The organism is Pseudomonas sp. B611 (assembly GCF_055407965.1).
This window is the reverse complement of sequence record NZ_JBUZST010000003.1, coordinates 1-222,380: the sequence shown is the minus strand read 5'-3', so window position 1 is coordinate 222,380 and position 222,380 is coordinate 1. Positions and strand designations below refer to the sequence as shown.

226 protein-coding genes, 2 tRNA genes and 6 pseudogenes (1 of these 234 running past the window's edge) are annotated in these 222,380 nt (G+C 60.8%); 114 read left to right on the top strand and 120 right to left on the bottom strand.

Annotated elements, in window-relative coordinates; all coding sequences use genetic code 11:
• Positions 1–226, top strand: the 3' end of a protein-coding gene (locus ACZRMO_RS09290) for an MFS transporter (protein WP_463972662.1). The gene continues 1,085 nt to the left of window position 1, outside the view; 226 of the gene's 1,311 nt are visible here — the last part of the coding sequence; its start codon lies off the left edge, out of view; it ends in the stop codon at positions 224–226.
• A gap of 127 nt (positions 227–353) precedes the next feature.
• Here ACZRMO_RS09290 and ACZRMO_RS09285 read toward each other — a convergent pair whose 3' ends face one another.
• Positions 354–1,058 carry an SDR family oxidoreductase gene (locus ACZRMO_RS09285; RefSeq protein ID WP_463972661.1) on the bottom strand — a complete coding sequence of 235 codons (705 nt, stop codon included), beginning with the start codon at positions 1,056–1,058 and terminating at the stop codon, positions 354–356.
• A 100-nt stretch (positions 1,059–1,158) separates the two neighbouring features.
• On the opposite strand from ACZRMO_RS09285, the gene ACZRMO_RS09280 reads away from it, so the two are divergent.
• The 3 genes from ACZRMO_RS09280 (at position 1,159) to rarD (ending at position 4,275) form a co-directional block, all read left to right on the top strand.
• Positions 1,159–2,061, top strand: a complete 903-nt coding sequence (locus tag ACZRMO_RS09280; RefSeq protein ID WP_463972660.1) for a LysR family transcriptional regulator — start codon at positions 1,159–1,161, stop codon at positions 2,059–2,061.
• An 81-nt stretch (positions 2,062–2,142) separates the two neighbouring features.
• Positions 2,143–3,153 (top strand): aldo/keto reductase, encoded by a 1,011-nt coding sequence (locus ACZRMO_RS09275; protein WP_463972659.1) that lies wholly within the window; start codon positions 2,143–2,145, stop codon positions 3,151–3,153.
• A gap of 240 nt (positions 3,154–3,393) precedes the next feature.
• The gene (gene rarD, locus ACZRMO_RS09270; RefSeq protein ID WP_463972658.1) at positions 3,394–4,275 is read left to right on the top strand and encodes an EamA family transporter RarD; all 882 of its coding nucleotides are present in this window, start codon (positions 3,394–3,396) and stop codon (positions 4,273–4,275) included.
• A 29-nt stretch (positions 4,276–4,304) separates the two neighbouring features.
• On the opposite strand, the gene ACZRMO_RS09265 is transcribed toward rarD, so the two are convergent.
• The 3 genes from ACZRMO_RS09265 to ACZRMO_RS09255 form a co-directional block, all read right to left on the bottom strand.
• A complete protein-coding gene (locus tag ACZRMO_RS09265) occupies positions 4,305–5,510 on the bottom strand; it encodes a dermonecrotic toxin domain-containing protein (protein ID WP_463972657.1) in 1,206 nt (401 codons plus the stop codon).
• 145 nt (positions 5,511–5,655) lie between these two features.
• Positions 5,656–6,732 (bottom strand): 4-hydroxyphenylpyruvate dioxygenase, encoded by a 1,077-nt coding sequence (hppD, locus tag ACZRMO_RS09260; protein ID WP_463972656.1) that lies wholly within the window; start codon positions 6,730–6,732, stop codon positions 5,656–5,658.
• Positions 6,733–6,977: 245 nt separating this feature from the next.
• Positions 6,978–7,901 (bottom strand): DMT family transporter, encoded by a 924-nt coding sequence (locus ACZRMO_RS09255; RefSeq protein WP_463972655.1) that lies wholly within the window; start codon positions 7,899–7,901, stop codon positions 6,978–6,980.
• A gap of 77 nt (positions 7,902–7,978) precedes the next feature.
• Between ACZRMO_RS09255 and ACZRMO_RS09250 the strand changes: the two genes are divergently transcribed.
• The 3 genes from ACZRMO_RS09250 (at position 7,979) to ACZRMO_RS09240 (ending at position 11,071) form a co-directional block, all read left to right on the top strand.
• Positions 7,979–8,860, top strand: coding sequence for a LysR family transcriptional regulator (locus ACZRMO_RS09250; RefSeq protein ID WP_463972654.1), 882 nt, complete (start codon positions 7,979–7,981; stop codon positions 8,858–8,860).
• Between the two features lie 107 nt (positions 8,861–8,967).
• Positions 8,968–10,509 carry an EAL domain-containing protein gene (locus ACZRMO_RS09245; protein ID WP_463972653.1) on the top strand — a complete coding sequence of 514 codons (1,542 nt, stop codon included), beginning with the start codon at positions 8,968–8,970 and terminating at the stop codon, positions 10,507–10,509.
• Positions 10,510–10,705: 196 nt separating this feature from the next.
• On the top strand, positions 10,706–11,071 hold the full coding sequence (locus ACZRMO_RS09240) for a histone-like nucleoid-structuring protein, MvaT/MvaU family (protein WP_124524701.1): 366 nt from the start codon (positions 10,706–10,708) through the stop codon (positions 11,069–11,071).
• Between the two features lie 107 nt (positions 11,072–11,178).
• Here ACZRMO_RS09240 and ACZRMO_RS09235 read toward each other — a convergent pair whose 3' ends face one another.
• Positions 11,179–11,715 (bottom strand): DUF4946 domain-containing protein, encoded by a 537-nt coding sequence (locus ACZRMO_RS09235; RefSeq protein ID WP_463972846.1) that lies wholly within the window; start codon positions 11,713–11,715, stop codon positions 11,179–11,181.
• 178 nt (positions 11,716–11,893) lie between these two features.
• Here ACZRMO_RS09235 and gloA point away from each other — a divergent pair, with 178 nt between their 5' ends.
• A complete protein-coding gene (gene gloA, locus ACZRMO_RS09230) occupies positions 11,894–12,415 on the top strand; it encodes a lactoylglutathione lyase (protein WP_448185226.1) in 522 nt (173 codons plus the stop codon).
• Positions 12,416–12,526: 111 nt separating this feature from the next.
• Here the strand turns inward: gloA and ahpF are convergent, their stop codons facing one another.
• The 3 genes from ahpF to ACZRMO_RS09215 form a co-directional block, all read right to left on the bottom strand.
• On the bottom strand, positions 12,527–14,083 hold the full coding sequence (gene ahpF / locus ACZRMO_RS09225; RefSeq protein WP_124524699.1) for an alkyl hydroperoxide reductase subunit F: 1,557 nt from the start codon (positions 14,081–14,083) through the stop codon (positions 12,527–12,529).
• A 121-nt stretch (positions 14,084–14,204) separates the two neighbouring features.
• Positions 14,205–14,768, bottom strand: coding sequence for an alkyl hydroperoxide reductase subunit C (gene ahpC, locus ACZRMO_RS09220; RefSeq protein ID WP_010210361.1), 564 nt, complete (start codon positions 14,766–14,768; stop codon positions 14,205–14,207).
• A 145-nt stretch (positions 14,769–14,913) separates the two neighbouring features.
• The gene (locus tag ACZRMO_RS09215) at positions 14,914–15,846 is read right to left on the bottom strand and encodes a site-specific integrase (RefSeq protein ID WP_463972652.1); all 933 of its coding nucleotides are present in this window, start codon (positions 15,844–15,846) and stop codon (positions 14,914–14,916) included.
• Between the two features lie 170 nt (positions 15,847–16,016).
• On the opposite strand from ACZRMO_RS09215, the gene ACZRMO_RS09210 reads away from it, so the two are divergent.
• Positions 16,017–17,024 (top strand): DNA-binding protein, encoded by a 1,008-nt coding sequence (locus ACZRMO_RS09210; RefSeq protein ID WP_463972651.1) that lies wholly within the window; start codon positions 16,017–16,019, stop codon positions 17,022–17,024.
• On the opposite strand, the gene gorA is transcribed toward ACZRMO_RS09210, so the two are convergent.
• Both gorA and galU read right to left on the bottom strand, forming a co-directional pair.
• Positions 17,025–18,383, bottom strand: coding sequence for a glutathione-disulfide reductase (gorA, locus tag ACZRMO_RS09205; protein ID WP_463972650.1), 1,359 nt, complete (start codon positions 18,381–18,383; stop codon positions 17,025–17,027).
• A 106-nt stretch (positions 18,384–18,489) separates the two neighbouring features.
• Positions 18,490–19,329, bottom strand: coding sequence for a UTP--glucose-1-phosphate uridylyltransferase GalU (gene galU / locus ACZRMO_RS09200; protein ID WP_003212579.1), 840 nt, complete (start codon positions 19,327–19,329; stop codon positions 18,490–18,492).
• A gap of 310 nt (positions 19,330–19,639) precedes the next feature.
• Between galU and ACZRMO_RS09195 the strand changes: the two genes are divergently transcribed.
• Positions 19,640–19,825, top strand: a complete 186-nt coding sequence (locus ACZRMO_RS09195) for a hypothetical protein (RefSeq protein ID WP_017734216.1) — start codon at positions 19,640–19,642, stop codon at positions 19,823–19,825.
• Positions 19,826–19,967: 142 nt separating this feature from the next.
• Positions 19,968–20,249, top strand: coding sequence for a hypothetical protein (locus ACZRMO_RS09190; RefSeq protein ID WP_026136449.1), 282 nt, complete (start codon positions 19,968–19,970; stop codon positions 20,247–20,249).
• Between the two features lie 9 nt (positions 20,250–20,258).
• Here the strand turns inward: ACZRMO_RS09190 and ACZRMO_RS09185 are convergent, their stop codons facing one another.
• Together ACZRMO_RS09185 and ACZRMO_RS09180 are read right to left on the bottom strand one after the other, a co-directional pair.
• Positions 20,259–20,489, bottom strand: coding sequence for a hypothetical protein (locus tag ACZRMO_RS09185; protein WP_124524695.1), 231 nt, complete (start codon positions 20,487–20,489; stop codon positions 20,259–20,261).
• Between the two features lie 21 nt (positions 20,490–20,510).
• A complete protein-coding gene (locus ACZRMO_RS09180; protein ID WP_124524694.1) occupies positions 20,511–20,861 on the bottom strand; it encodes a hypothetical protein in 351 nt (116 codons plus the stop codon).
• Positions 20,862–21,072: 211 nt separating this feature from the next.
• Between ACZRMO_RS09180 and ACZRMO_RS09175 the strand changes: the two genes are divergently transcribed.
• The 11 genes from ACZRMO_RS09175 (at position 21,073) to ACZRMO_RS09125 (ending at position 30,794) form a co-directional block, all read left to right on the top strand.
• Positions 21,073–21,375 (top strand): DUF1883 domain-containing protein, encoded by a 303-nt coding sequence (locus tag ACZRMO_RS09175; protein WP_003173824.1) that lies wholly within the window; start codon positions 21,073–21,075, stop codon positions 21,373–21,375.
• Positions 21,376–21,401: 26 nt separating this feature from the next.
• A complete protein-coding gene (locus ACZRMO_RS09170) occupies positions 21,402–21,566 on the top strand; it encodes a hypothetical protein (RefSeq protein WP_017734220.1) in 165 nt (54 codons plus the stop codon).
• Positions 21,567–21,570: 4 nt separating this feature from the next.
• A complete protein-coding gene (gene alkB, locus ACZRMO_RS09165) occupies positions 21,571–22,236 on the top strand; it encodes a DNA oxidative demethylase AlkB (protein ID WP_463972649.1) in 666 nt (221 codons plus the stop codon).
• Positions 22,237–22,311: 75 nt separating this feature from the next.
• Positions 22,312–23,358 (top strand): bifunctional DNA-binding transcriptional regulator/O6-methylguanine-DNA methyltransferase Ada, encoded by a 1,047-nt coding sequence (gene ada / locus ACZRMO_RS09160; RefSeq protein WP_463972648.1) that lies wholly within the window; start codon positions 22,312–22,314, stop codon positions 23,356–23,358.
• Between the two features lie 105 nt (positions 23,359–23,463).
• Positions 23,464–24,528, top strand: a complete 1,065-nt coding sequence (locus ACZRMO_RS09155; RefSeq protein ID WP_463972647.1) for an NAD(P)H-dependent flavin oxidoreductase — start codon at positions 23,464–23,466, stop codon at positions 24,526–24,528.
• 111 nt (positions 24,529–24,639) lie between these two features.
• A complete protein-coding gene (gene modA / locus ACZRMO_RS09150) occupies positions 24,640–25,392 on the top strand; it encodes a molybdate ABC transporter substrate-binding protein (RefSeq protein ID WP_463972646.1) in 753 nt (250 codons plus the stop codon).
• Complete coding sequence (gene modB, locus ACZRMO_RS09145; RefSeq protein WP_017734225.1) at positions 25,393–26,073, top strand: molybdate ABC transporter permease subunit; 681 nt, start codon at positions 25,393–25,395, stop codon at positions 26,071–26,073.
• Positions 26,074–26,078: 5 nt separating this feature from the next.
• Complete coding sequence (gene modC / locus ACZRMO_RS09140) at positions 26,079–27,158, top strand: molybdenum ABC transporter ATP-binding protein (RefSeq protein ID WP_463972645.1); 1,080 nt, start codon at positions 26,079–26,081, stop codon at positions 27,156–27,158.
• A 78-nt stretch (positions 27,159–27,236) separates the two neighbouring features.
• Entirely contained in the window at positions 27,237–28,274 is a 1,038-nt protein-coding gene (locus ACZRMO_RS09135; protein WP_463972644.1) for a DNA topoisomerase IB, read from the top strand.
• A 124-nt stretch (positions 28,275–28,398) separates the two neighbouring features.
• A complete protein-coding gene (locus tag ACZRMO_RS09130) occupies positions 28,399–30,021 on the top strand; it encodes an ABC-F family ATP-binding cassette domain-containing protein (RefSeq protein WP_463972643.1) in 1,623 nt (540 codons plus the stop codon).
• A gap of 68 nt (positions 30,022–30,089) precedes the next feature.
• Positions 30,090–30,794 carry a YoaK family protein gene (locus ACZRMO_RS09125; protein ID WP_257780727.1) on the top strand — a complete coding sequence of 235 codons (705 nt, stop codon included), beginning with the start codon at positions 30,090–30,092 and terminating at the stop codon, positions 30,792–30,794.
• 145 nt (positions 30,795–30,939) lie between these two features.
• Here the strand turns inward: ACZRMO_RS09125 and ACZRMO_RS09120 are convergent, their stop codons facing one another.
• Complete coding sequence (locus tag ACZRMO_RS09120; RefSeq protein ID WP_463972642.1) at positions 30,940–31,293, bottom strand: hypothetical protein; 354 nt, start codon at positions 31,291–31,293, stop codon at positions 30,940–30,942.
• A gap of 146 nt (positions 31,294–31,439) precedes the next feature.
• On the opposite strand from ACZRMO_RS09120, the gene ACZRMO_RS09115 reads away from it, so the two are divergent.
• On the top strand, positions 31,440–31,655 hold the full coding sequence (locus ACZRMO_RS09115) for a hypothetical protein (protein ID WP_017734230.1): 216 nt from the start codon (positions 31,440–31,442) through the stop codon (positions 31,653–31,655).
• Between the two features lie 124 nt (positions 31,656–31,779).
• Here the strand turns inward: ACZRMO_RS09115 and ACZRMO_RS09110 are convergent, their stop codons facing one another.
• The 3 genes from ACZRMO_RS09110 to ACZRMO_RS09100 form a co-directional block, all read right to left on the bottom strand.
• The gene (locus ACZRMO_RS09110; RefSeq protein WP_017734231.1) at positions 31,780–32,094 is read right to left on the bottom strand and encodes an AzlD domain-containing protein; all 315 of its coding nucleotides are present in this window, start codon (positions 32,092–32,094) and stop codon (positions 31,780–31,782) included.
• Positions 32,091–32,786, bottom strand: coding sequence for an AzlC family ABC transporter permease (locus ACZRMO_RS09105; RefSeq protein ID WP_124524684.1), 696 nt, complete (start codon positions 32,784–32,786; stop codon positions 32,091–32,093). Before ACZRMO_RS09105 ends, ACZRMO_RS09110 begins: the two co-directional genes overlap by 4 nt.
• Before the next feature lie 71 nt (positions 32,787–32,857).
• Positions 32,858–33,073, bottom strand: coding sequence for a hypothetical protein (locus ACZRMO_RS09100; protein ID WP_005788169.1), 216 nt, complete (start codon positions 33,071–33,073; stop codon positions 32,858–32,860).
• 175 nt (positions 33,074–33,248) lie between these two features.
• Between ACZRMO_RS09100 and ACZRMO_RS09095 the strand changes: the two genes are divergently transcribed.
• From ACZRMO_RS09095 to ACZRMO_RS09055, 9 genes are all read left to right on the top strand, one after another.
• Positions 33,249–33,605: a metalloregulator ArsR/SmtB family transcription factor gene (locus ACZRMO_RS09095; protein ID WP_463972641.1), complete on the top strand. Its 357-nt coding sequence runs from the start codon at positions 33,249–33,251 to the stop codon at positions 33,603–33,605.
• A gap of 19 nt (positions 33,606–33,624) precedes the next feature.
• The gene (locus ACZRMO_RS09090; RefSeq protein ID WP_463972640.1) at positions 33,625–34,908 is read left to right on the top strand and encodes an arsenic transporter; all 1,284 of its coding nucleotides are present in this window, start codon (positions 33,625–33,627) and stop codon (positions 34,906–34,908) included.
• Positions 34,909–34,910: 2 nt separating this feature from the next.
• On the top strand, positions 34,911–35,381 hold the full coding sequence (locus ACZRMO_RS09085; protein ID WP_463972639.1) for an arsenate reductase ArsC: 471 nt from the start codon (positions 34,911–34,913) through the stop codon (positions 35,379–35,381).
• 11 nt (positions 35,382–35,392) lie between these two features.
• Positions 35,393–36,079 carry an arsenical resistance protein ArsH gene (arsH, locus tag ACZRMO_RS09080; RefSeq protein ID WP_463972638.1) on the top strand — a complete coding sequence of 229 codons (687 nt, stop codon included), beginning with the start codon at positions 35,393–35,395 and terminating at the stop codon, positions 36,077–36,079.
• A gap of 48 nt (positions 36,080–36,127) precedes the next feature.
• The gene (locus ACZRMO_RS09075) at positions 36,128–36,739 is read left to right on the top strand and encodes a LysE family transporter (RefSeq protein ID WP_463972637.1); all 612 of its coding nucleotides are present in this window, start codon (positions 36,128–36,130) and stop codon (positions 36,737–36,739) included.
• A gap of 318 nt (positions 36,740–37,057) precedes the next feature.
• A complete protein-coding gene (locus ACZRMO_RS09070) occupies positions 37,058–37,351 on the top strand; it encodes a hypothetical protein (RefSeq protein ID WP_463972636.1) in 294 nt (97 codons plus the stop codon).
• Positions 37,352–37,574: 223 nt separating this feature from the next.
• Positions 37,575–40,289, top strand: coding sequence for a magnesium-translocating P-type ATPase (gene mgtA, locus ACZRMO_RS09065; RefSeq protein WP_463972635.1), 2,715 nt, complete (start codon positions 37,575–37,577; stop codon positions 40,287–40,289).
• 63 nt (positions 40,290–40,352) lie between these two features.
• Positions 40,353–40,700, top strand: coding sequence for a DUF2493 domain-containing protein (locus ACZRMO_RS09060; RefSeq protein ID WP_463972634.1), 348 nt, complete (start codon positions 40,353–40,355; stop codon positions 40,698–40,700).
• Positions 40,701–40,718: 18 nt separating this feature from the next.
• The gene (locus ACZRMO_RS09055) at positions 40,719–41,528 is read left to right on the top strand and encodes a hypothetical protein (RefSeq protein WP_463972633.1); all 810 of its coding nucleotides are present in this window, start codon (positions 40,719–40,721) and stop codon (positions 41,526–41,528) included.
• Here the strand turns inward: ACZRMO_RS09055 and ACZRMO_RS09050 are convergent.
• On the bottom strand, positions 41,525–42,214 hold the full coding sequence (locus ACZRMO_RS09050) for a DUF533 domain-containing protein (protein WP_463972632.1): 690 nt from the start codon (positions 42,212–42,214) through the stop codon (positions 41,525–41,527). The genes ACZRMO_RS09055 and ACZRMO_RS09050 overlap by 4 nt on opposite strands.
• 125 nt (positions 42,215–42,339) lie before the next feature.
• Here ACZRMO_RS09050 and ACZRMO_RS09045 point away from each other — a divergent pair, with 125 nt between their 5' ends.
• Positions 42,340–42,867 carry a DinB family protein gene (locus ACZRMO_RS09045; RefSeq protein ID WP_463972631.1) on the top strand — a complete coding sequence of 176 codons (528 nt, stop codon included), beginning with the start codon at positions 42,340–42,342 and terminating at the stop codon, positions 42,865–42,867.
• A gap of 2 nt (positions 42,868–42,869) precedes the next feature.
• Here ACZRMO_RS09045 and ACZRMO_RS09040 read toward each other — a convergent pair whose 3' ends face one another.
• Positions 42,870–43,328, bottom strand: coding sequence for a GFA family protein (locus tag ACZRMO_RS09040; protein ID WP_463972630.1), 459 nt, complete (start codon positions 43,326–43,328; stop codon positions 42,870–42,872).
• Positions 43,329–43,462: 134 nt separating this feature from the next.
• Here ACZRMO_RS09040 and ACZRMO_RS09035 point away from each other — a divergent pair, with 134 nt between their 5' ends.
• Positions 43,463–43,744, top strand: coding sequence for a hypothetical protein (locus ACZRMO_RS09035; protein WP_124524671.1), 282 nt, complete (start codon positions 43,463–43,465; stop codon positions 43,742–43,744).
• A gap of 154 nt (positions 43,745–43,898) precedes the next feature.
• Here the strand turns inward: ACZRMO_RS09035 and ACZRMO_RS09030 are convergent, their stop codons facing one another.
• The 8 genes from ACZRMO_RS09030 to deoR all read right to left on the bottom strand — a co-directional run bounded on the left by ACZRMO_RS09030 (position 43,899) and on the right by deoR (position 52,631).
• The gene (locus ACZRMO_RS09030; RefSeq protein WP_463972629.1) at positions 43,899–44,573 is read right to left on the bottom strand and encodes an HAD-IA family hydrolase; all 675 of its coding nucleotides are present in this window, start codon (positions 44,571–44,573) and stop codon (positions 43,899–43,901) included.
• Positions 44,574–44,585: 12 nt separating this feature from the next.
• A complete protein-coding gene (locus ACZRMO_RS09025; protein ID WP_463972628.1) occupies positions 44,586–45,614 on the bottom strand; it encodes an ABC transporter permease in 1,029 nt (342 codons plus the stop codon).
• Positions 45,615–45,618: 4 nt separating this feature from the next.
• The gene (locus ACZRMO_RS09020) at positions 45,619–47,106 is read right to left on the bottom strand and encodes a sugar ABC transporter ATP-binding protein (RefSeq protein WP_463972627.1); all 1,488 of its coding nucleotides are present in this window, start codon (positions 47,104–47,106) and stop codon (positions 45,619–45,621) included.
• Positions 47,099–48,073 (bottom strand): sugar-binding transcriptional regulator, encoded by a 975-nt coding sequence (locus ACZRMO_RS09015; protein WP_463972626.1) that lies wholly within the window; start codon positions 48,071–48,073, stop codon positions 47,099–47,101. Before ACZRMO_RS09015 ends, ACZRMO_RS09020 begins: the two co-directional genes overlap by 8 nt.
• Positions 48,070–49,590, bottom strand: a complete 1,521-nt coding sequence (locus ACZRMO_RS09010) for an FGGY-family carbohydrate kinase (RefSeq protein ID WP_463972625.1) — start codon at positions 49,588–49,590, stop codon at positions 48,070–48,072. Before ACZRMO_RS09010 ends, ACZRMO_RS09015 begins: the two co-directional genes overlap by 4 nt.
• Positions 49,591–49,681: 91 nt before the next feature.
• Positions 49,682–50,698 carry a galactitol-1-phosphate 5-dehydrogenase gene (locus ACZRMO_RS09005; RefSeq protein WP_463972624.1) on the bottom strand — a complete coding sequence of 339 codons (1,017 nt, stop codon included), beginning with the start codon at positions 50,696–50,698 and terminating at the stop codon, positions 49,682–49,684.
• Positions 50,699–50,743: 45 nt separating this feature from the next.
• Positions 50,744–51,718 carry a substrate-binding domain-containing protein gene (locus tag ACZRMO_RS09000; RefSeq protein WP_463972623.1) on the bottom strand — a complete coding sequence of 325 codons (975 nt, stop codon included), beginning with the start codon at positions 51,716–51,718 and terminating at the stop codon, positions 50,744–50,746.
• Positions 51,719–51,872: 154 nt separating this feature from the next.
• Positions 51,873–52,631 carry a DNA-binding transcriptional repressor DeoR gene (gene deoR, locus ACZRMO_RS08995; protein WP_463972622.1) on the bottom strand — a complete coding sequence of 253 codons (759 nt, stop codon included), beginning with the start codon at positions 52,629–52,631 and terminating at the stop codon, positions 51,873–51,875.
• Positions 52,632–52,773: 142 nt separating this feature from the next.
• Here deoR and deoC point away from each other — a divergent pair, with 142 nt between their 5' ends.
• A complete protein-coding gene (gene deoC / locus ACZRMO_RS08990) occupies positions 52,774–53,454 on the top strand; it encodes a deoxyribose-phosphate aldolase (RefSeq protein ID WP_463972621.1) in 681 nt (226 codons plus the stop codon).
• Between the two features lie 232 nt (positions 53,455–53,686).
• Positions 53,687–53,773 (top strand) — tRNA-Leu (locus tag ACZRMO_RS08985).
• A gap of 385 nt (positions 53,774–54,158) precedes the next feature.
• On the opposite strand, the gene ACZRMO_RS08980 is transcribed toward ACZRMO_RS08985, so the two are convergent.
• The 3 genes and pseudogenes from ACZRMO_RS08980 to ACZRMO_RS08970 all read right to left on the bottom strand — a co-directional run.
• A complete protein-coding gene (locus ACZRMO_RS08980) occupies positions 54,159–55,760 on the bottom strand; it encodes an ABC transporter substrate-binding protein (RefSeq protein ID WP_463972620.1) in 1,602 nt (533 codons plus the stop codon).
• 248 nt (positions 55,761–56,008) lie between these two features.
• The gene (locus ACZRMO_RS08975; RefSeq protein WP_463972619.1) at positions 56,009–56,221 is read right to left on the bottom strand and encodes a hypothetical protein; all 213 of its coding nucleotides are present in this window, start codon (positions 56,219–56,221) and stop codon (positions 56,009–56,011) included.
• 161 nt (positions 56,222–56,382) lie between these two features.
• Positions 56,383–56,934, bottom strand: a pseudogene (locus ACZRMO_RS08970) (substrate binding domain-containing protein); the annotation flags it as partial.
• Positions 56,935–56,972: 38 nt separating this feature from the next.
• Here ACZRMO_RS08970 and ACZRMO_RS08965 point away from each other — a divergent pair.
• Complete coding sequence (locus ACZRMO_RS08965) at positions 56,973–57,593, top strand: fimbrial protein (RefSeq protein WP_463972618.1); 621 nt, start codon at positions 56,973–56,975, stop codon at positions 57,591–57,593.
• A gap of 168 nt (positions 57,594–57,761) precedes the next feature.
• Here ACZRMO_RS08965 and ACZRMO_RS08960 read toward each other — a convergent pair whose 3' ends face one another.
• Entirely contained in the window at positions 57,762–58,364 is a 603-nt protein-coding gene (locus ACZRMO_RS08960; protein WP_463972617.1) for a hypothetical protein, read from the bottom strand.
• A gap of 73 nt (positions 58,365–58,437) precedes the next feature.
• Positions 58,438–58,860, bottom strand: coding sequence for a homoprotocatechuate degradation operon regulator HpaR (gene hpaR, locus ACZRMO_RS08955; protein ID WP_124524660.1), 423 nt, complete (start codon positions 58,858–58,860; stop codon positions 58,438–58,440).
• A gap of 206 nt (positions 58,861–59,066) precedes the next feature.
• On the opposite strand from hpaR (ACZRMO_RS08955), the gene ACZRMO_RS08950 reads away from it, so the two are divergent.
• Positions 59,067–60,323 (top strand): OprD family porin, encoded by a 1,257-nt coding sequence (locus tag ACZRMO_RS08950; protein WP_463972616.1) that lies wholly within the window; start codon positions 59,067–59,069, stop codon positions 60,321–60,323.
• A 146-nt stretch (positions 60,324–60,469) separates the two neighbouring features.
• Here the strand turns inward: ACZRMO_RS08950 and hpaA are convergent, their stop codons facing one another.
• Positions 60,470–61,372: a 4-hydroxyphenylacetate catabolism regulatory protein HpaA gene (hpaA, locus tag ACZRMO_RS08945; RefSeq protein WP_463972615.1), complete on the bottom strand. Its 903-nt coding sequence runs from the start codon at positions 61,370–61,372 to the stop codon at positions 60,470–60,472.
• A 176-nt stretch (positions 61,373–61,548) separates the two neighbouring features.
• On the opposite strand from hpaA, the gene ACZRMO_RS08940 reads away from it, so the two are divergent.
• From ACZRMO_RS08940 to hpaI, 8 genes are all read left to right on the top strand, one after another.
• Complete coding sequence (locus tag ACZRMO_RS08940; RefSeq protein WP_463972614.1) at positions 61,549–62,223, top strand: fumarylacetoacetate hydrolase family protein; 675 nt, start codon at positions 61,549–61,551, stop codon at positions 62,221–62,223.
• Positions 62,220–63,020 carry a fumarylacetoacetate hydrolase family protein gene (locus tag ACZRMO_RS08935; protein ID WP_463972613.1) on the top strand — a complete coding sequence of 267 codons (801 nt, stop codon included), beginning with the start codon at positions 62,220–62,222 and terminating at the stop codon, positions 63,018–63,020. The genes ACZRMO_RS08940 and ACZRMO_RS08935 overlap by 4 nt, the downstream gene beginning before the upstream one ends.
• A gap of 5 nt (positions 63,021–63,025) precedes the next feature.
• Positions 63,026–64,486: a 5-carboxymethyl-2-hydroxymuconate semialdehyde dehydrogenase gene (gene hpaE / locus ACZRMO_RS08930; RefSeq protein WP_463972612.1), complete on the top strand. Its 1,461-nt coding sequence runs from the start codon at positions 63,026–63,028 to the stop codon at positions 64,484–64,486.
• A gap of 84 nt (positions 64,487–64,570) precedes the next feature.
• Positions 64,571–65,494, top strand: coding sequence for a 3,4-dihydroxyphenylacetate 2,3-dioxygenase (hpaD, locus tag ACZRMO_RS08925; protein WP_124524654.1), 924 nt, complete (start codon positions 64,571–64,573; stop codon positions 65,492–65,494).
• Between the two features lie 16 nt (positions 65,495–65,510).
• Complete coding sequence (locus tag ACZRMO_RS08920; RefSeq protein WP_463972611.1) at positions 65,511–65,921, top strand: 5-carboxymethyl-2-hydroxymuconate isomerase; 411 nt, start codon at positions 65,511–65,513, stop codon at positions 65,919–65,921.
• Positions 65,922–65,978: 57 nt separating this feature from the next.
• Positions 65,979–67,283, top strand: a complete 1,305-nt coding sequence (locus ACZRMO_RS08915) for an MFS transporter (protein ID WP_463972610.1) — start codon at positions 65,979–65,981, stop codon at positions 67,281–67,283.
• A 12-nt stretch (positions 67,284–67,295) separates the two neighbouring features.
• Complete coding sequence (hpaH, locus tag ACZRMO_RS08910) at positions 67,296–68,099, top strand: 2-oxo-hept-4-ene-1,7-dioate hydratase (RefSeq protein ID WP_463972609.1); 804 nt, start codon at positions 67,296–67,298, stop codon at positions 68,097–68,099.
• Positions 68,100–68,112: 13 nt separating this feature from the next.
• The gene (gene hpaI, locus ACZRMO_RS08905; protein ID WP_463972608.1) at positions 68,113–68,916 is read left to right on the top strand and encodes a 4-hydroxy-2-oxoheptanedioate aldolase; all 804 of its coding nucleotides are present in this window, start codon (positions 68,113–68,115) and stop codon (positions 68,914–68,916) included.
• A gap of 56 nt (positions 68,917–68,972) precedes the next feature.
• Here hpaI and hpaR (ACZRMO_RS08900) read toward each other — a convergent pair whose 3' ends face one another.
• Complete coding sequence (gene hpaR / locus ACZRMO_RS08900) at positions 68,973–69,395, bottom strand: homoprotocatechuate degradation operon regulator HpaR (RefSeq protein WP_463972607.1); 423 nt, start codon at positions 69,393–69,395, stop codon at positions 68,973–68,975.
• A gap of 225 nt (positions 69,396–69,620) precedes the next feature.
• On the opposite strand from hpaR (ACZRMO_RS08900), the gene ACZRMO_RS08895 reads away from it, so the two are divergent.
• Together ACZRMO_RS08895 and ACZRMO_RS08890 are read left to right on the top strand one after the other, a co-directional pair.
• The gene (locus tag ACZRMO_RS08895) at positions 69,621–70,919 is read left to right on the top strand and encodes an NAD(P)/FAD-dependent oxidoreductase (RefSeq protein ID WP_463972606.1); all 1,299 of its coding nucleotides are present in this window, start codon (positions 69,621–69,623) and stop codon (positions 70,917–70,919) included.
• A 34-nt stretch (positions 70,920–70,953) separates the two neighbouring features.
• On the top strand, positions 70,954–71,319 hold the full coding sequence (locus ACZRMO_RS08890; RefSeq protein WP_463972605.1) for a cupin domain-containing protein: 366 nt from the start codon (positions 70,954–70,956) through the stop codon (positions 71,317–71,319).
• A gap of 53 nt (positions 71,320–71,372) precedes the next feature.
• Here the strand turns inward: ACZRMO_RS08890 and ACZRMO_RS08885 are convergent, their stop codons facing one another.
• The 5 genes from ACZRMO_RS08885 to ACZRMO_RS08865 all read right to left on the bottom strand — a co-directional run bounded on the left by ACZRMO_RS08885 (position 71,373) and on the right by ACZRMO_RS08865 (position 76,459).
• Positions 71,373–71,969 (bottom strand): TetR/AcrR family transcriptional regulator, encoded by a 597-nt coding sequence (locus ACZRMO_RS08885; protein WP_463972604.1) that lies wholly within the window; start codon positions 71,967–71,969, stop codon positions 71,373–71,375.
• A 27-nt stretch (positions 71,970–71,996) separates the two neighbouring features.
• The gene (locus ACZRMO_RS08880) at positions 71,997–73,217 is read right to left on the bottom strand and encodes a multidrug effflux MFS transporter (RefSeq protein WP_463972603.1); all 1,221 of its coding nucleotides are present in this window, start codon (positions 73,215–73,217) and stop codon (positions 71,997–71,999) included.
• A gap of 96 nt (positions 73,218–73,313) precedes the next feature.
• Positions 73,314–74,279 carry a transcriptional regulator FeaR gene (feaR, locus tag ACZRMO_RS08875; protein ID WP_463972602.1) on the bottom strand — a complete coding sequence of 322 codons (966 nt, stop codon included), beginning with the start codon at positions 74,277–74,279 and terminating at the stop codon, positions 73,314–73,316.
• 115 nt (positions 74,280–74,394) lie between these two features.
• The gene (locus ACZRMO_RS08870; protein WP_463972601.1) at positions 74,395–74,979 is read right to left on the bottom strand and encodes a DUF3156 family protein; all 585 of its coding nucleotides are present in this window, start codon (positions 74,977–74,979) and stop codon (positions 74,395–74,397) included.
• The gene (locus tag ACZRMO_RS08865) at positions 74,960–76,459 is read right to left on the bottom strand and encodes an APC family permease (RefSeq protein ID WP_463972600.1); all 1,500 of its coding nucleotides are present in this window, start codon (positions 76,457–76,459) and stop codon (positions 74,960–74,962) included. The genes ACZRMO_RS08870 and ACZRMO_RS08865 overlap by 20 nt, the downstream gene beginning before the upstream one ends.
• 273 nt (positions 76,460–76,732) lie before the next feature.
• On the opposite strand from ACZRMO_RS08865, the gene ACZRMO_RS08860 reads away from it, so the two are divergent.
• Positions 76,733–78,061, top strand: a complete 1,329-nt coding sequence (locus ACZRMO_RS08860) for an alginate export family protein (protein WP_463972599.1) — start codon at positions 76,733–76,735, stop codon at positions 78,059–78,061.
• A gap of 121 nt (positions 78,062–78,182) precedes the next feature.
• Here the strand turns inward: ACZRMO_RS08860 and ACZRMO_RS08855 are convergent, their stop codons facing one another.
• Both ACZRMO_RS08855 and ACZRMO_RS08850 read right to left on the bottom strand, forming a co-directional pair.
• Complete coding sequence (locus ACZRMO_RS08855; RefSeq protein WP_463972598.1) at positions 78,183–79,133, bottom strand: p-hydroxyphenylacetate 3-hydroxylase reductase component; 951 nt, start codon at positions 79,131–79,133, stop codon at positions 78,183–78,185.
• A gap of 68 nt (positions 79,134–79,201) precedes the next feature.
• Positions 79,202–80,371 (bottom strand): p-hydroxyphenylacetate 3-hydroxylase oxygenase component, encoded by a 1,170-nt coding sequence (locus ACZRMO_RS08850; RefSeq protein ID WP_463972597.1) that lies wholly within the window; start codon positions 80,369–80,371, stop codon positions 79,202–79,204.
• A 306-nt stretch (positions 80,372–80,677) separates the two neighbouring features.
• Here ACZRMO_RS08850 and ACZRMO_RS08845 point away from each other — a divergent pair, with 306 nt between their 5' ends.
• The gene (locus tag ACZRMO_RS08845; RefSeq protein WP_463972596.1) at positions 80,678–82,165 is read left to right on the top strand and encodes an aldehyde dehydrogenase family protein; all 1,488 of its coding nucleotides are present in this window, start codon (positions 80,678–80,680) and stop codon (positions 82,163–82,165) included.
• A 116-nt stretch (positions 82,166–82,281) separates the two neighbouring features.
• Positions 82,282–82,518, top strand: a complete 237-nt coding sequence (locus tag ACZRMO_RS08840) for a hypothetical protein (RefSeq protein ID WP_463972595.1) — start codon at positions 82,282–82,284, stop codon at positions 82,516–82,518.
• Between the two features lie 19 nt (positions 82,519–82,537).
• Here the strand turns inward: ACZRMO_RS08840 and ACZRMO_RS08835 are convergent, their stop codons facing one another.
• From ACZRMO_RS08835 to ACZRMO_RS08795, 9 genes are all read right to left on the bottom strand, one after another.
• Positions 82,538–83,956: an aldehyde dehydrogenase family protein gene (locus tag ACZRMO_RS08835; RefSeq protein ID WP_463972594.1), complete on the bottom strand. Its 1,419-nt coding sequence runs from the start codon at positions 83,954–83,956 to the stop codon at positions 82,538–82,540.
• Between the two features lie 14 nt (positions 83,957–83,970).
• On the bottom strand, positions 83,971–85,278 hold the full coding sequence (gene aptA / locus ACZRMO_RS08830) for an omega-aminotransferase AptA (protein ID WP_463972593.1): 1,308 nt from the start codon (positions 85,276–85,278) through the stop codon (positions 83,971–83,973).
• Positions 85,275–86,792: a serine hydrolase domain-containing protein gene (locus tag ACZRMO_RS08825; protein ID WP_463972592.1), complete on the bottom strand. Its 1,518-nt coding sequence runs from the start codon at positions 86,790–86,792 to the stop codon at positions 85,275–85,277. The genes aptA and ACZRMO_RS08825 overlap by 4 nt, the downstream gene beginning before the upstream one ends.
• A 67-nt stretch (positions 86,793–86,859) precedes the next feature.
• Complete coding sequence (locus ACZRMO_RS08820) at positions 86,860–88,140, bottom strand: OprD family porin (RefSeq protein ID WP_463972591.1); 1,281 nt, start codon at positions 88,138–88,140, stop codon at positions 86,860–86,862.
• Between the two features lie 128 nt (positions 88,141–88,268).
• Positions 88,269–89,900, bottom strand: coding sequence for an ABC transporter ATP-binding protein (locus ACZRMO_RS08815; RefSeq protein ID WP_463972590.1), 1,632 nt, complete (start codon positions 89,898–89,900; stop codon positions 88,269–88,271).
• A 2-nt stretch (positions 89,901–89,902) separates the two neighbouring features.
• Entirely contained in the window at positions 89,903–90,772 is an 870-nt protein-coding gene (locus ACZRMO_RS08810) for an ABC transporter permease (protein ID WP_463972589.1), read from the bottom strand.
• Complete coding sequence (locus ACZRMO_RS08805) at positions 90,769–91,710, bottom strand: ABC transporter permease (RefSeq protein ID WP_124524630.1); 942 nt, start codon at positions 91,708–91,710, stop codon at positions 90,769–90,771. The genes ACZRMO_RS08810 and ACZRMO_RS08805 overlap by 4 nt, the downstream gene beginning before the upstream one ends.
• Positions 91,711–91,721: 11 nt before the next feature.
• Positions 91,722–93,290: an ABC transporter substrate-binding protein gene (locus tag ACZRMO_RS08800; protein ID WP_463972588.1), complete on the bottom strand. Its 1,569-nt coding sequence runs from the start codon at positions 93,288–93,290 to the stop codon at positions 91,722–91,724.
• Positions 93,291–93,416: 126 nt separating this feature from the next.
• Positions 93,417–94,283 (bottom strand): alpha/beta hydrolase, encoded by an 867-nt coding sequence (locus tag ACZRMO_RS08795; protein WP_463972587.1) that lies wholly within the window; start codon positions 94,281–94,283, stop codon positions 93,417–93,419.
• A gap of 184 nt (positions 94,284–94,467) precedes the next feature.
• Between ACZRMO_RS08795 and ACZRMO_RS08790 the strand changes: the two genes are divergently transcribed.
• The 4 genes from ACZRMO_RS08790 to ACZRMO_RS08775 all read left to right on the top strand — a co-directional run bounded on the left by ACZRMO_RS08790 (position 94,468) and on the right by ACZRMO_RS08775 (position 96,413).
• Entirely contained in the window at positions 94,468–94,740 is a 273-nt protein-coding gene (locus tag ACZRMO_RS08790) for a CopG family ribbon-helix-helix protein (RefSeq protein ID WP_124524627.1), read from the top strand.
• Positions 94,740–95,015: a type II toxin-antitoxin system RelE/ParE family toxin gene (locus ACZRMO_RS08785; RefSeq protein ID WP_463972586.1), complete on the top strand. Its 276-nt coding sequence runs from the start codon at positions 94,740–94,742 to the stop codon at positions 95,013–95,015. The genes ACZRMO_RS08790 and ACZRMO_RS08785 overlap by 1 nt, the downstream gene beginning before the upstream one ends.
• 33 nt (positions 95,016–95,048) lie before the next feature.
• Positions 95,049–95,927 (top strand): LysR family transcriptional regulator, encoded by an 879-nt coding sequence (locus ACZRMO_RS08780; RefSeq protein WP_017734261.1) that lies wholly within the window; start codon positions 95,049–95,051, stop codon positions 95,925–95,927.
• Positions 95,928–96,134: 207 nt separating this feature from the next.
• On the top strand, positions 96,135–96,413 hold the full coding sequence (locus ACZRMO_RS08775) for a hypothetical protein (RefSeq protein WP_463972585.1): 279 nt from the start codon (positions 96,135–96,137) through the stop codon (positions 96,411–96,413).
• On the opposite strand, the gene ACZRMO_RS08770 is transcribed toward ACZRMO_RS08775, so the two are convergent.
• The 5 genes from ACZRMO_RS08770 to ACZRMO_RS08750 form a co-directional block, all read right to left on the bottom strand.
• Positions 96,414–96,794: a hypothetical protein gene (locus ACZRMO_RS08770; protein WP_463972584.1), complete on the bottom strand. Its 381-nt coding sequence runs from the start codon at positions 96,792–96,794 to the stop codon at positions 96,414–96,416.
• Positions 96,795–96,805: 11 nt separating this feature from the next.
• The gene (locus ACZRMO_RS08765; protein WP_463972583.1) at positions 96,806–97,204 is read right to left on the bottom strand and encodes a hypothetical protein; all 399 of its coding nucleotides are present in this window, start codon (positions 97,202–97,204) and stop codon (positions 96,806–96,808) included.
• A 63-nt stretch (positions 97,205–97,267) separates the two neighbouring features.
• Positions 97,268–98,653, bottom strand: coding sequence for an efflux transporter outer membrane subunit (locus ACZRMO_RS08760; protein ID WP_463972582.1), 1,386 nt, complete (start codon positions 98,651–98,653; stop codon positions 97,268–97,270).
• Positions 98,650–101,781 (bottom strand): efflux RND transporter permease subunit, encoded by a 3,132-nt coding sequence (locus ACZRMO_RS08755; RefSeq protein WP_463972581.1) that lies wholly within the window; start codon positions 101,779–101,781, stop codon positions 98,650–98,652. Before ACZRMO_RS08755 ends, ACZRMO_RS08760 begins: the two co-directional genes overlap by 4 nt.
• 2 nt (positions 101,782–101,783) lie before the next feature.
• Positions 101,784–102,953 (bottom strand): efflux RND transporter periplasmic adaptor subunit, encoded by a 1,170-nt coding sequence (locus ACZRMO_RS08750; protein WP_463972580.1) that lies wholly within the window; start codon positions 102,951–102,953, stop codon positions 101,784–101,786.
• Positions 102,954–103,103: 150 nt separating this feature from the next.
• On the opposite strand from ACZRMO_RS08750, the gene baeS reads away from it, so the two are divergent.
• Positions 103,104–104,489, top strand: a complete 1,386-nt coding sequence (gene baeS, locus ACZRMO_RS08745) for a sensor histidine kinase efflux regulator BaeS (RefSeq protein ID WP_463972845.1) — start codon at positions 103,104–103,106, stop codon at positions 104,487–104,489.
• Positions 104,490–104,492: 3 nt separating this feature from the next.
• Positions 104,493–105,155, top strand: a complete 663-nt coding sequence (locus ACZRMO_RS08740) for a response regulator (RefSeq protein WP_257779938.1) — start codon at positions 104,493–104,495, stop codon at positions 105,153–105,155.
• Between the two features lie 137 nt (positions 105,156–105,292).
• Here ACZRMO_RS08740 and treS read toward each other — a convergent pair whose 3' ends face one another.
• From treS to ACZRMO_RS08715, 5 genes are all read right to left on the bottom strand, one after another.
• Entirely contained in the window at positions 105,293–107,359 is a 2,067-nt protein-coding gene (gene treS, locus ACZRMO_RS08735) for a maltose alpha-D-glucosyltransferase (protein WP_463972579.1), read from the bottom strand.
• Positions 107,360–107,580: 221 nt separating this feature from the next.
• The gene (locus tag ACZRMO_RS08730; RefSeq protein WP_207043078.1) at positions 107,581–108,564 is read right to left on the bottom strand and encodes a GlxA family transcriptional regulator; all 984 of its coding nucleotides are present in this window, start codon (positions 108,562–108,564) and stop codon (positions 107,581–107,583) included.
• A gap of 72 nt (positions 108,565–108,636) precedes the next feature.
• Complete coding sequence (lepB, locus tag ACZRMO_RS08725; RefSeq protein WP_463972578.1) at positions 108,637–109,305, bottom strand: signal peptidase I; 669 nt, start codon at positions 109,303–109,305, stop codon at positions 108,637–108,639.
• A 360-nt stretch (positions 109,306–109,665) separates the two neighbouring features.
• Positions 109,666–110,274: a LysE family translocator gene (locus ACZRMO_RS08720; protein WP_463972577.1), complete on the bottom strand. Its 609-nt coding sequence runs from the start codon at positions 110,272–110,274 to the stop codon at positions 109,666–109,668.
• A gap of 266 nt (positions 110,275–110,540) precedes the next feature.
• On the bottom strand, positions 110,541–110,708 hold the full coding sequence (locus tag ACZRMO_RS08715; RefSeq protein WP_463972576.1) for a hypothetical protein: 168 nt from the start codon (positions 110,706–110,708) through the stop codon (positions 110,541–110,543).
• Between the two features lie 163 nt (positions 110,709–110,871).
• Here ACZRMO_RS08715 and ACZRMO_RS08710 point away from each other — a divergent pair, with 163 nt between their 5' ends.
• Positions 110,872–111,396, top strand: coding sequence for a phospholipase D family nuclease (locus ACZRMO_RS08710; RefSeq protein ID WP_463972575.1), 525 nt, complete (start codon positions 110,872–110,874; stop codon positions 111,394–111,396).
• 22 nt (positions 111,397–111,418) lie between these two features.
• Positions 111,419–111,628: pseudogene (locus ACZRMO_RS08705) on the top strand (DUF6124 family protein); the annotation flags it as partial.
• Here ACZRMO_RS08705 and ACZRMO_RS08700 read toward each other — a convergent pair.
• From ACZRMO_RS08700 to ACZRMO_RS08520, 37 genes are all read right to left on the bottom strand, one after another.
• Positions 111,621–111,920: a 7(1) septoil knot domain-containing protein gene (locus tag ACZRMO_RS08700; protein ID WP_463972574.1), complete on the bottom strand. Its 300-nt coding sequence runs from the start codon at positions 111,918–111,920 to the stop codon at positions 111,621–111,623. The pseudogene ACZRMO_RS08705 and the gene ACZRMO_RS08700 overlap by 8 nt on opposite strands.
• Before the next feature lie 720 nt (positions 111,921–112,640).
• Positions 112,641–114,020, bottom strand: coding sequence for an SGNH/GDSL hydrolase family protein (locus ACZRMO_RS08695; RefSeq protein ID WP_200599628.1), 1,380 nt, complete (start codon positions 114,018–114,020; stop codon positions 112,641–112,643).
• Between the two features lie 335 nt (positions 114,021–114,355).
• Positions 114,356–114,871 carry a lysis system spanin subunit gene (locus tag ACZRMO_RS08690; protein ID WP_200599630.1) on the bottom strand — a complete coding sequence of 172 codons (516 nt, stop codon included), beginning with the start codon at positions 114,869–114,871 and terminating at the stop codon, positions 114,356–114,358.
• On the bottom strand, positions 114,868–115,401 hold the full coding sequence (locus ACZRMO_RS08685) for a glycoside hydrolase family 19 protein (protein ID WP_200599632.1): 534 nt from the start codon (positions 115,399–115,401) through the stop codon (positions 114,868–114,870). Before ACZRMO_RS08685 ends, ACZRMO_RS08690 begins: the two co-directional genes overlap by 4 nt.
• Positions 115,402–115,458: 57 nt before the next feature.
• On the bottom strand, positions 115,459–115,863 hold the full coding sequence (locus ACZRMO_RS08680; protein ID WP_463972573.1) for a tail fiber assembly protein: 405 nt from the start codon (positions 115,861–115,863) through the stop codon (positions 115,459–115,461).
• On the bottom strand, positions 115,863–117,227 hold the full coding sequence (locus tag ACZRMO_RS08675) for a hypothetical protein (protein ID WP_200599634.1): 1,365 nt from the start codon (positions 117,225–117,227) through the stop codon (positions 115,863–115,865). Before ACZRMO_RS08675 ends, ACZRMO_RS08680 begins: the two co-directional genes overlap by 1 nt.
• Positions 117,227–117,835, bottom strand: a complete 609-nt coding sequence (locus ACZRMO_RS08670; RefSeq protein ID WP_463972572.1) for a YmfQ family protein — start codon at positions 117,833–117,835, stop codon at positions 117,227–117,229. Before ACZRMO_RS08670 ends, ACZRMO_RS08675 begins: the two co-directional genes overlap by 1 nt.
• Positions 117,823–118,863 carry a baseplate J/gp47 family protein gene (locus ACZRMO_RS08665; RefSeq protein WP_200599638.1) on the bottom strand — a complete coding sequence of 347 codons (1,041 nt, stop codon included), beginning with the start codon at positions 118,861–118,863 and terminating at the stop codon, positions 117,823–117,825. Before ACZRMO_RS08665 ends, ACZRMO_RS08670 begins: the two co-directional genes overlap by 13 nt.
• Positions 118,853–119,251 (bottom strand): phage GP46 family protein, encoded by a 399-nt coding sequence (locus ACZRMO_RS08660; protein WP_198809751.1) that lies wholly within the window; start codon positions 119,249–119,251, stop codon positions 118,853–118,855. Before ACZRMO_RS08660 ends, ACZRMO_RS08665 begins: the two co-directional genes overlap by 11 nt.
• Entirely contained in the window at positions 119,248–119,760 is a 513-nt protein-coding gene (locus tag ACZRMO_RS08655; protein WP_200599640.1) for a phage baseplate assembly protein V, read from the bottom strand. The genes ACZRMO_RS08660 and ACZRMO_RS08655 overlap by 4 nt, the downstream gene beginning before the upstream one ends.
• Positions 119,757–120,872, bottom strand: a complete 1,116-nt coding sequence (locus ACZRMO_RS08650) for a phage baseplate assembly protein (RefSeq protein ID WP_200599642.1) — start codon at positions 120,870–120,872, stop codon at positions 119,757–119,759. Before ACZRMO_RS08650 ends, ACZRMO_RS08655 begins: the two co-directional genes overlap by 4 nt.
• A gap of 4 nt (positions 120,873–120,876) precedes the next feature.
• Positions 120,877–122,187, bottom strand: coding sequence for a DNA circularization N-terminal domain-containing protein (locus ACZRMO_RS08645; RefSeq protein WP_200599650.1), 1,311 nt, complete (start codon positions 122,185–122,187; stop codon positions 120,877–120,879).
• Complete coding sequence (locus ACZRMO_RS08640) at positions 122,184–124,307, bottom strand: phage tail tape measure protein (RefSeq protein ID WP_200599652.1); 2,124 nt, start codon at positions 124,305–124,307, stop codon at positions 122,184–122,186. The genes ACZRMO_RS08645 and ACZRMO_RS08640 overlap by 4 nt, the downstream gene beginning before the upstream one ends.
• A gap of 130 nt (positions 124,308–124,437) precedes the next feature.
• A complete protein-coding gene (locus ACZRMO_RS08635) occupies positions 124,438–124,734 on the bottom strand; it encodes a phage tail assembly protein (protein ID WP_200599654.1) in 297 nt (98 codons plus the stop codon).
• Complete coding sequence (locus ACZRMO_RS08630; RefSeq protein ID WP_106118185.1) at positions 124,731–125,078, bottom strand: phage tail tube protein; 348 nt, start codon at positions 125,076–125,078, stop codon at positions 124,731–124,733. Before ACZRMO_RS08630 ends, ACZRMO_RS08635 begins: the two co-directional genes overlap by 4 nt.
• Positions 125,079–125,137: 59 nt before the next feature.
• Positions 125,138–126,634, bottom strand: a complete 1,497-nt coding sequence (locus ACZRMO_RS08625; RefSeq protein WP_200599656.1) for a phage tail sheath subtilisin-like domain-containing protein — start codon at positions 126,632–126,634, stop codon at positions 125,138–125,140.
• Positions 126,634–126,816, bottom strand: a complete 183-nt coding sequence (locus ACZRMO_RS08620) for a DUF2635 domain-containing protein (protein ID WP_106118187.1) — start codon at positions 126,814–126,816, stop codon at positions 126,634–126,636. Before ACZRMO_RS08620 ends, ACZRMO_RS08625 begins: the two co-directional genes overlap by 1 nt.
• Entirely contained in the window at positions 126,813–127,403 is a 591-nt protein-coding gene (locus ACZRMO_RS08615; RefSeq protein WP_200599658.1) for a phage tail terminator protein, read from the bottom strand. Before ACZRMO_RS08615 ends, ACZRMO_RS08620 begins: the two co-directional genes overlap by 4 nt.
• 61 nt (positions 127,404–127,464) lie before the next feature.
• A complete protein-coding gene (locus ACZRMO_RS08610; protein ID WP_200599660.1) occupies positions 127,465–128,052 on the bottom strand; it encodes a hypothetical protein in 588 nt (195 codons plus the stop codon).
• A gap of 68 nt (positions 128,053–128,120) precedes the next feature.
• The gene (locus tag ACZRMO_RS08605) at positions 128,121–128,642 is read right to left on the bottom strand and encodes a hypothetical protein (protein ID WP_200599662.1); all 522 of its coding nucleotides are present in this window, start codon (positions 128,640–128,642) and stop codon (positions 128,121–128,123) included.
• Positions 128,635–128,997 carry a phage head closure protein gene (locus ACZRMO_RS08600; RefSeq protein ID WP_200599664.1) on the bottom strand — a complete coding sequence of 121 codons (363 nt, stop codon included), beginning with the start codon at positions 128,995–128,997 and terminating at the stop codon, positions 128,635–128,637. Before ACZRMO_RS08600 ends, ACZRMO_RS08605 begins: the two co-directional genes overlap by 8 nt.
• A 2-nt stretch (positions 128,998–128,999) precedes the next feature.
• On the bottom strand, positions 129,000–129,551 hold the full coding sequence (locus tag ACZRMO_RS08595) for a hypothetical protein (protein WP_200599666.1): 552 nt from the start codon (positions 129,549–129,551) through the stop codon (positions 129,000–129,002).
• 3 nt (positions 129,552–129,554) lie between these two features.
• The gene (locus tag ACZRMO_RS08590) at positions 129,555–129,866 is read right to left on the bottom strand and encodes a hypothetical protein (protein WP_200599740.1); all 312 of its coding nucleotides are present in this window, start codon (positions 129,864–129,866) and stop codon (positions 129,555–129,557) included.
• Between the two features lie 50 nt (positions 129,867–129,916).
• Positions 129,917–131,227, bottom strand: a complete 1,311-nt coding sequence (locus ACZRMO_RS08585; RefSeq protein ID WP_200599668.1) for a phage major capsid protein — start codon at positions 131,225–131,227, stop codon at positions 129,917–129,919.
• A 62-nt stretch (positions 131,228–131,289) separates the two neighbouring features.
• On the bottom strand, positions 131,290–132,234 hold the full coding sequence (locus ACZRMO_RS08580; RefSeq protein ID WP_200599670.1) for a S49 family peptidase: 945 nt from the start codon (positions 132,232–132,234) through the stop codon (positions 131,290–131,292).
• Positions 132,231–133,502, bottom strand: a complete 1,272-nt coding sequence (locus tag ACZRMO_RS08575) for a phage portal protein (protein ID WP_200599672.1) — start codon at positions 133,500–133,502, stop codon at positions 132,231–132,233. The genes ACZRMO_RS08580 and ACZRMO_RS08575 overlap by 4 nt, the downstream gene beginning before the upstream one ends.
• Before the next feature lie 2 nt (positions 133,503–133,504).
• On the bottom strand, positions 133,505–133,678 hold the full coding sequence (locus tag ACZRMO_RS08570; protein ID WP_167417088.1) for a hypothetical protein: 174 nt from the start codon (positions 133,676–133,678) through the stop codon (positions 133,505–133,507).
• Positions 133,675–135,513 (bottom strand): terminase large subunit, encoded by a 1,839-nt coding sequence (locus ACZRMO_RS08565; protein WP_463972571.1) that lies wholly within the window; start codon positions 135,511–135,513, stop codon positions 133,675–133,677. Before ACZRMO_RS08565 ends, ACZRMO_RS08570 begins: the two co-directional genes overlap by 4 nt.
• Positions 135,461–135,994, bottom strand: a complete 534-nt coding sequence (locus ACZRMO_RS08560) for a phage terminase small subunit P27 family (RefSeq protein ID WP_200599676.1) — start codon at positions 135,992–135,994, stop codon at positions 135,461–135,463. The genes ACZRMO_RS08565 and ACZRMO_RS08560 overlap by 53 nt, the downstream gene beginning before the upstream one ends.
• A 150-nt stretch (positions 135,995–136,144) precedes the next feature.
• Positions 136,145–136,513: an HNH endonuclease gene (locus ACZRMO_RS08555; RefSeq protein ID WP_463972570.1), complete on the bottom strand. Its 369-nt coding sequence runs from the start codon at positions 136,511–136,513 to the stop codon at positions 136,145–136,147.
• A complete protein-coding gene (locus ACZRMO_RS08550) occupies positions 136,513–136,803 on the bottom strand; it encodes a phage holin family protein (RefSeq protein WP_124527671.1) in 291 nt (96 codons plus the stop codon). The genes ACZRMO_RS08555 and ACZRMO_RS08550 overlap by 1 nt, the downstream gene beginning before the upstream one ends.
• Positions 136,796–137,161, bottom strand: coding sequence for a putative holin (locus ACZRMO_RS08545; RefSeq protein WP_124527670.1), 366 nt, complete (start codon positions 137,159–137,161; stop codon positions 136,796–136,798). Before ACZRMO_RS08545 ends, ACZRMO_RS08550 begins: the two co-directional genes overlap by 8 nt.
• A 189-nt stretch (positions 137,162–137,350) precedes the next feature.
• Complete coding sequence (locus ACZRMO_RS08540) at positions 137,351–137,833, bottom strand: hypothetical protein (RefSeq protein ID WP_463972569.1); 483 nt, start codon at positions 137,831–137,833, stop codon at positions 137,351–137,353.
• Between the two features lie 337 nt (positions 137,834–138,170).
• Positions 138,171–140,861: a bifunctional DNA primase/polymerase gene (locus ACZRMO_RS08535; RefSeq protein WP_463972568.1), complete on the bottom strand. Its 2,691-nt coding sequence runs from the start codon at positions 140,859–140,861 to the stop codon at positions 138,171–138,173.
• Positions 140,858–141,061 carry a TraR/DksA C4-type zinc finger protein gene (locus ACZRMO_RS08530; protein ID WP_463972567.1) on the bottom strand — a complete coding sequence of 68 codons (204 nt, stop codon included), beginning with the start codon at positions 141,059–141,061 and terminating at the stop codon, positions 140,858–140,860. The genes ACZRMO_RS08535 and ACZRMO_RS08530 overlap by 4 nt, the downstream gene beginning before the upstream one ends.
• A complete protein-coding gene (locus ACZRMO_RS08525; RefSeq protein WP_463972566.1) occupies positions 141,054–141,542 on the bottom strand; it encodes a phage regulatory CII family protein in 489 nt (162 codons plus the stop codon). Before ACZRMO_RS08525 ends, ACZRMO_RS08530 begins: the two co-directional genes overlap by 8 nt.
• A 140-nt stretch (positions 141,543–141,682) precedes the next feature.
• Entirely contained in the window at positions 141,683–141,931 is a 249-nt protein-coding gene (locus ACZRMO_RS08520; protein ID WP_463972565.1) for a YdaS family helix-turn-helix protein, read from the bottom strand.
• Positions 141,932–142,037: 106 nt separating this feature from the next.
• On the opposite strand from ACZRMO_RS08520, the gene ACZRMO_RS08515 reads away from it, so the two are divergent.
• From ACZRMO_RS08515 to ACZRMO_RS08450, 14 genes are all read left to right on the top strand, one after another.
• Complete coding sequence (locus ACZRMO_RS08515; protein ID WP_463972564.1) at positions 142,038–142,790, top strand: S24 family peptidase; 753 nt, start codon at positions 142,038–142,040, stop codon at positions 142,788–142,790.
• A 138-nt stretch (positions 142,791–142,928) separates the two neighbouring features.
• Positions 142,929–143,129 carry a hypothetical protein gene (locus tag ACZRMO_RS08510; protein ID WP_463972563.1) on the top strand — a complete coding sequence of 67 codons (201 nt, stop codon included), beginning with the start codon at positions 142,929–142,931 and terminating at the stop codon, positions 143,127–143,129.
• Positions 143,126–143,707, top strand: a complete 582-nt coding sequence (locus tag ACZRMO_RS08505; RefSeq protein WP_463972562.1) for a deoxynucleotide monophosphate kinase family protein — start codon at positions 143,126–143,128, stop codon at positions 143,705–143,707. The genes ACZRMO_RS08510 and ACZRMO_RS08505 overlap by 4 nt, the downstream gene beginning before the upstream one ends.
• A gap of 11 nt (positions 143,708–143,718) precedes the next feature.
• On the top strand, positions 143,719–143,994 hold the full coding sequence (locus ACZRMO_RS08500; RefSeq protein WP_463972561.1) for a hypothetical protein: 276 nt from the start codon (positions 143,719–143,721) through the stop codon (positions 143,992–143,994).
• Positions 143,991–144,365 carry a hypothetical protein gene (locus ACZRMO_RS08495; RefSeq protein WP_463972560.1) on the top strand — a complete coding sequence of 125 codons (375 nt, stop codon included), beginning with the start codon at positions 143,991–143,993 and terminating at the stop codon, positions 144,363–144,365. Before ACZRMO_RS08500 ends, ACZRMO_RS08495 begins: the two co-directional genes overlap by 4 nt.
• Positions 144,362–144,604, top strand: a complete 243-nt coding sequence (locus ACZRMO_RS08490; RefSeq protein ID WP_463972559.1) for a pyocin activator PrtN family protein — start codon at positions 144,362–144,364, stop codon at positions 144,602–144,604. The genes ACZRMO_RS08495 and ACZRMO_RS08490 overlap by 4 nt, the downstream gene beginning before the upstream one ends.
• 60 nt (positions 144,605–144,664) lie before the next feature.
• Positions 144,665–145,015 carry a hypothetical protein gene (locus ACZRMO_RS08485; protein ID WP_463972558.1) on the top strand — a complete coding sequence of 117 codons (351 nt, stop codon included), beginning with the start codon at positions 144,665–144,667 and terminating at the stop codon, positions 145,013–145,015.
• Positions 145,016–145,060: 45 nt separating this feature from the next.
• Entirely contained in the window at positions 145,061–145,870 is an 810-nt protein-coding gene (locus ACZRMO_RS08480) for a DUF2303 family protein (RefSeq protein ID WP_463972557.1), read from the top strand.
• 74 nt (positions 145,871–145,944) lie between these two features.
• Positions 145,945–146,295 (top strand): hypothetical protein, encoded by a 351-nt coding sequence (locus ACZRMO_RS08475; RefSeq protein ID WP_463972556.1) that lies wholly within the window; start codon positions 145,945–145,947, stop codon positions 146,293–146,295.
• Complete coding sequence (locus ACZRMO_RS08470; protein WP_463972555.1) at positions 146,292–146,648, top strand: hypothetical protein; 357 nt, start codon at positions 146,292–146,294, stop codon at positions 146,646–146,648. Before ACZRMO_RS08475 ends, ACZRMO_RS08470 begins: the two co-directional genes overlap by 4 nt.
• The gene (locus tag ACZRMO_RS08465) at positions 146,645–148,726 is read left to right on the top strand and encodes a DNA cytosine methyltransferase (RefSeq protein WP_463972554.1); all 2,082 of its coding nucleotides are present in this window, start codon (positions 146,645–146,647) and stop codon (positions 148,724–148,726) included. Before ACZRMO_RS08470 ends, ACZRMO_RS08465 begins: the two co-directional genes overlap by 4 nt.
• Entirely contained in the window at positions 148,723–149,142 is a 420-nt protein-coding gene (locus ACZRMO_RS08460) for a hypothetical protein (protein WP_463972553.1), read from the top strand. The genes ACZRMO_RS08465 and ACZRMO_RS08460 overlap by 4 nt, the downstream gene beginning before the upstream one ends.
• Positions 149,143–149,144: 2 nt before the next feature.
• A complete protein-coding gene (locus tag ACZRMO_RS08455) occupies positions 149,145–149,381 on the top strand; it encodes a DUF4224 domain-containing protein (RefSeq protein WP_124527654.1) in 237 nt (78 codons plus the stop codon).
• Positions 149,382–149,384: 3 nt separating this feature from the next.
• The gene (locus ACZRMO_RS08450; RefSeq protein WP_463972552.1) at positions 149,385–150,449 is read left to right on the top strand and encodes a tyrosine-type recombinase/integrase; all 1,065 of its coding nucleotides are present in this window, start codon (positions 149,385–149,387) and stop codon (positions 150,447–150,449) included.
• A 71-nt stretch (positions 150,450–150,520) separates the two neighbouring features.
• Here ACZRMO_RS08450 and ACZRMO_RS08445 read toward each other — a convergent pair whose 3' ends face one another.
• The 3 genes from ACZRMO_RS08445 to pvdQ all read right to left on the bottom strand — a co-directional run bounded on the left by ACZRMO_RS08445 (position 150,521) and on the right by pvdQ (position 153,879).
• Complete coding sequence (locus ACZRMO_RS08445; protein WP_463972551.1) at positions 150,521–151,030, bottom strand: hypothetical protein; 510 nt, start codon at positions 151,028–151,030, stop codon at positions 150,521–150,523.
• Between the two features lie 274 nt (positions 151,031–151,304).
• Positions 151,305–151,378: transfer RNA gene (locus tag ACZRMO_RS08440), tRNA-Cys, on the bottom strand.
• A 212-nt stretch (positions 151,379–151,590) separates the two neighbouring features.
• The gene (gene pvdQ / locus ACZRMO_RS08435) at positions 151,591–153,879 is read right to left on the bottom strand and encodes a bifunctional acylase PvdQ (protein ID WP_463972550.1); all 2,289 of its coding nucleotides are present in this window, start codon (positions 153,877–153,879) and stop codon (positions 151,591–151,593) included.
• Between the two features lie 225 nt (positions 153,880–154,104).
• Here pvdQ and ACZRMO_RS08430 point away from each other — a divergent pair, with 225 nt between their 5' ends.
• Positions 154,105–154,485: a fe2+ zn2+ uptake regulation protein gene (locus tag ACZRMO_RS08430; protein WP_463972549.1), complete on the top strand. Its 381-nt coding sequence runs from the start codon at positions 154,105–154,107 to the stop codon at positions 154,483–154,485.
• Between the two features lies 1 nt (position 154,486).
• On the opposite strand, the gene ACZRMO_RS08425 is transcribed toward ACZRMO_RS08430, so the two are convergent.
• Positions 154,487–154,681 carry a hypothetical protein gene (locus ACZRMO_RS08425; RefSeq protein ID WP_124527649.1) on the bottom strand — a complete coding sequence of 65 codons (195 nt, stop codon included), beginning with the start codon at positions 154,679–154,681 and terminating at the stop codon, positions 154,487–154,489.
• A gap of 266 nt (positions 154,682–154,947) precedes the next feature.
• On the opposite strand from ACZRMO_RS08425, the gene ACZRMO_RS08420 reads away from it, so the two are divergent.
• Entirely contained in the window at positions 154,948–158,469 is a 3,522-nt protein-coding gene (locus tag ACZRMO_RS08420; RefSeq protein WP_463972548.1) for a membrane-targeted effector domain-containing toxin, read from the top strand.
• Positions 158,470–158,477: 8 nt separating this feature from the next.
• Here ACZRMO_RS08420 and ACZRMO_RS08415 read toward each other — a convergent pair whose 3' ends face one another.
• Positions 158,478–159,389, bottom strand: coding sequence for a LysR family transcriptional regulator (locus tag ACZRMO_RS08415; protein ID WP_463972547.1), 912 nt, complete (start codon positions 159,387–159,389; stop codon positions 158,478–158,480).
• Between the two features lie 118 nt (positions 159,390–159,507).
• Between ACZRMO_RS08415 and ACZRMO_RS08410 the strand changes: the two genes are divergently transcribed.
• From ACZRMO_RS08410 to ACZRMO_RS08315, 20 genes and pseudogenes are all read left to right on the top strand, one after another.
• Positions 159,508–160,503, top strand: a complete 996-nt coding sequence (locus ACZRMO_RS08410) for an aldo/keto reductase (protein ID WP_463972546.1) — start codon at positions 159,508–159,510, stop codon at positions 160,501–160,503.
• Between the two features lie 2 nt (positions 160,504–160,505).
• A pseudogene (locus tag ACZRMO_RS08405) lies at positions 160,506–161,771 on the top strand (HAMP domain-containing protein); the annotation flags it as partial.
• Between the two features lie 15 nt (positions 161,772–161,786).
• Positions 161,787–162,632 carry a methyl-accepting chemotaxis protein gene (locus ACZRMO_RS08400; protein ID WP_463972844.1) on the top strand — a complete coding sequence of 282 codons (846 nt, stop codon included), beginning with the start codon at positions 161,787–161,789 and terminating at the stop codon, positions 162,630–162,632.
• An 89-nt stretch (positions 162,633–162,721) separates the two neighbouring features.
• Complete coding sequence (locus ACZRMO_RS08395; RefSeq protein WP_463972545.1) at positions 162,722–163,180, top strand: SRPBCC family protein; 459 nt, start codon at positions 162,722–162,724, stop codon at positions 163,178–163,180.
• Between the two features lie 97 nt (positions 163,181–163,277).
• Positions 163,278–163,724, top strand: a complete 447-nt coding sequence (locus ACZRMO_RS08390) for a DUF411 domain-containing protein (protein ID WP_463972544.1) — start codon at positions 163,278–163,280, stop codon at positions 163,722–163,724.
• Entirely contained in the window at positions 163,721–164,164 is a 444-nt protein-coding gene (locus ACZRMO_RS08385; RefSeq protein WP_463972543.1) for a YqaA family protein, read from the top strand. Before ACZRMO_RS08390 ends, ACZRMO_RS08385 begins: the two co-directional genes overlap by 4 nt.
• A 44-nt stretch (positions 164,165–164,208) precedes the next feature.
• Positions 164,209–165,210, top strand: a complete 1,002-nt coding sequence (locus ACZRMO_RS08380; RefSeq protein ID WP_463972542.1) for an alpha/beta fold hydrolase — start codon at positions 164,209–164,211, stop codon at positions 165,208–165,210.
• A 26-nt stretch (positions 165,211–165,236) separates the two neighbouring features.
• Entirely contained in the window at positions 165,237–166,190 is a 954-nt protein-coding gene (locus tag ACZRMO_RS08375) for a D-2-hydroxyacid dehydrogenase family protein (protein WP_463972541.1), read from the top strand.
• 473 nt (positions 166,191–166,663) lie between these two features.
• The gene (gene glgA / locus ACZRMO_RS08370; RefSeq protein WP_463972540.1) at positions 166,664–168,217 is read left to right on the top strand and encodes a glycogen synthase GlgA; all 1,554 of its coding nucleotides are present in this window, start codon (positions 166,664–166,666) and stop codon (positions 168,215–168,217) included.
• Between the two features lie 19 nt (positions 168,218–168,236).
• Complete coding sequence (treZ, locus tag ACZRMO_RS08365) at positions 168,237–169,982, top strand: malto-oligosyltrehalose trehalohydrolase (protein ID WP_463972539.1); 1,746 nt, start codon at positions 168,237–168,239, stop codon at positions 169,980–169,982.
• Positions 169,979–172,063: a 4-alpha-glucanotransferase gene (gene malQ / locus ACZRMO_RS08360; protein ID WP_463972538.1), complete on the top strand. Its 2,085-nt coding sequence runs from the start codon at positions 169,979–169,981 to the stop codon at positions 172,061–172,063. The genes treZ and malQ overlap by 4 nt, the downstream gene beginning before the upstream one ends.
• Positions 172,060–174,792: a malto-oligosyltrehalose synthase gene (locus ACZRMO_RS08355; RefSeq protein ID WP_463972537.1), complete on the top strand. Its 2,733-nt coding sequence runs from the start codon at positions 172,060–172,062 to the stop codon at positions 174,790–174,792. Before malQ ends, ACZRMO_RS08355 begins: the two co-directional genes overlap by 4 nt.
• A gap of 24 nt (positions 174,793–174,816) precedes the next feature.
• A complete protein-coding gene (locus tag ACZRMO_RS08350; RefSeq protein ID WP_463972536.1) occupies positions 174,817–175,053 on the top strand; it encodes a DUF2934 domain-containing protein in 237 nt (78 codons plus the stop codon).
• A 178-nt stretch (positions 175,054–175,231) separates the two neighbouring features.
• Complete coding sequence (gene glgX / locus ACZRMO_RS08345) at positions 175,232–177,391, top strand: glycogen debranching protein GlgX (protein ID WP_463972535.1); 2,160 nt, start codon at positions 175,232–175,234, stop codon at positions 177,389–177,391.
• A gap of 1 nt (position 177,392) precedes the next feature.
• Positions 177,393–178,391, top strand: coding sequence for an acyl-CoA dehydrogenase family protein (locus ACZRMO_RS08340; protein WP_463972534.1), 999 nt, complete (start codon positions 177,393–177,395; stop codon positions 178,389–178,391).
• The gene (locus ACZRMO_RS08335) at positions 178,388–179,146 is read left to right on the top strand and encodes a PIG-L deacetylase family protein (protein WP_463972533.1); all 759 of its coding nucleotides are present in this window, start codon (positions 178,388–178,390) and stop codon (positions 179,144–179,146) included. Before ACZRMO_RS08340 ends, ACZRMO_RS08335 begins: the two co-directional genes overlap by 4 nt.
• Positions 179,143–179,742 (top strand): SAM-dependent methyltransferase, encoded by a 600-nt coding sequence (locus ACZRMO_RS08330; RefSeq protein WP_463972532.1) that lies wholly within the window; start codon positions 179,143–179,145, stop codon positions 179,740–179,742. The genes ACZRMO_RS08335 and ACZRMO_RS08330 overlap by 4 nt, the downstream gene beginning before the upstream one ends.
• A complete protein-coding gene (locus tag ACZRMO_RS08325; RefSeq protein WP_463972531.1) occupies positions 179,739–180,398 on the top strand; it encodes a glycosyltransferase family 2 protein in 660 nt (219 codons plus the stop codon). Before ACZRMO_RS08330 ends, ACZRMO_RS08325 begins: the two co-directional genes overlap by 4 nt.
• A gap of 177 nt (positions 180,399–180,575) precedes the next feature.
• Positions 180,576–181,337, top strand: a complete 762-nt coding sequence (locus ACZRMO_RS08320; protein ID WP_463972530.1) for a PIG-L deacetylase family protein — start codon at positions 180,576–180,578, stop codon at positions 181,335–181,337.
• A gap of 244 nt (positions 181,338–181,581) precedes the next feature.
• Entirely contained in the window at positions 181,582–184,143 is a 2,562-nt protein-coding gene (locus ACZRMO_RS08315; protein WP_463972529.1) for an autotransporter family protein, read from the top strand.
• Between the two features lie 135 nt (positions 184,144–184,278).
• Here the strand turns inward: ACZRMO_RS08315 and ACZRMO_RS08310 are convergent, their stop codons facing one another.
• The 7 genes from ACZRMO_RS08310 to ACZRMO_RS08280 all read right to left on the bottom strand — a co-directional run bounded on the left by ACZRMO_RS08310 (position 184,279) and on the right by ACZRMO_RS08280 (position 193,591).
• Positions 184,279–186,462 carry a TonB-dependent receptor gene (locus ACZRMO_RS08310; protein ID WP_463972528.1) on the bottom strand — a complete coding sequence of 728 codons (2,184 nt, stop codon included), beginning with the start codon at positions 186,460–186,462 and terminating at the stop codon, positions 184,279–184,281.
• Between the two features lie 66 nt (positions 186,463–186,528).
• Positions 186,529–187,461 carry a siderophore ABC transporter substrate-binding protein gene (locus ACZRMO_RS08305; RefSeq protein ID WP_463972527.1) on the bottom strand — a complete coding sequence of 311 codons (933 nt, stop codon included), beginning with the start codon at positions 187,459–187,461 and terminating at the stop codon, positions 186,529–186,531.
• Between the two features lie 8 nt (positions 187,462–187,469).
• Complete coding sequence (locus ACZRMO_RS08300) at positions 187,470–188,234, bottom strand: iron ABC transporter ATP-binding protein (protein WP_463972526.1); 765 nt, start codon at positions 188,232–188,234, stop codon at positions 187,470–187,472.
• Positions 188,231–189,163, bottom strand: a complete 933-nt coding sequence (locus tag ACZRMO_RS08295) for an iron chelate uptake ABC transporter family permease subunit (protein WP_463972525.1) — start codon at positions 189,161–189,163, stop codon at positions 188,231–188,233. Before ACZRMO_RS08295 ends, ACZRMO_RS08300 begins: the two co-directional genes overlap by 4 nt.
• Positions 189,160–190,092 carry an ABC transporter permease gene (locus ACZRMO_RS08290; RefSeq protein WP_463972843.1) on the bottom strand — a complete coding sequence of 311 codons (933 nt, stop codon included), beginning with the start codon at positions 190,090–190,092 and terminating at the stop codon, positions 189,160–189,162. The genes ACZRMO_RS08295 and ACZRMO_RS08290 overlap by 4 nt, the downstream gene beginning before the upstream one ends.
• Entirely contained in the window at positions 190,092–191,819 is a 1,728-nt protein-coding gene (locus ACZRMO_RS08285; RefSeq protein WP_463972524.1) for an ABC transporter ATP-binding protein, read from the bottom strand. Before ACZRMO_RS08285 ends, ACZRMO_RS08290 begins: the two co-directional genes overlap by 1 nt.
• On the bottom strand, positions 191,813–193,591 hold the full coding sequence (locus tag ACZRMO_RS08280) for an ABC transporter ATP-binding protein (protein WP_463972523.1): 1,779 nt from the start codon (positions 193,589–193,591) through the stop codon (positions 191,813–191,815). Before ACZRMO_RS08280 ends, ACZRMO_RS08285 begins: the two co-directional genes overlap by 7 nt.
• A 116-nt stretch (positions 193,592–193,707) precedes the next feature.
• Here ACZRMO_RS08280 and ACZRMO_RS08275 point away from each other — a divergent pair, with 116 nt between their 5' ends.
• On the top strand, positions 193,708–194,319 hold the full coding sequence (locus ACZRMO_RS08275; RefSeq protein ID WP_463972522.1) for a TetR/AcrR family transcriptional regulator: 612 nt from the start codon (positions 193,708–193,710) through the stop codon (positions 194,317–194,319).
• Between the two features lie 48 nt (positions 194,320–194,367).
• Here the strand turns inward: ACZRMO_RS08275 and ACZRMO_RS08270 are convergent, their stop codons facing one another.
• The gene (locus tag ACZRMO_RS08270) at positions 194,368–195,144 is read right to left on the bottom strand and encodes a nucleotidyltransferase domain-containing protein (protein ID WP_463972521.1); all 777 of its coding nucleotides are present in this window, start codon (positions 195,142–195,144) and stop codon (positions 194,368–194,370) included.
• A gap of 112 nt (positions 195,145–195,256) precedes the next feature.
• Between ACZRMO_RS08270 and ACZRMO_RS08265 the strand changes: the two genes are divergently transcribed.
• A complete protein-coding gene (locus ACZRMO_RS08265) occupies positions 195,257–195,730 on the top strand; it encodes a GNAT family N-acetyltransferase (RefSeq protein WP_463972520.1) in 474 nt (157 codons plus the stop codon).
• Positions 195,731–195,838: 108 nt separating this feature from the next.
• Here the strand turns inward: ACZRMO_RS08265 and ACZRMO_RS08260 are convergent, their stop codons facing one another.
• The 4 genes from ACZRMO_RS08260 to fos all read right to left on the bottom strand — a co-directional run bounded on the left by ACZRMO_RS08260 (position 195,839) and on the right by fos (position 197,838).
• Positions 195,839–196,261 carry a hypothetical protein gene (locus tag ACZRMO_RS08260; RefSeq protein ID WP_463972519.1) on the bottom strand — a complete coding sequence of 141 codons (423 nt, stop codon included), beginning with the start codon at positions 196,259–196,261 and terminating at the stop codon, positions 195,839–195,841.
• An 84-nt stretch (positions 196,262–196,345) separates the two neighbouring features.
• On the bottom strand, positions 196,346–196,801 hold the full coding sequence (locus ACZRMO_RS08255; protein WP_463972518.1) for a VOC family protein: 456 nt from the start codon (positions 196,799–196,801) through the stop codon (positions 196,346–196,348).
• A gap of 34 nt (positions 196,802–196,835) precedes the next feature.
• Positions 196,836–197,267, bottom strand: coding sequence for a bleomycin resistance protein (locus tag ACZRMO_RS08250; protein WP_463972517.1), 432 nt, complete (start codon positions 197,265–197,267; stop codon positions 196,836–196,838).
• Positions 197,268–197,427: 160 nt separating this feature from the next.
• Positions 197,428–197,838, bottom strand: coding sequence for a fosfomycin resistance glutathione transferase (gene fos, locus ACZRMO_RS08245; protein ID WP_463972842.1), 411 nt, complete (start codon positions 197,836–197,838; stop codon positions 197,428–197,430).
• Between the two features lie 144 nt (positions 197,839–197,982).
• On the opposite strand from fos, the gene ACZRMO_RS08240 reads away from it, so the two are divergent.
• The 3 genes from ACZRMO_RS08240 to ACZRMO_RS08230 all read left to right on the top strand — a co-directional run bounded on the left by ACZRMO_RS08240 (position 197,983) and on the right by ACZRMO_RS08230 (position 199,385).
• Positions 197,983–198,387 (top strand): DUF6896 domain-containing protein, encoded by a 405-nt coding sequence (locus tag ACZRMO_RS08240; RefSeq protein WP_463972516.1) that lies wholly within the window; start codon positions 197,983–197,985, stop codon positions 198,385–198,387.
• Positions 198,388–198,471: 84 nt separating this feature from the next.
• On the top strand, positions 198,472–199,074 hold the full coding sequence (locus ACZRMO_RS08235; RefSeq protein ID WP_463972515.1) for a hypothetical protein: 603 nt from the start codon (positions 198,472–198,474) through the stop codon (positions 199,072–199,074).
• Between the two features lie 11 nt (positions 199,075–199,085).
• Positions 199,086–199,385, top strand: coding sequence for a hypothetical protein (locus ACZRMO_RS08230; protein ID WP_463972514.1), 300 nt, complete (start codon positions 199,086–199,088; stop codon positions 199,383–199,385).
• Positions 199,386–199,459: 74 nt separating this feature from the next.
• On the opposite strand, the gene ACZRMO_RS08225 is transcribed toward ACZRMO_RS08230, so the two are convergent.
• Positions 199,460–199,978, bottom strand: coding sequence for an N-acetyltransferase family protein (locus ACZRMO_RS08225; protein ID WP_463972513.1), 519 nt, complete (start codon positions 199,976–199,978; stop codon positions 199,460–199,462).
• A gap of 405 nt (positions 199,979–200,383) precedes the next feature.
• Complete coding sequence (locus ACZRMO_RS08220; protein ID WP_463972512.1) at positions 200,384–201,049, bottom strand: TIGR02466 family protein; 666 nt, start codon at positions 201,047–201,049, stop codon at positions 200,384–200,386.
• Between the two features lie 278 nt (positions 201,050–201,327).
• Between ACZRMO_RS08220 and ACZRMO_RS08215 the strand changes: the two genes are divergently transcribed.
• The 4 genes from ACZRMO_RS08215 to ACZRMO_RS08200 all read left to right on the top strand — a co-directional run bounded on the left by ACZRMO_RS08215 (position 201,328) and on the right by ACZRMO_RS08200 (position 206,066).
• Positions 201,328–201,948 (top strand): LysE family translocator, encoded by a 621-nt coding sequence (locus ACZRMO_RS08215; RefSeq protein WP_463972511.1) that lies wholly within the window; start codon positions 201,328–201,330, stop codon positions 201,946–201,948.
• A 97-nt stretch (positions 201,949–202,045) separates the two neighbouring features.
• Positions 202,046–202,561 (top strand): sigma-70 family RNA polymerase sigma factor, encoded by a 516-nt coding sequence (locus ACZRMO_RS08210; RefSeq protein ID WP_124527600.1) that lies wholly within the window; start codon positions 202,046–202,048, stop codon positions 202,559–202,561.
• Positions 202,558–203,529 carry a FecR domain-containing protein gene (locus tag ACZRMO_RS08205; protein ID WP_463972510.1) on the top strand — a complete coding sequence of 324 codons (972 nt, stop codon included), beginning with the start codon at positions 202,558–202,560 and terminating at the stop codon, positions 203,527–203,529. The genes ACZRMO_RS08210 and ACZRMO_RS08205 overlap by 4 nt, the downstream gene beginning before the upstream one ends.
• A 95-nt stretch (positions 203,530–203,624) precedes the next feature.
• Complete coding sequence (locus ACZRMO_RS08200; protein ID WP_463972509.1) at positions 203,625–206,066, top strand: TonB-dependent siderophore receptor; 2,442 nt, start codon at positions 203,625–203,627, stop codon at positions 206,064–206,066.
• A 134-nt stretch (positions 206,067–206,200) separates the two neighbouring features.
• On the opposite strand, the gene ACZRMO_RS08195 is transcribed toward ACZRMO_RS08200, so the two are convergent.
• Positions 206,201–207,196 (bottom strand): hypothetical protein, encoded by a 996-nt coding sequence (locus ACZRMO_RS08195; protein WP_463972508.1) that lies wholly within the window; start codon positions 207,194–207,196, stop codon positions 206,201–206,203.
• Positions 207,197–207,548: 352 nt separating this feature from the next.
• Between ACZRMO_RS08195 and ACZRMO_RS08190 the strand changes: the two genes are divergently transcribed.
• The 4 genes from ACZRMO_RS08190 (at position 207,549) to ACZRMO_RS08175 (ending at position 212,095) form a co-directional block, all read left to right on the top strand.
• Entirely contained in the window at positions 207,549–208,268 is a 720-nt protein-coding gene (locus ACZRMO_RS08190) for an SDR family NAD(P)-dependent oxidoreductase (RefSeq protein WP_463972507.1), read from the top strand.
• Positions 208,269–208,571: 303 nt separating this feature from the next.
• Positions 208,572–209,435 carry a 4-hydroxy-tetrahydrodipicolinate synthase gene (dapA, locus tag ACZRMO_RS08185; protein ID WP_463972506.1) on the top strand — a complete coding sequence of 288 codons (864 nt, stop codon included), beginning with the start codon at positions 208,572–208,574 and terminating at the stop codon, positions 209,433–209,435.
• A gap of 120 nt (positions 209,436–209,555) precedes the next feature.
• Positions 209,556–210,932 carry a pyridoxal-phosphate dependent enzyme gene (locus ACZRMO_RS08180; RefSeq protein ID WP_463972505.1) on the top strand — a complete coding sequence of 459 codons (1,377 nt, stop codon included), beginning with the start codon at positions 209,556–209,558 and terminating at the stop codon, positions 210,930–210,932.
• Entirely contained in the window at positions 210,929–212,095 is a 1,167-nt protein-coding gene (locus tag ACZRMO_RS08175; protein WP_463972504.1) for a cystathionine gamma-synthase, read from the top strand. Before ACZRMO_RS08180 ends, ACZRMO_RS08175 begins: the two co-directional genes overlap by 4 nt.
• A gap of 137 nt (positions 212,096–212,232) precedes the next feature.
• On the opposite strand, the gene ACZRMO_RS08170 is transcribed toward ACZRMO_RS08175, so the two are convergent.
• Positions 212,233–214,431 (bottom strand): OsmC domain/YcaO domain-containing protein, encoded by a 2,199-nt coding sequence (locus tag ACZRMO_RS08170; RefSeq protein ID WP_463972503.1) that lies wholly within the window; start codon positions 214,429–214,431, stop codon positions 212,233–212,235.
• Positions 214,432–214,593: 162 nt separating this feature from the next.
• Between ACZRMO_RS08170 and ACZRMO_RS08165 the strand changes: the two are divergent.
• Both ACZRMO_RS08165 and ACZRMO_RS08160 read left to right on the top strand, forming a co-directional pair.
• Positions 214,594–214,866 (top strand): annotated as a pseudogene (locus ACZRMO_RS08165) (PAS domain-containing protein); the annotation flags it as partial.
• A gap of 348 nt (positions 214,867–215,214) precedes the next feature.
• Positions 215,215–216,159 (top strand): annotated as a pseudogene (locus ACZRMO_RS08160) (methyl-accepting chemotaxis protein); the annotation flags it as partial.
• A 71-nt stretch (positions 216,160–216,230) separates the two neighbouring features.
• Here the strand turns inward: ACZRMO_RS08160 and ACZRMO_RS08155 are convergent.
• A complete protein-coding gene (locus tag ACZRMO_RS08155; RefSeq protein WP_463972502.1) occupies positions 216,231–216,812 on the bottom strand; it encodes a hypothetical protein in 582 nt (193 codons plus the stop codon).
• 158 nt (positions 216,813–216,970) lie between these two features.
• Between ACZRMO_RS08155 and ACZRMO_RS08150 the strand changes: the two genes are divergently transcribed.
• On the top strand, positions 216,971–217,558 hold the full coding sequence (locus tag ACZRMO_RS08150) for a DUF6630 family protein (RefSeq protein WP_463972501.1): 588 nt from the start codon (positions 216,971–216,973) through the stop codon (positions 217,556–217,558).
• On the top strand, positions 217,551–218,987 hold the full coding sequence (locus tag ACZRMO_RS08145; protein WP_463972500.1) for a COG3904 family protein: 1,437 nt from the start codon (positions 217,551–217,553) through the stop codon (positions 218,985–218,987). The genes ACZRMO_RS08150 and ACZRMO_RS08145 overlap by 8 nt, the downstream gene beginning before the upstream one ends.
• A gap of 108 nt (positions 218,988–219,095) precedes the next feature.
• Here the strand turns inward: ACZRMO_RS08145 and ACZRMO_RS08140 are convergent, their stop codons facing one another.
• Together ACZRMO_RS08140 and ACZRMO_RS08135 are read right to left on the bottom strand one after the other, a co-directional pair.
• Positions 219,096–219,542 (bottom strand): NUDIX hydrolase, encoded by a 447-nt coding sequence (locus tag ACZRMO_RS08140; protein WP_463972499.1) that lies wholly within the window; start codon positions 219,540–219,542, stop codon positions 219,096–219,098.
• Positions 219,535–219,978 (bottom strand): HIT family protein, encoded by a 444-nt coding sequence (locus ACZRMO_RS08135; protein WP_463972498.1) that lies wholly within the window; start codon positions 219,976–219,978, stop codon positions 219,535–219,537. The genes ACZRMO_RS08140 and ACZRMO_RS08135 overlap by 8 nt, the downstream gene beginning before the upstream one ends.
• Positions 219,979–220,184: 206 nt before the next feature.
• Here ACZRMO_RS08135 and ACZRMO_RS08130 point away from each other — a divergent pair.
• Positions 220,185–221,234 (top strand): annotated as a pseudogene (locus ACZRMO_RS08130) (cache domain-containing protein); the annotation flags it as partial.
• Positions 221,235–221,369: 135 nt separating this feature from the next.
• Positions 221,370–222,137 (top strand): methyl-accepting chemotaxis protein, encoded by a 768-nt coding sequence (locus tag ACZRMO_RS08125; protein ID WP_463972841.1) that lies wholly within the window; start codon positions 221,370–221,372, stop codon positions 222,135–222,137.
• Positions 222,138–222,380: the final 243 nt, after the last annotated feature.

Here is a 222,380-nt window from a genome sequence, read left to right as displayed (position 1 = left end):
GATGTTCTGGCCAGTGCCAACCGCGATGCTGAGTGCCGGCGCGGCGGCCGGTGGCTTGGCGTTGATCAACTCGATGGGGCAGATGGCCGGGTTCCTCAGCCCGTATATCGTCGGGTTTGTGAAGGATGCCACCGGGTCTACGGATATTGCGTTGTACTTGCTGGCAGCGGTGATTGTGGCCGGCAGTGTGCTGGCGCTCCGAATGACCCGCACCCTCAAGGCCTGACACGGTCAATGTGGGAGCTGGCTTGCCTGCGATAGCGGTGGATCATTCAAGGATGTATTGACTGAATGACCGCTATCGCAGGCAAGCCAGCTCCCACACAAGCCGGTTTCCACAGGTTTATTTGGGTTTACAGCAGGCCGCCGCCATCGATATCGATAACCGCACCGGTCATAAAGCCATTCTCCATGGCCAGCACATAACCCGCCGCCACTTCCTCTGCCCGCCCTACCCGCCCAACCGGCAACGCGCCGCCCGCCTTGGCGAACATCGCCAGGCGCTGTTCCTCAGCCAACCCTGCATACGCCGGCGTGTCGATCACCCCCGGGCTGATCACATTGACCCGGCGCGGCGCCAACTCCTTGGCCAATTGCTTGCCCAGTGCTTCGGTGGCAGCGTTGATGCCGACCTTGATGAACTGCCCCGGCACGAGCTTGCGGCCCAGTTGCCCGGAGGTCAGGCTGATGCTGCCGTGTGCGTCGAGGTAAGGCAGCGCCAGTTGGATCGCCCGCAGCGCGCCCCAGAGCTTCACATTGAAGTTGTCCTGGGCTTCGTCCAGGTCGGTCTCGGCCAGGGTTTTCGCGCGCACGCTCGGCCCCGAGGTGTAGACCAAATGATCAAAGCGCCCGACGCTGTCGAACAGGCGTTGCAGCGAGGCGGCGTCGGTGACGTCCACCGGCTCGCTGCGCAGGCCGTTTTCGCCACCCGACGCCAGGCGCCGCCCGGCCAATACCACCTGTGCGCCACGGGCAGCAGCGGCCTTGGCCACGGCGGCGCCAATGCCGCTGCTGCCGCCGATGACGATGACGGTTTTGCCGTTGAGGGAAGAAGTCATGGAGAAATGTCCTGGTTGAAAAGTGAGCGTTCATCTTCCCAGCTTGGCAATCAGCGAAAAATCCCGGTAAAACGACAAGATCTTTAAAGGATTTTTACAAGTGAGCTCAATTCTCGACCTTGAAGTCTTCGTGCGTACCGCTGATACCGGCAGCTTGTCTGCAGCCGCCCGTGGGCTTGGTCTCACCCCGGCGGCGGCCAGCATTGCCTTGAAGCGCCTGGAAACCCGCTTGGGCATGCGCCTGTTGGCCCGCTCCACCCGCAGCATGCGCCTGACCGAAGAAGGCCGGCGCTACCTCGACAGCGTGCGCGTGGCGTTGGCGGCCTTGGCGGAAGGTGAGCTGGCGCTCAAGCAGCAAAGCCAGGGCCTGAGCGGCCTGTTGCAACTGGCGGCGCCGTCGGATTTCGGACGCAATGTGCTGCTGGGCTGGCTGGATGAGTTCAAGGCCGAGCACCCGAATATCCGTCTGCAATTGCTGCTCAATGACAGCAACGCCGACCTGTTCCGTGAAACCGTGGACATCGCCCTGCGGTTTGGTGTGCCTCAGGATTCCAGCCTGGTGGCGCTGCCCATCGCCACCGAGCACTGCCGCGTCGCCTGCGCCAGCCCCGCTTACCTGGCACGCCACGGTACGCCGCTTGAGCCCAAGGACCTGGCCCGGCACAGCGCGCTGTGTTACATGCGCCAGGGCCAGGTGAGCAAGACCTGGCGCTTTCAGCGGGGCACGCAGTTGCAGGAGGTCGAGGTGAGCGGGGATTTTCTCAGCGACGACGGTGAGATCGTGCGCCGCTGGGCCCTGGCCGGCCACGGCATTGCCTACAAGGCCCGGCTCGATGTGGTCGGTGATATCAGTGCTGGCCGGCTGGTGCCGTTGTTCGAGGACTGGCAGGGGGAACCGGCGCCCTTCAACCTGATGTGCCCCCATCGGCTACAGGTGTCGGAACGGGTGAAAGTGCTCCAGCGGTTTTTACAGGCGCGTTGCCAGGCCTTGCTGAGTGCATGAAGAAACGCGTGCAGGGCTTGTTCCAGAGCGCTCGAGTCTGGTATTGCATGGCTCACGTTTCACGACCAGGAGGAGTTATCCATGATTTATCGCACGTTGGGCCAGTCCGGGTTGAAAGTCAGCGCCTTGACCCTGGGCACCATGATGTTTGGCGAACAGACCAGCACCGAGGACTCGCTACGCATCATCGACAAGGCCTGGGACCAGGGCATCAATTTTATCGACACGGCGGACGTCTACACCGCTGGCCGCTCCGAAGAGCTGGTGGGCGAAGCCATTGCCCGCCATCGGCAGGATTGGGTGGTGGCGTCCAAGGTCGGCTTTGGCCCTGCGGACGGCCTGCCCAACCGCAGCGGCCTGAACCGCAAGCGTATCTTCAACGCGCTGGAAGCCAGCCTCACCCGCCTCGACACCGACTACCTGGACATCTACTACCTGCACCGCGAAGACCACGACACGCCGCTGGAGGTCACGGTGTCGGCGATTGGCGACCTGATCCGCCAGGGCAAGATCCGCTATTGGGGGCTGTCCAACTACCGTGGCTGGCGCATCGCCGAAGTGATTCGCGTGGCTGAGCGCCTGGGCGTGGACAAGCCGGTGATCAGCCAACCGTTGTACAACATCGTCAACCGCCAGGCCGAGGTCGAGCAGATCACTGCAGCGGCAGCCTACGGTTTGGGTGTGGTGCCTTACAGCCCGTTGGCCAGGGGTGTGCTCAGCGGCAAATATGCGCCGGATGTCACGCCAGAACCCGGCAGCCGGGCTGCGCGCCAGGATAAACGCATCCTCGAAACCGAATGGCGCGTGGAGTCACTGCGCATTGCCCAGCAAATCCAGCAATACACCCAGGGGCGCGGCGTGGGGATTGTCGAGTTTGCGATTGCCTGGGTGCTGAACAATGCGGCAGTGAGTTCGGCAATCGTCGGGCCGCGCACCGAGGCGCAGTGGGACGCCTACACCGGCGCGCTGGATGTGCAGATCACGGCTGAGGATGAAGTTTTTATCGATACGCTGGTCACGCCGGGGCATTCGTCTACGCCTGGGTTCAACGATGTCAGCCATTTCGTCTCGGGCCGCATTGCCCGCCCCTAACCTGATCCACTGTGGTGAGAGAAGTTGTTGTGGCGAGGGAGCTTGCTCCCGCTGGAGTGCGCAGCGCTCCCAAAATTTTGGGGCCGCTACGCAGCCCAGCGGGAGCAAGCTCCCTCGCCACAACAACAGGGCGGTGCGAGAAATTTTCCTGAAAAACGCCCCAAAACAGCGCAACCCTCTCACGCCAAAAGCTCCATAATCCCCTCCTCTCTTGTATCAATCGGTTTTCGCGAGGACTGCGTGTCTAAAGGTGTGGTGTTATCGGTTTTGGCCTCGGTGTTATTTGCCGTGATGTATTACTTCACGTCACTGCTCACGCCCTTGAGCGGCCTGGAAATTTTCGGCTGGCGCATGCTGCTGACCGTGCCGTGCATGACGGTGTTCATGGTTGTCAGCGGCGAATGGCGGCGGGTGTGGGAACTGCTGCGGGTGCTGGCGGCCAAGCCGAAGCTGATCGCCGGCGTGCTGGTTTCATCAGCGTTGTTGGGGGTGCAGTTGTGGTTGTTCATGTGGGCACCGCTCAATGGTCGCAGCCTGGATGTATCGGTGGGTTACTTCCTGTTGCCACTGACCATGGTGTTGACCGGTCGTTTGGTATGGGGTGAGCAACTGTCGCGCCTGCAACAACTGGCGGTGTTTTTTGCGGGCCTTGGGGTGTTGAACGAGTTGTACCAGGCCGGTGGTTTTTCGTGGGCAACGCTGGTGGTAATCATCGGCTACCCGGTTTATTTCGTGGTGCGCAAATTTCTCAAGACTGACCACCTGGGCGGGCTCTGGCTGGATATGGCGCTGATGCTGCCGGTGGCGTGGTGGTTTGTGCAAAGCGGCGAGCAGGGTTTTGCCGTGTTGGACACCCATCCGAAGCTTTACGCATTGATTCCCACACTGGGGGTTATCAGTGCATCCGCGTTGGTGAGCTACATCATTGCCAGCCGCTTGTTGGCGTTCAGCCTGTTCGGATTGCTCAGCTACGTTGAGCCGGTGTTGTTGCTGGGCGTGGCATTGTTGCTGGGGGAAGGCATCAAAGCCGGGGAATGGTTGACCTATATCCCGATCTGGTTGGCGGTGATGGTGTTGGTGTATGAGGGGTTCAAGCATCTGGTGCGTCAGCGCAGGACTTGATGGGGGGCGTCCGTACCCCTTTTGCAGGCTTACGTAGCCACTTTGGTATCGGTGTCTGGAGCTGGTGGGCCATATTTCTCCAGGATGTCTGCAAAGGCTTCAAGTCTGTCCCTGACTGCACCGTACCGGGGTATCAGGCTTTGGACTTCACCGCCGACCTTTTCAAGCCACTTGTCCATCGTGTCCTTGTTTACGCCAAAAAGCTTGCCCAGTCGGTTGTCATGGTTCAATTGCAGTAACGTGCCTTTGACCGGATTCTTGACAATTTCTTCAATGGAGTGGGCAACGTCTGAAGGCACGCCGAACGCCATCAACGCGGTTGCCAGCCCTTCCCCGGGGTTGCGTAGCTGCCTGGTGAACTCATGAAACATCCCAGCCAGATTGTTTGCCCCAACATTGTCCATCGATTGAGCCTGGATCCGGCGGACCCAACGTTTTAGCGTCATCGGCTCGAGTGGAGCATCACTGTTGTTCAGTCCGTTCTGTACAAAATAGAACGTGTTTTTGCCGCTTGCGCCATGCAGGTTTCCGTACGAATCGTACTTGTAGATCACCTCCGTACCATCCCGCAGATACCCTTTATAGGTTGGCCGACCCCTTTTATCGAACGCCTTGAAGGATGTATTGCTCAAACCCCGGACGGGCACAGGCGGCTCGGTGACGTCTTTACTCAAGCGGGTGAAAATGTCGCCTTTTTCATAACCGTAGCTTCCGACCACCGCGTTGACATCGTTATCAACAAACTGAGTCAGCGTCGTCTTGACATCTTCTCTGTTCTGCGACGGGAAATGGGCGGCAAATTTTTCCTGTTGCTCGGGATCACCGGCTTGCTCCTTGACCCAGGAAGTCATCTCTTCACGCGTGTTGAATTCGTGTAAGGATGGCCCTGGTTCCTCGGGTACATACAATACGAAATTCGTACCTTCGGCGCTGGGTGGTACGCGCTTGATCACCACGATGTCATTGGCCTGCAAACCGTCCACCGCAAAAGTGGTGACCTGCATGCCAGGCGTGCCTTGGGCGCTGCGGGTTAATGACCCTTCCGCCAGTTCTTTCCCTTTGGCACTCAATGTGCCATCCCGAAATTCCGATTGAATAGTTTCAATGAAAGTTTTGCGCGCGTTGTTGGCAGCCTGCCAACCCCCGGTAAACGCGATATTGCGCTTTGAGCGGATGGGCTCACTGTGCACTTGCGGTCCAAACGAAGACGCCGATGCGGAGGCGATTGTGTTCATGGCGAAGATCTCTTGTCAGCGGGGCAGGTTAATTCCTGCTGCCCTGTGGCCTCTGTGCACCGCAACCGCGCGAACGTTCCATGCCAGAAAGCAAAAAGCCCGGTAGAGGGCTTCCTCTACCGGGCTTTTTCATCGTTGAAAACGGTCAGTCGGCCGTCAACACACCACGACGCACCTGGTCACGCTCGATGGACTCGAACAGCGCCTTGAAGTTGCCCTCGCCAAACCCATCATCGCCCTTGCGTTGGATGAATTCGAAGAACACCGGGCCCATCAGGGTTTCCGAGAAGATCTGCAACAGCAGGCGCTTGTCACCTTCGATGGACGAGCCGTCCAGCAAGATGCCGCGTGCCTGCAACTGGTCCACCGGCTCGCCGTGGTCTGGCAGGCGGCCTTCGAGCATTTCGTAGTAAGTGTCTGGCGGCGCGGTCATGAAGCGCATGCCGATCTTCTTCAGCGCGTCCCAGGTCTTGACCAGGTCTTCGGTGAGGAACGCCACGTGTTGGATGCCCTCCCCGTTGAACTGCATCAGGAACTCTTCGATCTGGCCCGCGCCCTTGGACGATTCTTCGTTGAGCGGGATGCGGATCATGCCGTCCGGGGCACTCATGGCCTTGGAGGTCAGGCCGGTGTATTCGCCCTTGATGTCGAAATAGCGCGCTTCACGGAAGTTGAACAGTTTTTCGTAGAAGTTGGCCCAGTAGGCCATGCGGCCGCGATACACGTTGTGGGTCAGGTGGTCGATGACCTTGAGGCCCGCGCCTTGCGGGTTGCGGTCCACGCCTTCGATGAAGACGAAGTCGATGTCATAGATCGAGCTGCCTTCGCCGAAACGGTCGATCAGGTACAGCGGCGCGCCGCCGATGCCCTTGATGGCTGGCAGGTTCAGTTCCATCGGCCCGGTTTCGATATGGATCGGCTGGGCGCCCAGCTCAAGCGCGCGGTTGTAGGCCTGTTGCGAGTCCTTGACGCGGAACGCCATGCCGCACACCGACGGGCCATGCTCGGCCGCAAAGTAGGAGGCGATGCTGTTGGGTTCGTTGTTGAGGATCAGGTTGATCTCGCCCTGGCGGAACAGGTGGACGTTCTTGGAGCGGTGGGTCGCGACCTTGATGAAGCCCATGATCTCGAAGATCGGCTCCAGGGTGCCCGGCGTCGGTGAGGCGAACTCGATGAATTCAAAGCCCATCAGGCCCATTGGGTTTTCGTATAGATCTGCCATGGTGGCACCTCATCATTCTTGTAATAAACACAGGGTTAATTGCGAGCAAGGATGAGGTCGGAAGGTGGCGCACAGGAAAGGCCTCGCACAGTGCGGGCGAGGAAGTCACCAAAGATGAGGGGGGAGCCCAGTAGCTTCATGGTTGCATCAGTCTCTGACGGCCGAGGCTTGCGTGAGCGCAAGTCCATATTCTTGTATGCGTAAATCGATTCTACACAGCGTAACCGCGTTTGTCCGTACTCTTATCAAATCCCCATAGCCCTGGCCTGCGCAAGGGGTTTATTGCATAGGTAGATACCCAGCAGGATCACCACACCGCCGCCCAGCATCGGCCAGGTCAACGGCTCGTCCAGCAACAACGCGCCACAGACCACGGCGGTCAGCGGGTTGAGTGCGATGAACACGCCGGCGCGGGTGGCACCGATGCGACGCAGCCCATCGTAATATCCGATATACGCCAGGGCCGAGCCAAGCACCCCGAGGTACAGCAGGCTGAACACCTGGGGCGAATGAATTGCACTGAGCCCCTCCACGGTCAAGCGACCCGTGGCCAGCGTGGTAATGACCAACATCGCCGTGCCCAGCAGAATCGACCAAGTCACCGTCTGCAACGGCCCCAGGCTGTGGTTCAGCCCCCGTGAACACAGCGAGTACACGCCCCACCCCAGCACACAGCCGAAAATCAACAGGTCGCCCCGCCAAGCCTGCGCGCTGCCTTGCAGTAGTTGCGGGTTGCGACTGACGATCACGGTCGCCGCACCGCCCAGGCACAGGGCAATTCCGAGCCATTTGAGCCGGCTGAAACGCTCCTTGAACAACAGCCACGACGCCAGCCCGATCACGGCTGGGTTCAACGCGACAATCAGCGACGCCCGCGACGCATTGATGGACTGCAGGGCATAGAAAAAACACAGGTTGTAGACATAGATCCCGCAGAAGCCCAACAACGCCAACCGCAGCAGTTGCGCCGGGCGCGGGCACACCAGGGGGATTCGCGCAAAAGCCATGAACAACAACAACGCCAGGCTGGCCGCGACAAAGCGCAGGCTGGCCGCCAGCAGCGGATCGACACTCGCCGCCAGGTAACGACCGGCGACAAAAGTGCCGCCCCAGATCATCGTCACGGCCGCGAGTTTCCAATAGGTGCAATGGTCTGCGGAAAAATTCATCAATCAATGCTCGGCTAGTAGAAGGACTGACGTATTCTTCGACTAATACCCGATCATCGTAAAATGAGTGATTGCTCATGACCCTGACCCAACTTGAAATTTTCTCCCTGGTGGCCGAACTGCAAGGTTTTACCAGTGCGGCTCACCGCCTGGGCATCGGCCAATCGGCGGTGTCCCACGCCATCAAGGCGCTGGAACAGGAATGGGGGGTGGAACTGTTCCGCCGTCACCAGTCCCAAGTAGAGCTCAGTGACATCGGCCAGCAACTGCTGCTGCGCGCCCGGGCCATACTCGGCCTGGCCAACACCCTTCAACAAGAGGCTGCCGATGCCCGCGGGATGAAACGCGGCACGCTGCGCATCGGCTCGTTCGGGCCCACGTCGTCCAATCGGTTGCTGCCGCCGGTCCTCGCGCGTTTTCGCCTGGCTTATCCAGGGATCGAGGTGCATATCGATGAGGGCCCGGATCGCCAGGTGATGCAGTGGCTGGACGAGCGGCGCATCGACGTTGGGTTTGTGGTGCTGGAACAGGAGCGTTTCGATACGTTCGCGCTGTTCGAGGATCAATTGGTGGCGCTGCTGCCTGCCGATCATCCGCTGGCATCTCGCCCGGCCATTGCCCTGGAGGCGTTGTGCGACGACCCTTTTATCCTGACCGAAGCCGGCTCGGCAGAACTGGTAACGCGGGTGTTCAACAGCGCACGGCTGGTGCCGAAAGTGCGTTTCCGCTGTGCTCAGTTGTTAAGTACCCTTGAAGCGGTGAGCCGGGGTGACGGTGTGAGCCTGGTGGCTGAGGGGTCGTTGCCTCACGTGGCGGACCCACGCTACGTCTCCCGCCCGCTGGCCCCGGCAATCGTTCGCCCCATCGGGCTAGCGGTATTGGACCGGCGCCAGTCATCCCCTGCGACCCTGGCGTTTATCCAAGTGGCGCAGCGTGTTTATTCTGACGGCGCCTACTGACCGAACGGCCAGGTAGGGCAAGCTAATTCTGGCCCGGCCAACTATCATCGAATCAAGCTGATGTGCCCTCCGGCGTTTTTTTCATACTGCAACAGGCCGTGCCCCCAATGCCCCTGACTCTCAACGGCCCGCGAAACCGTGCCAATCGCTACCTGATCACATCCCTCAGTGCCGTGTTGCCGATCGCCCTTGGCGTGGTGATCTTGTATTGGCAAGCCGAACGCAGCCTTCAACAAAGCACCGCGCAAACCGCCCATGAAGCCGTGCGCCAATTCGACTTGATGCTCGACAACACGGCGCTCGCCGCCGAGGCCCTGCTGCCGCTGGCGGGCCAGCCGTGTGACAGTGCTGCACAACTGGCGCTGCGCGAGCAGGTCACGCGCCGGCCGTTTGTGCGCGCAACCACCTTGTCCTGGCAGAAGAACATCTATTGCAGCTCACTGTTTGGTGACACTTACGCGTCGAAGGTCAACCCGGACGACTACGTGGATGGCCGCCTGTGGCTGATGAATGGCAACCCGGTCACACCCGATACCGCATTGCTGGTTTATCGGCTGGTGGAGGGTGATAAAGCGGCGTTTGCCTCGATTGACGGCTACCACCTGACCAACGCCCTGCGCCTGATCAGCCGCTACGCGCAGTTGGTCTTGCAAGTCGGCCCGCACTGGTTGGGGGCTGATGGCAAGGTGCACGACACCGCCGTGCCGCAGTTTGCCGTGGCCCATCAGCACTTGGCGTCGACGCGCTATGACTACAGCGTGGAAGCCGGTATGCCGGCAGGCGAAGTTTGGCGCTATATGGAGGCTCGATACCCGGGGTTCTTCAGCCTGCTGGTGTTCTTCGGCATACTGGCCGGCCTCCTCGCGCATTGGCTGCAGAAGCGTTCTTCGGCGCCGACACATGAACTGCAACGGGCATTGGCCGCGAACGAGTTCATTCCCTATTTCCAACCGGTCGTGCGTGGCGACACCCGCGAATGGGCTGGCTGTGAAGTCTTGATGCGCTGGCAGCATCCGAAGGAAGGCCTCGTACGCCCGGACTTGTTTATTCCCTTGGCCGAGCATTCCGGCCTGATCGTCCCCATGACCCGCTCGTTGCTGCGCCAGACCGCTGCGCAACTGGCGCCCCATGCCGGGCGCTTTTGCCCGGGGTTCCACATCGGCGTGAACATCACCGCACGCCATTGCCAGGACTTGGACCTGGTGCAAGATTGCCGTGAGTTTCTCGCCGCCTTCGCGCCTGGCCAGGTCACGTTGGTGTTGGAGTTGACCGAACGCGAATTGATCACGCCGACCGATATCACCCGCCAGTTATTCGATGCCCTGCACCAATTAGGGGTGCTGATCGCCATTGATGACTTCGGCACCGGCCATTCAAGCCTGGGTTACTTGCGCAACTTCAATGTCGATTACTTGAAAATCGACCAAAGCTTTGTCGCCATGATCGGTGTAGATGCACTCTCGCGGCATATTCTCGACAGCATCATAGAATTGTCCGGCAAGCTCGACCTGGGCATAGTCGCCGAAGGCGTGGAAACAGCGGAGCAATGCGAGTACCTGGCGGCACAAGGCGTGGATTTCCTACAGGGCTATCTGTTCGGTCGGCCGTTACCCTGCGATGAATTCATCGAGTCCCTGGCACGCCATTGAATAGCCACAGACTAACATCATGAAATAATCTTATTTAGACAAAGACGTTATTTACTCCCGAGGGATTAACTACTACAATTTTTTCTGCCAGTGCAAAACACGCAGAAAGGTCTCTTTTTTGAGCCACCTTAAAGCTTTTGGCTTATAGCTTTGCCTGCAGTTGATATCAGCCAACTACATAATTGGAGTACAGATTTTGTCCAGACTCGCCGAATTTCGCGCAGCAGAAAAAGCCCTTCAAGAGCAGCTGGCCCAGCTGGAAACCCTGAAGAATGACGCTGGCCTGAAGAAAGAAATCGAATTTGAAGAAAAGCTTCAAGCGCTGATGAAAAGCTACGGCAAAAGCCTGCGTGACATCATCTCCATCCTCGACCCTAACCCAGGCAAGGCTGGTGCAGCTGTCGCCGCCGCCCCCAAACAGCGCCGCGCCCGTGTGGTCAAGGTTTACCACAACCCGCACACCGGTGAGTTGATCGAGACCAAGGGTGGCAACCACCGCGGCCTCAAAGCCTGGAAAGAACAGTACGGCGCCGCCACTGTAGATTCCTGGCTACGCGGCTGATCAGACCGCACTAACAAAGAGCCCCGCACATGCGGGGCTTTTTTGCAGGTTCGATAACGAACTTAACTAACATTTCACTTTGTTCAAAATCGACCAATGCAACGCCTTCAAAGTTTCAGGCTGTCGCGCACGGAAGTGACTTCATCCTTGCTGGTCTCGTAGGCTTGCGCCTGTCCTGCATAAGAAAAAACATACGCCTTTTCGATATCAACTGCGCCCACCAATGTTTGCGAAAGCACATGCCGTCCGTTTTCGGTAATCACGCAAGTAGTTTCCAGTGCGTCAAGGCGGCTCAATGTCGTTGAGTGCATTTTGCTACACACACTTTGATAGCCGCCTTGAGCGAACTCCTTCTGGATGGATTTGCGCATTTCCAGCAGCACGCCTTGAAGATTAACTTTGTGCCCGGTTTCAATGGGTGTAGCGGTCAACTCCATGACCATCAAAGTCGTGCCATTTTCATCGTTCTTGATCGCGCGTTGGCGTGATACCACCGCGGGCTTTGCCGGTAACTCGCCGTCAGGCACCACTTCCTCAACCTGCCAGCCACTGGGCCAATGAATTTCCGGGTCGGCCGCCAGTACCCACGGACTTGCCAGCAGCACACACACAGCGCTCAACAACGGTTTACGAAATTCGATCATTGCAAAAAACACCCAAGGTTCCAGCACCAAAGTTTGAGCCCCGCCCCCATGGGCCGCAAGCGCGGCGTGACCTTTTTCATTTGGCGCACTGGCCAGGCCTTGCGTATCATGGCCCGGCTGCACGGATGCTTGCCGCAAGCCAAGGGACCGCTTTGCCCCATTTTTTTCTGGAGGGCCCATGAGCCTGCACGAACTGAACACTTTCCCGGGCGTCACCGCCCAGCCGGACACCGCCACGTCGAACTTCGTGTTCAACCACACCATGTTGCGGGTCAAGGACATCACTAAATCGCTGGATTTCTACACCCGCGTCCTGGGTTTTTCCCTGGTTGAAAAGCGAGATTTCCCGGAAGCGGAATTCAGCCTGTACTTCCTGGCGCTGGTGGACAAGTCCCAGATCCCGGCCGATGCGGCCGAGCGCACGCAGTGGATGAAGTCGATCCCCGGCATCCTGGAGTTGACCCACAACCACGGTACCGAAAACGACGCTGACTTTGCCTATCACAACGGCAATACCGACCCGCGTGGTTTTGGCCATATCTGCATTTCCGTGCCGGACATCGTTGCCGCCTGCGAGCGTTTCGAAGCCCTGGGCTGTGATTTCCAGAAGCGCCTGAGCGATGGCCGCATGAAGAGCCTGGCCTTCATCAAGGACCCGGATGCGTACTGGGTCGAGATTATCCAGCCAGCGCCCATGTAACTATGTGGCGTGACGCGGAGCGTCACTGGATGCGTTCCCACGCAGAGTGTGGGAACGAGAAATAAAAAACCCCATGATCACTCATGGGGTTTTTCATTTCAGTCAGGCCACTTACGACGTGCGGATCAAGTGATCAAACGCACTCAGGGAAGCCTTGGCGCCCTCGCCCACCGCAATCACGATCTGTTTGTACGGCACCGTGGTGACGTCACCGGCGGCAAACACGCCTGGCAGTGAAGTCTCGCCACGGGCATCGACAATGATCTCACCGCGAGGCGACAGCTCGACAGTGCCTTTGAGCCAGTCAGTGTTTGGCAACAGACCGATCTGCACGAAGATGCCTTCCAGATCGACAGTCTTGAACTCGCCGCTATCACGGTCCTTGTACGCCAGGCCAGTGACTTTCTGACCATCACCTTTGACTTCGCTAGTCAGCGCGCTGGTGATCACGTCGACGTTCGGCAGGCTGAACAGCTTGCGCTGCAATACCGCGTCGGCGCGCAGCTTGCTGTCAAACTCCAGCAAGGTCACGTGGCTGACGATGCCGGCCAGGTCGATGGCCGCTTCAACGCCGGAGTTACCGCCGCCGATCACCGCCACGCGCTTGCCTTTGAACAACGGACCGTCGCAGTGCGGGCAGAAGCATACGCCCTTGGCCTTGTATTCCTGCTCGCCCGGCACGCCCATTTCACGCCAGCGTGCACCGGTGGCCAGGATCACGGTCTTGGACTTGAGGGTCGCACCGCTTTCGAAGCGAATTTCGTGCAATTCACCAGGGTTCTTCGCCGGCACCAGAGCACTGGCGCGCTGCAGGTTCATGATGTCCACGTCGTACTGACGCACATGGGCCTCAAGGGCGCTGGCCAGTTTCGGCCCTTCGGTTTCCTGCACCGAGATGAAGTTCTCGATGGACATGGTGTCCAGCACCTGCCCGCCAAAACGCTCGGCGGCGACGCCAGTGCGGATACCTTTACGTGCTGCATAGATAGCGGCTGCCGAACCGGCCGGGCCGCCACCGACGACGAGCACATCAAACGCGTCTTTGGCGCTGATTTTCTCGGCGGCTTTTTCGATGCCGCTGGTGTCGAGCTTGGCGAGGATTTCTTCCAGGCCCATGCGGCCTTGGCCGAAGTTCACACCGTTGAGGTAGACGCTGGGTACCGCCATGACCTGGCGCTCATCCACTTCCGCCTGGAACAGCGCGCCGTCGATGGCGACGTGGCGGATATTCGGGTTGAGCACGGCCATCAGGTTCAGGGCCTGGACCACGTCCGGGCAGTTCTGGCAAGACAGCGAGAAGTACGTCTCGAAGCTGAACTCGCCTTTAAGGGCGCGGATCTGTTCAATCACTTCGACACTGGCCTTCGACGGGTGGCCACCGACTTGCAGCAGGGCCAACACCAGCGAAGTGAATTCATGGCCCATCGGGATGCCGGCAAAACGCAGGCTGATCTCGGCACCCGGGCGGTTGATGGAGAACGATGGCTTGCGCGCATCATTGCCATCGGTTTTCAGGGTAATCAGCGTGGTGAGGCTGACAACGTCCTGCAAAAGGGCAAGCATTTCCTGGGATTTCGCACCGTCGTCTAGGGAGGCGACGATCTCGATCGGCTGGGTGACCCGTTCCAGGTATGACTTCAACTGAGCTTTAAGATTGGCGTCCAACATACGGGCGATTCCTTTTAATTCGGTAAAAAAAACGCCCGAGCGAATATCGCCCGGGCGTTTTTGAGGGCGGATGCAGCTTACTTAAGGTGCGGTGTATTCCGCCCTGAGGTGCTTCACAGACTTAGATCTTGCCAACCAGGTCCAGGGACGGAGCCAGGGTAGCCTCACCTTCTTTCCACTTGGCTGGGCACACTTCGCCTGGGTGGGCAGCAACGTACTGAGCGGCTTTGATTTTGCGCAGCAGCTCGGAGGCGTCACGGCCAACACCGCCGTCGTTCAGTTCAACGATCTTGATCTGACCTTCTGGGTTGATCACGAAAGTACCGCGATCTGCCAGGCCGGCTTCTTCGATCAGTACGTCGAAGTTGCGGGAGATGGTCAGGGTTGGGTCGCCGATCATGGTGTACTGGATCTTGCCGATGGCTGGCGAAGTGTTGTGCCAGGCAGCGTGAGCAAAGTGGGTATCGGTGGAAACGCTGTAGATCTCGACGCCCAGTTTCTGGAATTCGGCGTAGTTGTCGGCCAGGTCTTCCAGCTCGGTTGGGCAAACGAAGGTGAAGTCGGCTGGGTAGAAGAACACCACGGACCACTTGCCTTTCAGGTCAGCGTCAGACACATCTACGAAGTTGCCGTTTTTGTAGGCGGTAGCTTTGAACGGTTTTACTTGGCTGTTGATGATAGGCATCGTTGATTCTCCGTCAGGTTTTGTAGAAGGGCTTAACAAGTTGATGGGGTGAATCCTACCCACTCTCTACGCAGATGGCTCATTGCCAAAGCTGATGCTCGCGATTGGCTTTCTCTATCAGGTGACTGTATTAATAGAAGAAATCTTAAAGCAGCGGCTGCGTCGCCAAGGTCATGCCGAGAAAGGGCGTCGCTTCAACATAGCGCATGGCCGATTTCATGTCGCTCCAGCCGACGTAACTCATCAGCGACTTGAGATCCCAACCGCTGCGATGGGCCCAGGTTGCAAAACCCCGGCGCAGCGAGTGGCTGGTGTAGAGGTCGGCGGCGATACCTGCGCGCTCCAGCGCCTGGCGCAACAGCGGGATCACGCTGTTGGGGTGCAACCCCTCCTCCCCCAGGTTGCCCCAGCGATCAATCCCGCGGAACACCGGGCCGCGCACCAGCGCCGAGGCACTGAGCCATTCGCTATAGGCCTGCACTGGACACAGGCGCAGCAGCGCGGGGGTTTGGTAGGTCTTGCCGAGATTGTCGCGGTCACTTTTGCTGCGCGGCAAATACAGGCTGATGCCGGCGCCGGGTGTGGCTTGCACATGCTCGATCTCGAGGCGGCACAACTCATCGCTGCGAAAGCCGCGCCAGAACCCCAGCAAGATCAACGCAGTGTCGCGCTTTGCACGCAGCAAGCGCGGCTGGTCGTGGGCTTGGGTGGCCTCTTGCGCCTCCGTTGCCAGCGACGCCACCACCTGCTCCAGATGCTGGAGTTGCAATGGCTCGGCCTGTTTCTCCTGTGCCGGGTGCACGGCCCGTATCCCTTTGAGCACCTTGCGCACCACCGGCGCTTTCGTCGGGTCGGGAAAGCCTTGGCTGGTGTGCCACTGCGCCAACGCCGAGAGCCGCAGCTTCAAGGTGTTGACGGCCAGCACGCCCGCATGGGCCACCAGGTAACGCGCCACGCTGTCGCTGGTGGCGGGCAGGAAGCCACCCCAACTCACTTCGAAGTGTTCGATGGCCGCGCGGTAGCTGCGCCGCGTGTTGTCGCGGGTGGCGGCATTGAGATAACGGTCCAGATCGCTCATGGGAGGCCTATTCGTACTGCTTGCGGGTGTTCACGCGGTTAAAACGTCTATCACACGGGATAATACGCCAATATCCCATCTGTCAGATTATGAATTTAAACGAGTTTTTATTCGTGATAGAGTATGTATCTACATACTACGTACCACAGTACTAAATCGACGGAGACCCCATGGCGCGCGGCGGCATAAACAAAGCAGTAGTTCAAACGGCACGCCTGGCGATCCTCGCTCGCGGCGAGAACCCGAGCATTGATGCTGTACGCATCGAAATGGGCAATACCGGCTCGAAAACCACGATTCACCGTTACTTGAAGGAGCTGGACGACAGCGAATCGCGCCTCACCATCACCCAGGCACCGCTCGACGACGAGCTGGGTGAACTGGTCGCACGCCTGGCGCAACGCCTGAAAGAGAAAGCCCAAGAACCCATTGACTTGGCCCTGGCGCAATTTGAGCAACATAAAAGCGCCCTGCTCGCCCAGGTCGAAACCCTGGAAGCTGCCCACAGCCAGCTCAAGCAGCAATTTGATATCCAGGCCGCCGCCCTGGCCGAAGAAAGCGCTGCCTTGCAAACCACCAGCACCAGCCTGCAGACCGAGCAAACCCGTAACGCAGGCCTTAGTCAGGCGTGCAGCGATTACGAGCTGCGTATCAATGACAAGGACGAACAGATCCGTTCGCTGGAAGAGAAACACCTGCACGCCCGCGACGCTCTGGAGCATTACCGCACGGCCATCAAGGAGCAGCGCGAGCAGGAACAGCGCCGCCATGAGGGCCAACTGCAACAGGTGCAGGCAGAGCTACGCCAGGCTCAGCAGAGCGCCATGGTGCGCCAGGATGAAATCACCCAGCTGCACCGCGACAACGAGCGGCTGCTGATTGAGCACCGAGTCACAGCCAAGGAGCTGGCGACCGCGCAGGAGCAGGCCCGCAAGGACCAAGCCCAGCAGGTCAAGCTGAACGAACAAGTGAACCAGATAGATGGCGAACGCAGCCTGCTTCAGGAGCGCTTACGCGTAGCCGTGCTGGAGTGCCAGTCACGCCAGGAGGCGCTGGCCGAACACCAGCAAGTGAACAAGACGCTGGAACTGGACCTGATCAAGGCCCAGGCCAGCATCGAGGCATTGCGCCTGGCGGCCGTCGTTGCAACGGCACCAGAGGCAACGCCAGACGCTTGATCAGCCCGCCACAGGCGTGCGCATGGTGACGAATTCTTCCGCCGCCGTAGGATGCACGCCGATGGTTTCATCGAAATGCCGCTTGGTCGCGCCCGCCTTGAGCGCGATCGCCAAGCCCTGGACGATTTCGCCAGCATCCGGACCAACCATGTGGCAGCCCAGCACCTTGTCGGTGTCGGCATCCACCACCAGCTTCATCAGGGTCTTTTCCTGGCAGTCGGTCAGGGTCAGCTTCATCGGCCGGAAGCGGCTTTCGAAGATCTGCACGGTGTGCCCTTTCTCCTTCGCCTCTTCTTCCGTCAGCCCTACGGTGCCGATGTTCGGCAGGCTGAACACCGCCGTCGGAATCATCGCGTAATCCACCGGGCGATATTGCTCAGGCTTGAACAAGCGGCGCGCCACTGCCATGCCTTCAGCCAGGGCAACCGGCGTCAGCTGTACGCGACCGATCACATCACCAATGGCGAGGATCGAAGACTCGGCTGTCTGGTACAGGTCATCCACTTCGACAAAACCACGCTTGTCGAGTTTGACCCCAGTGTTTTCCAGGCCCAGGTTGTCCAACATCGGGCGCCGGCCAGTGGCGTAGAACACACAATCCGCTTCCAGCACCCGGCCATCTTTCAAGGTTGCCTTCAGGCTGCCATCGGTCTGCTTGTCGATGCGTTCGATATCGGCGTTGAACTGCAAGTCCAGACCGCGCTTGGTCAGTTCTTCCTTGAGATGGTTGCGCACTGCACCATCGAAGCCGCGCAGGAACAGGTCGCCGCGATACAGCAGCGACGTTTGCGCCCCCAGGCCATGGAAAATCCCTGCGAACTCAACGGCAATGTAGCCACCGCCCACCACCAGCACGCGCTTGGGCAGCTCCTTGAGGAAAAACGCCTCATTGGAACCGATTGCATGTTCGCGCCCCGGAATGTCCGGGATCTGCGGCCAGCCGCCCGTCGCGATGAGGATATGTTTGGCGCTGAAGCGCTCGCCATTGATTTCCACCTGATGCGCATCCACCAACCGCGCATGCCCTTCGTGCAGGGTGACGCCGCTGTTGACCAGCAGGTTGCGATAAATACCGTTGAGACGATTGATCTCACGGTCCTTGTTGGCGATCAGGGTCGCCCAGTCAAAGTTCGCCTCCCCCAGCGACCAGCCAAAACCACTGGCTTGCTCGAAGTCTTCGGCAAAGTGCGCGCCGTACACCAGAAGCTTTTTCGGCACACAGCCCACGTTTACGCAGGTGCCACCCAGGTAGCGGCTTTCGGCCACGGCTACCTTGGCGCCAAACCCTGCAGCAAATCGCGCTGCGCGAACACCGCCGGAACCGGCGCCAATTACATACAAGTCAAAATCGTAGGCCATTTCACTCTCCTCGGCAGGACATCAGCATACCGACTTACATGAGGCTGAAAAACGAAAAAGCCACCCGAAGGTGGCTTTCGCTTAAAACAGGTTTGGCAACCGTGAATCAGTATGCCTTGCCAGTCTTGTAGAAGTGCTCGTAGCAGAAGTTGGTTGCTTCGATGTAGCCTTCAGCGCCACCGCAGTCGAAACGACGACCTTTGAACTTGTAGGCAATCACGCAACCGTCTTTGGCTTGCTTGAGCAAGGCGTCGGTGATCTGGATTTCGCCGCCCTTGCCTGGCTCGGTTTCTTCGATCAGCTTGAAGATATCCGGGGTCAGGATGTAACGGCCAATGATCGCCAGGTTCGACGGGGCATCTTCCGGCGCTGGTTTTTCAACCATGTCGCGCACGCGGATCAGGCCATCACCAATATCGTCGCCGGCGATAACGCCGTACTTGTTGGTTTCTTGAGGATCAACCTCTTGAACCGCGACGATGGTGCAACGGTATTTCTGGTACAGCTTGACCATCTGGGTCAGCACGCCGTCGCCTTCCAGGTTGACGCACAGGTCGTCCGCCAGTACCACGGCGAACGGTTCGTCACCGATCAGCGGGCGGCCGGTCAGGATAGCGTGGCCAAGGCCTTTCATCTGGGTTTGACGGGTGTAGGAGAACGAGCACTCGTCCAGCAGCTTGCGGATGCCAACCAGGTATTTTTCCTTGTCGGTGCCCTTGATCTGGTTTTCCAGCTCGTAGCTGATATCGAAGTGGTCTTCCAGGGCGCGTTTGCCGCGACCGGTCACGATGGAGATTTCGTTCAGGCCGGCATCCAGAGCCTCTTCGACGCCGTACTGAATCAGTGGCTTGTTCACCACCGGCAGCATCTCTTTAGGCATGGCTTTGGTCGCTGGCAGGAAGCGAGTGCCGTAACCGGCTGCTGGGAACAAGCATTTCTTGATCATATAAGTCCTTACAAAGGGCTGTGCGTACGGAATTCGGCGCAGTCTAATCAGGCCGCAGCCACCTTACAATGGGTCCTGCTGGCGTTGCGATGTCAACATAGAGAAAAAATGTCGGTGTAAGTTCCGCTTATCTTAAAGAGAGCGTCACCACGAACAGGGCAAAAAATGCCTGCCCCTCAGTGTTTTAAAGGGCTGCAACCTTTTTAGCACGCTTTTCGCGGTTGTACATTGGATTGGAATAACTTGCGCGGGGCCGCGACATTTGGCGCTATCATTACACCCTTGAACCCGACCACGAGATGCTCAATAGATGTCAGAACCAAAAGGCGTAAACGGCTACCTGATCACCAAGCGTGCGGACGGTTGGCACCTGATCAACTTCCATGGCGACAGCGTCGCCGGGGCTTTTGCGACCGAAAGCCAAGCGGCGGCGGTTGCTGAAGTGTTTGTGGATGAAGCCGGCCACGCGTCGAGCAAGCGCCCCAAAGGCAAGTAAGCCTCGGCGCCTTGCGCAAAAGCCCCGGTCAACGGGGCTTTTTTGTGCTTGCCTGTACCTTGGTGGCAGTTCGCTATAGTCTTGCGCAGACGCTCAACAAGCGTATCGGCGCACCCTCCAACACCTCTACGACGACCTACCCATGAACAAAATTCTGGCACTGACTGCGGTACTGGCGCTTGCCGGGTGCACCACCACCTCTGACGTCTATCTGAAAAACGGTGAGCAAGGCCTGACCGTCGACTGCTCTGGCGAGGCCAACTCGTGGGCCAGTTGCTACGAAAAGGCTGACGCGTCTTGCGCCGGCACCGGTTATCGCATTGTCGGCACCGAGGGCACGCCCGCCCTGAGTGAGGGCGACAAGACCCTGGGCAAGGACGTCGGCAATTACAAAAGCCGCAGCGTAGTGGTGGTCTGCAAGTAACCCTTCGGGCTACAGGTGGACCTCAGCGAACTTGATACCCAGCCCGCGCAGGGTCTCGGTCAGCGCATCAAGGCTGGCGAAGGATTCGACCTCATCCTGATCGTCCACCAGGAAAAAGCTGCGCCCGCCGCTTTTCTTGAAAAACACGATCCATTCGCCGAGGTCGGCAGGATTCTGGATCACATGGGTGGCCGAGATCTGGCCCTCGGCATGGCGCGCTTTGACGTGTTCACGTTTCATATCTGATATTCCGCAACGGCATCAGCCGGAAATGCAATCTTCCCCAGCCTTTTTCACATCACCCGGGCGGATCGGCACATTGGACATGCTCTCATAGAGCTTGATGCTGCTGCCGCTGGAGCGATCTTCAATCTCGAAAATGGCCGAAGGGTCCGCGGAAAATTTCTGCGGCACAATCACCTGCACACCGTCTTTATGTGGCTCGATCTGCGGCGGGCGGCGCGTAGACGACAGCTTACGCACCACACAGGCAGCATATTCCTGCGGCTTCTTGCCAGAAATGACGGCCAGCGTGGGGGGGGTCTGCTTGATATCGGCAACCGAGGCACACCCACCTAGCGCCACGGCCAGAACCAACACACTCCACTTCATACAAAACCTCCGATAAAGACCCTACGACAGCGAGGATGGTAAATTTCTCCCGCCAACGTAGGATTTATCCCTGATAACTCGGTAAATAACTGTTTTAAATTGTCGATGTCATCGACAACGGCACGATAATAAAAGCGCTGGGGCTGATAAACTCCATCTTAACCTACGTATCGTTCTGATTTTTCAGAAAAAGCCCTTCTGGAGACACCCCATGAAATTCATCCACCAGCGCGAGCACCTCAACGAGGGGGACATTGTCGTCATCGAGTGCTCGCAGACTTGCAATATCCGTCTGATGAGCGATGCGAATTTTCGCAGCTTTAAAAATGGCGGCCGCCACACCTACCACGGGGGCGCATTCGACAAGTTTCCCGCCAAGATCACCGCGCCAAGCACCGGCTTTTGGAACATTACCCTGGACGTGGTCACCCGCCGCGCGATCAGCGTGACGCGCAAACCCGCACTGTCCCACAAGATTCGTATCGTTCGTCGCACCAGCACCAAGCTGAGCTGATTCGGACTCGCCACAGGAAAGAAACAGTGACTACCACCAAATACGTGATCAAGTACAAACTCAACGGCGAGCGCCGCTTCGAGTTCGCCCAACTGCACAGCAACAGCGTGGAAGAAGCCAAGCAAGCCCTGGCGAAAATCCATGATGCCAGTGATGAAATCACCGACATCACTGTGAGCAAGGCCCTGTAAACCCATGCCCGCCCCCACCGCCGACCTGTTCACCGATGACGCCCTGCAACAACCCGCAGGGCGTGAACAAATCGGCGACGAGTCCTACGCGCTAAGGGGTTATGCCCTGCCCTGGATCGAGCGCCTGCTGCCAGCGCTGCGCCAGGTGCTGGCGCAATCACCGTTTCGGCAGATGGTCACCCCAGGCGGTTTTACGATGTCGGCGGCCTTGAGCAGCTGCGGTGAGTTGGGTTGGACCACCGACGCCCACGGCTACCGCTACTCCCCACTGGACCCGCGCAGCCAACTGCCTTGGCCGGCCATGCCTGACGTGTTGCGCCAATTGGCGGTGCAGGCAGCGACAGATGCCGGTTTCATCGGGTTCGCCCCCGACGCCTGCCTGATCAACCGCTACGTGCCCGGCGCAAAAATGTCCCTGCATCAGGACAAGAACGAACGCCGCTACAACGCACCGGTGGTGTCGGTGTCCCTCGGCTTGCCGGCGATTTTTCTGTTTGGTGGCCACGAACGTGGTGACCGCGCGCAAAAAATTTCCCTGTTCCATGGCGACGTCGTGGTCTGGGGCGGCGTCGATCGCCTGCGCTTTCACGGTGTGATGCCAATCCCGGAAGGCCTCCACCCGGTCATGGGCCCGCAACGCATCAACCTGACGTTTCGCACCGCCGGCTGATTTGAGCGCAAGCTTCGGAGTGCCAGCCCGCTGCCGCAAGGTTAATCTGCGCAAGACCCGTCAAGAGTGCCGCCCATGAAAACCGAAGAAGATCCGCGCTGGGCCGCCATTGTCGCCCGTGACCCCAAGGCCGACGGACTATTCGTCTATGGCGTAAAGACCACCGGCGTGTATTGCCGCCCCAGCAGCGCCTCACGGTTGCCACGCCCGGAAAATATCCAGTTCTTCGACACGCCGGCACAAGCCGAAGCCGCAGGTTACCGCGCCAGCAAACGCGCGAGCGGGGACCAGACCCAATTGGCCGCCCATCATGCGCAACTGGTCGCCGAGGCGTGCCGCCACATCGAACAGGCCGACACCCCGCCCAGCCTCAACGCGCTCGCCCAGCGCGCAGGGCTCAGCCCTTTCCACTTTCACCGGGTGTTCAAAGCCGTCACCGGGCTGACCCCCAAGGGCTACGCCAGCGCCCAACGCACACGCAAAGTGCGTGAAGGGCTCAAGGGCCAGCATTCGGTCACCGACGCGCTGTATGACGCCGGCTTCAACTCCAACAGCCGTTTTTATGAGTCAGCCGATCAGTTGCTCGGCATGAAACCCAGTGACTACAAGGCCGGCGGCACCAACAGTGAGATCCTGTTTGCGGTTGGCCAGTGTTCGTTGGGGGCGATTCTGGTAGCGCAAAGCCGTCGTGGCGTGTGCGCCATTCTGCTGGGGGATGACCCGGACACGTTGGTCCGCGACCTACAGGAGCAGTTTCCCAAGGCTGACCTGGTGGGCGCCGACCGCCGCTTCGAACAAACGATCGCGCAAGTCGTGGGTTTTATCGAGGCGCCCGCTCTCGGCCTGGATTTGCCACTGGACCTGCGTGGCACCGCCTTTCAGCAACGGGTGTGGCAAGCCCTGCGCGATATCCCGCTGGGCAGCACCGCCAGCTATGCGCAGATCGCCGAGCGTATCGGCGCCCCCAAATCATTCCGCGCAGTGGCCCAGGCGTGTGGGGCCAACAGCCTGGCAGTGGCGATCCCGTGCCATCGCGTGGTGCGCAGCAATGGCGAGCTGTCGGGCTACCGTTGGGGGGTGGAGCGCAAGCGGCGCTTGCTGGCTCGCGAAAGTGACAGCTGACCCGCACGAAAGTGCGCCCGCGTCCAGTGAATAAAACAGAGTGGCCGGCGGCCAAGGGCCCTGCTAAAACAGCGAAAAATCTTACTAACGCTGGAGACGCATCCCATGAGCACCTGGCCAGACACCCGCCTGATTGACTTGCTGGGCATCGAGATACCCATCATTCAGGCCCCCATGGCGGTCGGCACGACCACGGCCATGGTCATCGCCGCCAATAACGCAGGCGCCCTGGGTTCGCTGCCGGCGGCGGCGCTCAGCCTCGCACAACTGCGTGAAGCGCTCAGCACGATTCGCCAGGCCAGCGCGCGGCCCATCAACGTCAATTTCTTCTGCCACCAGCCGCCTGAGCCCGATGCAGCACGTGAGCGGCACTGGAAAGAATTGCTCAAACCCTACTACCTCGAACTAGGCGCGGATTTTGACGCGCCGACGCCCGTTTCCAACCGCGAACCGTTTAACGACGCCGCCTGCCATGTGGTCGAAGAATTCCGTCCCGAGGTGGTCAGTTTTCACTTTGGCCTGCCGGAAAAAGCTCTGCTGGATCGGGTAAAAGCCACCGGGGCCAAGGTGCTGTCCTCGGCCACCACCGTGGAAGAAGCCATCTGGCTGGAACAACACGGCTGTGACGCAATCATCGCCATGGGCAGTGAGGCCGGGGGGCATCGTGGCCTGTTCCTTACCGACGACCTCAACACCCAGATCGGTTTGTTCGCCCTGCTGCCGCAAATCGTCGACGCCGTCAGCGTACCGGTGATCGCCGCCGGTGGCATCGGCGATGCGCGGGGGATTGTCGCGGCCTTCGCCCTAGGCGCCTCGGCGGTGCAGATCGGCACCGCCTACCTGTTCACCCCCGAAGCGAATGTCACGCCGTCCCATCACCACGCCTTGCGCCATGCCCAGGCCAGTGAAACCGCGTTGACCAACCTGTTCACCGGTCGCCCGGCACGGGGCATTGTCAATCGGGTCATGCGTGAGTTGGGCGCGATCAACCCGGCAGCACCGGCATTTCCTACTTCCGGCGGCGCGCTGATGCCGCTCAAGGCCAAGGACGAAGCGGGTTTCAGCAACCTGTGGTCGGGCCAAGCCTTGCGCCTGGGCAAAGACATTTCCACCTATGACCTCACGCGCGAATTGGCCGAACAAGCGCTGGCCAAACTCACGAAAAACTGACACCTGGGGCAACTTGGCACTGTACCGGCAATGGCTAACCGCTATATATTCCCGTAAATAGCGGTAACGCCTTCGACCTATAACAAGCCGTACACCCTCAGGAGCTGCTCTATGAAGATTCGTGTTTCACGCCTGGCGGCGTTGGTTGCCGCCCTTGCCTTCGGTTCGGCCCACGCCGATGAAGTGCAAGTCGCCGTCGCGGCCAACTTCACTGCACCTATCCAGGCGATTGCCGCCGACTTCGAAAAAGACACCGGTCACAAACTGGTCGCCGCCTACGGCGCCACCGGCCAGTTCTATACGCAGATCAAGAACGGCGCACCGTTCGAAGTATTCCTTGCCGCCGATGACACCACCCCGCAAAAACTCGAAAGCGAAGGCGACACCGTCAAAGGCTCGCGCTTCACCTACGCGGTGGGCACCCTGGCGCTATGGTCGGCGAAAGAAGGTTATGTCGACGCCAAGGGCGACGTGTTGAAGAAGAATGAGTTTAAACACCTGTCCATCGCCAATCCGAAAGCCGCGCCTTACGGCCTGGCCGCCACCCAAGTGTTGGCGCGGGAAGGCTTGAGCGACAAGGTCAAGGACAAGCTGGTTGAAGGCCAGAACATCACCCAGGCCTATCAATTCGTGTCCACCGGCAACGCTGAGTTGGGCTTCGTGGCCTTGTCGCAGATCTATAAAGACGGCAAAGTCACCAGCGGTTCGGCGTGGATCGTCCCGTCGTCCATGCATGACCCGATCAAACAGGACGCGGTGATCCTCAACAAGGGCAAGGACAGCGCGGCTGCCAAGGCCTTGGTTGAATACCTGAAAGGGCCAAAAGCCGCGGCCGTTATCAAGTCCTACGGTTACGAGCTCTAAATGCCGCTATCGAGTGCCGATTTTTCCGCTATCTGGTTAACCATCAAGCTGGCGTCACTGACCACCGTGATCCTGCTGGTCATCGGCACTCCGATTGCCCTGTGGCTGTCGCGCACCCGTTCGTGGTGGCGCGGCCCCATCGGCGCCGTCGTCGCCTTGCCGTTGGTGTTGCCACCGACGGTGATCGGTTTCTACCTGCTGTTGACCATGGGCCCCAATGGCTACTTCGGCCAGTTCACCCAATGGCTGGGCCTGGGCACCCTCACCTTCAGCTTCGCCGGGCTGGTGATCGGCTCGGTGATCTATTCCATGCCGTTTGTGGTGCAGCCGTTGCAAAACGCCTTCTCCGCCATCGGCACGCGCCCCCTGGAAGTGGCGGCAACGTTGCGCGCCAATCCCTGGGACACGTTTTTCACGGTGATCCTGCCCCTCGCCCGCCCGGGGTTTATCACCGCGTCGATTCTCGGGTTCGCCCACACCGTCGGCGAATTTGGCGTGGTGTTGATGATCGGCGGCAATATCCCGGACAAGACCCGCGTGGTCTCGGTGCAGATCTACGACCACGTCGAAGCCATGGAATATGCCCAGGCCCATTGGCTGGCAGGCTCCATGGTGGTGTTCGCCTTCCTCGTGTTGCTGGCGCTCTACTCCAGCCGTAAGACCAAAATGGGTTGGAGCTGATCACGATGATTGATGTATGCCTGCAACTGAACTATTCGGGATTTAACCTCGATGTGGACCTGCAATTACCAGGTCGCGGGGTGACGGCTTTGTACGGCCACTCCGGCTCCGGCAAAACTACCTGTTTGCGCTGCATCGCCGGGCTGGAGCGCGCTGAGCAAGGCTTTGTGCAGATCAACGATGAAGTCTGGCAAGACAGCGCCAAGGGCCTGTTCGTGCCGCCGCACAAGCGTGCGTTGGGTTATGTGTTTCAAGAGGCGAGCCTGTTTCCTCATCTGTCGGTGCGCGCCAACCTGGAGTTCGGCCTCAAGCGCATTGCCCGCCAGCAGCGCCGCGTGGACATGGCCCAGGCCACCGAACTGCTGGGGATCGGCCACCTGCTCGACCGCCACCCGCAACACTTGTCCGGCGGTGAGCGCCAACGTATCGGTATCGCCCGCGCACTGCTCACCAGTCCGCAGTTGTTGTTGATGGATGAACCGCTGGCGGCCCTCGACAGCAAGCGCAAGGGCGAGATCCTGCCGTACCTCGAACGCCTGCACGATGAACTGGACATCCCCGTGCTGTACGTCAGCCATGCCCAGGACGAAGTGGCGCGCCTGGCCGATCACATCGTTCTGCTCAATGACGGCAAGGCCCTGGCCAGCGGCCCCATCGGCGAAACCCTGGCGCGGCTCGACCTGCCGATGGCCTCCGGTGACGACGCCGGCGTGGTGATCAATGGCACGGTCAGCGCCTACGACGACCACTATCAACTGCTGACCTTGCAACTGCCCGCCAGTGCCTTGCACATGCGCGTGGCCCATGCGCCGCTGGCGCTGGGCAAAGCGCTGCGCATCAAGGTGCAGGCCCGCGACGTGAGCCTCAGCCTCCAGGCTGGGGAACACAGCAGCATCCTCAATCGCTTGCCGGTGACGGTTACCCAGGAGCTGGGGGCCGACAACAATGCCCACGTCCTCGTGCGCCTGGATGCGGCCGGGACGCCGCTGCTCGCGCGTATCACACGGTTCTCCCGCGATCAGTTGCAACTGCATCCCGGCCAGACGCTGTGGGCGCAGATCAAGGCGGTGGCAGTCCTCGCCTAAGCAAGCTTTTTGGCACGACGGCGCAGGGCTGCGGTCAATCAGGCATACCGGCCTGATTGTTGCCAAGGAACCTTCGCCATGCCCGACGCCACGCTGCCCCGCGACCTGCACTACGTTGACGACACCCAGCCCGGCATTCGCCGCAAGACGCTGCGCGGCCAGTTCCAGTACTTCGACGCCAAGGGTGTACGCATCAAGGACGCGGCTGAAATCCAGCGCCTCAACGCCCTCGCCGTGCCGCCTGCGTACACCGACGTGTGGATCTGCGCCGACCCGCGCGGCCATCTGCAAGCCACCGGCCGCGATGCCCGTGGGCGCAAGCAGTACCGCTATCACCCGCGCTGGCGTGAGGTTCGCGACAGCGACAAGTACTCGCGCCTCCAGGCGTTCGGTCAGGCCCTGCCCAGACTGCGCAAGAGACTCGAAGCACAGGTCGCCGAGCCTGGTTTTACCCGGGAAAAGGTCCTGGCCACGGTGGTGATGCTGCTCGATGCCACCCTGATCCGCGTCGGCAACAGCCAGTACGCACGTGAGAACAAGTCCTACGGGCTGACCACCCTGCGCAACCGGCATGTCGATATCAAGGGCAGCGAGATTCAGTTCCAGTTTCGCGGCAAGAGTGGCGTGGAGCATCAGGTCAGCGTACGGGACCGGCGGCTGGCGACGGTGGTCAAGCGTTGCCTGGAGCTGCCGGGGCAAGACCTGTTCCAATACCTCGACGCGGAGGGCGAACGGCACACCGTCAGTTCCCATGACGTCAACGCCTACCTGCACAGCCTCACCGGCGCCGACTTCACCGCCAAAGACTATCGCACCTGGGCCGGTACAGCCTTGGCGCTGGCGGTTCTGCGCGAACTGCAATGGCAGCCCGAATCCGACGCCAAACGGCATGTGGTGGCAACGGTCAAGGACGTCGCCAAGCAACTGGGCAATACCCCGGCGGTGTGCCGCAAGTGTTATATCCACCCGGCCGTGTTGGAGCATTTCAGCCTGGGGCAACTGTCCAAATTGCCCAAGCCACGGGTGCGCAAGGGGCTCAGGGCGGAAGAAGTGGCGCTGGCGATGTTTCTGGAAAAGTTGGCAGCGGGCTTGCCGAAAGCCGCCAAGCAGGGTTAGCCTTTGCGTCCCTTCTGAGTATCAGGACGACCGCCGACGTGAACAACTAAGCCTTCCAAAATGTATCTGCAACAAGCCGCCCGGCGCGCTTGTTGGCCTGTTCGACATTTTTTTGGAGGTGCTGATGACTGACGTCAACCGGCTGCCCGCACTCGTTTCCCTGCAACACCTGGGCTTTCAGTTCGCCAATGGCGAAACGTTACTGCAAGACCTGACCCTGACCATCGATCACACGCCGACCGGCATCGTCGGGCGCAACGGCCGAGGCAAAAGCATCCTCGCCAAATTGATCGCCGAGCGCCTGCAGCCCTCCTCCGGCACCCTGAGGCGTTCCGTCAGCGTGGCTTACGTGCCGCAAAGCCTGGACGTTGCCCCCGGCGAAACCATCGCCCATCTCACCGGTACAGCCCCGGCCTTGGCGGCCCTTGAGCGAATGACCAGCGGCACGGCGCAACTGCAAGATCTAGAACTGATCGACGACCGCTGGGACCTCGGCGAACGCCTGCGCCACGCGCTGAATAACGCGGGACTGCCACACCTAGGTCCTGACAGCCTGGCCGACCAACTCAGCGGCGGCCAATTGGCGCGGGTGGCGGTGATCGGCGCGCTGCTGGCCGCGCCACAGTTGTTGGTACTCGATGAACCGACCAACCACCTCGACCGCAGCGGCCGCGAGTGGCTTTTGCACCGACTAGCAGATTGGCGCGGCGGCCTGGTGGTGGTCAGCCACGACCGGCAACTGCTCAACACCCTGGAGCGCATCGTCGAACTCTCACCCCTTGGCGCCAAGGTCTATGGCGGCAATTACGATGCCTTCCGCCAGCAGCGTGACGCCGAACAGCATGCGGCAGTCGCGGCCCTGGAACACGCACGCCTGACCCGCAACCGCGAACGACAGCGCCTGCAAACAGACCATGACAATTTGCAGCGTCATGCCGCGCGTTCGCGCAAGCAGGCAGGCACCGCCAACGTGGACCGTTTCACCAAGGCTCGCTGGAAAGGTGCCGCCAGCGAAATCCTCAGCAACGTGGGCAGTGCACACCGAGCCCACAAGCACGAACTCGACGCCCAGGTACGCCAGGCCTACGAGCGCGTGCTGGATGAAACGCCGACGATGCTCGCGTTGCCCGCCTCGACCGTGCCCAACGGCCGACAGGTGCTGCACCTGGTGGATGTTGACCTGCCTTGGCTCGCACGCACAGGCCTCGACCTTCATCTATCTGGCCCCGTTCGCGTTGCCGTACGCGGACCGAACGGCTGCGGCAAATCCACGTTGCTCAAGGTGCTAGCGGGGCATTGGCAGGCCGTTGGCGGGGTTTGCAGCGTGCATGTGCCCTGCGCCTATATCGATCAACAGCTCGCGCTGCTCGATGACCAGCGCTCCATCGTCGAACAGCTCAACCAGCTCAACACGCCGATGACAGAAGCCGAACTGCGTACGCGTCTGGCCCTTTTGCAACTGGACGCGTTGCGCGTGACTCAACCGGCAGGACAGCTCAGCGGCGGCGAACGCCTGAAGGCTGCGATGGCAATTGCCTTGTGGCGCAAAACGCCTGCGCAGTTGCTGTTGTTGGACGAGCCCACCAACCACTTGGACTTGGAATCGGTGCTCGCTTTTGAGCAGGCTCTGCAAGGGTTTACCGGGGCGATAGTCGCGGTATCCCATGATGAGGCGTTCATGCGGGCAATCCGGCCGACGCATTACCTGAGCTGGGAAAACGCAGGTTGGCGCCTGGAGTGTGTCTGAGGTCATTGCACGGGCTGGCAAAGCGTCCTACGGTAGTGGCCGAATAATCTCACACGGAGCCCAGCCCTATGCTGCCGTCGTCCCCCAAGCCTTACGCCAATGCCCTACATGCTCACCGCCAACGCTGGCGCGGCCGGGTCGGGTTGATGTTGGTCGCCAGCCTGTCGGTGCTGGCGGGCATGACCGATGCCATTGGCTTTATGGCCAGTGGCGATTTTGTCTCGTTCATGAGTGGCAACACCACGCGGCTGGCGGTGGCGATCAGTGCGGGTGATCTTGGCCTGACGGGGCGATTGCTGCTGTTGGTAGCCACCTTTGTCGTCGGCAATGCGTTGGGTGTGATGGTCAGCCGCCTCAGTCGCCGGCATGCCCTGCCTTTGCTGCTGTGCATCGCCGCACTGCTCTGCGCTGGCGCGTTATTGCCCATGGACGATGCCTTGCCCGCCTTGCTGGCGGCGATCATTGCGATGGGCATGCTCAATGCGGCGGTGGAAGAGGTCAACGGGTTGCCGGTTGGCCTCACGTACGTGACGGGCGCGCTCTCGCGTTTTGGGCGCGGCCTGGGGCGGTGGATGCTGGGGGAGCGGCGCAATGGCTGGCGTGTGCAACTGATTCCGTGGGGCGGAATGTTTGTCGGGGCGGTGCTCGGTGCACTGCTGGAGCAGCAGATGGGCCTGAAGGCGTTGCTGGTCAGCGGTGGGTTGGCGGCGTTGCTGGGGGTGGTGTCACTGAAGATTCCACGGCGCTGGCACTTGGGTTATATGCCGCGCTAGAGGAAAAAGGATGCTCGCCCGGCGTGTCGGCCTCGACGTCCGTGTACTGGTAAAGAGCCATCACACCGAACGAGCGGGACGAATGATAAGCGAATGGCCGGCGGCTGTCCCGCCGGGCATTTCCTAAAACCACTAAGGCAACGGATTACAGGCAAGTCGCGAGTGCCGCCAGACGGCGCTTGGCTGGCATGTTGTCGTCAACGGCGTAGTACTTGACTGTGGCACCGGCACCCGCGCTTTGCACGTCGACAAAGTAATCACCACCGGTGGTGTACACGGTGAATCCGCCTGGCCCGTTCGGTTCCTTGAAGCCGCCAGCATCCACGCCAAACACGCTTTCGTCCTGCCAGCCGAACTGGATGCATTCGGCAACCACCAAGGTGGCTTTATCCGAAGCCAGGGTCTTGTAGGGCGTGCCCGCGCGCGCGTCTTTCATCTTCGAACCTGCGCAACCGGCCAGTGCCGCCAGTACCAATGCGCCCATTACCACCTTGTGCATGCCATTGCTCCGTCGCAAAAAAACGCGACTCTACCACTTGCCGGCGAACGAGGGGTCAAAGGTAGCGCCTGCTGACACATGGCATTATGATGCCAACGTTGATCTCACTGAGGAGGTCAACGGGATATTCTCTACAAGGAAGCGTCATGAAAGATTTCGTCATCAGCGTCAACAACACCGTTCTTTACATCGCTCTGGCCTTCGTTTGGCTGATGGGTTTGGTAACGATGTTCGGTGCAAGTTTCCTGACGGGCCTGGCGGTCCTGATCGGCGGCACGTTGACGTGGTGCATCATTTCCGGCTTCTGGTTCGTCCAGTCGGCCACGTATGAAGAACTGCGCAAGCTCAACGCCAAGAGCTGATGCAACACGCCAGCATGAATTTAGTTTCACTGTGAAGGGAGAATGGGCCACCTATAGTGGCCACGCTCATTTTTAGAAGTCTCCCTTCGGCCCGCCCTCCCGCGGGCTTTTTTTCGCCTGCACGTCAGAGCAGCCAGCGAAACAGATAGAACAACGCCATGCTCAACAGCACCGTGAGCAGCACATTGCGCGTCCAGTACATCAACGCCACCGCGCTGATCCCGGCGAGCAGATAGGGGTTGGTCGGGCTCAGGTTGAGGTGCTGGTGATCGGCCAGGAAGATGATCGGCCCGCAAATCGCCGTGAGCATCCCCGGCACCGCAAACCCGAGAAACTCCCGCGCACCACGGTTCAGGCGCACCGGCAAACGCGGCTCGATAAACAGGTAACGGTTGAGAAACACCACCAGGCCCATCGTCACAATCATGAGGTAGATCATCGCTGCCCTACTCCCAGTCGTTTGCAGGCATACCCGGCGCTCATCCCCAACACACCCGACACCACCACCGCCGATTCCCACTGCAGGAAGCTCAGCCACACCGAGAACAGCAACGACACGGCCACACAGACCACGGTCGGCACATCGCGGACCACCGGAGTGATCAGCGCAATAAAGGTCGCCGCAATCGAAAACTCCAGGCCCAACTGGTCCAGGCCGGGAATGCTCTTGCCCAACACGATGCCGGCGAGGGTGAACAAATTCCAGGCGATATAGAACGTCAAGCCGACGCCCAGGGCATACCAGCGATTAAACGTCTGGCGGTCATAGTGGCTGACCAGGGCGAAGAATTCGTCGGTGAGCAGAAACCCCAGGCTCATCCGCCAGCGTGTGTTGAGCGCCGACAGTGTCGGGCGCATGTGCATGCCGTAGAGCAAATGCTGGGACGTCAACAGCAAGGTGGTCAGCACGATGGAGATCAGGCTCGCGCCGCTCTTGACCATGCCGATCGCCACCAACTGCGCGGCGCCGGCGAACACAATGGCGGACAAACCCTGGGCTTGCAGCGGGGTGAATTGCGCATCAATGGCCATCGAGCCGGCCAACAGCCCCCACGGCGCACAGGCCAGGGAAAGCGGAATGACGGCGATGGCGCCGCGTGCGAAGGCGTAATGAGGTAAGGCGGTAGGCATGGAAACGGCTCATCGACGGACAGTCGCCAAGCATGCCAGCGCAATAAGGCGCTTGTCTTGAACGATCTTGCTCAGGCGAGCCTGACGGACACCTGCTCCACCGAGTCGCGCGCTTCGCGCAGTTCGTAGGCGTCCTGGTTCAACCGGTGAATGGTGTTGAGCAAGCGCTGGCGCAGCACTTCATCGCCGAGTTTTTCCACGGCGCGCATCAGGTCGAACGCAGCGGTTTCGTTATTTTCCGCGACGGAATCGAGGGTCTTGCGCAGGTTGCGAGTGGCACGGGTCACGCGGGTTCTTCCTTCGTTTGCAATGGCAGGCACTTTAGGACATTCGTGTTTCATTTTAATTTCAAACACTTGCGGCAGATTCCCAGGGGCTTGATCCAGATCAAGCGAAAACCGGCTTGACCGAAACATATGGAAATCCGTATATTCGACTTTCCATATATACAGGACCTTGGCCATGTCCGAGCTCATCTCCCCTCCCGAACTGTTCAAATGCCTGGCCGATCCCACCCGGGCACGCCTGACGTTGTTGGTTGCGCGCGAAGGCGAACTTTGCGTGTGCGAACTGATCCATGCCTTGGAGGACAGCCAGCCGAAAATCTCCCGTCACCTGGCGCAGCTGCGCAGTTGCGGGCTGATGCTGGATCGTCGCCAGGGTCAGTGGATCTACTACCGCATCAACCCAGCACTGCCCGCGTGGGTTACGCAAGTGCTGGACATCACCTTGCAAGCCAACCTGCCGTGGTTGCATGCCGACACCCAACGTCTGGATGCAATGGGCAACAGACCACAACGGGCCAGCGCCTGCTGCTGAGCCTTCGGAGCTTTTATTGATGCTTGTCGCCATTGGCATTTTTCTGTTCACCATCATTCTGGTCATCTGGCAGCCCAAGGGCCTCGGCGTCGGCTGGAGCGCGACGATGGGCGCCATCCTTGCCCTGGCCTGTGGCGTGATCAGCCTCGCGGACATTTCGGTGGTGTGGCACATCATCTGGAATGCCACCGGTACCTTTGTCGCGCTGATCATCATCAGCCTGTTGCTGGATGAAGCCGGCTTCTTCGCCTGGACCGCACTGCATGTCGCACGCTGGGGCCGTGGGCGCGGGCGACGCTTGTTTGCCTATATGGTGCTGCTGGGCGCGCTGGTCTCGGCCCTGTTTGCCAACGACGGCGCCGCGCTGATCCTCACGCCCATCGTGATGTCGATGCTCCTGGCGCTGCGCTTTTCCCCGACGGCGACCCTGGCCTTTGTCATGGGCGCCGGCTTTATCGCCGACACCGCGAGCCTGCCGCTGGTGGTGTCGAACCTGGTGAACATCGTTTCGGCGGACTACTTCAAGATTGGCTTCAACGAATACGCGGCCGTGATGGTGCCGGTGAACCTCGTCAGCGTCGCCGCCACGCTGGCCGTGTTGCTGTGGTTTTTTCGCCGCGATATTCCGCAGGTTTACAACCCCGCTGACCTGGCTGATCCGGCCAGTGCGATCCATGACCGCGCCACCTTCCGCGCCGGCTGGTGGGTGCTCGGCATCCTCTTGGTCGGTTGTTTCGCTCTGGAGCCATTGGGCATTCCCATCAGTGCGATCTCCGCTGTGTGCGCCCTGCTCCTGCTGGTAATCGCCGCCAAGGGCCACAAGATCTCCACGCGCAGGGTGCTGAAGGAAGCGCCGTGGCAGATCGTGATTTTCTCCCTGGGCATGTACCTGGTGGTGTACGGCTTGCGCAACGCCGGCCTCACCAACTACCTCGCGACCTGGCTGGATACCTTCGCCACCTACGGCGTGTGGGGTGCGGCCATGGGCACCGGCGTGCTGACGGCCTTGCTGTCCTCGGCGATGAACAACCTGCCGACGGTACTGATCGGCGCGTTGTCCATCGAGTCCAGCCATGCCGTGGGTGTGGTCAAGGACGCGATGATCTACGCCAACGTAATCGGCAGCGACCTCGGCCCGAAAATCACCCCGATTGGCAGCCTCGCCACGTTGTTGTGGCTGCATATCCTTGCGCGCAAGGGCATCACTATCACCTGGGGCTACTACTTCAAGGTCGGGATTGTGCTGACCTTGCCGGTGCTGTTGATCACCCTTGCCGCCCTCGCTCTGCGCCTGAGTATTTGAATATGAAAGTCCTGTTCATGTGTACCGCCAACAGTTGCCGCAGCATTTTGTCTGAGGCGGTGTTCAACCACTTGGCGCCAGCGGGTTTCGTGGCCGTCAGTTCCGGCAGCTTCCCCAAGGGCCAGGTCTTGCCGCGCAGCCTGACGACGCTGGCGGCCGCCGGTATCAACACCGAAGGCTTGTACAGCAAAGGCAATGACGCGTTTGAAGGCAGCCCGCCGGACCTGGTGATCACCGTGTGCGACAAGGCTGCCGGTGAAGCCTGCCCGGTGTATTTCGGGCCAGCCCTGAAGGCACATTGGGGGCTGGAAGACCCTTCAGAGGTTGACGGCGAGGAAGCGATGCTCGACGCGGCCTTTCACGCCACGCTGGAAACCATCGAGAGCCGCTGCCGGGCGTTTTTCGCACTACCGTTTGCGCGTCTCGGCGCTGCTGAGTTGAAGGCTGAACTTGAGCGCATAGCGCTGTTATAACCGGAGAAACCATGACCACCCTGCCCAATCTAGACCCGTCGCTGATCACTCCGCGTCCCACCGATAGCGCCCAGCCACCGCGCATCTTGCTGCTCTACGGCTCGACCCGTGAACGTTCGTTCAGCCGTTTGCTGGTGCAAGAAGCCGCGCGCCTGCTGCAACACTTCGGCGCGCAAACGCGGATCTTCAACCCCAGCGGCTTGCCCTTGCCCGATGACGCCCCGAGTGACCATCCAAAAGTGCAGGAGCTGTTGGAATTGATGCAATGGTCCGAAGGACAGGTGTGGTGTTCGCCTGAACGCCACGGCTCCATGTCAGCGGTATTCAAGGCCCAACTCGATTGGGTGCCACTGGCCATGGGTGCCGTTCGCCCGACCCAGGGTAAAACCCTGGCGGTGATGCAAGTGTCTGGCGGCTCCCAATCCTTCAATACGGTCAACCAACTGCGCGTGCTGGGCCGTTGGATGCGCATGTTCACCATCCCCAACCAATCCTCCGTGCCCAAAGCGTTCATGGAATTCGATGACCAAGACCGCATGAAACCCTCGCCGCTCTACGACCGCGTGGTGGATGTGATGGAAGAGCTGGTCAAGTTCACGCTGTTGCTGCGTGATCGCCCGGACTTGACCGACCGCTACTCAGAACGCAAGGAAAGCGCTGACGAGTTGTCCCGGCGCGTCAACCAACGGTCGATCTGAGCCCCCCGAGCAGCGTATGCTCGTGCCCTTTCTCGAAAGGACGCGGGCATGCTGACGATCTTCTTTTACGCGCTGGTATTTGGTTTTGTGTTTTGCCTGTCCCCCGGCGCCGTGCTGGCGGAGACCCTGCGCCGTGGCCTGCTCCAAGGTTTCACCCCGGCATTGCTGGTGCAAATCGGTTCATTGGTGGGCGACGCGGTCTGGGCGGTGATTGGCCTCACCGGCATTGCGCTGCTGATCCAGCACGACGCCGTGCGCGTGCCGCTGACCATCGCCTGCGCCCTGTACCTGGCCTGGCTCGGCGTGCGCAGCCTGCTGGATGCGTGGAATCTGCCGCAAGCTGACAGCGCACCGGCCAGTTCAGCGAAGAATGCCTTGGCGGTGGGCGCGACGATTTCCTTGGCCAACCCGAAAAACATCGTCTACTGGGGCGCCTTGGGCAGTGCGCTGTCGGGCATCGTCGGTACCACGCCGAGCCATGGGCAGACGCTGATGTTTTTTGCCGGGTTCATGCTGGCATCGGTGCTGTCGTGCTTTCTGATTGCCGGGCTGGTGAACCTGTTGCGCCAGAACGCCTCGCCCACTTGGCAGCGCATCAGTTATGGCGCCTGTGGCGTGGTATTGATCTATCTGGCTGTTCTCGCGGCACAAGGTATTTGAAGTTATATATCGAGCAACTTCCAAGTGTCTATTGTCTGAATGAACTCTGAACAACGAATAATTTAATTAATCATCCGTTGACATTTTGTAACTGCCTGAGTAGATTGCCCGTGCCCGCAACTGGGGCCTTTTTTAAACCTCACAAAAGAAGCCAATGGACACAGTATCTAGTCGCTGTCCGAGCACCGCGTTTGCGGGCATCGGGCGCCCAACCCAGAATATGACAGGACTCGCCTCCCCGGTCCGGTAAGCTGCGCTAGAGCTCGATGCTCCACCGTAACTGCCTCACCGGTCGCCCGTCCGGTCCCGAGGTGTGTTATGACCTTCCAAGCCTTTGTTTTACATGATGTTCGCACGCTAGCCGCGGCCCTGCGCGCCAAACTGTGCCGCGAGCCGGTGGAGTTTTCCCCGACCCGCTCGGCCTTTGCCACACCCTCCCCTCAAGTGCGCCCGGCTCACCCGCTGGCGCATTGGCGTGTCTGCCCAGACAGCGGCCAACTGCTGCAGCACTGGGATCACGCCGACCCGCAGGACCCACAGAGACCGAAAGTTTCCAGCCTGGCACAAGCCGGTCTGCTGCTCGGTTTCTACCTGAGCGCGCGCGCCGCTTAATCCTGCTGGAAACAGCAACTAACTGATCAATACCCTGGAGTTCTTTATGAACTATTCCAGTTGTAATTCGCTGCGCGCTAGTTAACTAACGCCGCTGCAAAAGTTTTCCAGACACTTTATTTAAACCGATCGCGAAGTCCGCGGCTCGGCATGCTTTCGCTCGCCTGTCAGCAGGTAAGTACCGGGTATGTTTTGTCGAGAATTGGCGACAGGAGTACACACCATGAGCGCCGTAAAAAACACGCCACTGCACAAGAAAACCGCCCCCGACGCCGACACCAAACTGTCGATGCGCGCCGCCCGCGAAGCCCACAACGGCCTGTCGGCCACCCTGGCCAACGTACGTGCCACCCAGGATGGCCTCACCGAACTGGACGCTGCTGCACGCCTGCACCGGGAAGGCTACAACGAAGTCGCCCATGACAAACCGCCACACGCCATCGTGCAGTTCCTGCAAGCGCTGAACAACCCGTTCATCTACGTGCTGCTGACCTTGGCCGGCATCAGCTTTGTCACCGACTATTGGCTGCCGCTGCAAGCCGGTGAAGAAGTCGACCTGACCAAAGTCATCATCATCATGACCATGGTCCTGCTCAGCAGCCTGCTGCGCTTCTGGCAGGAACACCGCTCGGCGAAATCCGCCGAAGCCTTGAAAGCCATGGTGCGCACCACCGCCACCGTGCTGCGCCGTGAACAAGTCGGTGCCCAGCCGACCTTGCGCGAAGTGCCGATGCGCGATCTGGTGGCCGGCGACATCGTGCAACTGTCGGCCGGCGACATGATCCCGGCCGACATCCGCCTGATCGAGTCCCGCGACCTGTTCATCAGCCAGGCGGTGCTCACCGGCGAAGCCTTGCCGGTGGAAAAGTACGACACCCTCGGCGACGTCACGCAAAAATCCGCCGCGCCCCCGGCCGCCGACCAGGGCAACCTGCTGGACTTGCCGAACATTTGCTTCATGGGCACCAACGTCGTCAGCGGCCGGGCCAAGGCCGTGGTGGTGGCCACCGGGCCACGCACCTACTTTGGCTCGCTGGCCAAGGCGATTGTCGGCTCGCGGGTGCAGACCGCGTTCGACCGTGGGGTCAACAGCGTCAGTTGGCTGCTGATCCGCTTCATGCTGGTGATGGTGCCGATCGTGTTCCTGCTCAACGGTTTCTCCAAGGGTGACTGGGGTGATGCGTTCCTCTTCGCCCTGGCGGTTGCCGTCGGCCTCACCCCGGAAATGCTGCCGATGATCGTCAGCGCCAACCTGGCCAAGGGCGCCACGGCGATGGCCAAGCGCAAAGTGGTGGTCAAGCGCCTCAATGCGATCCAGAACTTCGGTTCGATGGACGTGCTGTGCACCGACAAGACCGGCACCCTGACCCAGGACAAGATCATCCTCGAACATCACGTCAACGCCTTTGGCCAGCGCGATGATGCAGTACTGTCCCTGGCGTGGCTCAACAGCCATCACCAAAGCGGCATGAAAAACCTGATGGACCAGGCTGTGGTGCAGTTCTCGGAGCAAAATCCGAAGTTCCAGGTGCCATTTGCCTACAGCAAGGTTGATGAATTGCCCTTCGACTTTGTCCGCCGTCGCCTGTCCATCGTGGTCAAGGATGCCGCCGATGATCAGTTACTGGTGTGCAAAGGCGCCGTGGAGGAGATGCTGAGCATTTCCACCCACGTCATGGAAGGCGGCGACGCCGTACCGCTGGATGAGCGCCGCCGCAACGAGTTGCTGGCACTGGCCAACGACTACAACGAAGACGGTTTCCGCGTACTGGTGGTGGCCACGCGCAACATTCCCAAGGCCTTGGCCCGCCAGCAATACACCACCGCCGATGAACGCAACCTGGTGATTCAGGGCTTCCTGACCTTCCTCGATCCGCCGAAGGAAACCGCCGGCCCGGCGATTGCCGCGCTGCAACAAATCGGTGTAGCGGTAAAAGTGCTGACCGGCGACAACGCCGTGGTCACCAGCAAGATCTGCCGCCAGGTCGGCCTGGAGCCAGGCCAGCCGCTGCTCGGCGCCGAAATCGAAGCGATGGACGACGCCACCCTGCTGCGCCGCGTGGAAGAACGCACGGTGTTTGCCAAGCTGACCCCGTTGCAGAAATCCCGCGTGCTCAAGGCCCTGCAAGCCAACGGTCACACCGTGGGCTTCCTCGGCGACGGCATCAACGATGCACCGGCGCTGCGCGACGCTGACGTGGGTATCTCGGTGGACAGCGGCACCGATATCGCCAAGGAATCGGCGGACATCATCCTCTTGGAGAAGAGCCTGATGGTGCTGGAAGAAGGCGTGCTCAAGGGCCGCGAAACCTTCGGCAATATCATGAAGTACCTGAACATGACCGCCAGTTCCAACTTCGGCAACGTGTTCTCGGTGCTGGTGGCCAGTGCGTTTATCCCGTTCATGCCGATGCTGGCGATTCATCTGCTGCTGCAAAATCTCATGTACGACATCTCCCAGCTGGCCCTGCCGTGGGACAAGATGGACAAGGAATACCTGGCCAAGCCACGCAAGTGGGACGCTAAAAATATCGGCCGCTTCATGATCTGGATCGGGCCGACCTCGTCGATCTTCGACATCACCACCTTTGCACTGATGTGGTACGTGTTTAGCGCCAACAGCGTGGAGATGCAGACCCTGTTCCAGTCCGGCTGGTTTATCGAGGGGCTGCTCTCGCAAACCCTGGTGGTGCACATGTTGCGCACCCGCAAGATCCCGTTCTTCCAAAGCACCGCCGCATGGCCGGTATTGATGATGACCTGCGTGGTGATCGCGCTGGGGATCTACGTGCCGTTCTCGCCATTGGGCACCCTGGTCGGCCTGCAACCGCTGCCGCTGGCGTACTTCCCATGGCTGGTGGGCACCCTGCTCAGCTACTGCTGCGTCGCGCAACTGATGAAAACGATCTACATCCGCCGCTTCAAGCAGTGGTACTGATCCCCCCGCCGTTCAAACGGTGGCGGTCGCCCGGCCGTCACCGTGCATCACAAGGATTCGAATATGCGCGTCTTGATCTGTGCAGGTCGTCATTACGCCGACACCAAGAAGTCCCGCCAAGTGCTGGACGCTTACCACCGCCTGCGCCCGGTGCAGGTATTGATCCACGGCGGCAACCAGTTCCTGGGCAGCGACGTCGAGGAGTGGGCACGGGAACTGGGCATCGACGTGGTGCGCTACCCGCCCAACTGGCAACGCCACGGCAAACAGGCGGAACGCCAGCGCAACCATTTCATGCTGACCGACAGCCGGCCCGACGTGATCATGGCCCTGCCGGGTGGTGACGACACGTCAGAGCTGGTCTGCCAGGCCAAAGCCAGCGGCATTTCGGTGCTGACCGTAGAAAGCTGAATTCACGCGAGGTGCATCATGCACAACAAACACACGCCGCAACGCCCGGATGGGTTTGCCAAATACCGTGCGCGTCACTATCGCGGCGCACGTCACACCTTGTTGCTGTTGCCGCCGGCCAAACGCCGTGCATTGCGGCGCAACCTGGCATTTATCGGCTTGACCCTGGCCGTGCTGTTACTGATCGCGCTGCTGTCCAAGGCCCATGCCGCCGGCGGGGCCTACGTGGTCGACGATGGCGCAATCAATGCGCCGGGCACCTGCAACGTCGACGCCTGGTTCAGCGCCAACCGCCACGCTGGCAGCAGCCACAGCGAAACGCTGTCGCCGGCGTGCACCTTCAGTGCCTTGCCCTCCGTACAATGGGGCGCGGCACTCTCGCGGGCCGGAGGCGAAAGCCAGATCAGCCCGCAACTCAAGGCGCAGGTGTTGTCGCGGGAAGACTTGGGGTTGGAGATGGCCGTGGCCGCCGGGGCGCACGTTGCGCTAGATCGTCGGCACGCCTTTGATGGGGCGGACCTGAATCTGCCGTTGACCTGGCAGCCCTTGCAGTCGCTGCGCCTGAACCTGAATGCCGGCTGGACCCATGCCTATGATGACGGTGAACAAAACCACCGCCTGACCTGGGGCAGCGGTGTCGAGTATCAACTGGCGCCCGCCCTCACGCTGATCGGCGAGCGCTACGGCCAGCGCGGCGGCGACCAGGCCTGGCAAGCCGGACCGCGCCTGCACCTGGGTGAGTTTGTCGATGTGGACCTGATCGTCGGGCGCAGCCTGAGCGGTGACCGCGATCAATGGCTGACCACCGGCGCCACGTTGCGCTTCTAGGCTTTGGCCTGTTGCTCCAGGTGCAGCTGCAACTGCGGATCGAGTTGCAGCTGCGCCGCCAGGTCGTCCAGGTAATTGCGTTCGGCGTCCTGCTGGTCGTCCACCAGTAGCACACTGGCCAGGTACACCTCGGCAGCCACCGCCGGGTCGCCGGCAAACTCGGCGAAATCCGTGGCATCCAGGGGCTTGGCGACTTCGGCGTCGAGCCACTGTTGCAACTGCGGGTCGTCGGTGTGCTGGCGCAGCTCGTTGGAAATCATCTGCTGCTCTTTTTCATCAATACGCCCATCGGCCTTGGCGGCCGCGATCAAGGCGCGCAATACCGCATGGCTATGGGCTTCGGCCTCGGGCCCATCAAGCTGGTCCGCCGTCTGGAAGGCGGCTTGCGGTTGGCTGGCCTGCTGGCTTTGCCAGGCCTGGTACGCCTGGAAGGCCATCATGCCCAACGACGCCAGTGCCGCGTAATTCATCCCGCCAGCACGTCCTTGCGCAGGACGTGCAGCCCCGCCGCCCAACAGGCCGCCGAGCCCGCCCAGCAACCCGCCTAAACCGCCACCCGCGGAGGCATTGCCGGTGCTGGTGCCTTTCAATAAACCGCCGAGCAACCCGCCCAGGCCATTGCCCGAGCCACCGCCGCCGGATTGTCCGGAGCGCAGGAGTTGTTCCAGTAGATCGCTGGTGTTCATGCTGTGACCCTCCGAGGGCGCACTGTTGGCGTCTAACAACCATAGCCCGTGCCTGCCGGAACACCATGACCGCCGGGCGGGCGCGGCTTATGATGGCGCCACCACGCTTTCAAGAGAGCAACCCCGTGAACCGGATTGAACACATCACGCTGATGGCAAACTACAACCAGTGGATGAACCAAAAGGTGTATGACGCCGCCCACCACCTCACGGACGCGCAACTTCTGGAAGATCGACGCGCCTTTTTCGGCTCGATCCTCGGCACGCTGAACCACCTGGCCCTCGGCGATACGGTATGGCTCAAGCGCTTTGCCCAACACCCGGCGGGTTATTTGGCGCTGGCACCGCTGGAGGCTGTCGCCATGCCGGCCGACCTGAGGCAACTGGCCTTCGCCGACCTGCGCGCACTCGCCGCCTATCGCATCTGGCTGGACCGATTGATCATCGACTGGGTCAACACCCTGCAAGCGCCCGAGCTAGACCAGCGCTTGCAGTACCACAACATGCGCGGCGTCGCGGCCAACAAGGACTTTTCCAGCCTGTTGCTGCACTTCTTCAATCATCAGACCCACCATCGCGGCCAAGTGACCACACTGCTGAGCCAGGCCGGTGTGGATGTGGGCGACACCGACCTGCTGGCCTTGATTGACTGAACTCAGTGCGCGGTGAACTCGGCGTAGGCCTGCAACAATCGCGGGAACGCCTCCGGCGGCGGCAATTGCGCAAAGCTTTCGACGGCTGGGGTGGTGGCCCAAGCCAGTTTTTCCCGAGTCCAGGTTTCCATGAAAGGCACGTACTCGCTGGCGTTATCCAGCAAGGTGGCGCGCACATTGACGAACTCATCGATGCCATGGGGGCGCGTAAACAGCCAGCTCATGCAATGGGGGCAAAAGTAGTGACGGTCCACCCCCTGCAACCCGCCGATCACCGGGCAACCAGCGGTCACTGTGAAGCCGCTAGCGGGTATCAAGGCGCTGAGGGAGAACGCGCTGGAGGACATTTTCTGGCAGCCGGTGCAGTGACACGCCATGGTGATCACCGGGGCCGCGCTGACACTGAAACGCACGCGATTGCAGCGGCAACTGCCCTCGTGTGGCAGGGTTTCGACGCTCATCATTGCTTCCTTTTTATGATTGGGTGCGCGTCAGGGTACCAAACTAAAGCGAACGCGGCTGTGCAGGCGGGGTCACAACATTGAGGCACCGGGAAAAGCCTTCCCGCCCTCCCCTATAAGAAGGAGATGCTCCTATGGTCATTCACTTCAAGGTCGCCGGCCATCTTGCCTGCGGCCACCACGGCACCAACCTGCCCTCCAGCACCGAGCTGAACCGGGTCAAGTGTCGCACCTGCCGCAACACCGATGCCTACAAGGAAGCCCGCCGCGTGCAGCGCAATGCAACCCGGCGTGCCAACCGCAGAGCCAAGGCGCATACCGCCGGCGACTGGCGCAACGCGTGGACGCAGCGCCTCACTGATTTGCCGGGATTGCAGCGTTTGCCACGCGGGTTCAGCGGGCAGCCGTTTGTCTGAGGCTACACCGTTCCCAAAATATGCACACCACTAGGTGGGAGCGGGCTTGTGTGGGAGCGGGCTTGCTCGCGAAAGCGGTGTATCAGCATCAAATGCACCAACTGACACACCGCATTCGCGGGCAAGCCCGCTCCCACAGGAGGTTGTGTTGGTTTCAGTAAGCGGGCAAGCCCCATGAAACGGGTTCGAAGCCTTCCAGGCTGACGAGACGATGGTCAGCATGCTGAAACTTCTCATCCGGCATCGTTGGGTCAGGAACAGCCACCGCATACATCCCCGCCGCCTTCGCCGCCGTAATACCAAACGGTGAGTCTTCGAACACCAGGCAATCCGCCGGGTTCACGCCCAGGCGCTGGGCCGCCACCAGAAAAATGTCCGGTGCCGGCTTGGCCGCGCCGACGTGTGGGTCGTCCGCCGTGACAATCGCATCAAACAAACCGAACCATTGCCGATGACGGCTGATCTTCAAATCGAAGTAATGCCGCGACGAGCTGGTACCCACCGCAATCGGCACACCTTTGGCCGACAGGTGTCGCACCAGCGCTTCGGCCCCTGCCATGGCGCCGGCGCGGGGAAAACGTTCGTTCATCAGCGGTGTACGCAGTTCCAGGAACGCCTCGGGGCTGATCGGCAGCTCCAGCGAACGCACGATGTAGCTCGCCAGGTCATAGGCCCCAAGGCCAATGGTGTGCTGTTTGAACTGCCAGTCAAAAGCCCGGCCACCGTAGCGGTCGGAGATGATTTGGGTGACCTCGGTATAGACGCCCTCGGTGTCGAGCAACAAGCCATCCATATCGAAGATCACGGCCTTGATTTGTGGTGCATTCATCCGTCGTTATCCTCAAGTGCGTCCGGCGTAATGGTCGATCAAGCGGTTGAGCAGGATGGCCAACACAATGATCACGCCGGTAATCGCCATTTGATAAAACGAACCCAGCCCGAGCAAATTGAAGATATTGCGCAGCACTTGCAGCAGCATCACCGCCACTGCCGTGCCCACTACGCTGCCGCGCCCGCCGAACAGGCTGGTGCCACCCAATACCACGGCGGCGATAGCGTCCAGCTCCAAGCCTTGGGCGGCCGTGGGTTGACCCACGTGCAGCCGCGAGGTCATCAACAACCCGGCAAATGCCGCCAATGCGCCGCAGATGGCAAACACGCCAATGGTCACCGCTCGCACCGGCACACCGGACAAGCGTGCGGCTTCCAGATTGCCGCCAGTGGCCAGCACATACTCGCCAAACACGGTGTAGCGCAGCACCAGCCAGGCGATCACGGTGATGAGGATAAAGATCAGCCCCAGCACCGGAAACACGATGCCGGCACTCGGCAGGATGTCGATCATCGACGAGCCAAACCCGGTGAAGCTGGCCGGCAAGCCGCCAATCGGCGCGCCATCGGAGGCTAGAAAGGTGGCCCCGCGCAGGGACACCAACCCGGCCAGGGTGATGATAAAGCTGGGCACCTTGCCAAATACGGTCAGGCTGCCCATCAAGGTGCCAATGGCCAAGCCCACCAGCAAGGTGGCCGGTACTGCCAGCCAGCCGCTGACCTGATTCTGCAACAGCACCGCCACCAGAATGCCACCGAAGGCGCACAGGCTGCCGACCGACAGGTCGATATTGGCGGTGAGGATCACAAAGGTCATGCCGATGGCGACAATCCCCACAATGGCCCCTTGCTGGAACAGGTTGGCGATGTTGCCGAAGGTCAGGAAGTCATCCGACAAAAACGTTGCCACCACCACGGCAAACAGGAAGATGAACACGAAGTTGTAGCGCATCACCCATTCCAGCACGGCGCTGCGGCGGCTGGCGGCAAGGGTCACGGGCTTGTCGAATACGGGTGTGGGGTTACTGGCGATAGTCATGGCTCTACACTCTTTTACCAATAAGGATGGCCTGGTCGATCTCGTCGCGACTGGCATTCAATGGGTCGAAACAGACTGCGTTGCGCCCCTCGTGCATGACCCAGATCCGGTCACAATTGACGTACAACTCATCCAGCTCACTGCTGGCCACCAGCACGCCCGCGCCTTCCTGTGCCAGGCTGCGGGCCAAGGCATAGAGGTCGGCCTTGGCGCCCACATCCAGGCCACGGCTCGGCTCGTCCAGCAGCAGCAAGCGCGCGCCGTCGATCACCCACTTGGCCATCACCACTTTCTGCTGATTGCCACCGGAAAGCTGGCGCACCGGCTGCTCCAGGTTGTCGAGCTTGGTTTGCAGGCGTTGCAGCACCGGGCCGGCGCGGTCCTTGGCCTGGCGGTGGGAAAACCAGCGCAGATGCCGTGCATGCACCAGGCAGGCATTGCGGTAGATCGGCGCGTCCAGCAGCAGGCCTTCGGTCTTGCGGTTTTCCGGGACCAGCCCGACGCCTTGGCGGATCGCCTGGCGTGAGGTCAGCGGCCGATAGGGTTCGCCGAACAGCTCCACATCGCTGTCATTGCGCCCTACCCCGAACAACGCCTTGAGCAAGGTGCTGCGGCCGGCGCCGTTCAGGCCGGCCAAGCCGACGATCTCGCCCTGGCGCACTTGCAACGCGCGTACATCCAATCCTTGCGCGCCTTGCAGCCGACGGATATCCAGGGCCAACGCTTCACGCGGCGCCTGTCGCGGGCTGCGCTCCAGCAGGTCACGGTGCTCGCCGACCACCGCCGCAATCAGCGCCTGGTCGTCGATCTGCGCCAGCTCATGGGTTTGCAAAGTGCGCCCGGCGCGCAATACCGTCACGCGGTCACCGATTTCGCGAATCTCATTGAGCCGGTGGCTCACATACAACACCGCCACACCGGCAGCGGTGATTTCGCGGATCACCTGGAACACCTGCTTGAGTTCGGTTTCGTTGAGGGCGGCAGACGGTTCATCCATCACCAGGACCTTGGCCTCGCAGGTCAATGCCCGTGCGATGGCCGCCAGTTGCTGGTTGGCAATCGACAGGCTGCCCACCCGATCGGTGCTGGCAAAGTTTGCCCCAACCCGCAGCAACGCAGCCTTGGCCAACGCGCTGCGCTTGCGCCGGTCGATCATGCCGAAACGCCGTGGCGCATAGCCGAGCATCAGGTTTTCTTCGACGGTCATCTGCGGGATCAGGTCCAGTTCCTGGTAGATCATCGCGATCCCAGCCTGACGCGCCTGTTGCGGGTTCTTCAACTCCACCAGGCTGCCGGCGATGGACAGGCTGCCGCCATCCGGGCGATGGGCGCCGGCGACGATTTTCAACAGCGTGCTTTTGCCCGCGCCGTTGGCGCCCAGCAGGCAGTGCACTTCACCGGGGCGTACGTCGAGGGACGCATCGGTCAACGCAATTACATTCGGCGGAAAGCGCTTGCTGACATGGCGAATTTCCAGGGCCAACTCATTCATGATCCTGCTCCAGCAAATAACGGGCGGTTGCGGCGTCGGTGGCCAGCACATTGACGTAGCCCGCACTCACGCAGGCGTGGACGATGCGGTGCTTGTGGGCGCCGACACACACGGCAATCGACCAGTCTTTTTCCCGCAGGGCCGACAGGCGCAGGCCGAGGGTGCGAGCGTCCAGCTCCGGCAGCACCGGCTCGCCGTCCATGCCGATAAAGCGGCCCATGATGTCGCCAACGGCCCCCAGGCGCTCCAGCTCGGCGAGCAAAGGCCGGTCGATGTAGCCGGACTCCATCAGCACCGAATGATCAGACAACTCCCCAAGACTGAAGCACGCCACCGGCGCCTGCTCGCCAAGGCGCATGACCGCGGCGATCACCGGGTCTTGTTCCAGCGCTTCGCGGGTATGGGCATGCCCCAGAATCGCCGGCACCGGCAACAAGGTGGCCTGGCCGCGTGCAGCCTGGGCAAAACGCTCGGCGACGTTGTGGTTGGGCTCGCCTGACGAGCGCGTATTGATCGCGCCATTGAGCAACACCACATTGACCCCCTCGTTCCAGCGCGGCACCAGCCATTGGGCCATCTTGGTCAGGGTGCGGCCCCAGGACACGCCGATCAGCGCGGGCTGGGGTTGCAGGTTGCACAGGTATCGCGCGGCGGCTTGGGTGACCACGTTGAGGGCGTCGTCGTCCTCGACGTCCAGTACCAGGGCTTCACGCAGGCCGAAGCGGCGCTGCAACGCCACCTCAAGCGCTGGCACGCGCGCAGAGTGGGCAACGATATCGATGCGCACCACGCCGCAATCGCGCGCCTCGCGCAACAAGCGGCTGACCTGCCAGCGGGTCAAGCCGGTTTCTTTGGAAATCTCGCTCTGGGTCTTTTCCAGGTCGAAGTACAGTTTGGCGACCTGCACCATCAAGTCGTCGCGCTGGGAGTCCCCGGAGAGCTTGGGTGACAGCGATTCGGCGCTCATGCTGCCGGCCTTACGCCGAGCACACGGTTGGCGGGCGGCTTGCAACTGATGGGCGCCACGCTGTCGGTGGCGGCGCGATAACGGCCGAGCAGCTCGATGTACTGCTCGTGGGCATAGGGGTCAGGTTCGATCAGGCGGCCGACGGTGGTAAACGCGGTGGCGGCTTGCTGCAAGTCAGCGAACTCGCCGAGGGCGCACGCAGCCGCGGCGGCGGTGCCGATCAAGGTGAGGTTGTCGTGGGGCACCATCTCGAAGGGGACGCCAGTAGCGTCGACGGTGGCCTGCAACCACAGCGGGTTCTTCTGGAACCCACCGGCGGCGACCACGCGGGTGATCTCGATGCCTTCACTGCGCCAGGTGTGAAAAATATTCGCCGAGCCCAGCGCGATGGCTTCCACCGAGGCGCGGTAAAGGTCGTGCCGGTCATGATTGAGGGACAAGCCCATGATCGCGCCGCGCATATCCGGTGAGCGATACGGCGTGCGGTTGCCCATCCAGTAATCGAGCACCAACAGGCCGGTGGAACCCGGTTGCAACGCGCCCGCCTGGCGGATCAGTTGCTGATGGCCGGCGTCATCCAGGCCGAACATCTTTTGTGCCAGCCAATTGAGGATCGAACCGGCCGAGACCTGCCCGCCTTCCATCAGCCATTGGCCGTCAAGCAACGCGTCAGGGTACGGCCCCCAGATACCGGGGACATCAATGCGCTTGGGGGTGTGCATCAATTGCACCACCGACGTGCCACCGATAAACAGCAATTCGCCCGCGCCGGTGGTACCGGCACTGAGCATGGCCATATGGGCGTCAATGCCGCCTTGCGCCACCAGCGTGTCACGGCTCAGCCCCAGGTGATTGGCCGCATCAAAGGTCAAAGGGCCGATGCGCCCACCGACCTTGATCACTTCCGGCGGCAGCTTTTGCGTCAGTTCCGGGATGCCCAATTCGGCATACAGCTCCACGGGAAAGCGTTGTTGCTGCGTGTCGTAGTTCCATTTGCAGCTGGCGTTGAGTTGGGAAGCCACCCAGCGCCCGGTGAGCTGGAAGTTGATCCAGTCCACCGCTTCGCAAATCCGCGCGGCACGCCGATACACCTCAGGCTCGTGCTCGGCCAGCCACATGGCCTTGGGCACCAGCCACTCCACCGCGTCGCCGCCCTGGTTCATCATGGGGTGGCTGATGTGAGCGGTGCGCGCCGACTCGACGGCGGCACGGCAGTCCATCCATAACAGTGCCGGGGCCAGGGGTTGGCCATCCGCTTGTGCAGCGACCACCGTTGACGCGGTGGTGGCGACGCAAACCGCCGCCACTTGGGGGTGCCCGGCCTGGCTCATCAGCTGCCGGCACGCCTTGCCCAATGCCGACCACCAGTCGGCGGGCGCCTGCTCGGCCCAGCCCAACTGCGGGTATTGCGTGGTGTAAGGCGCCTCGGCCACCTGCACCAGTTTGTGGCTGTGCAGGTCGTATAACCCGGCCCGCACGCCACCTGTTCCGAAATCCAGTCCCAACAACAAGGTCATCGGTCGTCCTCCTGCGTCTTGTGCTGCCGACGCTTTTTGTTTTAAACCCTGCAACGGCGGGCGTTGCAGGGCGGGGCCAAGCAAGCGTGCATCAAGGGCGGAAAATCACCTTGGCCGCCACTTCGCTACGGTCGGCGTAACGCTGGAACATCGACGGCAACTCGGTCAGCGGCAGGTCGTGGGTGATCATGAATTTCCACTGCAAGTCACCCGAGGCCAGCTTGTCGATGGAGGCGGTCCACTCATCCCCCGGGAACGGTGCGGAGAACGAGTTCCACGCGCCGTGCAGGGAGATTTCCTGGCGTAGAAAGTGCGAGAAGGTCGCGGTGCTCAACGGCACTTCACCGGCAGGAATACCAATAAACACCACGTGGCCGCCGGCCTTGGTCAATTGCACCGCCTGGTTGATCGAGCTGGGATGGCCCGCCGCTTCGATCACCAACTGGCAACGTGGCAAGTCAGCATCCGCAGCGCCACTGAGCAAGGTGTGGGTCGCACCGGCTTCACGGGCCATGGCGAGTTTTTCTTCGGCAATATCGATAGCGACGATGTCCTTGGCGCCCATGATGCGCAGCCACTGGATCACAAACAGGCCAATCGGTCCGCAACCGACCACTGCGCCGCTCTGCCCGGCCTTGAAGTCCGACTTCCAGATGGCATGCAGGGCAATCGCCGCCGGGTCCACCAGGGACGCGGCAATCGGGTCCATGCCCACCGGCACCTTGATCAGGTTGCTCAGCGGCACGTTGACGTATTCAGCGTAGGCGCCATCGCGGCGGCTGCCAAAGTAGTCGTAGCGCTCGCAGCGGGACGGGAAGCCACGGGCGTACTGGTCGCTGGTCACATCGGGAATCATCGGTGGCACGGTCACCAGTTCACCGAGGGTGTAACCCTCGACGCCGCTGCCGATCTCTTCGATAAAGCCTGCGAACTCATGGCCGCAGATCAACGGCATCACGTGAGCGCCCTTGCTCAACATGCGCGGGATGTCCGAGCCGCACACGCCGCAGGCAGCGACACGCACCAGGGCATGACCAGGTTTAACGCTAGGTTTTGGAACGTCTTCGACCCGGATATCACCCGGTTTGTACATGACGGCAGCTTTCACAGTGAAATCCCCTGTTGGATAGGCAATGTAGGTGTTCAGCGCAACTCAGAGTGCGCCGGGACGGTATTCGCCGAAGGTGGCATCGTGCTTGATCTCAGCCGCGTCGGCCTTGGTCACGACTTTGGTGCCGGCATCGACAAACGCCGGGATGGTCTTGCCGCTGATCAAACCACGAGCCGCTTCAATCGCAACCTCGCCGAGGTAGCGTGGATCGTTGAGGGCAGTGGCGACGTATTGATCGCCGTTCTGGATGGCGTTGATGGCTTCCGACAGGCCATCCACACCGGCGACCAGTACGTTTTTCTTGCCGCTTTCGTTGAGCACCTGGAGGGCGCCCATGGCCATGTCGTCGTTATGGGCGATCACGGCCTTGAGGTCGGGGTGGGCTTGCAGCAAATCCTGCATCGCGGTCACTGCGTTGGCACGCATGTATTCGCTGTAGGGGCCGTCGATGATTTTGAAGTCGGTACCGGCCAGCGCCGTGTGGAAGCCTTTGCGGCGCTCCTTCATCACAGTGCCGCCGGCATCGCCCTGGATCTCGATGATCTTGCCGTTGACCACGCCTTTTTGTTTGAGGGCCGCCACCAGCGCCTTGCCGGACAGCTCGCCCATCTCGGCGTTGTTGCGCCCAATGGTTGCGGCGACGGGCGCGTTGATGGCGCGGTCAACGGCGATAACCGGAACCTTGGCACGCTTGGCGGCATCGAGGGAGGCGCCCACGGCATCAGGGTTGACGGCATTGATGATGAGCACGTCGACCTTGCGGGTCAGCAAGTCCTGGATATCGTTGTTCTGCTTGCTGATGTCACCGTTGGCATCGAGGAAGATCAGCTCGTCGCCGTCCCTGGCTGCAGCGGCTTTGGCGCCATCGCGTAGTTGCACATAAAAAGGTGATTGAAGGGTGACTTGGCTGAAACCGATCTTCAGGTCCTTGGCCTGGGCATTCAACGCCAGTACCGAGGCCGCGACAGCCAAAGCAAGGGACAGCACATGAACAGGTTTACGGGCTATCTGTAGCATGGTGATTCCTATTTTTATTGTTGTCTGGATTCGGGCGCGACCTTCAGGGAGGCCGTGCTCACAAATGTGAACCGCGATCACATTTGAAAAACTATGCCTTGTGCCCGAAGGTGTCAAGGCTATTTTGTTAGAATCCAAACATACGATATAAAAATCACACCATCAGTATTGCTCCGCCCTCCTGGATGATTTGCTGGTGGGCCTGGGACAAAGCCGGGTCGCTGACGACCCGCTGGAAATCCGCCAGTTCGGCAAAATGCGCCGCACGCACCTGATCGAATTTACTTTGGTCGGCCACCAGCACACAGGTCTGCGCCCGCGCCATCACCCGCTGCTTCACGTCGACTTCATTGAGGTTGTAGCAGGTCACGCCATGGGCCGCGCTGACCCCGGCGGCGGAGATAAACGCCCAGGCGACGCGGATGCCGTCGACGATCCCGGCCTCGGCGCGGCTTTCGAAGACGAGGTTGCGCCGATCGAGCATGCCGCCGCACACAATCACCGTGCACAGCGGCTTTTGCTGGAGTTTGAGCAGCACGTTCAGGGAGTTGCACAGCGCGGTGAACTCCAGGTCGTCGGGCAATGCATCGACGATAAACGGCGTGGTCGTCCCGCAATCGATGAAGATCGTATCGCCCGGGCGCACCAGGCTGGCGGCACGCTGGCCGATCTGACGCTTCTCGGCGATGTTGCGCAAGTCCTGCTCGGCCACTTGGTAATCCGGCTCGGGCGCACCGCTGCGGGTGACGTGCCCACCCAGCAGGCGTAGGCCCTGGGCGTTGTCCACGAGATCGCGGCGCAGGGTCATTTCCGACACCCCAAGCAATGCCGCCATATCCCGCAGGTGTACCGCGGCCTCGCCTTGCAGGGCCCGGTGCATGGCTTTGAATCGTTCGGTTTTCTTTGAATCCACTGCGTTTTCACCCTGATTGAATGCGGCCAAGTGACAAAACGGCTCACAAAATCCATTTACAATGTTATTTATTTCACATTTAATGCATTCAACTTAACACAAACCGGCTTTTGCCAGCACCCTCTCCCACAGGACTTCTGCCATGCCCCAAGACGCCTCCTCCCTCGCCGCCTACATCGATCACACCTTATTAGCCGCCGACGCTTCCCAGGCGAGCATTCGCCTGCTGTGCGACGAGGCCCGTCAATATGGCTTCAAGTCCGTGTGCGTCAATAGCGCCAATGTGCCGCTGGCGGCCGAGTGCCTGGCGGGCGCGCCGTCGCTGGTGTGCGCCGTTGTGGGCTTCCCGCTGGGGGCCGGCCTCAGTGCCGCCAAGGCCCATGAAGCCCACCTGGCAATCCAGGCCGGTGCGCGGGAAATCGACATGGTGCTGAACATCGGCTGGTTGAAGGACGGCCTGCTGGACCTGGTGCGCGATGACATTGCCCAAGTGCTCAAGGCCTGCGGCGAAGTACCGCTCAAAGTCATCCTGGAAACCGGCCTGCTCAACGATGAACAGAAGACCCAGGCTTGTGTGATCTGCCGTGAGTTGAATGTCGCCTTCGTCAAGACCTCCACCGGCTTCGGCCACGGTGGCGCGACATTGGCCGATGTGCGCCTGATGCGCGAAGTGGTTGGCCCGGTGATCGGCGTGAAAGCCTCCGGCGGCGTACGCGACGTGGCGACCGCTCACGCGATGATCGAAGCTGGCGCGACGCGACTGGGCAGCAGCTCCGGGATCGCGATTGTCAGCGGCGCCACTGCGGTGGCAGGCGCGTACTAAGACCTGGCTTGGAGTGAGCAGGCTCGCTCCAGCACGCGTTACTTCACCTTGCTGCTCAATGTGAATCTTGTTCCCGCGCCGTAGGAATCCTCTGTTTCGCCCCGGAAAGTCCGCGTAGATCACTGATCTATCGAGGTTTTTCCTATGCGCCTTGGTGCAATAAAGCTGCTCCTCGGCCTTGCACCGAAGCGCCTGGGCCTATATATTCCCAACCCTGCTGCACCGCGCTACCGCCCGAATGGCGAAACTGGTAGACGCATGGGACTTAAAATCCCCCGCTCGTAAGGGCGTCCCGGTTCGATTCCGGGTTCGGGCACCATCTCTTGTTCCATGGACAGCCAGTAAAGTCCATGTAACCCTTTAAAACCCGCCACTTGGCGGGTTTTTTCGTTTGGGGCATTCTGTCGGCTTCCGGCTGATTCCATCGTTTTAAGGGTGCGATTTGGGGTATAAGTCCGTTCGATAAAAGGTAGTACCCTTACGTCGCGCACCACGACTCCCCTTTCAGATACGGCTTGCCGTTCAGCCAAGCCCCGCGACCGTGACTACAAGCTCTTCGACGGCGACGGTCTTTATCTTCTTATCCAGACTAATTCAACCGCGCTGAATAGAAGCCTCATGCGAAGGGCGACGCACACGCACACCGCAGTGGCGCACTGGTTTCTAACCACCAAGTCTTTTCGCAGGGGCACCACGCAGCAGCTTCAAGCCTGTGCAGCGATACTGGCTTTGCTTTGGAACATGGCGGTGTCAGCCTTGAAAATCAAATCGTCGAGGCCTTCACCATCTTCCGGATACCACGCCACTCCTAGGCTGGCGCTAACCTTGATCTGGCTGTTTTCCCATGGAATGGGCAAGGCGACGGCTTCGCAGATTTCACCGGTGATGCGCTGGATATCGCTTCTGTGATGCGCGCCGCCGAGCAGCACGATAAATTCATCACCGCCCATGCGCGCAGCTATTTCGAACTCGCAAATATTGGATTTGATCGCCGAGGCTGCGTGAATCAGCATGGCATCGCCCGCCTGATGGCCATAACGATCATTGATCTGCTTGAAGTGGTTCAAGTCGATATAGCACAGGGCCAGATGCTCTCCACGATTCTTTGCGTCAAGCAGCCTCTGACTAGCGAAGGGAATAAAACTATTGCGATTGGGTAAGCCCGTCAGGCTGTCATAGAAAGCCAGCTTGTGTACTTCCTCTTCAGCAAGTTTGCGCAACTTGATCTCTTTGCGTAGATGGCGCTGGGCATTCAACAGAACCAGAGCGAATATCAGGACAAGCACAGAGCCGATGCTGATCAGCACAATGGTCTTGCGCAGCCGCTCGACGAGTTGCGGCGGGTTGGGATCGTAAATGAAGTTTTCCAGACCGGCGATAGTGTCGACCATGCCCAGTTCGAGGAACGTTTCAGCCATACGTTGCCAGCGCCCTGGGTTCATATGACCGATCTCGATCAGGTCAGATACCACCAGCGGACGCATGGCCTGAGCTTCGAATTGCAAGTGCGCGCGACTTTTATCCACCGAATACTGGTCGAGCAGCAGGTCTATGATTTGCTCGGGGTTATCCATTGCGTAGCGCCAGCCGCGCAGGGTAGCGCGGCGGAAGGCCTCAACCCGCTGTGGATGCTCGTCAATCTCGGCCTGGCTGGTGAACAGGATGTCGCTGTAGAAGTCGATCCCATAGGTGACGGGCGAGATGATGTTGTATTCCACGCCCCGCTGTTGCAGGTAGAAGGGCTCGTTGGTCAGGTACGAGTTGAACGCCGTCACTTTACCGCTGGCCAGATCCCCAATTTGAAAGCTGCTGGGTAGCAGTTGTAGTTTTTCGAGGGGTATACCCTCGCTACGGAACATCGCCAGAAAATCGGCATCTGTCTGTGCATCCATCAGCATCAACGGCTTGCCGATCAGGTCGTGCACGGTGCGAACACCTTGGTCTGTGCGAGCCACGAGCACGGAAGGTGAGTGCTGAAAAATCACCGCCAGCGCTACCAAGGGCTTTCCATGCAGACGTGCGTAGAGCAATTCACTATTGGCTTCGCCGTATTGGGCACGCCCAGAGAGCACTTCTTCGACCGGTGTGACATTGGGGCCACCTTCGTGCAAGCGCACGTCCAGTCCTTCTTCGCGGTAATAGCCCTGGGCGATGGCGGCATAGTAGCCCGCGAACTGGAACTGATGCCTCCAACGTAGCTGTACATCAATAACCTGCTCAGCACCATTCTGTTGAGTGACCGGACTCGCCCACGCAGCCTGAGCCGAGAGCAACACAAAACACAGCAGTCGACGCAGCCGAACCAACAGAGATCTCTCCGGCCGGTTGAGCGCGTTAGAACAGCAACAGAGGCTGGGCATCGTGAGAGTCCGTGAATCGCGCTCGTGGTTGAGCGTGCAAGGCGTGGCGCGACATTGTGACATCACTCATGCAGAGCCAGCAATCGCGCGCCACGCCGCAAGCGGCCGCTATCCTCGCTTGCGGCGCGGCTGGCGTTTGCTTCCCTGCAACAGACGGCTACCGGCCAAGATTGGCCCTTCATGAGCGAGGCGTCTCATGTGACCGTAATGATCAACGCCGCCAAATTCACTACGATGCCCAGAACCACCCACACAAACGCTGCCGGCGCCTCGAACAACTTCCGCGAGGGGCTGAAAACAATGCCAAACAGTGCGCCGATGAGGACGCCGGCAAAGCCTAGCCCGACGCCGAGCGCGGCCAGCGGAATACGTGTGAACCCTGGCGGATTGTTTTCTAGCGATCTCATTCCCTGTGACCTTTTTGAAGCAGGTGGTTCGTTGAATGTCCACAACCTTTTTACAGTGAAATTCTGTGGAATCAACCGGCATTCGAAATGCCAGGTTTCTAACCAGAGCTGCCCTTTGAGAAGGGTAGGAATCGGCCAAAAGTGCCCATTCGCACTCGACACTACGCACCTTCTAGCCTATCTCTTAGAAACTCAATAAACCTTTGGGTTTTCGCCGGAAGCAGACGCGTTTCGGTCAGTGCATAGACCGAAACTGGTGATGCCTGCCATTGCGACAGGACTTTGCAAAGCATTCCGTCTGCGACGTCCTGCCCCGCGATGCCCTCAGGCAGCAATGCAATACCAAGATCCAACGACGCCAAACGCCTGAGCATGCCTACGCTATTGAGTTCGAACCGCCCTCCTACATCGATATCCACGCTCTCGGAGGCGCGTGACAGCGTCCAACGGTCGGCACCTGCGCTACGCATTCGCAGGCATTCATGATTAACCAGGTCGGCTGGGTGTTCAGGCTCGCCGGAAACCTCGAGGTATCGTGGAGATGCATACAGCCCGCGCCCTAAACTCGCGAGTTTACGAGCGATCAGGTTCGAGCTTGGCGGCTCGCCCATACGGATTACTACATCCACCGGATCGCTGATCAGATCGACCTGACGCGGGCTCAGGTCAAACTCGAAACTGATACCGGGATAGAGCCTGGCGAAGTCTGCAATATTTTAAATGCAATGCGATAACCAAATATGGCTTAACCATGAACCCCGCCTTGGGCACAGCTTCCTCCGACGCTACTTACCCTCTGGGTAAAACAGGGCTTTCATTTCGTATAGGAACGGGTAAGACAACATATCCATACCTGCGTCACTCGATCGATCTACTTCCAGGCGACTACCACACCGAGATCGATACCTTCACACTTGAGATCATAAAAACTGAAGAACTATTATCAGAAATCCCAGTTCCAGCAGGCTTCCTCGGCAATTTTCAAACTACCGACTTGGTGTTCATTAAATTTAATCTGATCAATCTTATCAATCTAAATACCGCATCCTGTAAATCCCCTAACGTGTCAGTCCAAATGGGTGATGACTATCGCATAATGGATTTCGACAATGCGGGTGATGCACCTCACACGGTTAAATTCAATATTGACCTCAACGAGTGCCAAACTGGAATCAAGAAAGTCAATTATGCCATCAAAGCTAATACCCATGTCATCGATGCTGGAACGGGCATCGTAGCACTTGACTCCAGTTCAACAGCCAAAGGGATAGGACTAAAACTAATGGATGAGACAGGGCAACCTATTGCGCTAGCCCCCCCTATTCGTTTAATGGATTCAACACCTCTGCCACTAGCTTTACAATCCCGCTAGCCGCTGCTTGCTATCGATTACCCAATGCCAATGTTGAGGCAGGGACCGCAAACACATCAGTCACTTTCATAATGAGCTACCTATAGTGAGCAGTGCTTGAGGTCCAGCACACTGTGAAAGTAGAAGCTCAACCCTACGGAGGCTTCTATCAGGGGCATAAAAGCAAGGCTAGAAAAGCTGTTTCATAAATTCCTGAGTCGTTACATCCAGCCCACGATCTTCACCGAATACAACTTTAACCCCATCATTTGCCCTTAGCAGCATCTCACTGTGCATACCAAGAGCGGCCTCTTGATGGTAATACTCGTACCGCTCCTGCATGTACTTATCCTTGTAGGCTTGCAGGCGTTCAGCTGCCAGGGCCTTGAGGTTCGGATCCGTCTCTTGGGCTAGCGCGCGCTCATCCTCTAGCAGTCGCCGCTCAGTCATACCGACCCGCAAACTTGCCGTACGAAAGCGCGTCTGGGTGCGTATGACGTTCAAGGCGCGAGTTGTGAATTCTATTGCCGCCTCTCTTTTCGTCTCGGCGCCCGACCAATCGGCAGATTGCATTTCAAGCAGGTCGGCCGCCAGCTCCTTCTCAGCATCCTCACCGCGCGCCAAGTAGCTGGACAGGTCGAGTCTCGGTTCCCGTTTAAACGCAAGCAAATGCCTGGACACCATTGATGACGCTTTTGCCACGTTATCCCGGCTATGCAGTTCGCTCCATCTATAAGCAGCTGCTCCACATCCGAGAATGACCAGTAAAAGCATGACGATAGTTTTTTTCATAGATCCCTCCATGGCCCCCTTTAAAACCCGCCTCCTGGCGGTTTTTTTCGCTTGATCGACACACACTGCCACATCAAGGCTTGATCTTTTTCAGCTCGCCGAGCAACTCAAGCAACTGCTGCATGTTGTCTTCGCCAAACTGACGCTGGATTTCCAGATAGCCGCGCTCCATGCCCTCGCTCATCGACAGGAAGCACTGGTGCCCCTGCACCGTCAGGCTGAGAAAGATACGCCGCTGGTCCTCGGTGGATTTGCGCCGTGTCACCAGGCCGTCGCGCTCAAGGCGCTTTAACACACCGCTCATGCTGGGCTTGAGAATGCACGCCTGGTTGGCCAACTGGTGGCTTTCCAGTTCACCCTGCTGACGCAGGATGCGGATCACGCGCCATTGCTGCTCGGTCAGGTCGTGTTCGTTGAGCCCTGGACGGAAGAAGGCCATTGCGGCCTCGCGTGCCTGGAGCAGTGTGAGGGTCAGAGAAGGTCTGGGATTGGCCATTTCGTGTGCGCGCTGTGGAAGAACGGTCAGATTAAGGTCGACAGCCCTCGGGTGCAACCGCGGGGCATATGGCATGTCGCTTAAACCGCATGAAGTGTTGCAGGAAGGCTTTGCTTTTTTGCATTATCGATAATATGTTAACTACACAAAGGGGCATCCATAGTCCCTGCCAACGATCCCAATAAAAACAACAAGGAATCACCCCCATGCGCGTCAGCACCCGCAGTGCTTTGGCCTCATTGAGCCTGTGCATCACCGCCCTCCCGTTCCAGGCCTTTGCCGACTTTATCCAGGACAGCAAGGCCACGCTGGAAACCCGCAACTACTACTTCAACCGCGACTATCGCCAGGCAAATGCGCCGCAAAGCCAAGCCACCGAATGGGCCCAGGGCCTGGTCTTGCGTTACGAGTCCGGCTTTACCGACGGCACGCTGGGGTTCGGCCTGGATGCGCTGGGCCAGCTGGGGCTCAAGCTGGACTCAAGCCCGGACCGCCATGGCACCGGCCTGTTGCCCTACGGCGCCAGTGGCCGAGCGGCCGACAGTTACAGCGAGCTGGGGCTGACCGGCAAAGTGCGCTTGTCGCAGACCGTGCTGAAAGTGGGCACCCTGCAACCGCAACTGCCGGTGGCCGCGTTCAACGACACGCGCCTGCTGCCCTCCACCTACAGCGGCGAACTCATCACCTCCAAGGAATTCGACGGTTTGACCGTGAACCTGGGCCGCCTGGAACAACAGAACCTGCGGGACTCCAGCAGCAACGATTCCATGAGCTACGCCGGCGTCAACACCCGCTATCTGGACCTGGCCGGCGGCAGTTATGCGCTGACCCCGACGCTCACCGCGAGTTACTACCATGCGCGCATGAAGGACATCTACAGCCAGGACTTCGCCGGTTTTACCCACGATATGCCCCTGGGCGGCGGGTTCAGCCTGCGCTCGGACCTGCGCTATTTCGTCACCCGTGAAGACGGCGACCACCGCCTGCGCGCCGCCACCCGCGTGGATGGCGGGCGGATCAACAACCGGTTTTTCAACGGCATGGAAAGCTTGAGCATCGGCGGTCATCGACTCGGCGTGGGGTATCAGAACCTGTCGGGCCAAGGCGATTTCGCCTACCCGGGCCTTGACCCCTACTCCGTCAACCTGGTCACGATCAACGTCTTCACCAAAGCCGAAACCGACGCCTGGCAGCTGCGGTATGACTACAACTTCGCCGCCATGGGCCTGCCGGGGCTGACCTTCATGACCCGTTACGTCAGCGGTTCCCACATCGACACCAACCGCGTCAGTGGCGGCACCGAGCGCGAGCGCGACACGGACCTGAGCTACGTGGTGCAGAGCGGCACGTTCAAGAACCTGAACATCCGCCTGCGCAATGCGACGTTGCGCTCCGGCGGCGGCTTGACCACCGACATCGACGAAACCCGACTGATCGTGGGCTACAACCTGTCGCTGTTCTAAAGACGTGGAAAGTGCAATCGATCCACCGTAAAGCGCATGTTCGTGCCGCATAAAATCCATCAGCATGGGTCTCTCTTTCTTCAGCCGCGCCCTGCGCGGTTTTTTTCGCAGCCGTTGGATGAAGACGGAGCAGACTGATGCTGGCGCTAGCGCAAACCCGCCTGACGTTGCCGATACTCCCCCGGGGTCATTTGCGCGTAACGCTGGAAAAAACGGCTGAAGTAAGCCGGGTCCTTGAAACCCAGCTGGTAGCAGATTTCGTTGGCCGAACCCCGTGTAAACAGCAACAAGCGCTTGGCTTCCTGCATGACACGTTCAAGCACCAGGCGCTTGGAGGGCAAGTCGGCGATACGCCGGCACACGTCATTAAGCCTTGCCTCCGTAACACCTGCGGCCTGCGCATAACGTGCCAACGCCCAGTGCTCAAGGTAATGGGCTTCGATCAGCTCATTGAAGCGATGGAAAATCTGCAAGTCCTCATGGCGCGCGGGTGTTGCCTCCAGGGAGTTGGCGCACAGGCGCAACAGGCTGAGCATGATCAAGCGCGTCAGGCTCAACAGCGCCGCGCTGTGGCCTGCCGCCGTGTTGTTCATCTCGACACGCAACTCTTCGAACAAAAACGCCAAGCGCCGCGCTTCGCCCTGGTATTCGGAGGCCAGCCGATCCAGCGCAACACACGCCGCCGCCAATTGCGGGCCCGGTGCCAATTGCGGGTCACTCTCGATCAATTGCCAGACCAGTTGCTGGCGCACCGTCAGCACATGCCCGTCGCTGTCGGCTTCGGTGACGAACGAATGGGGGATCGTCGGCGGCGTGAGGAAAAACATCGGCCCCGACTCCAGGTATTGCTGGTCGTCAAGGTAGACACGCACCGCGCCGCTTTTGACGTAGTGCACCTGGAAAAAACGGTCGTGCCGATGCACCGGCATATTGCGCCCGAAAAAGCCGGCGAGGTTGCCCAGCTTGTCGTAGTGCACCTCGCTATCGCTGTAGCGCTGGTCGTAGACCTGCCCGATGTTGATGTTGGGGATCGGGTGACGATCATTCATCTGTCTGTACTCATTATTTTTATCGGTATCGCCTGCAGCGCCGCTCATGTTGCGCCTGCGAAAAGACTTTCGCCACCAGCGCAGGCCTTGACGATCGTTAACATCTTAATTATAACGTTAACACATTAACAATTGAGGCGAGGCCAACCGCGCCCCGCCCCTGCCAGGAGAAAAGCATGAGCCGTGCCTTGCATGACGCTGCGACCGGCACCCTGTTCGGTGTTGCACTGAACTACCAGGGTCTGGTTGATCAGCATCTCGCTCAATTCCACGAAGCGCCGTACAAACAGCCGCCGGTCAAACCGGTGCTGTTTATCAAGACGCCCAATACGCGCAACGGCCATGATCAGACAGTGATTTACCCGGCGGGCATCCAACACCTGCAGCCCGGCCCCGCACTGGGTGTGGTCATCGGCAAAGACGCCAGCCGTGTCAGTGAGGCGCAGGCCCTCGACTACGTGGCCGGCTACACCATCGTCAACGAGTTCAGCCTGCCGGAAGACAGCTACTACCGCCCGGCGGTCAAAGCCAAATGCCGTGATGGTTTTTGCGCGATCGGCCCTGAGTTGATTCCCCGCGACCAGGTTAACAACTCACACGACTTGAGCCTGAAGCTGTTAGTCAACGGCGAACTGCGCCAGGAAAACTCCACGGCAAACTTCGTGCGCAGCCTCCCGCAACTGATTGCCGAAATCACTGAATTCATGACCCTGCACGCCGGTGACGTATTGATCACCGGCACACCGGAAGGCCGCGTCGATGTGCTGCCGGGTGACCGGGTCGAAGTGCAGATCAGCGGCCTGGGCAGCCTGGTCAATCACATCGTCGCCGAGCAGGAGGCCGCTGTATGAGACACGCACGTATCCTTTTTGAAGGCGCCATTCATACCGCCACTGTGGAAGGCGACGACAACACCCTGCACCTCGCCGACGGTCGCCGCGTCGCGGCCAGCGTCGTCGAATGGCTGCCGCCTGCCACCGGCAGCATGTTCGCCCTGGGTTTGAACTACGCCGACCACGCCGCAGAACTGGCCTTCGCGCCGCCGACCGAACCCCTCGCCTTTGTTAAATCCGTGGGCACCTATACCGGCCACGAGCAGATCACCTGGCGCCCGGACAACGTCGCCTACATGCACTACGAGTGCGAGTTGGTGGCGGTCATCGGCAAACCTGCCCGCAACGTCAAGCGTGAGGATGCGCTGGACTACCTGGCCGGCTACACCGTGTGCAACGACTACGCGATCCGCGATTACCTGGAAAACTACTACCGCCCCAACCTGCGCGTGAAAAACCGCGACGCCACCACCCCAGTCGGTCCGTGGATCGTTGACGTGGCCGACGTGCCCGACGCCTCCAACCTGAAGCTGCGCACCTGGATCAACGGCGAGCTGCGCCAGGAAGGCAGCACAAAGGACATGATTTTCGACATCCCCTACTTGATCGAATACCTGTCCAGCTTCATGACCCTGCAACCGGGCGACATGATCGCCACCGGCACCCCGGAAGGGCTCGCCGATGTGGTCCCGGGCGATGAAGTGATCGTGGAAGTCGAGGGCGTCGGCCGCCTGGTCAACCGGATTGTCAGCGAAGCCGAATTCTTCAAGCAGCAAACTCTCAAGAACAAGCAGCTCGCTGAGCAAGAGGCGTGAACAGCATGATCAAGCACTGGATTAACGGCCGCGAAGTCGAAAGCAAAGACGTGTTCATCAACTACAACCCCGCCACCGGCGAGGCGATTGGTGAGGTGGCCAGCGGCGGCGCCGAAGAAGTCGCACAAGCCGTGGCCGCCGCCAAGAAAGCCTTCCCCAAGTGGGCCAACACCCCGGCGGCGCAACGCGCCAAGCTGATGCGCAAACTCGGCGAGCTGATTGAGCAGAACGTGCCGCACCTGGCCGAGCTGGAAACCCTGGACACTGGCTTGCCGATCCACCAGACCAAGAACGTGTTGATCCCCCGCGCCTCCCACAACTTCGATTTCTTCGCCGAAGTGTGCACCCGCATGGACGGTCACACCTACCCGGTCGATGACCAGATGCTCAACTACACCCTGTACCAGCCGGTGGGTGTATGCGCCCTGGTATCGCCGTGGAACGTGCCGTTCATGACCGCCACCTGGAAGACGGCGCCGTGCCTGGCGCTGGGCAATACCGCCGTGTTGAAAATGTCCGAGCTGTCACCGCTCACCGCCAACGAACTGGGGCGCCTGGCCGTCGAGGCCGGCATTCCCAATGGCGTGCTCAACATTATCCAGGGCTACGGCGCGACCGCCGGTGATGCGCTGGTGCGGCATCCCGATGTGCGCGCCATTTCCTTTACCGGTGGTACGGCCACTGGCAAGAAGATCATGCAGACCGCCGGGCTGAAAAAGTACTCGATGGAACTGGGCGGCAAATCGCCAGTGCTGATCTTCGAAGATGCCGACCTGGAGCGCGCACTGGACGCGGCGTTGTTCACGATTTTCTCGTTGAATGGTGAACGCTGCACCGCCGGCAGCCGGGTGTTCATTCAAGAAAGCGTGTACCCGGCCTTCGTCGCCGAATTCGCGGCGCGGGCCAAGCGCCTGATCGTCGGTGACCCGCAAGATCCGAAGACCCAAGTGGGCTCGATGATCACCCAGGCCCACTACGACAAGGTCACCGGCTACATCAAGATCGGTATCGAAGAAGGCGCCACCCTGCTGGCGGGCGGCCTTGAGCGCCCGGCCAACCTGCCCGCGCATCTGGCCAAGGGGCAGTTCATCCAGCCCACCGTGTTCGCCGATGTGAACAACAACATGCGCATCGCCCAGGAAGAAATCTTTGGGCCGGTGGTGTGCCTGATTCCGTTCAAGGACGAAGCCGAAGCCTTGCGGCTGGCCAACGACACCGAATACGGCCTGGCCTCGTACATCTGGACCCAGGACATTGGCAAGGCCCATCGCCTGGCGCGCGGCATCGAGGCCGGCATGGTCTTTATCAATAGCCAGAACGTGCGTGACCTGCGTCAGCCGTTCGGCGGCGTGAAAGGCTCCGGCACCGGGCGCGAAGGCGGCCAATACAGCTTTGAAGTGTTCGCCGAGATCAAGAACGTGTGCATCTCGATGGGCAGCCATCACATCCCGCGCTGGGGCGTGTAACCGGACCACCGTGTGCGGTGGGCTTCACTTATATTCGTCGAAGACCGCCGCACAAGCACCCAACAACAAGAAAGGAGCCTCATCATGGGCACGCTGGCACTAGCCGCCAAGATTACCCACGTTCCGTCCATGTACCTCTCTGAACTGCCCGGCCCACGCCAGGGCTTTCGTCAGGCGGCCATCGACGGCCACTATGAAATCGCCCGCCGCTGCCGCGAACTGGGGGTCGATACCATCGTGGTGTTCGACACGCACTGGCTGGTCAACGCCAATTACCACGTGCTCTGCGGCCCGCATTTCAAGGGTGTGTACACCAGCAATGAGCTGCCGCACTTCATCAGCAATATGCCGTATGAGTTCCCCGGCAACACCGAGCTGGGCCTGTTGCTCGCCGAAGCCTGCAACCGTTTCCAGGTCGAGACCATGGCGCACCACGCCACCACCCTCGGCCCGGAGTACGGCACGCTGGTGCCGATGCGCTACATGAACCAGAACCAGGACTTCAAGGTGATCTCGGTGTCCGCCCTGTGCACCTCGCACTATCTGGCGGACAGCGCGCGCCTGGGCTGGGCGATGCGCAAGGCCGTCGAAGATCACTACGACGGCACGGTGGCGTTCCTCGCCAGCGGTTCGCTGTCGCACCGTTTTGCGCAGAACGGCCAGGCGCCGGATTTTGCCACCAAGGTCTGGAGCCCGTTCCTGGAAACCCTCGACCACCGCGTGGTGAAAATGTGGGAAGACGGCGAGTGGCCGGAGTTCTGCGGGATGCTCCCGGAATACGCAGCCAAAGGCCACGGCGAAGGGTTCATGCACGACACCGCCATGCTCCTTGGCGCGCTGGGCTGGAGTGACTATGACGGCAAGGCCGAGGTGCTGACGCCCTACTTCGGTTCCTCCGGCACGGGGCAGATCAACGTGGTGTTCCCCGTGACGCCGCAAGACGGCGCCAACATTCCCCCGGCTCAAGCGGCCAACCCTGGCGCGGTGTTATCCACCAGCCGCCTTTAAGCGCAGGAGACTCGACATGCCGCACCTGGTGCTGCTTTACACACCCGAGCTTGAGCAAGAGACGGACATGTCCGCGCTCTGCCGTGCCCTGGCCGACACCATGCTGGAACAGCGCGACGAAGCCGGCAAAGCCGTGTTCCCCACCGGCGGCACCCGCGTGCTGGCCTACCCGGCGGCCCACAGCGCCGTCGCCGACGGCAAGGGCGACTACGGCTTTTGCTACGCCAACCTGCGCATGGGCAGCGGCCGCAGCCCAGCGGTGCACCAGGCCGTCGGCGACAGCTTGCTGGCGGTGCTGCGCGCCCATCTTGAGCCGATTCTCCAGCGCCGGCCGCTGGGCATCACCCTGCAAATCGATGAAAGCGCGGCGCAGGTCTACGACGCCAAACACAGCAGCCTGCACCCGTTGTTCAACAAACCTACCTGATGGCGGCCCGCCGCCCTCCTCCCCGTGCCTATCTCATATAAAAAGAAGTACAACATCATGAGCACAGCCAACACTGCCACACAGCCTTTGCGCCATTCGCAAGACAACACCCATAGCACCATCACCTGGCGGCTCATGCCGCTGTTGCTGGTGTGCTACCTGTTTGCCCACCTGGACCGCATCAACATTGGCTTTGCCAAGATGCAGATGAGTGCCGACCTGCACTTCAGCAATACCGTGTACGGCTTCGGCGCCGGCCTGTTTTTTGTCGCCTATGCCTTGTTTGGCGTGCCCAGCAACCTGGCGCTGGACCGTTTCGGTCCGCGGCGCTGGATCGCTTGCTTGATGGTGGTGTGGGGGATTTTGTCCACCAGCATGCTGTTCGTGAACGATGCCGCTGGCTTCTACGTATTGCGCTTTTTGCTCGGCGTGGCGGAAGCGGGATTCTTCCCGGGCATCCTTGTGTTTCTCAATCGCTGGTACCCGGCGCGCCGGCGTGCCCAGGTCACCGCACTGTTCGCGATTGCCGTGCCGATGGCCGGGGTGATCGGCGGCCCATTGTCGGGCGGCATCCTTGAGGCCTTCCACGACTTCGGCGGCCTGCGGGGCTGGCAGTGGATGTTCCTGATCGAAGGCGCGCCGGTGGTGCTGCTGGGGCTGGTGGTCCTCAAATGCCTGCCTGACTCTTTTGAAAGCGTGAACTGGCTGACCGATGCACAAAAGGCTCAACTGCGTGAGCAACTGCACAGCGAAGAGCAACGCAAAGCCATCACCTCGTTTACCGGCATCCTCAAAGACACCCAGGTCTGGGTCCTGGTGGCGGTGTATTTCGCCGTCATGCTGGCGGTGAACACCCTGGCATTCTGGATGCCGTCGCTGATCCACGGCGCCGGTATCGGCAGCGATGGCAAGGTCGGCCTGCTGAGCGCCGTACCGTACCTGGCGGGCTGTTTTTTCATGATTGCCTGCGGGCGCTCTTCGGACCGTCGCCGCGAGCGCCGCTGGCACTTGCTGGTGCCGCTGCTGATGTCCGCCGCCGGCATTGCCATCGCCGGCCTGCTGCCACACAACCCGTTGCTGGTGATGACGGGCTTGATCATCGCCGGCATGGGCGCCAGTGCCGCCCTGCCGATGTTCTGGCAACTGCCTCCGGCGTTCTTATCCAACTCGACCCAAGCGGCGGGCATCGCCCTGATCAGTTCCTTCGGCAGCATTGCGTCGTTCCTGGCGCCGTACCTGATCGGCTGGATGCGCGACAACACCCAAAGCGCCAGCCTGGCCCTGTATGTCCTCGCAGCCTTTATCACCTTGGGCGCCTTGCTGGTGCTGCGCACCCAGGCCGCCATCGTCAATCCACAGTAAGAGACCCTGAACATGCTTCCTTCCAGCGTGATACAGCAAGCCGCCGCACAACTGGACCAGGCCGAACGCACGGGCGAACAAGTGCGCCAGTTTTCCCTGGACCATCCCGACATCACCATCGAAGACGCCTATGCCATTCAACGGGCCTGGGTGGACCGCAAAATAAAGGATGGCCGCAAGCTCGTCGGCCACAAGATCGGCCTGACCTCGCGCGCGATGCAAGTCTCCTCGAACATCACCGAACCGGACTACGGCGCGCTGCTGGACGACATGATTTTTGACGAAGGCACCGACATCCCGTTCAGCCGCTTTATCGTGCCACGGGTCGAAGTGGAGCTGGCCTTTATCCTCGGCAAGCCGCTAAAAGGCCCGAACTGCACGATTTTCGACGTACTCGATGCGACCGAATGGGTCATCCCCGCCCTGGAGATCATCGACGCGCGCATCCAGCAAATCGATCCGCACACCAAGGCCACACGCAAAGTCTTCGACACCATCTCCGACAACGCGGCCAACGCCGGCGTGGTCATGGGCGGACGCGCGGTGCGCCCGACGGACATCGACCTGCGCAAAGTCCCCGCCGTGCTCTACCGCAACGGCGTGATCGAGGAATCCGGGGTGTCCGCCGCGGTGCTTAACCACCCGGCCAAAGGCGTGGCCTGGCTGGCGAACAAGCTGGCGCCATACGACGTCACGCTACAGCCCGGGCAGATCATCCTGGGCGGCTCGTTTACGCGCCCGGTGGCCGCCAATCCCGGCGATACCTTCCATGTCGACTACGACATGCTCGGCTCCATCTCCTGCCGTTTTGTCTGACGAGGAACCTGTCATGGATATGCCGGTAAATCTCTTCAAGCAACGCCTGGGCAGCGGCACCGCGCAAATCGGCTTATGGCTGGGCCTGGCTGACGCCTATTGCGCCGAACTGGCGGCCAATGCCGGTTTCGATTGGCTGTTGATTGACGGCGAACATGCGCCCAACGACCTGCGCGGTATGTTGAGCCAGCTGCAAGCGGTGGCCGCCTATGCCAGCCAGCCGGTGATTCGCCCGGTGATTGGCGATACGGCACTGATCAAGCAAGTGCTGGACCTTGGCGCGCAGACGCTGTTGGTGCCCATGGTTGAAAGCGCCGAACAGGCGCGCCAGCTGGTGCGTGCGATGCACTATCCGCCCCAGGGTGTGCGCGGTGTTGGCAGTGCGCTGGCGCGGGCTTCGCGCTGGAATAGCATCCCCGGGTATCTGGACTTGGCCAACGAACAGATGTGCCTGCTGGTGCAGATTGAAAACCCCGAAGGGCTGGCCAACCTCGACGCGATTGCGGCGGTGAACGGCGTGGACGGGGTCTTTATCGGGCCTGCCGACCTCAGCGCCGCCATGGGCCATCGCGGCAACCCTGGCCATCCTGACGTGCAAGCGGCCATTGAGGACGCGATCGTGCGCATTCAACGGGCGGGCAAAGCGGCTGGCATTCTGAGCGCTGACGAAACCCTGGCCCGCCGCTATATCGAACTGGGCGCGGCGTTTGTCGCGGTCGGTGTCGACACCACGGTGCTGATGCGCGGGTTGCAAACGTTGGCCAGCAAGTTCAAGGATTCGCCGCTGCCAGACCCTGTTGGCGGCGGCGTTTACTAAGACCGGCATCGTCCTGTACCCAGACCGCTTTCATGTGAATGAAGCGGTCTTTTTGCTCAGCGCTTGATCGCCTTCAGTTCTGTGAGCAAGGCCAGCAGGGTCTGGAGTTTCTCGGCGCCGAAGCGTTCCTGCAAGCGCTGGTAATTTTGCTCCATGCAATCGCTCATAGAGGCAAAACACGCCTGCCCGCCTGCTGCCAGCGTCACCAAGACCCGACGCTGGTCCTGGTCGGCCTTGCGCCGATGCACCAGGCCAGCCGCTTCCATACGGCTCAGGACGCCGGTCATGCTGGGTTTGAGAATGCAGGCCAGGTCGGCCAGGCGATTGGTTTCCAGTTCGCCCTGCTGAGTGAGGATGCGGATAACGCGCCACTGCTGTTCAGTCAGGCCATGTTCATTGAGTGAAGGCCGGAAAAAACTCATGGCGACTTCGCGTGCTTGCAGGAGATTGAGGGTCAGGGACGGGCGGGGTTTGGTCATGCATCACAGCCAGCTATTTTGTTAATACGTTAATCAATTTATCACAGCCTGCTCATCCTGTGGTTCTGCATCAGCCATCTGGCGCGGGCGATGGCACGCAGGTACAAAAGCGAAGGCAGGCACAGTCAAGACACCTACCGCTCGTTAGGCCCTTAATGTACGCCATGGAACAGGGCTAGCTAACGCCTTGTCGTGACGTTTTTTTCAATCTATTCAGGCCGCGCCATGATCACTATCGAAACGCCAACCTATTACTCGGCCACCAAAAAATACAACCTCGCCTTCCCGACCCTGGAACAGGATATCGAAGCGCAAGTGGTGATCATTGGTGGCGGTTTTTCGGGCATCAATACCGCGCTGGAACTGGCCGAAAAAGGCATCACCAATATCGTGGTCCTGGAGGCGCGCTACCTGGGTTTCGGCGGCACGGGGCGCAATGGCGGCCAGATCATGGCGGGGATCGGCCACGACCTCGAAAAGATCAAGAGCAGCGTCGGCGAACAAGGCCTGCGCGAGATCTTTGAAATCAGTGAATTGGGCGCGGGCATCATCAAGGACCGCATCGCCAAATATGCCATCGATGCGGACTTCTGCCATGGCTATGGCTACATGGGCTTCAATGCTCGCCAGGCGAAAACCCTGCGCGCCTGGGAGAAGGACTTCAAGCGCATCAATACCCGCGATGAGATTCGCTTTATGGAAGGCCGCGAGGTCAAGCAGATCATCGGCTCCGACGCCTACAGCAGCGCCCTGCTGCACATGGGCGGTGGCCATGTGCATTCCCTTAATTTGCTGCTGGGCGAAGCCAAGGCGGCGTCCGGCTTGGGTGTACGCATCTTTGAACACAGCCCGGCCCTCGAAGTGACCTACGGTGAACAGATCACCGTGCGCACCGGCCGTGGCTCGGTCAAGGCTGAAAAGTTGCTATGGGCGTGCGACAGCTTCCTCAACAAGCTGGAGCCGGAACTGCACAAAACCACGATCAACACCTACGCGTTCCAGATGATGACCGAGCCATTGCCGGAAGAGCTGATCCAGCGTATCAGCCCGATTCGCGGGGCCTACAGCGATATCCGCCCGGTGATCGACTACTACCGCGTGACCAATGAGAACCGCCTGCTGTTCGGCGCGGCCACACCGGTGATCGAGCATATTCCCAAAGACCTCAAGGCGTGGAATCGCCAACTGATGCTGAACATCTTCCCCTACCTCAAGGACGTGAAGATCGACCTCGCCTGGGGCGGACCGATGGCGACGGGCGCCAACCTGTTCCCGCAAATCGGCACGCTGAGCGGGCGCCCCAACGCCTTTTACGTCCAGGGTTACGCCGGCTTCGGCGTCACCCCGAGCCACATTATCTGCAAGGTACTGGCCGAGGGCATGAGCGAAGGCTCGTCACGCTACAACCTGATCAGCTCCGTCAAGCACGCACAAATCCTCGGCAAGGATCATATCCGCCCCTTGATCCTCACGGCCGGCAAAAGCCTTCACCAACTCTCGGGCTACTTCAACGGTCGCCGTTGACTGCCCCGCTCACCCTACTCACTGGAGAACTGCCATGACCATTACCACCATCGAGCAACACGTCACGCTGTCGGCACTGGATGCCTGGGGCACCGTGGCCGACCTCGGCTCGACCATCCTCGAAGGCGAAGTCAGAGCCTTTGGCAAAATGACCTTTGGCGCGCCCACCGACCCGGTCAGCAGCGCCTACTTCGGCACCACCAAGGGCAAGTTCCGCATGGAATACCCGTTCAACGAGCAAGCCACCGTGGTTACCGGTGAAGTGATCCTCACGGAAGTAGCCACCGGCAACAGCACGCGTTATGGCGTGGGCGACAGCTGGTTCGTGACCAAGGGCACTGCGGTGGTGTGGGAGATCGTCAGCGAAGAGTTCGTCAAGCACTACTTCGCTGTCGCTTGATCGCGTTGCGGTCGCTGCCTTGAAACCACTGCCGATCTTCGGCAGTGGTTTTTTTATGCCTGCCCGGCGGCCATGCCAATCGAGTCGCCGAGGATTCGCCACAAGGCGGCGACACGGCGGCGGTAGGTGGCCTCGTTGCCGTAGATCAGCTCGACATGCAGGCTGTCGATCAGCCCGATGTACGCGTCCTGGAATATGCCAAGATCGGTGGCGTTCAGCGCGGGGTACTTGGCCTTGAGGCTGATCCCAAACAGTTCGCGCATGCGTTCAAGATAAGCTTCAAAACCCGCACTCACCTGCCCCTTCAGTTCGGCAGGTGGAAAAAACGCCGTGCGCAGCAGAAAGCGCAGCGCCGCCGAAGACTCATAGCGCTGCGCAAGATGGTCGGTGTACAGCGTGTCGAGGCCAACCGAAGCGCTGGCAGCCACGGCAAACTGCTCCTCGAGGTACTGACGTTCGGTGGTCAATGCCAAATCCAGCACCGCACTGAACAGGTCATCCTTGCTTTTGAAATGCGCATACAACGACGGCTTGCGCATGCCCGCCAGCACCGCGATGTCGTTGAGTGACGAGGCGTCGTAGCCACGCTCGGCGAAATGCACCAGGGCGATGTCGCAAATTCTGCCCGCTGAGGGGCTGAGCACTTTCATGTGAATATCCTTGCCAGCATTCTTTTATCAATGATTTAACGCGGTGATCTGATCCGCCTTGCCTTGGCGCACGCTGATCCAGGTGAGCACACCCACTGCAGCGGCGCACAGCACCAGCAAACCGCACCACGCCGTGGCGCCGTGATTACTCACCAGGCCGGTCAAGGGTGTGGCGCACGCCGAGATGCCCAGTTGAAAGGCCCCCAGCAACGCAGCAGTCGAACCCAGCGCGGTGGTTTGCGACGACATCACCAGGGTCATCAGCGTGGTTTCTGCAATCCCCACGCCCAGCAACGCAAGCGCCACTCCGGCCACCAGCCAAGACAAACCCAAACCGGCAGCCGCACTGATGCAGGCAATCAAAGCACCCGCGACGATGCAGCAGGCACCCGCCACCGCCATGCGTGCCAGACCGTGTTGGCCGACCAGCTTCGCCGCCAGCGAAGCCCCTAAAAGGATCGCAATACCGGTTGCGCCGAACAGGGTACCAAACTGGGCAGCGGGCAACCCGAAGTCGTTCTGGTAGATGAACGTCGCCCCGCCGATGTAGGCGAACAGGAAGAAGAACACCGCTGACAGCGCCAGCGCCGGTTGCAGAAAGCGCGAGTCCTGGGCGATGCGTGCGTACGTGCGCATCGCGCGTTTGAAGTTCAGCGGCTCACGCTTGTTCGCGGGCAACGTTTCCCGCAGCACCACCATGGAGTTCACCGCCACCAACGCGCCCAGGGCCGCCAGCACCACCATCACCGCGCGCCAGCCAAAGTGCGCATCAATGTAGCCGCCCAGGGCCGGCGCGATAATCGGCGCCACACCTTCGATGGTCATCAGCAAGCCAAACAGCTTGGCCGCCTGCACGCCCTGGGTGACATCACGCACCATGCTCATGATCACCACCAGGGTCAGCGCACTGCCCAGCCCTTGAACGAAACGCGCCAACAGCAACCAATCCAGCGTCGGTGCTGCACCGGCCACCAGTGCGCTCAGGCTGAACAACACCAGGCCGGCGATCAATGGGCGCCTGCGCCCCCACGCGTCGACGACAGGGCCGAACAGCAATTGGCCGAGGCCCATCGCCAACAGGAACACCGTCAACGTCAGCTGGATACTGGCCACGCTGGCCGAATACTCCACCGCCATCTCCGGCAAGCTGGGCAGGTACATGTCGACGGCCGACGGGCCGAGGGCGCCAATGGCACCCAAGGCTATGGCGAATTTCAATGTGGCACTGTTTGAATTGATCGATTTCATCATAAGCTCACGACTTGCAACCTACCGGTCGGTAGGGCGAGGTCGTGAGGTTAGTCAATGCCCTGGCGAAAGGTCAAGTCGTTAATCAATTAACAGTCAGGCGGCACCGGCCAAGGCGCCCGAGAGCGCCTGCGCGCGGAAATCCTTCGGCGATTGCTCGAAGTGTTTTTTGAACGAGCGGCTGAAGTGCGCGGAATCGGTGAACCCCCACTTATAGGCAATCGAGGTGATCGACTCCCCACGCAGGAAGGGATTGGCCAGGTCCGTGGCGCTGCGCTCAAGCCTGGCGCGCTGGATGTAACGGCACACACTGTCGCCCTCTTCCTCGAACAGCCGGTAGAGATGCCTGACCGATATTTTCAGGCGCCCCGCCAGGCACGCGGGTGTCAGGTTGGTCTGGGCCAGGGACTCATCGATGACCTTCTGCACATAGCTGCGCAGGTTCACGCCGCCGAGCACGGCAGCATCGTTGGTCTTCTCCTCGGCCTGCTCGAACCCGGAAGCCAACAGCAGGATAAACGCGCTCTGCAAGGCCTCACCCTCGGCCGCCGCGCTGTCGGTGCCATCGCTGCCCTTGCACGCCTGGTCCATCAACAAATGCAGCATGCGCCCGCAGGCCTTGGTCGACGAGATCTTGCCAAAGATCGGCGAGACGCCTTTAAGCTGGCGCTGCACCTGGGCGCGCGACAAGGACAGCGACACATGCTCGATCAAACCATGGGGGGCAATCGCGCAAGGGCCGACCGAATCCATCAGCATCAGGTCGCCGGGCGCCAACTGAATGGTCACACCGCCCTGGGTGATGTGGGAGTAACCGGTGCGCTGGCTGACCAGGAAACAGTGTTCGTCGTTGTCGCAATCGGCACGATCACCGTAACGCACGATATTGCCGGCGTTGGTGCGCATATTGGCCAGTGACAATCCGCCATGGGACCAGGTAGAAATATCACCAATAAACAACGAACGATTGAACGCCAGTTGGGTTTCGAAACGACCACACAATGCCTGCATGGTGGTGGTCCAGTGGTCCAACCCGTCCCAGGCAGCCTGATGGATGCTCATGAATACCTCCGCACGCGATGCTTATTTTTGTGCGCCAATAGTTAACATGTTATCTATAGGCGCACAACTGTAGATCTATGCAAAGTACATAAGCACAAGCCATGCCATTCAAGGCTTAAAGCGTCTTGAGCACTTGGTGTAGAGCCAAAATGCTCTGCTGCAACAGGCGGGTTTGTTCAATACTCAACGAAATATAGCGGCGAAAAGCCGGCATCCGATTGACCACCTCGCTGCCGCCCATATGCTCCAACGCCACGCTCCAGCCGCCTCTGGTGTATTCAAGGGTGATCTTCTTGAAATCCAACGGCATCAGCGCCTCGCGCGACATCTGGTTGGCGCTCAGCTCAAGGGTCAGCCAATCGGCAAAGTCCTGCGGCCCTTTGCGGCGGCGGCAGACCAACCCCGTGCGGGTAATGGCCCCCGTGTGGTGCAGTTGGTAACACCCCTCGCTCCACGGTGAGGCGGGCGTGTGGAAGCGAAAATCCGTGAGCACCACATGCATCAGCAACTGCGCTTCGGCACGCTCATGCACCTCGATGAGCGGCCCCTCTGGACTGAACTGAAACTGCGCGCGCACCGGCGTCGAAAACTCAAACGAGGCCTGGCCCAGGTTACGCCGCACACGCTCAAGCGTCGCCCCCGGACGATACCCCGTCGGCGCACGCTGGGCGCCGAACAGCTCAGACAGCCTTGCAAGCATGATCAAATCCCTCACGCGCCTGAATACCGGGTTCCATGGCGAACTCCTTGGCCAATACGTCCTCCACCCGCGCCGGCTTGAAGGGGTTGACCTTCTGCACCACCAGCGTCCAGAACAAGGCGTACACGGCGGTGCCGCCCAACATCACGCCAAACGGAATGTACACGTCCGCCGGGTTCATGCCGGGTGGCGTGATAAACCACATGCCCAACAAAATCCCCGCGCTGGAAACGATCTGTGGCAGCGGAAAGAACGGCGAGCGATAGGCCCGTGGCAGGTCCGGGCGACGAATACGCAGGATCACCACCGACAGCGTGACCAGCAGGTAAGCGGTGCTCCAGGCACACACAGCCGCCAGTACCAAGTGCAGGATGTTGTCCGCGTTACCGCCCAGGTACCAGGCATGCAGGCACGGGATCAGCATCGCCACGAGAATGCACAACAGCGGCGTCTTGAAGCGTGGGTGCAAATAGGTGAACACCTTCGGCAACGCACCATCCACCGCCATGCCGTACAGGATGCGCGGCACGCCGGCCATCAAGGTGTTGATGGTGGCAGCGCCGGCAAACAAAAAGCCGATGCCCAGCCACACCGGGCCGATATCCCCCATGACCTGGGCGGCGAACTTGGGAATCGCCATCGGCGTATCCAGCAAGTGCAGCCCGGTCGCCGGGTCCAGCACCAGGTTTTCCACCTGGCGCTTCATCGCCGCGCCATAAATGAACATGCACGATGCCACGCCCACCAGGCCCAGGAGCATCGCCTTGGGCATGGTCGAGGCGGATTTGCGCAAGTCCGGCGCCAGCGGCGTGACAAACTCACAGCCGACAAACATGAACATGGCCATGCCCACCAACGACAGGATGGTCATCGGGTCACTGCCCACCAGAGACTCGCCAAACCAGCCGTCCAGCTCCACCGCCGGCGCCGCGATCAACCCCAGCACGCCAAACACCATCAGCGTGGTCCACATGCCAAAGGTGAGGATGATTTCCGCACGCCCAAACACGCTGACACCAAAGGCGTTGAGAATGCCGAAGCTGATCACAAACGCCACCCCCAGCAACCACGACCCACCGGCCGACTCGGCCAGCGTGTTGAGGTGTTCGAAGTTCACCAGCGCCATGACCCCTGACAGGATCGTTTCAGCAGTGCCCGCGAACACATGCACGATCAGGTAGGCGGACAACGTCCCGGTGATGGCAAAAAAACGCCCCATGCCACAGTTGATGTAGTCATACACCGAGCCGGTGGTGGGCAAGATCGCCGCCGCTTCGGCAAACGTCGTGGCCTGGGCCAGCATCATCACCACTGCGATCACCATCGCCACGGCAAAGGCTTTGCCGCCAATGCCAAAGCCCATGGTGGCCGTAAGGATGACCGGGCTGGCCATGATCAGGCCTACCGTACTGGCCAGTGCGGTAGGAAACCCCACCGATCCGCGATTCAAGTGCTCAGTGAGCTTAGGGTTGCTCGACATTTTTTAATGTCCCTGACGTTAGGTTGGCATAAGTAGCGACAGGCTGATCCTTTCTACAGGAGGCTGGCGTCGCCGCACACCCTCACTGTGCGCCCCTGCTCCATGAGCGTCTTGCCCACGGCTGCCGGCGGATTTGTTGCAGCCTGCCAACCGCATGCAGCTGGCGAGCTGAGTCAAATGGCTGGCACGGTGGTTAAAGACGCCTGCCCCTCACGCCCCCCATTAATGGCGCGCTTGATCTTCAACCGCACATCAACAACAGGGGCAATCACCATGGGGCACACCTCAACTACCCGTTCACTCTCAATGGCCGTGGCGCTGGGACTGGCCAGCGCTGCGTGCGTCCAGGCCGCACAGGCCTACGAGCTGTATGCCGACAGCGACACCCATATCAACGGCAATTTCCTTGCCGTATATGGCTTGTTCAACAGCCGCAAGAACTACGACGGCACAACCGGCGGTTCCACCTGGCGTGAAGGGTTCGTCAAATATGGCTTAAGCCTCGACCGTACGCTAGGCAGTTACGGCAGCGTGTATGGCACGGCCAACCTGGTCAGCTCGGGCACCTGGGGTGACGGCGATGCCGCCGGCCTGAGCAACGGTAGCGAACGCACCACCAAATTTGACGAAGCCTTCGCCGGCTGGCGCTCAGGCGACTTGTTCCCGGCCTTGGGCAAGGACGGCGTGGACCTGTCCTTCGGCCGGCAGATCATCCAGTTGGGCAATGGCTTTATCATCAACGATGACGGTTTGAATTTCGGCAAAGGCCCGGCGGATGGTGCGTTGAATCGCGGCGGCGCCTACTACCTCGCCGCCCGCCACGCCTTCGATGAAACCGCAGTATTGCGCCTGGGTGGCAAGGACGGGTTGCACGGCAGTGTCATGTGGATCAAGTCGGACAACCGCGCCCAGGCCAAGACCGAGATGGCCGCCGGCACCCTGGACTACACCGCCGCCCCCGGCACCCTGGGCCTGACCTACATCCATGGCATCGACGTGGATAAGCGCTACGCCAGCGACTTCCAGCAGCAACGCAAAGGCATGGACATCTACAGCCTGCGCGGCAGCGGCGACGCCGGCATCAAGAACGCCCACTTCGGTTTTGAATACGCCTGGCAAGACAAAGACGCCGGCGCCGAGAAAGCCTGGTATGCAGAAGCGGGCTACACCTTCGCCGATACCCTGTGGAGCCCTGACATCACCTACCGCTACAGCCGCTACTCCGAAGGCTGGGACTCCATGTTCAACGGCTACAGCACCGGCTACGGCACCTGGTTCCAGGGCGAAGTGGCCGCCAACTACGCGGGGCCTTTCAATAGCAACACCGCGATCCAGCATGTGGCGCTCAAGGTGCACCCGCTGGAGAACCTGACGGTGGGCACGTTGTTCTTTGATTATTCAACCACCCACAAGCGCGGTAACCTCGACTTGAGCGGTCGGGAGCTGGATGTGTTTGCGGAGTGGGCGGTCAATGAGCACTTGATCATCACCCCGCTTGTTGGCCTCTATAAGCCCAAGCAGGACGAGAACACCGGTGGCAATCAAGTCGGCGGCAATGGCACCAACCTGTACAGCCAGGTGACGGTCGCCGTGCCGTTCTAAAAGAGTAAAAGCAAAATGTGGCGAGGGAGCTTGCTCCCGCTGGACTGCGCAGCAGTCCCATTGTTGGGGCCGCTTCGCGGCCCAGCGGGAGCAAGCTCCCTCGCCACAGATACAACAAACTTCAGCTGGCAATCACTGCCTTGAGCACGGCCTTGAACGACTCGATCTGCTCAGCCGAGAACTGAGCGAACACCTTGTCCTGCTGTTCCCGGGCGATGGTCCACAGCGACTCGGTTTCATCAACGCCTTTGACGGTCAACCGCACACGCTCGTTATCGTCGACCACCAGACCCTTGCGCTTGAGATTGGCCACCGCCTCCTCGATCTCACGCACCGGCATCGCCACCTCACGCTGCAACTGGTTAAGGTCCAGCCCGGCGTCATTCTCCAGCACCATCAACATCCGCGCTTCACTGGTACGCAGCCCGGTGGACAGCTGGCGCGGCTGATAGCTGGCCTGATACGCCCGCAACGCCTGGGTCATCAGGTAGTAGAGGTTATGGCTCAGGCGCCCCTGGAAATGGCTGCTGGGCGGCTGGCCTTCGTCGCGCTTGGTCATGCGGGTGTGGGGCAGCACCATCGAGTAGGCGCCCTGGTGATACAGCAGGGGCGAACGGCCGAAATCGTCAAACGCTACTACTTTGCCGATCATGATCCAGTGGTCGCCACCGTCGACCTGCTGGAACTTTTCACAGTGAAAACGCGCCGAGCAGTCCGCAAACACCGGCGCACCGCCCTCCCCTGGTTCGAATTCAATCTCAGCGAAACGATCATCCTTGGGCCGGGCAAAATTATTCGACAAATCGATCTGATCCGCCGCCAGCACGTTGACCGCGAAGTGGCTCGCCGCTTCAAACACCTCGTGGCTGTTGGAGCGCTTATCGATGCTCCACAAGATCAACGGCGGGTCCAGGGACACCGAGTTGAAGCTGTTGGCCGTCACGCCGACTTTACGGCCGCTGGCGGTTGCCGCCGTCACCACCGTGACACCGGTGGCGAAGTTGCCCAAGGCACGGCGAAACGCGCGCGCGTCGAATGAGTTGGCGGCTTGGGATGCAAGGACTTCAGACATGAAAAACTCCCGGACTGGCCCACAGACCAGCCCTGCTTGTTGTTATGGGGATAGCGCTACGGCGGGGCTCAGACCATCGAAGGATCGGGCTCAAGCCCCATCAACTCGCGCCCGAGGATCTGCGCGCACACGTCATAGTCGGTGTAGGCATGCGCACCGGTGAGGTGGGAATCGCGGAACAGGCGTTGCAGCTCGTTGCTCTCAAACCAGGCGCCACCGCCGGCGGCTTCCATCAAGCGGTCCACGGCCTGGATGCACATTTTGGTGGCGTAGCCCTGGTTGGTCCGCCAGAACGCCAGGGTTTCACGGCTCGGGTACTGGTGCTGCTCGCTGTACCAGGCGATCTCGTTCCAGCTTTTTTCCAGCAAGGCACGCGCCGCTGCCACCTGGTGGGTGGACTCGGCCAGGCGCATCAACGCCGGCGTGGCAGCCCCCACCGCAGCACCGGTGTAGGCACGCACGCGGGTCTTGGTCTTTTCGCGGAACACCTCGAGCATTCGCTCGGCGACCCCCAGGCTGACGGTGGAAAAACCGCTGGCAAAATACGGTCGGTACGGCGCAAAGAAGAGCTTGCTGTCCGGGTACAGACCGAAACCTGCCGACTTGCCTTCCATCATGTCCTTGGCTTTCTGGATGCGATGCTCAGGCACAAAGGCATCCTTGACAATCAACGTCTTGCTGCCGCTGCCGCGCATCCCTACCGCATACCAGTCATCGCGGATCGCGTAATCGCTGCGGGGCAATACCGCGAAGCAATAGTCCTGGCTGCCCTCGGCGTTTTTGCGGCGAAAGCCCATGATCGCCCACTCCGCGTGATCGCACCCCGAACTCCAGCCCATTTCGCCGCTGAAGGTCACCCCGCCGTCGACTTCCTCGGTGCGGCCGAAGGGCGCAATGCTGCTGCTGGCGGTGGCATCCGGGTCATCGCCCCACACCTCGTCCTGCAAGGTCGACGAGAACATCGCCAATTGATGGCTATGGGTGCACAGCAGGCTCATCGCCCAGGCGGTACTGGCGCAAGACGCGGCCAATAGCGCGATGCAATCGGCAAACTGAGGAAGGGAAATCTCCAGGCCACCGTACTTGCGCGGCTGCAACGCGTGGTGCATGCCGATGCTTTTGAGCAAGACGATATTCTCGGCGGGCACACTGCGATCTTTCTCGGCCGCAAAGGCGTTGGCAGCGATGGCCGGCAATACGGCCTTGAGGTCTTCGAGCAGAGGATTGGGCTTTTTCATGGCGGGGCTCTTTATTATTGGAGGTGAGCGCCTCCCGTGCCGAGCAGCCACGGTTGTCAGGAAAACCGTGGCTTCTGGCCGGGAACAGGCAAAAATACCGGGCCAGTATGCGTCGGGCAAAAGCCGTGGAAAATGCACGTTCCACGTAGAAGGTTGTACTTTTCATAGCGTGCAAGCTGGCAGGCTCAGTCATGCCCGTGACACGCACAGTCAAGATAAACGGCGGCGCCCAGCGTACTTTCCCTTGGCAATGCCCGCGCCTAACAAGCGGCACTGTCACCTGCTGGATTATTGGAGCCTGCCCCCATGAGCGATATCCCACTGCTTCCCCGCGTCAGCCAGTTTCTCGGGCGTGATCACGGCCTGTACATCGATGGCGGCTATATCGCCAGCAGCAGCCACGCCAAACTCAAGGTCATCAACCCGGCCAATGGTGAAGTCATCGCGCAAGTCAGCGATGCGGCCCAAAGCGACGTGAATCTTGCCGTCGAATCCGCCAACCGGGGCTTTAAGATCTGGTCCAACACCAGCCCGGCCGCCCGCGCGGCGGCGCTGTTCAAGCTGGCCGACCTGCTGGAGCAACACCGCGAGGAACTGGCGCAGATAGAAACCTGCCAATCCGGCAAACTCATTCATATCGCCCGCGCATTCGAGGTCGACCAGGCCGCGCACTTCCTGCGCTACTACGCCGGCTGGGCGACCAAGATCACCGGCGAAACCATCACCCCGTCGCTGCCTTCCTTCGCCGGCGAACGCTACACCGCCTTCACCCTGCGCGAGCCCGTCGGCGTGGTGGTGGGTATTGTGCCGTGGAACTTCTCCACCATGATCGCCATCTGGAAACTGGCCTCGGCCCTGACCACCGGTTGCAGCGTGATCATCAAGCCAAGCGAATTCACCCCGCTGACGATCCTGCGCATCGCCGAACTGGCCAGCGAAGCCGGCCTGCCACCCGGCGCCTTGAACGTGGTGACCGGCAGCGGCGCTGTGGGCAAAGCGCTGATCGAGCATCCGGGCACCGATAAAGTCTCGTTCACCGGCTCCGTGCCCACCGGGATTGCCGTGGGCAAAGGCGCGATGGACGCCAAGCTGACCCGCGCCACCCTGGAGTTGGGCGGCAAGAACTCCGCGGCGTTCCTGCGCGACATCGACCTGGATAAAGCCGCCGATGGCATCATGGAGGCCGGCTTCCTGCACTCCGGCCAGATCTGCGCCGCCGCCGAGCGTTTTTTTGCCCACCGCTCGCAGATCGAACCCCTCATGGAAAAACTCGCCCAGCGCCTGGCCACCTTGAAAATCGGCTCGCCCCTGGATGAAACCACCCAGTTCGGTCCGGTCACCAACCAACAGCATCAACACAAACTCGCCGGCTTCTTTGCGACGGCACGCGCGCAAAACAACAGGATTGTCTACGGCGGCAACCTGATCGACGGGCCCGGCTGCTACGTCGAGCCGACGATCATTCTTGCCAACGACATCAACGACAGCTTGCTCAATGAAGAAACCTTCGGCCCCATCGCGACGTTCTTCCCGTACGACACCGAAGAAGAACTGCTGCACCTGATGAACAACACACCCTACGGCCTCAGCGCCAGCCTGTGGACCAACGACCTGTCCAAGGCCCTGCGCCTGGTCCCGCAAATCCAGGCCGGTACGGTGTGGGTCAACATGCACACCCTGCTCGACCCAGCGGTGCCCTTTGGCGGCACCAAGTCATCGGGGATCGGGCGCGAGTTTGGCGCGGCCTTCATCGACGATTACACGGAACTGAAATCGGTGATGATTCGCTACTGAGTTGAAGGTACCGATTTGCAAGCGCACGGGCGCCTACGTAATACTTGCGCAATGAAACTCAACGCCCCTATAAAAACCACTCGCCAGCCCACTGCGCCAGAGAAGAGGTTTCCCTGATGCCGTCGGCACTCGATAACCCGGCGGCGCAAAACCAGGGCTTCTGGAAAAAGGCCTCGGGTTATGCCCTCCTGGCCTTCCTGGTGGCGTTTTCCAACGGCACCGACCTGACTTGTCTTGCCGAGGGGTTATCGAACCGAAAGCGGGTCTTCAGTCCTGGCTTCATTGCTGTGTGCGTATTTGTGGCCGTGGTTGAGCTGATCCTGCTGAACCACTTCTACGGCATACGCCACTGAGCCTCGACCCGCGTTGTCGCTAGTACCCAAACAGCGACTTGCTCTCCAGGTACTCGTCAAACCCCATCTCGCCCCATTCACGGCCATTGCCCGACTGCCTGTAGCCGCCAAACGGCGCAGCCTGGTCGGCCCGAGCGCCGTTGAGGTGGACCATGCCGGTGCGCAATTGGCGCGCCACCGCGCGGCTGCGCTCCAGGCTGAGGGAGGTGACATAGCCCGATAAGCCATACGGGCTGTCATTGGCGATGGCAATCGCTTCGGCTTCGCTGTCGTAGGGCATGATCGCCAGCACCGGGCCGAAGATTTCCTCCCGCGCCACCAGCATGGCCGGCGTGACGTCGGCAAATACCGTCGGTTTCACGTAGTAACCGCACTCAATCCCTTGGGGCCGGTCCAACCCGCCGGCGACCAACCGCGACCCTTCGGCGATGGCCGCGGCGATCATCCCCTGGACCCGCTCGAACTGCATGACGTTCGCCACCGGGCCAATGGCCGTGAGCGGGTTGCTGTCGTCATGACACACCTGGGCCAGTACTTCCTGGGCAATCGCGATCACCGCCCCTTGCTGCTCGCGCGGCACCAGCAGGCGCGTCGGCACGTTGCACGACTGGCCGCTGTTGCGCATACAGCCCAACACTGCGTGGCGTACGGCACTCGGCAGGAACGCATCATCCAGAAGGATATTCGCCGACTTGCCGCCCAATTCCTGGGACACGCGCTTCACCGTGTCAGCCGCTGCCTTGGCCACCGCGACGCCAGCCCGGGTGGAACCGGTGAAGGACACCATGTCCACATCAGCATGGCTCGCCAGCGCCGTGCCCACCCCAGGCCCGTCGCCGTGGACCAGGTTGAACACCCCCTTCGGCACCCCGGCCTCGTGCAGCACTTGCGCGATGATCTGCGCAGACAGCGGCGCCCGTTCACTGGGCTTCAGCACCACCGTGCAACCCACCGCCAACGCCGGCGCCAGCTTGCAGGTGAGTTGGTTCAGCGGCCAGTTCCACGGCGTGATCAGCGCGCACACGCCGATCGGCTCGCGCACCACCAGCGTGTTGCCCAGGCGCCGCTCGAAGCGGTAGTCGCGCAACACATCCAGCGCCTGCACCAGATGGCCGAGGCCGGCCGGCACATGGGCGCTGCGGGCCAGGGACAGCGGCGCGCCCATTTCCAGGTGCACCGCTTCGATCAACGCTTCGCTGTGGCGCTTGTAGGCGTCGATGATGGCTTGCAGCAGGTCGATGCGCGTCTGCAACGAGGTCGCTGCGAACTCAGGGAAGGCTCGCCTGGCGGCACTGACGGCGCGGTCTACATCCTCGCCATCGCCGAGCATCACACGGCCGATCAGCTGCTCGGTGGACGGGTTCACCACCGTTTCGACGTTGCTGCCATGGGGTTTGGCCCAGGCGCCATCTATGTAGCACTCAAACAGATCCGACATGCCCTGCACTCCCTTCAAGACACTTGATTCAAGGCGCCCGCCAAGGTGTCGAACACCTGGGCGATTTCCTGCGGGCTGATCACCAGCGGCGGCGAAATCACGATAGTGTCGCCCGAGCCGCGCACCAGCACGCCGTGGTCGAAGCACCATTGCGCGACCTCACTGCCCCGTGCGCCAGCCGCACCGGGGCGCGGTTCCAGTTCGACAGCGCAGAGCAAGCCGAGGGTGCGCACGTCCAGTACCGGGCCCACTCCTCGCAGCGCCAGCGCCGCCGTCTGCCAAAGCCCGCTGACGGCGTTGACGTGCTGGTTGATGCCCAGCTCGCGATGCACCTCGATGGTCGCCAACCCAGCCGCACACGCCAGCGGGTGCGCCGAATAGGTGTAGCCGTGCATCAGCTCGATCACGTTGGCCGGTCCGGCCATGAAGGCTTCATACACGACCGCGCTAACCAGCACTCCGCCCATGGGCACGGCGCCGTTGGTCAGGCCTTTGGCGGTGGTGATCAAGTCCGGGGTGACGCCAAAGGCTTGCGCGGCAAAGCTGTCGCCCACGCGGCCAAAGCCGGTGATCACTTCGTCGAAAATCAACAGCACACCGTGGCGCGTGCAGATCTCCCGCAAGCGCTGCAAATAGCCCTGGGGCGGCGGGTACACGCCACCCGAGCCGGTCACCGGCTCGACGATCACGGCGGCGACGGTGCTAGGGTCCTGGATGTCGAGCAACTGCGTCAGCGCATCGGCATAACTCGCGCCGTGTTCAGGCTGGCCGGCGCTGAAACGCATGCTCGCGTCATACGGCAGCGGCAGGTGGGACACCTCCCCCAACAGCGGGCCAAAGTCGCGTTTCTGCCGGCCGATGCCGGACACCGACAGCCCGCCGAAGCCCATGCCGTGATAACCCTTGGCCCGCCCGATCAGCTTGGTGCGGCGGCAATCGCCCCGCGCCTGGTGATACGCCCGGGCGATCTTCAACGCCGTGTCCACCGCCTCGGAACCCGAGTTGGTGAAGAACACCTGCGCCATGCCCGCCGGGCTGATGTCGATCAACCGCTCGGCCATCTCCAGCGCCTGGGGGTGGCTCATCTTGAAGGACGAGACAAAGTCCAGACGCCCCGCCGCTTCGCGAATCGCTTCGACAATTTTCGGCTGGCCATGCCCGGCATTCACGCACCACAGCCCGGCCATCGCATCCAGCACGCGGCGCCCGTCGGTGGTGGTGTAGTGCATGCCATCGGCACTGGCGAACATCATCGGTTGTTGCTGGAACTGACGCATCGGGGTGAACGGCGCCCAAAAGGCCGGGTTGGAAATAGTGGTCATAGGTGCTCCTGCAAAACGGTGGTCTGATGGCCGAAGAGCGTCGGGCGCTGCAACGGGCCGGCGTTAACGTTGACGCTGCGGTCCACCGACAAGGTGCCGCCCTCGATCCGGCAAGTGACCTGGTCACAAAACGCCGTCTCGACAAACTGCCAGGTCAGGTTCAGCACGCCGTCTTCACTCCAGCGCGCCTGCGCCACGACGGGGGTGAGTTCCGGCTGGTATTGGTGATGCAGATAGTGGCCGGTCATGCCTGTCTGGCTTTCGATGGCATCCACCAGCCCGGCACGGATGCAATGGGTGCCACGGGGGTCGCTGAGGTAGAAATCGCAATAGTCAGGGCCGAACGTCAGGCGCACTTGGCTCACCTGGTCTTCATTGGCCTGCATCACGAACGTGCCGCTGAACTCGGCCTGGCGTGGCGAACTCGACGCCCCCGTCAGGGACGGCCGCCGCTGGTTGGCCAGCAGTCGCGCCAATTCGCCATCCGCCGCGCCATCCGTGGGCACGCCCAGCGCGGGCAGCAGGTGTTCCCAGAGCAGGCTGTGCAGGCGCCGCTCGCCCAGGGGCAAGCCGGCGGTAAACGCGATCACCGCGTTATGCCGGGGTAATACGATGCACTGCTGGCCGAACACACCGGAGGCGTAATAACCGCCGTGCAAGGTCATCCACCATTGGTAGCCGTAGCCTTCGCGGCGTGTGACGGCGGCGTCGCTGGACTCATCGCGGCCCAGGTAACGCTTGCCATCGAAGGCGCCCATCCACACATCATCGACGTGGCCGCGGGTGGCTTCGGCCACCCATTCCACGGACAACAGTTGCTGCCCTTCCCATTGGCCTTGCTGCAAATGCAGCACGCCAAACTTGAGCAAATCTTCGGTGCTGCAACTCAAGCCATTGCCACCGGTGTTGAAGCCACCAGGGGCCAGGTCCCACTCAATCGGGCCCATGCCCATGGGTTGGAAAATACGCGCGTTGCACAGCTCAAATGCCGTCTGGCCACTGACCACGCTGACGATGGCCGATAGCATGAAGCTCGACGCGCTGCTGTAGATAAACCGATGCCCAGGCGCGTCTTCCACCGGTTCATTGAGGAACAACTTGACCCAGCTGTCACTGCGCCCACGCCAGGCGCCACCGGAGATGCCCTGGCGGTGCCCGGTGCGCATGGTCAGCAGATCGCGCACGGTCATGGCCGCCAGGTTGGCGCTGATGGTTGTCGGGCAATCAGCGGCGAAAAAATCCACCACCTTGGCGTCCAGCGACAGCACACCGTCATCCACCAACAGCCCGACGGCCATGGCCACCCAGCTTTTGGTCGCCGAATGCTGGACGTGCAGACGCTCGGCGCGATACGGCGCCCAGAACGCCTCGGCCACCACCGCGCCGTCGCGGTAGAGCATAAAACTGTGCAACTCCAGGCCCGCAGCATTCACCGCTTCGATGAAATCACTGACGCCCCGCGCCGATACACGTTGTTGGCTGGGCAGTGCCCGGCGCAACGGCAAACTTGTCATTTGATCTATCCCTTAATGTGCACTGCGTGGGCGTGCAACAGGCCGACCCTGTTGCACGCCATGACGGCTACCAGAGCGCCACGGTGTAACCCAGGATCACGCGGTTTTCGTTGGTGTCACGGGCGAAGTTGCTGGTGGCGCTGGCGTTCTGCCAACGCAGCGACACGTCCTTGAACGTGCCGCTCTGCACCACGTAGCCCAGGCTCAAGTCGCGTTCCCACTCACGCCCTTCGCCGTTGAAGCCGATGACCTTGGCGTTGTCGCCCTTGGCGTAACGCGTGGAGAACAGCAGGCCCGGCAGGCCCAGCGAGGCGAAGTCATAGTCGTAGCGGGCATGCCACACACGCTCGCCGGTCTGGGAGAAGTTGGCCAGTTGGTACTCGGTGAACAGGTAGGTGTTGGTACCGTCCACATAGGTGAACGGTGTCGAACCGTACTGCGCCTGGTAACCGCCGCTGAGGTTGTGGCCGTACAGGCTGTAGCCAATGCGGGTACTCAACGCACGGTTGTCCACCTTGCCGGCCAGGGCGGCGGCGTCTTCGCTGGCGTTGAAGTAGCGAATGTCGGTCTTGAAGGTGCCGGGGCCCCACTTGAAGCTGTTTTTCACCCCCAGGTAGTGCTGCTGGTAAAGGCTTTCCAGTTGCGCGTATTGATAGGTCAGTGCGGTGTTCGGGGTGAGTTTGTACTCGCCACCGGCGTAGCGGAATTCATCGCTTTTCGCGCTGCTTTTGTAGGCGCCGTACTGGCTGGTGAGGCCCATGTCTTCGTAGTGCGTGGAGTCGCGCTGCTTGACCTGGTCCAACTGGCCTGCGCTCAGGGTCAGGTTGTCGATGTCTTTGGACGTGATGGCCGTGCCGCTGAAACTCTGCGGGAACAGGCGGCTGAGGTTGGGTTGCAGGGTCGGCAGGTCGGGCACCATGTAGCCCACGCGCAGCTCGCTTTTGGCCAGGCGCGCCTTGCCGGTGATCCCCAGTTTTGAGTAGTTGTCGTGGGCACGGCGGGCATAGCTCGGCGAGCCCGGTTCGGCCACGCTGGAACGTGCGAGCAGGCCGGTGCCGGAGTTGTCCGGGCTGGAATCGAGCTTCACGCCGAGCATGCCCACCGCGTCCAGGCCAAACCCCACCGTGCCGTCGGTAAACCCCGATTGAACGTTGAGGATAAAACCCTGGGCCCATTCGGCACGCTTGTTCTGCCCGCTGTCTTCGCGGTAGTCGCGATTGAAGTAATAGTTCTTCAATTCCAGCGCGGCCTTGCTGTCGGCGATGAAGTCGGCGTGGGCCAGCAAGGGCATGAAACCGGCGCCCATGACGCTGGCCCCGGTGACGACTTTAGTGATGCGGTTATTCATGTGCAGGTTCCTGGCAGACAGGTTGAGTGGGGTTGTTTTTGTTTTCTTCGGCCATGGCTTCGCCCGCCTCGTCAATCCGCGACCGACGAGGGATGAGGTGCAACACATGGCCTGGGGTGCAGCAGTACCTAAATCACATTGGCGCGCAGGCGATAACTGCCATCCGCACGTTTCTCCAAGGGGCTAGCCGCCGCCAGCAAGCGGCGGGTGTACGGGTGTTGCGGGCTGTCGAAGATCGTGTCGCGCGGGCCCATTTCCACGACCTCGCCCTGGTTCATCACCGCCACCCGATGGGCAATGCGTTCCACCGCCGAGAGGTCGTGGGAGATAAACAGGCAGGCGAAGCCGTATTGGCGTTGCAGGCGCTCGAACAGTTCGAGGATCTGCTTCTGGATGGTCATGTCCAACGCGGAAATCGGCTCGTCGGCGATCACCAGTTTCGGCCGGCGCACCAACGCCCGGCCAATCGCCACGCGCTGGCGTTGACCGCCCGAGAGTTGGTGGGCGAAGCGCTCACGGAACTGCTCGGGCAAGCCCACGTCCACCAGGGTGTCGGTGACGCGCTGACGCTTTTGCGCGGCGCTCAGGGCCGGCTCATGGCGCAACGGTTCGGCGAGGATCTGGCCGACGGTCATGCGCGGGTCGAGGGACGAATACGGGTCCTGGAAAATCATCTGGCATTGCAGACGATGCACGCGGTTGGCGGCCTTGAGGATATCCACGCCCTGGAACAGGATCGCCCCGGCACACGGATTGACCAAGCCGACCACCGCCCGCCCGAGGGTGGTCTTGCCCGAGCCGCTGCCGCCGACCAACGCCAGGGTTTCACCCGGGGCGATGCTCAGGTTCACCGAATGCACCACGCGCTTGGGCACGCTGCGCCCCCAGAAACTGCGCGGGCCCGGATGTTCGATACACACATCACGCACCTGCAACAACGCGGCGTCCGCTGTTGGCAATGGCACCAACTCGCCGCGCCGAGGCAGTGCTTCGAGCAACTGGCGGGTGTATTCGGCCTTGGGCGCGAAGAGGATATCTTCGATACGCCCCTGCTCCACCGCCTTGCCCGCACGCATCACCACTACTTTGTGGGCGTAGCGCGCCACCAGCGACAGGTCGTGGCTGATAAACAGAATCGCCGTGCCCTGCTCGCGGGTCAGCTCCAGCATCAACTCGATCACGTCCAGTTGGGCCAGGCAGTCCAGCGCCGTGGTCGGTTCGTCGGCGATCAACAGCGCCGGGCGCAGCAACATCACCGAGGCGAGCATGATGCGTTGGCGCATGCCACCGGAGAACTGATGCGGATAAGACGCCAGGCACTTTTCCGCGTCCTTGATGCCGATGCGTTGCAGCATGGCGATGCAGCGCTCGCGGATCGTCGCCGCATCCAGCGCGGTGTGCAGCTTGAGCGCCTCGCTCATCTGTCGGCCAATGGTCAGCGCCGGGTTGAGGGACACCATCGGTTCCTGGAACACCATGCCGATCCGTGCGCCGCGCACTTCACGCATGGCCTTGGCGTTGTTGCTGTCCAGCGGCTCACCCTGGAAGGTGATGCGCCCGCCGCACACTTGCATCGGCGCCGGCAGCAAGCCAATCGCGGCGCGGGCGGCCATGGTCTTGCCGCTGCCGGACTCGCCAACCAAAGCGACGATTTCGCCGGGCGCCAGGGTAAAGCTGAAATCATCGACCGCCAGTGGGCCGTCCACACCAACGCGAATCTGTAGATTTTCAACGGCCAACAAAGGCACGGGTACGCTCATGCTCATTTCCTCATGCGCGGGTCGAGACGATCACGCAAGGCATCGCCGAACAGATTGATCGCCAGCAACGTCAGGCTGATAAAGATGCCAGGGAAGATCCCCAGCCACGGCGCGTTGGAGATATAGGTGCGGCTCGCCGAGAGCATGCTGCCCCAGGTCGCGGCCGGTGGTGGTACGCCCAGGCCGAGGAAACTCAGCGCGCTCTCCGAGAGCAGCGCCCAGCCGAACATGCTGGTGGCCAGCACACACAACGGCGCCAGGCAATTGGGCGTGATGTGGCGGAACATGGTGTACAGCTCGGAGTTGCCGATCACCCGCGACGCCTCGATAAACTCCAGCTCACGCAACGACAGCACACTGCCGCGCACCACCCGCACCACCGACGGCGTGTAGGCAATGCCGAGGGCGAGCACGATGCCGTACTGGCTGGCCCCGACAATCGCCATGATGCCCAGGGCCATGAGGATGCCGGGGAACGCGAGCAACGCATCGTTGAGCATCATCAGGATGCGGTCGGTCCAGCCGCGCAGATAACCGGCGAGCATGCCGATCAGCGTGCCGCAGACCACCGCCACACTCACCGACAGCAGGCTGATCCACAGGCTGGTGCGCGCACCGATGATCAAGCGGCTGAACACATCCCGGCCAAATTCATCGGTGCCCAGCCAGTGCACGGCATTCGGCGCATGCAGACGGGACAGCAGGTCGAGCTTGAGCGGGTCGTAGGGCGTCCACACCACGCCGAGCAAGGCCAGCAACACCAGGGCTGCGAGCAAGCCGCCGCCAATCAGCGCATTCAACGGAGGGTAGCGCCGACGTCGACGCGGCGTTATCGCCCCTACGCCGGGCAAGGCAGAAGTCTTCAGGTTCATAGCTTCACCCTTGGATCGAACAGCGGATACAGCAGATCCACCAACAGGTTGACCAACACATAGATGCAGGTAATCAGCAGCAGGCAACCCTGCAACACCGGGTAGTCGCGGGAGAAGATTGCGTCGACCATCAGCCGGCCGATGCCGGGCAAGGTGAACACGGTTTCCAGCACCGCGATGCCGCCGAGCAGGTTGCCGAGGATCAGGCCGATCAGGGTCCAGGTTGGCGCGAAGGCATTGCGCAAGGCGTGCTTCCACAGCACCGCGCCCTCCGACAGACCCTTGGCCCGGGCATGGGCGATGTATTCCAGGCGCAGCACTTCAATGGTGCTGGCCCGTGCCATGCGGGCGATGGCGCCGAACTCGACTAACGTCAGGGTGACGATTGGCAGCACCACATAGGTCAGCGCTTTCATCGGGTCGCTGCCAAAGCCGACGTAGCCAATCACCGGCAACCAGCCCAGCTGGATGCCGAACACGTAGAGCAGCAACAAGCCCAACCAGAAACTCGGCACCGACAGCAACAGCGTTGCCGTCGCCACCAGGCCCAGGTCCATCGCGCTGTTTTGCTTCCAGGCCGCGAGCAAACCCACCGGCACCGCCAGCAGGGTCGCCAGCAACACCGCCACCAGCACCACCGTGGCGCTGACGCTGAAGCGCTCCACCAGCAAATCCAGGACCGGCTGGCGGCTGCTGATGGACACCCCGAGGTCGCCACTGAGCACCGACTTGATCCAGATCAGGTACTGGGTCACCACCGAGTGGTCCAGCCCCAGGCTGCTGCGCATGTCGGCCAGGCTTTGCGGATCGGCCATGTCGCCGAGCATCAGCAAGGCCGGGTCGCCGGGGATCAGGCGGATCAAGGCAAACACAATCACCGAGATCAGCAACAGGGTCGGCACCGCCATGCCGAGCCTGTGTGAGATGAATCGAAACATAGCGCTACGCCTTACTTGGAAGTGTCGGCCAGCTTCACGCCCCACAGGCGCGGCTTGGCAACAGGCCAGGAACGATAACCCTCGACACGCTTGCCCATGGCCCCGATGGCGGTGCCGTTGTAGACGACCACCATGGGTACATCCTTGAGCATCAGCGTGTGCAGTTGGTCGAACAAGGGCCGGCGCTTGGCAGGGTCCACTTCGCGCTGGGCCTCACGCAGGATCGCCAGGGCCTCGGGGTTGTCCCAGACTTTGCGCGGTTCCTTGTCCTTGTCGCCGATTACCGATTCGTAGCTTTGCGCGGCATCGAAACGGCCCGAATAAGAGAACGCCATCATCTGGTAGCTGCCGGTCTGGTAGCGCTCCAGCTGGGTGCCCCACTCAAGGGTTTCCATCTCGATGTTCACGCCGGCCGCTTGCGTCATGGCTTGGCTGAGCAGGCCCAGATCAAACATCTGCGGGTAGCGCTTGTTGACCAGCATGCGGATTTTTTCGCCGCGGTAACCGGCCTCTTTCAACAGGCGCCGGGCCTCGTCGAGGTTATAGGTGTAGCCCTGGTGCGCGGTGGCGTCGTAGTAAGGGCTGGCGGTGGGGATCACCGAGTTGTTGACCACCGACAAACCGTCGGACAACGCCGCGACCATCTGCGCGTAATCCAGGGACAACGCCACCGCACGGCGGATGCGCACATCCTTGAGCAGCGGGTCTCGGGTCTGGAACAGCAGGCCGCTGATGGTCATGATCGGGCTGACCTGGACCTGCAGGTTCTTCACCTGCTTGAGTTGCGCAGCGTCCATCGCCGTGACATCCGGCAGCAGGTCCACGCCACCCGACAGCAACGCGGCCTTGGCCGAGGCCGAATCGGGGATCACTTCAAAGCGCACCTTGTCGACAAACGCCTGCTTGTTGCCGGTGTAGCCGTCTGCCGTGGCCTCGGCCCGTGGGCTGTAGTCCTTGAAGCGCTCCAGCTCGACGTACTGGCCCTTCTGCCATTTGCCCAGGGTGAACGGCCCGGTGCCAATCGGTGCGCGCCAACTGCCATCGGCGGCCAGGGAGTCCGGGTGCAGGATGCCGCTGCCGGCACAATCCGGGCGGGCCATGGCGGCGAGGAACAAGCCGTTGGCCTGGTCCAGGGTGAACACCACGGTGTTTGCGTCAGTGGCGGCGACATCGACGATCTTGGCCGCACCGCGCCCATCGAACTCCGCCAGGCAACGCCACTGGGTCTTGGGGTCGAGGTAACGCTGCCAGGTCCATTGCACGTCCTTGGCGGTCAGCACCTGGCCATTCTGGAAGTGCACGCCATCGCGCAGGGTAAAGGTGTAGCGCAGGCCATCCGGCGACACGTCTACGGCACTGGCGAGCATCGGCGCGATGCTGGTGTCTTCGCGGTACGCCACCAGGCCTTCGACGATGTGCATCATCACCGCGTCGGTGTTGTCGTCGCGGTTGACGCCCGGGTCGGTGCTGCGGATATCACCGTTGAGGCCAACGCTGATGACCTTGTCCTGGGCGACGGCCATGGACAACGTGCACGCCGAGAGCGCGACGGCCAGTGCCGTCTTTACGTAGTTATTCACGGGAGAAAGACTCCTTGAAGAAATGTTCCGGTCGTTGGCGTGGGCCAAGGCAGGACCGGCATCAGAATGAGTGAATCCTTGGTTATTGTTATACGGTCTGTTCTGAGTGCAGCGTGTAGCGGTGAATCAGCCCAGGCTGCGCTTGTGGCGCAACACCTTGGCGAAAAAGTCCTGGGCCGCCGGCATGGCCTTGATGCCCTGGTGCGCGACGTTGGGCAACAGGTCGAACTGCACCTGTACGCCAGCGGCTTCAAAGCTGGCCTGCAAACTGGCCAGGCGTTCCGGGCGCGTACGCCCCGCCGTGTTGGCCCCGGCCATGTAGTGCTTGCCGCCTTCGCGGTGGGTGATTTCCCAGGTTTCCAGGTCGGCGTCGCCCACCACCATGTGCACCGGCAACTGCTGCAAGGCGGGCAGGTTCAGCGGCTTGCCAAAGCGAGCAGCGAAATCGCGCACGCCGACCCACCAGTCCTGGTCGGCATCCAGCAAAGTCACCGAGCCCGGCGCGCCGATGGAGGCGGCCCAGAGTTTTTCCGGGTGCAGGTAGCAGAAACGGTGGGTGAATTGCCCACCACCGGAATAACCGAACAGCGCGAACGTATCGAAGCGCCGGCCGTAACGCTCGCCGACGTTGGCGATCATGTCGAGCAGGATCTGGTCGTAGCGGATATCGCCTTCGACCATCTGCTTGTAGCCATCGCCATTGCCATCCCCCAGCACACCAACCGGGAACAGGGGCGACAGGATCACACAATCGTTCCAGCGGCCAAACTCCGCGAAGCCATTGCGGTAGATCTCCATCGCGCGGGTCGAGCCGTGCAGCGACACCACCAGGTCGATGGGCCGGGTGGCGTCTTCGATGGTTTCAGGCACATAGAGGGTGTAGGCAAAACGGCTGTCCTGGACGTGGGAATACACCGTGGTCGCGCCGAGGTGGTAGACGTTCTTGGCAGCGCGCAGGGCTGCGTCTTCAGGGCTGGTATCTGTATTGCTCATGGGGTCAATTCGCCGAGTCAGTTCGGATTTGAGTATTGGCCGGGCGCTATAAAAAGAAAAACTAATTAAACTTTAACCTGAGTAAACAAAACCTTTACCATTCAGTCTGACGGCTCGCTTGACGACCTATTGTTATTCACTATGATTAATTTTCAATCGGCCAATTATCAGGAGTCACCCCATCATGGCAACCACCGCAAAAACCAGATCGGTCACGGCTCATGTGCCTGAGCAATTGGCGCAAAAAGTCGATTTGATGGCGGAGCGCCTGGAGCGCTCGAAAAACTGGATCGTCAAACAGGCTTTGTCCGCGTGGATCGACCAGGAAGAAGAGCGCAGTCGCCTAACGCACGAAGCCTTGGCTGACGTTGATGCGGGCCGTGTGATTGATCATCAAGCTGTCCAGGCCTGGGCGGATAGCCTCAGCACTGATACTCCGCTGCCGGTACCGCGCTGATGGAGTTGAAGTGGACAAGCAAGGCGCTTTCCGACATTGCCCGCTTATACGAGTTTCTGGCAGTGGTAAATCAGCCCGCCGCCGCGCGAACCGTGCAGCAACTCACGTCAGCGCCGACGACGCTGCTGGTCAACCCGCGAATTGGCGAACGCTTGGAAGAGTTCCAGCCAAGGGATGTGCGGCGAATCCAGATTGGCCACTATGAGATGCGTTACGAAATAGTGGACTCTACTGTCTATCTACTGCGCCTGTGGCATAGCCGAGAAGATCGCTAGCGTCGTCTTTTTCCCGATTTCTGTAGGCTCCCCATGAGCAGCATTCGCTTCTTCAAGACCTTTATCGCCGTCGCCGAGTACGGCAGCTTTGCCGCTGCCGCCGACCGCGTAGCCCTTACCAATGCCGCCGTTGGCCAGCAAATGCGCGCACTTGAAGAGGAAATGCGCCGTCCGCTGTTCGACCGCAGCCAGCGGCAGATCAAGCTCAGCCGCGACGGCGTGCTGTTGCTGCCCAAGGCCAAGCGCCTGCTGGCGGACTACGAGCAGATGATCGCCGAAGCGCCCGATGGCGAGGCCATGGAGGGTGAGGTGTCGATTGGCGGGATTACCTCGGGCATGGGCCTGCTCGCCAACTGCCTGGTGCAACTGAAAAAGCTCCACCCGCGCATCTCGGTGAACCTGATGACCGCGCGTTCCGACGAAGTGGTCAACCTGGTCCACGCCGCCAAGCTCGACGCCGCCTTGCTGATCGAGACGGCGCGGCAAAACTTCGACGGCCTGAGCTGGACCCTGCTCTACAACGAACCCATCGTGATGCTCGCCAATGCCACGCAGACCGCCGGGATCAACGACGCGGTGGAGTTGCTGCGCACCCAGCCGTTCATTCGCTATGACCGCTCCACCGCCGTGGGCCGCAAGGTGCAGTCGATCATCAAGAGTGAGTCGGTGGAGCCGCTGGAGATCCTGGAGCTGAACTCGATCATCGGCATTGCCGATCTGGTGCGCCAGCAAGTCGGGGTGGCCATCGTGCCGTTGCTGAAGAACTTTGACTGGCACAAAGACCCCAGCCTGCGCGTCCTGCCGCTGCCGGGCGACTTGGCGGTACGGCGGGTGGGGATTCTGGAGCAAGGCACCAAAAGTGCGATTACCGGAGAGATTCGCAAGCTGCTGATGGCTGCCGTGGCGAAGTGACGCGTGACGTTACGCCGTGGTGCTGACCAGCGTTGCTGCGCTGGGGGTACTGGCGATAGTGACGTTCATGGCAAGTTTTCGATAGCAATTGGCGAACTTTATACGCCACGTAGCCATCATTACGCCAGCTTCGCCGGGGGTAAACTTGGTATCCGAAAAGCTATAATATGCGGCGCTCGGTTACACGCCCCAAGGAACAAACAACAGATGAGCAAGACCGCTTACTGGCTACGTCTTATGGCCTCACTCCCGGTATATGCCCTATCCATCATCGTGTGGATTCAAACGCCAAAAACCATTGCCGACGCCGTAAGCCTATGGCGCCGGGGCTACCTGACGTCTTACGAGCATGGCCTGGCGATCGGCCACATCATCGGCGGCGTGCTGGTGGCGGCAGTGGCCTACGGCATCTGGCGCCTGGCGCGCTACCTGCGCACGGGCTACTTCAAGAAGCAGCCCAAACCTGCGCCCACGCCGTGGCCGTGATCAAGGTGCTTTGGTTGAGGGCTTGGAGGTAATGGCGCCGAAACAGCGCATCTCCATCTGCTTGCCGTATTTTTCAATGACCGCCATGCGGGCTTCCTTGGTGCTTTCAATCGGGTAGTCCTGGACCTGACGCAAGAACACAGCGCGCACGCTTTTGCGGCCATCGGCGACCTCATACTTGCCGTCCTCTTCGAAAGGCGGCTCGGTACCTTCCTGTCGCCCCCACATGGCGGCAATGCCATCAGCCTCCCAAGTGCGGCAGTACTGGCGCTCCTGCACGGTCATGATGATCTTGTCGCCCTCGCTGTACCACGCCCAGGCACCGGAACTCGCGAACACGGCGCTCAGCGCCAAGGCATGGGTGAAAAACCTGCGCAGCATAGTGTGATCCCTCACGGCTTGACGACCGAGGCGCTTTGCCCCGTCTCGATGTCACGAATGTCATAGCTCCACTGGTTCAACGACGAAAAACCATACAGCCCATACGTACGCCCCGGGGCCAGCTCCACGGTCAGCGGAACCAGTGCCGTATGCGTCTGCGCGGTGATGAACTTGCGCACCTGCAGGGTATGGACGCCAGCCCCCACGCGGTATTCGCTCTGGCGGCTCAGCCAGTACAGGGTCTGTTCCCCGTCGATCTTGACGATCGTCAGCGATTTATCGAACTGCTGGATCGTCACGACTTGCTCAGCGGGTTTGCCTTTCGCACTGTCGTGTTCGTAATGGATACAACCGGTCAGGGCCAGGCTCGCCGCGAACAGCGCACCAACCCTTTGCAAGTTTGCCAGCATCGTCTCATTCCCTTGAAAAAGGGCATGATCCTAGTGGCATTTCGACAGAGGATCAACGCAGGCTTACTGCCACCCTCCCCCCATGACCTTGTACAACGTCACCCGATTGCTCTGTTCAGCCAGGCGCAAGGTGATCAGGTCCTGTTCCGCGCTATACAGCGAGCGCTGTGAATCCAGCGCCTCGAGGTAGCTTTGCGAACCGGCGCGATAGAGTGCATCGGACAAGTCGAAACTTTTCTGGCTGGCCTCGGTAAACGCCTGCTGCGCGGCCAGGCGCTGGTCAAGGGTGCTACGCACTGCCAGCGCATCGGCGACTTCCTTGAACGCGGTTTGCAGGGTTTGTTGATAGGTCTGCACCTGGATCTCCTTTTCGACCTTGGCCGCATCCAGCGTGGCGCGGTTACTGCCGGCATCGAAAATCGGCAGGCTGATGCTCGGCGCAAACGTCCACGCACCACTGCCGGCCTTGAACAACCCGGACAAGGCCGAACTGGCAGAACCGGCGTTGGCCGTCAGGCTGATGGTGGGAAAAAACGCCGCCCGCGCCGCGCCAATGTCGATATTCGCCGATTGCAGGCTGTGTTCCGCCGCCAGCACATCCGGTCGACGTTGCAACAGGCTCGACGGCAATTCACCCGGCACTTGCACCAATGCAGCGGCAGACTCCAGGTGCGTACCCGGCAGCAGCGCGTCGGGAATATCGCTGCCGACCAACAGGCGCAACGCGTTGCGGTCTTGCAGGATCTGGCTCTGATACTCCGCCACGTCGCCGCGCGCCGACTCCACAGTGGTTTGCGCCTGGGCCACCGCCAGTGCGGCGGAACCGCCGAGGGCGTGGCTGCGCTGGGTCAGCTCATACGTGGCCTGCTGGCTGGCCAAGGTGTCCTGGGCCAGTTGCAAGCGCTCATTGTCGGCGGCCAGGGTCAACCAGGCTGTCGCCACTTCGGCCACCAGGCTGATCTGCGTGCTGCGCCGGGTTTCGGTCAGCGCCAGGTAGGCTTGCAGGGCTTCATCTTGCAGGTTCTGCACACGGCCAAACACATCCACTTCATAACTGCTCAGGCCCAATTGCGCGCTGTAGTCATGGCTGGTCGACGCCACGCCGCTGCTCGACAACGAGCCCGGCGTACGGCTGTGGGTGCCGCTGACGCCCGCATCGATGCTCGGCAACCCCGCCGCACGCTGGATGCGGTATTGGGCCTGGGCCTTTTCGATATTCAGGCTGGCCAGGCGCAGGTCGCGGTTGTTGGCCAGGGCCAGGGTCTGCAGTTGGGCCAGGCGGCTGTCGGTAAAGAACTGCTGCCATTGGATATCCGCCGCGACATCACCGTTGACGCCGGCTTGCCACTGCACGGGGATGGGGGCTTCGGGCCGCTCATACTGCGGCGCCAGATTGACGCAACCACTCAGCGCCAGGGCGGCCAGCAAGGGCCAGTGAAACTTGATCATGCGTCACCTGTAGGGGCAGATGGAGTCGACACGCGACCGAAACGGCGGCGGATCATCACGAAGAACAGCGGGACAAAAAAGATCCCCAGCAGCGTGGCGCTGAACATGCCGCCCAGCACGCCCGTGCCGATGGCCTGCCGCCCGGCAGAACCTGCGCCGCTGCTCAGGGCCAGGGGCAGCACGCCGAACATAAACGCCAGGGAGGTCATCAGGATCGGCCGCAGGCGTTGGCGCACGGCGATCAAGGTCGCCTCGCGCAGGCTCCTGCCCTGCTCTTGCAGGTGCTTGGCAAACTCGACGATCAGGATCGCGTTCTTCGCCGCCAGGCCCACGGTGGTCAACAGCCCGACCTGGAAGTACACATCATTGCTCAGGCCGCTGACTTTGGTCGCCAGCACCGCGCCAACCACCCCCAGCGGCACCACCAGGATCACCGAAAACGGCACCGACCAACTCTCGTACAACGCCGCCAGGCAGAGGAATACAAACAGCACCGAGACCGCGTACAGCAACGGCGCCTGCGAACCGGACAGGCGCAGTTGGTAAGACTGCCCCGTCCACTCATAACCAATGCCCACGGGCAGTTGCTTGACGATGGCTTCCACGGCATCCATCGCCGTGCCGGAACTCACGCCAGGCGCCGGGTCACCCACCACTTCCAGGGACGCGCTGCCGTTGTAGCGTTCCAACAGCGGCGAGCCGTAGCTCCACGCACTGCTGGCGAAGGACGAGAACGGCACCATCTCGCCCAGGCTGTTGCGCACGAACCAATGGCTCAAGTCAGCGGCCTGCATGCGCGATTCGGCAGCGCCCTGCACATACACCTTCTTCACCCGGCCCTGGTTGAGGAAGTCGTTCACGTAGCTGCCACCCAACGCCGTGGACAAGGTGGTGTTGATATCGCTGGTGCTCAGGCTCAAGGCCCCGGCCTTGCGGTCGTCGATCGTCACCTTGAGCTGCGGCGTATCGTCCAGGCCGTTGGCGCGTACGCCGAGCAAGCGCGGGTCTTGCTTGGCCAGCTCGAGAAATTGTTCACGGGCCGCGACCAACGCATCGTGACCGAGGCCGCCGAGGTCCTTGAGCTGCAAATCGAACCCCGAACTCTGGCCCAGGCCACGCACTGCCGGCGGTTGCATGACGAACACGTCGGCATCCCCGATGCTTTGCAACGCCAGCGTCGCCCGCTGGGCAATCGAGGCCGCATCCTGGCCGCGGGCCGTGCGCTCGCTCCAGTCCTTGAGGCGGATAAACGCACGCGCGGTGTTCTGGCTGTTGCCGCCAATGCCCAGACCGGTGATGCTGATCATCGCGTCGACTTCCGGCTGCTTGAGTATGTAGTCCTCGAACTGCGTCATCACCGCCTGGGTGCGGCTGTCGGTGGCGCCCACCGGCAATCGGAGCTGCGCCATCAAGGTGCCCTGGTCTTCATCCGGCAGAAACGAGGTGGGCAGGCTCGCGTACCCCGCTGCCATCGCCGCCGCCACCAGCCCATAGATCAACAGGCTGCCGCGCCCGCGTTGCAACACGCCGTCGACCAGGCGTTCATAGGCAAGGGAACTGCGCTCGAAGCTGCGGTTGAACCAGCCAAAGAAACCACGCTGGGCGCCATGGCCCTGGGCGTCCGTGGGTTTGAGCAAGGTGGCGCACAGCGCAGGCGTGAGGGTCATCGCCACCAACACCGAAAGGACCATGGCCGAGACAATGGTCACGGAAAACTGCCGGTAGATAATCCCCGTCGAGCCGCCAAAAAACGCCATGGGGATAAACACCGCACTCAGCACCAGCGCGATGCCTACCAGGGCGCTGGTGATCTCCGCCATCGATTTGCGCGTGGCCTCCAGGGGCGACAGCCCTTCTTCGCTCATCACCCGCTCGACGTTCTCCACCACCACAATCGCATCGTCCACCAACAGGCCGATGGCCAAGACCATGGCGAACATGGTCAGGGTGTTGATCGAATAGCCAAACAGGGCCAGCACGCCAAAGGTGCCCAGCAGCACCACCGGCACGGTAATCGCCGGGATCAGCGTGGCGCGAAAGTTCTGCAGGAACAGGAACATGATCAGCACCACCAGCACGATGGCCTCGCCGAGGGACTTGACCACTTCCTCGATGGACAGGCTCACGAACGGCGTGGTGTCGTAGGCGATCACGTTTTTCAGCTGCATTTCGCTGGGGTAGAACGGCTCCAGTTCCGCCAGCTTGGCCTTGACCGCTTCGCCCACGCTCAGCGCATTCGCACCCGCCGCCAGTTGCACGCCCATGGCCGCTGCTGGCTTGCCGTTGAGCGCCGAGTTGATGTCATAGCTCTCGCTGCCCAGCTCTACCGTGGCCACGTCGCCCAGCAGCACCAGCGCACCGTCGCTGCCGGACTTGACCACCACATTGCGAAATTCTTCGGCGGTTTGCAGTTTGCTGCGCGCGGTAATGGTGGCGTTGAGTTGCTGGCCTTTCACTGCCGGTAACGCGCCAAGCTGACCGGCCGAGACTTCGGTGTTTTGTGCTTCGAGGGCGCTGCTCACGTCAGACGGCATCAGCGCGTATTTTTCCAGCAGCTCCGGGTCCAGCCAGATGCGCATGGCATAGCCCGAGCCGAGGGTTTGCACCTCGCCCACGCCGTCGAGGCGGCTGATGGAGTCGAGCAAGGTGCTGGAGACGTAATCACCGATCTGCGTGCCGGTGACACTGGGATTGTCCGAGGTCAGCGCGGCAATCATCAGGAAGTCCGAACCGCCCTTGGTCACCGTCAAGCCTTCGCTTTGCACCGACTGCGGCAAACGCGACTCGGCCTGTTGCAGCTTGTTCTGCACCTGCATTTGCGCCACGTCCGGGTCGGTGCCGGCGCCAAAGGTCAGGTTGATGCTGGCGCTGCCCGCCGAGCTGCTGGAGGACGACATATAGGTCAGGTTGTCGAGCCCGGTGAGCGACTGCTCGATGACTTGGGTCACCGAGTCTTCGACGGTCTTGGCCGACGCACCGGTGTAGGTCGCGGAGATACGCACCGTCGGCGGCGCGATGTCGGGGTATTGCTCCAGCGGCAACTGGCTGATGGACAGCGCACCGCCGAGCATGATCACGATGGCAATGACCCAGGCAAAAATCGGGCGATCAATAAAAAAACGCGCCATGCTCAACCCTCCTGCGCCAGTGCGCCGGCGACGGCGGCCTTGGTCTGCACCACGGCGCCGACGCGAACTTTTTGCCCGCCTTCGACGATCACCTGATCACCGGCCTGCAACCCGGCCGTCACCCACCATTGGTTGCCCACGGTACGGTCGACCGTCAGCAGGCGTTGCTCGACCTTGCCATCCACCACCAGCAACACCGAGGTCACGCCGCTGGCGCTGCGGCTCACGGCCCGTTGCGGGATGAGGATCGCCTGTTCGTCACGGGCCTGCTCCAGCACGCCGCGCACGTACATGCCCGGCAGCAGCAAGTGCTCGGGGTTTTCGAACACCGCACGCAGGGTCACGGTGCCGGTGCCCTGGTTGACGCTGACGCCGCTGAAGGTCAGGCGGCCTTCGTGGTTGTAGGTGCTGCCATCATCCAGCTTGAGGCTGATGCGCGCTTCGCCGTTGGCGTTGGCCTGCAATACGCCACTGGCCAGGTCGCGCTTGAGGCCGAGCAGTTCGGTGGTGGACTGCACGACATCGACGTACAGCGGGTCGAGTTGCTGCACGGTGGTCAGGGCGGTGTCCTGGTTGGCCACGACCAATGCGCCGGGGGTCACGGTGGAGGTTTCGATGCGCCCGCCCACCGGTGAGCTGATGCGCGTGTAACCGAGGTTGATGCGCGCGGTGGCCACGTCCGCCTCGGCCACCTGCACATCGGCGGTAGCGGTCAACAGTGTGGCTTGGGAGTCTTCGTGGGTTTGCTGGCTGATGGCGTCAATCTTCACCAGCTGCGCGTTGCGTGTGGCGGTGGTTTGCGCCGACTTGAGGCTGGCGCGCGCCTTGCTCAGGGTGGCCTCGGCCTGGGCCAGCGCCGCCTTGTAGGGTGCGGCATCCAGTTGGTACAGCGCTTGCCCGGCCTTGACCTCGGCGCCTTCGACAAACAGGCGCTGCTGCACGATGCCGCCGACCTGCGGGCGGATCTCGGCGACCATAAAGGCCTGGGTGCGCCCGGCCAGTTCCGTGGTCAGCACCTGGGCTTTCGGTTGTACGGTAAGCACCGTGACCTCTGGCGAGTCAGCCTGCGGCGCCGGGTCGCCGGCCGAACAGCCGCCGAGCACGGCAAGAATAATCAGGGAAAGGACAACGGCGGCGGTTACCAGGTATTTGGCGAAGAATTTGGTGCTCATATCAGCCTCTGCAAGACGGGGTGGCGCAAGCCTTACCCTTATGCTGCGAGACAAATGTGCAGGAAAATTGAAGATTGCCCGCCCGGGTTGAATCTTTCGCGCCTGGGGGCCTAAATGGACGGGTGTGTTTTTATCGACGGCCCTGTGCGCATGAAGTTGAGTATCTCCACCAAGTTATTTATTGCAGTGCTGGCCGGTGTGCTGCTGGTCATCCTCAGTATGGGCGTGGCCACCAGTTGGAGTTTTGGCCGGGGCTTTCTCGGCTATATCAACGAGCAGGCGCTGGAACGCATGGCCCCGGTGGTGCCGCGCCTGGCGGCCGCCTACGAACGTGAGGGCAGTTGGGAGTTCTTTCGCAACCAGCCAGACCGCTGGTTTGAGGTGATGCGCCCCGAGCCGGGTGTAAAGCAGGCGATTCGCGATTTGAAGACGCCGCAGATTTCCGACCTGACCGGCGCCCTGTTCCGCATCGCCCTGCTGGATAAAGACAAAAAACGCGTGACCGGCTACCCCGCCATCGGCGACGACGCCCTGGCCCTGCCGATTGTGGTGGCCGGTGAAACCGTCGGCTGGCTTGCCGTGACGCCGTTCCAGAGCGTGACCGAAGCCGGCGGCGAGCGTTTCCAGCAATACCAGTTTCGGACCAGCCTGGCGATGGGCGTGTTCTCGCTGTTGATGGCGATGCTGATTGCCTGGTGGATCGCCCGCACGTTGCTGGAGCCGGTCAAGCGCGTGGCCGCCGCCACCCACCGCCTGGCCAGCGGTGACTACAGCAGCCGCGTGGCCGTTGCATCCAACGATGAAGTCGGCCAGTTGGCCCGCGACTTCAACCAATTGGCCTACACCCTGGAGCGCAACGAACAGATGCGCCGCGAGTTCATGGCCGATGTCTCCCACGAATTGCGCACGCCGCTGTCGGTGCTGCGGGGCGAGTTGGAGGCGATTGAAGACGGTGTGCGCAGCCTGGACCAGAACGCGATGAAATCGCTGCAAGGCGAAGTCAGCATGCTGAGCAAATTGGTGGATGACCTGTATGAATTATCGTTGGCGGACGTCGGCGCCCTGAACTACCGCAAGGCGCCGTGCGCGCTGAACGGCCTGCTGGAACACAGCGTGGCGATGTTCCAGGAGCGCCTCAATGCGCGGCGGTTACGCGTGGAGTTGGAGCTGCCGAGCCAACCGCTGGAGTTGGTCGCGGACGCTGATCGCTTGCAGCAGTTGTTCTCCAACCTGCTGGAGAACGCCGTGCGCTATACCGACCCGGGCGGCGTGGTGCGGATCAGCGCCGCCGTGGAGCGGGACGAGGTGCGCATCGAATTCATGGACTCCGGCCCCGGCGTCTCAGCCAGTCAGCTGCCGCGTCTGTTCGAGCGCTTCTACCGGGGTGAATCCTCACGCAACCGTGAAAGCGGCGGCGCCGGGTTGGGGTTGGCGATCTGTCGCAGCATCGCCCTCGCCCACGGCGGCAGCCTCAGCGCCGATCACTCGCTCCTGGGCGGCCTGTGGCTGACCCTGCGCCTGCCCCGCAGCGTATAAGCCATGGACATTCTGATCGTCGAAGACGAACCCAAACTCGCCGCCTTGATGCAGGACTACCTGAACGCAGCCGGCTACACCACGCAGTGCCTGGACAACGGCCTGCAAGTGGTGCCCGCCGTGCGCGCCCACGCGCCGAAACTGATCCTGCTCGACCTGATGCTGCCCGGCCGCGACGGCATCCAGCTGTGCCAGGACCTGCGGGGGTTCAGCGCCGTGCCGATCATCATGATCACCGCCCGCGTCGAAGAAGTAGACCGCCTGCTCGGCCTGGAACTGGGCGCCGACGACTACATCTGCAAGCCCTTCAGCCCACGGGAAGTAGTGGCCAGGGTCAAGGCGATCCTGCGCCGTGGCCCGCAACTGCTGACCAGCGCCGCCCCCCGCTTGGTGATCGACGAAGCGCAATACCAGGCAACCCTCGACGGCGTGGCGCTGGACCTGACGCCGCTGGAGCTGCGCCTGCTCAACACCTTCGCCCGAGCGCCGGGGCGGGTGTTCTCCCGCGATCAGTTGCTGGACAAGCTCTACTCCGACCACCGCGTAGTGACCGACCGTACAGTGGACAGCCATATCCGCAACCTGCGGCGCAAGCTGGAGCAGGTGTGCCCGGGGGAGACGCCGATTGAGTCGTTGTATGGTGTGGGGTATCGCTTTCAACTCTGAGGCCAATGCGGAACAACCGTAGGAATGGGCTTGTGTGGGAGCGGGCTTGCTCGCGAATGCGGTCTGTCAGTGACGCATGTGTTCTCTGATCCACCGCATTCGCGAGCAAGCCCGCTCCCACAGTTGACCGAGTTCAATCACAGCATCGGGGTGGTGCTGACGACGCGCAGTGCCAAGCCCTCATAAGCATCCAGGGTGATAGTGAACTCGCCCTCCGCCGACAAATCCCCTTCAACCCGCTCATTGATAATGTCCACCACCGGCCCCGGCGCAATGTCGGGCAAGTGCAGGGTTTCGGTGATCGGCGTCGCGCCAAAGTTCAGCGCGGTGATTTGCGTGCCCTTCCCCGCTGGCAGTTCGTGAACCATGATCAGTAGCCCAGGGTTCTGCACATCCGGCACCAGGATCTGGCGGCTCGCCGCAATGTCGTAGGCGCGGCGTACCGCGAGGATTTTTTGCAGCTGGGAGGCAAAGGACTGCGGGTCCAGCAGTTGGCTGTTGAGGCTGCCATACAGGCTTTGCGCGCGCGGCATCTGCCCGGCCGACAGTTCGGCCTCGGGGTTGAGGTCCACCAAATCATAGGCGCCGCGATGAATCCAGCGCGTGTCGCCATCGCCCATCAAATGCGCCACGCTATCCGCCGCCAAAGGCAGCGCGCCCACCAGGTCCCAACCCGACAAGGCAAACACCCCGGGCTGCATGGCGTTGTACATCACCAACAGCAGGTGGATCTGGCGGATCTGCTGGATATCCGTCGGCGTGATGGTAGCCAAGTCACGAATGCCCAGTGCCGCGGTGATGATGCTGGCCGTGGTGCAGGCCACGCCATTGGTGACGAACTTGAGGTTATACGGCGCCTGCTCGCCGGCCAGGCGCTCGTACATCTGCTCGCGGATGTGCTCGCGCAGGCTGTTGCCGGGAAAGGTCTGGCCCTGGTACTGATAGCTGTCATGGGCGTGCAGGGTCCAGAAGTGCACCAGTTCCAGGGTCAGCTCATCGTGATTTTGCAGGGCATGGATCAATGAACCGGGGTCGATGCCCAGGCTGTGCATCTGGCGCAGCATCAAGCGCAGAAATTCGGTGTCGCCCATCAGCAAGGCATGCTGGTACGCCGGGCGGGTGATGAAGTCGTAGGACAGGTCCGCGCCGCCGTGGGACATGGCGGCGATGTCGTCCACGGTCAGGTTCAACTCCTGGAAGCTGAAGCCGCCCGCCTTGCGAATCGCCCCGCCCAGCAGTTGGTTGCCGGTGATCGACAGCGGGTGGCTTTCCGACCAGGCCGTGCCGTCCAACTTGCGCTCCACGCCGAGGAAGCCGTTGGCGTCCAGGCGCAGGATCTTCGCGCCCATCACATCGATGGCGTGCAAGGCGTCGCCGATGATCATCTGCTGCGCGGCGAAGCTGGGGTCCAGCCAGTTCAATGACGGCTGGCCGGCCTTGAAGTAATGCAGGTACACCCAGCGGCGCGGCTTGCCGTCCACACCGAGGACCACGGGCGTGGCGCTCCAGTCGGTTTCCTTGACGCCGGGCTCGAAGAAGATCACCCGCTGCAACTGGCCGACGATGTAGTGCTTGTCGCGCAGGGCATCGACCTGCTGCGGGCTGAGGTTGTGCGCGTCATCGCCATCGTCGACATCGGGCAGCATCGACCAGTCTTCTTCGCGGATCTCCACCATGTGGTACAGGCCGGGGTAGTCCTCGTAGGCCATCTCGGCCAGGCGGAAGTCCGCGCCCTTGCCGGTGTGGGATGGGATCACATCGTCGATGATCACCGCGTTGTGTGCCGCGGCCATGCGCGTCAACGCCTGCAACTGCACCTCGGTGCCCAGTTGCGGGTCGATGTCGAAGCTGATGCGGTCGAAATTGCCGTCAATGGTCGGCGTGTGCTGGGTGCCGCTCAGGCCACCGGACTTTTTCAACGGGCCGTTGTGGATGCCCTGGATGCCGATCTTCGACAAGGCCTGCCACAGGCTTTCATCGCCGAGGGCTTCCAGTACCGTACCGCCATCACGGGTGACAATCGACGCCGGGTAGGCGGTGAACCACACCGACGACAGCGCCGTCGCATCCCGTGGCCGAGTCTGTGCATAGGGTTGTTGCCACAGCCGCCCTTGCCCGGAATAGAGCCTCGCGCGCTGGCGTGCCGCGTGCAGCATCGACTGTTGCACCAGCCAGTTCACATGATCGTTGTCCGCCGCCGTCATAAGCCCGATACCTGTCGTGGAGAAACGTTGGGTGTAGACATATGAGGGGTGTGGGGGCGAATCGTTGCATTTGATCATTCCCACGCTCTGCGTGGGAATGCCGCCGTTGACGCTCTGCGTCACGCCTTCAAGAACGGACGCGGAGCGTCCAGGGATGCATTCCCACGCAGAGCGTGGGAACGATCATGTGGGAGCTGGCTTGCTTGCTGGCAACCACCAAACTACTTGACCAACCGCTTCTCCTTGGAAGGCCGATACCCAAAGTACGAGCTGTAGCACTTGCTGAAATGGCTCGGCGACACAAACCCGCACGCCACCAGCACTTCCACCTGGGACAGTTCGGTGTGCTGCAACAACCGCCGTGCTTCAGTCACGCGCAATTCCATGTAGTAGCGCTGCGGCGTGGTGCCCAGTTGCTCCTTGAACAACCGCTCAAGCTGGCGCCGTGAGCGGCCGGCGTACACGGCCAACTGATCCAGTTCCAGGGGTTCTTCAAGGTTGGCATCCATCAACTTGACCACTTCGCGCAACGGCGCGCTGACGCTGACGTTTTCCGTCGGTTTGATACGCCGGTAGCGCGATTCTTCAAACGCCAGGATGTCTTCAATCCCCTCCACCAGGGCTTTGCCGTGCAGGCTTTTGATCCAGTCCAGGGCCATATGAAACGCCCCCGATGGGCTGGACGCCGTGAGCCGGTCGCGATCGATCACAAAGGGTTCGCTGGTGACGTGGGCCGCCTTGGACACCTCCGCCAAGGCCGGGCGATGTTCCGGGTGGATCGCGCAGTGGTAGCCCTGCAACAAGCCGGCACGGCCGAGGAACCACGAGCCATTCCACAGCCCCGCAAGACCCACGCCTTGCTCGGCGGCAACCCGCAGGAGTTGCACAAAGTCGTCGCCGGCCTTGAGTTCGGTGCGAAAACCACCGCAAATCACCAGCAACTCCAGCTCGTGCAACGCCGCGACGTCGAGGCGCGCGTCCGGGCGGATCACCAGGCCAAGGTCGCTGATGACTTCGCCATCGCCCCAACCAAAGGTGCGCGTGGCGAACAGATCAGGGCGCAGCAGGTTGGCGGTGACCAGGGTGTCGAGGGTCTGGGTGAATGCGGGCAGGGAGAAGTGTTCGAGCAGCACAAAGCCGACACGGGTGACCGGCGACGGCTGTTGCGGGTTGTCATTCAGGTAGCGCAGGTTCTTGCCTTTCATGCCACCGCTGAACTGGCGTCTTTCCATCGAGGGGTTGCCCACTTTATTGTTGTTGGTGCAGTGGGCGCCATCTTAGAGGATTGGCGCACCAAATCGGCGAAATCGCGGCATCCAATGATCGAGGATCTGCGCGGACGCCAGGATATGGTGCGCGCGGCCGATCAGCAAACGGCGCGGTACGAAGCCGATGTAGCGCGAATCGGCGCTGTTGTCACGGTTGTCGCCAAGCATGAAGTAGCTGTCGGCAGGCACGACCAGCGGGCCGAAGTCGCGGCGCGCGCGCACCTGGGGCATGAACTGCACCGTGCGCTGGCTGTTGCTCGCCAGCTCGGTCAGCTTGATCCCGGCGATGGATTGCTCAGGCGAGACGCGCTCGCTGATGGCCTGCGCATCCAGGTAGGTGGCCGGCACGCCATTGATCCATAGCACTTCGTTTTTCATCTGTAGGGTGTCGCCAGGGATGCCGACGATGCGCTTGATCAGGCGCAGGCCGTCTTTGGGCGAGGTAAAGGTAACCACGTCGCCCCGTTGCGGGTTTTCCAGCGCGAACACCGAGATGTCGGTAAGCGGCAGCTTGAGGTCGTAGGCGACGCGATTGACCAGCACCACATCGCCCTCCACCAGCGTCGGCCGCATCGAGCCTGAGGGGATGGGGTTCCAATCGGCCAGGGAGGTGCGGAAGATGCCGAAGCACAGCCAGAAAATGATGACGTAACGGTATTTGCTCAACAGACGTCGCATACATCCTCGCACGGGCACGGTAACGGTCACTCTCGAGCGTAAAGATTACAGGTTGGCGGACGCATTAACACCGGGATATGGGCTGAGCTTGAAAAATCCGCCACCCTGCACAAGCAGAAGCCAGGCGCCTGAACACGCATCTGATACGGTTTTTTCTTTAGCATCTGCTGCTGTACCGAAAACTGCCCCGGGCGGACAATACGCCCACTCCCGACACCCTTGTCGAGTGCACCAGGACACTTCCTGGCGCCCCCTTCCCTTCGGAGGCCTTATGACCAAGATGGCAATTTTCCTGTTCGGCTTTTTAGTGCTGACCATCGGCATCGGCCTGCTGGCGACCATTTCGCCGGTGTAACGCGGTCAGCTGGCAAACAGCATCGGGTACAACGACAGCACCAGCAAGCCCGCCATTGACCAGTTGAACGCCTGCAACCAGCGCGGCTCGCGCAACACATTGCGCAGGCCGCTGCCACAGCCCACCCAGACACACACGCTGGGCAGGTTGACCACGGCAAACACCAAGGCGATCACCAGCACGTTGGTGACATAACCCTCGGCCGGCGTATAGGTAGTGATTGCCCCCAGCGCCATGATCCACGCCTTGGGGTTGACCCACTGAAACGCCGCCGCGCCGAGGAACGTCATCGGCTTGCCGTGCGCATCACTGCTCTCGGACATGCCGGCGGACGTCGCAATCTTCCACGCCAGGTACAGCAGATACGCCGCGCCCACATAACGCAACAGCGTGTAGGCCCACGGAAACACCTTGAACACCTCGCCCAACCCCAGGCCCACCGCAATCACCAACAGCATGAAACCGATGCTGATCCCCAACGCATGGGGCATCGAGCGACGAAACCCAAAGTTCACCCCCGACGCCAGCAGCATGGTGTTGTTGGGCCCCGGGGTGATCGAAGACACGAAAGCGAACAGCACAAAGGCTGAGAGCAGGCTGGTAGACATGAACATGGCGCAGCATCCAGACGGTGGTGACAGGCCTGTGACAGTAGAGGTTTAGCGGGCCGACCGCCCCGTACAGCTAGGGGTGGATCGGGGAATACAGATCGTACCCACGCTCCGCGTGGGCACGCAGCCTGTGACGCTCCGCGTCACAACGGCAAGAGCGGACGCTGAGCGCCCAGTGCAGCATTCCCACGCAGAGCGTGGGAACGATCTCTAAGTAACGGGCAAAAAAAAGGAGCAAACCGCGACGGCTTGCTCCCAGGATGCACTACTTAGCGCTGGCCACCGCCACCGCCGGGACCACCACCGTGGCCACCGCCTTGCCCATGCCCACCACCACCACCACCACCACCTGGTGGTGGCATGAACATCCAGCAACCCGATAGGGTGGACAACAGCGCGACCACCACGGCCGCCTTGGTCAAGTCACTCAACTTCATGAAAACACTCTCTGCTTGGCAATATTTGTTTCGCGAGAGATAGGACAAGCGAAAGCCGACTGCGTCACGGCTATCGTGTAACGTGTTGGTAGGCTTTGTATTTTTAAACTTACAACGCGCTGCGAACAACACGTTTGCATCCAGCGCTATCGGAGTTTGAAACATGATGATCGTTCGATGCATCACCTTGGCGGCCCTGCTCGGCTTATCGCCCCTCTCTCTGGCTGAACCCAGCATTGCCGTCGGTTTCTCGCCAGAAGGTTCGGCGCGTACGTTGGTCCTGGAGACCATCGGCAGCGCGCGGCACAGCATTCAGATGCTTGCCTACGCCTTTCAAGCGCCCGACATCACACGGGCGTTGGTCGAGGCGCAAAAGCGTGGGGTGAAGGTGCGTGTGGTCATCGACAAGAAGCGCAACCTGGGTAAGGCCAGCACTACGGCCATGGACTTTGTCAGCCGCAATGGGGTGGAACTGCGTACCAGTGATCACTTTCACCTGCAGCATGACAAGGTGATTATCGTTGATGGCAGCACCGTGCAAACGGGGTCATTTAATTATGCGACGTCTGCGGAGACGGCGAATTCGGAGAATGTGTTGGTGATCAAGGGGGCGCCGGAGATAGCGCGGCGGTATGTTGATCATTGGCAGTCGCGGTGGGAGCTTGGGGTGGGGTATACGGCGCGGTGAGGTGCTTTTTCAAAGGCAATAAAAAACCTTCACCTCAGTCAGCACCCTGCTGCACGACCTGTACGAAGACCTGAACGGCAAACACCGCGACATTGCCCTGGCGCCCCATCAACTGAGCGAACTGGGCGTACTCCTCACCGCCAAATTGCTCGACCGTGAAACGCCCTGCCCTGGCCAACCCGCCCGACAAGCCGTCTCAGGACACCTGCAACGGCTCGCCGCGATCAATTGACCCCAGGCCAGCTTTCCACATATTCGATAGTGAAGTCCGGATAGGAATCGACAATCTGGATCTTGTAGTCCGGATAGCTGTCGACGGTTTGCCATTTGCCGACAGAGTCCGGCCAGGAAACCACCTTCTTTACCTTAAGGTCGGGGTATTGACTCACCACCTTCACCTTGTAATCGGGATAGCTGTCCACGAATTGGATCTTGCCGTAAATCTTTGACACATCGACCGTCGTACCGGCGTGAGCGCAAAAAGTGCAGGTCAACAGCAAGGAAGCGAGGGCAGCTTTGAACATGAGTATTCCATCCTGAAAAATTGAGGCGTCCAGTCTATCGATAGCCGCGCGGGGCCGTGCCGAGAAACGCCTATCCCTTCAACTCGGCGGCGTCATGATACGCCACATACAACTGATCAGCGATCTGGCTTCTGATGGCTTTGGTCGATTCACAAAGGTATGAGGGGATCTGCTAGACGGCGTTTACCCCCCACCCAAGTCGAAAAAGGGGACATATTTATTTCTGACGAAAAATAAATCCGTCCCCTTTTCGTTTTGCAAGAGGATTGCGGAACACTTTCGAAAAGTTGCGGAGCACTTCCTGAATCGCAGGCAATAAAAAACCCCGTAGACGTTAATCTACGGGGTTTTCAAGAGTGGAGGCCGAGGTCGGAATCGAACCGGCGTAGGTGGATTTGCAATCCATAAATTTTTTTATATTTTTCAAGGTGATATCTAAAAATCAATTCCGCATCACGAACAATCGGACAGCTCTGAAGCCCGCGAATTAGGTATCGGAAAGCTTCAGTTGCGGAATGAAAACCTGATACTTCGCTGGATGCAATTGCATGACGGCTAAACTTCGCACTCTGTATACACGCACAGCAATCGGAACGCTTACCCACGAGCATCGACTAAGATATTGAAGCGACTGTAACAAACCTAAAGCACCATGGGCAGCGCAAACTTTTTGTGGTAACGGACGATTGTACCGACACATATGTAATTATAACTTTAAATTTAATCTCTCTCCGTGTATCTACCAAACGCATCGGAATTAACGATAGAATTCCTTGTATTATCGAACATCAGATAATGACCAAGATCATTTGGATGGGTACTGCCGCTAGTATATTTAACACCCGACTGCTGAAGTCGCTTTGTCAAAGCATAGTGATCAATAAAATCAACTCGACGAACATCCGCAAGCCTTGATATCGCAGCCCTGACTTGGCCCATCGAATAATTTCTCGAACTACGATCCAGAACTTCATTGGCGCAAATAAGCACAGGAACAACGCCAGAATCAAATATATGGTCAAGCATTAAATTGAGATTATTGCTAAGCGCGCTAGGAGACATCGGGCTCCCGAGTGCCCCCGGCATGATCGAGTCATTAGTACCAAGTCCAACAAAACAAAAAGAGTCGTCTGAACGAAGAGCATCGCGAAGAATTTGTTTGTACCTAGCGGAGGATATCCCTATCAGCCCGTTATTTGTCACCCGAAGTGTTCGATTAATACGGATCGATTCAATTCGCAGGGTATCTCTCCCGACGTTCCCACCAACTGCCTCAACGGTAATAATTGCATTTTTTTTAAAAGGGAAACTGTGCGTATTGCTATACCCGAACCCAGCCGGCACCCGCAAATCAATGCTGCTTGTGTCGAACTGTCCTTGAAAGACACCATCCACATAAAGCCTGTAAGCCGCTCCCTCTGGGGTTACCCCAAATCTTAAGTCAAAACTCTCGCCCGTCATCATCCAAGTAAATGAGTGCGGGCCACCACCCGAAGAACTCATATTTACATACCATATAACCCCGAGAGTTGAACCATTCGCCCTATATTCTGAAAACGAACCCACCTGAACAATGTCAGACATATTAGGGAATATATCAACTCTATTTACATATGTAAATTGGGCAATCCCATCTGCTCCAGGCCAAGGGAGTTCAGATACCACCTGCGAGTCATAATATTCCTCACCCAACCACTTATGCAAAAGGTTAACCCAGCTTGGAGACTTACCATTATTCCTTGCATCACTCAATTCGCCTAAGCGGGTACCTGTCGCACTCATCCCACTTGCTTCCATCCCCCAAGTAATACTATCACCAATAATGCACAATCCACAAAACTGCATAAAGGGGTCAGTAAGAGCATGTTTAAAACTATTTAATTGCCCCCCATTGTACGAGCAAAACTGTTGCCATAAATACAATCCTGAAACTTCAGGGCGAATATTTTTTATCGGGGGATTAGCTTTATTCCCCAATGCCTTCTGCTTCCCAGGTGCCAGCGCATCAGCGGCAGAGGCTGTGGACCCAAACAATAAAGCAGTTAGGCCGACTCCAGCCGACTTTAAGAAGTTCCTTCTTGAAGCATCCTTGTGTTTCATATCAATCCAACGTAGGTTTCTTCAAAGTCATAAATTTTACCATTTTGTCTAATAATTGAAAGCCTTGTGCCACCACCTCGACAACCGCCGCCTTCCATTACCTGAAGCAGCCGATTGAGCCCTCTACTAGCAAACGCTTGCTGCCGCGAACAACTGCCTCTCGTACGTGATCCGTTGACACCTATCGGCGATCAGCGCCCGCCCTTCAACCCCCGGCTATCAGCTGTCGTTAAGCCATTAGCTGACCATGGCGGCAAAGCAATCTGTTGCGCCTTGCACGTAACCAGAAGCAGCAAATCCACTCGCACAGGGCGCGCCTCTACAACGGATGTAGGTCAGCGAGAGATAGCTCCGACATACGCTTGGCACGCCCGCAGCGCTATCAATCCTTTGTCCCCATCGTCGGTGATGGCGATAATTCTTTGAGCATGCGCAGGGTCAAGTTGGGCTCGACGGGCTGCATGAACCACGCCGACGGCGCCGGGGGTGGAAGGCAAGTTGCAGCCACTGGCTGGATCCTCGGCAAGGAGGACTGACAACCGGACATTAGCAGTAGCAAGACGGTCACGTAGGAGAGCCTGGTTGCGCTGGGCATCGGATAATTCCTTGATGTGTTGTTGATCGGCTGCAGTCGCTCTGTGCTCAGCAGCCAGGCGCTTGTCCTGCTCAGCACGGGCCTGGTCGGAAGCGGCATTGCTGATCGCAGCCAGGTCGTCCTGATGCAGGCCGGCCTGATCGGCGAGCTTCTCGCCCATGCGCCAGTCCTGGACCTGCCAGGTCACACCCGCGGCGCAGGCCATCAGCACCAACACCAGCACCGCCAGGCCGGCCAGCTTCTGCACGGGCGTCATGCCAGCACCTTTTTCGCACGCTCCCACAGATGCAGGCGATCTTCCAAGCCGTTGACCCCGCCGTTGATACGGCGGGTGATCTTCACGAAATCACCCTGGTCCGCCAGCGTGTTCAGGCCTTTCGTCGACCAGAACCAAGCCGCCGACATTGCGGCATGCTGCGGCAGCTCGAGCAGCTCAGGCTTGCTGAGCAGGTCCAAGCCCAGGGCGTCCCCGCACGTGGCGTAGTTGGCACGACCGGTGATCTGGATGATGCCCCGACCACGGTACTTGGAGCCGTCACCCTTGACGGTGTTACCCAGGTCAGCACGGCCTTCGTATGTGAGCTGCTGAGCCGTTGGCCCCCATATCTCGCGCACGTAACGGAGTTGTCCGGACTCATGTCCGATCTGGGCAATGAATGCGGCGACGCGCGCGGTGCCGACGATGGCGTAGCGGTTCATCGCAGTGTTTAACGCGGATACGAAAACGCCGGCTTGGCGGCCGGCGTTCGGAAGGATCTGCAGCAACTGCTGCTCGGTGATGGGCATGGCTCTCTCCAGGCAAAAAAATCCCGCTCACGGCGGGCCTAGACTGCATTTATCCTATTAAGAAGGTTCTATCGGCCATTGAATGCTGCGAGGGTAGCCAGACTGCGCAGGAACATCATCGAGATCAACCCGGTACTCCTTCCACTTTGTCAGCAGCGCCTTCTTGGCGGCATTTGCTTTTCCAAGATCTACTGCGTCCTGCAGAGGCGCAATACGAATGGCAGCGACAGATAGCAGATTGTCGCGCTTTTCACGCGCCTGAGCCGCCAGCTCTTCCAGTGTTGACTCCGGAGGGGTTGCGGGCTTCTCCGGCGGCACAGGAATCACCTTGAATCCACCATCAATTGAAACTACCAATCCCGTGCACATACCGTCCAAAGCTTGCGTGTATTGATCGGGGGTTATTTCAATAGCGCCCGAAAACTGCTCCATCGCAATTATTCCGTTTGCTGCATATGGCATTATCTAACCCTCATGATGTATGTAACGCCGATAGATTTAGCCCGCGTTTCATTTGCCGTTCTGGCCACCCTGGATGCATCAAAGCTCAGCGTTCCTGCAAAAGCACCAGACACCGATGGGCTTGAACGAAAGCTGGTCGAGACTGCGCTGGCAAACGCGCCGCTCTGGTCGAGATCAAATGCACCGATGTTGTTACCGGTCGATCCAGTGATGTTTTGCAAAGCGTCCTGCAAGAGCTGACCCGCCACCATCGAACCCCGCAACACTCGCTCCCCGGTGTTGACAAGGTTGATGGTTCTCCCATGCAGTGGGCTGCCAGGCGAATTGACTACAGCTGTCGCGTTCACCGATGGAGCCGAGCCTGAAACGACCTCGCCTGTCAGTACACCTGTGTTGTAACTGTCGTTTGCAGTGAGTGTGACGTAGCGATAGCTCTTGTTTAATGGAGGTAAAAGAGAGCTACCCAGGTTGTCAAATACCGGAATCGGCACGCCAATAGGCTGAATAGCCCATGGATCAGCCGCTTTGATAGCTGCGTTAACGCCTAGGGGTGTAACAGGCTTGGAGTCGTTGAGACCTTCAACAACTTCTGCACTTGTAGCGGCGACGATACCATACCCTAAAAGAGTGGTCGCCTTGTCAGCTTTCAAGGAAAGAGCAGCAGTTACTGTGGTTGCATATGTGTTAATCGATGACCACACAAACGCAGTATTCGCGAGTTGTTGGTTATTAGTTCCTGCAGCTGCCGTTGGTGCTAGTGGAGCCCCTGTAAAAGATGGACTATTTATATTTGATTTACTAGCCGGATCAAAATTCCCATCATGCCACAATGATCTCCACGTGCCAGAGCCATCAGCTAAAACCTGTCTAACCCCGTACCACTCGTTAGCAATACCACCGACAAAATCGATCGCAAACTTGCTGTCGGGATATTTAATGTGTATCCCTGCGCCAAATGATATTGCTTGAGGTTTGTCGGTTGTTACGGCGCCGAGCGAGGTAAATTGATTCGCAGAGATATCTGAAATTTTTCCAGCGATAGGAGCAAGGGTGGTCGCCAATCCGCCAGCACCCAACTTCATCGCATCAGTAATACCAAATCCATCAATCGTAGTAGGTTTGCCTCCGAGTTTTTCCCAAGTGGCCCCGGAAGTTACAATTTTTGAAATTGCGGCTGCGAGTTGGTTGGTCTTAAGTTCGTCTGGAACAATACCCGCCGCCGCCAGCACACTGAGGATTTCTAGGGTCAACGAGTTCCCCCAAACAGCAGGAATCAGCGAGCCTGGCTGGCCCGTCCCCACATTTTCATCAGCAAATTGCCCGTTAACCAAGCCAATATTCGGGACGCTCTTAGGAAAGTCCATCAGTCAGTAACCCCATAATCAATAAATTCCAATGTGTGAGCCGGCGCGCTACGGCGGATAACGCACTCCAGACCGCCACTGGGGTTGCTGCCAAATCGTTCCCCCCAGAAGCTGGCACCAAAGCGCCGCCCCAACCGCCGACGTGGCCCGGAATTGAGCGTCCACATAAACTGCGCTGACCAGGTGCCGAAGTGACTGGAGCCAAAGCGTGACCGCCCAAAACGTGGCGCTCGGTGCTCGGTGATTCGCGATTCCGGGTACCCCTGGCGAATAGCAATGTCGATGAAATAGGCTCGGCTCTGCCCACCCACCGCTACCAGCCGCTGCCGCACGGCCAGGCGCCGATCTTCAAAAGCAGGATTTTCACCCAAGCATGGGTCAGGCAACCCCATCACCTGCTCCCAGTCGGGTACCAGTTCACTGACACTCGCTGGGTCCATCTCATTGATCAAGTCGAAAGCGCGGGCATCAACGCGAGCAAGTTCATGAGCTAGTCCCGACAAAATGGTTTCCAGTTCTGGCACCAGATCAGGATCCCAGGCCGGCCCGGCTGGCAATAGCGCCCGGAGTTGTGCGTGATATTCCGGCGCCTCCCTTAACCCAGCCATACGCAACCTCCAAACGTGAGCAACTGATTGGCTGCTGCTGGAACATCTGCTACCGGCGCCAATAACCTGTGATCGGTTTCGCCGGTCGAACCACTGATAGCCTCTGCGATATGGGTCAGCAGCAAGCCATCTCCTAGACCAGCCTCACGGCTATGCAGGTCTATCAACTGCGCCTCGACTGCGGCGCGCACAACGCTGGTGTCCGGTTTCAAACGAATGTGGTAAGACACAGGAACCGGGACAGGGGCAATTACGTAGAGCTCAGCCGTTACCGGGCGTACCAGCTCGATGTACTCCAATACCTCCGCCAACTGGGCGGCGTCAGGAATAGCATCCAGATCGTCATCGCGCATAAAAAACAACCCGACAGTTCCTGGCCCCATGTAATTGCGACGGCACCAGGCGCGGGTTACACCCGGACACTCCAACGCCCAAGTTTCGTAGTCGTCTCTGTTTCCGCCGTGCGGGATTACCCTGTAGGAACGAGACACCCTCGCCCGCAGCGCCTCAACGCTTTCCATCGCGATGCCGCCCATCAGACCTGGCGCCAACACGGTGAACATATCCGCCACCCCTTCGATGGGCTGGACAAGTTTCAGAACCAGGCCGGGGTCGGCATTCCCCATCACGCCTGCGTCGACAGCTTCAATGCTGCATGTATTGGCACCGGCTACAGTTGTCTTGCCAACGGTGACTTTGTAAGTCCGACCATCGCCAGCCTGCAACACGGTGTCGACATCCACTACAGCGCGGGGGGCGGCAGCAAAACCCACAGGCCCTGACGCAGGCTGAGCGGCTTTTCGAGGCTGTTTCAGCCGCAGACGTGCTGTGCGCTCCAACGTCTCTTCATCAGCAGTGTCCGGCAGGATCTGGTCTGCGATCCATTTCAGGTACCCGTACAAACCATAGGCAGTACCGCTAATTGCTCTGCTCATCACCTGGGCATCCGAGCGCCGTAGCGCATCGCTGGCAAGATCGCTTTGTGTGCGACCGACCAACACGGGAAGTGATGGAGTTTCATACGGCATAGATCACCTGCCACAGTTGACTTGAGTTGATTTTCAGGCGGGCGCCCGTCAGTACGGTGAGGATCACTTGCAGGTTCAGGCGATAGCTGTCTGCACGCTCGGTGATCACATCCACCTCAAGCACCTGGCCGTCATCGAGCAACCATTGCAGCGCCTCGCGGGCATAGAACTCTGCGTCTCGCTGGGTATCCGCCGTGAGCTTGACCCGGCGCAGCAGCCACAGCCGGGAGCCGATCCTGTCATCGGCTATGGTGGGATAGCTATCACCCCACCAGCCGAAACGTTCATCGTCATCCACTGGGTCATCGGTGGCGGCACGGCGCCAGGTGAACAAACTGATCACCACGGCGCGAATCAGTGAAGTTTCAAGGCTGGGCTCGATGTTCATCCACCACCCCCTACCGGAGGCCCAGACTGATCAGTGCCGCGCATCACACCGCCATGTGGGTGATTGATCTGACTGACACCGCCCGCAATTTGATCGCCATCCGAGATGATTTGACCGGTCTGGTTGATGACTGGGGTCTCAATGTTCACCGCCGTGCCGGCCCTGATGTTCAGGGTTTCGGTTTCGATATCAATGATGCGGCCACGCTTGAAATGCACCTTGTCGCCCTCATCGGTGTAGATGGCCACCTCGCCCGGGTTCAATTGCTGAATCCGGTACCGCCGATCAGCAACCACCAGCAACACCCCATGGGACCGGTCGCCACCCAGGAACGCAGCAATGCCCTCCGCGCCGGCCAAGGGGTTACTGGTAAAGCCGTAGGGCTCGAAGTGCTCAAGACTATCCTTGACCTCACCTGCCGTAAGGCGCATTTGCAGGGCCTGGAGCTTACGGGCCGAATCCACCAGGACCACGGTACCGCGCACCAGCATTCGGTTGAGTAGGCTCATTCAGTGGGTTTCCAATCAGCGGGCAACAGGTATTCGAAGTTGTCGGCCTTGCCGCCCTTCTTGAGTTTTCTGTCTTTATGCGGGTCGTGCGGCTCAGGTTCGAAGCCGTCCGGCGGGCCTACCACCAGAGTGGTGAGCGTCCCTTCTGGGCCCAGGGAGTAGGTGACCTCGGCAATCAGCATGTCGCGGTCGAAACCGATCACCGGATCGACGACGCGCACTAGCATGTTGTGGCGCCACAGCGCACCGTTCGACTGCCTCCAGCCCTGCACCTTGTAGGTGGTGCTCAACGCTTTGCCCATCCGCTGGCCGCGCTCCCAGTTCGCCCTGCTCTGCGCGAGCGTGGTTGTCATCTGGCCGCTTTCTTGGATGATCAGTACCCGCTTGCGGGTGGTACGATCATCGCTGACCTTGGCCGATACCTCCGCCGCCTGCTCGCCGAACTCTTCATCGGTACCGCTGCGCTGGCCCAGCACCTGGTACTCCGAAAATACACCGGAAAAATCCAGCTGCGTATCACCGGACAAAACGTTTTTGCCAAGTTGGAGCGCATCCACTGCCCTGCCCTCACTACCAGGCTTTGCCAGTACCACCATGCCCTTGGCGTCATCCGTGGAAAATACGCGGAACAGCGTCAACAACCGGTCGATGGATTCAAAGGCCGTTTCGCCGGGTTCAATGGTGTGGTCCGACAGTTTGCCGGTTTCAGCAATCTCGCTGCGCACGGCCAGCCCGTAGGGAGCGGCCAGTGCTTTCACGATGCTGAGCACGCCTTGGTTTTTCCATTGTCCCGGCCTGTTGACCGCCGCGCAGTCCACCAAATCAGCAGTCAGGGAACGGCCGGAGATCGACAATGTGATTTGCTTATCGTCGTAGCTGACGGGCGTGGAGAACACCCAGCCGGTCAGGATCAAATCCCCACCAATCCGCACCTGGCACTTGGCGCCCTGACGGATCGGAATGGAGACGGTCTGCCCCGGCCAGCGCCAGGTGATGCTCAGGTTGAAGTCGCGGGCCTGGCGTTCCAACCCCGCTGATATCTCCACCTTTTTCCAGCCGCCATAATCCAAGCCGTCAACAGTCAGGCTGACGGCGTTTGCGCTATCAAGCATGGGGTTACTCCTGAGCGATTTTCAGCGGTACCGCGGGCACGAAGCCTGGATGCTGAATGCGGTTACGCTGCACCACTTCACCGGCCCGCGTGGCGTCACCAAAGCGGCGGTAGGCCAGGACCAGCGCTGGCAAGGTTTCTGCCGGCGTAATGTCCACCAGGCGCACGCCTGATGCCGCTACGGCAGTCAGGTGTTTGATCAGCGCCTGGCGCAGCGTATTGAGCGCCTGGTAATGCTCCGGGTCTGCCTTGAGGGATGCTTCCCATATGGCCTCGCTGAGTGCGTCACGCAGCTGGATCACGTCGTCAGCCACAGGAACCTCTGGCCGCTCGATTGGTTGAACCGCCTGATGATCAATCGAAGGCGTGGACTCCACCGCAACGGGCTGCGTTGCCACCGGCATCTCGCTGACGATTAAAGCCACCTGCACCAACAACGAGTCCTGCACCAGGTTTGCCGCCGCCTGCGCTGCTGCGGTGGTATCCGCACCACTCGCTTGCGGCACAGTGTTGATACTGGTCACTGCCTCAGCGTGCTGTGAGGCCACTGCTACCGCATCGCGATAACTAGGGGCGGCGACAGCAGCGGCTGCACCGCCAACCGAACCAGACGAGCTGCCAGGACGGTTTACGCCAGTACGGAAAAGGCCACTGGCAGAGAAGTCGCTAAAGTAGCTGGAAAACAACGCGCTGAGCGCTGACGGCGAATTCACCAACGACTGGATAAAACCGCTGAGGTTGGTAAAGACCCCAAGGAACGGCGCGAACTGCCGTTGAATGATCGCGTACACGCCCGACAGTCCATTGCGAAGCCCTATCAAGTTGATCCTGGCACTGTCCACCAACGCCATCGCCGCCTTGTAACGCCGAAGCGCCGAGTCGAACAGGCTTTCTGACGACTTGACCACCTGCTGCTGGGTGTTCGCGGTACCGGTGGGAAACTTGCGTGGTTTGCTGGGGTAGAACGTCAGCTCCAGGCGAGCCATACCGCCCTCGGTGCGGCTGTGGGTTAGATCGCACTCGCCTACATCGACCAGCATCCGGCCCAGCCACGGGTGCACCAACTCGCCCGCGCCTTCTTTCTCCAACGCTTCCAGCAGCTTATCCCGCCGCTCAAAACAGTCGTCGCCGATGACGTAGGCACTCACCTTGTGCACCTGGGATTGCTTGCCCAGCGATTCGAAAAACGGCTCATCACGCTGGGGGTATTCGTGCAGCTGGCCTTTGCGGCCAATAGGGACTGCTGCCTGCTCGATCAGGAAGTTGATTCCCCTGAACGACGCAGGCAGCAGATCATCGCGCCAGGTCTTTGTCACTGCGTTCCTCCAGAGCCCACGGTGCGATAACCCACGCTGGGCTTGACGCTCAGGCCGGGCTGATTGGTTTTGGGTGGATCCACCCGCAATCCGGGCGGGGCGTTGGTGAAACGGATGTTCATTTCACCGTTCAACTGGGTGCGGTTGGTTTGGGCGGCTTGCTGCGGAACACTGCCGGGCGCGGCCAGTGTCCCAGGACGCGCTAGCAGAGAGCCGGAATTGCTCGCCGCCAGCAGGTTGACCGGCGGGGCCTGGTCGGGACGCCGCAGCAGCTTTGATACATCGGCGCCGCCCTGGGTGACGTTGCGAAGCGACTGTTGGTTCCGGGCGATCTGCGCGGCATTGGCCTGTAAAAACTGACCAGTCCCACCGCCCTCTCCAGCGTTGCGGATCCCTTGCGCCTCCGCGAAGCTATTGGCCTTCGCCGTGGCGGTTTGGATAAGACCATCGCCACCCTCGCCGCCACCGAACAACTTCATCATCGGCTCGATGATTGGCCGCAACTTTTCCCAAAGACTCTTGAACCAGGCGCTGATGGGCTCCCAATTTTGGACGATAAGGCCGAGGGGCGACCAGTCAAAAATCGTCTTCATGAACTCCATGGTCGGCGTAGACACTGCTACCAGCACTCCCCATAACGCTTTGAAGAAATCAGACAGCGGGCCCCAATTAGCAACTATCAACCCAATCGGCGTATATGAAGCAAAGGTTTTGAACATCTCCCAAGCTGCAAGCGTAGGGCCTCTGATCTTTTCCCACATTGCGTTGAAGTACGGTGCAATGGCGGACCAGTTCGCCACTATCAACCCTGCCGCCAGAGCGATACCGGTAGCCGCAAGACCGATAGGGTTGGCTTTCATCGCAAACGACAACACCTTGGTCGCCACGATTGTCGAAACAATACCGAGCCGGAGCGCGGTAAAGGCTATGCCCGCAGCGGCAACACCACGGACTACATCGGGATTGGTCTCGACCAATTTTGCGAACTGAACCACCATTGGGCGTACGGCATCGACCACCCCGTTAACCGCAGGCAAAAGCGCATTGCCAATGGCCTTCGAAACGTTGCTAGTAGCATTGCGCAGAAGCCCCAGATTGTTCTCTGTGGTTGCGGCACGGGCGGCATACTCTTTCTGCATTGACCCAGCGTAAAGGGTCGAATCCCCAACCTTGTTTAAGTTGCCCTTGAGCAAATCGAGATTCGTGAGCAGCGATGCAATCGAGGTCACCGACTCTGACCCGAACAGCTGAGTCAATAGCCCCACGCGTGAAGCAGCGTCGACCTTGCCGATCCGCTCCAGGATATTCAGGATCGTACCCTGTGCATCGGTCTGCATCGACTTCGCGACTTGACTGGAGTCAAGACGGATTGACTTGAACGCCAACGATTGGGCCTTGGTAGCCGAAGCGCCTTTGGTCATCGACAACATGAAGTTCTTGATACCAGTGGCCGCGACTTCCTGCTCAACCCCCACCCCGGCCATCGTGGCACCCAGTGCCGCGATTTGACCTGACGCGAGGCCAGCGACCTCACCCAGAGGGCCGATACGCGTGACGATATCGGAGATTTTCTTGGTGTTCGCCGGCCCCGTGTTGCCCAAATAGTTGATCCTATCAGCGAGACCAATCACCTCACCCTGGGTCATCTTGAAGGATGTCCGCCACGTCGCCATCATGTCGCCGCTTTGGTCTGCGGTCTGGTCAAAGGCAATACCCATCTTGACCGCCGCCTCTGCAAACCCTAGCAGTTCGGTCTGTGCAAAACCGGCCTGCCCACCGGCTGCGACAATCTTGGCTATATCGCCAGCGGCCATTGGCAGCACTTCTGACATCCGGGAGATGTCCTCGCCCATCTGCTTGAATTGCTCTGGAGTCTTGAAGTCGACGACCTTGTTGATGTTGGCCATCTCGGATTCAAAGGCCACCGCGGACTTGATACCGACAGCGAATGGCGCGGCCATCGCACCGCCGGTCACCAAATCTTTGATCCCGATTTTGCCCAAGCCGGTTTTTTCGAGGTTCTTCCTGAACGAACCAACGTTCTTCTGAATGCCGGCTAATTTTGGCGACAACTTGTCGACGCCAGTGATTAACGCCTTGAGCTGAAATTTATCCGCCATTATGGTTCCTGCCGGTATGCGTTTATGCGAAGGGCCTGGTCCTGCGACTCGATGATTATGTCCAGTTGCCGGGACATCATTTCCTCGGGGTCGATCCTCCAAAACCAAGCCAGGTCATAACAGACGGCGATCAGGCCTTCGGCGGAGGTGGCGCCGACGGCATGAAAAAACTAAAGACCACCCATGCCAATGTATTGAGGTCCGAAAGGGCAAGTTGGTTGACCGACGAGGGTGGAATGCCAGCGCAGACGGCGATGTATTTGGCAACCACCTCCATGTCCAGGCATACGTCTTCGTTCTTGTCGAGCTTGTAGGGCATCGCTTTGATTGCCCGTACCTCTTGAACGGTAGGTAGGCGCAAAGTCAGCTCGGTCAATTGCTCGCCATGGGCCTCGATTGGCTGGTCCAGCTTGATTGGATCACTCATTGCCACGTCCCCTTGATGCCGTCGAATTGCAGTTCAATCGTGCCGTCATCACCCTTGGAGCTGGGCTCATCGACCAAATATGCACCGGCCAACACGTAGACTTTTCCGTTCTTGAACTCAACGGTTACCGTCATGTCCGTGCCGTTGACCAGCTTCTTTATGTCCAGGTCGTTGGTATGCACCGCCGTGACCTTGACCCACGGCGCAAGGTCTTCTTCCTTGTAAAAACCCGGCACCACCGTCTCCCGCTTGACCTCCATCAGCGGCGCTTCGCAGCCCCCGGTGATGGTCAACTGGGCGCCGTCTACTTTGACGTAGGCCGTGCCCGCTACTTTTTGTCCCATGGTTTATCTCCGCGCATAAAAATGCCCGCGCGCGGCGGGCTGTGTGTTCGGGGCCGAAGTTACGCTGCAGCGTCGTACTGCAAACGGAACTGGTTAAGCAACGCGAAGACGCGCAGACCGTTGATGTAATCCGGCGGGAACAACACGTTGACCCGGCTAGGGTCATTGCCGTCACGCTCTACGATCAAGTGCTGGGCGAACAGCTCGGCGTTCTCTACATGGCCTTCCAGCTCCAACTTGGCGTACTGGGCAATCAGTTCACCGCGGATAGTGCTCGGCGTCACGATGGGCGCGCCGGCGCCGAAGCGGGTACCATCATTGGCCAACTTGTGGCGGCCGTACTTACTGGTGATGACACCTTGCAGGCGACGGATGATGAACGCCGATTGGTGCATCGTCTCGCTGTCCAGGTAGGAGTTATCCGGCTGGCCATAGGCGTTCTTCTGATAGGTAGTGATCGCGCGCTGAATGCGCACATATCCGCCTTCAAAGTAGGCCGTTGCAATCCCGTAACTGAGCAGCGATTGACGCTCAGTCAGAGTAAACCGCTCGCTCGCCGGCGCCGGATCCAGGCCCGGCAAACTACCGCTTTGAGTCGGGCGACTGGCATCTGCAGAGATAAACACTGACGTCCGAGCAGCCAGCGATGCCGCCTGCACCCAAAACGGCTGGGGCACACCTGCCTCCATTGCCTGGATGGTCATGTGCTGGTCGTTGCGCGTCTGGCCCGCCGCGACCAGCGCACCGAGGGTGCCGCGCTTGGCGCTGTAAACGTGGCCGAACAACTGCTTGGCCCAGCTCCAGCGCCCCACACTATCATCCATCGCAGCCTTCCAGGCATTGAGGCTGGTGGTGTCAGACCAGGGCATGCAGATAAATTCGAAAGGCTCGTCGCCCAGGGCGGCCAACGCTTCCACCTGATCAGGCCCCCCAACACCGCCTGTCATCGCGGTGACTGTGACGGTAAGCCCAGCCGGAAGAACCTCCCCGCTGGTCTTGCCCAACCGATTGAGCTGCAGGCTGATGTCGTTGCCGCTCTCCCCCTTCCATTTGCAGGTGAGCGTAACCACGGCCTCGGCGGCAACCGCCGTAATCGGCAAGTCCGGTGTGGCATTGATTCGAACCGCAAGCGCCGATGCGGCCTGGGCAGCAGTTGCTGCGCTCACGACGGTGGCCTGCACACGCACACCACCCACATACAGGTTGAGCAATCCTGCCTCAGTAGCCACACCCGCGAGAGTCACGGTTGCGCTGGATACTGCACCTTCGGATGCGAGCAGCGGCAGGCACCAGACCTCACCGACGGGGTCCGTCTTGCGCCAGGCGTCGTACATAGCGGCTAGCATCGAACCTTGACCGCCGATGGTCTTGGCGAGGGCCACGCTGGGCACCAGCACCAAAGAACCGATATCGTCGCTGGTGGCGTTGTCATTCACCTGGCCGACGATCAGCCGGCGCATGGTCGAAGACGCACTGTTCGCCGCCGAGTTGTCCATCTCCGCGTAGAACAGTGGAACACGCAGGTCTGCCGGGATGTTGCTGAATCCGATGGACATTATTTAGCCCCCTCTTGTTTCGCCGCCTTCACGGCCTTGGTTGTCACGTCGCCATCCGCCAGCCGGCGGCGCCACCAGGCGTTGTCTTGAACTTCCCGACCCGCAGCCGGCAACAGGTCGCCCGCCTCAGGATCAGGTACGGCCCGGCCAGCGGCCGGCACCACGGTGATGCGCTTGGTCATGGTGTTACGTCTCCTGAGAATTTCGCTTCTATACGCCCATCCGGGCCGGGGGATTGCACGCTGGGGTCTGCCGGGTCGATGCAGTCCATGCTGATCGTCATGCCGGTGAACGGTGGCAAGCCGTCAAGCTCGTACTCGTGCCAGGTCTCGGCGGGCTCGGCCGAGGTGTTGCGCCCCAGTTTGAAGTCAGAGGCAAAGGTGAACCGGTAGATCGTGCGGTTGCGGTTTATTGAGATCAGCTCACCGCCTTCGTACTCGATCAGGTCGTATTCCGGCCCTGGCTTCCAGCCGATCAACGCACGCCACAACTCCGCGCGGAAAACATGCACCAGGTCGGCGGCCTCCTGGCCGCGCTCATCTTGGGTGTCGAGGACTAGCACCACGTCGAACTTGTCGCTGATATCCTGCTGAACACCGGTTTGGATCGTGTTTACGCCAGCCTTGTCGCCAATGGGAATCACATAGGCTGAAGGCCGACTGAGCTTGGCGCTTGCCGCCACAGCTTCGAAATCAATGCCGCCTGCAACACGGCCCGCGAAGCCTGGGCAGTACTGGCGCAGCTGCGCGACGATTGGGGTGACCTTCATGGGTAATTTCCAGGCTTAAAAAAACCCCGCCGAGGCGAGGTTGTTTCGTTGTGGATATTGATCAGCTCTTACTGAACTGCTCAACAATCGCGGACACGTCAATATCATCGGGAAGAGGCAGCGCAGACTCTTCAACTAAGCTTTCGTTAGAGAACGTAGTTGAAGCCTTGCTGCTCGCGGGGCCGTTTATAGACTTGAACTTACCGGCGACATACTCCCACACTTGCGGAGCACTAGTGCCGGCCGGCCCCTGCCCAACACAACAAACGAAAGACCGGTTACCAATCACCTTCGGCCGGCATAACACTGAATTATCGGCATACACCTTATGTTTCAAATACAACGAAGTGATTTGATCAACTGCTGCGCCAGGGGCCTCTTTCACGGCGGCATTTTCAATTGCCCGCTTGGTAGCCAGAGTCTGTACTTTTGCGTAAGCCCTATCCCGATCAATTGTCGCCTGAGCCTGCTTCTGCTCTTCGGTTGGTTCTGGCGCAATTACCGCCAAAACTACCGTAGCGACAACTATTCCGACTATCGCGCCGACAAGGTTACCTGCCACCAGGCTGAGCTTGCCTCGCTTCCTAACAACCAGAAACCACGCTACAGCCCAGATAACCAGGCTCAAAACCAGTAACATCCCTTCCATCTCGACATCTCCTTGAGTGACCGAAATGAAGCCTACAACATCTGTTGAACGGAAATCATAAACAGAACCTAGCCAAGCGCATCAGCGAAAGCCCTGGACAGAATCGCCCGAACATCCGAACCGGAGTCCTGCAACGCATCCGTCATGTAGTTCGCCCGCGGTTCAATCCGCCATCCATTGCTCTTGCGCTCAGAGATCAACGCCGCACGCGCCCCACTCCGTCGGCGATTGCTTTTGCCCCTGCCCTCACCAGGGGCCAACTTCTTGATACGGCCGCCCTGGCGCACACCGTAGTGCAAATACGCCGGATAATAGTCTTTCATAGCGCCGGTCTTGTACGGCGCGACCTTGACCATGAAGCCAGACCGGGAAACCTTGAAGTTGATCGAACCCAACAGCTCACCTGTCCGGTTCACGGGATAGCTGTCTTGGCCTCGCGCCAGGGCGAGGTTCATCTGCGCCCGTTGTCGCACCAGCTTGCCGGCCTTGCGCATGGCCGCACGAATCTTCTTCTTATCGAAGGCTTCGCGTTCGAACTTTTCGAAGCCTTCGATGTGAATGTAACCGTCAACCCCAACCGAGTTAGCCATAGATACTGTCTCCCGCGTGGGTCGCACCCAGCTCTTCGACCTCCAGCACCGTGAAGCGGCGAGTACCATTCATATCAGCGACCCGACGCACACGGTAAATCGAACCGCCGTGTACAACCTCATGTGAATCACTCATGCCTTTGAGGTAGTAAAAAATTACTCGGTGAGTGATTTTTACATCGGTCTGGATCCCGTTCGCGTAGACCGCCGTCCCAACCGGCTGGATTTTTGCCCACCGTTTTTTTTGGTCGGTGAACAGCGAGTCGAGGCCTAGGTCGTCCGACGGGATATCCGACCGCAACCGCAATGTGATGCGCCGGTCCAGCTCGCCGGCACTCGGTTCGCGCATCGCCATAGTCAGAACCTCGGCGGCACGGTGATTTCAGCCACCAAGTGATCAAGAAACGTCGACGGCAATTCGGACACTGCCTGCCCCACCAGAAACATTTCCGGGTGTCGGTAGATCGTCGCGGCTGCCATCAACAGCCAGTTGCGCACGCTTGGGTTGAGGTCCATATCCAGCCCTGCCTTGTAACGGATACGGAGCCGACCAGCAGGCCGAGCGTCGGGGAAGTGCAGGAAGCTCTCCCGTTGATCCTGGCGCAGATCCAAAGGCCCCGCGTATTCGACCCAGGCACCGCTGCCCTGCTGGGCGAACACTGAGACAATTTCAGTTGCCTGGCCAACATCGAGCGCATGCCCATCCTGCCTGTCTGCGGGCCACTCTTCTTCGTAAACAGCGCCACGGATTGCTGCGCCCGTTTTCGACTCGCATTGCCCGGTGACGCCCGGGATGATGATCTGCTCGATCAGCTCCGGCGCCATGTCTTCGGGCTCAACACGGCACTGGAACGCCACTTGGTCGAGCGTCAGGACCGGCTCACCGAGGAACTCAATTCGACGGGCCATGGCTTACGGTTTCTCGTCGAGTTCTTCTGGATCGACAGGATCGATGGGGTCCGCCGGATCAATCGGATCAATCGGATCCACTGGGTCAGCCGGGTCGATGGGATCAACTGGATCCGTAGGATCTTCCGGCTCGGCCGCTTTCCCACCTTTTTTCCCACTCGCCTTCTTCGTTGTACCGCCAGCGGGTGCGACGTAAGCCGCTGCGCGCCCTGACTTGATCAGCGAAGCAGCGGCCTCGCTGTCGAAGCCAGCGATCTCACCAATGGCATAACCACGCCATTCCTTTTTGAAGGTGACAATCTTTGTATCGGTCATGATGCTACCCACATTAAAAGTTGGTCCCGCCAGCGGGCAGGACCAGGGGATTACATGCCGGCGCCCCAAGTGATGCCGGTACCCACAGAAATCGACTCGACGTGACGCGGCCCGAAGTCGTGTTTGCCGATCACGCGAATCAGTGTCTGGTCACGCTGAAACGCGCTCACAGTGTTACCGGCGCCGTCTTTGTAGGAGGCCTCGGTGCTGATCGCAATCGCCAGCGTGGTGTCTTCACCGATGTAGCAATCGGCAAAGTTCACGAAGTAGATTTCCGACTCGTTGCCGCCTACGCCGAGGTTGACTGGCACTTGAGTGGTCAGTGCCACCGGGTAGCCCTTCAACATTCCGGCGTCGATTTCCGGGTATGCCTTGTTGCCGTTACCGTCGCGCAGGGATTGCAGCCAACGGATCGTGCGTGGCGCCATGATCCAGCCACAACCAGCCAGATCGACGTTGGCACCTTCCAGACGCAACATCATGCCGCCCAGGTACAAGTCCACGATGGCGAGCGTTGCGCCGGAAGGCGCACCCATCACGTTCCCAGGCAGGGCCCAGTAGCGCAGACCTTTCGGGAGCGAGCCGGTACCAGCACCGCGAATGAAGTGGAGATCTTCCGACAGGCCCATGCTGACCGCCAGATCACTGCTGACCTGGGAGTCGATACGTGGGTTGACGCCTGCATACGCCAACAGATCATTGGAGATTGGTACGATCGCAGCGGCCTTTTTGGCGGAAAGCTTGAGGTCACCGAACTGCATATCGGTGATCGCAATGTCTTCCTCGGTGCCCAGGTAGGTCACTTGCGTGTTGCCCAGCACGCGAGGCATGGTCAGGTTGCCGTTGTTCAACGGCAGGCTGATTGCGCCCATCTTGCGCACCACGGACTTTGGCCGCAGCGACTCGATGACGCTGGTACTGAAGTTCTCTGGCACCAGCACACCGCCGGAGCCCGGGGTCACGGTAGAGAGCGCCATGTGCACATCGACGCCGTAGCCACCCGTTTTGGCCATTTCCGCTGCGACCTGTTGATTGCCGCCGGCCTGGACCATGAGGCGCACCATTTGCGCCATCGCGACACCCGGCTTCGTTGGTTCGCTATGAGTGCTGATATGGGTTGGGGAACCTTTGTTGCCTTGGGCGCTTTCCTCAACAGGCACCGCAGCTGCTGCCGCGATACGTTCGGCAGTTTCAGCGCGAGTAATCTTCGCGGTCATTTCGTTGATCTGGGTTTCCAGCTGCGCAAACTGCGCCAGCTGCTCGACGTTCAGATTCCCGCCACCCGACTCGATCTGGGCCAGTGCCTGGACCTGCTCAACCAGTTTGGCGCGTTCGCTACGCATTTGAAGTACAAGGGACATGGTGCCTCCTGGGCATGAAAAAACCCGCACAGGGCGGGCTTCGGTGAGTGCCGCGAACGCGGTCAGCTCAGTGTTAGAAGATTCAGTGCAGCAGCGCGAACCGCGATTCGGCCGCCCTGACGGTTCGCGCGGCTCAGCGCAACGGATTGGGAAAGGTCGTCAACGGCCTGTTGCGGGCTTTGCATACGGTCGGCCAAGCCCGCGCTGATGCCCGCCTGGCCGCGATAAAGCCCAGCCTCTGTCGCCATGACCTGTTGCACAGAAAGCCCCCGGTACTCGGCAACGGCGTTGACGAACAGCTGATAGCTTTCCTGCACAACGTCATTGAGGTACTTGAGCGACTGATCGCTCAAGGGTTCGTGAGGGCTGAGGTCGTTTTTGTGCGCCCCGGCAAACACCGTGGTCACCTTGACGCCCATGCCCTCCTCCATCTTGGAGCGGTCCATGTGGCTGGCGATGACGCCGATGGAGCCGACACCGCTGGTCTGGCTCACCACCAGTTCGCTACAGGCTGAGCCGAGCAGGTAGCCGCCGCTGTAGGCCATGAAATTGACGATGCCGGTGATGGGCTTTTGCTGGGCCATCGCGCGGATGTCCGCCGCCAGCTCAAACGCCCCAACGGCAGAACCGCCGGGGCTGTCGATGTCGAGCACGACCCGCTCGACCATGGGGTCTGCAACCGCGCTGCGGATCTGTGTCCGCAGTTGCTCATAGCTGGTCATGGTTTCGCACATGCCGATATGGCTGCCGCGACTGACCAACACACCACTGACCGGAATCACTTCAATGCCGGTGCGGGCAATCGCGGTGCGGCGCTCTTCTTCGCGCTGGGCGATGCGGTCCATCCCGTCATCCGACCACAAGCCGGCAGCGCCAGCGGCGCCAATGTTGACGATGTTCAGGCTCATCACCTGGTTGGCCCAGCGTACGCCGAGGTCCAACATGTCAGGCATTACCAACAGCGGCTGATTGAACAGCAGGCTGGAGGCTCGCAGGTAGTTTTTCATTGCGCCAGAATCCTCTCAATTTGAGCATGCTGCATTTCGAGCTGGGCGCGCACGGCAGGGTTGGTCAAGTCCGCACCGCCCTTGCCCGCGTCAACCATATTCAGCGGTTGCATGTAGATGTCGCCGCCGGTGACCGGCGGCATGTTCTCCAGGCGCCGGATGTCATTGGCGCTGAGCCAGCCCCACTGCCGCCCGATGGCATAGGCTTCGTACCGGCTCTTCTGGTCGCCACGCAGCAACCCGGAGAGGTTGAACTCGATGAAGTAGTTGCGCCGGTCGGAGGGCAACAGGAAATCGCGCATCATCGACTGTTCGTGACGCTTGACCCACGGCAACAACGCAAACACCACGAACTGAATCATCAGTTGCTCAAGGGTGTTGTAGTTGGACTTCTCCAGGTCGTTGACCATGGGCAACGGGATCTTGTAGATCCGGGCGATATCGGTACCGGTGGTTTTGAGAATCCCCAACACCTCAGCATCGACGTTGTTCATGGACACGGGCTTGAAGGTCATGCCCTCTTGCAACAAGGCCACCTTCTTGGCGTTGTCCATGCCGCCGAACTTCTGGCCCCACTGGTCAACGATTTTGTCGATGCTGCCCTGATCCTTGATCGCGGGAGATTCACGTGGCCGCTCGATCACGCCAGAGACCGTCACGCCGTTGGCGAAGCTCTTGCCGGTGTACTGCCGAACAGCCTGGGCCAGGCCCAGCGAATCGGCATGCACCTCAATCGGCGACAGCCCGACGTAGTGATTCGTGCTGAACCACCGCACGTGGTGAACCATGCGCATCGGCAGCGCCTCACCGCCCGCGATCCGGTAGTACGGCAGCATGTCGCCGCCCTTGAGCACCTGCACCTTGTCGTTGCACAGCGGCCAAAGCGCCACAACGTTGCCGTCTTCGCGACGGTCGATAAAGCTGTAACCGTTGCCGCGCAGGCCAGCGGCACCCTGCATGCACTCCATGAACTCGTACGGAGTCTGGAAGCCGTTCGGCTGGTACCGAAGCACGTCATACGCGGGATGGTTGATCGCAGGCTCACGCTGGCCTTTGTCCATGCGCTTGTACATTTCACACGGCAACTGCCCCATGGTCTCGGCCAGCAGCGTGACGCAGTTTTGCAAGATTGGCAGGCCCAGCGCCGATTCCGGCGTGACCTTTACGCCGGAGCTGTTGCGACCACTGCCAATCAGGCCGCGCCAGAAGCCGCTCCCCGTTTCAGTGAGGTTGCCGCGCCCTTCGCCGAGCACGCTTGAAAAGAACATGCTCAGCCTCCTTTGGGTTTCATTGCAGCCGCTGCGCGATCCGCCAGCCAGGACCAGGCCATAAGCCCCACACCCGCGACGACACACGCGGCGGGAACGTGAACCATCGCCACGCCGCCGACCAGCAGGCAGAAGCCCAGCAGGCCGGCCAGCCAGGACACGATGACCAATTTCATATACCGACCCCTTCGTCGTAGATGGATGTGCCACCGGCGCCGGCGGCTTTACCGCTGATGCCAGTGGCCATGATGGCGGCGACAATGCCGTCGATACGGCCCGTCGCTTTGGCCTTGTCGGCCTTGCGGTTGTTGGCTGGGTCAGAAACGATTACCGCGTTGCCGGCGTTCCAGGTCATGACGGGGTTACCGTCGTGTCGCAGGGTTTCGACTGTCTCGCTTTCAACCAACTCCCATTCGCTGGGATCGAGGTCAATCACGCCGTCGCCCTCAGTCTCGGGAGCGAGGCCAAGCAGGCGCCGTTCAAACTCGTCAACGGCTGGGCCCATGTCCTTGAAGCCTTGGCCGAAGCCCACCATTTCGGGCAGCGTGATGTCGTATTCCGACATCAGTTGCAGGAGGTCTTCGATCCGCCAACGGTCGTAGGCGATGCGCTCCACGCCGAAGTACGCGGTGATCGTGACCAGGCGCCGCAGTACATGGAGCTTGCTGATCGCCCGCCCAGGTGTTGTTTCAAGGTGCCCCGCCTTGACCCACATTGCATAGGGCACCTTGTCGCGATCCTCTCGGCCTTGCAGGTCGTCGTCCGGGATCCAGAAGTACGGCAGCACCCGCCAGTGCGGATCGTGCGGCGCGGGCCAGAACAACAGGACGAACGCGGTCAAGTCCGTGGTGCTCGCCAAGTCCAACCCGCCGACGCAGCGGCGGTTGCGCAACATCCGCATAGGCACCCGTTCTTCTGCCTGCTTCCAAACAGCCCAGGAAATCCACGGAGCGTCAGCCTGGGTCCACTCACAGAAGTTGAGGCGCCGCACCACGGACTCTTGAGCCGGCAGCCCTCGGGCGGCTTTGACCTGCTCACGCAAGTACTTGCGACCCGGGATGCCATCGGCTTGGCCCTCGGCGATGTGGTCAAGCGAAGGGTTGACCTTCGCCCAGCAGGTTTCGTCCTTGAAGGGATCGTCATCAGCGTCGAGCGAACAGATGAAGGCGAAGAAGCTGTCGTCATCCTCGATGCCCGCGCAGATCCGCACGCCAAGGTCGTGGTACTGACCGCACACCGTTTTCTTGTCGGAACCGCTGTTGGTGATCATCACCACCATGGCCTTGCGGCGGTTCTTGGTACCGGCGCGCATCATGTTCACGGTGGCGGCGGTTTTGTGTTCGTGTACCTCATCGAGCAAGCCGATGTGTGGCCGTGGGCCTGACTTGCCTTCGTCGGCACTGATCGGGCGAAAGAACGAATTGGTGTTGGGGTAAAACAGGTTCCAGACCTTTTCGTCGCGCCCCGACTGCACCAGGCGCGAACGGAGTTTCGCGGACATGTCCACCATCGACACGGCGTCACGAAACAGGATCATCGCTTGGTCACGCTTGGTTGCAGCGGCGTAGATCTCGGCGCGCTGCTCACCATCGGACACCAGCCCGTACAGGCCGATGCCAGCCACCAGCGGGCTTTTTCCAGAGCCCTTGCCGGTTTCGATGTAGCCCAGTCGGAAGCGACGAAACCCGTCCACCGTCCTCCAACCGAACAAACTGCCGATGACGAACGCTTGCCACGGAGCCAGCAAGAAAGGCATGCCTTCGTAGTCGCCACCGTTGAGGCACAGCACCTCTTCGAAAAAGCCGATGGCACGATTGGCCTTGCCAAGATCCCAGATCAAGCCGCGCGCGGGGCCGTGTTTGAGATCTTGCAGATGTCGCTTGCAGGCGTTGCGAACGTCAGGCCCGGCGACGATTTCGCCAGCCAACACCGCCAGGGCAAAGGCGCTGACGCGATCCTCAGTTGAAGTACTTGTCTGCGGCGTCTCGTTGGTCATTGGGGAATAGCTCACCTTGCGGCGCCGGCGACGTTTTCAGATTGCGCCGGGACATAGGCGACAGGCCGAACTGGGCACCGGCGGCGTTGGCGCGTTTTTCGGCGTCATTCGCGAGCTGGCGAAGGACGTGCATTTGCTGCGCGCCGGTTTTGAAGGTCTGGATGTCGCCGCCCAGGTCATCGTCCGAAGCGGCGTTGCGCTTCGTGATCAGCCGCTGGTACCGGCGCCAATCAGCGGTTGCCTGGCAGTAGGTGGCCAGCGCCATCGAGTCCAACTTGGAGACGATGCCCAACGAGATCAGCGCGGGAATCAACTGTTCCCACTCCGCGACCGCATCGGCAGAAAGCACATCTGGCATCGGCGGCGCCCCGACGGGCACAGGCGGAGCCGCGACTTGTGCCAACAGGTCGCTGACATTTTCACGGCCCCGGTTTCCTTGCAGCAGTTTCAGCGCCGCCGGCGTTCCAGGGCGACCCGAGTTTCCGTTTCCGGCCATAAATACCCCTGTCTATTGATACCCCCCCTCCCTCATTTATCCCGACGTTGCACACGACGGGGGGCGAGCGGTCTAGAAGAAATTTCGAAAAAGGTTTTTCACCCCCCCTACCCTCGGGGGCGCGCTTTTTGGTGCGTTTTCGACCCGTGGTCACCGATTCCAGTGGTGACCAGGGTCAACCGGGCGGCCGTCAGGGTTGCAGCCAGGGACCGTGCCGGTCCGCTCCATCCGCTGCTTGGTCGAGTCGTGGCAGAACTTACAGAGGCTCGCCCAGTTCTTCGGATTCCAGAACAGCTTCCAGGCTGCCTTGAGGCGCACCGGATCGCCGCTGTCCTTGGCGTCCTTGAGCTTGGGGGCAATCTTGTGATCGACAACGCTGGCCGCGACGGGCCGCTGATCAGTCGAGCACATCGTGCAGTAGGGATTTTCACGTAAGTGACCGTCGCGGGACTTCTGCCACTTGTACCCGTAACCGCGTTCGGTGCTGCTGCCGCGCCGATCATCAGACACCTTGCTCATCAGCCCACTCTCCATACCCGGGCCAGGTTGCCCGAACTCTGGCACACCGAGCCGACGAACACCGCCAGCAGCAACACCAGCGGCCACGAATTGCGCGGCATGATCAACTGGCCCTTACCGATGTAAACAATGACCGCGCCGCACGCCACCATCACCAGCCAGGCAAGCCAGCTCATGTCACGGCGGAAGCGTGCGCCGAGGCGCTTGAACGTGAACAGCCGAACGAACAGCGCCACGCACAACCAGAACGTGGCCTGGGTCAGAACCGCCTGCATCAGGTGACTATCCATCCTGCCTCCCATGCGGTTCGGCATCGAGACCGCGTCGCTTGATGATGGCGAGAGCAACAGTGACAACCAGCACCGACGCACCGAATGCAGCCGGCCCTGAATGCTTGAACGGGCGAATGCCCCACAGCTCCAACTCGCCGAGGCCCGGGGCAAACAGATAGCCCATGACAAAGGACACCAGAAGAAACACCACCCGCTTCCACACCGGCAACTCTTCGGTGGTGGTGAAGAACACCAGCGCACCAGCGAGAGCACCGATCACGGCAAGCGCATCAATCCCGGTGAACAAGCCGGTTACAGCAGCACCGGCACCGCCGGCCACGACAACAGTTGCAGCCGTGCTTGCTGGCTCGCCCATGCTGATACTCCATATGCAGACACCCATCGGGCAGAAATAGAAAACCCCGCCGAAGCGGGGTTAAGTGACCGGTCTAGGGAAACCGGGTAAAGCTGCACAGCACGTGCGAGGTCAGCGCCGAGGCGCAAATTCCATATCGTGGGGACTTTTTACCCCCTGAGTACGGAACCGAAAAGGGGGCAATTTCGGTTAACTGACTCGACGCAACTTTGACGCAGCTTTGAGGAGACTTTGAGGCAAAGTGCCCTGACCAGCGGTAAGCCACTTGCGCGCCCCGGACCGGTCAGCCAACACCTGTAGCAGCCGCAGATGCAGGTTATGCACCCAGTCATAGTAGGTCTGCTTTGCGCGAGATCCGGATTCCAGTAGATGCATCTGCATCGTCCACGGCGGCGCTGGATCATCCGTATAACGCAGCACAGCCAGATGCTCCAACTGCTGACCACGAGCGTCCTGCCGCCCAACTTCCGCCAGCGCCGCCGCGACTTCCTGCGCAACAGCATCAATGCCAGCACCCGCATCGAGAAGGATCCGGGGACCAGGCGTGCCCCGTGGTGCGCAACCACCCCATTCCATGATCGTAGCCATCGGACTGCCCAACCCACCGGCAGAGCCACACCGCCGCGTCTGCTCGCCCCAGTGTTTCAACAACGTTTCCATTTCTTCGATCATCGCCCCGCTCCCCCGGTCAAAACCAAACCCAACACAAAAAACACCGTACCCAACACAAACCCAACACAGCTAAAACCCTTTAAATTCAATAGCTTTAAACGAACTGTGTTGAGTGTGTTGGGTGTGTTGGGTTTAACGGTTCTCGCATGAGAAAAAAATCTTGCTGCCATTGAGTTAAATAATGTCGCCCATGCGCGCGCGCGACGACAAACCCAACACACCCAACACACATGGCGCAAAGCCACGAGATAGAAGGCTTGAAATTGTGTGGGGTATCGAAAACCAACCCAACACACACCCAACACACCCAACACACCCAACACACTTTTGGTCGGATTCATGCCGCTGCCGCCTTGATGTGATCCCAGTTATCGACGTTCCAGCCCGCCAGGCGCGCCGCAGCCCGCCAAGCGACCACCGCCTTGCCCAGATCGGCCGAACTGAGTGATGGGGGCTGGGAAGCCTGGTCATCGCGCGGAAAGAAGAACGCCCCGAACTTGCGATTGCTGCCGTCGGTCCAGGGGATCGCGCGGGTCTTGTCCACCTCGGAGCTAATGAACAACGAGAACTTCGTCTGGCTCATCACGTGCTCTTTGTTGCGGTGGCACCACTCCAGGAACATCGCGTAAATGTCGGTGGATAGACAGGCACCCCACATATCGCGCCCCAACTCGCCGTATTGCCAGAGGAACAGAAACGTCTGCCAACTCGCCCGACTCAACGCCACCAACCGCTCGCGCGCATCAGTGCTGGGCGGCCTGGTGCGCTGGTCGAAGTCACCCAGGTCAACGGACAACAGCCACGCATACAGCGCCGCCACACCACCATTTTCCAGCTCACGGCCCACGGCCTTCTGTCGATCTACGGGCAATGTCTCCATCGGCCACAACACCAACATGCGGCGATCACTTGGCGCGATTGGCCAGGGCATAATCTCGTTGCTGAGGAACGCTGCGTTCATGTGGTTGGCTTCTTCCCAACCGTTGATGAACTTCGATTCCATGCGCACCGTCTTGCCGGTGACCAAGTGCTTGATCTTGCCCACCTGGTTGTACCGCTGGTCACGGCTGACCACTTCCTCAAACACCGACCACAGCTTGCGGCTTTGCCACGCGTTGAAGTTGCTTTCCAGCTGTGTCTGGCCAACCGTGGCCGCGTATTGCCCATACAGCAGCCCAAACGCATCGGCGAACAGCAGGCTTTTGCCCGAGCCTTCCATAGTCGAGTGGGCCAGCACCGCGGTGTCCATCTTGGCGCCCAGGTGCTGCAAGGGGTAAGCCAGCCACCGCACCAACCAATCGCGCGACGATTCGTCGTGGTTGCACAGGAACGAGATCAACCACCGCAGGTTCGCGCAGGCCGCGTCATCGCGCTTCGGTTCCATGGGCAGTCCGTCGAACGTGTTGATATAGACGCTCGGGTCTTTGGTCATCGTCGGGTCGAACACGATGTTCTCCACGTCAACCACGCGGCGATCCGGGCTGTTCAACCACATGCCGTACATATCGCCGAGAGCCATCTTGACCGCTCCCTCAGGCACACGGCGCTTTTTCTCCCGGTCCCAAACGTCCTTGGTACCGTCGATATAGACATAGCGCTCAATCGGCTCAAGGTTCAGCGCACCGCCCTTCTTGCCCGCCATCTTGCGGGCCTGCTCGATCTCTTTGACCTTATCGTCCGAGATCAGCTTTTTCTGGGTGTCGTCCATCCACTGTTTCGCCAGGGGCTTACCGACACGTGCCTCAAACGCGGTCTTCTTCATCGCCCGCGCCTTGTCGAGGTCCCACACCTGCGTGGTGCCCTCGACCAACACGTAACGCCGCAGAACCTGTTCGTACGTCAGCTCTTCCCCCGCACCCCCACTATCAGCAGGAGCGGCCTCACCGGGCAACGCGCTGGAGTCCTGCACGCCTGCATCCGCCGATGGGGCTGGGGGAAGATCCTGGGGCGCCGGGCGCGACGAATGCTGCATGCCCAACATCCGGGCCGCATCCTTCACCGCTTTCGACTGGTCACCGTCGTGGTCCAGTATGCAGAACACCTCAAACGCATCGTTCTGATGACCGTTGGCCAGCGGGTCGGCGCCGTGATGGGAATAGACCTTATCGTCAGTGACCGTCACACCTGGCAAACCGGTGCTGCTATGGGGATACAGCCACTTGTTCCCACGCTTGATGTAATCGTGAGCCCGCAACAGCTCTTCCACATCGTGGCAGCGGTTGAACTCATCAATCACCGACGGCTTGTCGGCTGCTGGCGCAGCACGCTTGTTGGGCTTCGCGGCGGGCTTTTTCGATTTCGGTGCCCAAGGGCACGCGGCCTCAGCGTTGCGCTTGAAAACGTCCCAATTCTGCCAGATGCTCAACAGTTCGTTGGTCAGCACCGGCAGGCCGTCAGCAGCACTTGGCGGCGTGCGCCAGGTGTACGGCTTGCCGGTACCGGGGTGGATCGACGGCGGGAACACGTCCTGCACAAGGCCCGCGCGCAGCTCAAACACCGTGAAACGCTTGTACTCCTCGGCCTCGGCGTTGGCGGCCGCTTCACCAGCAGCATCCCCCTGCTCTTTCGCGGCCTTGGCCCGAGCCAGCAACGCCTTGTGAATCGACCCGTCGGGGTCATTTTCATTCGGCCAGGAAAGCGAGTGGCGCGTGAGCTCAATGTCAGCCGGCATATTGAACATCACGCGGAAACGCAACGGGTTGCCCACGATGGTCGGATAGACCACTGCCATGGCATCCAGATCGAGGCCCATCTGGTCGAACAACACGAATCGCGTCCACTGCACATCGTCCACGTCCAACGAGCAGACACGGCTAGGCCCGAGTACTACGCCCACGTTGTGATTGGGATTGCGTTGCCAGAATGCCTCTGCGACTTCCGGGTCGGTGATGTAACCGCCGGGCTTGTTCCAACCCTTGCCCTTCGGTGCCTTTTCGCCCGGGTCAATCGGGACCAAGGCAAGATTAAAGGTTTCGATGTAGCGGCGGGCCCAGGACGATATTGCAGTGCCGGTTGATGGCTCAGTCATCGCCGCCGCTCCCGCAACCCCTGGCAACTGACGCAGGTTGCACAACCCTGGATCGTCTGTTGACGAAGTAACGGGATAGGTTCGTCGCAATCCTCGCAGAACTGGGCGCTAACCGCGCGTGTTGGGCGCTGACGGCGATCCAACGCAACCTGTAGGAAGTACTCGGCCTGATCGTTGGCCACGTCGATGATGTCACTCATGCGCGCGGGCCTCCATTGCTTCCCTGGCCCCGGCCATGATGCCCAACACTGCGCGGATCACGTCGGCGCCGTGTTTCTCCAGCAACTGGACTTCATGCGGTTCCCAGATATTGTCGGCAGCACCTTCGTGCATGCTGGACACGAAAAGCCCGGTCTCATGAAGTACCTTGCTGACAGCCAGCAACGCTGTCTTGGTTGGCGCCGCAGCTTCGGGCTTGTACCAAACCATGCCGGCGGGACGCATGAGCGCATCCAGCAACAGCGGATTACGCGTCAGGCGGATCAGCTCCTCAAGCTCATCAGGATCCAACCAACGCTGTTCGAAGTCATGCTTGACCTTCTTTTGCAGGCTGTCGTAATCCATGACCATATCGAGCGCCAGTGCGGTGACACCGCCGTGATAATCATGCGCCGCGCGATAGATTGCTTTGCGAAGTGGAAGAACCGGCGCGGAGGCCGGTGATTGCTCTGTTCGACTCATAACCGTAAATACCCCTTTTACGGTCTAGCCATAGAAACGGGCACACCCTATCCTACGACCACGACCGATGTGCATGTGCTGTGTATCGTCGTAGCCGGGCTGGGGGATCTTTGGTGAGAGGCCCCAGCCCGGCACCCTTTTCAAGCTGCTTGCAAGTCCACCGGAAGTAGAAACACGTCGGGCCTCAATTCATCTCTCGGTACCCCGGTCAGCTTTTCGACTCGCAATACCAGCTCAGCAGGAATTTCCCCCCTTCTGAACCAGTAAGAGACGAGCTGTTGCGACACGTGCCGCTCTGGCGTTGAAACCAGCACCGCGAACGCGGCCTGGCCACCGGCAAGGCTGATGGCCTTGGCAAGCGCCTCACGCATGGAATTCGAAATGCTCATCTCAACCCCTGAACTGAAATCACAACGAGAAATTACAACTATTTTTGTTAATTCTCAACATGTTTTTATGTTTGAAGAAATACAAAACTTTTTGTAGCCTCCGTTGATGAATAAACAGCTCCCAACCCCAAGCCGTCTGGCCCTCAAGTTCAAGGCCCGCCGCGAAGAACTCGACCTGACCCAGGCGCAGGTCGCCGCACGGGTCACGGCCCAGCTCACACCGCCCAAAAAGCTGACTCAGCAGGTGTATGCCGCATTTGAGGGCGGGAAGTCCCAGACCACCAAGCACGCAATGCATATCGCCCAGGTACTAAACATGCCTGTCGAAGCGCTTGACGAGAATTGGGAGTCTTCCCCGACAGCTACCGAGCGATCCAACGCCAAGTTGATTGATGCCCCTATATCCGTGTGGGAAGACGGACCTCCACTTGAAAATGAAGTCGAGGTTCCCTTGCTCAAGGAAATTGAACAGCCCGAAGGTTCTGGGCGTACGGAAATAGCAGAGCACGGCACTGTAAGGCTTGGCTTTAGCCAGTCCACGCTACAAGGGATGGGGATCGAGCTTGGTAACGTTGTCTGCATTACCGTGTCCGGCAATAGCATGGATCCTGTCATCCCAGACGGGGGATTGGCCGGGGTTGATAAAGGTAAGACATCCATTAAAGACGGCGACATGTTCGCCATAAAACAGAATGGCCAGCTCAGGGTGAAAATCCTTTACCGCTTGCCGCGCGGAGGATTGCGCATGCGGAGCTTCAATCGGGACGAACATCCTGACGAAGAGTACCCGGAGGACCAGATCCAGACGGAAGGCATAACTATTTTAGGCCGTATCTTCTGGTACTCCGTCTTGCGTTGAGATCAAATGTTGTATGAAAAGCCCGCTCATTGCGGGCTTTTTGTTGCACGCTCTATAAATTACAAATTTTCCTGTTGACCAAAAAACAAATAAACGCGTATTGTTTGTTCGTACCCCTCTCACCAAAGAGTACGACCCATGCAAACGACACAGCACAGCAACACCCGCTGCCCGGTGTTTCTCCACCCCGCAGCCGCCACCAGCCCCGCCGCAGTAGAGCGCATCCAGCGCAGCACTGGCCTGTTGGTCATCGTCAATCTGGGCCGCGCCACCATCACCCCCGGCCCCGCACGCGTAGCCACAGATGACCTGGGCCCATGGGGAGGTGATGCAGCATGAAGCCCCTTCTGATTGGCCTCGCGGGCCCCGCCCGCTCTGGCAAGTCCACCGCCGCTGAACACCTGGTAGGCACGTACCTGCTAGAGCACTACGCCTTCGCCGATCCGCTGCGCGATGGCCTGATGGCGATCTTCAACCTCGACCCAACCGACTTTGAAGGCGACCGCAAAGAACAGCCCCTGGCTTGGCTGGATCGTTCGCCACGCCAATTGATGCAATCAATGGGCACCGAGTGGGCGCGCAACACCGTGCACCCGGATGTATGGGTGAAGCTTGCGGAACAGAACCTCGACTACATGACCAACGCACTTGGCGCGGTGATCGGCTTCGTTGTCAGCGACGTGCGTTTTGAGAACGAAGCCCACCTCATTCGCCGCCGGGGCGGCACGGTCATTCACATCGGTCGTAACGACGCCAAACCCGTGAACGCCCACATCAGCGAGGCCGGGGTAACGGTTCGCCAGGATGACCTGATCCTCCGCAACAACGGCACGGTAGATGAATTCTTGCGCTCGTTGGATGAGGTTTTCCTCACGATTCGCGGGCGCCATCAACTGTTCGAACAACAGTCAGCCTGAGACCTGCCGCCATGAACCGCACCCTGGATCAAACCGCCGCTTTGCTCGGACTCAAGCCCCGCGCCTTCCGCACCAGGCTGCGGGCACTCGGCGTGCTGAATTCGTCCGGCGACCTGGCCAGCGCACACCGTGAGCGCGGATACCTGTTCTCCGACCCGCGCAGCCGCTGGAATCCAACACTGCGCAACTACACCCATTACTCCGTGGTGATGGTCAAGGAAGCCGGTGTCGAGTGGATCGCCAAGAAGCTGAGCATCACCATCACCAAAAAGGACGCCGCAGCATGAAGCCGAACGTCATCAACGCCGCTGTAGGCGCACTGAAACTGGTGCCGATGTACCTCAATCATCCGACGGTGATCAGCCGCGCCACGCTGATTGGCGCCTCAGCCGAGGCTGTTGCATTGCTGGAGTCACTGCCCTGCGTGTCGGTCGAACTGGCCGAAGTATTCCGCTGCGTGGATGCCGTCATCTCCGACGACCAGGTGGTCTACGTGACCCCGGTCAAGTGCCCGGAATACCCGTACGGCGCTGTCGTCGCAGACGCCAAGGGCAACGTGCTGGCAGCGGCCAAGGGCAAGAGCAAAGAAGGTCTCGCCGAACTGATCCGCCTCAAGCTGGTGCCCCAAAAGGAGGGGCATGGGGAGGAACCCGCGTGACCACCACCCTGGAACAACTCCGGCGCCAGTTCGCCACACCCTGCCCATCGCTGACCGCCGTGCGTGAACAGTACTTCACGCACATCCGCACTGACCGCTACCTGCTGAGCGAAATCAAGGCAGGTCGGATCAAGCTGGTGGTCAAGCGCCTGCACTGTTCAGCCCGCGCCAAGCCAGTCGTTTACCTGCACGACCTGGCCGACTACCTCGACGCCCAGGCGACGAAGCAAGCGGCCTGATTCAAACGGTAGCCCCTGCCGACCAGGGGCAAACAGCAACTCATCACTGAGGCACAGCACATGAAAGCTACCAACACCGCCGACTTTATTGGCGAACTCAACGCCGGCGTCTTCGCCAGCCAAATCGGTCACGCGCTCTCGGAGGTCGCGGCCGGCGTCGTTGACAACAAGAAGGTCGGCACCGTCACGCTCACCTTCACCATGAAGCAGATCGCCGACAGCCACCAGGTGACCGTCAACCACAAGCTCGCCTACAAAGTACCGACCAAGCGTGGCAGCCGCAGCGAAGACACCACCCTCGACACGCCAATGCATGTCGGCTCGGGCGGCTGCCTCACGCTGTTCCCCGAGACACCCCACGCGGATCAGTTGTTCAACCGCGACGCCGCACCGATTCACGCCAAGTCCTAACGCTACACCGCTCCATACCTCTCACCAAAACAGGAAATAGATCTAATGGAAGCCAAAGCAATTCAGTTGATCCAAGACACCGCCCTGCTGGCTTACGCGAAATCGCTGGGCACCTTCACCCCAGTGCTGGCGCTGCCTTCTGACGTAAAGCTCCACAGCATTGAACGCTTTCAGGAACTGCGCAGCCGCTTCCGTGGTGCCTTGGCCACTCATTCGCTGAAAGACTTCGCAGACTACGTGGTCGCCGCCAAAGGCCCAGCCGCAGTAGGCTTCGTAGACGGCGAAGCGATGGCCTGCACCGTGTACTTCAACCTGGGCGATGCCGAAAACCCGGGCCACGGCGACTACAACTCAACACTCACCCTGAAAAAAACCGCTGCATTCCTAGCACTTGAGCACGCGGCACAACGCACGCACGCCCAGAAAGACCTCAGTGATTGGATCGAGGATTGGGCGCCAAACCTGAAAGCATTGGACGCCGATGACAAGGACATTCCACTGACCAAGGCAGCTGGCGCCATCCGCTCCATCAGCATCGAGCAGGCCCGCAAAAGCGAGCACGTTGTAGGCGACCTGAGCGCGTCCCGCTCGGCCATGGATCAGATCGAGGCCAAGTCCTCGGAAGGTCTGCCAGCTGAGTTTCTGTTCACCACCCCGCCGTACGAAGGGCTGGAATCGCGCACGATCCGCCTCCGCGTAGCCGTGCTGACCGGCGGCGATAAGCCAGCGTTGCGTCTGCGCTGGATTGGCGAAGCGCAACTGCGCGAAGACCTGGCCCAAGAGTTCAAGCAAGTCGTTCAACAAGAAGTCGGCGGCTCCGCGACCTTGACCATCGGCAGCTTCAACCTGGGTTAACCACCACAGCAACACCCCGCCGCCGTCCTCTCACCAAAACTGTCCGGCGGCGGGCTCTTATCGAGGCACAGCACATGCAAATCGAAACCTACATCATCGCCATCGGCCTTCTGGCCGGCTGGCTTGCAACCGGATTTTTCCTGTACCGAGCAGCCAACAAAGCATACGCGCGCGGCTTTGACCGTGGTGTGAGCCTTGCTCGCGAACAGCATGCCAGCTCGCCGTCTTGCACGATTACTGATCACGAACTGTTGACCAAAATCAACACGTCGCTTGGGCTCGCCGTTGAAACGTGGAAGGCGTTCCCAGGCACAGAACCCATGATCACCAAGGCGTCCCAACAACGCCGCCAGCTCACCGCGTTCGCCGCAAAAATGTGGTTGGCAGCCTGCCCCGCACAACTGAATGCGGAGGATGCGTCATGACTGCGCCTGATCTTACCCCGGTCCTCTTACGCAATCTCGACAGCCTCGCGTGGTTGCTCGCCGAAGGCGTCCTGATATTGAAGGAAGACAACCCATCAGCAGCAGACTGGTTTTCAAAAGCTGAAGGTGTCTTAGCAATCATTCATCAAGATGGCCATACAGCCCGCCTTCCCCTTGACGAGGACGCTGCTGTAGCTGCTATCGCCTTCGCACTTGGAGACGACGACGGCCTGACGTTCCTGCGGCTTTGGAATGAGGGCGAATTCGACGTCATCCGAAAAGAGTGGCCAGAAGCACCTGAAGACGTGTTCACCGGCGCAGACCCTTTGCACGGCAAGGGGCGCGTGGCATGAAAGTATTCAAGAAGCAGCCATTCGACTTCAAAACCCAATATGGCCTGGGCTTTGACGCACAAGATGACGAAATCGTCGTGGACTTTTTCTGTGGTGGCGGCGGCGCAGGCACCGGCCTGGAGATGGGTTTAGGCCGCCCCGTCAATGTCGCGAAGAACCACAGCCCGCAAGCGATCAGCATGCACACCATGAACCACCCCGGGGCGCAGCACTTCACCACTGATGTTTTCGAGGGCGACCCCGACACCGAGTGCAGCGGCAAGGCCGTGGGCTGGTTCCACATGTCGCCGGACTGCACGCATCACAGCCAGGCAGCCGGCGGTCAGCCGCGCAAGCGCGAGATCCGCAACCTGTCGTGGATCGGCCTCAAGTGGGCAAGCATGAAGCGGCCACGGGTGATCAGCCTGGAGAACGTGAAGCAGATCCTGCAATGGGGCCGACTGATCGCCAAACGCGACAAGGCCACCGGCCGGGTGGTAACGCTGGACCAGGTGCCGCACCCAACCAAGAAAGGGAAAACCACCAACAGGGTGGCCGAACCCGGCGAGCACGTGCCGGTGTCGAACCAGTTCCTGGTACCGGACCCGAAACAGCGCGGCCGCACTTGGCGCCGTTTCGTAGCCCTGCTGGAAGGCATGGGATATGTGGTGGAGTGGAAGGTGATCAAAGCGTGCGACTTCGGCGCGCCGACCAGCCGGGAACGATTGTTCATGATTGCCCGGTGCGATGGCCGGCCGGTGGTGTGGCCTGAGGCTACCCACGCAAAGAACCCGGTCAAGGGCCAGCAGAAGTACAAGACAGCCGCTGACTGCATCGACTTCACCGACCTTGGCAAAAGCATCTTCGGCCGCAAGAAAGACCTGGCCTACGCGACACTGCGCCGCGTCGCCAAGGGCATGAAGAAATTCGTCATCGACAGCCCGGCGCCGTTCATTGTGCCGATTGCAAACTGGTCGGGTGAGTCGGTGCAGTCAGCCGGCGAGCCGCTGCGCAAGATCACCTCCTATCCCAAGGGCGGCGCTTTCTCGGTGGTGAGCCCGGTGATCGCACCGGCAACGCACCAGGGCAGCGACCGGATCAATGATCCGCTCGACCCACTGCCGACTGTGACCTGCGCGAATCGCGGTGAGCTGACGCTGATCAGCCCAGTAATGGTTGGGGCCGGCGGGCCGGTGTATGCCGGGCACCCGGTATCGGCGGACCAGCCAATGGGAACGCTAATGACCCGAAGCCATCGCGCGGTAGCATCAGCCTGCATTGTCCAGGCCGGGCACGGCGAGGGTTCCGGTGCAACCAAGCGCCGCTCCCACGGGGTTAACGACATCTGCGGCCCGGTGGGCACCGTCACTGCCAGCGGCGGCGGACAGTCCGTCAGCACTGCGGTGATGATCCAGGCCAACGGCGGGTTCAACACCGTGCACGCCAAGGACATCCGCGACCCGATGACCACGGTGACCAACACCGGCAGCCAGCAGCAGTTGGCGACGGCGCACCTGGTGCACATGCGTGGCAACTGTGATGCACGGGACGCCAATGACCCGCTGCACACCATCAGTGCCGGCGGCCAGCACCACGGCTTGGTCAGCGCCTTCATGGAACGGGCATTCGGCGGGAGCGTTGGCCAGGGCCTGGATGATCCGGCACCGACCATCACTGCCGGCGGCGGTGGCAAGAGCTCGCTGGTGTCGCTCACCCTCTCGCCGGAACACGAAGCCGGAGCCCTGCGCGTCGCCGCCTTCCTGATCAGCTACTACGGCACCGAGAACGTCAGCGCCTGCGATGCACCGGCACCCACCATCACCACCAAGGACCGCCTGGCCCTGGTCACTGTGATGGTGAAAGGCACGCCGTACGTGATCGTCGACATCTGCCTGCGGATGCTCAAACCGGCCGAGCTGTACAAGGCCCAAGGCTTCCCCACCAGCTACGTCATCACCCACGGCGCCGACGGCAAGCCCTTCAACATCAGCCAGCAGGTGCACATGTGCGGGAACAGCGTAAGCCCACCGCCAATGGCAGCGCTAGCACTGGCGAATGATCCATGGCAACTCACTGTGCAGCATCGGGAGGCCGCATGAGCGACGTACTTAAATCAGCGGCAATGGCTGCCGGTGGAGTCGAGTGGAGCTGGTGGACCAGCAATTCAGTGCTGCGGCTCACCAGCAATCTAGATCATGGCCTGCGTGACGGCGATGTGCTGAGCGCCGTAAAGAGCATGGATGGTACGCCCCTACTGGCGATTCCCAAGCCCTATCGCGACTTTATTGAGGCCGCTACACCAGCGGCCATTTTGGCCCTGGTCGCCGAAAACGAACACTTACGAGGGCTTAAACCTGATCTACCGCCGCGACCGCCTGAGGGCTATGGGCTACCTCGGTATGGGCTGCGCTGGAATGGCCCGACGGAACCACTCGCGGTTCAAATGGACGATGGTTACTGGACGCCATGGCATCTCGCTGCACAGTTCAAAAACGCACTGGTATCGGAGGCATGATGATGGAATTTCAAAGCGAAACTCTGGCCGACGAAGAGCTGGCCACCATCACCGGTTATCAGATCCCGTCCAAGCAAATCCTGTGGCTGACCACCAACCGCTGGGAGTTTGTCCTGACAGGCGCACACCGCCCTATCGTAGGTCGCGTATACGCCCGCCTGAAACTGGCAGGCGTTAAGCCCTCTGCGGTAAATGCAGTCGCCGAAACTTGGTCACTCGACCTGGCGAACGTGAGCTAATCAATGCGCCAGAAATCCACAGCAAACCGGGATTTGCCCCCGCGCATGATCCGCCGCCGCCAGAAACGAAAGAACGGAACAATCTGGATCGGGTACTACTACAACGGCAGGGACGCCGAAGGCAAACGCAAAGAGATCCCCCTGGGCAGTGACCTTGACGACGCAAAAGTTGAATGGGCGCGCCTGGAGCGCAAAGCAGTGCCGTCTCCTGCGCACCTAATAGACCGACTGTTCGAAGAGTACGAAAAGAAAGTGATGCCCAAGCTGACCAAGGGCACTCAGGACGACTATCAGAAAGGTCTCCGACAGCTGAAAAAGGCGTTCACCGGCGCCCCACTCGACGCTATGACACCACAGATCATTGCTCAATACCGCGACGCGAGGAAGGCCAAGGTGCGTGCCAACCGAGAGATCGCGCTTCTATCAACTATGTTCACGTTCGCCCGGGAATGGGGTCTGACGGACAAGGCAAACCCGTGTTTCGGCCTGCGCCGCAACAAGGAAACCCCGCGTGACTACTACGCCGGTGAGATCGTTTGGAATGCCGTCTATGATCAGGCGCCGCAGGAACTCAAAGACGCCATGGACCTGGCCTATCTAACTGGCCAGCGACCCGCTGACGTACTCAAGGTCGCCACCACCGACCTGAACGCGGGCTTCCTGATGGTCAAACAAGGTAAGACCTCGAAGAAACTCCGCCTACGGCTGGAGGATGAGGGCGTGCAATCCGGGCTCAGTGCCTTTATTGATGATCTCCAAGAACGACGTGCACTCAAGGGCATCAAAACATCGAGGCTCATCACCAACACGTCCGGCCTGCGGATGAGTCAGCAGATGCTGCGCAATCGATGGGATGAAGCACGCGAGAACGCGGCCATTAAGGCCGGAGCCGATGGGGACTCTGCCCTGGCCGTACTGATTCGCCAGTTCCAGTTCAAGGACATCCGCCCGAAAGCTGCCAGTGAGATCGAGCTGGGACATGCCAGCCGATTACTAGGACACTCCACAGAGGAGATGACCAAGAAGGTTTACCGAAGAGTTGGCGAGATCGTAAAGCCCACGAAGTAATCAAATCAATTCTAAGAAAGCTTGATGGGCTAACTACGTTTGAGGCCAAAAACCGAGAGCTAAATTCGTAGTCATCCCTTCAGGCCACCGCGTGTTTCTAGAATAAAAAACAAATACCCAGACAACGCTCCAATTAGGATCCCCAGGTACACATTTAGAGGCACGTCAACTCCCTGATACAGGGGTTCATCCTTAATCATGGGAGACAAAAGCTTTATGAGTTTATTCTTTTTTTCTTCAATCAGTAATAGGTTCGGATCCAACTCATGCGCATAGCTGTTTCTTAGGCCATTCAAAAGATCTATCGCGCCCCACATCCAGCTAACATCGAGGTCTTTAGGCTCTTCTATGAGCGCCCTTGCCAAGCTCACAACATGAGAAAACTGAAATCGCTTACCTTTAAGATGAGACGGATTAAGAACGCTCGCATTGCAGAAGTCTCTGAGATTTTGTTCGATTAGCAAGTGGCACTTTAGTAGCGCGGACAATTCATCGACACCATCTTTGAAGTGCTCTTCTAAAACCTTATTATTCCTTTTGAATGTTTCAGAAGAAAGCAACCCCAACAACATACTTGACATATCACACCCCCTCCCACGCAACATGCCAACCGCGAAAATCAGGGTCGGGCACACCAGTATGAATTTATCTCTACGCGCCCGAATATATCATCTTCTAATGCTTGGGCGTCTCTCTGAAAATGAACGATAGCCTCCTAGCGCCTGATGCTGCCCCCCCTAAATTGTGGTCATAAAGGAGGGTGGTTGCGGAAGGCCTCTCGAAAGTTGCGGAATGGCTCATAAATCGCAGGCAATAAAAAGCCCCGTAGACCATTGATCTACGGGGCTTTAAGAGTGGAGGCCGAGGTCGGAATCGAACCGGCGTAGGTGGATTTGCAATCCACTGCATAACCATTTTGCTACTCGGCCTCAAACGATCAATGCCCTAACCACTGGCACTCACCGCATGCAAACTTGAGTGGGCTAATGAAGCCTGCCTCTACTCTAACTCATTGAATACATTGAAGTTTTTAATGCTTCGTTGCGTTCGATGGGCGCCATTATGTACGTATTTGCCAAAGCGTGCAACCCCTTGATTTCAAAAATATTTCGCAGCGCTTTCAAGGGGTTGCGTGCCTGCCCTACTCCTTGATCTGTAGCTGCTGGTACTGCGGGTCGGCCTTGATCTGGGCGTCGGTGAACGGCAGCGGGCGGAGTTTTTTCTCGGAGAAAGCCTGGGTCTGGTCCTTGGCGTGCCTGGAGGCTGGGTCGCTGGACAGGGAGAACGCCAGCAGGCCTTGGGCCTGGGGGCCGTTATCGTCGAAGGTGACGATTTGCAGGTAGCTGCTGCCGCTGACCACTTCGCGTTTGCCGTCGGCACGTGGGACGGTTTGCATGGCGTTGTAGATGCCCAGTGCCTGCGGGCCGCCGTGGATCGGGGTTTGGCCGCTGACCTGGATATCGCCCCAACGGCTGTTGGCGGTCAGGCCCAGCTTGGCCACGTCGGCGGCGGACGCAAGCATCGCCTCGCGCAGGGCGGTGGCGACAGGTTCGCGGTCGATGGCCAGGCCGCGTGGTGTGCTTAACGGTTGCGCCGGGTCGAAGGCCACGCGCCAGGCGTCGGGAAGCTGCTGCAGGTGGTCCATCAGGTTGATGAAGTGCACCAGGCCCAGGCCGCTGTCGAGGTTGGCGCGCTGGTCCCAGGTTTTCAGGCTGGTGCACAACGGTTGCAGCGCAGCCGCGTCGGCGCCCAGGCGTTTGGCGCAGAACGCCAGCAGGTCTGGCATGACCTGGCCTGCCAGGTACACCTCGTTGTCCATCACCATATGTTGCAGGTCGGTGACGCTGATCGGCTTGCTTTCCAGGGATTGCAGGCGTTGCACGGCGAAGCGTGCACGTGGGCCCAGGCCGATATGGTCCTGGCTGATCACTGGCGAGAACCCGGTCAGCGGCGCCTTGGGGTTGGCCAGCCACGCCGAGTCGTTGGAATGCTGCACATAGTCGCTGCGCTCCAGTTGCGGCAGCTGGTCGGCAGCGAAGATCCCGGGCTGGGCCGCACGCGGGTCGATGTCCCAGGCGCAGGCGCTGTGGGCGCCGTCGAGCACGATCAGTTGCAGGCCGGCGCGCGGGTCACTGCATTGGGCGAGCTTGGCCTGGCTGACGTTCGGCACCACCGACAGGTTCATGTACAGGCTCTGGCCCTGGTCGTCGGCGGCCAGGGTATTGACCCAAGGGATGCCTTGCAGGGTGTGCACCGAGGTTTGCAGTTCCTTGAGGCTGGCGGCGCGGTTCATTGCGTACCACTGCTGCAACACGCGGTCGTTACCGAGGTTGGCGTCGCGCAGGCTGAAGGCGTAGTGGTTGTCCCAGTCGAGCTTGCCGGGCCATTGCACCACTGGGCCGAATTGGGAGCTGTAAAGCACCTGGGAAACGGCCTTGAGGCTGCCGTCGGGCTGTTTGGCCTGGACGGTTACCGTGGTTTTATCCAAGGGGATGGATTTGCCGTCCAGCAGGTAACGCGTGGCGTCCTTGGGGTCCAGGGTCAGGCGGTACAGGGTGAAATGCTTGGAGGTATCGACCGTATGGGTCCAGGCCACATGCCTGTTGAAGCCAATGTTGATCACCGGCAAGCCCGGCAATGCGGCGCCCATCACGTCCAGCTGGCCGGGAATGGTCAGGTGCATTTCATAAAAACGCATGCCACCGACCCACGGAAAATGCGGGTTGGCCAATAACATGCCACGGCCATTGAACGAACGGTCACGGCCGACGGCCACTGCGTTGCTGCCACGGTCCAGGGCAAAGCGCTGTTGATTGGCCGCTGCCACCTCGAAGCGCTGGGCGCTGGCCTGTACGCCAGCGGTAGCGCCAGGCGGTGTTGCGCCCGCCAGTGCTTCGGCGAATTGGCCCACACCACCCTCCACCAGCAAGCGGCGGGTCAGCTTGACGACGTCTTGCGGCGTGATCGGCCGTACCCACGCCGCCTGGCACTGTGCCGGGGCGCCGTGTTCTTTCAGGTATCGGTTGTAACCCGCCACATAGCCTTCGACGCGCTGCTGGATCTGCGGCGTTTGCGCGTTCCAGAAGGTGGCGACGGCCTGCGACGTATTCAACCAAGTGAAAAACACGTCACTGGCCAGGTTGTTGCGCTCCTCCAGCGTGGCCTGCTCCGGACCAAAGAAGCGTGAACGCTCGCCACTCACCGTCACCACTTCATTGGCCAGCAGGCACATATTGTCCTGGGCATACGCATAGCCGATGCCGTAGCCCAAGCCACGCTCATCATTGGCGCGGATATGCGGCACGCCAAAGCCGGTGCGCTGGATTTGCGCCGACGCCTGCGTCACCTGTTCCCGTGCCGATGTGGCCAGGCTCAAGCCCAGCAATACACCCGCCACACACACCCTGGACAACCCGTTGGAAATAATCACGCCCACTCCACAGTCAAATTGAACACCCTCGCAAGGGGCAGCTACCCCACCGTAAGGACGCAATTGACCGGGAACAATTTAGGCACGCGCAGGCTTTGTCGCTGTGACAAATCCGATACTGACGAAATTTACACATCTAAAACTTCATGATTTCGGCTGCTCGTTCGTCTTATTAACCAAGAGCGCTCATTTTCCTGATCAGGCTCTGATAAGGAGTTTTATTGCATGTACAACTCGCAACTGCCCACGGATGGACATTCACCCGCCGCCGAGGCCACGTTTGGCAGCGGCGGCCACGCCTTCGGCAAGGCGCCGGAACAGCAAGGCAACCAACGGATCCGCCATTTGCTCAAGTATTTTGGCCTGCGCACCAGCCTGATCCGGCTGAAGGTCATCGACGCCCTGCTCACGGCCGCCGACAACCAGCGCACCCTCGGGGTACGCGGCGTGCACAGCCACTTGCTGGAGCTGGGCATTCCGTTGTCGTTTCTCAGCGTGCGTGAAGTGCTCAAGCGCCTGTGCAGCGAGGGCGTGATCACCCTCAATGCCGATAAAAGCTACAGCCTCCATGCAGAGGCTGCCAAAGTGCTCGAAGGCCGCGCCTGACTCAGAAGTTAGGCTTGACCTTGCGACGCATGATGCCGTTGATCACCACCACGATCACGGCGACGGAAATCGCGATGTACTGGAAGGTTTTCTCGCTGATGGCCCCGATGTTCTGCAGGTAGGACAGGCCAAACATCGTCGCCAGTACCGTCAGGGCGATCAGAATCGAATATTTCAAACGTTGCTTTTGGGTCATGACAGTTCCTGAATCTTGAGAATGTAGCCGCTGTGTATCGCCGAACACGCTAAGCACTACCCGTTACCTGGGATGAGCCGGGGTCGGAAAGATCCCATATTACAGGCGATGGCGCGATTTGGCTTGCATGACACCTGCAACTAGCCCTCACGATTGCTGTGGAACGCTCCACGTCCAGGAACTCACTGATCTGATGCTCATCAAGGAAAGAAACCACTCGCGCCATTAACGAGGATGCTTGGGCACAACGCAGTTGAGTCATAACCATGATCATAGCGCCCCTTCCCTTCTACATTCCTGCCTTTACCGGGAGCACAAAAAGATCTCCCTCCCAAAACCAGTCCATCCACCCGAAAACAGCTCCGACTATTTCACCAACTGACGGTCTGAAAACCGCAGCCGCGAACCAGGAAAACCTGCGCCAACTGGCCAATCACCTTCGCGGCATTTCCCTGCTGTGGAATGATTCGACATCCGCGCAGACGATATCCTCCGCCTTAAGCACCTGGAACATGCCCATTGACCCCGACTCATCCTACCCCCGTGAGGGCCTCAACAATCCTAGCCTGGCGGAGGTCATCAGCCAGTTGGGGTTCGATACCCCGACCACCCGCACGCAAACCATAGCCTTGCGCGATGCACTGGATCAAAAGGCGTCGGCCCCCTCGGTGGGCAACACCGGTGGCGGCCTGTCCTGGCCCCTGCCGCTTGACGCCACCCAGCAACAACAGATCGTCGACACGCTGGATCGCAACAGCGAACGGCTATCGGGCCTGCCACTGGCCGATAAACGCAAAGGCGCGCTGGGTTATCTGTTGGAGGCAACGCCGCTTATTGGAGCCGACCTGCAAGACCCGCACGAAACCCTGGAAAAACTGCTCAAATCCCCCAGGGCTGAAGCGCTTGGGCAAGCGATCCAGGCGAAACTGAGCGGTATCTCGACCCACGACAGCCTGTATGAGTATGTGTTGAGTGCAATCCATCTGGGGCTCGATCGCGAGTCCATCAGCCAACCCGGCAGGACCACGGTGGCAGGCTTCGACTGGGCGCAGGAACAGTACCAGGGCAAGCCGGCGTCTACAGTGCTTGACGGCTTGAAAGCGCACTTGGTCGCCACTGGAAAAACCACGCCAGCTACCGCCGCCTTCGCCGCTCAATTGCTGCTAGGGCGTGTTGCACCAGAGTTTTTGGTCAAGGACATCCCTGACCGCGTGGTCTATGGCAGCCAAGCCTGGGCCACCTTCTGCATCGCCGTGGCAAAAGTTGAACAGGAAGCCCCTGGCGTTACGGCCAAGATGACGTTCGCAGAAGTCATGCAGCGCGCAGACGCCATCACCGACCCCGCCCCGGCGCATGCACAGCAGGCAGCGTTGATCGACTGGGGGCTGGCCAACGGCCTGCTGGCCAAAAGCGCCGATGAGGCGTACAGCCCAGAACAACTGGAAAGCGTCAGGGCCGCATTCAATGACCAGCAGGATCAACGCCTCGAAGCCAGCGCGTCGATCAATGCCGACATCCCCACACGCAAAGACGTCGCACTCAAAAAGCTCAAGGCGCACTTTCCCGACCTCGACCCCACGTTGTTTGATAAGCCGCTGCTGCAATTGGACGAATCCCACAAGCAAGGCGCGCAAGCGCTTTACGATCCCAACCGACGCCCCGTGGGCCTGTATTTTTCAATGCTGGATATCTTCATGGGTGAAAGCACCCTGGGTAAATGGAAGAGCAGCGACCCGCGCATTCCGGTCGACAGGATCAATACAAGCCCGCCACTCGGCGTGATGCAGGCGCTCAACACGGAGTTCGACGCCGCTATCGAGGCGCGCAAGCGTGGCATTGCCACCACCGTGCGCCATCTGATTTCTCAGCTGCCGCTGGAGGACCGAAAGAAGCTGGAGTCAGGAAAAATCCAGTTTTTTCACGAGTCCACCTACGAGTCCGGTGCGCTCAAATCCAAAAACCTGATGCTGAGCTTCAAGGTCGAACAAGGCGGCCAACGCTCGATTTATCAGTTGGATATTCAAAACCTCAGCATCAGGCGCAAAGACAACTATGTCGACCTGAAGGAAGTGACCTGGCCAGACGGAAACGTAGAAACCCGCCAAACCGAGTTCAAGCCCAAAAACGGCGGCAACGGCGACCAAGGCGAGCGCCCATCCCCAGAGCGGCTGGATAGCTTTTCCAGTGCTCGCAGCCACCTCATCGCCGAGGCCTTTGTCGAGCACCTGGAATACGACAACCCTGCCATCAAGCAAGGCTCCATGGGCGCGACACCCCACGAGAAGCAACAGCAAGCACAAGTGGACGCGGGCGAATTTTTTCTCAACCTGATTCCATTTCGCTCGGCCATCGTCAATTTCTCCCAGGGCAACTACGCCGAGGGCGCACTGGACCTGGGCCTGGATATCTTCAGTTTCGTCACGGCCGGAGCCGGTACTGCGGCAAAGCTCGGCAAACTGGGGTCAAAGGCGGTGTCTGCCGGCGCGAAATTCATCAAGGGGGCCAAGGTGATCGGGGTCGCGGCCATCGGCGCACTCAACCCGCTGGATGGCGTCGGCGACCTGCTTATGGGCGCGGCCAAACTGACCGGCAAAGCCGGCAGGCAACTGTTCAAAGGCGTGCAAACCGTGGGCGCCGCCGGGGTAGCGTTGACGGACAAAAGCATCAGTACGCTAAAAGGCGCAACCGGCAGTTATGACTTGATCAAAGCCAGCGAGGCGCATGGGATGGCGTCGATCGGCACATTCAAATCGGCGGATCAAACCGTCGAAACCGTCGCCGTTCACCACAACGACCAGTGGTATGCCTATGACCCCGTGAAGAAGCAGCCTTACGGCGGCCCCATCAAGGACTTCACACCGGCGTATACCCTGTGGCCAAGGTCTCCCGACATCAATATCGTCCCCATGCGACACAACCGAGTGGCGCCGTACAACGTTCACCACCGCCCGCCACGCGCCAGGGCTCCCTTGCCCCAAGGGGAATATGCGACGGCGATGAAAGGCAAGCTGGAGCCTGACCACTTCAAGCCGAATACAAAATTCGACACCGTCAAAAAGTTCGTAGAGGAGCTTTTTGATCATTACGCCAAGCTCCCCGGCAACCTGCCACCGCGCCCGGTGATCCCCAAAGTCATCAAGCCCGTGCCCGCCGCGCAAATGCTCGAGGATGTACTGAAAACCTCGGACGGTGTGGTGCTGGGTGAGCTCCACAATCAGATGGCCAGCTTCAAGCTGCTCTTTGACAACATTGAGACGCTGAAAAAAGAAGGCGTTAAACGTGTGTACCTCGAGGGGCTCCTGTCCCGGCCCGACCTGCCCAAGGGCTATCAGGATGACGGCATCGGCATGCTGGGGGATACCGGAAAGCCGCGTACGGCACCGAGCTTTGAAGACCTCAAGACCGCGCTTGAGGCCAACGGGATAGAAGTCATTCCACTCGACCACTACTACCTCACCCGCCACAAGGACGTAAAACATCTATATGGCGCCACCAAGCCAGGCCAAGGCTCGGAACAACGGCTCAGAGAGTTCAATTACTACGCGAGCAAAACCATCGAGTCGACGTCCAATGGCGAGAAATGGGTGGCCGTGGTGGGGACGGCCCATATGAAAACATCCGAGGGTGTGCCGGGCGTGGCCGAGATGACCGGGAGCACCGCGATCGGCGTGTTTGATCATAAAACGCCCACTCCCAGCCTGGGCTATGCCGCGAAAGTCCCGGCACCTGACCCGCTGAAACCGCTCCGAAGCACCGACTATCCTGGAGACCTGCGCATTTTCGTGTAGCGATACGCCTAGCGCTTCAACCCCAAGCCTGGTGAAGCACACAACTCCACCAGCCAATCCACAAACACCCGCACCCGCTGGGACAACTGGCGGTGTGGCGGGTACAACGCGGTCAATGCCAGCGCCGGCACGGGCAACTGTGGCAGCACTTCAACCAAGGCCCCTTGCGCCAACTGTTGCACCGCGTGGTAGTGCGGCGCCTGAATCAAACCGTACCCCGCTTCGCACGCCGCGAAATAACCGTCGGCACTGTTGACGGCCACGCATTTAGGCAAATTGACCAGGCGCACTTGCGCGCCCAGTTGAAATTCAAGCCCGTAACGCTTGCCGCTGGTGCTGGAGACGTACTCCACCATCTGATGATGTGCCAAGTCGTCGAAGGACTCAGGCACGCCCATGCGCGCAAGATAGGCCGGGCTGGCGAGGGTCAGTTGATCCAGCATCGCCAAAGGCCGTGCCACCAGCGATTCATCCAGGGCCGGGCCACCGCGCAGCACACAGTCCACACCTTCGCGGATGAGGTCCACCGGACGGTCGTTGAGGCCAATTTCCAGCTCGATCTGCGGGTAACGCGCGGTAAATTGGGGCAGCGCCGGGATCACGATAAAACGCCCGACGCCTGAGGGCATGTCCACGCTCAAGATGCCCCGTGGGTTCTGACGGCTGGTGGAAAATACCGCCTCGGTTTCCTCAAGGTCGGACAGCAAACGCACACAGCGCTGGTAGTACGCCGCACCGTCCAATGTCAGGCTGACCTGTCGCGTGGTGCGCTGCAACAGCTGCACCCCCAGGTGCGCTTCCAGCTGCTTGACCAGCACCGTCACCGACGCGCGCGGCAATTGCAGGCTGTCAGCGGCCTTGGCAAAGCCGCCCAACTCGACGATCCGGGTAAACACGCGCATCGCATTAAAACGGTCCAAAGGCACCCTTCCCCGTCGATTATTTGGAATTTACGAATAGTGATAGCGGTTTTAGCCGGTTTATCCAGGTTTTGTCGAGGATAACAATAGCGGCCTACCCCACCCAGGAGCTGCACCCATGCACACCCGTCAACTCGGCAAAAACGGCCCCCATGTCTGCGCCATCGGCCTCGGCTGCATGGGCATGACCGATTTCTACACCACCGGCACCAACACCCAGGAGGCCATCGCCACCCTGCACCGCGCCTTGGAGCTGGGGGTCAATTTCCTCGACACCGCCGACATCTACGGCCCGCACACCAACGAAAGCCTGATCGGCCAGGCCATCGCCGGCAAACGCGACCAGGTGTTCCTGGCGAGCAAGTTCGGCATTGTGCGCGACCCGGCCAACCCGGCGCTGCGCGGCGTCAACGGACGCCCCGAGTACATCCGCGCAGCCATCGACGGCACCTTGCGCCGCCTTGGCGTGGACACCCTCGACCTCTACTACCAACATCGCATCGACCCCGAAGTCGCCATCGAAGAAACCGTCGGCGCCATGGCCGAGCTGGTCACCCAGGGCAAGGTGCGTTACCTGGGCTTGAGTGAAGCCTCCGCCGCCACCCTGGAGCGAGCGCACAAGGTCCATCCCATCAGCGCCCTGCAAAGCGAATATTCGCTATGGAGCCGCGACCAGGAAGACAACGGCTGTCTCGCGGCGTGCCAGCGCCTCGGCGTCGCTTTTGTGCCTTACAGCCCACTGGGCCGGGGCTTCCTCACCGGCGCCTTGAACAGCCCGGAGGATTTCGCGGCTGATGATTACCGCCGTTTCAGCCCGCGCTTCCAGGGCGATAACTTTGCGAAAAACTTGCTGCTGGTGAACCAGGTGCAGGCGCTGGCGGCAGAAAAAGGCGTATCCGCCGGGCAACTGGCGCTGGCGTGGGTGTTGGCGCAGGGCGATTTCGTCATCCCGATTCCAGGGACCAAGCAGCGTAAGTACCTGGAGGAGAACGTGAAGGCACTGTCGATCACCCTGGCGCCTGGCGAATTGGCCGCGCTGGAAGCGATCTTCCCGGCGCAGGCCACCGCTGGCCTGCGTTATCCCGAAGCGGTCATGGCGATGCTGGACATATAAAGATGAGGCGCCGGCAAACGGCGCCTCGACTTTCTTGCACGAACGTACCTAAAGCTCCTGATACCCAAGCCGATAGCCCTACGAAGCTCCAACAAAGCCGCGTGAATAATAAACGCTTCGTAAGGACGACCCCCATGCCTGCACTGCGCTCCATCCAAGCCCGCTACACCCTGTTTCTGGTGCTGTTCGTCCTGGTGTTATTTGTCTTGACCGTGGTCGGCATCGGCCAGCTGGTCGCGCCCAAGTTGCAGCACACCGAAGAACAGGTGGTGCTCAACCGCGTCAGCGAAGTGGCCGAACAGATCCAGGGCGAACTGAACAAGGTTCAGGCCCAGCAACGTACCATCACCCAAACCATTCCCCTGCTCGACAGCGATGCCATCGACAAGGTCTTGCCGGGCCTGGTGGATCAGTATGGCGAGCTGAAAGTGTTTGGCGGCGGCATCTGGCCGTTGCCCAACCAACGCACCCCGGGGCGCAACAAGCACAGCACGTTCTGGCACCGCGATGCCTCGGGCAAGCTGACGGTCAACACGTTCTGGAACAGCGACCCCGCGCCGAACTACTACGACCAGAGCTGGTACAAAGGCGGCCTCGCCTCGCCGCGCGGCCAATGCGCCTGGGCTGCCGCGTATAAAGACGACGCCAGCCAGGAACCGCGCACCAACTGCGCCATGGCCATCCAGCGCGACGGCGCAGCGTATGGCGTAGCGACCATCGACGTGACCCTGGGTTTCTTCAATGACCTGGTGGCCAGCAAGGAAAAAGACATCGGCGGGCAAATGCTCATCGTCGAAGGCGACGGCAAGATCATCAGCAACAGCTCACGCATCAGCGGCCCGGTGGTGTTGAAGAACATCAGCGAACTGACCGGCACCTCGGCGTTTGCCGCCCAGGTCAGCAAAGCCCTGGCCCAGCGCAACCAAGGGTTGCAGCGCAGCGAGTTCGACAACGGCGGCGTCGCCAGCACCTTCTATATGCGCCCCATCGAAGGCACGCCGTGGTTCCTCGCCACCGCCCTGCCCACGTCGCTGATCACCGCCCAGCGCAATGACGTGCTGGGCAGCCTGGCCCTGCTGCAAATTCCCATGGTGTTGTTGCTGGTGCTGTTGCAGGTCTACGCGATCCGCCAACTGGTACAGCGCATGAAGTCGCTCAAGAGCAACATCGACGCGCTGTCTGCCGGCGATGCCGACCTGACGCGCCGCATCACCATCCGCGCCGAGGACGAACTGGGGGCCATCGGCCATTCGGTGAACCGTTTTATCGTTTACCTGCAAAACATGATCGGTGAAGTAACCCAGGCCACCGCCGCCATGTCGTCAGGGCTGGCGCAGTTGCAGCAGACCTCGGCACAGACCAACCAGATCCTGGTACGCCACGCCTCGGAGACCGACCAGACCGTCACCGCCATCACCGAAATGAGCTCCACCGCTGACACCGTCGCGCAGAACGCCGCCGAAACCGCGGCGTTTACCCAGCGCGCCAACGAGCACGCCGACCGTTCCCGCGTGGTGGTGGGCGAAGCGTCCAACAGCGTCAGCGCCTTGATCGGCGAAGTCTCCAGCGCTACCCACAGCGTGGAAAACATGCGCCAGGACGCCGCGCGCATCACCGAAACCCTCGGCGTAATCGGCGCGATTGCCGGCCAGACCAACCTGCTGGCGCTCAACGCCGCCATCGAAGCGGCGCGGGCTGGCGAACAAGGCCGTGGCTTTGCGGTGGTCGCGGACGAAGTGCGCGCATTGGCGGCGCGCACCCAGGCCAGCACCTCGCAGATCAACGAGATGCTCGCGCGCTTGACCACTGGGGTGAGCACGTCGGTGGCGGCCATGGAAAATACCCAGGCCAGCTGCCAGTCGGCGGCCGATGCGACGGCCCGGGTCAACACCGGCCTGGATGAGATGGCCGGTTCGGTCAGCCATATCAACAACCTCAGCACGCAGATCGCCACCGCCGCCGAGCAACAAAGCGCGGTCACCGAGGAGATCAACCGCAGCATGGTACACATCCGCCATATGGTCGAAGAATTGGTGCAAAGCGGGCACGCCACCGAAACCAATACCCAAAGCCTGCTGGACGCCAATGGCCGGGTGATTGCCCTGATGAGTCGCTTCAAAGTCCGTTGATCAATTGCTCGCGTACTCCCGTGCAAAGCACGGGAGTCGGACTATTCTGACAGTTCCCAGTGCTAAGAACGCCACACAGGAGGTGTGCAATGCGCGCTGTCGAGCAGTCGGTCCGCTTGGAGCGGATCAGTCAAGAACGCTTCATTCAGGCCCCCATCGAGGCCGTCTACGACTACGTCACCCAGCCAGATCGCTGGCACGAATGGCACCCCACCTCCCTCAGTGCTGACACCGGCACCCTCGGTTCCCTCCCCGTCGGTGCGCGCTTTACCGAGTACATCGACCTGCTGGGCGTGCGCGTACCCATGAGCTACCGCGTGCAGATCGCCCGGCGCCCCAGCGAATTCAAGACCGTGTTCACCTCCCTGGCCGTTGACGGCTCGATTCACTACTTCTTGCAGCCCCACCGCGACGGCACCCTGTTCAAGCGCGTGCTGGTCTATGAAACCGAATTGCAACTGGCCACCTTGCATGAGCGCATGCTCGAACTGTCGGCGATTGCCCTCGACCAGCTCAAACATCGGCTGGAAAACCCACCCTTTGTATAATTTAGTAACATTACCGCCACAGCTCCCCCCTGTGGGAGCTGGCTTGCCTGCGATGACGTCGTCATGATCGCCCCGACCATCACCGTGTGAGCCCATCATGAAAACCCCATTGCGCTTGGCCCTGCTGTCCGCCCTGTTCACCACCACCCTGGCCCAGGCGGCCGACCTGATCCCCATCGACGTGCACCGCGACGCCAATTGCGGTTGCTGCAAAAAATGGATCAGCCACTTGGAAAGCAACGGTTTCAAGGTCAATGACCATGTCGAAACAGACATGAGCGCCGTCAAACAACGCCTCGCCGTCGCCCCGCGTCTGGGTTCGTGCCATACCGCCGTGATCGACGGCAAGTTTGTCGAAGGCCACGTGCCCGCCGAGCAGGTGCTGGCCTTGCGCAAGCGCAGCGACCTGCTGGGCCTTGCCGCGCCGGGCATGCCGATGGGTTCGCCGGGCATGGAAGTGGACGGCCGCAGCGAGGCCTATCAAGTCATCGGCCTGACCCGAGAAGGTAAAGATGTGGTGGTGGCTGACTACCCGGCGCAATGATCGCGGGCTACCTGGGGCTGTTCCTCGCGGCGTTTGGCGCCGCCACCTTGCTGCCGTTGCAATCGGAAGCCGTGCTGGTAGGCCTGCTGCTCAGCGGGCATTACAGCCTGTGGCTGTTACTGGGGGTCGCCACCCTGGGCAATGTCCTCGGTTCGCTGGTCAACTGGTGGCTGGGGCGCTGGGTCGAGCACTTCAAGGGACGGCGCTGGTTTCCGGTCAACGACCAGCAATTGGACAAGGCGCGCCGGCATTACCAGCGTTGGGGGCATTGGACGTTGCTGCTCAGTTGGGTGCCGATCATTGGTGATCCCCTGACGCTGGTGGCCGGGGTGATGCGTGAGCCGTTGTGGCGGTTTTTGTTGCTGGTGACCGTGGCCAAAAGCCTGCGTTATGCGGTGCTGGCCGCCGTGACCTTGCAGTGGGTGTTAATCCCCACTTAATCGCCTCCAAAGAGCATCCGGGCATCCTTTCCGGAGCCTTGCCAATGCCTTCTCTACGCGTTTTTTGCATCGCCACCTTGCTGACCGCGGGCACCGCCCCGGTGTTCGCCGCGACCTACGGCCCCGAGCTGCAAGGTTTTCAATACCCTTACCCGGTGGAGCATTTCGCCTTCCAGTCCCAAGGCAAGAACCTGCAAATGGGCTACATGGACGTGCCCGCCAAGGGCCGCGCCAACGGTCGCAGCGTGGTGCTGATGCACGGCAAGAATTTCTGCGGCGCCACCTGGGAAGGCTCGATCAAAGCGCTCAGCGAGGCCGGTTACCGCGTGATTGTCCCGGACCAGATCGGCTTCTGCAGCTCCAGCAAGCCTGAGCATTACCAGTACAGCTTCCAGCAGCTGGCAACCAACACCCACCAGCTCCTGGAAAAACTCGGCGTCCAGAAGGCCACGCTCCTTGGCCACTCCACCGGCGGCATGCTCGCCACCCGTTACGCCCTGATGTACCCGGCACAAACCGAGCAACTCGCGCTGGTCAACCCCATCGGCCTGGAGGACTGGAAAGCGTTGGGCGTGCCCTCCCTCACCGTCGACCAATGGTATGCGCGTGAACTGAAGGTCAATGCCGACGGGATTCGCAAATACCAGCTAAATACCTACTACGTCGGGCGTTGGAAGCCGGAGTACGAACGCTGGGTGGACATGTACGCCGGTCTCAGTAACGGCCCGGGACACAAGTTGGTCGCGTGGAACTCGGCGTTGATTTACGACATGATCTTCACCCAACCGGTGTACTACGAGTTCAAAGACCTGAAGATGCCTACGCTGCTGTTGATTGGCACGTCCGACAACACAGCTATCGGCAAGGACCTCGCGCCGCCGCAAGTGAAAGCGAAGCTGGGTAACTATCAAGTACTGGGCAAGCACGTGGCCAAGCTGATCCCACGCGCTACCCTGGTGGAGTTCGCCGGCCTGGGACATGCGCCACAAATGGAAGAACCGGCCAAGTTCCACCAGGCGCTGTTGCAGGGCCTGAACGCCCTTTAATTCAACCCTTTTTGAGGTTTGCGTGAATGTCGATACAGATTGCAGTCATCGATGATTGGCAGCGTGTGGCGCGTGGCGTGGTGGACTGGTCAGCCCTGGAGGCTGTCGGGCAGCTGCACTTCCTGCACAATTACCCGGCAGATACCGCGACGATGATCGAGCGTTTGCAGGGCTTCGACGTGATCTGCCTGATGCGCGAACGCTCCACCTTCGACCACGCCCTGCTGCAAGGCTTGCCCCGGCTCAAGCTGCTGGTAACCGGCGGCATGCGCAACGCCGCCGTCGACATTCCCGCCGCCAAGGCCCTGGGCATCCAGGTGTGCGGCACCGACAGCTATAAACACGCGGCACCGGAACTGACCTGGGCGCTGATCATGGCCAGCACCCGCAACCTGCTGGCCGAAGCCAACTCGCTGCGTGCGGGCGGCTGGCAAGTCGGCCTGGGCGGCGACCTGCATGGCAAGACCCTCGGCATCCTCGGCCTGGGCAGCATCGGCCAGAAAGTCGCGCAATTTGCCCAGGTGTTCGGCATGCGCGTGATTGCCTGGAGCGAAAACCTCACGCCCGAGCGCGCTGCGCAAGCCGGTGTTACCTGGGTCAGCAAACAACAGCTGTTCGAACAGGCGGACATTCTCACGGTGCACTTGGTCCTCAGCGAGCGCAGCCGTGGCCTGGTGGATGCGCAGGCGCTGGGCTGGATGAAACCGGGCGCGCGCCTGGTGAACACCGCGCGTGGGCCGATCGTGGATGAGCAGGCGCTGATCCAGGCCCTGGAAAGTGGGCGGCTGGCCGGCGCCGCACTGGATGTGTTTGCCGACGAGCCGCTGCCGCTGGATCACCCGTTCCGCCGCTTGCCAAACGTGCTGGCCACGCCCCATGTGGGGTACGTGAGCGAACAGAATTACCGGCAGTTCTATGGGCAGATGATCGAAGACATCCAGGCCTGGGCCAGCGGCGCGCCCATTCGCGTGCTTGGCTGACGCACCACTTTGAGGCATATGCACCTATGTGGCGAGGGAGCTTGCTCCCGCTGGAGTGCGCAGCGCTCCCAAGATTTTTGGGGCCGCTTCGCGCCCCAGCGGGAACAAGCTCCCTCGCCACAGGAAAGGCTTTTTCAAGGCTGCATAAGGTTACAAGTTTTTTGTCCTACAAAAATCCCTTACAAACCCTACAGGCTCTAGGATCTGTCCTAGACTGATGACCGATGGGTCCGTTCGAAAACAAAAACCCCGCAAAAAATCGAAACTTTACAACTCTGCCGTAGGTCCAGTTTTAAGGTAAGGCGAGCACGTGGGCTTCATGACCAGTGCCGTCCATCCACTCTTTTTTCGCAATCCGTGCAACTGGCATACGCCTTGCCAGTTTGTACAGTGCTTGTGCGCCTGACCGCAGGAAGCGGTCATCGGAGCTAATGGCAGCGGGCCATTAGCCAACCAACATGTGGGAGAGAACTATGATCAGTGCCGCTGTAGATGTTCAGGGAGAGCGAGTCAGTCAGCCGGTAGAGGGATCTTCATTGATCGATCTGCCAGCCACTTCGCGGCCGGTCGTGAGTCAGAATCCCAATCGCAAGAAAGTCCTGTTCGTCACCTCCGAATTCGCCGACCTGGTGAAAACCGGTGGCCTGGGCGACGTCTCTGCCGCACTGCCCCGGGCCATGGCCCATCTGCATGATGTACGCGTGTTGATCCCCGGTTACCCGCAGGTGATGGAAAGCGACAACCCGATCCATATCATCGGCGAACTGGGCGGCCACGCTGCGCTGCCACCGTGCAAGATCGGGCGCATGGACCTCAAGGATGGCCTGGTCATCTATGTGCTGATCTGCCCCGAGCTGTACGAGCGCGAAGGCACGCCTTACGGCGCCAACAATGGCCGCGACTGGCCGGACAACCATATCCGCTTCGCCCGCCTCGGCCTGGCTGCCGCCGACATGGCCGCCAACCTCGCGCAGATCCACTGGTGCCCGGACCTGGTGCACGCCCACGACTGGCCCGCCGGCCTGGCTCCGGCCTATATGCACTGGCGTGGGTCACGCACCCCGACCCTGTTCACTATTCATAACCTGGCCTATCAAGGTGTGGTCAGCCTGGCCTCGACGCCGGAGCTGGGCATTCCGCCCCACGCCTTGCAACAGGAAGGCATGGAGTTCTACGGCAAGATGTCGTTCCTCAAGGCCGGCATGGCGTATTCCAGCCATATCACCACGGTGAGCGCGACCTACGCCCAGGAAATCACCACCCCCGAATTCGGCTGCGGCCTCGATGGCTTCCTCGCCAGCAAGACCCAGCAAGGCCTGCTCAGTGGTATTCCCAACGGCATCGATGAAAGCTGGGAAACCTCCACCGACAGCCACCTGACCCACAACTTCAATATCGGCGACTGGGACGGCAAGGCAATCAACGCTGCCCACGTGCGCAACCTGTTCGGCTTGGACGATTCCACAGGCCCGCTGTTCGCCGTGGTCTCGCGCCTGGTCTATCAGAAAGGCCTGGACCTCACCGAAGCCGTGGCCAGCTTTATCGTCGAACAGGGCGGCCAGATCGCGATTATCGGCCGTGGCGAACCGGAAGAAGAGCAAGCCATGCGCGAACTGGCCCTGCGCTTTCCCGGCCAGATCGGTGTGCGCATCGGCTTTAACGAAACCGACGCCCGGCGCATGTTTGCCGGCAGCGATTTCCTGCTGATGCCGTCGCGCTACGAGCCGTGCGGCCTGAGCCAGATGTACGCCCAGCGCTTCGGTTCGCTGCCGGTGGCACGCAATACCGGCGGGCTGGCGGACACCATCGAGGATGGCGTCACCGGTTTCCTGTTCAATGAGTCCACCGTGGACAGTTACCAGGAAGCGCTGAGCCGCGCGTTCAAGGTCTTCGCCTTTCCGCGCCTGCTCAACGCCATGCGTTGCCGCGCCATGACCCAACCCTTCAACTGGTGCCAGGCGGTGGAACCCTACGCCGACCTGTACGAACAACTGGTGGCCAAGGCCCTGGGGAAATCCGCTAAATAAATACGGGAGGTCTCTATAGATGCCGTCACGGACTCTGGAAACCTGGCCCCACGGCGCAATCATGCTGGACGCGCAACACACGCGTTTTGCCTTGTGGGCGCCAGATGCGTATTACGTCAGCGTTGAACTGGAACACGGCAAGTCCGTCGCCATGCTGCCCCAGGCAGATGGCTGGTTTGAAAGCGAAATCGCCTGCCCGGCAGGCACCCGCTACCGCTTCAATATCGACGGGGAACGGGATGTCCCCGACCCCGCGTCCCGCGCCCAGGCCTCGGATGTACATGGCTGGAGCCTGGTGGTGGACCCGCTCGCCTACCCCTGGCGCCACAGCCAGTGGCAAGGCCGGCCGTGGCATGAAGCGGTGATCTACGAGCTGCATGTCGGCGCGCTGGGCGGCTACGCCGGCGTGGAGCAACACCTGCCGCGCCTGGCCGAACTGGGCGTGACGGCCATTGAGTTGATGCCGCTCGCGCAATGCCCCGGCGAGCGCAACTGGGGCTACGACGGCGTCTTACCCTACGCGCCCCACGCCGCCTACGGCACACCCGAGCAGCTCAAGCACCTGATCGACAGCGCCCACGAACACGGCCTGGCGGTGATCCTCGACGTGGTCTACAACCACTTCGGCCCCGACGGCAACTACCTCGGCCAATATGCCGAGGGCTTCTTTCGTGAAGACGTGCACACGCCCTGGGGTGCCGGCATCGATTTTGAACGCCGCGAAGTGCGCGACTTCTTCCTCGACAACGCGTTGATGTGGCTGCTGGAATACCGCTTCGACGGCCTGCGCCTGGACGCCGTGCACGCCATCGACAACCCCGGTTTCCTGCAAACCCTCGCCCAGCGCGTGCGCCAGCAAGTGGATATCGGCCGTCACGTCTGGCTGGTGCTGGAAAACGAATTCAACCAGGCCAGCCTGCTGGAGCATGATTTCGACGCGCAATGGAACGACGACGGCCACAACGCCCTGCACGTGTTACTCACCGGCGAAACCGACGCCTACTACAGCGACTTCGCCAGCGACACCACGGCCAAACTGGCGCGTTGCCTGGGCGAAGGCTTTATCTACCAAGGCGAGACCACCCGGCACGGCCATACACGCGGCGAGCCCAGCGCCCACCTGCCGCCGAGCGCCTTTGTGTTGTTCTTGCAGAACCACGACCAGATCGGCAACCGTGCCCTCGGCGAGCGCCTGCACCAACTGTGCTCGCCCCAGGCACTGCGCGCCGCGACCGCCTTATTGCTGCTGTCACCAATGATTCCGCTGCTGTTCATGGGCGATGAAGTCAACGCCAACGAGCCGTTCCTGTTTTTCACCGACCACCACGGCGAACTGGCCGACGCCGTGCGCGAAGGCCGGCGCAACGAGTTCGCCGACTTCGCCGCGTTCCACGACCCGGCGCTGCGCGAGCGCATTCCCGATCCGAACGCCCCGGCGACCTTTACCCAATCGACCCCCACGTTTGCCGCCAGCGAACACGCCGATCTCTACCGCCATCTGCTTAGCCTGCGCCATCAGCACCTGGTGCCGCACCTACCCGGCAGCGTGGCGCTGGGCGCGCAGGTGTTGGCCGACGGCGCTGTCAGCGCACGCTGGCGCCTGGGCAACGGCAGCCTGTTGCAGATCGACCTCAACCTCAGCGCCACCGCCCTCGATCATCCCGCCAGCACCCACCTGCTATTCGAAACGCCTGCGCACCAAGGCGCGCAACTGCCGCCCTACAGCGCACGCGTCACCCTATCCCCTGTTGGAGAGCACCCTTGAGCGAAGCGAACCTGGAAATCCTCGCCAGCCGAGCGGGCCTGGCCGTCGATTGGATCGACGCGAATGGCCGCCCGCAACGTGTACAACCTGATGCCCTGCGCGCCGTGCTCAAGGGCCTGGGCCACCCGGCCGACAGCGACGCCGAGATCGATGCCAGCCTGCTGCAACTGGAGCAGGTGCAACACGCCAAACACCTGCCGCCCCTGATGACCATCGACAGCGGCGCCGGCCTCGACCTGGCGCGCTACTTCGAGCCTGACACCCTGTGCCGGGTCAGCCTGGAAGACGGCGAAACCCTGGAGTTGCGCCTGGACGGCGACGCGGTAATGCCCGGCGTCATCGCCCTCGGCTACCACCAGGTGCATATCGCCGGGCAGACCTTCACCCTCGCCGTCGCACCGACGCATTGCTATAGCGTGGCCGAAGCCGTCAACAGCGAGCCCGCCCGCGCCTGGGGCCTCAGCGCCCAGCTCTATGCCCTGCGCCGCCTGGGCGATGGTGGCTTCGGCGACACCCTGGCCCTGGAACACCTGGCCCGCGCCGCTGCCGAACGCGGTGCCGACGCCTTGGCGATCAGCCCGATGCACGCGATGTTCAGCGCCGACACCGGGCGCTACAGCCCCTATTCACCGTCCAGCCGCTTGTTCCTCAACAGCCTGTACGCCTCGCCCGCCTGCATCCTCGGCGAGCGCGAAGTGCGCAACGCGATTGAAGCCATCGGCCTCAGCGAAGAACTGCACCGCCTGGAACAACTCGAGCTGATCGACTGGCCCGCCGCCGCCAAGGCCAAGCACCGCCTGCTGCGCGCGTTGTATGAAGACTTCCGCCACGGCGAGCACCCGCAACACGCCGACTTCCTCAGCTTCCGCCAGGCTGGCGGCGAAGCCCTGGAAAACCACTGCCGCTTCGAAGCCGTGCAAACCCTGCGCGCCGCTGCCAGTGAAGACCTCGACTGGCGTCACTGGCCCGAAGCGTGGCGCACCCCGCAGAGCCCGGCACTCGCACAGTTCGCCGAGGAACACGCCGAGGAAATCGGCTACTTCGCCTTCAGCCAATGGCTGATCGCACGCAGCCTCGAACGCGCACAACAGGCCGCCCGCGGCAGCGGCATGGGCGTCGGTTTGATCGCCGACCTCGCCGTGGGCGCCGACGGCGGTGGCAGCCAGGCCTGGAGCCGCCAGGATGAACTGCTCGCCGACCTCACCGTGGGCGCGCCACCCGACATCCTCAACCGCGCAGGCCAGGGCTGGGGCATCTCCGCCTTCTCCCCGGAAGGCCTCAAGCGCAACGGTTTCCGCGCCTTTATCGAGATGCTGCGGGCCAACTTTGCCCACGCCGGTGGCTTGCGCATCGACCATGTGATGGGCCTGCAACGCCTGTGGGTGATCCCCATGGGCGCCTCGCCGCGTGAAGGCGCGTACTTGTATTACCCGGTGGACGACCTGCTGCGGTTGCTGGCCCTGGAATCCCACCGCCACCAGGCCATCGTCCTCGGTGAAGACCTCGGCACCGTGCCCGATGGCCTGCGCGAAAAGCTCATCGGCCGCTCGATTCTCGGCATGCGCGTGCTGCTGTTCGAACAAGGCCACGACGGCCAGTTCAAGCCCATCCTCGACTGGCCCGACAACGCCCTCGCCACCACCAGCACCCACGACTTGCCGACCCTCAACGGCTGGTGGCACAGCCGCGACATCGAGTGGAATATCGAGCTGGGCCTGATCGACGCCCCCACCGTGGAACAATGGAGCGAACACCGCCTGCGCGAACGCCAGGCGCTGCGCCAGGCCTTGAGCCAGGACCCGCAGAACTTCGTCGATGAAATCCGCAATGACACCGACCACATGATCGACGCCAGCGTGCGCTACCTCGGCCATACCCGGGCGCCGCTGGTGTTGCTGCCGCTGGAGGACGCGCTGGGCGTGGAGGAACAAGCCAACCTGCCGGGCACCCTCGACACCCACCCCAATTGGCGTCGGCGCCTGGCGGGCGAAGCCTCCAGCCTGCTGGACAATGCCGGCGCCGCCCGGCGCCTGGAACTGTTGGCCGTGGCGCGCAACCAGGCCCACGAGCGTGACCGATGAAGCACCTACCGCTGCGTGCCACCCAGCGCCTGCAATTCCACGCCGGGTTTACCCTGGATGACGCGGTGCCGCTGGTGCCGTACTTCGCCGCTCTGGGCATCAGCCACCTGTATGCCTCGCCGCTGCTGAGTGCGCGCGCCGGGTCCATGCATGGCTACGATGTGGTCGACCCCACCCGGGTCAATCCCGAGCTGGGCGGTGAAGCCGCGTTGCGCCGGCTGGTGGCGGCGCTGCGGGCGCACGACATGGGGCTGATCCTCGATATCGTGTCCAACCATATGGCCGTCGGCGGCGCGGATAACCCTTGGTGGCTGGACCTGCTGGAATGGGGCCGCTTGAGCCCCTACAGCGAATTCTTCGATATCCAGTGGCACTCGCCGGACCCGCTACTCAAGGGCCAATTGCTCATGCCCTTTCTCGGCAGCGATTACGGCGAGGCCTTGCAGAGCGGCAGCGTGACCTTGCAGTTTGATGCAACCCACGGTGCGTTTTATGCCGCACATTACGAGCACCGCTTTCCGATCTGCCCACAGGATTACGCCGAAATCCTCGGCACCGGGGTCTTGCTAAAGCCCATGGCCGAACGCTTCAGCGCACTGGCCGAGCAGGACGATGCCTACCACGAGGCCGCGTGGCTCAAGCAGGCGTTGGCCGAGCGCGCCACTGATGCGCCGGTGCTGCATGCTATCGAGCAGCAACTGGCGGCGTTCGACTTTGAGCGCCTGCATCATCTGCTGGAACAACAAGCCTACCGCCTGGCCAGTTGGCGCACGGCGGCGGACGATATCAACTGGCGGCGCTTCTTCGATGTCAACGAGTTGGGCGGCCTGCGGGTCGAACGCAGCGCCGTCTTCGAAGCCACCCACGGCAAGATCTTCGAACTGATCAGCGCAGGCTTGGTGGATGGCCTGCGCATCGACCATATCGACGGGCTCGCCGACCCACGGGGCTATTGCCGCAAGCTGCGGCGGCGGGTGGACGCATTGGCGCCGGGGCGGCACTTGCCGATCTTTGTCGAGAAGATCCTTGGCGAAGGGGAAACCCTGCGCGAAGACTGGCAAGTGGACGGCACCACCGGCTACGAATTCATGAACCAGTTGTCGTTGCTGCAACATCACCCCGACGGCTTCGCCCCGCTGGCCGAACTGTGGAGCCGCCACAGCGAGCGCCCCGCGGCGTTTATCGAAGAAGCACGGCTGGCCCGCCAGCAAATCCTCAATGGCTCCCTCGGTGGCGACTTTGAAAGCGTGGCCCAGGCCCTGTTGCAAGTGGCCCGCGACGACGTGATGACCCGCGACCTGACCCTCGGCGCCATCCGTCGCGCCTTGCAGGAGCTGATCGTGCACTTTCCGGTGTACCGCACCTATATCAGCGCCCGTGGCCGCAGCGCCGCCGATGACAAACTGTTCCAGCAGGCCATGGCCGGTGCCCGCAGCACCTTGAACGAAGGCGACTGGCCGGTGCTCGATCACCTGGCCAACTGGCTCGGCGGCCAACCGTGGCGCGATCGCCCGGTGGGCCGCGAGCGCAAGATCCTCAAGCATGCCTGCGTGCGCTTCCAGCAACTGACCTCGCCCGCCGCCGCCAAGGCTGTGGAAGACACCGCGTTCTACCGCTCGGCGGTGCTGCTGTCGCGCAACGATGTGGGTTTCAGCACCGAGCAGTTCAGCGCGCCGCTGGCCGACTTCCACGCCGCCAACCGCCAGCGCCTGCACAGCTTTCCCGACAACCTGCTGGCCACCGCCACCCACGACCACAAACGCGGCGAAGACAGCCGTGCGCGGCTGGCGGTACTCAGCGAATGCGCGCCGTGGTTTGTGCAACAGGTGGAGCATTGGCGCAGCCTGGCCGCACCGTTGCGCCGTGACGCCGACAGCCCTTCGGCGGGCGATGAGTTGATCCTCTATCAAGTGCTGCTGGGCAGTTGGCCGCTGGACGCAGACTTCGACGGCTATCAACAACGCCTTTGGCAATGGCAACAAAAAGCCCTGCGCGAAGCCAAGTTGCACAGCAGCTGGAGCGCACCCAACGAGGCCTATGAGCAAGGCGTCGAAGCCTTCCTCGCGCGCGTGCTGCAAAGCGATGCCGGCCACGCCCTGCGCACGGCCATCGGCGACGCCGCCGAGGCAATCGCCCGCGCCGGCGCGATCAACGGGCTGGCGCAATCCTTGCTTCGCATCACCGTGCCGGGTGTGCCGGACCTGTACCAGGGCGCCGAGTTCTGGGACTTCAGCCTGGTGGACCCGGACAACCGTCGCCCGGTGGATTTCAACGCACGGCAACAGGCGCTGCAAACCCCACCGGACATCGGCGAACTGTTGTTGCACTGGCGCGACGGGCGTATCAAACAGGCCGTGATCGCCCAGGCATTGGCCCTGCGCAAGGCCCGTCCCGGGCTGTTTCGCAGCGGCGGCCACCTGCCGCTGCAAGTGCTGGGCAAACACGCCGCACACGTTGTCGCGTTCGCCCGTGAATATCAGGGCAAACACCTCGTGGTGGTGGTGCCGCGCTGGCCCCATCACTTGCTTGAAAACGGTGTGCAGCCCCTGGTCGATGCGCAGGTTTGGGGCGATACACGGGTCGCACTACCGTTCGCCGCCACGACACAAAAATGGAAGGGACTTTTCCACACAGGCGCAGTCACACCAAACAAGGAGCTGTTGCTGAGCACTGCCCTGGGGGATTTCCCGGTCAATGTCTTTATCAATCCTGATGATCAAGAAAGCTGAAAATTTTCTGTGAGGAGCATTGCGATGAGTACTGAAGACAAACGCATACGGGAACTGGCCCATCAGATCTGGGAGTCGGAAGGCAAACCCCATGGCCAGGACACCCGCCATTGGGAGATGGCGCGCAAGCTGGCGGAAGCGGAAGCCTTGACGCCGAGCAAGCCCAAGGCGAAGCCGAAAGCGCCGCCCAAGCCCAAGCCAGCGGCGGCTAAGCCTGCGCCCGAGAAAAAACCCAAGCCCCCGCGCAAGCCCGCCGGCTAAACACCGATCCCCTGTGGGAGCGGGCTTGCCCGCGATGGCGATGTTGAATGTACCGCCGCTATCGCGGGCAAGTCCGCTCCCACAGAGGGCGCATTTCACCCTGAATCTGACGTTCATCTGACCCATTGTCAGCACAGCCGCGTTCGCCTCGAGAAAACCCTTTTGCAGGAGCACCCCAATGAGCAAACCCGACAAAACCCCACCGACGCCCCCAAACGAGCCGTCGCGGATTCGTGAAGGTTTGCCCTTCCCCCTCGGCGCAACCTGGGATGGCCTGGGCGTCAATTTTGCGCTGTTCTCGGCCAACGCCACCAAGGTCGAACTGTGCCTGTTCGACGACACCGGCGAGGTCGAGCTGGAACGCATCGAACTGCCCGAATACACCGACGAAACCTTCCACGGCTACCTGCCCGACGCCCATCCCGGGCTGATCTACGGCTACCGCGTGTACGGTGCGTACGACCCGGCCAACGGTCACCGCTTCAACCATCACAAATTGCTCATCGACCCCTATGCCAAGCAGCTGGTGGGCGAACTGAAATGGTCCGAGGCGCTGTTCGGCTACACCATCGGCCACCCGGACGGCGACCTCAGTTTCGACGAACGCGACAGCGCGCCTTTCGTGCCCAAGTGCAAGGTCATCGACCCCGCGCACACGTGGGGCAACGACCAGCCGGTGCGTGTGCCCTGGGACCGCACGATCATCTATGAAACCCACTTGCGCGGCATCACCATGCGCCACCCTTCGGTGGGTGAATCAGTACGTGGTACCTGCGCCGGACTGATGGAAGACGACGTGCTCAAGCACATCCGTCAGCTCGGCGTTTCATCGGTGGAACTGCTCCCCGTGCATGCCTTCGTCAATGACCAGCACCTGCTGCAAAAAGGCATGACCAACTACTGGGGCTACAACAGCATCGCGTTTTTCGCCCCCGACCCGCGCTACCTGGCCAGCGGCAAGATCGCCGAGTTCAAGGAGATGGTCGCGCACCTGCACGAGCAGAAGCTCGAGGTGATCCTCGACGTGGTCTACAACCACACCGCCGAAGGCAACGAGCGCGGCCCGACCCTGTCCATGCGCGGCATCGACAACGCCTCGTACTACCGCCTGATGCCGGATGACAAGCGCTTCTACATCAACGATTCCGGCACCGGCAACACCCTGGACCTGAGCCACCCCTGCGTGCTGCAAATGGTCACCGACTCCCTGCGCTACTGGGCCAACGAAATGCACGTGGATGGGTTCCGCTTCGACCTGGCGACCATCCTCGGCCGCTACCGCGACGGCTTCGACGAGCGCCACAGCTTCCTCGTGGCCTGCCGCCAGGACCCGGTATTGCGCCAGCTCAAACTCATCGCCGAACCTTGGGACTGCGGCCTCGGCGGCTATCAGGTGGGCAACTTCCCACCGGGCTGGGTGGAATGGAATGACCGTTTCCGCGACACCGTGCGCGCCTTCTGGAAAGGCGATGACGGCCAGTTGGCCGATTTTGCCGCGCGCATGACCGCCTCCGGCGAGATGTTCAACCACCGTGGGCGGCGCCCCTACAGCTCGGTGAATTTCATCACCGCCCACGACGGCTTCACCCTGCATGACCTGGTGTCGTACAACGACAAGCACAACGAAGCCAACGACGAGAACAACCAGGACGGCAGCAACAACAACCTGTCCTGGAACCACGGCGTCGAAGGCCCCACTGACGACCCGGAAATCAACGCACTGCGCTTGCGCCAGATGCGCAACTTCTTCGCCACCCTGCTGCTGGCTCAAGGTACGCCGATGCTGGTGGCGGGTGACGAGTTCGCGCGCACCCAGCACGGCAACAACAACGCCTATTGCCAGGACAGCGAAATCGGCTGGGTCAACTGGGACCTGGACGACGATGGCAAGGCCCTGCTCAAGTTCGTCAAACGCTTGATCAAACTGCGCCTGACCTACCCGATCCTGCGCCGTGGGCGCTTCCTGGTGGGCGACTACAACGAAGACATCGGCGTCAAAGACGTCACCTGGCTCGCGCCGGATGGCAACGAAATGACCACCGAGCAATGGCAAGACAGCCATGGCCGTTGCCTGGGCATGCTGATGGATGGCCGCGCCCAGGAAACCGGGATCCGCCGCCCGGGTGCCGACGCCACCCTATTGCTGGTGGTGAATGCTCACCATGACATGGTCAATTTCCGCCTGCCGCCGGTGCCGGAAGGCGAGTTCTGGACCTGCATGGTCGATACCAATCAACCCTCGGTACGTGGCCAGGAACGCTTCGAGTTCGATCACGAGTACGCCGTGACCGGCCGCTCACTGCTGCTGTTCGAACTGCAACACTCGGAAGAGGTGTGACATGACGCTCCATGGATTCCTCCAGGGCAGCGGGCGCTATGGGAACACCCAGGCCCTCGGCGAGGCACTGAAGGTTCTTCAACGTGAAGAACTCGATTGCCTGCCACTGCCTGGCAGCGGCGAAACCCTGGAGCGCTTCAGCCGTTTGGCGCAGGTTGCCGGCCATGACCTGGGCCTGTGCAAGTTGTTTGAGGGGCACACCGACGCCTTGGCGATCATCGCCGAGCTGCACGGCCCGCTGCCACCGTCGGGCAGCACCTGGGGCATGTGGGCCGCCGAGCCGCCGACGGCCAAGGTCCGCGTACGCCGGGACGGCCAGCACTGGGTCGTCGACGGGCGCAAGGCCTGGTGCTCCGGCGCGGCGGTGGTCAGCCATGGGTTGTTGACCGCCTGGAATGAGGCAGATGAACAACAGTTGGTCGCAGTAAACATGGATCAGGCAGGGGTCACGGTGACGGACGCGGGCTGGCACGCCGTGGGCATGGCGGCCACGGGCAGTGTGGAAATTGTGTTCAGTGGCGCCACCGGCATGGCGGTCGGTGGGCCGGGGGATTATCTCGCGCGCCCCGGTTTCTGGCAGGGAGGGATCGGCATCGCCGCCTGCTGGTACGGCGCCGCGCAGCGCCTGGCTGAAACGCTGCGTGCGCACTGCACCCAACGCCCGGAGCCCCATGCCCTCGCCCACTTGGGCGCGGTGGACAGTGCCCTGCACAGTGCGGCCTGCGTGTTGCGCGCATCGGCCCAGCAGGTGGATCAGCAACCGTTGGCCAATGCCCGGCACTGGGCGCAACAGGCCCGCGCGTGTGTCGAGGACAGCGTGGAGCAAGTGATCCGCCACGTCGGTCGCGCCGTCGGGGCGGGCCCGTACTGCAAGGACGCGCACTTTGCGCAGTTGATGGCGGACCTGCCGGTGTATGTACGTCAGAGTCATGCCGAACGCGACCTGGCCGCGCTGGGTGAAAGCGTCGTCGGTGCACCCACAGGAAGGTGGCAGTTATGAAACCCAATCCGATCGTCGGCCAGGGCACGCCGTTGCATCATTGGCAGGCGTCAACGCAATTGGCGCAACTGGCCCACGTCAGCGTCGCGCAATTGGTGCCCGAGGGTTGTCGCGCGGTGATTATCGCGCCGCACCCGGATGATGAAGTGCTCGCTTGTGGCGGGCTGTTGCAAGAGTTGGCGGCGCTGGGGCGGCCCGTGCAGTTGATCTCCGTCACCGACGGCAGCGCCAGCCACCCAGGCTCGCGCCGTTGGCCGGTGGCGCGGCTGAATGTGGAGCGCCCGCAGGAGTCGGCCGAGGCCTTGCATCGCCTCGGCCTGCCGCCGCACGGCCTGCAATGGTTGCGCGCCGGGTTTGCCGACAGCCAGGTGGCAGCCCGCGAGGATGAACTCGCGGCGTTTATCAGGCGCCATCTCAAACCCACGGACGTGGTGTTCGCCACCTGGCGTGAGGACGGTCATTGCGACCATGAAGCCGTGGGCCGCGCCAGTGCCGTGGCGGCGCAGGCCGTCGGCGCGCGTTTCTGTGAACTGCCGGTGTGGGCCTGGCATTGGGCGTCCCCCGACGGCAGCCAGTTGCCCTGGCACCGCGCACGCAAAATCCCACTGACCAGCGCAGCCCTGGCACGCAAGCGTCACGCGATCCATGCGTTTGCCAGCCAGCTGGAGGGTGATCCGCAGATCGGCTTGCCTGCGGTCTTGCCGCCGTATGTGGTGGAACGTTTGCTGCAACCGTTCGAGGTGGTGTTTGTATGAGTGTGGCCACGCCGTATTTTGACCAGTTGTTTGCCGGCAACGATGACCCTTGGGCCTTTCGCCAACGCTGGTACGAGCGCCGCAAACGCGCACTGACCCTGGCAGTGCTCACGCGCCCACGCTATGCCGCGGTGTTCGAACCCGGCTGCGCCAATGGCGAGCTGAGCGCCGAACTGGCGCCGCGCTGTGATCGCCTGCTGTGCTGCGACACGGCAAGCGCCGCCGTCGCACTGGCGCGCACCCGCCTGCTCGGGTTCGCCCATGCCCGGGTAGAGCAAGCGCGCTTGCCCGAGCAATGGCCGAGCGAAAGGTTCGACCTGATCGTGTTGAGTGAGTGGTGCTACTACCTCGACGTGGCGGACCTGCACCAGGTGATCGAGCATGCCCTCTGCTCGCTCAGCGACGACGGCCAACTGCTCGCCTGCCACTGGCGCCCGCCCATCGAGGGTTGCCCGCAAACGGCGGACCAAGTGCATGCCGTGCTGGCGCAACGTTTGGGAATGGCGCGGGTGGTGAGCCATCACGAACCCGATTTCCTCATCGATCTCTGGAGCCGCGACGAACGCTCGGTGGCAACACTCGAGGGCCTGCAATGATCGGCGTGCTGATTCCCGTGCATAACGAAGAGGCGTTGCTGGCTGAATGCCTGAAGGCCGCAGTGATCGCCGCCAACCACCCCGCTCTGTTGGGCGAACAGGTCCAGGTCCTGGTACTGCTCGACAGTTGCAGCGATAGCAGTGCGCAGATCGCCAAGGCGTACCCGGTGCACAGTCTGGCCGTGGAGGCACGCAACGTGGGGCGGGTTCGCGGTATCGGCGCCCGGCACTTGTTGAACCAGGGCGCGCGGTGGATTGCCTGCACGGACGCCGACAGCCGCGTTGCACCCGACTGGTTGGTGGCGCAATTGGCGCTAGGGGTCGAGGCCGTGTGTGGGACGGTCACCGTAGACGCCTGGAGTGAAGGCTTCGATCGCACCGCGCAGATCCGCTATCACCAAGCCTATCAAGCCTGCGACGGCCACCGGCACGTGCACGGCGCCAACCTGGGCATGAGCGCAGGAGCTTATGTGCGGGCCGGCGGGTTCGAGCCTCTGGCCTGCCATGAAGATGTGCAACTGGTGCGCGATCTGGAGCGCTGCGGGGCCTCCATTGCCTGGAGCCACACCCCGCAGGTGATCACCAGTGCCCGCCTCGATTGCCGCGCCGAGGGCGGCTTTGGCGATTACTTGAAGACCCTGATGCACGCCCCTTGAAAAAAACGACATTACAAGATGTAAAAGCGACCAGTCCTTGACTATGCTGAGGACGCCTTGCTGGCAATCCAGGGTTGGAGTGCCACGCAATCACCACAGCGGAGCCTGTGGTGAATAAGAGAGCGTCGTCCCGTCAACGGGGTACGACCCGCATTCACCGACAAGGACGTGACACCCATGAAGCCTGCCTCCTTAAGCGAAGGCCGCCGTGGCCCGGCGCAAATCTGGAACAGCGCGCCGCAACTGGCGCAAATCCCCGTCATCCATCCCACCAAGCTGGTACCACCGGGCGCTCGCGTGGTGGTGATTGCGCCGCACCCTGGCGACGAAGTGCTGGCCTGTGGCGGCTTGCTGCAACTGCTCAGCACCCTTGATCACCCGCTGCAATTGATCTCGGTCACCGATGGCAGCGCCAGCCATCCCGGTTCCCATGTGTGGCCGGCGAGCCGCCTGAGTGTGGTGCGCCCCCAGGAAAGCGTCGAGGCCCTGCGCCGCCTGGGCATGCCGCTGCACAGTTTGAAGTGGATTCGCGGCGGCTTCTGCGACAACGCCCTGGCCGCGCGCGAACAACCGCTGAGTCAATTTATCGCGCGCTACCTGCAACCGGGGGATGTGGTGTTCAGCACTTGGCGCAACGACGGCAACGACGACCATGACGTGGTCGGCCGCGCCAGTGCCAAAGCCTGCAGCCTGGTGGGCGCACGCCATTACGAACTGCCGATCTGGGCATGGCACTGGCCCGCCCGGGAAACCTCGATGATTCCCTGGCAACGGGCGCGCAAGGTGCGCCTGGACACCTGGAGCGTGGCGCGCAAGCTGCACGCCACCCATGCCTATGCCAGCCAACTGGCCGGCGACCCCGAGATCGGCCTGGCGCCGATGCTCGCCCAGGTGCTGCTGGAGCGCATGCGCGAGCCCTATGAAATCATTTTTGCCTAGTCCCCCACTCGTCTATACCTGTTATTTCTGACAGTGGCGGTATGTGCAATGCATGACTAGAGTGCAAGCGTGCTGCACAGGTTGAGATGCAGTCGAGAAACCCATGCCAACCCCTTGCATTGGCCGGTGTTTTTGACCAGGTAACCCGTCGTCCCTGATCCGTATCGCGCATAACGTTGTCATGGTATGAGCCGTGCCGGATAACTCCGGTGTCGGTACACCCCCCTCTTCATGAGGAAGGATCATGCGCGTACGGATATCCCACACGCTGTACCTGAGTGTCGCCACCTCGGCGGTCCTGGCCACATGGCCCCTTCTCGCGCCGGCGGCCTGTGTCGTCAGCCCTGGCCCCTCGGGTCAGATCTTCACCTGCACCAGCGGCACCGACCCTGGTATTACGGCGCTGACCGGCGACAACGAGGTGTTGTTCCCAAGCGGCGACAGTGTGATCAACGGAAATGTGGCGTTAGGCCCGGGCAACGACCTGATGCAATTGGACGCGCCGGACACGCGGATCAACGGTTCGGTGAACATGGGCGATGGCGTGAATATTTTCCGGCTGAACAAAGGCACGATCACCGGGGCGGTCAACCAGGGTTCCGGTACCGATATCGCGCAGATCAGCGGTGGGCAGGCCGGTGCCATCAGCCAGGGGGCAGGCGTGGATCGCTTCGCCATGAGTGGCGGCACGATTGCATCGCTGGCCCAGGGCGACGGGCATGACACCTTCAATATGAGCGGCGGCACCATCACGGGCGCGTTCGAGGACGGTGACGATGCGACGATGACCGGCGGCAGCATCGGGCGGGTGGACATGAAGCTGGACAACAACCTCTTCGACATGAGTGGCGGCAGGATCATCGGCAACCTGGTGACGGGATTCGGTGATGACACCATCCAGGTCTCGGGCACCAGTTTTATCGGTGGCAACATCAGTACCAGCGGCGGGACCGACAGCATAACCGTCACCGGCGGAACCATTGGCGGGCAAATCCTCGCCAGCGCGGGCGAGGACCATTTCAGCTGGATCGGCGGCGGGCAAATCCGTGGGTTTGTGTTGATGGGCAATGACAATGACACCGCCCTTATCCAGTATCTGACCGAAACGCTCCTGACTCCCACCCCAGTGATTGACGGCGGCACGGGCACCGACACGCTGACATTCGACAACACCCAGGCGGCAACGCCGGGCCGTTATACCAACTGGGAACGGGTGGCGTTGGACAATGGGGCCACCTTCAAGCTCGGCGGCACCTTTGTGCTCGGAGACGTCGGCACCCTGACCGGAGCAATGACGCTCGACGGCAGCAGTTCGCTGCTGGTGGACACTGGCGTGGTCAGCGCCTTCACCACCGGCCAGCGGGTGACACTGAACAACGCCGGCAGCATCGATATGACCACCGGCAGTTCCATCGCCACCAACACCCTGACGGTCAATGGCAACTACAACGGCAACAGCGGTAAACTCCTGCTGCAAAGTGTCTTGGGGGCCGATGGTTCGCCCAGCGACAAATTGGTGGTGAGCCAAGGCACCCTCCATGGCAGCACCGCCATCAGCGTCAGCAACCTCCGCGGCTCAGGGGCGGCGACCTTGCAGGACGGTATACAAGTGGTGCAAGCCACCAACGGCGCCAGCGGCAGCGCGGGAGCTTTTACCCTGGCCGGTCCGGTGTCTGCCGGGGCGTTTGACTATCGCTTGTTCAAGGGTGGGGTCACCGCAGGCACCGGCGAAAACTACTACTTGCGCTCCACGGTGCCGGTCACCCCACCGGACCCGGTGATCATCGCCCCGCTCCCGAGCCCCAGCCCTGGCGAACCACCGCTGCCGCCCAACCCAGGGATCACGCCGATCCCCATCTACCGCCCCGAAGTGCCAATCTACGCCGCGCTGTTTCCAGCCGCCCAGCAAATCGTCCAGGACATGCTGGGCACTTATCACGAGCGCATGGGCGACCAGGGCCAGCAACAGGGCGATCCCCTTCGCGCAGGTTGGGGCCGGGTATACGGCAGCCGCAGCCGGCAAAGCTTTGCGGGCACGGTCAACCCCATGCTCAACAGCTCGATCACCGGGTTTCAAGTGGGCAGTGACCTCTTTACCCACCACACTGACGGCGGCACGGATGTGCACGCGGGGTTCTTCGTCGGCCATAGCCGCTTGAGGGGTGATATCAAAGGCTTCAATGGTGGTTGGCAAGACAATGACGCCGGCAACACCACCCTGCGCGGCGACAGCCTGGGCGCTTACCTGACGCTGATTGGCGCCAACCAGGCCTATCTGGATGTGGTGTTGATGGACACGCGCCTCGACGGCCACAACGAGTCGGACCGTGGTGTGAAGATGGATACCCATGGGCACAACGTCTCGGCCTCGGCGGAAGTCGGCCGGCCGTTCCAGGTCACTCCCCAATGGGTCGTAGAGCCCCAGGCCCAGTTGATCGTTGGCAAGACCAAACTGGACAGCCAGAACGATGGTATCTCAGACGTCTCGTACAAGGCCGACACCACCGTCACCACCCGCCTGGGCGTGCGCCTGCGCGGTGATTACCAGGCCAGCGGCATGCCGTTGCAACCCTATGCCCGGGCCAATATCTGGCACACCCGGGGCGGCCAGAACACGGTGACCTTTGCCGACGTCACCGACATTGATACCGAGCAGAAATCCACCACGATGGGCGTCAGCCTCGGCGCCAACCTGACCGTGGCGCCGGGCGTCAGCCTGTACAGCGAAGTGGGCTTCAACCGCAACCTGGACAGCAATGCCTTCAATGGCCGCCAAGGCACGCTGGGGTTGCGAATGGCATTCTGAGTCAAAAGCTGTCCCTGTGGCGAGGGAGCTTGCTCCCGCTGGGTCGCGTAGCGGCCCCGCTTTTTGCTTGAAAGGCGGGGACTGCTGCGCAGTCCAGCGGGAGCAAGCTCCCTCGCCACAAGTGCGGCTTTACCCTCAGAAATCCACCGTCGCCGACAACTCGAACGTACGCGGCGCGCCCAGGCCCAGGCTGGACGTCAGCGGCATGCCCCAGTACGCCTTGTCGGTGACGTTGGTCACCGTGCCACGCAGGGTCACCGGCCGCCCGGCGACCTGCATTGCATACCGCGAGCCCAGGTCGAAAATCGTATAGCCGGGGATCGACTGCGCGTTGTCGTCACTGATGTATTGCTGGGACACCGCCGTCGCATTGGCGGTCAGGGTCAGGCCAGGCACCAGTGGCGTGTCCCATTCAACACCGAGCTTGCCTTGCAGCTTGGGCAAGCCGGTGGCCGTCTTGCCTTCATCATCGCCCCCCGGCGACTTGGTGATCTTCGGATCAACATGGGCCACGCCGCCCATCAAGCGCACGTCGTCGATGGGCGAACCGAAGAAGCCCCACTCGATGCCACGGTTGCGCTGTTCACCGCCAAAGGAAAACACATTGGTCACCGGATCGGTCGAGCTGCCCGGGCGTTCGATCTGATACAGGCTGAGGGTGTGGGTGAACGTGCCCAGGTCGAGCTTGAGGCCGATCTCCTTCTGCTTGGATTTATACGGGGCAAACACATCGCCGTAGTTGGCGGCTGTCATCGGCGCCATCGCGCCTTTGCTCAGGCCCTCGATGTAGTTGGCATACACCGAGACCTGCTCCGTGAGCTTGACCACCACGGCTGCGGCAGGCGTCGTCGCGCTTTCGTCATAGCCGGGCTTGTTACGGGCGCCGGTGGTGGTGTTGAAGGTGTCCGTGACCACATTCTGGCGGCGCACGCCAAGGGTCAGTTGCACTTTGTCGTCCAGGATCGACAAGGTGTCCGCCACGCCGTAGCTGGTCAGCGTGGATTCGGTGTGTGCCACCGGCGCAAAGCTGCGCGGCGCCGCTGGCCCCCAGGTCGGGTGATAGATATTGGTCAGCCAATCAGCCCCGGGCACCCAACGCCGGCCGTAGTCCTTTTGCTTGTCGGCATACCGCGTGGCGTTGACCACCCATTGGTGCCCGATCGGCCCGGTCTGCCATTTGCCCTTGAGCCCCACCTCGCCCGAGGTTTTCTCGATGTCCATCTTCAGCTGGCCCATGCTGGTCTTCAAATCGCCGGCGTTGTTGATGACCTGGGCCGACATCGCGCCGCTGTAGCGGTAGTGGGTCTCGCTGGCGCCGAACGCCGCGTAGGCCAGCAGTTGCTCAGTCAGGTCAAATTCGCCGCGCACAATCGCGCCCTGGTCCTTGGTATCGACAAACGCCCAGTCCGGGTTGAGCAAGGTGTCGGACTTCGGCGGCTTGGGCACGGCCACATTCGCCGCCAGGCTGATCCCACGGTTTTGCCCGCGCACCCGGTCTTCGCTGTTGTAGAGGTCGGCCGACAGCCGCGCACGCTCGCCGCGCCAGTCCAGACCCAGGGAATTCAACTGGGCTTTTTGCTGTTGATGCTCGGTCGCGGTGTCGCCATCGCGGTACATGCCGTTGAAACGCACGCCAAATTGCTGCCCGTCGCCAAAGCGACGGCCCACATCGAGGTGGCCGCCGAACTGAGCATCGGACATGTAAGTGGTGGTGAACCGCGTCAACGGCTCCGCTCCAGCGCGCTTGGGTACCAGATTGACCATGCCCCCCACCGAACCGCCTGGCGGCATGCCGTTAAGCAATGCCGACGGGCCTTTCAGCACTTCGATGCGCTCGTACATCTCCGGCGAGATGCGGTAATACGGCGCAACGCCAAACAGGCCATCGATGGTCACATCGCTGATGCTGGTGGCAAAACCACGGATCGAATAGTTCTCGCTGTAGGTGCCCTTCAGGCCGTTGCTGAACACCGCAGGGTCGGTCGCGGCGATCACATCGGTGACGGTCTGGGCCTGGCGGTCGGCAATGTACTTTTCCGTGTAGCTGATGGTGCTGAACGGCGTTTCCATAAAGTCCTTGTTGCCCAGCAGGCCGAGGCGGCTGCCGTACGCCACCTGGTCGCCGGCGTAGGTCAGCGGCAGGTCGGCGACCGGCGCTTCCCCCTCGACGCGAATCGCCGGCAAGGTGGACACGCGGTTTTCTTCGGCTTGCGCCAGTTCTTCGGCAAACGCGGGGGCGCTGCTGATCGCCAGCCCGAGCAGGGCCATGGGGGCAAAACCCGGACGAGCGGGCACAGGGGTACGTGTACGGTGAGTCATGGAAGGCTCCGTAAGGTGGGATGTTTTTTTAGTGTTGGCAGTTTGAAGCGGGGTTAACGCCTGGAATCAGGGTTGATAGCCCTGGAGCACATCGGCGATCACTTGCTTGATCGAGCTCGGGCTGGCCGCCATGACGTACCAGGCGTCGGCATCGACAAACACCACGCGCCCGGCTTTCCAGGCATGGGTCTGGCGCAACAACGGGTTGCCCAGGGTGTGCGCGTTGAGCAACGGGCGATGCTCCATCACCGCCGTGCGGTCGACCACGTAGAGAATGTCCGGGTTGGCCTGCTGGATGAATTCACTGGAAATCGGCTGGCCATGCAAGCCGGCCTCGGCGGCCGGGCTCGCCGGTTTCACCCCCAGTTCGGTGAACACAAAGCCGTAGCGCGACTGCACGCCAAACGAGCTGAACGCACCGTTGTTATGCAGCACCACCAAGGCGCGCTCGGGGCGGTCGGCGGTGACGCGTCGCGCTTCGGCAACCTTGGCCTCGAGGGCGGCGACCTGTTGTTGCGCCAGGGCCGGCTTGGCGAAGATCTGCCCAAGGGTCAGCAGGTGCTGCTTGATCACCTCGATATGGCGCTTCTGGCTGTCGCGGTAATCCACGTCGAAATGCACGGTGGGCGCAATTTCGCTGAGTTCGCCGTAGTGCGGGGCCTGCAACGAGGTGATCAGGATCAGGTCTGGCTTGGCCGCGTGCACCCGCTCCAGATTCGGCTGGACGATGGCGCCGGTGTCCACCACCGCCGCGTCGTCCTTGTAGCGTTGCAGGAACTGCGGCACGAAGTCCTTGGGCATGCCGGCCACCGGCACGCCCAGTTGGTCGAGGAAATCCACTTCGTTCATGTCCAGGGCCACCACGCGCTGTACGGGCGGCTGGATCAGCGTGGTGCCCAACGCGTGCGTCACGCTGATCGGGGCGGCGGCCGAAGCCTGCCCGGCGCCAAGCGCGGCCAGTAACAGGGCGCAGGCCCAGGCGGTGTGTTTGTGGTTCATGGGGGCTCTCATGCGGGGTTGAAGTAGTTGCACAGGCGGCCACGGGCGCCGTGGGTGATCTCGAAGTCGAGGTCGTACAGTTCGCCCAAACGGGTTTCGTTGACCACCTCGGCCACGCTGCCGGCGCAATGCACGGCGCCGGCTTTCATCGCAACGATGTGGTCGGAGTAATGGGCGGCGAAGTTGATGTCGTGCACCACCAGGATCACCGTGCGGCCCTGCTCGTCACACAGCCGGCGCAACGCGCGCATGATGTGCACGGCGTGCTTGATATCGAGGTTGTTCAACGGCTCGTCGAGCAGCAGGCAGTCGGTTTGCTGGGCGATGGTCATGGCCAGGAACGCCATCTGCCGCTGGCCGCCGCTGAGTTCGTCGAGGTAGGCCTTGCGCAAGGGTTGCAGCGCAAGGAAGCTCAGCGCGTCATCGATCACGCGGTGGTCTGCGGCGGTCAGTGCGCCACGGCTGTAAGGGAAACGCCCGAAAGCCACCAGTTCTTCGACGGTCAGGCGCAGATTGAAATCCGGCGCCTGGCGCAAGGTGGCCACGCGCTTGGCGTAGTCGCGCAGGGGGATGTCGCCGACCTCGCGGCCGTCCAGGCAAATGTCGCCGCTACTCGGTGGCATCAGCCGCGCGATCATCATCAGCAACGTGGTCTTGCCGGCGCCATTGGGGCCGATCAGCGAGGTCAGGCGCCCGGCCGCAAAGCTCGCGTTGACGCCAGCCAGCACGGTCTTGGTGCCGTAGGTTTTGTGGAGGTTGTGCACAGTGATCATCGGGTGCCTCGGGTGCGCAGCATCAGCGCCAGGAAATACGTGCCGCACAGCAGGTTCACAAGAATGCTGACGGTGGTCTTGTAGTTGAAGACGTGCTCGACCAGCAGTTGCGCCGCAATAAAAATCGCGATGGCAATCGCGCTGCCCATGGGCAACGTGATGCGGTGGCGGAACGTGCGCGCCAGCGCATAGGTGGTGTTGGCCACGAACACGCCCATGAACGCCGTGGGCCCGAGCAACCCGGTGGAAATCGCCACCAACGCCGCGACCAATGCCAGTTGCAGGCGCACCACGCGCGGGTAATCCACCCCCAGCGACACGGCTTGGTCGCGGCCGAGGGCCAGCACGTCAAGGGTTGGCAAGGTGCGTGCAAAACCCAGGCACAGCGCCGCCACCAGCAGCCCCGAGAACAGCAGTTGCTGCGGCTGCACCCGGTTGAACGACGCCTGGCTGAAACCTTGCAGGATCGAAAACTCGCCGGGGCTGATCTTCAACTGCACAAACTGCGTGACTGTGCCGATCACCAGGCTCAACACCAGGCCCAGCAGCAACAGGAAGTACACGTTGCTGTTGCCCCCGCGCAGCAACCAGCGTTGCAACGCCCAGGAATAGCCGAGCATCAGCAGCACCGACAGTACAAAGTTGCCCTGGCTGCCCAGCACCACCAGGCTGGCGGTGCCCAGTACCAGCACCAACAACGCCTGGAACAACAGGTACACCGCTTCATAGCCCATGATCGCCGGCGTGAGGATGCGGTTGCCGGTGAGCGTCTGGAAGATGATCGACGACCACGCCACGCACACACCGCCAATGCACATCGCCGCCAACCGCGCGAGGCGCTTGGGGATCACGTAATCGAGATCCAGCCCGGAGCGAAACAGCACGAAGCCCAACGCCAGGGCGAGCACCAAGGCCCACAGCCGCTTCATCGATGCCTCCAGACGATCAACCCGAGGAACAAGCCGCCGCCGACGATGCCGGCGGTGAGGCCTATCGGCACTTCGAACGGGAAGATCAGCAGACGCCCGAGAATGTCGCAGGCCAGCAACAGCACAGCACCGCCGAGGGCGACGATGGGCAGCGTGCGGCTGAGGTTTTCGCCGTAGTACAAGGCCACCAGATTGGGGATCACCAACCCGACAAAGGGGATCGAACCGATGGTGATCACCGTCGCCGCCACGGTCACGGCCACCAGCAACAGGCCCAGCGCCGCCGTGGCCGCGTAGTTCAGGCCCAGGCTGGTGGCCATGCCCTCGCCCATGCCCATCACGGTGAAACGCTGCGCATACAGGTAAGCCAGCGCGACGATGGGCAGGATCAGATAAATGATCTCGTAGTTGCCCTGCACCACCTTGGAAAAGTCCCCCAGCAACCAACCCTGCATGCTTTGCAGGATATTGTGGCGGTACGCATAAAACTCGGCGATGGCGCTGAGCACGCCGCCGTACATCAGGCCAATCACCGGCACCAGCAAGGTGTGGTGAAAACGCAGGCGCCGGATGATCGCCAGGAACACCAGGCTCGCCGCGAAGCAACACAGCAGCGCAAACAACATGCGCACGCTTGTGCTGGCGGCCGGCGCCACGCCCAGCGAGACAAGGATGCCAAGCTTGGCCGCGTCCAGCCCGCCGGTGGTTCCCGGCTCCACGAACTTGTTGCGCAGGATGTGCTGCAAGATCACCCCGCACACCGCCAAGCCCACGCCGGTCAACACCAGCGCGGCCAAGCGCGGCAGGCGGCTGGCGGTGAGCGTTAGCCACGCGTCGCCGTCGAATGCCAACAGGTCGATCTCGCGGGCGCCCACCAGCAGCGACACACCGCACAGCACCAGCAATACGCCACAGCCCACTAGCCGCATCATGCAATCCGCCAACCACGGGCCGCCCGGCGCTGGGCGAGGAACCGGGCGTACCGCCCACCACTGGCCGCCAAGGTCACAGGCGTGCCCTGCTCGACGATCTCGCCGTCATCCAGCACCAGAATCTGATCGGCCATGGCCACCGTCGACAACTGGTGTGCGATCACAATCAATGTGCAGCGCCCGCGCAGCCTGGCCAGCGCCTCGGCGATGGCGGCCTGGTTGTAGGTATCGAGGGCGGCGGTGGCTTCGTCCACCAGCAAGATCGGCGCGTCCTTGAGCAAAGCGCGGGCAATGGCGATGCGTTGGCGCTCGCCCCCCGACAACCGCGCCCCGCCCTCGCCCACCGGCGTGTGCAGGCCCTGGGGCAAACGCGCAATGATCTCGGCCACGCCGGCTTGCTGCGCCACAGCGGCAATCTCGGCCGGGCTGGCGTCCGGTTTACCGAGGCGGATGTTGTCGGCGATGCTGCCCTGGAACAGGTAGGTGTCCTGGAAAATCTGACTGATCTGCGCGGCCAGCGTCGCTTCGGACATCTCGCGCACATCCACGCCACCGATCAACACCTGGCCCCGGCTTGCATCGAAGAAGCGCGCCAGCAGCCGCACCAGGGTGGTCTTGCCCGAGCCCGACGCGCCGATCAGTGCGGTCATGCTGCCCGGCTCGATGCGCAGGCTCACCCCGCGCAGCACCTGGGCCTCGCCGGGGGCATAACGAAAGCTGACGCTGCGCAATTCCACCGAACTGTCCGTTGGCATTTTCGCTTGCGCGGCGACCGGTAACGGCTGCTCGGCCAGAATGCTGTGTACCGCGTCGAGCTGGGCGTTGGCGCTGCGCAGGATCTCGCCATAACTGGCGACTTCCAACAACGGTTCGATGTAACGACACACCAATACCAAGGCCACGCAGGCAGCAATTGCCTCGTGGGATTCCAGCGCGTCGCACCACAGCGCAACGGCCACCAGCAATGCGCAGAAGATTCCTTGTACCGCCCAGGCATTGAGCACCGCGGACAAGGACGAGCGATAAATCAAACGCTGGCCGGACTGGCGTTGCTGGTCGATGGCCTGGTCCAGCAAGCGCGTGGCGCCGCCGCTGCCATTGAATGCGCGCAATACCGACTGGGCCTGGGCAAACTCGACCATGCGCTGGCTGGTCTGGGCGAAGTGCTGCTGATAGGTGCTGTCGGCACTGTGGCCGAGGCGCGCGGTGAGCAGCATCACCGCCACCAACACCGGCAGCGCCAACAACGCCAGCACACCCAGGGGCCAGTGCAACGCAAACAGTGCGGCAACCAGCACCAACGGCGTCACCGCGCCGCTGATCACCGGGGTGAAGACATGCGCCGGCAACTGCGCCACCGCCATCATGCCCTGGGTGATGAGATGGCCGAGCCGTGCACTGTTTTGCGCGCTGAACCAGCCCACCGGCAGGCGCGCCACGTGATCGCCGAGGCGTTGCCGCGCACCTTGCAGCACCGCCACGCCCACGGCTACACCTGCTTTGTCGAGCGTACGCCGCCACAGCGCGCAGGCCATCACGCCGACCAGCAGCGCAATCAACCAACGCCCGGCGCCCGCGACATCGCCGAGCAACAGATGGCTGATTACCGGCACCAGCGTAATCAGGGTCAGCCCGCTGAACAGGCCGTAGAACACCGCCATCACGGCATAGCGGCGCAGCGTGGGCGCGTCTTCACCCAACAGGCGCCCAAAAGTCTTCAGCATGGTTGCACCGCCTGTGGTTCGCTGCGGGCGTAATCGCCCAATTGCCATAACCGCGCGTAGAGCCCGCCGTGGGCCAGCAGGTCGGCGTGACGGCCCTGCTCGTGCAAGGTGCCGTCGTGGATCACGAGGATCTGATCGGCATGCATCACCGTGTCGAGCCGATGGGCGATGACCAGCAGCGTGCGGCCCTGGGCGAAGCGCGACAGGGCTTGCTGGATCGACACTTCGTTGTCGGCATCGGCGGCGGCGGTGGCCTCGTCGAGTACCAGCACGGGCGGGTCTAGCAGCACTGCACGGGCGATGCTGAGGCGCTGCTGTTCGCCGCCGGAGAGCTGGGCGTCTTCGCCGATCACCGAGTCGTAACCACGTGGCAGGCGCAGGATGCGGTCGTGGATGTTCGCCGTGCGCGCGGCTTGTTCAATGTCTAGTTGGATCGCGGTGGGTTGGCCGAGGGCGATGTTGTCGCGCACGCTGGCGTTGATCAGGCGCACCTCTTGCAGCACAAACCCGATGCGCTGGTACAACAGCGGCGTGTCGAGGTGGCGCAGGTCGGCGCCGCCGAGGGTGATGCGCCCGCTGCTGGGGTCGAAAAACCGCAGCAGCAGGCGCGCCAGTGTTGACTTGCCAGCACCGGACAAGCCGACGATGGCCGTGGTCGTGCCCGGTTGCAGGGTGAAATTGATATCGCTGAGCACCGCGTGGTCGCGTTCATAGGCATAGCCGACCTGCTCAAAACAGATCGTGTTGCCGCTGGGCAACTGCACGGCCGCTTGCGCCAGCGTCGGTGTGTCCAGCAAGCCCTGCACGCGCTGCGCGGCGCCGGTGGCGTTGTTTAAATCGTGGGTGATGTAGTGCAATAGCAGCAACGGCGCGCTCAGACCCGGCGCCACCAATACGAAGGGCAGCACGTCCACGGGCGCGGTCCAGCCCAGGCCAACAAACAACGTACCGGCTGCCAGCACCACACCGAGCACGGTGACCGGCGCGATCATCGCATTGGCATTTGCCATCGACGCCACCAGCGGGCGGGTGAAGTCGATAAAGGTTGTGGCGAACGTGTCGATCGCACTGCGATAAGCCCCGTGCGCCTTGCCGCTGGCGCCGAACGCCTTGACCACCGGAATACCGTTGACGAACTCCACCACCGCGTTGTCGATGCGCGCCATCGCGCTGACAAATTCCTGCATACTCGCGCCGCTGGCGCGCATGGCCCGCGAGAAAAACAGGAAATACCCGGCAAACGGCAGCAGCGCCACCAGCGCCAGGCGCCAGTCCATGACGAACAGGTAGACCGCCGACACCAGCACCGCCCCGCCCGCGCGGCCAGCGGTGGTGTAGAAGTGCGCGGTGAGGCTGTGCAGCGTATTGATATCGTCCTGCATCGCCCGCTTCACTTCGCCCGATGCCCGACTGCTGAACCAACCCAGCGGTACACGGCTCAGGCGCTGGGTGATCGCTCGGCGCAAGTGGTGAGTGAGGCGATTGTCAGCCAGGTGGGCAAGCAGCTCAGCAGCGAATATCAACGCCATCCCCGCGAAAAGGCTGACAGCGCTAATGCCAACAACCCACCACACTTCGCTCGACAGCTGACCGCCAGCGCCGAGTACACGTGCGGCGATATGGGCGATGCCCGCCAGCGGTACCAGCGTCAGCATGGCGCCGACAGCGGCCAGCCCTGCGGCGACACACAGTCGCCCACGGATAGGCGTCAGAATCCGGCTTAGGGTGCCTGCGACTTGAGGGTTGGCCGAAGCCGCTTCAGGAGAGTCCATTGACAGAAAAAGTCCGTTTGAGAATCAGAATCATATTTAGTTGCATGACTATAAACTAATTTGCGCAAAGCCGACAAGACAGCTACAACCTTGTGTTCAGCGATTAAGGAATACCCATGGAACCCGCAAAAAAACCCGCCACCCGCGGCCGCCCGCCGAGCATCACCCGCGAACGCATCGTCGACGCCGGCATCGAGATGGGCCTGCCCAACATCACCTTCGTCGGGCTGGCTGCGGCGCTGGGGGTCAGCCATATGGCGCTGTACAAACACGTGGCCAACCTCGAAGCGCTCAAGGCCATGGTTGCCGAAGAAATCTTCACCCGCTGGCAGATCCCCCGGGACTGCGGCGATGCCGACGGCGGGTTGAAGGACTACCTCATCGTGTTCGCCACCTCGGTACGCGAGTTCGTCAAAACCCACCCCGGGCTGACCCCCTACGTAATCCGCCGCGCGGCCGCGACCGCGCCGATGCTGGCCAAGATTGACGGGCACCAGGCGTTGATTGCGCAGGGGTTTGGGGTGAGCAAAGAGCAGGCGCGCTGGCTGCTGGCGACGGTGGCGTTTCACTGCATGGCGGTGGCGGACACGGTGTATACGGTGACGCAGCGGGAGCCGGTGGTGGAGACCTCTCGTGCCGCTGAAGAGGCGGAGATGGAGGTGGAATTGGCGCGGGGGATGGAGGCGTTGGTGGTGGGGGCGTTGGTGATGGTGGAAGGGGTTGCTTGAGCCTTGGCAACGCCTGCCTAAGGCAGGCCGATAGGATGCAATCTGGGCTTAAACGACTTCTGAAGCCATCCAGAGCAAAAAACTACGCAGATGAGCCGTAAATTCTTTCGGCTCGGCGTCCGGGCTTCTTGCCTGGGATAAGAAAAAACAGGCCTGCATGCGCATACACGGAAAATGCTGAACAAATAGTTCGACATGCTCTTCCAGTGTTTGCGGCCACATCAAGTCCTGTTCGGAACGCAGTACTTGCGTTGACCGGATGAGTTTGCGCGACGCTTCGCGTTGCAAACGCAGCGATTGCGTCGGTGTCGCCGACTGCTCGATAAGGTCGGCATACCGGGTCAGAGAGGATTCAAAGTCACCATTTACCGCAATGGCGATATCACGCGATGGCTTGAACCGGTCGAAGCGTTTGGTCAGATCATTACCCCCTATGCAACGACAGTGATGCTTGAGCCAATACCCCCAGCTCAATCGATTGTCAGCCGCCAATACTTCGGCACGACTACCGATATCAAAATCGATCTTGATGACTTCGGTATGCCGACTTTCCAGCGCGCGCCGTTTCGTCTCCAGCATTTCCAGATCTTGCGATGCGGGAGGGTTTTGCAGGACAAGGGTCAGGTCCAGATCGGAAACCGCGGGCACGGCGTCGCCTCTTGCGACGCTGCCGTACAGGTAAATGCCGTCCAGCAGAGGGGGCGACCGAGTGAGCGTCATGCAAACGTCTGCCAGTACATCCTGAAACTGTGGCTGCACCTCGACATTGGGTAAGGTGAGGATGTAACCGTCGGCGTCGATGCCACTTGGGTGGAGTCGGTCCATGGAGCCGTCCGTTGGGTGTGTACAGGGAGGGGACTTTAACAGGGTCGATGGTGGGAACCACATGTCAGGCCCTCTATACTGGCCTTCCAGGATGGTAAATAGAGCGCAAAATATGCCCGTCGTACCCAATCAAAACGCCCCAGTCATTTTGGTCCTGGCTCAACAAAGCGACTTGGACAATCTTGTAAACATTCGAATCGAGGCCATGCGCGAAAGCCTGGAGCGTGTTGGGCGATTTGATCCAGTTCGCGCGCGCGAGCGGTTCACTGACGGTTTCGACGCTGGCAACACACGCTACATCGAGGTGTGTGGAGAAAGGGTCGGTTTTATTGTGGTCACACATCACCACAATGAACTCTCGCTCGACCACTTGTATGTGAAACCGAGCGCGCAAGGATCAGGTGTAGGGTCTGCTGTTCTTACACAGATTTTCAAAGAGGCCGATGCAGCTGCGCTCCCGATTAAAGTGGGTGCTCTCAAAGAAAGCGCCTCGAATCGCTTCTATACCCGCCATGGCTTCCAACTCATCGAAAGTGCTGAATTCGACAATTATTATGTTCGTCAGTGTGTTCCGGCTGAACGCTAACAGGGGTCAGATTGATTTTTTCAGCAATAAATCTGTCCCTTTTTTCGCGATTTTCTGTTCCCCAGCGGACCCGTCATTATGAGCAAGGCTAGTGGTTTAAACCATTTGTTAGCTGGCGGTAATCGCAAATAGATTTTTGCACAAATAGGCATCCTCTCTTGGAATGAAATCTTCGGGGCTTTCATTGCAGGAAAAAGCTTCGAAAACGTGGTTGATAATTTTTTTTGCTTGGTCGGTAGTAAGGGTATGAGTGTCTAGCAGGTCAAGAAGAGCATCGGCTATCTCGTTTAAACTAATGCAATATTCTTCAGCGGCAACCTTAAGCAGGGCTCGCACCTCCCTATATTGACTATCTGAATTTATATTGTTTTTCAGAAATTCAAGTGGAGCTTCCAGAATGTCAAAAGGATAAATTTCTTGATACCTTTCGCAGTATTCTATAAGGGTCTGCCTTACCTTCACGCCATCAAATTTTTGAGAAGCAGCACCTAACAGTGCATTAATTTTCGTATTAGCTATCCAGCTTTTCATCGCGAAATTTACCTTGCTTGTTGCTGATCCACCGTCATCGCGGGCAAGCCCGCTCCCACAGTTGGATTGCGTTGTATCAGATACTCAAGAAAACGCTGCCGCTATAAACGCCTCCAGCGCTTTGTCTTCCAGGATTTCGATGGAGAAGTGCCCAAACCGCTTAGGCAACCAAATAATCCGTGCTCCCGACGGCGATTGCAGGTTCGCCCGAGCCAATGGCCTCCCATTTTCGTCCTCTGGCTGAACACCGGCGGCCATCAGTTCGTCATAGGCCTTCTCGATATCCGGCGTCGAATAGCAGTGGCGATAAATCATCCCTTCTCCTGCGGAGTCCAACAGCTCCTTCAGGTTTCCCGCCAATGGCTGGACCAACATGAAACGCTCTTGGCCGATCAGCGCAATCGCGTAGCGCACATGCAGGCCACCTCGTTCCCAGACGAGGGTTTTGGAGATCCTGGCATTCAGTATCTGTGCGTAGTAAGCACAGGCTTCTTCGAGATTATTGACCAGTACATCAACGTGACTGAACTTCAGATCCATTGCCGCCCTCCTGTTGAAACGACGTACGTGTTGATCAGCTTGCGCAAGCCGTTCGCTCGCCCAACCGCTGTACCAGCCTGATGAGATAACCATCAGGATCCTGAACAATGAATTCGCGCTGGCCGACTTCCAGATGTTCCGCCCGATACCAGGTGTCTTTGCATTCCAGGTACAGCGCAAATCCAGCCTGTTCAAGCTTCTGGATGATCGGTGCGACGGCCTCAACCTCAATCTGCAGGTTGATGCCTCTGCCAAACGGCTTGGCGAGTGGCGCGGTCAGCCATTGGCCTGCGCTGGGATCAACCTGCTCTAGCATGACTTGAGCGCCGCTCAAATCAAGGTAGGCAAATCCGTCTTCCGGGCGTTGATAAACCACGTTGAATCCCAGGCATGAAACCCAGAAATTCAGGCTGTTCTCCAGGTTGGTTACCATTAACTCTGGCACCAGTTTATTGCGTTCGAACATTAGATGACTTCCATTTCACAAGGGTCTTTTGGGCAGTCTGTCAGCGGGCATGATGATGCCAAGACTACAACACGTGTCTTGATCCAGGCTTCACTGATCCACCGCCATCGCGGGCAAGTCGAATCGTCGCACTGCCGCTCCCACAGTTGGCCAATAATGGTCAGTCAAAGAACTCCATACCCGCATACGGCTGGCGTCGGCATTGTTCAAGCCGGGAAGCCAGGCTGCCGACATGCACTTCCAGGCGATGCCCATCGGGATCTGCAAAATAAAACGAGTGACCTTCGCTCGAATTGGATTTCCACTCGGTAACCTCAAGGCGCCGCAAGCAAGCGGTGACCTCTTCAAAATCGTCTTGTGCCACCGAAAAGGCATAGTGGGTGTAATCAGGCTGTTGCTCCGGCACTCGGCTCTCATCGAGAGACAGACAAAGCCAGAGATCACCGAGGGACAGATAAGCCCCCTTCTCCCATCGCGCGGCCAATTTAACGCCGGGAAGCGCACGGTAAAATTCGACACTGCGAGAGAGATCCACAACCGCCAACGTAAGATGATTCAAGCCAGTCAACATGAGCATTTACCCGGAACCCATCCACTAGAATGGATGAGCGTATCAACACCGACTTTTTCAACACAAGCAGCCAAAAGCATTTCTGCGAATGCTACTCTCGGCGGTCTCTAGGCTCAGTACGACGTGTTTTTAACGTGAGACTGCATGAATAACCCACTCGCCATTTTAATCAGCGACTACCAAGCAAGCGTTGCGCGCGCTGTGGCCTTGATGCAGCGGTCGGGTATCCCCCGCCCCTCGACCAATACCGATTGGGTGGGCACAGACATTCCTCAACGCGGCGAGCTGGAAGGCGCAGTGCGTTACTTCAAGCACGGCTATGGCTGCGCGGTTCACCTGCCCACAGGCACAGTCGACTTTGACTTTGGGGCCCGGGGTGAGATCGATGGCTTCGACGCATGGCGACTTGCCGGTTTTGCCGGCGACAGGTTGTCGGCGTACGGTTTTGTCGATGAGGCTGCACTCACCGAGTGCTTCAAGGCAGAAGTCGCGGCCGGTTCTCTCGTGTATTCCGGGTACATTCTCTACTACGTCGCGGATGACACCTGACAATTCCTGGCGAATTTTTACCGGTCTTGCAATGCATGCCCTTTCTTGTGGTCTCTACCCCGACGCCGCAAAAGGACACGCTCCATGTCGATACACCCTGCGCTCTGCCTGCTGGCCCTGCCGTTTTTCGCAGGCTGCCAGTATTTCCCCCACACTGATTACTTCACGGCACCTGCAAACGAGCCCAACCCCGCTTGGATACGCATCGTCAACTTCACGCAGCATGCCGACCTGTACCAATACGAAAACGGTAGACGTTCGGGCGGCGTCATTCGCAGTGGGGCGCTGCCGTTTATTCATACGCAAGATGAGGGAATGCCCAAAGCCGGGCAAAATCTCACGTCGGACTATTACGAAACGCGGGTCAAACCCGGCATCGAAACCCACGTGGGCATGTTCTGGGAGGGGGCGCGCACGCAATCCTGCTCTGTCACGGCGAAGTTCACGCCCCGGGCTGGGCGTTTTTACCAGTTCCGGCTGACATCGGGTTCGGCAGGCAGCTGTACGCTGTACCCGTCGCTGATCGAGCGCGATAAGGATGGCGACGGCTGGCATCTCACGCCAAATCCGCAGGTGACCTACAAGGGCGAAGGGCCGACGGCGAAAACCCATTACAGCAATAGCCGCTTCGAGGATTCTGATTACCATCCGCCTGCGGAGCTTTATCCCGGCATAGACGTTTTATGAGGAGTCGTTCATTGGGTGACAGGAGTTACTGGCTAACGCTCGGCGAACGAGCGTCAGAGGATCTGTTTGTATGGTCGGCTTTTGTCGCGCAAACAGAGTTCCTGTGGCAAGACACGGCTTTGGTCCAGGACGCCGCCGCTTGGCAGCGTGTTTGGTTCGAACTGGAGATCATCAACGGGCTGGCGTTGGCGCAATGGGACGATGAGGGAAGGCCTGATGACTGGTCAGGTGTCTGGGACAAAGACTATCGGCAAGAAGCGGCTGGCCTGGCGGCCGAGTTGGTGGGAATGCTTGGGCTTTTCCTTCACTGATCCACCGCTATCGCGGGCAAGTCGAATCGTCGCACCGCCGCTCCCACAGTTGGATTGCGTTGCTTCAGCGAAACCTAGCGTGATAGCGGCAAGTGATACCTCACCTCCACCAGCGTAACGCCCCCCCTTTCCAGCGTGCGCTCACTCCCCGCTTCTTCAACACACCCTGCCCTGCGATAAAACCGGATAGCCCGTTCATTCCCCACCAGCACCCACAGCGTCAAGCGCTGAAAACCCTGCGCCCTCAACTGCTGCACAGCGGCTTGCCACAAGGCCAGCCCCACACCCGTGTGCCAGTGCTCGGCCAGCACGTAGATAGCCATGACCTCACCGCTCTCCCCCACGACAGCATCTTCATCACGGGCGCCGCCGATGCATATCCAGCCAACCACCTGCCCGCCCGCCTCCGCGACCACTACATTGGACTCACCCGACTCAATCGAGCGGCTCCAGAACGCTTCTCGCCTTGCCAGGGTTGCGCTCAGCGAGTTCAGGTAGTCGGCAGGCATCAGATCGCGATAGGCGGCTTGCCAGCTGCGGATATGCACGTGGGCAATGGCCTTGGCGTCAGAGGGCAATGCGCTACGGATCATCGAAGTCGTCCTTCTTCGGGTAGGGAATGCAGATGGAGCCAGTCTGCCGCCATTGCATGACAGAAACTAATGTCACTCAGTCAAGGGCAAACACTGCATCTGTGGCGAGGGAGCTTGCTCCCGCTGGGCTGCGTAGCGGCCCCAAGATTTTGGGAGCGCTGCGCACTCCAGCGGGAGCAAGCTCCCTCGCCACAGGTACTGCGCTTGTTCTTAACCGATGGGCATTTCTGAAGGGGTTTTGCTTGTAGTCCGCCGCCTGCAGTTCTGCGCCGGACATGCCGATCGTCGCGGCCATGAAGGTGGTTTTCAGTGGGGTGCGCATCAGGTCAATGCTCCGTATTGGCTTGAAGAGCAAACTACCGTTCACGCATTGATCGATAAACCGGCTAAATCACATACACCCGTTCATACACCAAAGTTGAACGCGATGGACATCCGTGGCCGTGTCCCTTCAAACCGCCGTACGGTATGCATCAGCCAGGATGGAAACATCACGAAGGTGCCGCTGGTGGCCGAGCAGGTGCTGCTGAAGCCAGCCGTCAGGCAATCTTCGACGCGCATGCGCAGCGCTGGGTTGTAGGTCGAGGCGACCATTCCCCGTGGGTCGATGAACTCCAGGTCGCCGCCGACGCTTGCGTCCTCTTCCCGCCCGCCGGCATCGACCCAGTAAACCCCGGACCAGAATGCACCAGGATGGCCATGCAAGGCGTTGCTGTGGCCGGCCTCATTCACGTTGGCCCAGGCGTTGAGCTTCCACTCAAACGCTGGCTCAGTGAAACCGTATTGCTCGTTGTGCACGGCGGTCAGTTGGTTGGCGAATTCCCTGGCAAAGGCCACCAATGCATCGCAGGCCTCCCCGCCCCACTGCGCGAAATCGTGGGCAGATTGCCAGCCGCCATCGTTGCTGCGTTGGGTGCCGCGGAGGTCTTGCGCCATGCGGGTGCTGATGAGCGTCTTCAGCTCAGCATTGAGCCATTGCGCATCGGGGTATTGAAGGCTCGCCAAGGGCGTGGCGAAAAGCCGGCGGATGTTGATGAGGTCAGGATTTACAAGCGTGCTGCTGGGTTGCATGGGCGGTTCGCCAGGTTGTGCCAGAAGGCACAGACCATACGGGGCGAGCGCTTAGAGAGATGTAATCCTTTGTGAAGGTCTAGGGGGTTTTAGTAATACGGGCCTCGTCATTGCCGGGCAAGGATAACCAGATCGTAAACCTGCTCAACACCCATCGGGAGCGAGCTCCCCCGCCACAGCTACAGTGTTCATCTTTGACGGACTGGCATTTCGAATTGCCCCGGCACCTTCCTCTCTTTACTCTTCAGCCTCCCCAGCCACGCGACCCCGGAGCCGCCATGGACCTCGCCACCCTCGCCCTTTTCCTCCCCGCCTGCTTCGCCCTGAACATGGCGCCCGGCCCCAACAACCTGTTGTCGGTGAGCAACTCGACCCGCTACGGCTACCGCACCTCCTGCCTGGCTGGCATCGGCCGCCTGCTGGCGTTCGCCGGCATGATCGCCCTCGCCTCTGCCGGCCTCGCGGTGGTGCTGCAAACCTCGGAGTTGCTGTTCTACGGGATCAAGATCCTCGGGGCGGCGTACCTGTTTTACCTGGCGTTTCAGTTGTGGCGGGCGAATCCGCAGGGGGAATCGGAGGCGGCGACGGCCAAGGTAGGCTTGTGGGCGTTGGCGCGGCAGGAATTCTTGGTGGCGGCAGGCAATCCAAAAGCCATCCTCATCTTCACCGCGTTCCTCCCGCAATTCGTCGTCCCCGGCCAGCCCGTCACTCCGCAATTCGCCGTGCTGGGCGCGATGTTCCTGGTACTGGAATGGATCGCCATCAGCGCCTACGCCTACATGGGCCTGCACATGCGCCGCTGGTTTGCCGAGCCGCGTGGCAAGCGGATATTCAATCGCTGCTGCGCAGGGTTGTTGTCGGCGGCGGCAACGGTGTTGTTGATGGCGCGGCGGGCATAAGCCAGGAATAAACACAGTCTTTACTTGCTGACCACGGCTTGCAGACACTAGGATGCGATGAATTCTCAAATGCACTGTGTTCTTGCAGAGGCTTTCCGTGTCGTCGTCATCCACTCCCCCGGCTCCGCACGCCGATATTCGCGCGTTGTACATCGATCATCACGCCTGGCTGCTGGGCTGGTTGCGCAAACGGCTGCACCACGGTGACAGTGCCGCCGACCTGGCCCAGGATACGTTTGTACACATCCTCGGCAAGCCGGAGCGGTTGCAGGAGTTGCGCCAGCCACGGGCCTGGTTGAGTACGGTGGCCCATGGTTTGTTGGTTGATCGGGTGCGCCGCCAGCGGGTCGAGCGTGCTTATCTTGAGGCCATTGCTCACCTGCCGGAGGCTGAGGTGCCGTCGCCGGAATCACAGTTGATCCTGCTGCAAACCCTGGCGCGCGTAGACGCCTTGCTCGATGGCCTGCGCCCCAAGGTGCGCATGGCCTTTCTGCTGTCGCGCCTTGAGGGGCTCAGCTACAAGGAGATCGCCGGGCGCTTGGGCGTGAGCCTCGGGTCAGTGGAGAAGTACATGGCCTGTGCCATTCGCCATTGCTATCTGGCTCAGCAATGAGCACGCAGCCATTGCCCGATACCGTGCTCGACCAAGCCATCGGCTGGCGGGTGCGGATCGAATCCGACGGTTCAAACCCTCAAATCCTGGAGGCGTGCCTTCGTTGGCGCCAAGCCGACAAGCTGCATGAAACAGCCTGGCAAGCGCTGCATAAAAGCGACGCGGCCTTCCAAGGGCTGGCCGCGCTGCCGGGCACGGTGGCGCTGGATACCTTGGAGCGCTTGCACAGCGGCCATCACAGCCGGCGCCAAGCGCTCAAATTGCTGGGGGTGGGAGTGGTCATCACGGGGGTTACCGGCTGGCAGTTGCGCGACAGCACACAGCTGCCCTGGGGCGCGGACTATGCCACCGGGGTGGGCGAACGGCGTCAGTTCCTGTTGCAGGATGGCACGCGCCTGCAACTGAACACCGCCAGTTCAGTCGACGTCGAATTCACCGCGCGGCGCCGGCTGATCAGCCTGCGGCGCGGCGAGATCTTCGTCGATACCGGCAAGGACGGCACCGCGCCCGGTGGGCGGCGCAGCTTCTGGGTCAGTACTCGGCACGCGCAGTTGCAGGCCATCGGCACCGCGTTCGGCGTGCGTGATGAACAATACGGCACACGGGTTCGGGTCGAGGACGGCGTGGTGGCGATTCACGGCAGGGGTGAACCGATCTTGATCGCCGCCGGCGAGGAATACCTGATCAGTACCAACGACAGTCAACGTGTCGAGACCAGCACCCTGAACGCCAGTGCCTGGACACAGGGGCAGTTGGTGGCCAAGCGCATGCGCCTGGACGACCTGACCGCCGAATTGGCACGTTATCGTCACGGCTGGCTGCGCTGCGATCCCGCCATCGCGCAGCTAGAGGTCTCGGGCGTCTTCCAACTGGATGACATCGATCGCGCATTGAGCGCCTTGAGCGATTCACTGCCGGTACGTATCGAGCGATTTACGCCACTCTGGACCCGCGTCGTCGCTCGCTGAGCCGGATGAGAAATAATCGCAAAAAAGTTTACGGGTTTTTCCGGGCCCTTCGACAAACAGAACATACCCTGTGATTCGAAAGGAGCTCGTCGTTCATGTCCTCTGCTGTGATTTCCCCTCGGCCACTGCCGCGCAGTGCCCTTGCACTTGCCCTCCAGGGCATTCTACTGGCCAGTGTTGCGGTGCAGGCCGCGCAGGCTGACAGCCGTCATTACGAATTGGCCGCCGGGCCACTGGAAGAATCGCTCAACCGTTTTGCCCAGGCGGCCGGGATCACCCTGCCCTTCGACCCGGCGTTGGTGCAAGGCAAACGCGCGCCGGCGCTGCGCGGGGACTACGAGGTACAGGATGGTCTCAGCCGCCTGCTGGACGACAGCGGCCTGAGCGTGGTGCGCAGCGCCAGCGGCAACTACCTGCTGGTACCGCGCGGCGGCGATTCAGGAGCGCTTGAGTTGGGCGCCACCAACATCAGCGGCCTGAACCTCGGGGCTACGACTGAAAACAGCGGCTCCTACACCACCGGCGCCATGCAGACCTCGACCAAGCTGCCATTGTCCCTGCGGGAAACGCCGCAGTCGGTCACCGTGATTACCCGTCAACGCATGGACGACCAAGGTATGCGCAGCCTCGACGATGTGGTCCAGGCCACACCCGGGCTGCGCTTGGCCGCCGCGCGCCCGGCCAACAGCGAATTCTTCGCCCGGGGTTTCCCCATCACCAACCTGATGTTCGACGGCCTGCCCACCACCTACAACGCCGACTGGGTCGCCACCGCCGACCTGGCCCCGTACGACCGTGTCGAAGTGGTGCGCGGCGCCACCGGCATGATGCAAGGCGCCGGCAACCCCTCGGCCGCCATCAACATGGTGCGCAAGCGTCCGACCCAGGCTTTCCAGGCGAGCATCACCGCCAGCGCTGGCAGTTGGGACAACTACCGCAGCGAGCTGGACGTTGGCGGCCCGGTCAACGACAGCGGTACCCTGCGTGGCCGTTTTGTCGGCGCCTACAACGACAAGGACAGCTATCAGGATTACGCCGGCCGCGAACGCGGCGTGTTCTACGGCGTCAGCGAGTTCGACCTGAGCGACAGCACCACCCTGACCGTTGGTGCCTCCGAGCAGAACGACAATAACAACATCAACTGGGGCGGCTTGCCGGTGAACCCCAATGGCAGCCACATGGGCTTTTCGCGCTCGAAGACCTTCGGCTACAGCTGGTCACACCAGGACATCGACAACAAGACCCTGTTCGTCGAGCTCGATCAGCGCTTCGACAACGACTGGCGCCTGCACCTGGGCGCGTCGAAAAACTGGTCCGAGTTCAAGATGATGGGCGCCGTACTGGAACGTAACAACGACGCCAGCTATCGCCAACGCGTGTTCAACCAGGGCCGCGACTTCGACCAGTCCACCTACGACTTCTTCGCCAGCGGCCCCTTCGCCCTCCTCGGCCGCCAACATGAACTGGTGGTGGGCGCCAGCAAGCGCCAACTCAAGACCGAGGCCGCTGGCGGCACGGTATTCGTCAACAATATCGACATCAACCGTTTCAACCCCGGCGGCCTGGCGCGGCCGAGCGTGCCGGACATCTACACCCTCAGCGAGAAAGTCGATCAGGAAGGGCTCTATGTCACCACCCGCTGGAACCTCGCCGACCCGCTGAAAGTCATCCTCGGCGCCCGCCTGGACTGGTACGACGCGACCTCGATCTACGACCAGATCAACGACCAGTACTACACCTCAGGCAAAACCCGCGAGGTACGCCACCTCACCCGGTATGCCGGTGTCATCTACGACCTGGACGACAACCACTCGGTGTACGCCAGCTACACCGACATCTTCCAGCCCCAGACCGAAAAGAACGGCGACGGGGGCGGGATCAAGCCCATCACCGGGGAAAACTACGAAGTGGGCATCAAGGGCGAATACTTTGGCGGCGCACTGAATGCCAGCGCCTCGGTGTTCCAGATCGACCAGCTCAACCGCGCGGCAGAAGTGGCGGACGCCACAACCTGCAAATTCATCCCTGTCGGCGCCTACGCGTGCTACGAGGCCGCGGGCAAAGTGCGCAGCCAGGGCGTGGAGCTGGAGATCAACGGCGCACTGACCCCGAACTGGCAAGTGGGCGCCGGCTACACCTTCGCCCAGGCCAAATACGAAAAAGATGCCGACGCCGCCAAGGAAGGCACCCTGTTCGACACTGATGTACCGCGTCATATGTTCAAGGCCAACACCACCTATCGCCTGCAGGGCGAGCTGAACCGCTGGCGGATCGGCGCCAACCTCTACAGCCAGAGCAGCACCTACAACAAGGGCCGCAATGTGTTCGGCAACTTCCATATCGAGCAGCAGGCCTATGCCTTGGTGGGGCTGATGGCGGGTTATCAGGTCAATAAACACCTGGACACCCAGCTGAACATCAACAACGTGTTCGACAAAAAGTACTATCAGGGGATTGCCAACAACTCAACGTGGAGCCCGTACGATGTGTACGGCGACCCGCGCAACTTTACGGTCACGGCGAAGTACAGTTTCTGACAGAGACACGCTTGCAGTACAAAAAAACCGCATTCATCGACGAATGCGGTTTTGTGTACTGCGCTGTTATTTGGGGTTGAAAAGCCAGCGCACATGCACGCTCTCGACTTCAACGCACCGTCACCGGCCTGATATCAGCTATGGACCTTGTCAGATGACTGTTGCGCTGCACTGCCGGCGAAAATCACCTCAGACCTCGCCTCCCAACTGAGAAACGCTTTTTCAATACGCTTGCATTCTGGCTGATCCAAGTAATGATGAAACATCCCGAGTGCGAGATATTCGCTGAGGCCAATCAGTTTTTCAGTTTCGGTATAAGTCGCATTTTTCTCACCAGGAGGATACTTGACCACTGGATCGACCTCAGGCTCAGCCTCCAGGCCCGGTAGTTTTGATGTCACATTCCAACCAGTTCTTAAGTCGGCAAGAAAAACGGCGATTGATGCGCAGAACTCCGACGTATGAAGAGCCAGGACTGCATCCTTATGTTCAAACGGCGAGATCCTTACCAACTGCTCAACAAACGCCTCTAGCTGTCTAATCTGCACCCGGATATCCGCAGCTTTAAAACTCCATGAAATCCACCCTTTACCTGCCTTTATCCTTAACTCCGGCGCTCCGGTTTGCGGCCCAAAGTCCTTACTCGCAAGGCTGTTGTCATAGGCATTTTCACGTACGAAACTAAAGCACATAAAGGCACGAAGCACGATTTGATAGATGGCCCTCGTCGTCTCTATTTTTTCTTCGGCGACGCGTCGAGCTTCACGTAAATGTTCTTCAGCGACCTTTTGCGCTTCACGCCTGTGATCTTCAGCCCGTTCTTGCCTGCTTCTCTCTTCGGACTTTCTACTTTCATGCCGAGACACGAGTATCGCCGCGATAATTGCATAAATACTCCCGATGCCTTGAAGCCATGCGGGAAAGTTTGCGGAATCCCAAATAAGCGCGGCCGACATGATAATCACGAACGATCCAGTAATTAAACCGTAAAGAATAATTTGATCGCTTGGTTCGGTATGCTTTCTGACTTTACATACTCCACAGACGACAGCAAACACCAGCAGGCTAGCGATACTAACGATGAGAAACGTGGAGAGTTTCCCAATAGATTCAACGCCGAGAGCATCCATAAATTTTATCTTTTGTGTAATTTGCATTTCACCAAGATGTGCAAGGCTACTTGCACAATTGGCGTGAGCGACACCTCAACAAGCTGGGCGCGAAGAAGGTGATGAATGGGCCTTGGCAAAAGGCCTAAGTTGGGCTTGCGATCCATGCACACTGAAGCGTCCTTAGGAGTGATGGCCTAATGCTAGGCTTCAAGCCCGTGCATCTACAAGCAATAAACATCCGCTCTGCGTCAAACAGCACGGGAAGATTTGGTGCAAACCCGCATTAACGCTATGGTTGTTCGCACGCAGTGACCACGCCACAATCGCGCGTTAACCAAAACCCGCCCCCTTTCGGTCAAGGAGACCACGCATGAAAACCCTAGTGATCGGCGCCAGCAAAGGCCTGGGCAAAGCCTTCATCGAAGGCCTCGGCGAGCCCGGCGATACGCTAATCGGCGTGTCCCGCAGCCAACCCGCACACCTGGACCACAAGGCTGGCGTCAGCGTGCACTGGGTCGAGGCCAACCTGGCTGACCCCGCCGTAGCCGCGCAGACCATCGCTGCAGCGGTCGCCGAAGGCGGGTTGGATACGCTGATCTACAACCTGGGCATCTGGGAAGAGTTTGCCTTCGACCCGGCGTACAACTTCCTGACAGACGACGACAGCCAGATCGAAGCCATTGTGACCTGCAACATCACCTCGACGCTGTTGCTGATCAAGCGGCTGTTGCCGGTGCTGCTCAACAGCGCGAACCCCAGGATCATCCTCACCGGCTCGACCTCCGGCCTGCCGCAAAGTGGCCGCCCGGAAGTGACCTTTGGTGCCTCCAAATTCGCTCTGCGCGGTATCGCCGACGCCTTGCGTGAGGGCTATCGCCAGCAGCGGCTGGGCGTGACGTGCCTGAACCTGGGCTACCTGAATACCGAAGACCCACTGAGCACGCCGCGCGAGCTTGCCGCGCAACGGGGTGAGGGCCTCGCGATTCCCGTGCACGATGTGGTGCAGGTGGTGCGCATGGCGTTGAGCCTGTCCTCGGCCAGCTTCGTCAAGGACATCACCTTGCCAGCCATCCTCGACGAGCGCTTTTAAAGACGCCATAGCCTGGGCTTGACACACTCGCTCACATCCCCTGAAGATGGCCGTCTCATTCAGGGTGTGACAATTCATGTCTACTAAGTCGCTGGTTAACCTTTCCGTCATTGGCTCGATTGCCAAGGCGCAAGGTTGCGTGGCGCACGCCCTCAAATCGAAGAAACAGTCGCTCATGTGACCGGGGCGCGCTGTCCCGTCAGATGAGCTGACAGGACATTGAGCGCGACGGTCTCCCCCCTTGCACAATTCCCTCTGCCCTTCTGACGGTGACTTGATCGGTCAATCATCAGGAGAAAGTGCATGTCAGCGTTTCAAGGTATCTGGGTTCCCGTGGTCACGCCGTTTCAGGATGGCGCCATTGATTTTATCGGCCTGCGCCGCCTGGTCAGCCACCTGCTGGAAAAGCACGTCGCCGGAATCATGGTGTGCACCACCACCGGCGAAGCCGCCGCGCTGAGCCGCCAGGAACAGCTGGCCGTGCTGGATGCGGTGCTGCAGTTGGTGCCCGCGCAGCGCGTGGTGATGGGCTTGTCGGGCAACAACCAGATTGAACTGCTGCAGTTCCAGGAAGAAATCCTCAAGCGCCCGGTCACCGGCCTGCTGGTTCCAGCACCGAGTTATATCCGCCCGTCCCAGGCCGGGCTTGAAGCGTTTTTCCGCACGGTGGCCGATGCTTCCAGCGTGCCGATCATCCTCTACGACATTCCCTACCGTACTGGCGTGACGTTCGAGCAGGCGACCTTGCTGAATATCGTCAGCCATCCGCGCATCCAGGCCATCAAGGATTGCGGCGGCAACCTGGGCAATACCCTGGCGCTGTTGGCCAGCGGCCAGGTAGACGTGTTGTGCGGCGAAGACCAGCAAATCTTCAACGCGCTGTGCCTGGGCGCCAGCGGTGCGATTGCAGCGTCGGCCCATGTACACACCGAACACTTCGTGGCGCTGTGGCAACAGGTGCGGGATAACCAGCTGGTCGAAGCCCGTGGGACGTTCTTCAAACTGCTGCCACTGATAAACACCATATTTATCGAGCCGAACCCGGCGCCAGTCAAGGCGGCGCTGGCCCTGGAAGGCTTGATCAACAGCGAATTGCGCGCGCCGATGCAAGCTGCCAGCGAGGCAGTGGCCAGGCGCTTGCAGCAGGTGTGCAAGCTGCCCGGCTAATGCGCCAAAAACAGACACGCGGCGGGCCGCCCGGTTGCGAGCCGTGCGATCCAGGCCTATGGTCCAAGGCATGCCTTGCACTTTGTTGTCCCACCTACGATTCCCGTAACAGGTGACACCATGCCCAGCCTGTCCCGCCCCGCCGTGCTCGACCTGATCGGCAACACGCCGCTGGTTCGGGTCAGTCGCTTCGACACCGGCCCCTGCACACTGTTTCTCAAGCTTGAATCCCAAAACCCAGGCGGCTCGATCAAGGACCGCATTGGCCTGGCCATGATCGACGCTGCCGAACACGACGGCCGCCTGCGCCCCGGTGGCACCATCATTGAGGCCACCGCCGGCAACACCGGCCTGGGCCTGGCACTGGTGGGCCGGGCCAAGGGCTACCGCGTGGTGCTGGTGGTGCCCGACAAGATGTCCACGGAAAAGGTGCTTCACCTCAAGGCCATGGGCGCCGAGGTGCATATCACCCGCTCAGATGTGGGCAAGGGCCATCCCGAGTATTACCAGGACGTCGCCGCGCGCCTGGCCAAAGGCATTGCCGGTTCATTCTTCGCCGACCAGTTCAACAACCCCGCCAACCCCCTGGCCCACGAGACCAGCACCGCCCCGGAAATCTGGGCGCAAACGGAGCACGACCTGGACGCGATCGTGGTGGGCGTCGGCTCGGCCGGCACCCTCACCGGCCTGACCCGCTTCTTCAAGCGCGTGCAACCGGAACTGGAAATGGTACTGGCCGATCCGGTGGGCTCTGTGATGGCTGAATACAGCCGCAGTGGTACCCTGCCAACACCCGGTTCGTGGGCCGTGGAAGGCATTGGCGAAGACTTCATCCCTTCGATTGCCGACCTGTCCAGCGTGCGCCACGCCTATTCCATCAGCGATGAAGAAAGCTTCGACCACGCCCGCCAACTGCTCAAGGCCGAAGGCATTCTCGGCGGCTCGTCCACCGGCACCCTGTTCGCCGCCGCCTTGCGCTACTGCCGCGAACAGACCTCGCCCAAGCGCGTGGTCACCTTTGTCTGCGATACCGGCACGCGCTACCTGTCGAAGGTCTACAACGACCAATGGATGAACGACGCCGGCCTGCTGCAATACAAACACTACGGCGACCTGCGCGACCTGATCGCGCGCCGCTTCGAAGACGGCCGCGTGATCAGCGTAAGCCCCGATGACACCTTGCTCACCGCCTTCCAGCGCATGCGCCTGGCGGATGTCTCGCAACTGCCGGTGCTGGTGGACGGCCGTGAACTGGTGGGCGTGATCGACGAATCCGACATCCTGCTGGGCATACACCATGACGCTGCGCATTTCGGCATGGTGGTTGCCAGCGCCATGACCGGTCGCCTTGAAACCCTGGCCCCCAGTGCCAGCCTCGCCGAACTCCAGGAAGAACTGGATCGTGGCCTGGTGGCAATCATTGCCGACGCCTCCGGCTTTCATGGCCTGATCACCCGCGTCGATCTGCTCAACCATCTACGGAGAACCCTTGCATGAGCACGCCCGATAAAAGCGCGTTTGCCACCCGTGTGATCCACGCCGGGCAAAGCCCCGACCCGACCACGGGCGCGCTGATGCCGCCGATCTACGCCAACTCGACCTACCTGCAAGACAGCCCCGGCGTGCACAAGGGCTTCGATTACGGGCGCTCCCACAACCCCACGCGGTTTGCCCTGGAGCGTTGTGTGGCGGACCTGGAAGGTGGCACCCAGGCGTTTGCCTTCGCCTCCGGGCTGGCCGCGATTTCCACGGTGCTGGAGTTGCTGGACGCCGGCGCCCACATCGTCTCCGGCAATGACTTGTATGGCGGCACCTTCCGCCTGTTCGACAAGGTGCGCCAACGCAGCGCCGGGCACCGTTTCAGCTTTGTGGATTTAAGCGATGTGTCGGCGTTCGAAGCCGCCTTGCAGGACGATACGCGCATGGTCTGGGTCGAGACGCCCAGCAACCCGTTGCTCAGCCTCACCGACCTCAGCGCCATCGCGCGTATCTGCCGGGCGCGGGGGATTATCTGCGTGGCCGACAACACCTTCGCCAGTCCGTGGATTCAGCGGCCGCTGGAGTTGGGGTTCGACGTGGTGGTGCATTCCACCACCAAGTACCTCAACGGCCACTCGGATGTGATCGGCGGCATTGCCGTGGTTGGCGACAACCCCGAACTGGCGGAACGCGTGGGCTTCCTGCAGAACTCGGTGGGCGCCATCGCCGGGCCGTTCGACGCCTTCCTTACCCTGCGCGGCGTGAAAACCCTGGCCCTGCGCATGGAGCGCCATTGCAGCAACGCACTCGACCTGGCTACCTGGCTGGAGCAACAGCCGCAAGTCTCGCGGGTTTACTACCCCGGCCTGGTTTCCCACCCACAGCACGCACTGGCCCGCCGACAAATGCGTGGGTTTGGCGGGATGATTTCGGTGGATTTGAACAGTGATCTGGCGGGCGCAACGCGCTTCCTGGAAAACGTGAAGATTTTCGCCCTGGCCGAAAGCCTGGGAGGCGTGGAAAGCCTGATCGAGCACCCGGCGATCATGACCCATGCGAGCATCCCCGCCGCCACCCGCGCGCAGCTCGGGATTGGCGATGGGTTGGTGCGGTTGTCGGTGGGGGTTGAGGATGTGGAGGATTTGCGAGCGGACTTGGCGCGGGCCCTGACACATATCTAACGGTAGGCGCCGATCAAAAATGTGGGAGCGGGCTTGCTCGCGAAAGCGGTGGGTCAGTGAACCTATCTTTGACTGACACACCGCATTCGCGAGCAAGCCCGCTCCCACACTAGACCGCATCCGCAGGGAGAATTGCGTCAGGCAGAGGTAATGTTAGCCCGCGCCGCATGCAGCTTCTTGTAGCTCTCAATCAAGCGCTGATGCCGATCCAACCCCTCCAGCTTCATGCTGGTCGGCGTCAAGCCATGGAACCGCACACTGCCATTGACCGAACCAATCACCGCGTCCATCCGTTCATTGCCAAACATCCGGCGGAAGTTGGCTTCGTAATCCGCCAGTTCCAGGTCGTCGTCCAGTTCCATCTCCAGCACCGCATTCATCGCCTGGTAGAACAGGCCGCGATCGGCGGTGTTGTCGTTGTATTGCAGGAACATCTCCACGCACTCCTTGGCTTCCTCATGTTGCTGCAAAGCGAGGAAGATCAGCAGCTTCAATTCGAGGATGGTCAACTGGCCCCAGGCCGTGTTGTCGTCGAACTCGATGCCGATCAAGGTGGTGATGTCGGTGTAGTCGTCCAACTCGCTTTCGATCAAGCGCTCGACCAAGGCGTTGAGTTCGGCATCGTCAAGGCTGTGCAGGTTGAGGATGTCGGCACGGAAAAACAGCGCCTTGTTGGTGTTGTCCCAGATCAGGTCATCCACCGGATAGATTTCCGAGTAGTCCGGCACGAGGATGCGGCAGGCGGTGGCGCCGAGGTGTTCGTACAGCGCCATATAGGACTCTTTGCCCATGCCTTCCAGAATGCCAAACAGGGTCGCGGCTTCCTGGGCGTTGGAGTCTGCGCCTTCGCCGGAGAAGTCCCATTCGACAAACTCATAGTCCGACTGCGCGCTGAAAAAACGCCACGACACCACACCGCTGGAATCGATGAAGTGCTCGACGAAGTTGTTCGGCTCGGTCACTGCCTGGCCTTCGAAGGTCGGCGCTGGCAGATCGTTCAAGCCTTCGAAGCTGCGACCTTGCAGCAGTTCGGTAAGGCTGCGCTCCAGCGCTACTTCCAGGCTTGGGTGCGCGCCAAACGAGGCGAACACGCCGCCAGTGCGCGGGTTCATCAGGGTCACGCACATCACCGGGAATTCACCGCCCAGGGACGCATCCTTGACCAACACCGGGAAACCCTGGGCTTCCAGGCCCTGGATACCGGCGAGGATCCCCGGGTACTTGGCCAGCACGTCGGCCGGGACATCCGGCAGGGCGAATTCGCCTTCGATGATTTCGCGCTTCACCGCCCGCTCGAAGATCTCCGACAGGCATTGCACCTGGGCTTCTGCCAGGGTGTTGCCAGCGCTCATGCCGTTGCTGAGGTAGAGGTTTTCGATCAGGTTGGACGGGAAGTACACCACCTCACCGTCGGACTGGCGCACGAACGGCAGCGACACGATGCCGCGCGCTTCGTTGCCCGAGTTGGTGTCGTACAGGTGCGAACCGCGCAACTCGCCGTCGCGGTTGTAGACCTTCAGGCAGTAGGCATCGAGGATTTCCGCCGGCAGCTCATCCTGCGGGCCGGGCTGGAACCAGCGCTCATCCGGGTAATGCACGAACGGCGCGTTGGCCAGTTCTTCACCCCAGAATTGATCGTTATAGAAGAAGTTGCAGTTGAGCCGCTCGATAAACTCGCCCAACGCCGACGCCAATGCGCCTTCCTTGGTCGCGCCCTTGCCGTTGGTAAAGCACATCGGCGAATGGGCGTCGCGGATATGCAGCGACCACACGTTGGGCACGATATTGCGCCACGACGCGATTTCAATCTTCATGCCCAGGCCGGCGAGAATCGCCGACATGTTGGCAATGGTCTGCTCCAGCGGCAGGTCCTTGCCCGCGATGTAGGTGCCCGCTGCGGAAGTGGAGTTGGGCATCAACAAGGCCTGGGCATCGGCGTCGAGGTTTTCCACTTCTTCGATGATGAACTCAGGACCGGCCTGCACCACTTTCTTCACGGTGCAACGGTCAATGGAACGCAGGATGCCCTGGCGATCTTTCTCGGAGATGTCCGCCGGCAATTCGACCTGGATCTTGAAGATCTGGTTATAGCGGTTTTCCGGGTCAACGATGTTGTTCTGTGACAGGCGAATATTGTCCGTGGGGATATCGCGGGTGGAGCAATACAACTTCACGAAGTACGCCGCACACAACGCCGACGAAGCCAGGAAGTAATCGAACGGCCCCGGTGCCGAACCATCGCCTTTGTAGCGAATGGGCTGGTCGGCAATAACCGTGAAGTCGTCGAACTTGGCTTCAAGTCGAAGGTTGTCGAGAAAGTTGACCTTGATTTCCATGCGGGCACACCAGAATAACGGCTAAACAAAAATGGCCGCCATTATGAGGTTTTTCCTCGGGAAGTTTCAGGCTTTTGACCAATGGCTGGCGAAATAGCCAATGTAGATTAATCTTTTCCCAGCTGAGGCCGATTGGCTGAGTGCAACCAGGGAGTAGTCGGAATGCGCAACAACCAGCCAGTAACACAGCGCGAGATTTCACTCGCGCCTCAGCAAAAACTTATTTCCGCCACCGACGTTAGAGGTGTGATCACCTATTGCAACGACGCCTTTGTTGAAATCAGCGGTTTTGAACGTGCCGACCTGATCGGCGCACCGCAAAATATCGTGCGTCACCCCGACGTGCCACCCGCGGTTTTCGCGCACATGTGGAGTGCGCTCAAGCAGGGCCTGCCGTGGATGGGCATCGTCAAGAACCGCTCCAAGACCGGCGACCACTATTGGGTCAACGCCTATGTCACACCGATCTTCGACGGCAGCACGGTGGTCGGTTTCGAGTCGGTACGGGTCAAGCCCAGCGCCGATGAGATCCGGCGCGCCCAAGCGCTGTACCGGCGTATCAGCGCCGGCAAACCCGGCGTGCCACGCCAGGACGCGTGGCTGCCAGCGGCGCTGAACTGCGTGCCCTACGTGGCAACCGGCGTAGCCGGGAGCCTGGCGGGCCTGTTCCTCAGTGCACCTATCGCCCTGGCCGTGGCCGTCGCTGTGGCGATACCGGTCGGTGTGCTTTGCGCGCGCCTGCGCCAAGGCAGCACCTTGCGCTTGCTGCGCGGTGTGGAGCCTTCGACGTCGGACGCCTTGATCGCGCAGATGTACAGCGACGCCCGTGGCCCCCAAGGGCGCCTGGAAACCGCGTTCCTCAGCCAGGCCGCTCGCCTGAAAACCTGCCTCACGCGCCTGCAGGACAGCGCCGAACAACTCAGCGCCCTCGCCGGCCAATCCGACCAGTTGGCCAGCGCCAGCGCCCAAGGCCTGGACCGTCAGCGCGTAGAAACCGAACAAGTCTCGGCAGCCGTCAACCAGATGGCCGCCACCACCCAGGAAGTCGCCAGCCACGTGCAGCGCACCGCCGATGCCACCCAGCAAGCCAACGCCCTGACCGGACGCGGCCGCGAGGTGGCACGTGATACCCGGGAAGCCATCGAGCGCCTGTCCGCTGTGGTCGGCGAAACCGGGGTGACCGTCGCCCAACTGGCCCGCGACAGCGACGAAATCGGCAGCGTGGTGGACGTGATCAAAGGCATTGCCGATCAAACCAACCTGCTGGCCCTCAACGCCGCCATCGAAGCAGCCCGCGCCGGCGACATGGGCCGTGGCTTTGCGGTGGTGGCCGACGAAGTGCGCCAACTGGCCCAACGCACCTCACAATCCACCACGCAGATCCATGCGTTGATCACGCAATTGCAAGCGTCCTCCAACAATGCCGTACACAGCATGGAAAACGGCCAGCGCCAAGCCCAGGAAGGCGTGGCGTGGGTGCTGGAGGCGGACCAGGCACTCGTCGGCATCAGCGAAGCGGTGTCGCACATCACTGACATGACCACGCAAATCGCCGCCGCCACCGAGGAGCAGAGCGCAGTGGCCGAGGAAATCAGCCGCAATATCACCACCATTGCCGGGCTGGCTGACCAGACGTCAATCCAGGCTCATCAGTCCACCGACTTGAGCAAAGAACTGACCAATACCGCCGCCACCCAATACGCCTTGGTCGCCCGCTTCAATCGCTGATCCCTTCCCTTCACGCGCCCTTTTACAGGGCGCCACGCTGCTGACGCTTACGCCGGGCTAATGCGCTGCGCTCAGGAAAACACGCGCACGATCACCAGCAGCAGTACCCCGAATGCACCAGCACAGACCAGGTTCAGCTTGGCGTTCTGGCGGTCCAGTTTGCTATCGATCGACTCAAGCAAAGTTTGAATATCGCCGGGATTTGCCGGTGCTGCGCTTTTGGCATCCGTTGCAGTGACATCGCCATGGGCGGCCAGGATGCTGCCGCCGACACCGCCGCATGCGATGGATATCAGCAGGATCACGGTCTCGATGGTATTGGCGGTGATGAATACAAAAGGCGGCACAGAGTCGGTGCACGTGCCGGGTTCATGAGTCAGTTCAAGCGCACACTTCATGTACTCCGCGACGCCAAACTTGTAGGCCATCGACGTAATCACGCCCAGACCTATCATCAATATCCCTTTACGAACGCGCAGGGTCTTCATATCCAGGAGCAGGCCGAACAGAAGGACGGCGACCACGCACATAAAGCCACCTGTGGTCAGCGGCTGCTGACTGATGGACACGGTTGCCCCGTACAAAACAATCGCAACCATCACGCAAAAAAGCACACCCCATTCCCACGATTTGAACCACTGCTTCATCTTCATGATTTACCTTCCTTGCGTGAACGCGCGTGCGCATTCAGCGCTTCCTTGCTGAATTTTGGGCGCGCAGTGTAACGGCAAACCGTGCTGCCGGTTGGCCAGCCCGTGAAAAAAACGCTATGGTCGCGCCTTTCGCAGCAGGTCTACAGCGAGGGAATGCGATGGGCTTTTTAGATCGGTTGTTCGGTGGCCGCTTCACTATGCCGCCCCCCGATGAAACAAACGCCAGCCATGCGGCAATCATGCGCGAGATGCGCTCGCCCGAATCTGTCGCGCAAAAACAGGCGCTCAAGGTGTTCACCGAAACCCTTCTGGCGCGAGTGCCCGAGGCAGAAAGCGCGAGGCTCGTGCGTCGCGTCCTGCGTAAATATGCCGTCGATCAAGACCCCGCCAGTGCATTGACCGAAGGTTTGCTCGACACCTCCAGAGGCCAGAAGCTCGCCGACCTTGCCTTGCTCGGCGTCGATTGGCGTGGCTTCGACGTGTTTGAATACCAGGCGCCGTGCCTGGTGGCGGCCAGCGGTGTGCAAACGCCCTACCACTACGAACACACCGGCACCCGGCCGATGCTGGAGGTGCTGGTGAGCTTCGATCAATGGCTCGCCGGTTTCGACAAACGCTACTTGCACCTGGACTCAGGCGATGACGATTACGTCGGGTTTATCGTGGATGCCGACCGCGTTGAATACACCCTCGAATTGGCCCGCCAGGCCGGCCTGACCGTGACCATCGGTACCGATCATGAGTGAAGCCGTCGCCCCTTCACCGCGCAACTACTTGATCCGCCACTGGCGCGGCGAGTTCTCGCTGGCCCACTCATTCTGGATCAACGAAGTATTGCTCAGCCTGGTGTGCCTGCTGGCGACATCGCCGCTGTACTTCCTGCTGGTGCGCAACCCGCCAAGCCCCACCGGCTTGCTGCTGATGGGCGTGCCGTTCATGGCCGGCGCGCTGGCCGTCACGCTCTGGCAAGGGGTGGGTGTGTGGCGTTCGGCGCGGCACCACCGCCAGCGCGGCGGCAAGTCGCGCTGGGTCACCGTGGTGCGCGTACTGGTGATCGTCGGCGCGGTGCAGACGGCTTACTCGTTGTTCGATGTGGTGCCTGCGTTCAAGGCAGCGTTGCGCCTGGCCATGGACCCCAGTGCTTTGCCCTCCTACCGAATCAGCGCGTTCAACGACACCGAGCTAGAGTTCAACGGCGGCATCGCGCCCGGCAGCTTTTCAGCCTTCGCCCAGGCAGTGGCGGACCACCCCAACGTCACCACAATCCAACTGGACAGCCCCGGCGGCCTGTTCGGCGAAGCGCGGGCCATTGCGCGACTCATCGAAGACAAGGGCCTGAACACCTATACCAACCACGAGTGCGTGAGTGCCTGCGCGTTGGTGTTCATGTCCGGCAAGCAGCGCTTGCTGGGCGCTGAAGGCAAGCTGGGCTTTCATGCCGCGACGCTGTTCGAATCGGGCGAAGCATCGGCGGCCGTCGTCGAGCAGTATCGTGACGCCCTGCTCAAACACGGCGCGTCGAGACAGTTCGTCGACAAGGTGCTGGCGACCGGTCGTGAAGACATGTGGTTTCCCGACATCACTGAGCTCAAGCGCGAACACATCATTACCGCCACCGCAGATGCCCGCGACTTCACCGATGCACGCCTGGCGAGGCTGCGGGAACCGGGACAACTGGACGCCCACCTGCGCAAGTATTTCCAGCTCAAGACCCTGGCCGAAGACGCGCCTGCGCAGTACGAGGTGGAAAAGGCCAAGGCACAAAAAGCCCTGGATAAGGCCTCAACCTTTACCGCATTCGATAAGCTCACGCGCGATCACGACACCTGGCTGATCCAGGAAGCCCTGCGCAAGGCCCCTGCCCCGCAACTGTTGCGGTTCTGGCAAGCCCAGGCGGCGCTCGTGAACGCCGTGGGGCAAGGCGACGAGCAGGTCTGCACGTTCTACCTCAGCGGCGTCTACCCCGGGGGTTACAGCGCACTGCCAGCAACCTTGCTGACGCTGTTCACGGACAGACGGAACAGCCAACGTGAACTGGTCAAGGCGGCCGTCGAGGTCACGGGTGACGTTACCCCGACCGCCCAGGCCCGGGCCGATCTGAACCGTGTGTTCACCCACGCAGAACCCGGCACCTACGACGCCTATCGGCAGCCGACCCAACACGCGCCTGCGTAGGTGTGCCAAGCCCACCAGGAGCTGTACCGCCGAGTGCTCGCGTTGCCGAATCCAACCCGTGTCGCCGAGGCGTTTCGACTCTTGCCGGGCTACACGCGCTGAGTGGTGTCAGATGCCTGCGTCTTGCAGCATCTGGAGCAGCGCTTCCGGCCAGACCGTGTCGCGGGTGGTTCTCAGGTCGCTGGCGGACCACCAATGGTGATCGGCCATGACCTGGGTTTCTGCCAGGGTCCACTCGGCTTTTGACAGCGCCGTGCTGGGCGCATGCACGACAAAATAGTGCTCGATGGCCAGCACCGTTTCGCCACAGGGCAGCATCAAGGTAACGCGCCGGTCGGCCACGCAGGCGCCAACGCTGTCGCACACAAGGCCGGTTTCTTCGCGCAGTTCACGTATCGCGGCGGCTTCGAAGGTCTCGCCCTCTTCAACACCGCCGCCGGGTGTGGCCCAGTAGTTTTGCCCGGCCAATGCGCCGTCCTTGTGCACAAAGCGAAACAGCAGCACCTCGTTGGCGGGGCTGATCACCAGCAAGCGCGAAGCCTTGCGCTCACGCATGGGTCGGTGCCTCTAACAACTGCGCCAGCGCCTTGCGCAGTGGCCCGTGCACGGCCTCGGTGTAAGGCGGCGCGTTTTTCCAGTCGTAAAACCAGGCAGGCATCCGCCGCTTGTCGTCGGGCTCCGAGGCGTAACGCGGGAAAATATGGCAATGCAGTTCCGGCTCGGAATTGCCGAGGATCTCGTAGTTCATGCGCAAGGCATCGGTGGCTTGCAGCACGGCGTCGCCGAGGCGCGCCATGTCCAGCAAGTATGTGGCGCGGGCTTCAGCGTCCAGGTCGTTGAGGCTGGCCACCACCGGGTCGGGCAACAACAGACAGTACCCCGGCAGAAATTGCACATCGCCCATCACCGCCCAGCCTGAGGCCATGCGGCAGATAACCTTGTCATTGGCCCCGTTGCGAGCCAGTTCTACGCGTTCCGTGATGAGCGCCATGTCATGTCCTTGATCAAGATGAAGTGCAGGCGGCATCTTACCCGGCACGACTGCCCGGAAAACAGGCAAAACCACGTTAAGACAATACGCGATCAGACTTGTAGACAAAAAACCGCTAAAGATTCTCGACCTACAGGCCGACATAGCAGTGATAGCAAATCGCCGCCTCCCACCCAGACGCGGCGATTTGGCCGCCCTCCCCGCTGATGGTCGTCTCGATGAAAATAAAAAATAAGCTGGTCCTTGCTTTCGTTTCTGTCGCTTTTATCCCGGTCAGCCTGGTTGCGGTGATCTCCGTCATGAACACGCGGACCCAGGCGGTCGACCAATTCATCGATGGTAGCACCCGGGAAATACGCCAGATCGATGGCAACATCCGGCAGTTTTTCGACGGCACGACGCAGAACGTCGATCAATTGTCCGCCGATCCTGTATACACTTCCGTGAACACGCTCAAGGATTACCAACCCGCCAACGCCGCCAGCCAACCGATGCCGGCCGAGGCACAACAGGTGATCGAGCACTTTGCGCGTTACGGCGCGACCCACCCCGCCGCTGCGATCCTGTCCATCGGCCTGGAAGACGGCACCTACGCCAAGTGGCCCGATGACCCGCAACTGGCCAAATATGACCCGCGCACGCGCCCTTGGTACAAGGCGGCAATGGCCAGCCCCGGCAAGACCGTGCGCACCCCGGCGTATTACTACGACAAAGACGATGTGGCACTGGTGGGCACCGCGCGCGCGTTGCTGGACAACACCGGCAAGGCCAAGGGCGTATTTGTGGTCAGCGTTTCGCTGAAGAACCTTACCGAGCTGGTCAAGAGCATCAAGCTTGGCGAAAGCGGCTACGTGATGCTGATCGAAGACGGCGTGGTGCTGGTGGACCCGCGCGACAACGCGCACAACTTCAAGCCCCTCAAAGACCTCGGCGAACCCTACGCACAATTGGCCAACACCGCCCAGGGTTCCACCGAGGTGACGATCAATGGCGTGCGCTACATGGCCAATATCTGGACCTCGCCCGGCCTGGGCTGGCGGTATGTCGGCCTGATCGAATACAACGAAGTGATGGCCGAGGCCACGCGTATGACCTACCTCACCAGCGCGATCGTCGCGGTGCTGGTGCTGATCTTCGGGCTGGTGGCGGCGGCGTTCTCCAAGGTCATCGTCAAACCCATTGGCCAGGTCAGCACCGGCTTGCAGTCCATCGCCCAGGGTGAGGGCGATTTGCGCCACGAGCTGCATGTCCAAGGCAAGGACGAAACCGCCGAACTGGCCGGCTGGTTCAACAAATTTCTCGCGGCGATCCGCCAGCTGATCCAGCACATCGGCGCCGCCTCGGCCAACCTGCAGGATGCCTCACGGGTCAACAGTGAAGTGGCGAACAATATGAACGATGCTGCGGGGCGCCAACGCGAGGCGGTGGAATTGGTCTCTACGGCGTTCAACGAGATGGTCGCCACGGCCAACGAAGTCGCCCGCTCGTGCAGCGGCGCGGCCGAGTCAGCCGAGAACGGCCATCGCCGCGTCGCCGAAGGCAAACAGCAGATCGAAGTGACCACCGACAACGTCAACCGCCTGGGCCGCCGCCTGACCGAATCGTCCCAGGCCATGGTCGAGCTGGAAGCCGGCAGCCGCAGCATCAACCAGATCCTCGGCACCATCCGCGCGATTGCCGAGCAGACCAACCTGCTGGCCCTCAACGCCGCCATCGAAGCCGCCCGGGCCGGCGATCAAGGCCGTGGGTTTGCCGTGGTGGCCGACGAAGTACGGGCCCTGGCCAAGCGCACATCGGACTCCACCGGCGAGATCGAAAACCTGCTCGGCACCCTGGAAACCAAGACCCAGGAAGTCACCCAGAAAATGGGCAGCTGCCTGGACCTGTCGCGCGCCAGCGTGTCGTCCATCGAAAGCGCGCGGGACAGCTTCGAGGGCATCCAATTGTCGGTCAACGAAATCCGCGACCAGAACCTGCAGATCTCGGCCGCCGCCGAGGAACAACACAGCGTGGCCGAAGAGATCAACCGGCATATCCAACAGATCTACGACGAAGCGCGACTGGTGGAAAGCCTGGCCAACTCGGCACAGGACGACTCGGGTCGGTTGTCGAACCTGTCGGATGAGTTGAATGGGTTGGTGGGGCGGTTCAAGTCCTAAGCCTTGCGCCGATCCCCTGTGGGAGATGTTGAGCTTTGGCGAGGCTGCGAAAGCGGTGGGTCAGGCGACAGAGATTTCGCCTGTGCCGCAGCTATCGCAGGCAAGCCAGCTCCCACATTTTGAACGGTGTACACCTGCACCAACCTGCAAACCCAATCCCCTGTGGGAGCTGTCGAGCTTTGGCGAGGCTGCGAAAGCGGTGGGTCAGGCGACAGAGATTTCGCCTGTGCCGCAGCTATCGCA

Coding starts and splice junctions, on each gene's coding strand:
- ACZRMO_RS09285 (WP_463972661.1), bottom strand. CDS start 1,058: ATGACTTCTTCCCTCAACGGCAAAACCGTCATCGTCATCGGCGGCAGC.
- ACZRMO_RS09275 (WP_463972659.1), top strand. CDS start 2,143: ATGATTTATCGCACGTTGGGCCAGTCCGGGTTGAAAGTCAGCGCCTTG.
- ACZRMO_RS09265 (WP_463972657.1), bottom strand. CDS start 5,510: ATGAACACAATCGCCTCCGCATCGGCGTCTTCGTTTGGACCGCAAGTG.
- hppD (WP_463972656.1), bottom strand. CDS start 6,732: ATGGCAGATCTATACGAAAACCCAATGGGCCTGATGGGCTTTGAATTC.
- ACZRMO_RS09255 (WP_463972655.1), bottom strand. CDS start 7,901: ATGAATTTTTCCGCAGACCATTGCACCTATTGGAAACTCGCGGCCGTG.
- ACZRMO_RS09250 (WP_463972654.1), top strand. CDS start 7,979: ATGACCCTGACCCAACTTGAAATTTTCTCCCTGGTGGCCGAACTGCAA.
- ACZRMO_RS09245 (WP_463972653.1), top strand. CDS start 8,968: ATGCCCCTGACTCTCAACGGCCCGCGAAACCGTGCCAATCGCTACCTG.
- ACZRMO_RS09235 (WP_463972846.1), bottom strand. CDS start 11,715: ATGATCGAATTTCGTAAACCGTTGTTGAGCGCTGTGTGTGTGCTGCTG.
- gloA (WP_448185226.1), top strand. CDS start 11,894: ATGAGCCTGCACGAACTGAACACTTTCCCGGGCGTCACCGCCCAGCCG.
- ahpF (WP_124524699.1), bottom strand. CDS start 14,083: ATGTTGGACGCCAATCTTAAAGCTCAGTTGAAGTCATACCTGGAACGG.
- ahpC (WP_010210361.1), bottom strand. CDS start 14,768: ATGCCTATCATCAACAGCCAAGTAAAACCGTTCAAAGCTACCGCCTAC.
- ACZRMO_RS09215 (WP_463972652.1), bottom strand. CDS start 15,846: ATGAGCGATCTGGACCGTTATCTCAATGCCGCCACCCGCGACAACACG.
- ACZRMO_RS09210 (WP_463972651.1), top strand. CDS start 16,017: ATGGCGCGCGGCGGCATAAACAAAGCAGTAGTTCAAACGGCACGCCTG.
- gorA (WP_463972650.1), bottom strand. CDS start 18,383: ATGGCCTACGATTTTGACTTGTATGTAATTGGCGCCGGTTCCGGCGGT.
- galU (WP_003212579.1), bottom strand. CDS start 19,329: ATGATCAAGAAATGCTTGTTCCCAGCAGCCGGTTACGGCACTCGCTTC.
- ACZRMO_RS09195 (WP_017734216.1), top strand. CDS start 19,640: ATGTCAGAACCAAAAGGCGTAAACGGCTACCTGATCACCAAGCGTGCG.
- ACZRMO_RS09190 (WP_026136449.1), top strand. CDS start 19,968: ATGAACAAAATTCTGGCACTGACTGCGGTACTGGCGCTTGCCGGGTGC.
- ACZRMO_RS09185 (WP_124524695.1), bottom strand. CDS start 20,489: ATGAAACGTGAACACGTCAAAGCGCGCCATGCCGAGGGCCAGATCTCG.
- ACZRMO_RS09180 (WP_124524694.1), bottom strand. CDS start 20,861: ATGAAGTGGAGTGTGTTGGTTCTGGCCGTGGCGCTAGGTGGGTGTGCC.
- ACZRMO_RS09175 (WP_003173824.1), top strand. CDS start 21,073: ATGAAATTCATCCACCAGCGCGAGCACCTCAACGAGGGGGACATTGTC.
- alkB (WP_463972649.1), top strand. CDS start 21,571: ATGCCCGCCCCCACCGCCGACCTGTTCACCGATGACGCCCTGCAACAA.
- ada (WP_463972648.1), top strand. CDS start 22,312: ATGAAAACCGAAGAAGATCCGCGCTGGGCCGCCATTGTCGCCCGTGAC.
- ACZRMO_RS09155 (WP_463972647.1), top strand. CDS start 23,464: ATGAGCACCTGGCCAGACACCCGCCTGATTGACTTGCTGGGCATCGAG.
- modA (WP_463972646.1), top strand. CDS start 24,640: ATGAAGATTCGTGTTTCACGCCTGGCGGCGTTGGTTGCCGCCCTTGCC.
- modB (WP_017734225.1), top strand. CDS start 25,393: ATGCCGCTATCGAGTGCCGATTTTTCCGCTATCTGGTTAACCATCAAG.
- modC (WP_463972645.1), top strand. CDS start 26,079: ATGATTGATGTATGCCTGCAACTGAACTATTCGGGATTTAACCTCGAT.
- ACZRMO_RS09135 (WP_463972644.1), top strand. CDS start 27,237: ATGCCCGACGCCACGCTGCCCCGCGACCTGCACTACGTTGACGACACC.
- ACZRMO_RS09130 (WP_463972643.1), top strand. CDS start 28,399: ATGACTGACGTCAACCGGCTGCCCGCACTCGTTTCCCTGCAACACCTG.
- ACZRMO_RS09125 (WP_257780727.1), top strand. CDS start 30,090: ATGCTGCCGTCGTCCCCCAAGCCTTACGCCAATGCCCTACATGCTCAC.
- ACZRMO_RS09120 (WP_463972642.1), bottom strand. CDS start 31,293: ATGCACAAGGTGGTAATGGGCGCATTGGTACTGGCGGCACTGGCCGGT.
- ACZRMO_RS09115 (WP_017734230.1), top strand. CDS start 31,440: ATGAAAGATTTCGTCATCAGCGTCAACAACACCGTTCTTTACATCGCT.
- ACZRMO_RS09110 (WP_017734231.1), bottom strand. CDS start 32,094: ATGATCTACCTCATGATTGTGACGATGGGCCTGGTGGTGTTTCTCAAC.
- ACZRMO_RS09105 (WP_124524684.1), bottom strand. CDS start 32,786: ATGCCTACCGCCTTACCTCATTACGCCTTCGCACGCGGCGCCATCGCC.
- ACZRMO_RS09095 (WP_463972641.1), top strand. CDS start 33,249: ATGTCCGAGCTCATCTCCCCTCCCGAACTGTTCAAATGCCTGGCCGAT.
- ACZRMO_RS09090 (WP_463972640.1), top strand. CDS start 33,625: ATGCTTGTCGCCATTGGCATTTTTCTGTTCACCATCATTCTGGTCATC.
- ACZRMO_RS09085 (WP_463972639.1), top strand. CDS start 34,911: ATGAAAGTCCTGTTCATGTGTACCGCCAACAGTTGCCGCAGCATTTTG.
- arsH (WP_463972638.1), top strand. CDS start 35,393: ATGACCACCCTGCCCAATCTAGACCCGTCGCTGATCACTCCGCGTCCC.
- ACZRMO_RS09075 (WP_463972637.1), top strand. CDS start 36,128: ATGCTGACGATCTTCTTTTACGCGCTGGTATTTGGTTTTGTGTTTTGC.
- ACZRMO_RS09070 (WP_463972636.1), top strand. CDS start 37,058: ATGACCTTCCAAGCCTTTGTTTTACATGATGTTCGCACGCTAGCCGCG.
- mgtA (WP_463972635.1), top strand. CDS start 37,575: ATGAGCGCCGTAAAAAACACGCCACTGCACAAGAAAACCGCCCCCGAC.
- ACZRMO_RS09060 (WP_463972634.1), top strand. CDS start 40,353: ATGCGCGTCTTGATCTGTGCAGGTCGTCATTACGCCGACACCAAGAAG.
- ACZRMO_RS09055 (WP_463972633.1), top strand. CDS start 40,719: ATGCACAACAAACACACGCCGCAACGCCCGGATGGGTTTGCCAAATAC.
- ACZRMO_RS09050 (WP_463972632.1), bottom strand. CDS start 42,214: ATGAACACCAGCGATCTACTGGAACAACTCCTGCGCTCCGGACAATCC.
- ACZRMO_RS09040 (WP_463972630.1), bottom strand. CDS start 43,328: ATGAGCGTCGAAACCCTGCCACACGAGGGCAGTTGCCGCTGCAATCGC.
- ACZRMO_RS09035 (WP_124524671.1), top strand. CDS start 43,463: ATGGTCATTCACTTCAAGGTCGCCGGCCATCTTGCCTGCGGCCACCAC.
- ACZRMO_RS09030 (WP_463972629.1), bottom strand. CDS start 44,573: ATGAATGCACCACAAATCAAGGCCGTGATCTTCGATATGGATGGCTTG.
- ACZRMO_RS09025 (WP_463972628.1), bottom strand. CDS start 45,614: ATGACTATCGCCAGTAACCCCACACCCGTATTCGACAAGCCCGTGACC.
- ACZRMO_RS09020 (WP_463972627.1), bottom strand. CDS start 47,106: ATGAATGAGTTGGCCCTGGAAATTCGCCATGTCAGCAAGCGCTTTCCG.
- ACZRMO_RS09015 (WP_463972626.1), bottom strand. CDS start 48,073: ATGAGCGCCGAATCGCTGTCACCCAAGCTCTCCGGGGACTCCCAGCGC.
- ACZRMO_RS09010 (WP_463972625.1), bottom strand. CDS start 49,590: ATGACCTTGTTGTTGGGACTGGATTTCGGAACAGGTGGCGTGCGGGCC.
- ACZRMO_RS09000 (WP_463972623.1), bottom strand. CDS start 51,718: ATGCTACAGATAGCCCGTAAACCTGTTCATGTGCTGTCCCTTGCTTTG.
- deoC (WP_463972621.1), top strand. CDS start 52,774: ATGCCCCAAGACGCCTCCTCCCTCGCCGCCTACATCGATCACACCTTA.
- ACZRMO_RS08975 (WP_463972619.1), bottom strand. CDS start 56,221: ATGAGATCGCTAGAAAACAATCCGCCAGGGTTCACACGTATTCCGCTG.
- ACZRMO_RS08965 (WP_463972618.1), top strand. CDS start 56,973: ATGAACCCCGCCTTGGGCACAGCTTCCTCCGACGCTACTTACCCTCTG.
- ACZRMO_RS08960 (WP_463972617.1), bottom strand. CDS start 58,364: ATGAAAAAAACTATCGTCATGCTTTTACTGGTCATTCTCGGATGTGGA.
- hpaR (WP_124524660.1), bottom strand. CDS start 58,860: ATGGCCAATCCCAGACCTTCTCTGACCCTCACACTGCTCCAGGCACGC.
- ACZRMO_RS08950 (WP_463972616.1), top strand. CDS start 59,067: ATGCGCGTCAGCACCCGCAGTGCTTTGGCCTCATTGAGCCTGTGCATC.
- hpaA (WP_463972615.1), bottom strand. CDS start 61,372: ATGAATGATCGTCACCCGATCCCCAACATCAACATCGGGCAGGTCTAC.
- ACZRMO_RS08940 (WP_463972614.1), top strand. CDS start 61,549: ATGAGCCGTGCCTTGCATGACGCTGCGACCGGCACCCTGTTCGGTGTT.
- ACZRMO_RS08935 (WP_463972613.1), top strand. CDS start 62,220: ATGAGACACGCACGTATCCTTTTTGAAGGCGCCATTCATACCGCCACT.
- hpaE (WP_463972612.1), top strand. CDS start 63,026: ATGATCAAGCACTGGATTAACGGCCGCGAAGTCGAAAGCAAAGACGTG.
- hpaD (WP_124524654.1), top strand. CDS start 64,571: ATGGGCACGCTGGCACTAGCCGCCAAGATTACCCACGTTCCGTCCATG.
- ACZRMO_RS08920 (WP_463972611.1), top strand. CDS start 65,511: ATGCCGCACCTGGTGCTGCTTTACACACCCGAGCTTGAGCAAGAGACG.
- ACZRMO_RS08915 (WP_463972610.1), top strand. CDS start 65,979: ATGAGCACAGCCAACACTGCCACACAGCCTTTGCGCCATTCGCAAGAC.
- hpaH (WP_463972609.1), top strand. CDS start 67,296: ATGCTTCCTTCCAGCGTGATACAGCAAGCCGCCGCACAACTGGACCAG.
- hpaI (WP_463972608.1), top strand. CDS start 68,113: ATGGATATGCCGGTAAATCTCTTCAAGCAACGCCTGGGCAGCGGCACC.
- hpaR (WP_463972607.1), bottom strand. CDS start 69,395: ATGACCAAACCCCGCCCGTCCCTGACCCTCAATCTCCTGCAAGCACGC.
- ACZRMO_RS08895 (WP_463972606.1), top strand. CDS start 69,621: ATGATCACTATCGAAACGCCAACCTATTACTCGGCCACCAAAAAATAC.
- ACZRMO_RS08890 (WP_463972605.1), top strand. CDS start 70,954: ATGACCATTACCACCATCGAGCAACACGTCACGCTGTCGGCACTGGAT.
- ACZRMO_RS08885 (WP_463972604.1), bottom strand. CDS start 71,969: ATGAAAGTGCTCAGCCCCTCAGCGGGCAGAATTTGCGACATCGCCCTG.
- ACZRMO_RS08880 (WP_463972603.1), bottom strand. CDS start 73,217: ATGAAATCGATCAATTCAAACAGTGCCACATTGAAATTCGCCATAGCC.
- feaR (WP_463972602.1), bottom strand. CDS start 74,279: ATGAGCATCCATCAGGCTGCCTGGGACGGGTTGGACCACTGGACCACC.
- ACZRMO_RS08870 (WP_463972601.1), bottom strand. CDS start 74,979: ATGCTTGCAAGGCTGTCTGAGCTGTTCGGCGCCCAGCGTGCGCCGACG.
- ACZRMO_RS08865 (WP_463972600.1), bottom strand. CDS start 76,459: ATGTCGAGCAACCCTAAGCTCACTGAGCACTTGAATCGCGGATCGGTG.
- ACZRMO_RS08860 (WP_463972599.1), top strand. CDS start 76,733: ATGGGGCACACCTCAACTACCCGTTCACTCTCAATGGCCGTGGCGCTG.
- ACZRMO_RS08855 (WP_463972598.1), bottom strand. CDS start 79,133: ATGTCTGAAGTCCTTGCATCCCAAGCCGCCAACTCATTCGACGCGCGC.
- ACZRMO_RS08850 (WP_463972597.1), bottom strand. CDS start 80,371: ATGAAAAAGCCCAATCCTCTGCTCGAAGACCTCAAGGCCGTATTGCCG.
- ACZRMO_RS08845 (WP_463972596.1), top strand. CDS start 80,678: ATGAGCGATATCCCACTGCTTCCCCGCGTCAGCCAGTTTCTCGGGCGT.
- ACZRMO_RS08840 (WP_463972595.1), top strand. CDS start 82,282: ATGCCGTCGGCACTCGATAACCCGGCGGCGCAAAACCAGGGCTTCTGG.
- ACZRMO_RS08835 (WP_463972594.1), bottom strand. CDS start 83,956: ATGTCGGATCTGTTTGAGTGCTACATAGATGGCGCCTGGGCCAAACCC.
- aptA (WP_463972593.1), bottom strand. CDS start 85,278: ATGACCACTATTTCCAACCCGGCCTTTTGGGCGCCGTTCACCCCGATG.
- ACZRMO_RS08825 (WP_463972592.1), bottom strand. CDS start 86,792: ATGACAAGTTTGCCGTTGCGCCGGGCACTGCCCAGCCAACAACGTGTA.
- ACZRMO_RS08820 (WP_463972591.1), bottom strand. CDS start 88,140: ATGAATAACCGCATCACTAAAGTCGTCACCGGGGCCAGCGTCATGGGC.
- ACZRMO_RS08815 (WP_463972590.1), bottom strand. CDS start 89,900: ATGAGCGTACCCGTGCCTTTGTTGGCCGTTGAAAATCTACAGATTCGC.
- ACZRMO_RS08810 (WP_463972589.1), bottom strand. CDS start 90,772: ATGAACCTGAAGACTTCTGCCTTGCCCGGCGTAGGGGCGATAACGCCG.
- ACZRMO_RS08805 (WP_124524630.1), bottom strand. CDS start 91,710: ATGTTTCGATTCATCTCACACAGGCTCGGCATGGCGGTGCCGACCCTG.
- ACZRMO_RS08795 (WP_463972587.1), bottom strand. CDS start 94,283: ATGAGCAATACAGATACCAGCCCTGAAGACGCAGCCCTGCGCGCTGCC.
- ACZRMO_RS08790 (WP_124524627.1), top strand. CDS start 94,468: ATGGCAACCACCGCAAAAACCAGATCGGTCACGGCTCATGTGCCTGAG.
- ACZRMO_RS08785 (WP_463972586.1), top strand. CDS start 94,740: ATGGAGTTGAAGTGGACAAGCAAGGCGCTTTCCGACATTGCCCGCTTA.
- ACZRMO_RS08780 (WP_017734261.1), top strand. CDS start 95,049: ATGAGCAGCATTCGCTTCTTCAAGACCTTTATCGCCGTCGCCGAGTAC.
- ACZRMO_RS08775 (WP_463972585.1), top strand. CDS start 96,135: ATGAGCAAGACCGCTTACTGGCTACGTCTTATGGCCTCACTCCCGGTA.
- ACZRMO_RS08770 (WP_463972584.1), bottom strand. CDS start 96,794: ATGCTGCGCAGGTTTTTCACCCATGCCTTGGCGCTGAGCGCCGTGTTC.
- ACZRMO_RS08765 (WP_463972583.1), bottom strand. CDS start 97,204: ATGCTGGCAAACTTGCAAAGGGTTGGTGCGCTGTTCGCGGCGAGCCTG.
- ACZRMO_RS08760 (WP_463972582.1), bottom strand. CDS start 98,653: ATGATCAAGTTTCACTGGCCCTTGCTGGCCGCCCTGGCGCTGAGTGGT.
- ACZRMO_RS08755 (WP_463972581.1), bottom strand. CDS start 101,781: ATGGCGCGTTTTTTTATTGATCGCCCGATTTTTGCCTGGGTCATTGCC.
- ACZRMO_RS08750 (WP_463972580.1), bottom strand. CDS start 102,953: ATGAGCACCAAATTCTTCGCCAAATACCTGGTAACCGCCGCCGTTGTC.
- baeS (WP_463972845.1), top strand. CDS start 103,104: ATGAAGTTGAGTATCTCCACCAAGTTATTTATTGCAGTGCTGGCCGGT.
- ACZRMO_RS08740 (WP_257779938.1), top strand. CDS start 104,493: ATGGACATTCTGATCGTCGAAGACGAACCCAAACTCGCCGCCTTGATG.
- treS (WP_463972579.1), bottom strand. CDS start 107,359: ATGACGGCGGCGGACAACGATCATGTGAACTGGCTGGTGCAACAGTCG.
- ACZRMO_RS08730 (WP_207043078.1), bottom strand. CDS start 108,564: ATGAAAGGCAAGAACCTGCGCTACCTGAATGACAACCCGCAACAGCCG.
- lepB (WP_463972578.1), bottom strand. CDS start 109,305: ATGCGACGTCTGTTGAGCAAATACCGTTACGTCATCATTTTCTGGCTG.
- ACZRMO_RS08720 (WP_463972577.1), bottom strand. CDS start 110,274: ATGTTCATGTCTACCAGCCTGCTCTCAGCCTTTGTGCTGTTCGCTTTC.
- ACZRMO_RS08715 (WP_463972576.1), bottom strand. CDS start 110,708: ATGAAGTTGAGTGACTTGACCAAGGCGGCCGTGGTGGTCGCGCTGTTG.
- ACZRMO_RS08710 (WP_463972575.1), top strand. CDS start 110,872: ATGATGATCGTTCGATGCATCACCTTGGCGGCCCTGCTCGGCTTATCG.
- ACZRMO_RS08700 (WP_463972574.1), bottom strand. CDS start 111,920: ATGTTCAAAGCTGCCCTCGCTTCCTTGCTGTTGACCTGCACTTTTTGC.
- ACZRMO_RS08695 (WP_200599628.1), bottom strand. CDS start 114,020: ATGAAACACAAGGATGCTTCAAGAAGGAACTTCTTAAAGTCGGCTGGA.
- ACZRMO_RS08690 (WP_200599630.1), bottom strand. CDS start 114,871: ATGACGCCCGTGCAGAAGCTGGCCGGCCTGGCGGTGCTGGTGTTGGTG.
- ACZRMO_RS08685 (WP_200599632.1), bottom strand. CDS start 115,401: ATGCCCATCACCGAGCAGCAGTTGCTGCAGATCCTTCCGAACGCCGGC.
- ACZRMO_RS08680 (WP_463972573.1), bottom strand. CDS start 115,863: ATGCCATATGCAGCAAACGGAATAATTGCGATGGAGCAGTTTTCGGGC.
- ACZRMO_RS08675 (WP_200599634.1), bottom strand. CDS start 117,227: ATGGACTTTCCTAAGAGCGTCCCGAATATTGGCTTGGTTAACGGGCAA.
- ACZRMO_RS08670 (WP_463972572.1), bottom strand. CDS start 117,835: ATGGCTGGGTTAAGGGAGGCGCCGGAATATCACGCACAACTCCGGGCG.
- ACZRMO_RS08665 (WP_200599638.1), bottom strand. CDS start 118,863: ATGCCGTATGAAACTCCATCACTTCCCGTGTTGGTCGGTCGCACACAA.
- ACZRMO_RS08660 (WP_198809751.1), bottom strand. CDS start 119,251: ATGAACATCGAGCCCAGCCTTGAAACTTCACTGATTCGCGCCGTGGTG.
- ACZRMO_RS08655 (WP_200599640.1), bottom strand. CDS start 119,760: ATGAGCCTACTCAACCGAATGCTGGTGCGCGGTACCGTGGTCCTGGTG.
- ACZRMO_RS08650 (WP_200599642.1), bottom strand. CDS start 120,872: ATGCTTGATAGCGCAAACGCCGTCAGCCTGACTGTTGACGGCTTGGAT.
- ACZRMO_RS08640 (WP_200599652.1), bottom strand. CDS start 124,307: ATGGCGGATAAATTTCAGCTCAAGGCGTTAATCACTGGCGTCGACAAG.
- ACZRMO_RS08635 (WP_200599654.1), bottom strand. CDS start 124,734: ATGAGTGATCCAATCAAGCTGGACCAGCCAATCGAGGCCCATGGCGAG.
- ACZRMO_RS08630 (WP_106118185.1), bottom strand. CDS start 125,078: ATGGGACAAAAAGTAGCGGGCACGGCCTACGTCAAAGTAGACGGCGCC.
- ACZRMO_RS08625 (WP_200599656.1), bottom strand. CDS start 126,634: ATGTCCATCGGATTCAGCAACATCCCGGCAGACCTGCGTGTTCCACTG.
- ACZRMO_RS08620 (WP_106118187.1), bottom strand. CDS start 126,816: ATGACCAAGCGCATCACCGTGGTGCCGGCCGCTGGCCGGGCCGTACCT.
- ACZRMO_RS08615 (WP_200599658.1), bottom strand. CDS start 127,403: ATGAAGGTCACCCCAATCGTCGCGCAGCTGCGCCAGTACTGCCCAGGC.
- ACZRMO_RS08610 (WP_200599660.1), bottom strand. CDS start 128,052: ATGGAAGGGATGTTACTGGTTTTGAGCCTGGTTATCTGGGCTGTAGCG.
- ACZRMO_RS08605 (WP_200599662.1), bottom strand. CDS start 128,642: ATGGCTAACTCGGTTGGGGTTGACGGTTACATTCACATCGAAGGCTTC.
- ACZRMO_RS08600 (WP_200599664.1), bottom strand. CDS start 128,997: ATGGCGATGCGCGAACCGAGTGCCGGCGAGCTGGACCGGCGCATCACA.
- ACZRMO_RS08595 (WP_200599666.1), bottom strand. CDS start 129,551: ATGGCCCGTCGAATTGAGTTCCTCGGTGAGCCGGTCCTGACGCTCGAC.
- ACZRMO_RS08590 (WP_200599740.1), bottom strand. CDS start 129,866: ATGACCGATACAAAGATTGTCACCTTCAAAAAGGAATGGCGTGGTTAT.
- ACZRMO_RS08585 (WP_200599668.1), bottom strand. CDS start 131,227: ATGTCCCTTGTACTTCAAATGCGTAGCGAACGCGCCAAACTGGTTGAG.
- ACZRMO_RS08580 (WP_200599670.1), bottom strand. CDS start 132,234: ATGAAAAACTACCTGCGAGCCTCCAGCCTGCTGTTCAATCAGCCGCTG.
- ACZRMO_RS08575 (WP_200599672.1), bottom strand. CDS start 133,502: ATGTTCTTTTCAAGCGTGCTCGGCGAAGGGCGCGGCAACCTCACTGAA.
- ACZRMO_RS08570 (WP_167417088.1), bottom strand. CDS start 133,678: ATGAAATTGGTCATCGTGTCCTGGCTGGCCGGCCTGCTGGGCTTCTGC.
- ACZRMO_RS08560 (WP_200599676.1), bottom strand. CDS start 135,994: ATGGCCGGAAACGGAAACTCGGGTCGCCCTGGAACGCCGGCGGCGCTG.
- ACZRMO_RS08555 (WP_463972570.1), bottom strand. CDS start 136,513: ATGAGCAAGGTGTCTGATGATCGGCGCGGCAGCAGCACCGAACGCGGT.
- ACZRMO_RS08550 (WP_124527671.1), bottom strand. CDS start 136,803: ATGGATAGTCACCTGATGCAGGCGGTTCTGACCCAGGCCACGTTCTGG.
- ACZRMO_RS08545 (WP_124527670.1), bottom strand. CDS start 137,161: ATGGGCGAGCCAGCAAGCACGGCTGCAACTGTTGTCGTGGCCGGCGGT.
- ACZRMO_RS08540 (WP_463972569.1), bottom strand. CDS start 137,833: ATGATCGAAGAAATGGAAACGTTGTTGAAACACTGGGGCGAGCAGACG.
- ACZRMO_RS08535 (WP_463972568.1), bottom strand. CDS start 140,861: ATGACTGAGCCATCAACCGGCACTGCAATATCGTCCTGGGCCCGCCGC.
- ACZRMO_RS08530 (WP_463972567.1), bottom strand. CDS start 141,061: ATGAGTGACATCATCGACGTGGCCAACGATCAGGCCGAGTACTTCCTA.
- ACZRMO_RS08525 (WP_463972566.1), bottom strand. CDS start 141,542: ATGAGTCGAACAGAGCAATCACCGGCCTCCGCGCCGGTTCTTCCACTT.
- ACZRMO_RS08520 (WP_463972565.1), bottom strand. CDS start 141,931: ATGAGCATTTCGAATTCCATGCGTGAGGCGCTTGCCAAGGCCATCAGC.
- ACZRMO_RS08515 (WP_463972564.1), top strand. CDS start 142,038: ATGAATAAACAGCTCCCAACCCCAAGCCGTCTGGCCCTCAAGTTCAAG.
- ACZRMO_RS08510 (WP_463972563.1), top strand. CDS start 142,929: ATGCAAACGACACAGCACAGCAACACCCGCTGCCCGGTGTTTCTCCAC.
- ACZRMO_RS08505 (WP_463972562.1), top strand. CDS start 143,126: ATGAAGCCCCTTCTGATTGGCCTCGCGGGCCCCGCCCGCTCTGGCAAG.
- ACZRMO_RS08500 (WP_463972561.1), top strand. CDS start 143,719: ATGAACCGCACCCTGGATCAAACCGCCGCTTTGCTCGGACTCAAGCCC.
- ACZRMO_RS08495 (WP_463972560.1), top strand. CDS start 143,991: ATGAAGCCGAACGTCATCAACGCCGCTGTAGGCGCACTGAAACTGGTG.
- ACZRMO_RS08485 (WP_463972558.1), top strand. CDS start 144,665: ATGAAAGCTACCAACACCGCCGACTTTATTGGCGAACTCAACGCCGGC.
- ACZRMO_RS08480 (WP_463972557.1), top strand. CDS start 145,061: ATGGAAGCCAAAGCAATTCAGTTGATCCAAGACACCGCCCTGCTGGCT.
- ACZRMO_RS08475 (WP_463972556.1), top strand. CDS start 145,945: ATGCAAATCGAAACCTACATCATCGCCATCGGCCTTCTGGCCGGCTGG.
- ACZRMO_RS08470 (WP_463972555.1), top strand. CDS start 146,292: ATGACTGCGCCTGATCTTACCCCGGTCCTCTTACGCAATCTCGACAGC.
- ACZRMO_RS08465 (WP_463972554.1), top strand. CDS start 146,645: ATGAAAGTATTCAAGAAGCAGCCATTCGACTTCAAAACCCAATATGGC.
- ACZRMO_RS08460 (WP_463972553.1), top strand. CDS start 148,723: ATGAGCGACGTACTTAAATCAGCGGCAATGGCTGCCGGTGGAGTCGAG.
- ACZRMO_RS08455 (WP_124527654.1), top strand. CDS start 149,145: ATGGAATTTCAAAGCGAAACTCTGGCCGACGAAGAGCTGGCCACCATC.
- ACZRMO_RS08450 (WP_463972552.1), top strand. CDS start 149,385: ATGCGCCAGAAATCCACAGCAAACCGGGATTTGCCCCCGCGCATGATC.
- ACZRMO_RS08445 (WP_463972551.1), bottom strand. CDS start 151,030: ATGTCAAGTATGTTGTTGGGGTTGCTTTCTTCTGAAACATTCAAAAGG.
- ACZRMO_RS08430 (WP_463972549.1), top strand. CDS start 154,105: ATGTACAACTCGCAACTGCCCACGGATGGACATTCACCCGCCGCCGAG.
- ACZRMO_RS08425 (WP_124527649.1), bottom strand. CDS start 154,681: ATGACCCAAAAGCAACGTTTGAAATATTCGATTCTGATCGCCCTGACG.
- ACZRMO_RS08420 (WP_463972548.1), top strand. CDS start 154,948: ATGATCATAGCGCCCCTTCCCTTCTACATTCCTGCCTTTACCGGGAGC.
- ACZRMO_RS08410 (WP_463972546.1), top strand. CDS start 159,508: ATGCACACCCGTCAACTCGGCAAAAACGGCCCCCATGTCTGCGCCATC.
- ACZRMO_RS08400 (WP_463972844.1), top strand. CDS start 161,787: ATGATCGGTGAAGTAACCCAGGCCACCGCCGCCATGTCGTCAGGGCTG.
- ACZRMO_RS08395 (WP_463972545.1), top strand. CDS start 162,722: ATGCGCGCTGTCGAGCAGTCGGTCCGCTTGGAGCGGATCAGTCAAGAA.
- ACZRMO_RS08390 (WP_463972544.1), top strand. CDS start 163,278: ATGAAAACCCCATTGCGCTTGGCCCTGCTGTCCGCCCTGTTCACCACC.
- ACZRMO_RS08385 (WP_463972543.1), top strand. CDS start 163,721: ATGATCGCGGGCTACCTGGGGCTGTTCCTCGCGGCGTTTGGCGCCGCC.
- ACZRMO_RS08380 (WP_463972542.1), top strand. CDS start 164,209: ATGCCTTCTCTACGCGTTTTTTGCATCGCCACCTTGCTGACCGCGGGC.
- ACZRMO_RS08375 (WP_463972541.1), top strand. CDS start 165,237: ATGTCGATACAGATTGCAGTCATCGATGATTGGCAGCGTGTGGCGCGT.
- glgA (WP_463972540.1), top strand. CDS start 166,664: ATGATCAGTGCCGCTGTAGATGTTCAGGGAGAGCGAGTCAGTCAGCCG.
- treZ (WP_463972539.1), top strand. CDS start 168,237: ATGCCGTCACGGACTCTGGAAACCTGGCCCCACGGCGCAATCATGCTG.
- ACZRMO_RS08355 (WP_463972537.1), top strand. CDS start 172,060: ATGAAGCACCTACCGCTGCGTGCCACCCAGCGCCTGCAATTCCACGCC.
- ACZRMO_RS08350 (WP_463972536.1), top strand. CDS start 174,817: ATGAGTACTGAAGACAAACGCATACGGGAACTGGCCCATCAGATCTGG.
- glgX (WP_463972535.1), top strand. CDS start 175,232: ATGAGCAAACCCGACAAAACCCCACCGACGCCCCCAAACGAGCCGTCG.
- ACZRMO_RS08340 (WP_463972534.1), top strand. CDS start 177,393: ATGACGCTCCATGGATTCCTCCAGGGCAGCGGGCGCTATGGGAACACC.
- ACZRMO_RS08335 (WP_463972533.1), top strand. CDS start 178,388: ATGAAACCCAATCCGATCGTCGGCCAGGGCACGCCGTTGCATCATTGG.
- ACZRMO_RS08330 (WP_463972532.1), top strand. CDS start 179,143: ATGAGTGTGGCCACGCCGTATTTTGACCAGTTGTTTGCCGGCAACGAT.
- ACZRMO_RS08325 (WP_463972531.1), top strand. CDS start 179,739: ATGATCGGCGTGCTGATTCCCGTGCATAACGAAGAGGCGTTGCTGGCT.
- ACZRMO_RS08320 (WP_463972530.1), top strand. CDS start 180,576: ATGAAGCCTGCCTCCTTAAGCGAAGGCCGCCGTGGCCCGGCGCAAATC.
- ACZRMO_RS08315 (WP_463972529.1), top strand. CDS start 181,582: ATGCGCGTACGGATATCCCACACGCTGTACCTGAGTGTCGCCACCTCG.
- ACZRMO_RS08310 (WP_463972528.1), bottom strand. CDS start 186,462: ATGACTCACCGTACACGTACCCCTGTGCCCGCTCGTCCGGGTTTTGCC.
- ACZRMO_RS08305 (WP_463972527.1), bottom strand. CDS start 187,461: ATGAACCACAAACACACCGCCTGGGCCTGCGCCCTGTTACTGGCCGCG.
- ACZRMO_RS08300 (WP_463972526.1), bottom strand. CDS start 188,234: ATGATCACTGTGCACAACCTCCACAAAACCTACGGCACCAAGACCGTG.
- ACZRMO_RS08295 (WP_463972525.1), bottom strand. CDS start 189,163: ATGAAGCGGCTGTGGGCCTTGGTGCTCGCCCTGGCGTTGGGCTTCGTG.
- ACZRMO_RS08290 (WP_463972843.1), bottom strand. CDS start 190,092: ATGCGGCTAGTGGGCTGTGGCGTATTGCTGGTGCTGTGCGGTGTGTCG.
- ACZRMO_RS08285 (WP_463972524.1), bottom strand. CDS start 191,819: ATGCTGAAGACTTTTGGGCGCCTGTTGGGTGAAGACGCGCCCACGCTG.
- ACZRMO_RS08280 (WP_463972523.1), bottom strand. CDS start 193,591: ATGGACTCTCCTGAAGCGGCTTCGGCCAACCCTCAAGTCGCAGGCACC.
- ACZRMO_RS08275 (WP_463972522.1), top strand. CDS start 193,708: ATGGAACCCGCAAAAAAACCCGCCACCCGCGGCCGCCCGCCGAGCATC.
- ACZRMO_RS08270 (WP_463972521.1), bottom strand. CDS start 195,144: ATGGACCGACTCCACCCAAGTGGCATCGACGCCGACGGTTACATCCTC.
- ACZRMO_RS08265 (WP_463972520.1), top strand. CDS start 195,257: ATGCCCGTCGTACCCAATCAAAACGCCCCAGTCATTTTGGTCCTGGCT.
- ACZRMO_RS08260 (WP_463972519.1), bottom strand. CDS start 196,261: ATGAAAAGCTGGATAGCTAATACGAAAATTAATGCACTGTTAGGTGCT.
- ACZRMO_RS08255 (WP_463972518.1), bottom strand. CDS start 196,801: ATGGATCTGAAGTTCAGTCACGTTGATGTACTGGTCAATAATCTCGAA.
- ACZRMO_RS08250 (WP_463972517.1), bottom strand. CDS start 197,267: ATGTTCGAACGCAATAAACTGGTGCCAGAGTTAATGGTAACCAACCTG.
- fos (WP_463972842.1), bottom strand. CDS start 197,838: ATGTTGACTGGCTTGAATCATCTTACGTTGGCGGTTGTGGATCTCTCT.
- ACZRMO_RS08240 (WP_463972516.1), top strand. CDS start 197,983: ATGAATAACCCACTCGCCATTTTAATCAGCGACTACCAAGCAAGCGTT.
- ACZRMO_RS08235 (WP_463972515.1), top strand. CDS start 198,472: ATGTCGATACACCCTGCGCTCTGCCTGCTGGCCCTGCCGTTTTTCGCA.
- ACZRMO_RS08225 (WP_463972513.1), bottom strand. CDS start 199,978: ATGATCCGTAGCGCATTGCCCTCTGACGCCAAGGCCATTGCCCACGTG.
- ACZRMO_RS08220 (WP_463972512.1), bottom strand. CDS start 201,049: ATGCAACCCAGCAGCACGCTTGTAAATCCTGACCTCATCAACATCCGC.
- ACZRMO_RS08215 (WP_463972511.1), top strand. CDS start 201,328: ATGGACCTCGCCACCCTCGCCCTTTTCCTCCCCGCCTGCTTCGCCCTG.
- ACZRMO_RS08205 (WP_463972510.1), top strand. CDS start 202,558: ATGAGCACGCAGCCATTGCCCGATACCGTGCTCGACCAAGCCATCGGC.
- ACZRMO_RS08200 (WP_463972509.1), top strand. CDS start 203,625: ATGTCCTCTGCTGTGATTTCCCCTCGGCCACTGCCGCGCAGTGCCCTT.
- ACZRMO_RS08195 (WP_463972508.1), bottom strand. CDS start 207,196: ATGGATGCTCTCGGCGTTGAATCTATTGGGAAACTCTCCACGTTTCTC.
- ACZRMO_RS08190 (WP_463972507.1), top strand. CDS start 207,549: ATGAAAACCCTAGTGATCGGCGCCAGCAAAGGCCTGGGCAAAGCCTTC.
- dapA (WP_463972506.1), top strand. CDS start 208,572: ATGTCAGCGTTTCAAGGTATCTGGGTTCCCGTGGTCACGCCGTTTCAG.
- ACZRMO_RS08180 (WP_463972505.1), top strand. CDS start 209,556: ATGCCCAGCCTGTCCCGCCCCGCCGTGCTCGACCTGATCGGCAACACG.
- ACZRMO_RS08175 (WP_463972504.1), top strand. CDS start 210,929: ATGAGCACGCCCGATAAAAGCGCGTTTGCCACCCGTGTGATCCACGCC.
- ACZRMO_RS08170 (WP_463972503.1), bottom strand. CDS start 214,431: ATGGAAATCAAGGTCAACTTTCTCGACAACCTTCGACTTGAAGCCAAG.
- ACZRMO_RS08155 (WP_463972502.1), bottom strand. CDS start 216,812: ATGAAGATGAAGCAGTGGTTCAAATCGTGGGAATGGGGTGTGCTTTTT.
- ACZRMO_RS08150 (WP_463972501.1), top strand. CDS start 216,971: ATGGGCTTTTTAGATCGGTTGTTCGGTGGCCGCTTCACTATGCCGCCC.
- ACZRMO_RS08145 (WP_463972500.1), top strand. CDS start 217,551: ATGAGTGAAGCCGTCGCCCCTTCACCGCGCAACTACTTGATCCGCCAC.
- ACZRMO_RS08140 (WP_463972499.1), bottom strand. CDS start 219,542: ATGCGTGAGCGCAAGGCTTCGCGCTTGCTGGTGATCAGCCCCGCCAAC.
- ACZRMO_RS08135 (WP_463972498.1), bottom strand. CDS start 219,978: ATGGCGCTCATCACGGAACGCGTAGAACTGGCTCGCAACGGGGCCAAT.
- ACZRMO_RS08125 (WP_463972841.1), top strand. CDS start 221,370: ATGAACGATGCTGCGGGGCGCCAACGCGAGGCGGTGGAATTGGTCTCT.